General features: G+C 71.7%; 162 protein-coding genes and 3 pseudogenes (1 of these 165 only partly in view). 88 read left to right on the plus strand and 77 right to left on the minus strand.

Translation table 11 applies throughout. The features are described 5' to 3' along the window. Positions 1–202 carry the start of a hypothetical protein gene (locus O0S08_RS31855; protein WP_269033134.1) on the minus strand. The gene continues 320 nt to the left of window position 1, outside the view, so 202 of the gene's 522 nt are visible here — the first part of the coding sequence; the start codon lies at positions 200–202; the stop codon falls past the left edge of the window. Between the two features lie 1,000 nt (positions 203–1,202). Here O0S08_RS31855 and O0S08_RS31860 point away from each other — a divergent pair. The 3 genes from O0S08_RS31860 (at position 1,203) to O0S08_RS31870 (ending at position 2,660) form a co-directional block, all read left to right on the plus strand. Next, complete coding sequence (locus tag O0S08_RS31860) at positions 1,203–1,436, plus strand: hypothetical protein (RefSeq protein ID WP_269033135.1); 234 nt, start codon at positions 1,203–1,205, stop codon at positions 1,434–1,436. After that, positions 1,433–1,810, plus strand: a complete 378-nt coding sequence (locus O0S08_RS31865; protein WP_269033136.1) for a response regulator — start codon at positions 1,433–1,435, stop codon at positions 1,808–1,810. Before O0S08_RS31860 ends, O0S08_RS31865 begins: the two co-directional genes overlap by 4 nt. Positions 1,811–2,060: 250 nt before the next feature. Then, positions 2,061–2,660, plus strand: a complete 600-nt coding sequence (locus O0S08_RS31870) for a hypothetical protein (protein WP_269033137.1) — start codon at positions 2,061–2,063, stop codon at positions 2,658–2,660. 161 nt (positions 2,661–2,821) lie between these two features. On the opposite strand, the gene O0S08_RS31875 is transcribed toward O0S08_RS31870, so the two are convergent. Further along, positions 2,822–3,457, minus strand: a complete 636-nt coding sequence (locus O0S08_RS31875) for a hypothetical protein (protein WP_269033138.1) — start codon at positions 3,455–3,457, stop codon at positions 2,822–2,824. 695 nt (positions 3,458–4,152) lie between these two features. On the opposite strand from O0S08_RS31875, the gene O0S08_RS31880 reads away from it, so the two are divergent. From O0S08_RS31880 to O0S08_RS31905, 6 genes are all read left to right on the plus strand, one after another. After that, positions 4,153–4,716 carry a sugar O-acetyltransferase gene (locus O0S08_RS31880; protein WP_269033139.1) on the plus strand — a complete coding sequence of 188 codons (564 nt, stop codon included), beginning with the start codon at positions 4,153–4,155 and terminating at the stop codon, positions 4,714–4,716. Between the two features lie 198 nt (positions 4,717–4,914). Continuing rightward, positions 4,915–5,442: a LuxR C-terminal-related transcriptional regulator gene (locus O0S08_RS31885; RefSeq protein ID WP_269033140.1), complete on the plus strand. Its 528-nt coding sequence runs from the start codon at positions 4,915–4,917 to the stop codon at positions 5,440–5,442. A gap of 156 nt (positions 5,443–5,598) precedes the next feature. After that, on the plus strand, positions 5,599–6,879 hold the full coding sequence (locus tag O0S08_RS31890; protein ID WP_269033141.1) for a hypothetical protein: 1,281 nt from the start codon (positions 5,599–5,601) through the stop codon (positions 6,877–6,879). 21 nt (positions 6,880–6,900) lie between these two features. Further along, positions 6,901–9,783: a serine/threonine-protein kinase gene (locus tag O0S08_RS31895; RefSeq protein WP_269033142.1), complete on the plus strand. Its 2,883-nt coding sequence runs from the start codon at positions 6,901–6,903 to the stop codon at positions 9,781–9,783. Positions 9,784–10,106: 323 nt separating this feature from the next. Next, a complete protein-coding gene (locus O0S08_RS31900; protein WP_269033143.1) occupies positions 10,107–10,619 on the plus strand; it encodes a hypothetical protein in 513 nt (170 codons plus the stop codon). Positions 10,620–10,712: 93 nt separating this feature from the next. Beyond that, the gene (locus tag O0S08_RS31905) at positions 10,713–11,732 is read left to right on the plus strand and encodes an MBL fold metallo-hydrolase (protein WP_269033144.1); all 1,020 of its coding nucleotides are present in this window, start codon (positions 10,713–10,715) and stop codon (positions 11,730–11,732) included. Here O0S08_RS31905 and O0S08_RS31910 read toward each other — a convergent pair. The 3 genes from O0S08_RS31910 to O0S08_RS31920 all read right to left on the minus strand — a co-directional run bounded on the left by O0S08_RS31910 (position 11,722) and on the right by O0S08_RS31920 (position 15,888). Further along, positions 11,722–12,627, minus strand: coding sequence for a LysR family transcriptional regulator (locus O0S08_RS31910; RefSeq protein ID WP_269033145.1), 906 nt, complete (start codon positions 12,625–12,627; stop codon positions 11,722–11,724). The genes O0S08_RS31905 and O0S08_RS31910 overlap by 11 nt on opposite strands. Positions 12,628–12,749: 122 nt before the next feature. Then, the gene (locus O0S08_RS31915; RefSeq protein WP_269033146.1) at positions 12,750–13,814 is read right to left on the minus strand and encodes a peptidoglycan DD-metalloendopeptidase family protein; all 1,065 of its coding nucleotides are present in this window, start codon (positions 13,812–13,814) and stop codon (positions 12,750–12,752) included. 163 nt (positions 13,815–13,977) lie between these two features. Beyond that, positions 13,978–15,888 carry an IgGFc-binding protein gene (locus tag O0S08_RS31920; RefSeq protein ID WP_269033147.1) on the minus strand — a complete coding sequence of 637 codons (1,911 nt, stop codon included), beginning with the start codon at positions 15,886–15,888 and terminating at the stop codon, positions 13,978–13,980. A gap of 498 nt (positions 15,889–16,386) precedes the next feature. Between O0S08_RS31920 and O0S08_RS31925 the strand changes: the two genes are divergently transcribed. After that, the gene (locus tag O0S08_RS31925; protein WP_269033148.1) at positions 16,387–16,863 is read left to right on the plus strand and encodes a hypothetical protein; all 477 of its coding nucleotides are present in this window, start codon (positions 16,387–16,389) and stop codon (positions 16,861–16,863) included. 269 nt (positions 16,864–17,132) lie between these two features. On the opposite strand, the gene O0S08_RS31930 is transcribed toward O0S08_RS31925, so the two are convergent. Continuing rightward, the gene (locus O0S08_RS31930) at positions 17,133–17,981 is read right to left on the minus strand and encodes an ATP-grasp domain-containing protein (RefSeq protein ID WP_269033149.1); all 849 of its coding nucleotides are present in this window, start codon (positions 17,979–17,981) and stop codon (positions 17,133–17,135) included. A 262-nt stretch (positions 17,982–18,243) separates the two neighbouring features. Here O0S08_RS31930 and O0S08_RS31935 point away from each other — a divergent pair, with 262 nt between their 5' ends. Further along, the gene (locus O0S08_RS31935; RefSeq protein ID WP_269033150.1) at positions 18,244–18,975 is read left to right on the plus strand and encodes a hypothetical protein; all 732 of its coding nucleotides are present in this window, start codon (positions 18,244–18,246) and stop codon (positions 18,973–18,975) included. A gap of 7 nt (positions 18,976–18,982) precedes the next feature. Here O0S08_RS31935 and O0S08_RS31940 read toward each other — a convergent pair whose 3' ends face one another. Both O0S08_RS31940 and O0S08_RS31945 read right to left on the minus strand, forming a co-directional pair. After that, a complete protein-coding gene (locus O0S08_RS31940; protein ID WP_269033151.1) occupies positions 18,983–19,609 on the minus strand; it encodes a hypothetical protein in 627 nt (208 codons plus the stop codon). 41 nt (positions 19,610–19,650) lie between these two features. Beyond that, the gene (locus tag O0S08_RS31945) at positions 19,651–21,759 is read right to left on the minus strand and encodes a prolyl oligopeptidase family serine peptidase (RefSeq protein ID WP_269033152.1); all 2,109 of its coding nucleotides are present in this window, start codon (positions 21,757–21,759) and stop codon (positions 19,651–19,653) included. A gap of 437 nt (positions 21,760–22,196) precedes the next feature. Here O0S08_RS31945 and O0S08_RS31950 point away from each other — a divergent pair, with 437 nt between their 5' ends. After that, positions 22,197–22,880: a hypothetical protein gene (locus tag O0S08_RS31950; protein ID WP_269033153.1), complete on the plus strand. Its 684-nt coding sequence runs from the start codon at positions 22,197–22,199 to the stop codon at positions 22,878–22,880. Positions 22,881–22,963: 83 nt separating this feature from the next. Here the strand turns inward: O0S08_RS31950 and O0S08_RS31955 are convergent, their stop codons facing one another. The 5 genes from O0S08_RS31955 to O0S08_RS31975 all read right to left on the minus strand — a co-directional run bounded on the left by O0S08_RS31955 (position 22,964) and on the right by O0S08_RS31975 (position 28,879). Beyond that, on the minus strand, positions 22,964–24,520 hold the full coding sequence (locus tag O0S08_RS31955; protein WP_269033154.1) for a phenylacetate--CoA ligase family protein: 1,557 nt from the start codon (positions 24,518–24,520) through the stop codon (positions 22,964–22,966). Further along, on the minus strand, positions 24,510–24,686 hold the full coding sequence (locus tag O0S08_RS31960; protein ID WP_269033155.1) for a hypothetical protein: 177 nt from the start codon (positions 24,684–24,686) through the stop codon (positions 24,510–24,512). Before O0S08_RS31960 ends, O0S08_RS31955 begins: the two co-directional genes overlap by 11 nt. 140 nt (positions 24,687–24,826) lie before the next feature. Continuing rightward, a complete protein-coding gene (locus tag O0S08_RS31965) occupies positions 24,827–25,834 on the minus strand; it encodes a methyltransferase (RefSeq protein ID WP_269033156.1) in 1,008 nt (335 codons plus the stop codon). Then, positions 25,831–27,039 (minus strand): aminotransferase class V-fold PLP-dependent enzyme, encoded by a 1,209-nt coding sequence (locus tag O0S08_RS31970; RefSeq protein WP_269033157.1) that lies wholly within the window; start codon positions 27,037–27,039, stop codon positions 25,831–25,833. The genes O0S08_RS31965 and O0S08_RS31970 overlap by 4 nt, the downstream gene beginning before the upstream one ends. Positions 27,040–27,130: 91 nt before the next feature. After that, positions 27,131–28,879 (minus strand): tetratricopeptide repeat protein, encoded by a 1,749-nt coding sequence (locus O0S08_RS31975; RefSeq protein ID WP_269033158.1) that lies wholly within the window; start codon positions 28,877–28,879, stop codon positions 27,131–27,133. A 163-nt stretch (positions 28,880–29,042) separates the two neighbouring features. Here O0S08_RS31975 and O0S08_RS31980 point away from each other — a divergent pair, with 163 nt between their 5' ends. Then, a complete protein-coding gene (locus O0S08_RS31980) occupies positions 29,043–30,080 on the plus strand; it encodes a hypothetical protein (RefSeq protein WP_269033159.1) in 1,038 nt (345 codons plus the stop codon). A gap of 304 nt (positions 30,081–30,384) precedes the next feature. Here O0S08_RS31980 and O0S08_RS31985 read toward each other — a convergent pair whose 3' ends face one another. Further along, on the minus strand, positions 30,385–31,620 hold the full coding sequence (locus O0S08_RS31985; protein ID WP_269033160.1) for a cytochrome P450: 1,236 nt from the start codon (positions 31,618–31,620) through the stop codon (positions 30,385–30,387). Positions 31,621–31,819: 199 nt separating this feature from the next. On the opposite strand from O0S08_RS31985, the gene O0S08_RS31990 reads away from it, so the two are divergent. Then, positions 31,820–31,954 (plus strand): hypothetical protein, encoded by a 135-nt coding sequence (locus O0S08_RS31990; RefSeq protein ID WP_269033161.1) that lies wholly within the window; start codon positions 31,820–31,822, stop codon positions 31,952–31,954. A gap of 17 nt (positions 31,955–31,971) precedes the next feature. On the opposite strand, the gene O0S08_RS31995 is transcribed toward O0S08_RS31990, so the two are convergent. Continuing rightward, positions 31,972–32,463: a hypothetical protein gene (locus O0S08_RS31995; protein WP_269033162.1), complete on the minus strand. Its 492-nt coding sequence runs from the start codon at positions 32,461–32,463 to the stop codon at positions 31,972–31,974. A gap of 937 nt (positions 32,464–33,400) precedes the next feature. Between O0S08_RS31995 and O0S08_RS32000 the strand changes: the two genes are divergently transcribed. After that, entirely contained in the window at positions 33,401–34,390 is a 990-nt protein-coding gene (locus tag O0S08_RS32000) for a hypothetical protein (protein WP_269033163.1), read from the plus strand. Positions 34,391–34,466: 76 nt separating this feature from the next. On the opposite strand, the gene O0S08_RS32005 is transcribed toward O0S08_RS32000, so the two are convergent. Next, positions 34,467–35,231, minus strand: coding sequence for a helix-turn-helix domain-containing protein (locus O0S08_RS32005; protein WP_269033164.1), 765 nt, complete (start codon positions 35,229–35,231; stop codon positions 34,467–34,469). An 84-nt stretch (positions 35,232–35,315) separates the two neighbouring features. Between O0S08_RS32005 and O0S08_RS32010 the strand changes: the two genes are divergently transcribed. Further along, positions 35,316–35,813, plus strand: a complete 498-nt coding sequence (locus O0S08_RS32010) for a PaaI family thioesterase (protein ID WP_269033165.1) — start codon at positions 35,316–35,318, stop codon at positions 35,811–35,813. Between the two features lie 25 nt (positions 35,814–35,838). On the opposite strand, the gene O0S08_RS32015 is transcribed toward O0S08_RS32010, so the two are convergent. The 4 genes from O0S08_RS32015 to O0S08_RS32030 form a co-directional block, all read right to left on the minus strand. Next, a complete protein-coding gene (locus O0S08_RS32015) occupies positions 35,839–36,201 on the minus strand; it encodes an AgmX/PglI C-terminal domain-containing protein (RefSeq protein WP_269033166.1) in 363 nt (120 codons plus the stop codon). A gap of 147 nt (positions 36,202–36,348) precedes the next feature. Then, a complete protein-coding gene (locus O0S08_RS32020) occupies positions 36,349–37,392 on the minus strand; it encodes a D-alanine--D-alanine ligase family protein (RefSeq protein WP_269033167.1) in 1,044 nt (347 codons plus the stop codon). 33 nt (positions 37,393–37,425) lie between these two features. Beyond that, on the minus strand, positions 37,426–38,481 hold the full coding sequence (locus tag O0S08_RS32025; RefSeq protein WP_269033168.1) for a D-alanine--D-alanine ligase family protein: 1,056 nt from the start codon (positions 38,479–38,481) through the stop codon (positions 37,426–37,428). Positions 38,482–38,853: 372 nt separating this feature from the next. Continuing rightward, positions 38,854–39,228 (minus strand): response regulator, encoded by a 375-nt coding sequence (locus tag O0S08_RS32030; RefSeq protein ID WP_269033169.1) that lies wholly within the window; start codon positions 39,226–39,228, stop codon positions 38,854–38,856. Between the two features lie 170 nt (positions 39,229–39,398). On the opposite strand from O0S08_RS32030, the gene O0S08_RS32035 reads away from it, so the two are divergent. Beyond that, positions 39,399–40,553 (plus strand): DNA topoisomerase IB, encoded by a 1,155-nt coding sequence (locus O0S08_RS32035; protein WP_269033170.1) that lies wholly within the window; start codon positions 39,399–39,401, stop codon positions 40,551–40,553. Between the two features lie 82 nt (positions 40,554–40,635). Here the strand turns inward: O0S08_RS32035 and O0S08_RS32040 are convergent, their stop codons facing one another. The 3 genes from O0S08_RS32040 to O0S08_RS32050 all read right to left on the minus strand — a co-directional run bounded on the left by O0S08_RS32040 (position 40,636) and on the right by O0S08_RS32050 (position 47,239). Further along, the gene (locus O0S08_RS32040) at positions 40,636–45,540 is read right to left on the minus strand and encodes an AAA family ATPase (RefSeq protein ID WP_269033171.1); all 4,905 of its coding nucleotides are present in this window, start codon (positions 45,538–45,540) and stop codon (positions 40,636–40,638) included. A 302-nt stretch (positions 45,541–45,842) separates the two neighbouring features. Continuing rightward, positions 45,843–46,346 carry a PaaI family thioesterase gene (locus O0S08_RS32045; protein WP_269033172.1) on the minus strand — a complete coding sequence of 168 codons (504 nt, stop codon included), beginning with the start codon at positions 46,344–46,346 and terminating at the stop codon, positions 45,843–45,845. Between the two features lie 143 nt (positions 46,347–46,489). Then, the gene (locus tag O0S08_RS32050; protein ID WP_269033173.1) at positions 46,490–47,239 is read right to left on the minus strand and encodes a glutathione S-transferase family protein; all 750 of its coding nucleotides are present in this window, start codon (positions 47,237–47,239) and stop codon (positions 46,490–46,492) included. Positions 47,240–47,381: 142 nt separating this feature from the next. On the opposite strand from O0S08_RS32050, the gene O0S08_RS32055 reads away from it, so the two are divergent. Further along, positions 47,382–51,914: a HEAT repeat domain-containing protein gene (locus tag O0S08_RS32055; RefSeq protein ID WP_269033174.1), complete on the plus strand. Its 4,533-nt coding sequence runs from the start codon at positions 47,382–47,384 to the stop codon at positions 51,912–51,914. A 493-nt stretch (positions 51,915–52,407) separates the two neighbouring features. Here O0S08_RS32055 and O0S08_RS32060 read toward each other — a convergent pair whose 3' ends face one another. From O0S08_RS32060 to O0S08_RS32075, 4 genes and pseudogenes are all read right to left on the minus strand, one after another. Beyond that, the gene (locus O0S08_RS32060) at positions 52,408–52,962 is read right to left on the minus strand and encodes an MYXO-CTERM sorting domain-containing protein (RefSeq protein ID WP_269033175.1); all 555 of its coding nucleotides are present in this window, start codon (positions 52,960–52,962) and stop codon (positions 52,408–52,410) included. A gap of 191 nt (positions 52,963–53,153) precedes the next feature. Beyond that, a pseudogene (locus O0S08_RS32065) lies at positions 53,154–53,905 on the minus strand (SDR family NAD(P)-dependent oxidoreductase). A 53-nt stretch (positions 53,906–53,958) separates the two neighbouring features. Further along, positions 53,959–55,590 carry an FAD-binding oxidoreductase gene (locus O0S08_RS32070; protein ID WP_269033176.1) on the minus strand — a complete coding sequence of 544 codons (1,632 nt, stop codon included), beginning with the start codon at positions 55,588–55,590 and terminating at the stop codon, positions 53,959–53,961. A gap of 17 nt (positions 55,591–55,607) precedes the next feature. Next, positions 55,608–56,024, minus strand: coding sequence for a VOC family protein (locus O0S08_RS32075; RefSeq protein ID WP_269033177.1), 417 nt, complete (start codon positions 56,022–56,024; stop codon positions 55,608–55,610). Positions 56,025–56,121: 97 nt separating this feature from the next. Here O0S08_RS32075 and O0S08_RS32080 point away from each other — a divergent pair, with 97 nt between their 5' ends. The 3 genes from O0S08_RS32080 (at position 56,122) to gcvH (ending at position 58,439) form a co-directional block, all read left to right on the plus strand. Further along, positions 56,122–57,051: a LysR family transcriptional regulator gene (locus O0S08_RS32080; protein WP_269033178.1), complete on the plus strand. Its 930-nt coding sequence runs from the start codon at positions 56,122–56,124 to the stop codon at positions 57,049–57,051. Between the two features lie 97 nt (positions 57,052–57,148). Continuing rightward, a complete protein-coding gene (locus O0S08_RS32085; protein ID WP_269033179.1) occupies positions 57,149–57,682 on the plus strand; it encodes a hypothetical protein in 534 nt (177 codons plus the stop codon). A 367-nt stretch (positions 57,683–58,049) separates the two neighbouring features. After that, a complete protein-coding gene (gene gcvH / locus O0S08_RS32090; protein ID WP_269033180.1) occupies positions 58,050–58,439 on the plus strand; it encodes a glycine cleavage system protein GcvH in 390 nt (129 codons plus the stop codon). A gap of 477 nt (positions 58,440–58,916) precedes the next feature. Here the strand turns inward: gcvH and O0S08_RS32095 are convergent, their stop codons facing one another. Beyond that, the gene (locus tag O0S08_RS32095; RefSeq protein WP_269033181.1) at positions 58,917–60,632 is read right to left on the minus strand and encodes an FG-GAP-like repeat-containing protein; all 1,716 of its coding nucleotides are present in this window, start codon (positions 60,630–60,632) and stop codon (positions 58,917–58,919) included. A gap of 126 nt (positions 60,633–60,758) precedes the next feature. On the opposite strand from O0S08_RS32095, the gene O0S08_RS32100 reads away from it, so the two are divergent. The 3 genes from O0S08_RS32100 (at position 60,759) to O0S08_RS32110 (ending at position 63,202) form a co-directional block, all read left to right on the plus strand. Then, positions 60,759–61,451: a Pr6Pr family membrane protein gene (locus tag O0S08_RS32100; protein ID WP_269033182.1), complete on the plus strand. Its 693-nt coding sequence runs from the start codon at positions 60,759–60,761 to the stop codon at positions 61,449–61,451. Positions 61,452–61,489: 38 nt separating this feature from the next. Further along, on the plus strand, positions 61,490–62,395 hold the full coding sequence (locus tag O0S08_RS32105; protein WP_269033183.1) for an ABC transporter substrate-binding protein: 906 nt from the start codon (positions 61,490–61,492) through the stop codon (positions 62,393–62,395). Positions 62,396–62,458: 63 nt separating this feature from the next. Beyond that, positions 62,459–63,202: a hypothetical protein gene (locus tag O0S08_RS32110; RefSeq protein WP_269033184.1), complete on the plus strand. Its 744-nt coding sequence runs from the start codon at positions 62,459–62,461 to the stop codon at positions 63,200–63,202. A gap of 13 nt (positions 63,203–63,215) precedes the next feature. On the opposite strand, the gene O0S08_RS32115 is transcribed toward O0S08_RS32110, so the two are convergent. Continuing rightward, positions 63,216–64,307, minus strand: a complete 1,092-nt coding sequence (locus tag O0S08_RS32115) for a fatty acid desaturase family protein (RefSeq protein ID WP_269033185.1) — start codon at positions 64,305–64,307, stop codon at positions 63,216–63,218. 793 nt (positions 64,308–65,100) lie between these two features. Between O0S08_RS32115 and O0S08_RS32120 the strand changes: the two genes are divergently transcribed. From O0S08_RS32120 to O0S08_RS32165, 10 genes are all read left to right on the plus strand, one after another. Beyond that, on the plus strand, positions 65,101–66,387 hold the full coding sequence (locus O0S08_RS32120) for a hypothetical protein (RefSeq protein WP_269033186.1): 1,287 nt from the start codon (positions 65,101–65,103) through the stop codon (positions 66,385–66,387). 310 nt (positions 66,388–66,697) lie between these two features. Beyond that, on the plus strand, positions 66,698–70,210 hold the full coding sequence (locus tag O0S08_RS32125; RefSeq protein ID WP_269033187.1) for a serine/threonine-protein kinase: 3,513 nt from the start codon (positions 66,698–66,700) through the stop codon (positions 70,208–70,210). 21 nt (positions 70,211–70,231) lie between these two features. Beyond that, the gene (locus O0S08_RS32130; RefSeq protein WP_269033188.1) at positions 70,232–71,149 is read left to right on the plus strand and encodes an FHA domain-containing protein; all 918 of its coding nucleotides are present in this window, start codon (positions 70,232–70,234) and stop codon (positions 71,147–71,149) included. A gap of 47 nt (positions 71,150–71,196) precedes the next feature. Further along, positions 71,197–71,769 (plus strand): lectin MOA-related protein, encoded by a 573-nt coding sequence (locus O0S08_RS32135; RefSeq protein WP_269033189.1) that lies wholly within the window; start codon positions 71,197–71,199, stop codon positions 71,767–71,769. Between the two features lie 107 nt (positions 71,770–71,876). Continuing rightward, complete coding sequence (locus tag O0S08_RS32140; RefSeq protein ID WP_269033190.1) at positions 71,877–72,908, plus strand: trypsin-like serine peptidase; 1,032 nt, start codon at positions 71,877–71,879, stop codon at positions 72,906–72,908. 12 nt (positions 72,909–72,920) lie between these two features. Further along, positions 72,921–73,487: a hypothetical protein gene (locus tag O0S08_RS32145; protein ID WP_269033191.1), complete on the plus strand. Its 567-nt coding sequence runs from the start codon at positions 72,921–72,923 to the stop codon at positions 73,485–73,487. A 1-nt stretch (position 73,488) separates the two neighbouring features. Beyond that, positions 73,489–74,517: a hypothetical protein gene (locus tag O0S08_RS32150; protein ID WP_269033192.1), complete on the plus strand. Its 1,029-nt coding sequence runs from the start codon at positions 73,489–73,491 to the stop codon at positions 74,515–74,517. 216 nt (positions 74,518–74,733) lie between these two features. Then, a complete protein-coding gene (locus tag O0S08_RS32155) occupies positions 74,734–76,158 on the plus strand; it encodes a S41 family peptidase (protein WP_269033193.1) in 1,425 nt (474 codons plus the stop codon). Between the two features lie 58 nt (positions 76,159–76,216). After that, the gene (locus O0S08_RS32160) at positions 76,217–76,681 is read left to right on the plus strand and encodes a GNAT family N-acetyltransferase (RefSeq protein ID WP_269033194.1); all 465 of its coding nucleotides are present in this window, start codon (positions 76,217–76,219) and stop codon (positions 76,679–76,681) included. 311 nt (positions 76,682–76,992) lie between these two features. Further along, the gene (locus O0S08_RS32165) at positions 76,993–77,601 is read left to right on the plus strand and encodes a hypothetical protein (protein ID WP_269033195.1); all 609 of its coding nucleotides are present in this window, start codon (positions 76,993–76,995) and stop codon (positions 77,599–77,601) included. Between the two features lie 77 nt (positions 77,602–77,678). Here O0S08_RS32165 and O0S08_RS32170 read toward each other — a convergent pair whose 3' ends face one another. Further along, positions 77,679–78,728, minus strand: a complete 1,050-nt coding sequence (locus O0S08_RS32170) for a pirin family protein (RefSeq protein WP_269033196.1) — start codon at positions 78,726–78,728, stop codon at positions 77,679–77,681. Positions 78,729–78,931: 203 nt separating this feature from the next. Here O0S08_RS32170 and O0S08_RS32175 point away from each other — a divergent pair, with 203 nt between their 5' ends. From O0S08_RS32175 to O0S08_RS32195, 5 genes are all read left to right on the plus strand, one after another. Beyond that, positions 78,932–79,894 (plus strand): hypothetical protein, encoded by a 963-nt coding sequence (locus tag O0S08_RS32175; protein ID WP_269033197.1) that lies wholly within the window; start codon positions 78,932–78,934, stop codon positions 79,892–79,894. 96 nt (positions 79,895–79,990) lie between these two features. Then, positions 79,991–80,593, plus strand: a complete 603-nt coding sequence (gene folE, locus O0S08_RS32180) for a GTP cyclohydrolase I FolE (protein WP_371879505.1) — start codon at positions 79,991–79,993, stop codon at positions 80,591–80,593. A gap of 35 nt (positions 80,594–80,628) precedes the next feature. Beyond that, positions 80,629–81,012, plus strand: a complete 384-nt coding sequence (gene queD / locus O0S08_RS32185) for a 6-carboxytetrahydropterin synthase QueD (protein WP_269033199.1) — start codon at positions 80,629–80,631, stop codon at positions 81,010–81,012. Between the two features lie 7 nt (positions 81,013–81,019). Beyond that, entirely contained in the window at positions 81,020–81,544 is a 525-nt protein-coding gene (locus tag O0S08_RS32190; RefSeq protein WP_269033200.1) for a 6-pyruvoyl trahydropterin synthase family protein, read from the plus strand. Then, the gene (locus tag O0S08_RS32195; protein WP_269033201.1) at positions 81,541–82,254 is read left to right on the plus strand and encodes an SDR family oxidoreductase; all 714 of its coding nucleotides are present in this window, start codon (positions 81,541–81,543) and stop codon (positions 82,252–82,254) included. Before O0S08_RS32190 ends, O0S08_RS32195 begins: the two co-directional genes overlap by 4 nt. A 3-nt stretch (positions 82,255–82,257) precedes the next feature. Here O0S08_RS32195 and O0S08_RS32200 read toward each other — a convergent pair whose 3' ends face one another. Continuing rightward, complete coding sequence (locus O0S08_RS32200) at positions 82,258–82,620, minus strand: hypothetical protein (RefSeq protein WP_269033202.1); 363 nt, start codon at positions 82,618–82,620, stop codon at positions 82,258–82,260. 572 nt (positions 82,621–83,192) lie between these two features. Between O0S08_RS32200 and O0S08_RS32205 the strand changes: the two genes are divergently transcribed. The 3 genes from O0S08_RS32205 (at position 83,193) to O0S08_RS32215 (ending at position 86,704) form a co-directional block, all read left to right on the plus strand. After that, complete coding sequence (locus O0S08_RS32205) at positions 83,193–84,299, plus strand: sensor histidine kinase (protein WP_269033203.1); 1,107 nt, start codon at positions 83,193–83,195, stop codon at positions 84,297–84,299. After that, positions 84,284–85,018, plus strand: a complete 735-nt coding sequence (locus tag O0S08_RS32210) for a LytR/AlgR family response regulator transcription factor (protein WP_269033204.1) — start codon at positions 84,284–84,286, stop codon at positions 85,016–85,018. The genes O0S08_RS32205 and O0S08_RS32210 overlap by 16 nt, the downstream gene beginning before the upstream one ends. Positions 85,019–85,132: 114 nt before the next feature. Then, on the plus strand, positions 85,133–86,704 hold the full coding sequence (locus O0S08_RS32215; RefSeq protein WP_269033205.1) for a carboxylesterase/lipase family protein: 1,572 nt from the start codon (positions 85,133–85,135) through the stop codon (positions 86,702–86,704). Positions 86,705–86,947: 243 nt separating this feature from the next. Here the strand turns inward: O0S08_RS32215 and O0S08_RS32220 are convergent, their stop codons facing one another. From O0S08_RS32220 to O0S08_RS32235, 4 genes are all read right to left on the minus strand, one after another. Continuing rightward, entirely contained in the window at positions 86,948–87,949 is a 1,002-nt protein-coding gene (locus O0S08_RS32220) for an NADH-quinone oxidoreductase subunit E (RefSeq protein WP_269033206.1), read from the minus strand. A 272-nt stretch (positions 87,950–88,221) separates the two neighbouring features. Next, positions 88,222–90,501, minus strand: a complete 2,280-nt coding sequence (locus O0S08_RS32225) for an esterase-like activity of phytase family protein (protein ID WP_269033207.1) — start codon at positions 90,499–90,501, stop codon at positions 88,222–88,224. 1 nt (position 90,502) lies between these two features. Then, positions 90,503–91,201 (minus strand): SMI1/KNR4 family protein, encoded by a 699-nt coding sequence (locus O0S08_RS32230; RefSeq protein ID WP_269033208.1) that lies wholly within the window; start codon positions 91,199–91,201, stop codon positions 90,503–90,505. A 46-nt stretch (positions 91,202–91,247) separates the two neighbouring features. Continuing rightward, positions 91,248–91,910, minus strand: coding sequence for a Coq4 family protein (locus O0S08_RS32235; protein ID WP_269033209.1), 663 nt, complete (start codon positions 91,908–91,910; stop codon positions 91,248–91,250). A 71-nt stretch (positions 91,911–91,981) separates the two neighbouring features. Here O0S08_RS32235 and O0S08_RS32240 point away from each other — a divergent pair, with 71 nt between their 5' ends. Next, on the plus strand, positions 91,982–92,617 hold the full coding sequence (locus O0S08_RS32240) for a TetR/AcrR family transcriptional regulator (RefSeq protein WP_269033210.1): 636 nt from the start codon (positions 91,982–91,984) through the stop codon (positions 92,615–92,617). Positions 92,618–92,720: 103 nt separating this feature from the next. Here the strand turns inward: O0S08_RS32240 and O0S08_RS32245 are convergent, their stop codons facing one another. Both O0S08_RS32245 and O0S08_RS32250 read right to left on the minus strand, forming a co-directional pair. Then, complete coding sequence (locus O0S08_RS32245; protein ID WP_269033211.1) at positions 92,721–94,217, minus strand: flavoprotein; 1,497 nt, start codon at positions 94,215–94,217, stop codon at positions 92,721–92,723. Positions 94,218–94,266: 49 nt separating this feature from the next. Then, entirely contained in the window at positions 94,267–94,701 is a 435-nt protein-coding gene (locus O0S08_RS32250) for a hypothetical protein (RefSeq protein ID WP_269033212.1), read from the minus strand. Positions 94,702–94,879: 178 nt separating this feature from the next. Here O0S08_RS32250 and O0S08_RS32255 point away from each other — a divergent pair, with 178 nt between their 5' ends. The 6 genes and pseudogenes from O0S08_RS32255 (at position 94,880) to O0S08_RS32280 (ending at position 99,818) form a co-directional block, all read left to right on the plus strand. Continuing rightward, the gene (locus tag O0S08_RS32255) at positions 94,880–95,953 is read left to right on the plus strand and encodes a cupin domain-containing protein (protein ID WP_269033213.1); all 1,074 of its coding nucleotides are present in this window, start codon (positions 94,880–94,882) and stop codon (positions 95,951–95,953) included. A gap of 33 nt (positions 95,954–95,986) precedes the next feature. After that, positions 95,987–96,403 (plus strand): hypothetical protein, encoded by a 417-nt coding sequence (locus O0S08_RS32260; protein WP_269033214.1) that lies wholly within the window; start codon positions 95,987–95,989, stop codon positions 96,401–96,403. Between the two features lie 422 nt (positions 96,404–96,825). Beyond that, positions 96,826–98,040: a cytochrome P450 gene (locus O0S08_RS32265; RefSeq protein ID WP_269033215.1), complete on the plus strand. Its 1,215-nt coding sequence runs from the start codon at positions 96,826–96,828 to the stop codon at positions 98,038–98,040. Positions 98,041–98,264: 224 nt separating this feature from the next. Continuing rightward, positions 98,265–98,492, plus strand: a pseudogene (locus O0S08_RS32270) (DUF3072 domain-containing protein); the annotation flags it as partial. Between the two features lie 155 nt (positions 98,493–98,647). Then, positions 98,648–98,860, plus strand: coding sequence for a DUF3606 domain-containing protein (locus O0S08_RS32275; RefSeq protein ID WP_269033217.1), 213 nt, complete (start codon positions 98,648–98,650; stop codon positions 98,858–98,860). A 631-nt stretch (positions 98,861–99,491) separates the two neighbouring features. Then, a complete protein-coding gene (locus tag O0S08_RS32280) occupies positions 99,492–99,818 on the plus strand; it encodes a ParB N-terminal domain-containing protein (protein WP_269033218.1) in 327 nt (108 codons plus the stop codon). Positions 99,819–99,846: 28 nt separating this feature from the next. On the opposite strand, the gene O0S08_RS32285 is transcribed toward O0S08_RS32280, so the two are convergent. Both O0S08_RS32285 and O0S08_RS32290 read right to left on the minus strand, forming a co-directional pair. Further along, entirely contained in the window at positions 99,847–100,854 is a 1,008-nt protein-coding gene (locus tag O0S08_RS32285) for a hypothetical protein (RefSeq protein WP_269033219.1), read from the minus strand. A gap of 799 nt (positions 100,855–101,653) precedes the next feature. Beyond that, positions 101,654–102,877, minus strand: coding sequence for an adenylate/guanylate cyclase domain-containing protein (locus O0S08_RS32290; RefSeq protein WP_269033220.1), 1,224 nt, complete (start codon positions 102,875–102,877; stop codon positions 101,654–101,656). Between the two features lie 288 nt (positions 102,878–103,165). Here O0S08_RS32290 and O0S08_RS32295 point away from each other — a divergent pair, with 288 nt between their 5' ends. The 3 genes from O0S08_RS32295 (at position 103,166) to O0S08_RS32305 (ending at position 106,825) form a co-directional block, all read left to right on the plus strand. After that, the gene (locus O0S08_RS32295; protein ID WP_269033221.1) at positions 103,166–103,645 is read left to right on the plus strand and encodes a carboxymuconolactone decarboxylase family protein; all 480 of its coding nucleotides are present in this window, start codon (positions 103,166–103,168) and stop codon (positions 103,643–103,645) included. A 385-nt stretch (positions 103,646–104,030) separates the two neighbouring features. After that, a complete protein-coding gene (locus O0S08_RS32300; RefSeq protein WP_269033222.1) occupies positions 104,031–105,305 on the plus strand; it encodes a myxococcus cysteine-rich repeat containing protein in 1,275 nt (424 codons plus the stop codon). Between the two features lie 164 nt (positions 105,306–105,469). Further along, a complete protein-coding gene (locus O0S08_RS32305) occupies positions 105,470–106,825 on the plus strand; it encodes a hypothetical protein (RefSeq protein ID WP_269033223.1) in 1,356 nt (451 codons plus the stop codon). 168 nt (positions 106,826–106,993) lie between these two features. On the opposite strand, the gene O0S08_RS32310 is transcribed toward O0S08_RS32305, so the two are convergent. Next, positions 106,994–107,521, minus strand: coding sequence for a DUF1622 domain-containing protein (locus O0S08_RS32310; protein ID WP_269033224.1), 528 nt, complete (start codon positions 107,519–107,521; stop codon positions 106,994–106,996). A gap of 806 nt (positions 107,522–108,327) precedes the next feature. Here O0S08_RS32310 and O0S08_RS32315 point away from each other — a divergent pair. The 3 genes from O0S08_RS32315 to O0S08_RS32325 are packed head-to-tail and all read left to right on the plus strand — an operon-like array spanning position 108,328 to position 113,397. Then, positions 108,328–110,691 carry a protein kinase domain-containing protein gene (locus O0S08_RS32315; protein ID WP_269033225.1) on the plus strand — a complete coding sequence of 788 codons (2,364 nt, stop codon included), beginning with the start codon at positions 108,328–108,330 and terminating at the stop codon, positions 110,689–110,691. Next, positions 110,688–111,683 carry a hypothetical protein gene (locus tag O0S08_RS32320; protein WP_269033226.1) on the plus strand — a complete coding sequence of 332 codons (996 nt, stop codon included), beginning with the start codon at positions 110,688–110,690 and terminating at the stop codon, positions 111,681–111,683. Before O0S08_RS32315 ends, O0S08_RS32320 begins: the two co-directional genes overlap by 4 nt. A 16-nt stretch (positions 111,684–111,699) precedes the next feature. After that, positions 111,700–113,397 carry a hypothetical protein gene (locus O0S08_RS32325; RefSeq protein WP_269033227.1) on the plus strand — a complete coding sequence of 566 codons (1,698 nt, stop codon included), beginning with the start codon at positions 111,700–111,702 and terminating at the stop codon, positions 113,395–113,397. 3 nt (positions 113,398–113,400) lie between these two features. Here the strand turns inward: O0S08_RS32325 and O0S08_RS32330 are convergent, their stop codons facing one another. Continuing rightward, positions 113,401–114,177, minus strand: a complete 777-nt coding sequence (locus O0S08_RS32330) for a hypothetical protein (protein ID WP_269033228.1) — start codon at positions 114,175–114,177, stop codon at positions 113,401–113,403. A gap of 1 nt (position 114,178) precedes the next feature. Between O0S08_RS32330 and O0S08_RS32335 the strand changes: the two genes are divergently transcribed. Then, positions 114,179–114,340 carry a hypothetical protein gene (locus O0S08_RS32335; RefSeq protein ID WP_269033229.1) on the plus strand — a complete coding sequence of 54 codons (162 nt, stop codon included), beginning with the start codon at positions 114,179–114,181 and terminating at the stop codon, positions 114,338–114,340. Positions 114,341–114,734: 394 nt separating this feature from the next. On the opposite strand, the gene O0S08_RS32340 is transcribed toward O0S08_RS32335, so the two are convergent. The 4 genes from O0S08_RS32340 to O0S08_RS32355 form a co-directional block, all read right to left on the minus strand. After that, the gene (locus tag O0S08_RS32340) at positions 114,735–117,914 is read right to left on the minus strand and encodes a hypothetical protein (RefSeq protein WP_269033230.1); all 3,180 of its coding nucleotides are present in this window, start codon (positions 117,912–117,914) and stop codon (positions 114,735–114,737) included. A gap of 419 nt (positions 117,915–118,333) precedes the next feature. Then, positions 118,334–118,864, minus strand: coding sequence for a hypothetical protein (locus O0S08_RS32345; protein WP_269033231.1), 531 nt, complete (start codon positions 118,862–118,864; stop codon positions 118,334–118,336). A 69-nt stretch (positions 118,865–118,933) separates the two neighbouring features. After that, positions 118,934–122,134 (minus strand): peptidoglycan DD-metalloendopeptidase family protein, encoded by a 3,201-nt coding sequence (locus O0S08_RS32350; protein ID WP_269033232.1) that lies wholly within the window; start codon positions 122,132–122,134, stop codon positions 118,934–118,936. Between the two features lie 25 nt (positions 122,135–122,159). Continuing rightward, entirely contained in the window at positions 122,160–123,509 is a 1,350-nt protein-coding gene (locus O0S08_RS32355) for an SUMF1/EgtB/PvdO family nonheme iron enzyme (RefSeq protein ID WP_269033233.1), read from the minus strand. A gap of 71 nt (positions 123,510–123,580) precedes the next feature. Between O0S08_RS32355 and O0S08_RS32360 the strand changes: the two genes are divergently transcribed. After that, positions 123,581–123,745: a hypothetical protein gene (locus tag O0S08_RS32360; RefSeq protein ID WP_269033234.1), complete on the plus strand. Its 165-nt coding sequence runs from the start codon at positions 123,581–123,583 to the stop codon at positions 123,743–123,745. A gap of 7 nt (positions 123,746–123,752) precedes the next feature. Here the strand turns inward: O0S08_RS32360 and O0S08_RS32365 are convergent, their stop codons facing one another. Continuing rightward, the gene (locus tag O0S08_RS32365) at positions 123,753–123,941 is read right to left on the minus strand and encodes a hypothetical protein (protein WP_269033235.1); all 189 of its coding nucleotides are present in this window, start codon (positions 123,939–123,941) and stop codon (positions 123,753–123,755) included. Between the two features lie 122 nt (positions 123,942–124,063). Here O0S08_RS32365 and O0S08_RS32370 point away from each other — a divergent pair, with 122 nt between their 5' ends. From O0S08_RS32370 to O0S08_RS32380, 3 genes are all read left to right on the plus strand, one after another. Then, positions 124,064–125,368 (plus strand): RCC1 domain-containing protein, encoded by a 1,305-nt coding sequence (locus O0S08_RS32370; protein ID WP_269033236.1) that lies wholly within the window; start codon positions 124,064–124,066, stop codon positions 125,366–125,368. Positions 125,369–125,443: 75 nt separating this feature from the next. Continuing rightward, positions 125,444–126,178, plus strand: a complete 735-nt coding sequence (locus tag O0S08_RS32375) for a Rossmann-fold NAD(P)-binding domain-containing protein (protein WP_269033237.1) — start codon at positions 125,444–125,446, stop codon at positions 126,176–126,178. 188 nt (positions 126,179–126,366) lie between these two features. Continuing rightward, on the plus strand, positions 126,367–127,542 hold the full coding sequence (locus tag O0S08_RS32380) for a hypothetical protein (RefSeq protein ID WP_269033238.1): 1,176 nt from the start codon (positions 126,367–126,369) through the stop codon (positions 127,540–127,542). Positions 127,543–127,716: 174 nt separating this feature from the next. On the opposite strand, the gene O0S08_RS32385 is transcribed toward O0S08_RS32380, so the two are convergent. After that, entirely contained in the window at positions 127,717–129,189 is a 1,473-nt protein-coding gene (locus tag O0S08_RS32385; protein ID WP_269033239.1) for a hypothetical protein, read from the minus strand. Between the two features lie 791 nt (positions 129,190–129,980). Here O0S08_RS32385 and O0S08_RS32390 point away from each other — a divergent pair. Then, positions 129,981–132,389: a carboxypeptidase regulatory-like domain-containing protein gene (locus O0S08_RS32390; RefSeq protein ID WP_269033240.1), complete on the plus strand. Its 2,409-nt coding sequence runs from the start codon at positions 129,981–129,983 to the stop codon at positions 132,387–132,389. A gap of 591 nt (positions 132,390–132,980) precedes the next feature. On the opposite strand, the gene O0S08_RS32395 is transcribed toward O0S08_RS32390, so the two are convergent. The 3 genes and pseudogenes from O0S08_RS32395 to O0S08_RS51355 form a co-directional block, all read right to left on the minus strand. Beyond that, positions 132,981–133,811: an NAD-dependent epimerase/dehydratase family protein gene (locus tag O0S08_RS32395; RefSeq protein ID WP_269033241.1), complete on the minus strand. Its 831-nt coding sequence runs from the start codon at positions 133,809–133,811 to the stop codon at positions 132,981–132,983. Positions 133,812–134,007: 196 nt separating this feature from the next. Continuing rightward, a complete protein-coding gene (locus tag O0S08_RS32400) occupies positions 134,008–136,359 on the minus strand; it encodes a hypothetical protein (RefSeq protein ID WP_269033242.1) in 2,352 nt (783 codons plus the stop codon). A gap of 1,015 nt (positions 136,360–137,374) precedes the next feature. Further along, positions 137,375–138,256 (minus strand): annotated as a pseudogene (locus tag O0S08_RS51355) (serine/threonine-protein kinase); the annotation flags it as partial. Between O0S08_RS51355 and O0S08_RS32410 the strand changes: the two are divergent. Further along, the gene (locus O0S08_RS32410) at positions 138,220–139,143 is read left to right on the plus strand and encodes an FHA domain-containing protein (RefSeq protein WP_269033244.1); all 924 of its coding nucleotides are present in this window, start codon (positions 138,220–138,222) and stop codon (positions 139,141–139,143) included. The pseudogene O0S08_RS51355 and the gene O0S08_RS32410 overlap by 37 nt on opposite strands. A gap of 460 nt (positions 139,144–139,603) precedes the next feature. Here O0S08_RS32410 and O0S08_RS32415 read toward each other — a convergent pair whose 3' ends face one another. Continuing rightward, positions 139,604–141,682: an isopeptide-forming domain-containing fimbrial protein gene (locus tag O0S08_RS32415; RefSeq protein ID WP_269033245.1), complete on the minus strand. Its 2,079-nt coding sequence runs from the start codon at positions 141,680–141,682 to the stop codon at positions 139,604–139,606. A 374-nt stretch (positions 141,683–142,056) separates the two neighbouring features. Between O0S08_RS32415 and O0S08_RS32420 the strand changes: the two genes are divergently transcribed. The 3 genes from O0S08_RS32420 (at position 142,057) to O0S08_RS32430 (ending at position 150,178) form a co-directional block, all read left to right on the plus strand. Further along, positions 142,057–145,395 carry a serine/threonine-protein kinase gene (locus O0S08_RS32420; RefSeq protein ID WP_269033246.1) on the plus strand — a complete coding sequence of 1,113 codons (3,339 nt, stop codon included), beginning with the start codon at positions 142,057–142,059 and terminating at the stop codon, positions 145,393–145,395. A 954-nt stretch (positions 145,396–146,349) separates the two neighbouring features. Beyond that, a complete protein-coding gene (locus O0S08_RS32425; RefSeq protein ID WP_269033247.1) occupies positions 146,350–148,533 on the plus strand; it encodes a hypothetical protein in 2,184 nt (727 codons plus the stop codon). A gap of 328 nt (positions 148,534–148,861) precedes the next feature. Continuing rightward, on the plus strand, positions 148,862–150,178 hold the full coding sequence (locus tag O0S08_RS32430) for a hypothetical protein (protein ID WP_269033248.1): 1,317 nt from the start codon (positions 148,862–148,864) through the stop codon (positions 150,176–150,178). A 78-nt stretch (positions 150,179–150,256) separates the two neighbouring features. On the opposite strand, the gene O0S08_RS32435 is transcribed toward O0S08_RS32430, so the two are convergent. After that, positions 150,257–151,876, minus strand: coding sequence for a hypothetical protein (locus O0S08_RS32435; RefSeq protein WP_269033249.1), 1,620 nt, complete (start codon positions 151,874–151,876; stop codon positions 150,257–150,259). Between the two features lie 467 nt (positions 151,877–152,343). On the opposite strand from O0S08_RS32435, the gene O0S08_RS32440 reads away from it, so the two are divergent. Then, on the plus strand, positions 152,344–153,576 hold the full coding sequence (locus O0S08_RS32440; protein WP_269033250.1) for a hypothetical protein: 1,233 nt from the start codon (positions 152,344–152,346) through the stop codon (positions 153,574–153,576). A 202-nt stretch (positions 153,577–153,778) separates the two neighbouring features. On the opposite strand, the gene O0S08_RS32445 is transcribed toward O0S08_RS32440, so the two are convergent. Further along, positions 153,779–154,510, minus strand: a complete 732-nt coding sequence (locus O0S08_RS32445) for a hypothetical protein (RefSeq protein ID WP_269033251.1) — start codon at positions 154,508–154,510, stop codon at positions 153,779–153,781. Between the two features lie 520 nt (positions 154,511–155,030). Here O0S08_RS32445 and O0S08_RS32450 point away from each other — a divergent pair. After that, on the plus strand, positions 155,031–156,101 hold the full coding sequence (locus O0S08_RS32450; RefSeq protein WP_269033252.1) for a GON domain-containing protein: 1,071 nt from the start codon (positions 155,031–155,033) through the stop codon (positions 156,099–156,101). Positions 156,102–156,120: 19 nt separating this feature from the next. On the opposite strand, the gene O0S08_RS32455 is transcribed toward O0S08_RS32450, so the two are convergent. Further along, positions 156,121–156,723: a hypothetical protein gene (locus O0S08_RS32455; RefSeq protein WP_269033253.1), complete on the minus strand. Its 603-nt coding sequence runs from the start codon at positions 156,721–156,723 to the stop codon at positions 156,121–156,123. Between the two features lie 121 nt (positions 156,724–156,844). Here O0S08_RS32455 and O0S08_RS32460 point away from each other — a divergent pair, with 121 nt between their 5' ends. Beyond that, the gene (locus O0S08_RS32460) at positions 156,845–158,788 is read left to right on the plus strand and encodes a serine hydrolase domain-containing protein (RefSeq protein ID WP_269033254.1); all 1,944 of its coding nucleotides are present in this window, start codon (positions 156,845–156,847) and stop codon (positions 158,786–158,788) included. Positions 158,789–158,819: 31 nt separating this feature from the next. Here the strand turns inward: O0S08_RS32460 and O0S08_RS32465 are convergent, their stop codons facing one another. The 3 genes from O0S08_RS32465 to O0S08_RS32475 all read right to left on the minus strand — a co-directional run bounded on the left by O0S08_RS32465 (position 158,820) and on the right by O0S08_RS32475 (position 162,388). Beyond that, positions 158,820–159,473, minus strand: coding sequence for an HD domain-containing protein (locus tag O0S08_RS32465; protein WP_269033255.1), 654 nt, complete (start codon positions 159,471–159,473; stop codon positions 158,820–158,822). 316 nt (positions 159,474–159,789) lie between these two features. Beyond that, the gene (locus tag O0S08_RS32470; RefSeq protein WP_269033256.1) at positions 159,790–160,725 is read right to left on the minus strand and encodes a DUF808 domain-containing protein; all 936 of its coding nucleotides are present in this window, start codon (positions 160,723–160,725) and stop codon (positions 159,790–159,792) included. Between the two features lie 229 nt (positions 160,726–160,954). Then, positions 160,955–162,388: a c-type cytochrome gene (locus O0S08_RS32475; protein WP_269033257.1), complete on the minus strand. Its 1,434-nt coding sequence runs from the start codon at positions 162,386–162,388 to the stop codon at positions 160,955–160,957. A 192-nt stretch (positions 162,389–162,580) separates the two neighbouring features. Here O0S08_RS32475 and O0S08_RS32480 point away from each other — a divergent pair, with 192 nt between their 5' ends. Continuing rightward, a complete protein-coding gene (locus tag O0S08_RS32480) occupies positions 162,581–164,557 on the plus strand; it encodes a tetratricopeptide repeat protein (protein ID WP_269033258.1) in 1,977 nt (658 codons plus the stop codon). Between the two features lie 57 nt (positions 164,558–164,614). On the opposite strand, the gene O0S08_RS32485 is transcribed toward O0S08_RS32480, so the two are convergent. Then, on the minus strand, positions 164,615–165,274 hold the full coding sequence (locus O0S08_RS32485; protein WP_269033259.1) for a glutathione S-transferase family protein: 660 nt from the start codon (positions 165,272–165,274) through the stop codon (positions 164,615–164,617). Between the two features lie 677 nt (positions 165,275–165,951). On the opposite strand from O0S08_RS32485, the gene O0S08_RS32490 reads away from it, so the two are divergent. Next, positions 165,952–167,769 (plus strand): serine/threonine-protein kinase, encoded by a 1,818-nt coding sequence (locus tag O0S08_RS32490; RefSeq protein WP_269033260.1) that lies wholly within the window; start codon positions 165,952–165,954, stop codon positions 167,767–167,769. A gap of 125 nt (positions 167,770–167,894) precedes the next feature. On the opposite strand, the gene O0S08_RS32495 is transcribed toward O0S08_RS32490, so the two are convergent. The 3 genes from O0S08_RS32495 to O0S08_RS32505 form a co-directional block, all read right to left on the minus strand. Then, positions 167,895–169,145: a cytochrome P450 gene (locus O0S08_RS32495; RefSeq protein ID WP_269033261.1), complete on the minus strand. Its 1,251-nt coding sequence runs from the start codon at positions 169,143–169,145 to the stop codon at positions 167,895–167,897. 144 nt (positions 169,146–169,289) lie between these two features. Continuing rightward, positions 169,290–169,808 (minus strand): DUF3592 domain-containing protein, encoded by a 519-nt coding sequence (locus O0S08_RS32500; RefSeq protein WP_269033262.1) that lies wholly within the window; start codon positions 169,806–169,808, stop codon positions 169,290–169,292. Between the two features lie 206 nt (positions 169,809–170,014). Further along, entirely contained in the window at positions 170,015–171,019 is a 1,005-nt protein-coding gene (locus tag O0S08_RS32505) for a LysR family transcriptional regulator (RefSeq protein ID WP_269033263.1), read from the minus strand. Between the two features lie 25 nt (positions 171,020–171,044). Here O0S08_RS32505 and O0S08_RS32510 point away from each other — a divergent pair, with 25 nt between their 5' ends. Next, positions 171,045–171,815, plus strand: coding sequence for an SDR family NAD(P)-dependent oxidoreductase (locus O0S08_RS32510; protein WP_269033264.1), 771 nt, complete (start codon positions 171,045–171,047; stop codon positions 171,813–171,815). Between the two features lie 161 nt (positions 171,816–171,976). On the opposite strand, the gene O0S08_RS32515 is transcribed toward O0S08_RS32510, so the two are convergent. Beyond that, positions 171,977–173,356, minus strand: a complete 1,380-nt coding sequence (locus O0S08_RS32515) for a right-handed parallel beta-helix repeat-containing protein (protein WP_269033265.1) — start codon at positions 173,354–173,356, stop codon at positions 171,977–171,979. Positions 173,357–174,312: 956 nt separating this feature from the next. On the opposite strand from O0S08_RS32515, the gene O0S08_RS32520 reads away from it, so the two are divergent. Continuing rightward, positions 174,313–175,014, plus strand: coding sequence for an oxygen-binding di-iron domain-containing protein (locus tag O0S08_RS32520; protein ID WP_269033266.1), 702 nt, complete (start codon positions 174,313–174,315; stop codon positions 175,012–175,014). Positions 175,015–175,226: 212 nt separating this feature from the next. Here O0S08_RS32520 and O0S08_RS32525 read toward each other — a convergent pair whose 3' ends face one another. Together O0S08_RS32525 and O0S08_RS32530 are read right to left on the minus strand one after the other, a co-directional pair. Further along, positions 175,227–177,899 carry a YncE family protein gene (locus tag O0S08_RS32525; protein ID WP_269033267.1) on the minus strand — a complete coding sequence of 891 codons (2,673 nt, stop codon included), beginning with the start codon at positions 177,897–177,899 and terminating at the stop codon, positions 175,227–175,229. Between the two features lie 406 nt (positions 177,900–178,305). Next, on the minus strand, positions 178,306–179,976 hold the full coding sequence (locus O0S08_RS32530; protein ID WP_269033268.1) for a cytochrome P450: 1,671 nt from the start codon (positions 179,974–179,976) through the stop codon (positions 178,306–178,308). Between O0S08_RS32530 and O0S08_RS32535 the strand changes: the two genes are divergently transcribed. The 3 genes from O0S08_RS32535 to O0S08_RS32545 all read left to right on the plus strand — a co-directional run bounded on the left by O0S08_RS32535 (position 179,948) and on the right by O0S08_RS32545 (position 186,777). Continuing rightward, positions 179,948–185,206 carry an ATP-binding sensor histidine kinase gene (locus O0S08_RS32535; protein WP_269033269.1) on the plus strand — a complete coding sequence of 1,753 codons (5,259 nt, stop codon included), beginning with the start codon at positions 179,948–179,950 and terminating at the stop codon, positions 185,204–185,206. The two genes, O0S08_RS32530 and O0S08_RS32535, sit on opposite strands and share 29 nt — an antisense overlap. Positions 185,207–185,279: 73 nt before the next feature. Further along, positions 185,280–185,894, plus strand: coding sequence for a GNAT family N-acetyltransferase (locus O0S08_RS32540; RefSeq protein ID WP_269033270.1), 615 nt, complete (start codon positions 185,280–185,282; stop codon positions 185,892–185,894). Between the two features lie 643 nt (positions 185,895–186,537). After that, positions 186,538–186,777 carry a hypothetical protein gene (locus tag O0S08_RS32545; RefSeq protein ID WP_269033271.1) on the plus strand — a complete coding sequence of 80 codons (240 nt, stop codon included), beginning with the start codon at positions 186,538–186,540 and terminating at the stop codon, positions 186,775–186,777. Positions 186,778–186,982: 205 nt separating this feature from the next. Here the strand turns inward: O0S08_RS32545 and O0S08_RS32550 are convergent, their stop codons facing one another. The 4 genes from O0S08_RS32550 to O0S08_RS32565 form a co-directional block, all read right to left on the minus strand. Further along, positions 186,983–187,507 carry a DinB family protein gene (locus O0S08_RS32550; protein ID WP_269033272.1) on the minus strand — a complete coding sequence of 175 codons (525 nt, stop codon included), beginning with the start codon at positions 187,505–187,507 and terminating at the stop codon, positions 186,983–186,985. Between the two features lie 197 nt (positions 187,508–187,704). Next, entirely contained in the window at positions 187,705–188,142 is a 438-nt protein-coding gene (locus tag O0S08_RS32555) for a hypothetical protein (RefSeq protein WP_269033273.1), read from the minus strand. Between the two features lie 359 nt (positions 188,143–188,501). Further along, the gene (locus O0S08_RS32560) at positions 188,502–198,482 is read right to left on the minus strand and encodes a non-ribosomal peptide synthetase/type I polyketide synthase (RefSeq protein WP_269033274.1); all 9,981 of its coding nucleotides are present in this window, start codon (positions 198,480–198,482) and stop codon (positions 188,502–188,504) included. A gap of 2,414 nt (positions 198,483–200,896) precedes the next feature. After that, a complete protein-coding gene (locus O0S08_RS32565; protein WP_269033275.1) occupies positions 200,897–201,616 on the minus strand; it encodes a hypothetical protein in 720 nt (239 codons plus the stop codon). 428 nt (positions 201,617–202,044) lie between these two features. On the opposite strand from O0S08_RS32565, the gene O0S08_RS32570 reads away from it, so the two are divergent. The 6 genes from O0S08_RS32570 to O0S08_RS32595 all read left to right on the plus strand — a co-directional run bounded on the left by O0S08_RS32570 (position 202,045) and on the right by O0S08_RS32595 (position 205,740). Next, positions 202,045–202,806 carry a DUF4388 domain-containing protein gene (locus O0S08_RS32570; protein ID WP_269033276.1) on the plus strand — a complete coding sequence of 254 codons (762 nt, stop codon included), beginning with the start codon at positions 202,045–202,047 and terminating at the stop codon, positions 202,804–202,806. Beyond that, complete coding sequence (locus O0S08_RS32575) at positions 202,803–203,171, plus strand: roadblock/LC7 domain-containing protein (protein WP_096331661.1); 369 nt, start codon at positions 202,803–202,805, stop codon at positions 203,169–203,171. Before O0S08_RS32570 ends, O0S08_RS32575 begins: the two co-directional genes overlap by 4 nt. Before the next feature lie 7 nt (positions 203,172–203,178). Continuing rightward, positions 203,179–203,589: a hypothetical protein gene (locus tag O0S08_RS32580; protein WP_269033278.1), complete on the plus strand. Its 411-nt coding sequence runs from the start codon at positions 203,179–203,181 to the stop codon at positions 203,587–203,589. Further along, entirely contained in the window at positions 203,586–204,125 is a 540-nt protein-coding gene (locus O0S08_RS32585) for a protoglobin domain-containing protein (RefSeq protein ID WP_269033279.1), read from the plus strand. The genes O0S08_RS32580 and O0S08_RS32585 overlap by 4 nt, the downstream gene beginning before the upstream one ends. A gap of 428 nt (positions 204,126–204,553) precedes the next feature. Then, positions 204,554–204,898: an ArsR/SmtB family transcription factor gene (locus O0S08_RS51360; protein ID WP_371879562.1), complete on the plus strand. Its 345-nt coding sequence runs from the start codon at positions 204,554–204,556 to the stop codon at positions 204,896–204,898. Then, on the plus strand, positions 204,895–205,740 hold the full coding sequence (locus O0S08_RS32595; RefSeq protein WP_269033281.1) for an SRPBCC family protein: 846 nt from the start codon (positions 204,895–204,897) through the stop codon (positions 205,738–205,740). The genes O0S08_RS51360 and O0S08_RS32595 overlap by 4 nt, the downstream gene beginning before the upstream one ends. Before the next feature lie 208 nt (positions 205,741–205,948). Here O0S08_RS32595 and O0S08_RS32600 read toward each other — a convergent pair whose 3' ends face one another. From O0S08_RS32600 to O0S08_RS32615, 4 genes are all read right to left on the minus strand, one after another. After that, positions 205,949–206,251 (minus strand): carboxymuconolactone decarboxylase family protein, encoded by a 303-nt coding sequence (locus O0S08_RS32600; RefSeq protein WP_269033283.1) that lies wholly within the window; start codon positions 206,249–206,251, stop codon positions 205,949–205,951. A 33-nt stretch (positions 206,252–206,284) separates the two neighbouring features. Next, positions 206,285–206,530 carry a carboxymuconolactone decarboxylase family protein gene (locus O0S08_RS32605; RefSeq protein WP_269033284.1) on the minus strand — a complete coding sequence of 82 codons (246 nt, stop codon included), beginning with the start codon at positions 206,528–206,530 and terminating at the stop codon, positions 206,285–206,287. A gap of 1 nt (position 206,531) precedes the next feature. Then, complete coding sequence (locus O0S08_RS32610) at positions 206,532–206,855, minus strand: hypothetical protein (protein WP_269033285.1); 324 nt, start codon at positions 206,853–206,855, stop codon at positions 206,532–206,534. A 298-nt stretch (positions 206,856–207,153) separates the two neighbouring features. Beyond that, a complete protein-coding gene (locus O0S08_RS32615) occupies positions 207,154–207,366 on the minus strand; it encodes a helix-turn-helix domain-containing protein (RefSeq protein ID WP_096331653.1) in 213 nt (70 codons plus the stop codon). A gap of 805 nt (positions 207,367–208,171) precedes the next feature. Here O0S08_RS32615 and O0S08_RS32620 point away from each other — a divergent pair. Next, positions 208,172–208,906 (plus strand): succinate dehydrogenase/fumarate reductase transmembrane subunit, encoded by a 735-nt coding sequence (locus O0S08_RS32620; RefSeq protein WP_269033286.1) that lies wholly within the window; start codon positions 208,172–208,174, stop codon positions 208,904–208,906. A gap of 104 nt (positions 208,907–209,010) precedes the next feature. Here O0S08_RS32620 and O0S08_RS32625 read toward each other — a convergent pair whose 3' ends face one another. Further along, positions 209,011–210,384: a hydroxysqualene dehydroxylase gene (locus tag O0S08_RS32625; RefSeq protein ID WP_269033287.1), complete on the minus strand. Its 1,374-nt coding sequence runs from the start codon at positions 210,382–210,384 to the stop codon at positions 209,011–209,013. Between the two features lie 298 nt (positions 210,385–210,682). Here O0S08_RS32625 and O0S08_RS32630 point away from each other — a divergent pair, with 298 nt between their 5' ends. Further along, positions 210,683–211,273: a cysteine hydrolase family protein gene (locus O0S08_RS32630; RefSeq protein WP_269033289.1), complete on the plus strand. Its 591-nt coding sequence runs from the start codon at positions 210,683–210,685 to the stop codon at positions 211,271–211,273. A 36-nt stretch (positions 211,274–211,309) separates the two neighbouring features. Here the strand turns inward: O0S08_RS32630 and O0S08_RS32635 are convergent, their stop codons facing one another. Then, positions 211,310–212,143, minus strand: coding sequence for a hypothetical protein (locus O0S08_RS32635; RefSeq protein WP_269033290.1), 834 nt, complete (start codon positions 212,141–212,143; stop codon positions 211,310–211,312). A gap of 721 nt (positions 212,144–212,864) precedes the next feature. Here O0S08_RS32635 and O0S08_RS32640 point away from each other — a divergent pair. Beyond that, positions 212,865–213,746: a dienelactone hydrolase family protein gene (locus tag O0S08_RS32640; protein ID WP_269033291.1), complete on the plus strand. Its 882-nt coding sequence runs from the start codon at positions 212,865–212,867 to the stop codon at positions 213,744–213,746. Between the two features lie 368 nt (positions 213,747–214,114). On the opposite strand, the gene O0S08_RS32645 is transcribed toward O0S08_RS32640, so the two are convergent. After that, entirely contained in the window at positions 214,115–215,455 is a 1,341-nt protein-coding gene (locus O0S08_RS32645; protein WP_269033293.1) for a YncE family protein, read from the minus strand. A gap of 306 nt (positions 215,456–215,761) precedes the next feature. Here O0S08_RS32645 and O0S08_RS32650 point away from each other — a divergent pair, with 306 nt between their 5' ends. Further along, positions 215,762–218,014 (plus strand): endonuclease/exonuclease/phosphatase family protein, encoded by a 2,253-nt coding sequence (locus O0S08_RS32650; RefSeq protein WP_269033294.1) that lies wholly within the window; start codon positions 215,762–215,764, stop codon positions 218,012–218,014. On the opposite strand, the gene O0S08_RS32655 is transcribed toward O0S08_RS32650, so the two are convergent. Further along, positions 217,907–220,012, minus strand: coding sequence for a serine/threonine-protein kinase (locus O0S08_RS32655; protein ID WP_269033295.1), 2,106 nt, complete (start codon positions 220,010–220,012; stop codon positions 217,907–217,909). The two genes, O0S08_RS32650 and O0S08_RS32655, sit on opposite strands and share 108 nt — an antisense overlap. Positions 220,013–220,446: 434 nt before the next feature. Here O0S08_RS32655 and tnpA point away from each other — a divergent pair, with 434 nt between their 5' ends. From tnpA to tnpC, 3 genes are read left to right on the plus strand one after another with little or no spacing between them, the layout of a single operon-like run. Next, positions 220,447–220,761 (plus strand): IS66 family insertion sequence element accessory protein TnpA, encoded by a 315-nt coding sequence (tnpA, locus tag O0S08_RS32660; RefSeq protein WP_269033297.1) that lies wholly within the window; start codon positions 220,447–220,449, stop codon positions 220,759–220,761. Continuing rightward, positions 220,758–221,102: an IS66 family insertion sequence element accessory protein TnpB gene (gene tnpB / locus O0S08_RS32665; RefSeq protein WP_269033298.1), complete on the plus strand. Its 345-nt coding sequence runs from the start codon at positions 220,758–220,760 to the stop codon at positions 221,100–221,102. The genes tnpA and tnpB overlap by 4 nt, the downstream gene beginning before the upstream one ends. A gap of 33 nt (positions 221,103–221,135) precedes the next feature. Beyond that, positions 221,136–222,788 carry an IS66 family transposase gene (tnpC, locus tag O0S08_RS32670; protein ID WP_269033299.1) on the plus strand — a complete coding sequence of 551 codons (1,653 nt, stop codon included), beginning with the start codon at positions 221,136–221,138 and terminating at the stop codon, positions 222,786–222,788. A 495-nt stretch (positions 222,789–223,283) separates the two neighbouring features. Here tnpC and O0S08_RS32675 read toward each other — a convergent pair whose 3' ends face one another. Further along, on the minus strand, positions 223,284–230,663 hold the full coding sequence (locus O0S08_RS32675) for a SpvB/TcaC N-terminal domain-containing protein (protein WP_269033301.1): 7,380 nt from the start codon (positions 230,661–230,663) through the stop codon (positions 223,284–223,286). Between the last annotated feature and the right edge of the window lie 23 nt (positions 230,664–230,686).

Below are 230,686 nucleotides of genomic sequence, written 5' to 3' on the forward strand. Positions count from 1 at the left end.
TCTGGACGAAGATCTGGGTCTGGACGCAGACCGCGAGCAGCACGTCCTGCTGGTCGAGGCCGCACTCGAACTGGTCACCACCCCAGCACCACTCGGCCGGGTGGGCCGGGATTGCGAGGGGACGGGCCATCGACGGGGCGGCCGCGAGGATCGGCAGGGCGAAGGCCACGGCGGGGCACAACATGAGGATCTTGCGCAACATGGGGAGTTTCCTTTCTTCTCTCTCTTCGAAGCGCCGCCGGCTCTCTCTCCGGCGGCGACAACTCGGAATATTCGCCAGCCCGAAACCAACGCAATCCGGAATTGTGGCGAATCGCATCTCGCCGCCGGCGACGATTCGGCCGATTCGCCCGCAGGAGGCCCTCGGAGCCCGCTACGGGGGAATTTTGCCCGACTGCGGGGGCCTCCGGCGTCGTCGGCGTCGCCCGCCGATCGCCGGCGAACCCGACGAAATCTCGCCGCCGCCCGCCGCGCGCCACATTGTTCATAGCGCGAGGGTTCGCCGCAGCGACGGCGACGCCCCGCCCCCTCGTTCGCAAGCATGTACTATCATTGAGATTGCGTGGCGTCCGCGGCGTCCCGCACGGTGGGCCCCGCGCATTCACGGGCCGACCCTCGCCGAAACCGACGATGGATCGCCGCCGACATGTCCTCATACCCCACATATCACCCCGGCTGCCACATCGATCGAGCAATCTCCCTCCGGCGCCCGCCTCGGCGCGATGGCACGGAGCCCGGCGAATCCCTGCGCCCCCTTCGCCGAGCCCGACGAAGGATCGCATCCCTACGATTGCATCGAGCGCGACGAGAGGCGCATCGACTGCGGCGAATGCGTCACCCCGCGAGTCATCTCGGATGTACCGATTCAGGCCTCGCGACATCGGGGTGCGCCGGTCTCACGCCGCGAGGTCCGCCGTCGTGCTCGGCGGCCGACGCCGGCCGGAGACTCGGCGGCACTCTCCCCGCGCGCCACGCCGGCGTGGCTGCCTGTCCTTTTCGCCATGTCTCGAGGACCATCCCGGAGATCCGGCGGGCTCGGCTCGCTGCAGCTCGAGCCAGCGCCGCGCCCGCGACCTCGCGCTTGATGCGCATTTCGTCGATCGCAGCCGCACCGCGGCGGGGAGACGGCAATCCGGCAGCGGTGTCGGCAGCGCCGAACCTCCGCGGTGGCGCCCCACGGCCCGCGCGGCAGGCTTGGAGCCGTGGAGCGTCCAGTCGGAGCGGTCCTCGACGCCGCGATCCAGACCCTGCTCGCGGACACGCCGATGGTGGTCCTCACCATCGATCCCGCCGGCGCCTTCGCGCTGGTCGAGGGAGCCGGGCTCGCGCCGCTCGAGCTGTCGGCCGCCGACCCCCTGGGGCGCCGAGAGCCCGGGGCCGGCGCTGCGTTCACCGTGCGGCTCCCGCTCGCCGGCCCCGCTCCGGAGGCCGCATGACCGGCGACATCCTCGTCGTCGACGACGACGAATCGATCCGCGAGGTCATGGAGATGATCCTCGCCGACAAGGGCTACCGCGTCCGCGTCGCCGCCGACGGCGCCGAGGCGCTGCAGCAGCTGCGCGACGGCGCCGCGCCGGACGTCATCCTGCTCGACCTCATGATGCCGGGCATGGACGGCTGGACCTTCCACGACGCGCTCATTCACGACCCGACGCTCGCGCGGATCCCCGTGGTGGCGATGTCCGGCGACGGGCGGATCCAGCATAAGGCCGCGAGCATGGGCGTGACCACCCATCTGGCCAAGCCGATCGACCTCGACGACCTGCTCCGCCTGGTCGCGCGATTCACCGAATCGCCCGCCGCCGATTGAGCCGACGTCCCGTCCCCGTCGTCGAGCCGCGCTCCTACGATTGGAGCGGCGCGGCGCCCCGGTCCTGAAGGGCCCTTCATCCTGCCGGGTCGGGCCTGCGAGTGCGAAATTGCCGATCACGCGCTCATGACCGCTGCTGATCCGCGATCGCGGACCTCGCAGCCCTCGGCGCGAGCGGCCACCATCCGGGCCCATGCATTCGCGTCGCTCTCTCGTTTTCGCCCTCGTTCTCGCCGCCTGCGGTGATTCGGTGGGCGATTCCACCGGCAGCACCGGTCCCGCGGCCACCACCGAACACGCCACCGACCACGGCACCACCGACCCCGCCACCACCGAACCCGCCACCACCGGCGCCAGCACCACCGGCGAACCGACGACGGGCCCGACGACGACGACGACCGGCGGCGCCGAGGACCTCGACATGCAGCCCGAGGACTTCACGTGCATCCTCGAGTGGAACAAGGTCCGCAAGTTTCGCATCACCAACCTGCTCGGCCACCTCGACGAGGCCATGGCAGTGGCCGAGAACCCCGAGGGCGGCGTCTATCCCGTCGGCACGGTGATCCAGCTGATCCCCAACGAGGCCATGGTCAAGCGCGCCCCGGGCTTCGCGCCGGACAACTCCGACTGGGAGTTCTTCTCGCTCGAGACCGCGGCGAACGGCACGACGATCATGGCCCGCGGCACGACCGACGTCGTCAACGCCTTCGGCGGCAACTGCTTCGACTGCCACGCCAAGGCCGCCCCGCAGTGGGACCGCCTGTGCGAGGAGGGCCACGGCTGCGATCCGCTGCCGATCACGCCCGAGCAGATCGAGATGGTTCAGCAGGGCGATCCGCGCTGCCCGTGAGCAGCCCTCCTCGTCCCGCCCCCCGCAATACGATGACGGCGACTGCCGTCATTCGTCGAGGTGGATCCCGAGCATCGAGGCGATGATGGCCGTCTGCCCGCGCTAAAGTCCGAGAAACTCTCGCGGGCGGCCAATTCAGCCCAAGGGCGCCGGGTCCGATGTTACGGCGCAATCCGCTCCCATCTGGCGACATCATCATGGGTCTCGACCGGGTATCCATTCACCTCCGCACGATCGAGGCGGCCTCGCGCGAGATCGACCACGACGGTCAGGAGCATCGCTTCGCATTCCGGGACCACGGGCTCGTGGTCGCAGGGGTCGCCCACGACTGCGACGCAGTCGCCGACGGGAGCGCTCGGCCCGCTGCACGCGACCTCGTCGATCTTGACGTCTCGGCGCTCCCCGACGACGGCGGCGACATAGTCGACGATCGAGCCTTTCAGAGGAGTCCGAGCATTTTGCGCTGACTTGTTGCCGAGCAGGGAGCTCGCCGTGATGTTGGCGACTGCTGTCACCTTTTCCTGGCCGGCGGGGCGAGGAGGCGGGGGAAATTTCGGGGGCACCGATGGGCCCAGGCTGGCCCATGCTTGCGGCTCGGTCGCCGTCTGCTCGCCTCGAAGCACGAAACTGTCGTCACAGAATCGTCCATGATCCCAGCGCGCGCCGAAGCCGAAGAGCGTACTCCCGTTGATGTACAGCAACATTTCGCCCCGCGCGGAGCGGCTGCTCGGCCCTCCAGGCAGAAGCAACCGGACCATGCAGACGCCTTGAGGTACCGAGAGCATCGAGACGTGCATGCCCGATAATAGTCTCCCGAGCTCGCCGGCAGGACCAATGGGTGTACCAGCACCCGCGAGGGTCGTACGGGAATCTCTGGAGACGAAGCCGAGCGCGAGGTCGAACGACTCCTCTTGCATCTCCTCGCAGAACAGCCGCGACGGCCTGAGCGCGACCCGCCAGGTACCCGTAGGTGAGCACGTCGAATGCGCGGCGACCGGCTCGCCCGTCGGGCTTGTCTCGGGGAGAGCAGGTGGTCCCGGGGATGGAGGCACCGATCTTGCCGACGTGGGAGGAGGCGACGTCGAAGCGGCCTCTTTGCAAGCGATCATCGAGAACACGAGCAACTGGAGCGCGATATTCCCGAGGAGACGCATGGACACCGCCCGCAGACGGGTACCACACTTTCTCTTGCAGGACGACCGGATGCCGGTCCGGACGCTCCTCCTCGAATCGCCGAGACGCCTGGTAGCGACTCGCGGCCGGGCTCGTCACGACGCGGTAGACCGAACAGCGACGAACACCGCGCAGACGCCATGCGCGCCGCCGAGAAGGGAGCCTCGGCACGCCCGTACGCCGAACGCCACCTCGACGCCAGCGCGCGCGTCCTTCGCCCCTCGCGCGGCCGAGCACGCCACCGCGCGCCGGCCGGGCCCGACGCGGCAGGAACGACCGCCGCGGCCCGCGATCCGCCGCGCGCGCCACATTTTCCCGCATGCCGAGCGAACGCGAGAAGATGCTGGCCGGCGAGCTCTACCTCGCCGCCGATTTGGAGCTCGTGACCCTGCGCCGGACGGCGCGGCGGATGACGCGGCGGTTCAACGCGACCACCGAGGACGAGGCCGACGTGCGCCTCGAGATCTTGCGGACGCTGCTCGGCAGCTGCGGCCCGCGCCTCGAGATCGAGCCGCCGTTCCGCTGCGACTACGGCTTCAACATCAGCGCCGGCGACAATTTCTACATGAACTTCGACGGCGTGATCCTCGACTGCGCGCCGGTCACGATCGGCGAGAACGTGCTGTGCGGCCCCGGCGTGCACATCTACGCCGCCACCCACCCGCTGGGGCCCGAGGCGCGGAGCACCGGCCTCGAGTCGGCGCAACCGGTGACGATCGGCGATCGCGTGTGGCTCGGGGGCCGCGTGATCGTCTGCCCCGGCGTCACGATCGGCGACGACTCCGTCATCGCCGCCGGCAGCGTCGTCACTCGCGACGTACCCGCCGGCGTGCTCGCCGGCGGCAACCCGTGTCGCATCATCCGCCCGCTCACCCCGGGCTGACGCGCAGCGGCGCTCGGGCGAAGCGCTGCTCGGCCGGACGCGCACGGTTCGATTCCGCGCGTCGGCGCGGGCTCCTTGCGACGCGTCGCGGTTGTATGGGAAACCACGGCTCGGCGCGTGCGCGGCGATCCGACAACCCGGCGACCCAATCCTCGCAGTCGGGCGAGCGCGTCGCCGGCGACGCGCTCGGTGCTGGCGGTGTGCCGCGGCAGCCTCACCGGCGCGGTGTTCGAGCTGAGCGCCGCGACGACCCTCATCGGCCGCGGGCCGGGCGTCGATCTCGTCATTCCCGATCGCGGCGTGTCGCGCAAGCACGTCAAGCTGCTGCGGGGCATCGATCACGGCTTCATGGCGGTCGACCTCGGCTCGACCAATGGCACGCAGGTCAACGACCTCCCGGTCGAGCTCGTCACGCTCCGCCACGGCGACCGCATCGGCCTCGGACCCGACGTGGTGCTGTCGTTCGAGGTCGCCGACTCGCCGGAGCTGCAGCGGGTGATGGAGCAGGCCCAGGCGCGTCAGGCCGTCGCGGCGCTCAGCGAGCGCGAGGTCGAGGTCGCCCGGCTGGTCGCCGAGGGTCTGACGAATCAGGTGATCGCGGCGCGGCTCGGGATCCGCCCGCGCACCGTCGCCAGCCACCTCGAGCACGTGTATACGCGCCTCGACATCCACTCGCGCGCCGAACTCGCGCGGCGGATGGCGGAGGCCGGTCTGCTCGATCGGTGAGGCCGCGCCCGCCAGCGCGCGCGCATCGGCAGGATGACCGTCTCGCCGCCCGGGCGAGCGCGCCTCGCCTCGGGCGTTCGATCGATGTCGCGGCCGGCGGTGACGGCTAGGGTCGCGCCGCCGGACGAGGACCACGGGCCCGGCGGGATAGCGTTCATGCACACCTCTCACGTCGACCATTCCACGCGGCCAGCGGCCGCCTCCATCCTCTCCAGCCTGCTGCTCGGCGCGGCGCTGACTGTCCTGGGTTGCGGCGGCGGCGGCAAGTCGGACAAGACCGAACAGTCGCCCGCAGATCAGTTTTGCGGGTCACTGTCCGAGTACGTCCACGCCTGCGCGGCCGCGGCGACGCCGTGCGACGAGGCGATGATCGCGGATTGTGCCAGCGTCGTCGGGCTCGTCAGCGACGGCTTCCTGCGCAGCGCGAGCGACTGCATCCAGGCCGGCGGTTCGCCGTTCTCCTGCCTCGCCGGCGCCATCGGCGGGCTGGCGCCCAGCCCCGCGCACGAGGCGTTCGTGGCCCAGTTCTGCGACGAATGTGCGTTCGGCGTCGGCGGCTGCGAGGACGTGCTGCTCGGCCGCTCCGAGGGGCCGCCCGAGCTCGCGGTCGCCAGCGCGCTGGTCCTCCCGCTCGGCGACTCGCTGGTCGACGCGCTGCGAGCGGAGTGCGCGACCGGCCTCGGCTGCCTCGCCACCTTCCCGAACTGCGCCCAGAAGGTGCTCGCCCAGCAGGTCATCCCCGAACAGACGCTGCAGTGCCTGCTCGACAGCCTCAGCGGCAAGGCGCCGGCCGCACCACCTGTCTCCGAGGACAGCGCGAGCGCGTGCGGCCTGAGCGGCGGCGAGACGATGGGCCTGCCCGGGTGGACCACCGCGGGGACCGCCGGCGCGAGCGCGTCGGAGGCCACGACCACGAATGAGACCGGCGAGACGACCGCGGGCACCAGCAGCACCGGCGGCGACCCGGGGACGACCCAGAGCGAGACCACGGACGTCAGCACGAGCACCACCGATGTGGACGTGTCCACCAGCGGGAGCACGACCACCACCGGCGACAACCCCGACATGGGCGCGACGACCGACGGCTGGGACCAGCTGTGCGCGGGGCCGTTCAGCGAACACACCGAGTGCGACGTCGGCGGCCCGCTGCCCGAGGAGTGCACCTGGTGCACCGATCTGGTCTGCAACTACATCGACGCGTTCTGCTGTGATTCGCAGTGGGACGACATGTGCCAGGCGCACGCGAAGGAGCGCTGCTCGATGTCCTGCTGGGCGGGCATCGGGCTGTGCACGCACAGCCCGTGCGAGGCCGGGGCGGCGCTCACCCGATCGTGCTCGGATTGCGTCCTGGCGGTGTGCCATTCCAAGCCGTCGTGCTGCGACGTCGCGTGGGACGACGAGTGCGCGTCGATGGCCTCGGCTTGTGGGATCTGCTGACGCATGGTAGTCGGCTCACCGATGGCGTCCGACGAACTGCCCGACGACGACGCGACGCCGGTGCTGACGACGCGGGCGCCGCGGGCCAATGCCGCGTTCGCGTCGCTGTCGCGGGGTGACGCCGTCGGGCGCTACGTGATCCTCGACCGCGTCGGCGAGGGCGGCATGGGCGTCGTCCATGCCGCCTACGATCCGGAGCTCGACCGCCGGGTCGCGATCAAGCTCGTCCGCCCGGACCTCCGCGACGCCGACAGCCGCGCGCGACTGCTGCGCGAGGCCAAGGCGATGGCGCGGCTGCGTCACCCCAACGTCATCGCCATCCACGACATCGGCGAGGTCGACGATCAGGTGTTCCTGGCCATGGAGTTCATCGACGGCGTCACGCTGGGCGCGTGGCTCCGCCAGGCTCCGCGGCGCTGGCAGGAGGTCCGCGGCGTGTTCGTGCAGGCCGGCCGCGGGCTGGCGGCGGCGCATCAGGCCGGCGTGCTGCACCGCGACTTCAAGCCCGACAACGTGCTCGTGGCCCGCGACGGGCGCGCGATCGTCACCGACTTCGGGCTCGCGCGACCCACCGCGCCCACGCCCGCCGAGCTCGAGACGCTGCGCAGCACCCCGGACGCCGGGTGGCAGGCCGCGAACGACCTCACCGACGCCCGCCAGCTGCTCGGGACGCCGTCGTACATGGCGCCGGAGCAGCTCGCCGGCGGGCCGGCCGACGAGCGCTCGGAGCAGTTCGCCTTCTGCGTCGCGCTGTTCGAGGGCCTCTACGGGGTGCGGCCGTTCGCCGGCGCCTCCCTCGAGGTCCTCCGCGCCGCGATCGAGGCCGGGCAGCTCGTGCCTCGCCCGCGCGAGCGACCGACCCCCGCGTGGCTGGAGCGCGCGGTGCTCCGCGGGCTGAGCGGCGCGCCGTCGCGGCGGTGGTCGTCGATGCACGCCCTGCTGGCAGTCCTCGAGCGCGGCCCGCCGCATCGTCGCTGGCCGTGGCTGGCCGCGGGCCTGCTCGCCCTCGCCGGCGGCCTCGCGGCCCTGCGCACGCCGGCAGCGGCGGCGGAGCGCTGCTCCGGCAGCGAGCTGCGGGTCGGCCGCGTGTGGGACGACGCTCGCCGCCATTCGCTCCGCCGCGCGCTCCTGGCGACCAGCACCGGCGACCGCTCGGCGACCTCGGCCGCGGTCGAACGCGAGGTCGACCGCTACGCGCGGACCTGGGCCGAAACGCGACGGGATGCGTGTCTGGCGACCCACGCCCGCGGCGAGCAGTCGAGCGCGCAGCTCGAGCGGCGCATGGACTGCTTCGACCGCAGGCTCCGCGAGCTCGACGGCCTGCTGACGATGCTCGGGCAGGCCGAGGGCGACACGCTCGAGCACGCGGCGGGGGCCGTGCGTCGGCTGCCGGCGCCGAGCCGGTGTGCCGTCGGCGACGTCCAGCTCGAGGCGCCCGGCGCGAGCGAGGGCCCGCTGCAGAACCGCCTCGCGGAGCTGCGGACGCTCGCCCTGCTGAAGCGGAGCGCGAGGGTCTTGCCGCTGGCACAGGCGCTCGTCCGCGACGCGGATCTGGTCGCCGACCCTGCCCTCTCGCTCGAGGCGCGCTACCTGCTCGGCGGGGCCCAGCTCGACCTGGGCGACCGAACCGCCGCGGAGCACACCCTCGAGGAGACCTACTGGTCGGCGGTGCGCGCCGGGCTCGACGAGTTGGCGGCGCGAGCGGCCCTCGATCGCACCAGCGCCGCGGCTGCGGGCCCGGCGGTCGAGGCGACCCTGACGTGGGTGCGGCACGCCGAGGCCGTGGTGATGCGGGCCGGCGGCGATCCGCAGCACCTCGGCAAGCTGGCGGGGATCCTCGCGCTGGTCGAGCAGGCGCGCGGCGACTTCAAGGCCGCCCGCGAGCACTACGAGCGGGCCCTCGAGCTGTTCGCCCGCGCCGGGGCGGCGGCCCAGGGCGACGCGGGCAGCGCCCACGCCAACTACGCCGGCGCCCTGCGTCGCGCGGGCGACGAGCGAGCCGCGCGCGAGCACCACGAGCGCGCGCTCGAGCTGTTCGTGGAGCACTGGGGCAGCGACCACCCGAACACCCACAGCGTGCGCCTCAACCTCGCCGCGTTGCTCGCGGCGCACGGCGAGGAGGAGCGCGCCCGGGCGCTGCTGCAAGAGGCCCGCGTCGGCCTCGAGCAGGCGCTCGGCGCCTCGCACCCGTCGCTCGCGGCCGTGTGGGGGACGCTCGGCGGCCTCGAGTATGCCCACGGCCGCCACGGCGCGGCCCGGGCGGCGTTCGCCCGCGCGTACCAGCTCGCCCTGGCGACCTACGGGCCGGCGGACGAGCACACGCTGACCCCCCTCTTCAACCTCGGCAACACCGCCCACGCGCGCGGCGACCTGGCCGAGGCGCGTCACTTCTACGAGCAGGTGCTCGCCGCCAGGATCGCCCTGCGAGGCCCCGACCACCCCGATCTCGTCCGTTGCTGGACCGCCCTGGCGAGCGTGGCCATCGACCAGCGCCGCTTCGACGCGGCCCGCGAGGCCCTGGAGCGCGCGCTCGCGATCCGGGAGGCCGCCCTCGGCCGCCAGCACATCGACGTCGCGTGGATCCGGGTCCGCCAGGCCGAGCTCGCGGAGGCGACGGGCGCGCTCGACCAGGCCCGCGAGCGCTACCGCGAAGCCGCCGCGATCGCCGAGGCCTCGTCGGACGCGGCGCGGCCGGAGACCGGCCTCATCCTCCACGCGCTCGCGCAGCTCGAGCGACGGATGCGGCGCGACGCCGACGCGCGACGCGACGCCGAAGCGGCGCTGGCCGTCCTGTCGCGCTTCCACGACGAACACGAGCCGCGGCTCGCAGAGCTGCGGCGATTGCTCGCCGAGCTCCCGCCGACCACCGCGGCGCTCGGCGAGCATCGACCCACGCCGCCATGACACCCGGCGCCGGGTTCTTTCCTGCGAATCATCACCCTCTCCGCCCTCTCATCATTCGACCTCCCTTCGTCCCGACGCCCCGCGGCCGCGCGGCCCGTAGGGGCTACCGACGATCGGGCGCCCCTCGTGATCACGAGCGCCGCACGCACAAAAAGACATGCTCCAAAACACATGTCCATTCGGACATAGACACCCTCACGGTCGACGACGCTCGCGCCGCGGTCTCTGTTCATGGCTATCGCATCGCTCCGCCCCGCGGTGTTCCTCGTATGTGCACTCCGACGTCCTCGCATTCACCTCGTGAATGGTGTATCGTGTTTCGCGTGACAATCCCTCGCGCCCTGTTCCTCGGACTGCTCGCGGCCGTCGTGATCGTGCTCGTCCTCCTCGCCGCGCACGGCTACCACGACGACCGGCTGAACTGGCTGCTGCTCCTCCCGCTGCTCGCGCTGCACGGCGCGGCCGTATGGACTCCGGGCGACGGCTGGCCGCGCCGGCTGGTCCGCGGCGCGTTCGGGTTCGCGGTCGCCGCTGCCGCCGGGTTCGCCACCTACCTCGGCCTCGACGGGCTCACCGACTGGTTCCGCGGGATGGACGGGGACTGGTTCCTCCTCCTCCTCGTCGTGCTGCACGCCGCGGTCCCCGGCGGCACCGCGGCCGCGGCCGACTCGCCGGCCCGCGGCCTCGCGCTCGCCGGCGGCCTCACCCTCGGCCTGTGCCTCGCCAGCGAGCTCGCCGGCAACTCCCACCCGGGCTACATCATCCTCCTCGCCGTCGGCACCTCCGCCGGCGCGCTCGTCAACGCCCTCGATCTCCGCCGCCCTCGCTCGAGCTGAACCGCGCGCGGCGAGACTGTGGACTCCCCGGAAACAGTGCCTGTCTCCCCGGCCGGCTACCCCCGCGCCGCGACCGGCCCCATCGTCACGGGCATGCAGCGTCGTCTCTCGCCCGTCCTCCTCGCCCTCCTCGTCGCCGGTTGCGGCGGCGCCACCGAGGCGCCCCAGACCTTCCGCGCCTGTGATCAGGCGCCCAGCTTCGTCGAGCCGAACCCCGCCTACGCCTGGACCCCCAACGCGATCCGCCTCGTCTCCGAGGAGCTCGCGCCCGGCGTGTTTGCGATCTACGACCGCGACGCCGCCGAGCACGGCCCCGAGGGCATCCCGCTGGCCACCAGCGGCGGCTTCGTCGTCGGCGACGACGGCGTGCTGATGGTCGAGAGCATGATCAACCGCCAGCTGTTCTGTCAGGCGGTCGCGCTGGTCCAGGCCGAGACCGACAGGCCGATCCGCTACGTCGTCAACACCAGCAGCCACGGCGATCACACCTTCGGCAACGTCTTCCTCCCCGACGACGTCGAGGTCGTCCAACACGAGCAGACCGCCGACTACATCGCCTCGCACTTCGAAGAGGACGTCGCGTTCATGGAGGCCAACTTCGGCGCCGATCAGGGCATCGACGAGATCGAGCCGGTCGCCGCCGACATCCGCGTCGACGACGGCGGCTGGTCCGTCGACCTCGGCGGCGTCACCGTCGAGGCCCGCCACTACGGCTTCGCCCAGACCCCCGGCGACCTGTTCGTCTACGTCCCCGACGCCAAGGTCCTGTGGACCGGCAACGCCTTCGTCACCGAGGAGCCCGGCATCCCGTGGCTGCTCGCGGGCAACGGCGCCGCCGCCGAGGCCACCCTCGCGGCCGTCCAGGACTCGCTGCCGCCCGACGCGATCGTCGTCCCCGGCCACGGCCGTCCGCTCGCGCCCACGGCCATGGACTTCTCGATCGACTACCTCCGCGCCATGCTCGACGGGGTCGAGAGCGCAGTCGCCGACGGCCTCGATCTCGAGGCCACGGTCGCCGCGGTCGAGCTGCCCGACTACCAGGGCTACCGCCTGTGGGACTGGATTCACAAGCAGGTCAACGTCCCCAACACCTACGCCGAGCTCAACCAGTGAGCCCGGCCCACGGCGGCTCGCGCATGCGCTCGACCAGGAAGTCGACCAGCACCCGCGTCTTCGCCGGCACCCGGGGCGTCGGCGGATACACCGCGAACAACCCCAGCGGCCAGTGCCACGCCGGCAACACGCGGCGCAGCCGGCCGCCGCGCAGCTCGGCCGCCGCCAGCAGCACCGGCACGAACACGAGCCCCAGCCCCTGCGCCGCCGCCTCGATCAGCATCGACCCGTGGTTGGCGACCATGTGCCCGGTGACGTCGACCTCGACCTCGCCGCGCGGCCCTTTCACCTTCCACCGCCCCGGCGCCGCGTGGTGGGCGTAACGCAGGCACTCGTGCCCCGCCAGCTCCTCCGGCTCGCGCGGCGTCCCGGCCCGCTCGAAGTAGCGCGGGCTCGCCATCACGATCCGGTCCGTGCTCGCCAGGCGGCGCGCGATCAGCCGCGCGTCGCCGAGCTCGCCGATCCGCAGCGCCACGTCGAAGCCCTCGCCGATCAGATCGACCTGGCGATCGAGGAACACCAGCTCGAGCGTGAGCTCGGGGAAGCGCGCCTTGAACTCGGCCAGCACCCCCATGGCGTACAGCGAGCCGAACGCGTTCGGCACCGTCAGGCGCAGCGTCCCGCGCGGCGCCTGCTGCAGCTCCGCCGCCACCTGCTCGGCCTCCTCGAGGCCGCGGATCGCCTCGGTGCAGCGCTCGTAGTAGGCCCGGCCCGTCTCGGTCAGCGTCAGCTTGCGGGTGGTGCGGATCAGCAGGCGCGCGCCCAGCCGCTCCTCCAGCCGCGTCACCAGCTTGCTCGCGTAGGAGGTCGTCATTTCCAGCCGCCGCGCCGCCGCAGTGAGGCTGCCCTCCTCGACCACCCGCACGAACACCTCGGCCTCGAAGAGGCGATTCATGGGCCCAGGGTATCAGCGCGCCGGCGCTCGCGCGAGCGGCCTCGATCGCCCGCGAGGCTCGCGGCGGCGACGGCCGGATCACGACCTGCGCGTCAGCGAGCCATTGCACGCACCCCTCGCGCTCACTTCCTGGCGCCCGCGACCGGCGCGACCTTGTCGCCCTTCAAGAACGTGTAGTCCGTGCGCGGCGCCGCGGCGCCGTCGCGCGTCACCATCGCCTCGGCGAACACCCCTTCGAGGCCCCAGCTCTTCTCGAACCGGGGGCCGTCTTGCAATTGCACGTGCAGGTGCGGCTCGCTCGAGTTGCCGCTGTTACCGCACGCGCCGAGCACCTGCCCGCGGCGGACCCTGGCCCCCGGCTTGACCTTGATGCTGCCGGGGACGAGGTGCGCATAGACCGAGTAGACCTCGCCCTCGTGGCGGAGCACCACCATGTTGCCGGGCGCCATGTACGGGTTGAGCTCGCCGATCGGGCTGTCCGGCACGCCGTCGACGACGCCGGCCACCACCCCGTCGGCCATCGCCAGGATGTCCTGGCCGTACGCATAATAATCGGAGAGCGCGCGGCCGTCGCCCTTGTGTGACTTGCCGGCCGCGTCGACGATCACCAGGTCGGCGGCGCGGCGCTGCGACGGGTGAGCGACGTGGTGATTGAGCTCCTTGCGATCGCCGCCCCAGAACACCAGCCACTCGCCGCGGAACGGCAGGCCGAGGGGCGCGCTGCGGGCCACCGGCGGCGCCTGGGCCTCGGGCTCGCGGACCAGCAGTCCGGCGATTCGGCCCTGCTCGTCGACGGTCACCTGCAGCGACCACTCGCCGCGCTCGGCCACCAGGCGGAAGCGACCGCTGCGCTCGCTGGCCTCGATCGGCGTGACCTCCGTGAGACGGCCGCGCGCCTCGACCAGCGAGTGGACCAGCGGCTGCAGCTGCGACAGCGGGACCGCCGCCTGCATCTGCGGGGAGAAGCGCGCGAACAGGCCCTCGCCGTCACCGGCGTTGATGTGCTGCAGGACCTCGGCCGCCATCGCCGTCGCGGTCATGGGGCCTGGCGTCGGCTCGGTGGGCGCCGGGCTGGGCGCCGCTGCGGCCGCGGGCGCCGGCTCGGGGCATTGCGTGGTCGACGTCCTGGCGCAGCCGGCCGAGGTCGTGAGGAGCAGCGTGAGGAGCGAGGACGCGAACGCGCGCATGGCCGGCATGAAACACCGCCACGCCCGCGCCGACAAGCCGGTTCGCGGATCGCCGCAGCGAACGGCGCGCGGCGGGACCTCGAACCAGTTCCCGGGCGCGGCTCGAGAGAGCGCGCGCAGCCGAGCCCGACGGACGCGGGCCCCGCCGGCGCGCTGCGGCGAATCAGCCCGGCGGGATCACCAGGTCGGTCAGGGCGATCGCGTTGCCGCCGGCCGGATAGGCGTACGACGAATAGCTGTCGAGGCCCCAGACCACCAGGCCGAACTTGCCCTCGCTCTCGGCGGTGTGCTGGCCGTTGGTGCAGCCATTGACGCCGACGTCGGCGCGGATGAGGTCGACCGTGGTGACCTCGAAGCGAGCGTCGCCGCCGACCGGCTGCCAGCCGCCGATCGTCCCCAGGCAATCGACGGTGACATCTTTGAAGCCGTCGCCGTCGTCGACGCGGGTGACCACCAGGTTGGTGGTGGCGAACGACGGATCGGTGAAGAAGATGTATTCTTGCAGGAACTGCGCCGGCGGCAGCAGGACCACCCATTCCTCGTCGCCGAGCAATTGCATGAACCCCATCGCAGTCGCGCCCGGGCGGGTGCCGCCGGGGATGTTGCAGGTGTCCATGATCTGCGACAGCACGAACGGGTGCTCGGCGTCCTGGCTGCGGATCTGGAACGAGCCGGTGGCCGGGAAGTCGACCACCTGGCCCTGCGCCAGGGTCGCCGGGGCGCCCGGCACCGGCGGGTCGTAGGTCAGCGTCGTGCCGTCGACCGCGCCCACCACCCGGTACTCGATCTCCTCCGGCGCCAGGTCGGCGCGGCGGGTCTCGTACGCGGCGGCCACGTATTCGTAGCCGAGCGCCGTGACCGCGTGGTTCTGCTGGTGCGTCGCCTCGCCGCCGGGGGCCATCATCGGCTGCAGGCGCAGGAAGCGGTTGCCGGTGTGCAGCGCGACCGGCTTGTCGCTGAGGATCAGCGTGCCCGAGGCGTCGCCGGCCCCGGCAGCGACCTCCCATTGCACATACTCGCCGGCGTCGACGGTGAACGTCTTGACCACGTCCTTGGCCGCGCCCTCGACGTCGGGCCCCGGCTCGAGATCGGCGGTCGGACGGATCTCCACGGTCGTGCCGTCCTGGGCCCCGACCACCTGCAGCCACAGCGGCCCGGGCGGCACGAAGGTGCCCGCGGGCGGCATCACTGCCACGTAATTGGTGCCCCACGCGCTGGTCGGGAACAGCAGCTCCGCGCTCGGGATATACGAGAAGGCGCCGCCGAACGGGGCGATGTCGTAGGCGGTCAGCGGGATGTCGGAGGTCACGTGAAAGTTGAGGCCGCGGCCCGTCGCGTCGACCTGGGTGGCCGCGCCCGCTGCGTCGGGCACCGGGCAATTGAGCGATTGCTGGGTCTCGGGGTGGATCGAATTGGGGTGACTCGACAGGAACAGCACCGCGACCTCGCCGGGGGCCAGGCCCGTCGCGGCGACCGGCGACCAGTCCTCGGGCGCCTGCCCCGGCGTGACCACGCGGGCGAAACTGCCGAGGTCGAACGCGGCCCCGTCGCGCGACACCTCGATCTTGGCCGGGTGCCCCCAGCTGTTGGTCACGAACGCGGCGAAGCACGGCGGCGTCGGCAAGAACGGCGACGTCGGCGGCGTGGGGATCTGGAACTCGCAGCCGAAGTTGGCCTTGCTGGCGCCCGCGGCCTCGCAGGCGGGCACGCACTTGGCGTCGGCGCAGCCATGATCGGTCTCGCACTCCTCGACGACCTGCCCGGTGTTGTCGACCACCGCGTGCAGGTCGGGGCTGCACTGCAACATCTTCGGCACGTCGGGCGCGCCGCCGAGGTCGAAGATCGGGCCCGAATCGGTGGTCGAGCCGGTCGTCGTCGGCGCCGAGTCGGTGCCGCTGCTGGTCGGCCCGGTCGTGCTGCCGCCGTCGCTGGCCTCGCTCGTGCCGGTCGGCATGGTCGCGGTCGCGGTCGCGGTCGTGGTCGCGGACGCGGCGTCGCTGTCGGCCGGCCGGCCGTCGTCGCCGCACGCGACGAGCGCAGGCACCATCAAGATTGCAGCGGTCAGGCGATTCATCGGTTGCGAGTACCCTGCGGCCGCCGGCATGGTCAAGGGGCCGGCATCGGCGGGCCGGTGGATGTCGCAATCGCGACGAAGCTGCGCGCGCGACCGTGACAGCGGCGCTCGCTCGCGCGCCCGCGGAATCACCGGTGCGCAGACGGCCGCGCATCACGGGTTCGACGACTCGGGCCTCGCGCGGGCATCGCTCGCGAGTGGGCCCCGACTTGCGCGTGGTCTTCTGCGGCGGACCCGCGAGGACGAGGACGACCGCCAGGGCAACGGCAAGGCCGACGAGCGAGCGAGACACGCACGATATGGCCGGCGCGGACGCCGGCGCGTCGCGCGAGCTCACCAGGGCGGAAGGTCGGCTGTGTCGGGTCGCGACATCCCCGTGCGAGGCTTTGCAATTTCCGACTTGTCTCCGAGAATGCGGGCGTGCGTCAGGGTCCGCCAGCCTGTTTCGGCCCGCCTGCGTTGGCGACCGCGGAGCCGACCCCGGCCGCGGACGCCAGCGTGGGCGCGGAGATCTGGGCCGGCGGCGTTCGCCTGTACATCCATGGATATGCCGAGCGCGACCGGGCCTATGACCACGAGCCCCTGTCCTGCTGGCTGCCGCTGGCGAAGCTGCGCTGCCTGTGCACGACCCTGGCGACGGGACAGGACGCTGTGTTCAGGGAAGCGGCGGGGGAGCACGTATACGGCAGCGTGTTCTCCTTCGACTCCCACACACGCGCCATCGATCCCGATCGAACCGACCTGGAGCTCTGGTTCTACCCCATGAACGAGCGCCGTCTCGTGCTCCGGGTCGCCGCTGGTCCGCTGGTCGTGGCCCTGTCGATGCAGCTGGAATGGTCCCGGAATCAGCTCCCCCAGATCGCCCCCGAAGCAGTCCCATCAAACATGCCGCTCGTCATCGAGTGCCAGACCCTGCTGGACGCCGCGGCCCAGCGTATGCGCGTGGACGACATTGGCCGATCCTCGGGTCAATGACCGAGATCGCGCGCGCCGTCGCCGGGTCCGCGCTACACAAGCCGGGGCTCACGGCGATGCCCGCGGAGCGCGGCCCGGACGAGGGCGTCGTAGCGAGGCAGCGCGACGCGCAGCCAGGAGCGGCCGCCGGCGCGCTCGTCGTGCATCGCGTGGCTCGCGGCGAATGCGGCCTCGTCGGTCCGCCTCGCTGCGAGGTGTGTCCGTGACCCGCCCGTCACTCGTGCGTGCAGTCGACGACTGCCACGACCAGACGTGTCGGGTACTGCCCGTCACTCGCGCGTGCGGGCGACGATCGCCGCGACCAGGCGCGCCAGGGCCGGCGGGTGCTCGGCGAGGTAGAGCGACGGCTCGATCAGCTCCAGCTCCATGATCCGCGGCGCGCCGGCGTCGTCGCGGACCACGTCGACGCGGGCGTACAGCAGGCGAGCGGCGAGCGGCGCCAGGGCGGCCTCGGCGAGCTCGCGCTCGTCGTCGGCGATCGCCAGCGCCTCCGACACGCGCTCGTGCTCGCCGGCGAAGCGGGCGGTCTTGCGGATCGCGTGGGTCAGGGCGCCGTCGATCCAGATCAGCGCGCGCTCCCCGGGCTCCTCGACCCCGCGCAGGTACGGCTGCACCATCGTGTCGCGCAGCGCCACGTCCGCGGTGAAGCGCTGCTGGCTCAGCTCCGCCTCGGCGCGGTCGATCCGCCACGTCCCCAGGGAGGCGGCCGAGACGGCCGGCTTGACGACCGCCCGCGACCACCCGCGCTCGTCCAGCAGGGCCGCGAGCTCGGGCGCGGCCCCGCGGGCGAGGTGCACAGTGTCGACCACGGCGACGCCGCGGGCGGCCAGCCGCGCCAGGTAACTCTTATGATAATTGTCCTCGAGGACAGGCAGCGGATTGAGCATTCGCGTGACCCCGGCGACCCGCCGCGCCCACGCCAGGAAGTCGTCCGGGCGGTGCGGATAATTCCAGGTCGAGCGCAGCACGCACAGGTCGACCTCGTGCCAGGCCGCCTCCGGGTCGTCCCAGGCCAGCACGCGCGGCCCCAGCCCCGCGCGCGCGAGGGCGGCGACGAGCAGCTCCTCGTCGGGGTCGGGCTCGGGCTTGTGGAGGCAGGTGGCGAGGGCGACGCGCATGGCGGGCGGAGGATAGCCGAAATCGCGCCCGGCCGTCGCCCGCGCCCGCGGCTGCGCAGGCCCCTGCGCGCCCAGGCGCGGAGGACGCGGCCGGCCCGAAGACGAACGCCGTCCCCGCCGGATATGCATCGACATGTCCCGAAAGACACTCCATTGAATCACGTCGTTCCCACGGATCGCGCCGCGCGGCCGCGCCCCTGTTCGCCTCGTCTTGCGCCCCGGCGCGGTTCATTGCATCGTCGAAGGGTTTGGAGGTGTTCGGGTGCGACACGAGACGTATCAGAGGATCTTGTGGTGGGTGTGCCTGCTGGTCGCGCCGCTGGTGCTGACGGTCATCGAGCTGTTCCACCCGGCGGGCTTCACCGAGCACCCCGGGATGTACGCGTATCTGTCGCAGCCCGAGGCGCACGACGCCTCGCACAAGGCGCTGGCCTACTTCGGCCCCGACTGGTGGTTCACCCTGCACATGATCCAGACGCCGATGATGGCGCTGGTCGCCGTCGGCGTGTGGCTGCTCGTCAGCGACGTCCGCACCGTCCACGGCCCGCTCGCGGTCGCGTGCGCCTGGCTGTCGCGCCTCGCCTCGTTCGTGTTCCTGATCTACTACACCGCCCTCGACTCGATCGGCGGCATCGGCCTCGGCCGCACGATCGTCCTGACTCAAGAGATGGTGGCGCGCGGCGAGCTCAGCGACCAGGAATTACAAGGAGTCATCGTCGCGCTCGACGCCACGTGGGTCGATCCGTGGGTCGGCGGAGTCGGCTCGTTCATCAGCGAGACGGGCTCATGGGCGGCCTTCGCCATGACCGCCCTGGCCGCAGCCGCCCGCTTCTTCGCCAAGCAGGGCCCGTGGGCGGCCCTGGTGCTGCTCGGCGTGGCCGGGTGGATCCTCCAGCTCAGCCACGCGGCCCTGCACGGGCCGTTCGCGTTCATGCTGCTGGCCGCGGCCGCGATCTGGCTGGCGTGGTGGGAGCGCCAGCAGGCGAAGCCATGACGCCCGCTCAAAAGCTCGTGTTACTGTCGACACCGCACTCGCCCGCGCACAGCTGGCACGCCTCGGGGGACGGCGCGCCGCAGGTGCACTTCTCCCAGCCTGCGGGCGGCGGAGTCGGCGTGTTGGGGAACGCGACCACCCGGCCGGTCTCGACCTCGAAGTAGCCCGACGGCGCGTCGGGGCCGCCGCCTTCCAGGTGATAACAGAAGCCGACCTCGCCCAGCTCGCCGAACACGCACTCGCCGTCGCGCACGGACACCTCGAGGCCGGGGATGAACACGCAATCCACGCCGGCCTTGCACGCGGCCTCGGTGAAGTTGAGGTGACAGGGCGTCGCCGGTGCCCCGGTGGACGAGCCCGTCGTCGATGGGTCCGACGTCGGCGCGTCGGTGGTGCTGGTGGAGGAGCCCGTGGAGGTCACGGGGCCGTCGGTGGTTTCGCTGCCGCTCGCGGTCGCAGTGCCGGCCGAGGTCTCGCTGGCGCTCGCAAGGGATGGATCCGCGGCGGTCTCGCTGGCGCTCGCAGGGACCGGGTCGGTCTCGCTCGTCGCCTCGGTGCCGCCGGGGTTCTTGCTGCAACCGCCGGCGAGGATCACCGCCGGCAATAATGTCCACAACGCTCTTGCCTCGATCATGAAAAGCTCCAGTCCCTAATTAAGGTGCGGCGAATCACGGCTCAGCGGTCGGCGCGGCCGAGCTGGGCCAACAGGAAGGCGGCCTCGAAGGCGCGGCTCTGCAGCCATTCGCGCCGGCTGCTGGGGCCGGCGTGGCCGGCGTGGGCCTCGGTGCGCAAAAGGGTCGGGCCGCCGCCGCTGGCGAGGCGGCGCTGGCGGGCGACGTAGCGGGCCTGCTCGTGGTAGGCGACGCGGGCGTCGGCCAGCGAGGATTCGACCAGCAGGGCCGGATAGGCGCGCGGGCCGAGGTTGGAATAGGGGCACCAGCCGCGGATCACGTCGTAGTCGGCGCGCACTGTCGGGTCGCCCCACTCCTCGTATTCGGTGGTGGTGAGCGGCGCGGTCGGGTCGGCCATGGTGCCGAGGGCGTCGAGGAACGGCACCCGCAGGACCGCGGCGCGGAACAGCTCGGGGCGCTGATTGAGCGCCGAGGCGACGAGCGCCCCGCCGGCGCTGACGCCGGCGACTGCCAGCATCTCCCGGGTGGTGTAGCCGCGATCGATCAGGTGGGCCGCGACTGCCAGCAGGTCGCCGACGGCGTTCGTGCGCCCGCGCCGGCGGCCGGCCTCGTGCCACGGCTCGCCGAGCTCGCCGCCGCCGCGCACCCAGGCGACCACGAAGTCGACGCCGCGGTTCATCAGGGCGCAGCGCGCGGCGTCGAAGTCGGGGTCCGAGGCGAAGCCGTACGAGCCGTAGGCCTCGAGCAGGATCGGCCGCGGGCCGGCGTGCGGGCCGGCGCCGGCGAAGTACATGTAGAGGAGCTCGGTGCCGTCGTCGGCGCGCGTCGAGGCGAACGCGCCGGAGTTGCTGCCGCAGGCGACCGGCGCCGGTCGACTGTGGACCAGGGTCTCGGCCCCGTCGGCGAACGCGAGGTCGACCGTGTCGTCGGGCGCGTGCACTGCGGTGAGGTGGACGCGGTAGCGCGTGGCGGCCGGATCGGGGTTGTCGCCGGGGCTGATGTCGACGATCTCACCTGTCCGCGGGGACAGGCCGCGACGGCGCTCCTCGGCGCCGGCGCGCACGCTCCGGCCGGTCGCCAGGTCGACGAACACCAGCCGCGGAAAGCCGCGCTCGCGCTGCAGGAGGGCCAGGTGGCCGGTGAAGGCGTCGAGGTGGGTGAGGGCGACGCCGGGCCGCTCGCCGACGATCTCGCGCCAGCGCGCGGGGGTCGGGTCGTCCTCGGCGGCCGCGACCACGCGGAAGTGCGGGGCGCCGCGGTTGCTGCGGATATAGAAATCGTCGCCGGCGTGATCGACGTCGTAGAGGTGGCCGGGCTCGCGGGCGGCGATCACCGTCCACTTCCCGGCCGGCGCGTCGGCGCGGGCGACTCGCACCTCGGTGGTGGTGGCCGAGGCGCTGCGCGCGAGCAACCATTCGCCGGAGCGGCTGCGCTCGACGTAGATGTCGAAGCGCGGATCGGCCTCCTCGTAGATCAGGCGATCGTCGCCCCCGAGAGTGCGGCTGCGCAGCGCGTACGAGCGGAAGGCGTCGTCGCGCACGGTGTACACGAGCTCGCGGCCGTCCGTGCTCCACGCCGCCGAGGTGACGCGATCGATCTGCTCCGGCCGCAGCGCCCCGGTCGCGAGCTCCTGGATGTGCAGCGTGTAGTCCTCGCCGCCGACGTCGTCGAGCGAATAGGCGAGCAGGCGATTGTCGGGGCTGAGCTCGAACACGCCGAGGTCGAGGAAATCGCGGCCGCGGGCGAGCCGCTGCAGGTCGAGGACGACCTGCGGGGGCTCGCCCGGGCGCGCGTCGACGCGGCGGCGGAGGTACACCGGGTGCTCGTCGCGGCGGCCCTGGCGGCTCCAGTACAGCCATTCGCCGCGGCGCACCGGGGCGTCCTCGTCGTCGACGTAGGTGATGGCCTCGATCTCGCGCTCGAGCGCGCGCATCAGCTTGCGGTGCGGTCGCAGCCAGGCGTCGGCGTGGCGGTTCTCGGCCGCGAGGTGGGCCCGCACCGCGGCGTCCTCGGGCCCTGCGCGCAGCCAGGCGTACTCGTCGCGCAGGGTCTCGCCGTGCAGCTCGCGGACGACGTGGTCGACCGTGCGAGCGGCCGGCGGGGCCGCGGGCGCGCCGGCGAGGCCGAGGACGAGCGCGACGGCGCGGAGCATGACGAGACGATGCCCGCGGGTCGGGGCCGCTGTCCAGCGGCTTGAGGCGACGGAGGAGGTGCGACCGGGGCGGAGCCCGAGGTCGCGCGGACGGCTCGCTGCACGTCGGGACGCGCCGGGACCGCCAGGCGAGGCGCCGCCCGGATGTGTGCGGCGAGCGGCCGATGCGAGGACTCGAACGGACCTCGCACATCGCAACCGGTCACGCACGTGTCCCTTGGGACATGCGCCAGGCGCAGGCCCTCGACATGTCTCTTGTACCAGCTCCGACGCGACCTCGGTCCGGGGCACTCGCCACGCGCCTGTCCCTTGCGACAGGCTCGTCGTCACCGCCCCGAGCATCGGGTCGGCCCCGGCGGACGTGAGGAAGAGGCCGGTCGGCACTGCGCGGCCGTGCAGGGGGAATGTCGCCCGCGTCGGTATGGTTCGAGGGCTCCGTGCACGCCCTCGCGCTCGCTCCCTTCGTCGTCCTGCTCGCCTGCGCGGTCACCTACCCGGCCGGCTGGCCCGAGGCGGCGAAGCCGTCGCAGGTGGTCACGCCCACGCGAGGCGTCATGTACGGGGCCGCGCCGCTGAGCTGGGACCTGCCCGACGGGACCCACATCCGCGTCGACGTCGAGGCCGCCTCGGTGATCTCGGGGCTCGGCGCCTACGTGGCCGAGTTCCGGTTCGCTGCCGCCTACGTCGACGATCCGGAGCCCGGCATCGCCTGCGCCACCGAGCCCGCGGGGCCGGGCGTGCCGCGGACGCGCTTCGGCTGCTGGTCGCGCGCCGATCCCACCGCGCTCCACCTGTGGCTGGCGCCGGGCGGCGACTGTCCCGCGAGACACGTGGGGGCGGCCCGCACTCTGGTGCGCCCCGAGTGCTGGCAGGGCGAGCTCCTGGCCCACGGCCGGCGCCTGCAGCTGCGCCACGGCTTCCTGCGCTCGACCAAGGCTCCGGTCGGCTACATCACCTGGGTCGACGAGCACGAGCAGGCGCTGCTGGCCGCCGACATCGTCCGCGAGCTGCGGATCGACCTGTTCGACGGGACAGCCGAAGTGACGCCCGAGCTGCGGCGCTCGCTGGTGCTGCTGACGGTCGCCCTCACTTGGTGGGAGCACGCGTCGTCGCCGGATTGAGCCGGCCGCGCGCCCGCCCGGCGGAGGATGTCGTTCAAGACATGTCCTGAGCGACAGTCATGACACATGCCCTTCAGGACATGTCATCGCGACCGCAGGTCGGCGCGGGCCAGGCGGAACTTGCCGGAGCTCGCCGGCAACAATTCCCGGCAGCGCGTCAGCTGCACCCGCGCGCCCGGGCCGAGCGCGGCGCGGAGGGCGGCGGCGACGGCGGGCATCGACGCCTCGACGAAGTCCTCGGCGGGCAGGTACTCCAGGCGGTACAGCGCCTCGGCGCGCTGGACCAGGCAATAGCTGACGAGGCCGCGCGCGGCCGGGGCGACGACGCGGTCGACCGCGGCTGCGGCGAGGCGGCGGCCGTCGGGGGCGCGGACGCTGTCGACGGCGCGGCCCTCGAGGCTGGCGAAGGTGTCGGTCTCGCTCCACGCGCAGGTGCACGGCGCGTCGGCGGGGCGGACCAGGTCGCCGGTGGCGTAGCGCAGGAGCGGCATCAATTGCTTGTCGAGGGTGGTGACGAGCAATTCGCGGGCGTCGTCGCCGGCCTCGTCGTCGCGCAGCTCGGTGACGAACGATTCCGGGTTGACGTGATAGCGGCCGGCTTCGCACTGGACCGCGAGGGCGCCGTACTCGGTCGCGCCGTAGGCGTCGAACACCGGGCACTCGAACACTCGCTCGAGGATCCGCCGGTGCAGCGCGCTGCACAGCTCGTACGCCGTCACCACGAAGCGCAGGCGCGGCAGCGGCAGGCGCCGGCGCAGCGCCTGGTCGGCGAACATCGCCAGGTACGACGGATCGGCGAGGACGTACGCCGGCTCGTGCTCGCGCAGCTCGGCCGCCATCTGCTCGAGGCGGGCCGGCGGCAGCGCGGCGATGTCGAACCCGCCGTCGAGCGACAGGCGCGGCCCGCGGGTCCGCTCGGCCCGGGAGGCGCCGCGCAGATGACATTCGCTGCCGTCGCAGAACGGGGTGGTGAGCCGGCAAAAGCGCTCGCCGCGGGCGGCCTCGATCGTGCGGTTGAGGGCCCAGGTGTACGGCTGCGAGGCGTCCCAGTCGACCATGGAACGCACGACCTGCTGCCGCTCGCCGGTGGTGCCGGAGGTCGAGAGCCAGCGGATCTCGCCTGCAGGCATGGCCTCGGGCAGGAACTCGGCGAAGTGGGCGCGCACCGAGGCCTTGTCGAGCACGGGCAGGCGCGCCAGCCCTGACGACGAGTCGTCGAGCGTGCGCGCGTAGTACGGCAGCTCGCGCAGGCGCGGCAGCAGGGCCCGCAGCTTCTCGGCCCGCAAATCCTCGTAGTGGCGGCGCCGCGCCAGCCGCTGGCGCTCGCTCAATTGCTCGGCGTCCACGCCCGGCTCGGCGAGCAGCCCGAGCGCGGCGACGGCGGCCAGCAGCTCGAGGAGCCATGATTCGTCGATGTCGAGGTCGAGGCGTTCGCCGGCGATCGCCGCGGTGCGGCGAATGTCGCCGTGCTCGGCGAATGTCTGCAGCAGCACCGCCTGCGCCCGCGACAGCGCGAACTCGCGGCCGGTCGACGGATCGACGAGGAGCGCCCCGTCTTCGGAGGGCGCATCGCGCCACCGGAGCTCCGACCGCAGCCGCGGCGGGTCCGGCGGGCGTGGGGCTTCCGGCTCAGACGTCACTGCCGCCGTCGTCGCCGCCCTGGCCGCCGGCACGGATGTGGCTAGCGATCCGGCCGATGTCGCGGCGGAGCGCCCCTTCGGCCTTCTCGCGGGGCTTGCGGTCCTTCTCGCCAGGCTGGGCCTCGGGGCTCTGGGTCTCCTGGGTGCGCTGATTCTTGATCGCCATGCTGGTCTCCTACTCCCGTCAATCGAAGGCGGGCGGCCAGCGTAGCCCCGGCGCGCGCGGGCCGTCAAACGCGTGCCCGCGGGCCGAAGCGCGGGGTCCGCTCATTGTGCACTGCACGCAGCCCGGGATCGCGCGAATCGTTATCGAGCGACCCGCGGCGCGGCCTCGAGGAGCGACACCCACGAGGTCGTCGGCGTGACGCGACGCAGGCGCAGACCCGCCGCGCCGAACAGCTCGGCGTATTCGCGCCGGGTCCGTTCGCGCCCGCCGTACATCACGAGCATGTGCAGATCGGCGAGACGATCCGCGGAGGCTCGCCCGCCGGCCGGCAGCACGCGCTCGACCACGACCACCCGCGGGCCGCGACAGTTGCGCAAGATCCGGGAAGCGTCGACGTCTTCGTGGCAGTGCACCACCTCGGCCAGCAGGTAGACATCGTGCCCGGCCGGCAGCTCCTCGCGCGCGTCGGCGGCGACCACCTCGCAGCGGTCGCCCCAGCCCAGCGCCTGCAGCCGCGCCCGCGTGCGCTCGGCGACGTGCGGGGCCTCGACCAAGACCCCGCAGACGCCTGGTCTTCGGGACAGGATCGCAATCAACAGCTCGCCGCCGCCGCCGCCGACGTCGACGATCGAGCGCGCCTCGCCGAGGTCGAGCGCGTCGACGACGGCCGGGTCGCGCCGCCCGGCTCGCCGGGCCCGCAGCGCCTCGGCGGCAGTCATCGCCGCCTCGTCGCGGGCGAGGTGCTGGTGCAGCGAATGCCCGAACGCGTGATCGAAGGCGGGCTGCCCGGTCGCCACGGTGTGCATCACTGCGCCCCACGCGAGGTGCTGCTCGTGGCCGGCGAACAGGATCGCGGCCCGGCGCGAGCGCGGGTGGTCGCTGAGCAGCGGCTCGGCCGCGCGGGTGAGGCGCCAGCGGCCGTCGCGGGTGCGGGCGAACACGCCGACGCTGGCGAGCGCCTGCAGCACGCGCGCGAGGGTGCCGGCGTGAGAGCCTGTCTTTCTGGACATGTCCTCGAGGCCCTGCGGACCGGCGGCCAGCAGATCGGCGAGGCCCAGGCGCGCGGCGGCGTAGAGCAGCTGCGGCACGACGTAGGCGCCGACGGTGAGGTACAGCTCGTCGTCCGCCGCGGCGCGGCGCCGGGTCATCCGGCTCCCCGGCGCAGCAGGGCCCGCAGGCCGTCGCGCAGGCGCAGGACGTCGTCCTCGGTGTTGTAGAACGCCAGCGAGGCGCGCAGGGTGGCCGGCAGGCCGAGCGCGGCGTGCAGCGGGTGAGCGCAGTGGTGGCCGGCGCGGACCATGACGCCATAGCTGTCGCTGAGCACGCGCGCGACGACCTCGCTGCCGAGCGCGCCGTCCTCGGCGGTGACGGTCAGCATCGGCGCGCGCGCGGGCGACGGCGAGTGATTGCGCAGCCCGGGCAAGCTCGCCACCTCGGCGTCGAGGAGCTCGCGCAGGCCGTCCTCGTGGTGCTCGATGGCGTCGAGGCCGAGGTCCTCGAGGTACTCGACGGCGGCGCCGAGGCCGATCGCCGCGGCGATGTCCGGGGTGCCGGCCTCGAGCCGCCACGGCAGCTCGCGCAGCTCGTAGTCGAGGTCGAGGCCGACGTGCTTGACGCAACCACCGCCGAGCTGGACCGGTTCGAGCCGCTCGAGCGCCGCCTGGGTGCCGTAGAGCACGCCGACGCCGGGCGGCGCGAACAGCTTGTGGCCCGACAGCGCGAGGTAGTCGCACTGCAGGCCCTGCACGTCGATCCCCCGGTGAGCGGCGAGCTGGGCCGCGTCGACCAGCAGCGGCACGCCCTTGCGGTGCGCCAGCTCGGCCCAGGCCCGGACCGAGACGTAGACGCCGGTGACGTTGGAGCAGGCGGTGATGGCGACGAGCCGGGTGCGCGCGTCGATCGCAGCCTCGGCCGCCGCCAGATCGGGCAACCCCGAGGCCGCGAGCGGGACGACCCGCACGCCGCAGCGGGCGCGCCACGGCAGCAGGTTCGAGTGGTGCTCGAGGACGCTGACGACCACGTTGTCGCCGGCCTGCAGGCCGAGGCCGCCGGCGACGAGGCCGATCGCCTCGGTGGTGCCGCGCACGAACACGACCTCGGACGCGCGCGCGCCGAGGAAGCGGGCGACGCTGCGGCGGCTGCCCTCGTAGGCCTCGGTCGCGCGATCGGCCAGCGCGTGCTGACCGCGGTGGACGTTGCCGCTGTAGTCGGCCAGATAGCCGCGCACCGCCTCGATCACCGGCAGCGGCTTGAGCGTGGTGGCGGCGTTGTCGAGGTAGGCGATCGGCGCGCGACCCGGGCCCTGCTGCAGCAGCGGGAAGTCGTCGCGCAGACGGGCCACGTCGAACAGCACGCTCCTGGCACTCTACGAGGCCGGCGCGGGCCGGACAAGCGCGCCGGCCCGCGAGCGCGAGCGACCGGCGCGAAAGTGGCGGCACGCGTCGTCAGGGCTCGGCGAGACGCTTCGCCAGATCCACGCACGCCTTGGACTTCTCCCCCTCGGCGGCGCAGCCCTTCTGGAAGGCCTCCCGGGCCTTCTCGCGGTCCAGGGGCACACCCCACTGTCCGAGGTGCGCTTGCGCCTGCATCACGCACGAGCTCGCGTACTTCAGCTCGCATCCGCGTGAGAACACCGCGAGCGCCTTCGCCACGTCCTTCGGCCCGAGATGCCCCTCGAGCTTCAGCATCCCGAGCTCGGCGCAGCGCTTGCCCTCGCCGGCGTCGCAGGTGCGCGTCAGTATCGCCTCGGCCGCATCCGGTCGCTTCGGCGTGCCCTCGCCCTTGAGGTACTTGGCGACGGCGCTGAAGCAGCCGGGCTTCAGCCCGAGATCGCAGGCGCGCTGGGCATACTTGACGGCGCGCGGATCGTTGCGGTCCTTGCCCTCGTACTTCTGCGTGAGGTGCAGGCAAGACATCGCGTGTCCCTGCATGCACGCCCGCTCGAACTGTTGATCGGCCCGGACGTCGTCCTTCGACTTTCCGAGCACCCCATCCTCGTGATGGCGCCCGACGTAATAGCAGGCGGCCGCCACGTCGCCCTCACAGGCCTTCTCGTAGGCCTTCGCCCCCTCGACGTACTGCGCGTACTTCGGGTCTCCATCCGGCACGACGCCGACGGCCAGGCAGTTGTCCGCCTTCGACTCCTTGCAGAGATCCTTCACCCCCGTGAGGAGGTGCCCGAGGTTGTAGCAACTCCCCGTGCTGCCCTTCGCGCACTGGTCCTCGCAGGTCTGCCGATCGTCTGGCCCGCAGAGGAACACCTGGGCGCTGGCCCTGGGGGCGCATTTGCCCGCGGTGAGCACGAACCCCTCGGGACAGGGATCCGCGAGCGGAGCGAGGCCCGACAGGCTCATCGTCGCCGGCACCGGAGTGGCGTCGACCTCGGGTCCCGTCGCCGCGATCGGCACCAGTTCGAGGCGGATCGCCGAGCGGCACTGAGCGGGCGGCGTGGCGTCGTCCGGCGTCGCCGACCGGCACTCGGCGAGGTCACCGTCGTGGTTCACGCTCTTGCGCCGGCTCGTGCTCGCGGCTCCGGCGTGGGCGCCGAACACATCGGCGACCAGTCGCGCCTCGCCGCGCGTGCCGACGTCCAGCGCGAACGCGCCGACGCTGGCCGAGCGCACGAAGTGGGTCGCGCCGTCGCAGCGGCCCGCGAGCTCGAACCTGCGGACCGCGTCGACCATCGTGCTGTGCTTGCCGATCAACACGAGGGCCAGGTCGAGCGCTGCCCCGCGCTCGAGGCCGCCGGAGATCTTGACGCCGTTGAACGGCAGGTTGGCGGCGATCTCGCCCTGATCCTCGAGCTTGATCACCTCTTCCTTGCGGCTGACACCGGCGAAATCGTAGCTACCGGTGGCCTTGCAGCCGGTCAACAGCCGCATCGTCTTGCAGTCGTAGGCCACGACGGCGACGCCCTCCTTCATGGCGACCTCGAGGTCGACACGCCCCGACGACGGCAGGTCGACGACCAACGGCTGCGCATCCGTCGCCTCCGGCCGGCACTCCACGTCCACGGTGCCGAGCGCCTCGCCCGCGGTGGGCTGGGTCGGCCGCACCACTTTGCCCACCGCACCCGCGCCGCATCCCGTACCCGTGAGGAGCACCATTAGAGCGGCCGCACTTCCGCGCCGGGAAACCCGAGGACGAGGGGATGGACCGAGGGGCTGATTCGAAAGAGTCGTGATGTCTGACAAGCAGAGTGCCTCGCAACCTGGATGCCGACCGCTCGACGCTGTCGCGGCGCGCACCCGGTCCTGGCGGCCACGCAAACTCACACGCCGTAGGCGCGAGCGACCTGTCCCTGGAGACATCCTCTGTTCCCCTATCGTGGCGCGCGGCCGCGTCGTACAGTATGGCATGCTTCGACGTCTCGCGTTCTTCGTCGCGCTCGCGGCCTGCGGCCCCGAGGGTCCGCCCCCCGAGACCACGACGAACCCCGCCACGACCAGCGGCACCACTGAAGAACCGGCGCCCGTCACCACGACCTCGCCGTCGCCGACGACCTCCGGGGACGTCACCGGCGTCCCCGACACCACGCAATCCCAGCCCTCCACCGGCCTGACCGACCCCGTCGACACCACCGCGCCCGACGCGACGAGCACCGGCCCCGGCGAGACGACGACCACGACCGGCGACATCCCGGACACGACCGGCGACACCCCGGACACGACCGGCGAGACGACGAGCACGACGAGCACGACGGATACGACGAGCACGACGGACACGCCCGTCACGACCGCCGACATCCCGGAGACCACCGGCGGAGAGCTGTGCGAGGACGCCGACGACGTCGACGTTACGTGGAGCCTCGAGGTCCCGCCCGCGCTGGCCGGCAAGGACATCTCGGCCAACTGCACGATCGTCGACTCGAACATGATCGGCCTGGACGTCACGGTGAGCCTCAAGTGCCCCGTCCAGGGGCAGCTCGAGGACATCGTGCTGCACTACGCGCTCGACCCCAAACGCGAGCTCGTGTGGAGCCCGGGCGCGGCGCAGCTCACCTACCGCACCGCGGACGCCCCGTGGGGCCGCGAGTGGCTGAGGCTCCATGCCGAGCTCACCGACCTGCGGGCGGTCCGGGCCGACGCCCTCGCCCCACCCGGCGTCGCCGTCGAGGACTTCTACCAGCGCAAGATCACCATCGCCGCCCCGTGCGACCCGCAGCCCGATCCGTGTGGCCAGCGCCAGCTCCTCGAGCTGAGCATCGAGTACCCGCTTCGCGACATGAACACCCAGCTCACGCTCCGCAGCGGGCAGGGGGGCGCTTACGGCTTTCCGCTCCCGACGATCGTCTGGCTCGACCACGCCAGCCGCCTCCTCGATCCGATCACGTGCGACGACACCGCGCCGGCGCAGTTCGTCATGCTCCTCGTCGACGACGCCTCGGTGTTCTGAGCCCCGCTCGATCCGGCGCCGTGTCAGCAAGCAGGTCGAGCTCCTGATCCAGCTCGGCGTCGGCCCGCAGCCGCCGATTTGCTCGCCGAGCGACACCTGCACATCGCGTGCAACATCGACGAGCGCACGCTCGCGCTCGATCGTCCCCTGCTCGCCGGGAGCAACACCGACGGCGCCGAGCAACCGCAGCGCGCCGGGAGCAACGGCGACCGGAGCCTGTCCATGACTTGAGACGCTCCGAGCTCGCCGTGACCGGAGCGCCCCGGCGCCGCGCCTTCGGCTCCGCGATTTCCCGGACAGGCTCCTATTGCGCGACGGCGACGCGCACCGGCAGGTCGAGGATGTCGCGGAAGATCGGGTGGTTGCCGTAGACCGGCTCGCCCGCGAACTCGAGGGTGGGGTAGCGGGCGAGGAACTGCTGCAGCGCGGTCTCGGCCTCGAGCCGCGCGAGCGAGGCGCCGAGGCAGAAGTGCGGGCCGTGGCCGAACCACGGGCTCGAATTGGTGCGCCGGCGGATGTCGTAGACGTCGGGGTCGGGCACGAACTCGGGGTCGCGGAGGGCGCTCGCCATGTTGAGGAACAGGGGCTGGCCGCGGTGGAACTCGACGCCGTTCCAGCTGAACGGCTCGACGACGAAGCGCGCCAGACCGCCGCCGCGGCCGAACGAGTTGTAGCGCAGCGTCTCGTCGAGCGTGAGGCGGGCCAGCGACGGGTCGGCGCGCAGGAGCGCCAGTTGGTCGGGGTGGCGCAGCAGCTCGAGGATCGCGTAGGTGGTGAGGTGCACCGTCGTGTCGGAGCCGCCGATGATGAGGCCGCCGATCAGCGACTCGAGCTCGCCGTCGCTCAGGCGATCGGCGTCGTCGCACGCGCTGATGAGGTGCGTCATCAGGTCGTCGGCCATCGGCCGCTCGCGCCGGTCGGCGATGACGGCGCGCACGATCTCTCGGCCGCGCGAGACCGCCGGCATGTACGAGGCGAACCTCTCCGGCGACAGCCCGGGGAAGATGGTGGCGATCAGCGCGTCGGCGAAGGCGATGAACTCGGCCTCGGCGCCCGGGGGAATGTTGAGCAGCGCCGCGATCACCCGCACCGGATAGGTCTGGGCGAAGTCGCGGAACACGTTGATGACGCCGCGCTCCGGCAGCCGGCCGATCACCTCGGCGATGATCTGCTCCACGCGAGGCCGGTGCGCCTCGAGCTGGCGCGGCCCGAACAGCGGCGTGACGAGCTTGCGCACCCGCGCGTGCGCCTCGGGCCGCATCATGAGCAGGTCGTTCTCCCGCATCTCGACGTAGTCCGGCCAGGCCGCGCGCAGCTCGGGCGAGAAGCCGCCGCCGAGCGTCGGATCGGTGCCGAGCCGCGGGTCGCGGACCAGCGCCATGACGTCGTGATAGCGAAACACGATGTGCCCCTTGACCTGCTCCCACGCGTAGATCGGGGCCTGCTCGCGGAATCGACGGTAGGTCGGATAGGGATCCTCGACGAACGCGGGGTCGAACGGATCGAACTTCAACTCGGACGGAGCGCTCGCTTCCAGCATTGGCCCGACGTAGCACATCCGCGGGAGCGTCGACAGGCTCCGGCGACCGCGCGCGCGGCCGAGACCGCACGGACGCGTCCGCTCCGGGCCGCCGCGGCCGCGCGCAGCAACCGCTGCGCGCGCGCGAGCGACCGCGACGAAATCACCGCGAGCGCCGCTCGGGGGGACACCCCATTGTCGCGGCGGGTAACTGTGTTGATTGGAGCGAGGCGCGCTCCCCGGCGCGGGCGGCCTCGCATGTCTCAAAGGACATGTACCCTCGCTCGCCGCGCTGCGGCCGATCGCCCCCAAGCGCCCGTTCGCCGCCCGCGCGGGGGCGGTGGAGCGCCCGTGAACGCCGGCGGCCGGCGGTCAATCCCACCAGCAGAACACGAGGTCGCCGACGCGCTCCGGCCGCCAGTGACGCGCCTGCTCGAGCTCCTCGCCGGTGAGCCTGGTCTCCCAGTCCTGCGGCGCGAGCCGGGTCTCGAGCTGGGCCGCGGCGGCGAGCTGATGCGGTCCGTAGAATGCGGCGGCCAGCGCGGGGGCGTCGACGAACCGATAATCGAGGCGCTGGCCCCATTCGGCGAATGCGAGCACCGGCTGCATGGCGTTGAGCAGCAGCCACAGGCGCCGGCCCTCGTGATCGACGCGGGCGCGGTAGTACTCGGCGGACGCGTGCGGACCCTCGCACGGGCCGAGCTCGGTCCGGGGCACCGCACGCGCCATCGCGTGGCAGGCGGTGCGGAACGCGGCGAGGTTCCAGCGCGGGTCGAGGCTGCCGCCGAAGCCGGTAAGGCCCGGGCGCACCAGCGCCAGCGCGCCCGCGGCCGCCCTGCCCTCGTCCCCGCCCCGCCTGGCCATCGCGGGCCAGCATAGCCGCGCTCACGCGCCGTCGCACTGCCGTCGTGATCGAGGTCGGCGCCGCCGTCCTGCCGACACTTCAGCCAGTCGAGGTTCATCACCGCCCGCAGCTCGACGACGATCGACGCGGCGCCCAGCGGCTCGACGTGGCCTCGCTCGGGCCCTCTTCGGAGGTCTTCCGGTCTTGGCTCGAGCCGCCGCTGCGCTCGTAGAGGTTGCCGTTCGGAGCCTCGACGGATCGCCGACCCCAGAAGGTCGCGCAGGAAGCTGCGGTCGTACTCGGCTGCGTCGAACAGGACGTGCTCGCGGCCCTCGAACCGGCCCTTCCTGTCACGCGCGTCGAACGAGACCTCGAGCTGCATCCTCTTCTGGTCGGGCCAGTGCGAGGAGTTGCCGCGCAGGCGCGCCGAGGCGTTGCGGATCACGGTGTCGTCGACTCGAACGCGAGCAGCTCCTGCAGGTCGTCGCCATCGGCGATCCGGTCGACGGCCGCGACAGGGTCCGCGTCACGATCGCGGTCGCCAGCCCCCGATCACCGATTGGATCGCTCGCCGCCGGAGGTCGATCGATCGACGAATACGACGAGTGAGAGGACGCCCGGACGCGCGACGCTCAGGGAACGACCGACGGCGAGGCAGGCCCGATCGCGGCATCGGGGTCGCAAGCAGGTCCTTTCACGCGGCTTCGTCGGCGCTTCACCTGGCCCGATTGGCGCGACCTGCCCGTCGGCTCCCATCGCATTCGGCGAGACCGCGCGGATCCGCTCATGCACGATTCTCGAGCCGACCGACGATTCAGGGCAATTGAATCGGAGGCGTCCGGCACTGGTTGTCAGGCGCAGGCAGTGGGCGCGGCGACGAGACCTCGCAGTGAGGCTCTCTGCGCCGTGATTCAGGAGCTGCGACGACTGCGCTGTTTCAACCAGGGAATTGGACCGATGCAACGAACCCTCGCTATTCTCATCACGTTCGCGCTACCTCAGCTCTTCGCGTGCGATCCGGGCGATTCGGACAGTAGCGCCGCGCCCGAGGCGCTCGACGACGCCGACGCGACTGATTTGCCGCTGACCGCCCCGATCGACGTCGAGCCGGCCACGCACGAGGCGGCCGCCGCCTCGCTGAAGCAGATCAACGCGCTGCTGGACAAGGACCCCGCGGACGCGCGGGCGCTCGCGGCCCTCGCCGCGATTCAGCCCAAGCTCGACGAGCTGAACCACCTGGTGGCCCGGGTGAACGTGGCCCCGGGCCACGAGGTCGGCTTCTACGAGTCCGAAACAGGCGTCCTCATCACTTCGGAGAGCCGTCCTCTCGGCGCCCCGCGGGCGCTCGATGTGCGGGCGCTCGCGGCCGGCTCGATGGCCGACGAGTACCGCCGCCTGGCCGGCGCGGACGCGAAGGTGCCGGAGGCCCTGGTCGAGGCCCAGGCGCTCGCGGAGGAGCGTCTCGCGGCGCGCGGCGGCCAGCGCAAGCACGAGCTGCCCGCCCCGTCGCTGGCCGCCGCCGACGCCGGCACGGTGACGCCGCTCACCGCGGCGGACGGCCAGTGGTTCACGGACAATGTGTGCTACGGCTCCGAGGCGGACTTCAAGACGTGCCTGCCGAATTGGGGCGGCGGCGCCTACGCCTACACGGACGCCAAGACCTCGTCGGCGACGCTCGCTCCGTACATCGGCAACGTGGTCCTCCGCGCCCAGTACGACGGCAGCACGACCTTCACCCAGAACGTGCTGCAGAACGCCATGCGCGAGGCGTGGTTGAACAGTCCGTGGGACTGGGATTGCGGGATCTTCGCCTGCTCGGACTGGGACTACGACGAGGAGCTGCACCGCTGGGACGCCAACGACGCGAGCGGCGACCACTTCCACTTTGCCGCGGGGTTCAACTCGAGCTGCTACGGCTCCGATCTGGACTGCCCCTGGATGCTCTGACATCGAGCCCACCCGGCCGCCGACATTGATCGCACACCAAGGACCCGCGGCGCGCGCTGCGGGTCCCTCGAGGCATTTACGTCGCCGCCCTCGCCCCGACCACGACGTTGCGCAACGAGAAGTCCGCGGGCCCGAACGCCACCACTGCGCCGATCGTCCGCGAGTCGGAGCGCATCGCGTCGATGTCGACCGATTGCTGGAAGATCTGCTCGGCGACCTCGCGCAGGCGGGCGCGGAACGCCGCGATCGACTCCGGGGTCAGCTTGGCGACGACGAACCGGAAATACTCGTCCTCGCGGCGAAAGCGTCGCTGCATGAACACGGGCAGCGAGCGGGCGACGATCAGCCGCTCGATCGGCCCATCCTCGTTCCAGACGACGTTGCTCGGGACCTTGAGGGTGAAACGATCGCCGGGCCTGAGCTCGATGATCTCCATGCGATCGAGCTCGCCCAGCCACTGTCGCGCGCGCTCGAGCGGCACGCGGTAGCGCCGGCAGATCGACGCGAGGCCGTGGCGGTGGACGATCATCCAGAAGAAGTAGAAGAGCCCCACGTCCGCGACCAGGCGGCGCTCCTGGGCGATGGTCAGGCGGTAAGGCTCGGCCTCGGCCTGCGCGCGGGCCCGGCGCCCGAGATCGAACAGCGAGACGCCGACCGCGTCGCAGGCCCGCTGCAGGCGCTCGAGGGAGATCCGCCGGCCGGAGAACATCCGCTTGACGGTGACCTCGGAGAGGTGAAGTCGACGTGCGAGCTCGGCGTAGGTCAACCCCTGCTCGCGGAGGATCTGGCGGAGGGCGGCGAGGATGCGGTCGGCGTCGGTCATCGGTTCGATGCGTATCATGCTCCGATACCATCGGTATCGACTTTGGATACGAACCGAGGCGCCCGTGGACGGCCCACGTGCCCCGATCCATGCTCCTCGCCGATGGAACCCGCCCGTACCCGCACGATCACCTGGGACGACCCGCTCGCCGTTGCCCGCGCCGGTGCCGAGCGCTCGGGTCTCGCCTACCTCCAGGCGATCGCCTCCGGCGAGCTGCCTCAGTTCCCGATCGGCGCCGCCCTCGACATGCGGATCCACGAGGCCGCGCCCGGCCGCGTCGTCGTGGTCTGCACCCCGTCGGAGTTCCACTACAACATCATCGGCACCGTCCACGGAGGCCTCGCGGCCTCGCTCGTCGACAGCGCCTCGGGCTGCGCGGTCCTGTCGACCCTCGAGATCGGGGACAGCTGGACGACCATCAACCTGTCCGTGGATTACCTGCGGCCGATCACCCGCGAGAGCGGCCTCCTGGTCTGCGAGGGTCGAGTGGTCCGCAGCGGCCGGCGCGTCGGCCTCGCCGACGCCGAGCTCCGCGACGGCGCCGGCCGGGTGCTCGCCCGCGGTTCGTCGACGTGCTTGCTGACGCGCGCCGGCGAGTGAGTTGGCGCCGACCGCCCGGCACACCTCATTCCGGCTTGAACGCGAACGGATAGCTGACCTTGACCGTGCCCTCGTCCGGGCGGACGAACAGCCAGCCCCGCACCGTCGCCGCGACGCAGGCCTCGACCTTCGCGTCGGCCAGGGTCGAGTCCTTGACCTCGCTGCGGACGACGTGGCCGTCGGTCCCGATCTCGAAGTCCACCGTCAGGCTGCCGGCGAGCTCCGGCTTGCGGGTCAGGCCCTCGTCGTAACAGGCGCGGACCTCCGGCATGTGGGCGCGCACGATCCGCCGGATCAGGCTCTGGTAGAGCGTCTCGTCATCCGCGCGCGCCGGGGCGGCCGCGGTCACGATCGTGGTGAGCATCAACAGCGAGAACATCTTGCGCATGGGGTCGCGTCTCCTTCGTTCGCCCCGTCTCACGGACGCCCGAGCGCGAGGTTCCCGACGGCCGCGATCTTTCTCGCGATTTTTTCAAAAGGGGCCCGCGCGGCGTTGCCAGGGCGTTGCCGGGCCCGCAGCGAGCTCGGGGGGGCTTCAGGCCGCGGGCGCGAGCGACACTGCGGGGACGCGCGCGGCGATCAGCTCGCCGAGGAAATCGGCGAACGAGACGCCGGCGGCGGCGAGGGCCATGCGGAAGCCGGAGCCCGGGCCGAGGTCGGGATTGGCGTTGACGTCGATGATCTGGATCGCGCCATTGGCGAGGCGGAGGTCGAAGCGGCAATAGCCGGTCATGCCGAGCAACGTGGCCGCGCGCGTGCACACCGCCACGATCTCGGCGTGGACGGCGGGGTCGAGGTCGTCGGCGATCCGGCTCTCGGTCGCCTGCGCCTCCGGCGAGGAGCTCTCCCACTTGGCGGTCCAGCCGACCACGCGGCGCCCGCCGGCGAGGGTCGGCCCGAACACGATCTGTCCCGGCGGCAAGGCGACGAGGCCGCGCGGGCCGGCGTGGTAGAGCGCGAGGTTGTACTCGGGGCCGTCGACGAAGGCCTCGATCAGCGCCGGCTGATGGTGGCGGGCCCACACCTGACGCGCGCGGGCCAGCGCCGCCTCGGCGTCGACGCACACGCTGCCGCCGTCGATGCCGACGCCCCCGCCCTCGCGCGCCGGCTTGACGATGACCCGGCCCGAGGCCGCGCGGGCGAGCAATTCGCGGATGTCCCCGAGGACATGTTCTTCGGAGCATCCCGGCGCGACGGCGAAGCCGGCCGGGGTCGGCACGCCGGTCTGGCGCAGGAACTGCTTGACGAACGGCTTGTCCTGGCAGAGCGCGAGGGTCACCGGGTCGCAGCCGCAGCAGGGGATCCCGAACATGTCGAGGCCGAGCGCCAGGTGGGCCTCGAATTGAGTGCGGCCGACGGCGCCCTCGCAGAGGTTGAACACGATGTCGGGCGCGGCAGCGCGGACGGCCGCCAGCGCGGCGGGGATCGAGTCGCCGACCGGCACCAGAGTGCAGGCGTGCAGCGGCGCGAGCGCGGCGTGGACGTCGCGCGCGGCGGCCGACAGCTCGGGCTCGCCGAGGAGCGCGGCCGCGGGCGGATCGGTGGAGGAAGCGACGTGATACGTGATGGCGATCCGCATGGGGGCTCCGGCGAGTCGAGGTCGAGAGTGAAGCTAATGTTCGGGGGCAGCGGGGGAAGGAAGCTGGCGCTCGGGGCTCGCCCAGCGCTGGGTGGCCGCGGCGAGGATGCGGCCGATCAATTGCTCGTAGCTCCAGCCGTGGCCGCGAGCGATGATGACGAGGTCGCTGCTGACCGGGTGGAGGCCCGGCAGCGGATTCACCTCGATGAAGTTGGGGTCGCCGCGGCGGTCGCAGCGGATGTCGATGCGCGACAGGTCGCGGCAGCCGAACACGCGGTGGACGTCGAGCGCGAGGGCGCGGATGGCGTCGAGTCGGGCGGCGTCGACCCGCCCCGACTGCACGAGCTCGTCGGTCATGACATAGCGGACCTGGTTGAGGTAGTCGCGCTTGACCTCGAGCGAGTAGACGAACGCCTCTTCGGGCTCCCGCGGGGTCACCTGCATCACGCCGACGACCTCGGCGGCGGCGCCGTTGCCGACCACGCCGACCGTGAACTCGTCGCCCGACAGGAACTCCTCGACGAGGACGGCCTGGCGGTAGTCGCGTTGCAGCTGGGCGACGCGCTCGCGCAGGGCGGCCTCGTCGCGGCACACCGAGTTCTTGCGGATGCCCATCGACGAGCCCTCGGCGACCGGCTTGACGAACAGCGGATAGGCGAGCCGGGTCGCGCCGAGCGGCTCGTCGGCGCCGACGATCTGGAACGGCGCCGTGCGGATCCCGTGGGCGGCGGCGAAGATCTTGGCCACGCCCTTGTCGAGCGCCAGCGCCAGCGCGAACGGGCCCGAGCCGGTGTTGGGGATCCCCAGCACCTCGAGCACCGCGGGGATCTGCGACTCGCGGCCGCGCCCGCCGACGCCCTCGGCGAAGTTGAACACCCCCTCGATGCGCCGCTCCGGCGGACGCTCCGCCAGCGCCGCCAGCAGCGGCTCGCCCCACCCCAGCCGCTCGACCTCGTGGCCCATGCCGCGCAAGGCCCGGTCGATGGCGTCGACGGTCTCGACCGAGTCGAACTCCTCGAAGCGATCGATCGGCTCGCCGGGAGATGGACCGAGCTCGGGCTTGAGGTTGTACGTCAAGCCGAGGCGCATGCGACCTCCCCTACCGAGCGCATCCACCGAGAGAAAGGAGCCGACCGACGAATGGCCGCTACGCGAACGCGGCGGCCGGCGGCAGGGGGAGGTTTCGCGGATGCACCCGGAGGTTCCAATGTGGCGTCTCGGCTCGCAACCATAGCCACTTCGTCGCCGGGGGAAAGAAAAAACTTCGCCAGGACCGTCGGACGGCCCGCGAGCGCGAGACGCCGGCCGGTGCGGTGCCGAGTCCCCGGGCCGAGTCCGGCGGGGGACCCCCCGGTGCGGCATCGCGCCTGTCACCCCATTGTCGGCAGCGCCGGGCGGTGCACGCGCTGCTGCCATTGCAACCAGCGTCCGCGTCGATCGACACGCCGTTCCGCGGGCGAATCATCGCGAATCGTCGGGCGGGCAGCCGCAGTATCGCTGCACCAGCCCGAGCAGCAGGTCGAGGTCGATCGGCTTGCGCACGACCGCGGCCACGCCCGACGGCGCGGCCTCCGGGGCCGACGCCGACATCACCACCACCGGCAAGGCGAGCAGGCGGTCCTGCGCCCGCAGGCGGCTCAGGACCTGCCAGCCGTCGACCAGCGGCATCATCAGGTCGAGCAAGATGAGGCACGGGTCGCGGCCCTCCCCGTGCAGATAGGCCAGCGCCTGCTTGCCGTCGGCGACCTCGTGGACGACGTAGCCCTCGTCGCGCAGCAGCTCGGCCACGACATCGCGGATGTCGTCGTCGTCCTCGATGAGCAAGACGGGCAGCATCGATCCAACGATGTTCGCAGTGGTTCGCGGCGACAAGCGCGGCCGAGGTCGCTGCGCACATTGCGGCCCGTCCAGGCCCAGCGGCGCCGCGCGGCCGCCCGCGAGACGTTCGCCGGGCCGCGCCGCCCCGACCGGCGCGAGCACGAAGGTGGCGACACGCTCGAGGCACGATGCTCCCCGCCCCCGATGCCGTCACTTGCGCCGACGACGCCGGACTCGTCTACGTGACCGATGCGAACCCGGGGATCCGCCGCCGCCGCGCCGGCAACGGGTTCGCCTACCGCGACGCGAAAGGCCGCCCGGTCCGCGACGCGGAGCTATTGGCGCGCATCCGCCGGCTGGCGATCCCACCGGCCTGGACGGAGGTGTGGATCTGCCCCGATCCACGCGGCCACATCCAGGCGGTCGGCCGCGACGCCCGCGGACGCAAGCAATACCGCTACCACCCGCGCTGGCGAGAGGTCCGCGACAGCACCAAGTACGAGCGCATGCTGGCGTTCGCGGCGGCGCTGCCGGCGATCCGCGCCCGCGTCGACCGCGACCTCCGCCGCCCCCGGCTCGACCGCGACAAGGTGCTCGCCACTGTGGTGCGACTGCTCGACGCCACGCACATCCGCATCGGCAACCCCGAATACGCGCACTCCAACGATTCGTACGGCCTGACGACGATGCACGACCGCCACGTGCAGATCCACGGCAAGCACATCGAGTTCCGCTTCCGCGGCAAGGCCGGCAAGCTGCACCGCGTCGCCCTCGACGACGCCCGCCTGGCGAAGATCGTCCGCAGCTGCCGCGACGTGCCGGGCCAGGACCTGTTCCAATTCTACGACCACGCCGGCACCCACCACGCGATCGGCTCGGCCGACGTCAACGCCTACCTGCGCGCCTGCTCGGGCAGCGAGTTCAGCGCCAAGGACTTCCGCACGTTCGCCGGCACGGTGCTGGCGGCGGAGGAGCTGTGGCGCGACCCCAGGCCGGAGCAGAAGTACCGCCGCAAGCAGGCGGTCACGCGGGCGATCGAGCGGGTCGCCGGCTGCCTCGGCAACACCGCGACGGTGTGCCGCAAGTGCTACGTGCACCCCTCGGTGCTCGAGGCCTACGAGGACGGGGCGCCGCTGCCGGCCGCGCCCCGCGGGCCCCGGGCCTATCAGGCGCTGCGCCCCGAGGAGCGCCGCGCGGTCGCCCTCCTGCTCGAGCAGCAGCGGACCGCCGGCCAGCGCACCCTGTCGGCCCGCCTGGCCGCGTCGCTGAAGGACCGCCGCGCGGCCCGCCACGCCGCGCCGCGCCGCGCCGCGCGTCACGTCGAGGAGCGCCGGGCCGCCTGAGCGGCTGCGCCGGAGGACATGTCTCCATGGGCATGCCCCGGGGGACATGCTCCTCGGGACATTTCCTGAAGGACAGCCGGCGTCAGCGCTTCTTGCGGCGCAGCCCGTCCTGCATGCAGACCAGCAGCGCCTCGCGCAGGGTCGAGAGGGTGGCGATCCGGTTGAGCTCGATGCCGAGGGAGATGATCGACGAGGCGACGTCGGGGCGGACGCCGACGACGATCCCGCGGGCGCCGAGCAGCTGGACGGCGCGGATCAGGGCGATGATGTGCTGGGCGGTGCCGGTGTCGACGACCTCGACGCCGGTGAGGTCGATGATGGCGAAGCGCGCGCGCAGGCGGCCGATCGCGTCGAGCAGCAGCTCCTGCATGCGCATGGCCTGGCCGGGATCGATGGTGCCGAACAGCGGCATCAGCACCACGCCCTCCCACACCTCGATGATCGGCGTCGACAGCTGGCGGATCGCCTCCTGCTGGGCGGCGATGATCTCGAGCTTGTCGCGCAGGCTGGCCTCGGTGCGCTTGCGGGCGGTCGCGTCGAAGAAGAAGCCGCGCCGCAGCGGGCCGTCGCCGCGGGCCTTCTGGCCCCCGCGGATGCTGTGCAGCCACAGCTCCTCGCCGTCCTCGGCGCGCACGCGGAACTCGAGCTCGCGGGCCTCGCCGCCGATGGCCGACAGGTGCAGCGCCAGCGCCTCGCGGTCGTCCGGGTGGGTGATGCCGGGCAAGAACCCGAATTCGGCGGTGAAGCGGGCGCTGCCGTGGCCGAGCAGCGCGGCCACCTGCGGGCCGATGTAGGTGAGCCGGCCGGCGACGACGTCGGCCTCCCACGGGATCGCGCCGGCGCTCTCGACCAGCTGGCGCATCCGGTCCTCGCTCTCGCGCAGGCCCTGCTCGACCTGCTTGCGCTCGCGGTTCTCGCGGGCGAGGTCGCCGTACAGCGACGAGACGGCCAGGGAGATCGCGGCCTGCGTCAGCAGCAGCTCCAGCACCGCCGTGCGCTGCGGGGTGAAGGCGCCGCTCATCCAGTTGTTCTCGAGGTAGAGCACGCCGACCAGGCCGCCCGAGCGGACGATCGGCACGCACAGCACGCTGCGCACCTGGCCGGCGGCGAGGTGCGGGTCGGCGGCGAACAGCGGGCTGCTGCGGGCGTCGGTCAGCAGCACCTGCTCGCGGGTGCGGCGGACGTACTGCACGATCGACAGCGCCAGCTCGTCGCCGGCCGCGAGCGGGCGGGTCGCCGGCAGGGTGACCTCGACGCCCTGGTCGCCGGTCCGCGCGCCGGCTGCGACCACCAGCCGCTCGCGCTCCAGCAGCAGCAGGTGGCCGTTCTGCGCCCCGGCGTGCTCGAGCACGATGTGCATCAGGCTGCTGAGCAGCTTGTCCTGCATCAGCTCGCCCGACAGCGCCTGCGTTGCCTTGACGACCGCGAGCGCGTCGACCGACAGCCACTGCGAGCCGGGCGGGGTCATCGGCCCGAGCTCGGGCACCCGCGAGGCCAGCTGCGCCAGCTTGGCGGACGCGCCCCAGCGGGCGTAGAGGCTGCGCGCGCGCTCGAAGTAGGCGACCGCGGCGATGCCGAGGCCGAGCGCGCGCGCCAGCTCGCCGGCCCGCTCGCAGGCGATCGCCTCGACGGCCAGGAACGACTCCTGTGCGGCCGACCGCGCCGCCGCCTCGAGCCGCGGCAAGGCCTCGGCCGAGCGCCCCTCGAGGCGCAGCAGCTCGGCGCCGAGGAGCTCGGCGCGGGCGCGGAAGTTGGCCGGGCAGCCGGTCGCCAGCCGCTCGGTCAGGGCCGCCTGGACGCGCACGCGCTCGAGCATCTCGGCCCGCCGCACCGGCTCGCGGTCGGCCACCGCGGCGGCCACGAGGGCGCAGTAGAAGTCGCCGTCGGCGCCGAGGAAGGTGCCGAGCAGGCCGTTGCCCTTGGTCGCGGCGAAGCGGTCGGCGGCCTGCAGGGCGCCGCCGAGGTCGCCGAGCAGGTAGAGCCGCTGCATGCGCAAGAAGTGGTGGGTGCCGAGCGCCGAGCCGGCCGTCTTCGTCACCGGCTCGACGGCGTCGTCGGCGTCGACCCGGGCGCCGCGCAGGCGCGGCAGCTGGGCCAGCACCACGTCGACGGTCATGACCGCGATCTCGTGCTGCATCTGCACGTAGCTGCTGCGATGGCGGGCCCACTGCTCCTCGACCTGGGCCAGGGCGTCGCCGCGGCACAGGAGCAGGGTGTCCTGGCCGAGCAAGGCGAACGCGCCGTAGGCCGAGAGGTCGCCGGCCTCGATGCCGGCCTGCTGACCCGCGCGCAGGTGGGCCAGGATCTGCGGCAGCGGCTCGTGCCACGGGCCGCTGAACCAGCCGTAGATCGTGCGCACCTTGGCGTGCACGCCGGCGTCGGCGATGGCGTCGAGCCGGCGCAGGGTCATGCGCGCGATCCGGCCCGACATGTCGTGCTCGCCGAGCACGGTCACCAGCAGCAGGGCGAACGAGGCGTAGCCGACCACCGAGTCGCGCGTCTCGCCGTGGACCAGCGACAGCTCGACGAGGCGCAGGATGATGATCGAGAACAGGACGATGTCGAGGTAGAAGCTCGACGGCAGCAGGCTGACCAGCACCTGCGCCGCGACCCGCCGCGCCGGGTCGGCGACCGAGGTCGCGTGCTCCATCGCCTCGATGTCGAGCGCCGAGAAGCGGGCCACCGCCAGCTCGATCATCGGCCCGAACGCGGCCAGGCGCGCCTCCGGGGTCGCCGGGATGTCGATGCCGAGCTCGCGCAGCGCCTTCTGGCCGACGTCGAGGCTCTCCTGCATTCGCCCGACCGAGTAGTAGAGGCTGATCTGCAGCGTGAAGATCTCGGCCCGCTCGAGCGGCCCGCGGGCGTGCGACAGCGCGGCCTCGAACAGCTGCTCCGCCGCTTCGTTGTCGTTGCACAGATATGCGCATTCGGACAGGTCGCGGTGGAGGTCGAAGGTCAGCTGGAAGTGCGCGTCCCAGGCGTCGGCCGGCAGGAGGGCGAGCGCGACCCGCAGGTAGATGAGCGCCGAGGCGTAGGCGTTGGCCTGCTTGGCGCGCCGGCCGGCCTGCACGTCGAGGCGGGCGAGGTCGAAGCGGGCCCGCGGATCGTCGAGCAGCGCGGCGGCGGCGTTGAGGTGGTTGACGACCGCGAACAGGCGCTCGGGCGCGACCTCGGAGCCGATCGGGCCGCGCAGCTCGCGACCGATCCGCAGGTGCACGCCGGCCCGCTCGGCCTCGGGCGTGAGGCTGTAGGCGGCCTGCTGCACGCGGTCGTGGGTGAACTTGAGCTGCCCGGCGCGCGCGACCACCAGCGAGTCGGTCAGCGCCGGCGCGAGGTCGGCCATCACCGCCGCCTCGTCGCGGCCGAGCAGCACGGCCAGGGTCGCCGGCGCGATCTCGGCGCCGGCGCAGGCGAGCAGGCTGAGCGCCCGCTGGGCCGGGCCCGACAGGCCGCGCAGGCGCTCGAGCATCAGCGCGACGATGTTGTCGGTGTAGCCCTTGGCCTCGATCGCGCCCAGGTCCCAGCGCCACGCGCCGACCTCGGGGTCGAGGTAGAGCAGCCCCTCGGCGGCCAGCATCGTCAAGAACTGGCCGACGAAGAAGGGGTTGCCCGCGGTCTTGGCGTGCAGCAGCCCGGACAGCTGGGCCGCGGCCTCGGGGCTGCAGCGCAGGGTGTCGAGCAGCAGCGCGGCGACGTGCTGCGGCGGCAGCGGGGCGACGAGGAGGTCCGACACGCGCACGTCGGCGCTCTGGATCTCGAGCAGCGCGCCCGTCCACGGGTGCGACGGGCCGATCTCGCCGTCGCGGTAGGCGCACACGACGAGCACGTGCTGCACGTCGGGGTGCGTGAGGATGTGCTGCAGCAGGCGGATGCTGGCGGTGTCGGCCCACTGCAGGTCGTCGAGGAACAGGATCAGCGGCTGGTCGGGCTGGGCGAACACGCCGATGAACTGGCGCAGCACCCGGTTGAAGCGGTTCTGCGCCTCGAGCAGCGGCTGCGGCGGGACCGGCGGCTGCGGCCCGATCACCAGCTCCATCTGCGGGATGATGTCGATGATCAGCTGGCCGAGGTTGCCGAGCTCGGCCTGCAGGCGCTGGCGCCAGGCCGCGAGGTGCTCCTCGCTGGCGGCGAGCAGCTGGCGGGCGAGCTCGCCGAACGCCCTGACCAGGGTGGCGTACGGGATGTCGCGGTCGTACTGGTCGAACTTGCCGGCGACGAAGACGCCGGGCTGGCCGGTGTGACGGCGCTCGAGGCCGTGCACCAGCGCCGACTTGCCGATGCCCGAGGGCCCGCGCACCAGCGCCAGCTCCGGCGCGCCGCGCTGGGCGACCCGCTCGCGCGCCGCCTCGAGCGCCTGCAGCTCGGCGTCGCGGCCGTAGAGGCGCTGGGAGATCCGCAGCTGCTCGGGCACGTCGCGCAGGCCGAGGACGAAGCGCGTCTCGCCGTCGCCGCGGCCGGCCGCGGCGAGCCAGCGGTCGAGGTCGGCGATCAGGCCCGACGCGCTCTGGTAGCGCTCGTCGGCGGCCTTCGCCAGCAGCTTGAGCACGATCTCCGCCAGCGGCACCGGGACCTCGCCGCGCAGCTCGGTCGGCGGACGCGGGGCCTGGGCCACGTGGGCGTGCGTCCACCCGAGCAGGTCGACCGCGGTGAACGGCGGCGCGCCGGTCAAGAGCTCGTGGAACAACGCGCCCAGCGAATAGAGGTCGGCGCGGTGGTCGGGGGCGTGCAGCGTCGGCTGCAACAATTCGGGGGCCGCGTAGGCGAGCTCGTCGGGCCGATGCGCGGCCAGCCAGTCGGCGCCCTCGTCCGCGCCGTCGAGCTCGGCCACGTCGTCGCCCTCGAGGCGGACCAGGCGCGGCGCGAGGTGGCGATGGGTGTGGCCCTGGCGGTGCATCGTGTGCACCGCGGCGGCGACGCTGCGGAGCAGGACGGCGGAGCGCTCCGGGGCGAGCGGGCGAGAAGCGAGCTCCAGCAGGGTCGTGGACAAGGACGATCCTTTCGCGTCGGCGAACGCGGGCGCGATCATCGAACAATTGCGGCGAGTCCGACAAGGGTCGAGCGAGCGCAAGAGCGCTCCCTCGCCGACAAATCGAACGTGACGCGCCGCGAATGCGGCGAGCGCCGCACCCATCGTGCGAGGATGTGCGCGTAGAGCGGCAAGCGCGGCGGACGTGCTCGGCAGGCGCGAAGCGAGGGACGTGAATGCGCGCGCACAGGGGAGCGGCCGATGCAGCGGCGCCCCGATTCCAGCGGGCGCCGGCGTCGATTACGTGCGCGATGGCCGACGGCTCACTCGCCGCCCTGGCGCAGCGCCAGCGACTCGCCCGCGATCGCGGCCCCGCCTTCGAGGCACAGCATCCGCACGTGTCCGCTGCTGACGACGCGCCCGCCGTCGTCGCGGATCTCCACGCTCCACACTTGCGTGCGACGCCCGCGGTGCAGCGGCGTCGCGCGGGCGCGCAGCGTGCCGCCTCGCGTGCCCTGCAGGAACGAGGTCGTGTTCTCGAGGCCGACCGTCGACTGCCCGCGCGTCATCGCCGACAGCGCGGCCCCCGTGCTCGCCAGCGTCTCGACGATCGTCGCGTACACGCCGCCGTGGACCAGCCCGTACGGCTGCAGCAGCTGCGGACCCACCGGCACCTCGGCCTCGATCAGGTCGGCGCTCACGTGCGTGAACACCAGGCCGATCACCCGGTCGATCGCGCTGCGGTGGTCGTTGAAGATCGCCGCGGTCGCGGCCGGATCGCTGCCGGCCCCGACCAGCGCCGCCAGAGCCTGGCCCGCGTCGGTCATCGGCCCCACCGTACTCGCCGCGCCCGGCCGCTTCAAGCCGCGCCGCCGCCGCCCGGACCGACGTGTCGACCGTCCACCGACACTGTCGCATTCGCCATGTCCGATAAGACATGCCCCATCGGGCATGCCCCAGGAGACAGGCTCTACCCGCGGGCGAAGCCGGCCCGCGGCGTGTCGGTGCCGAGCGTCTCGGCGCTGATCGGCGCGCCGATGGCGGCCAGCGCCTGGCGGTGCTCGGCCGGCGGGACCTTGAGCAGGGCGCGCTCGAACTCCTTGAGGCGGACGAAGCTCGGCAGGGCCAGGGTCCGCTCGACCAGGCCGGCGAGGCGAGGCCAGCGCTCGGGGTCGGGCTTCACCTTCGCCAGGGCGGCGTTGCGCAGGAAGCTGGCGACGGCGATGTCGGCGATCGACAGCTCGCCGCAGAAGAACCCGTCGGCCGGCGCCTGCCCCTCGAGGTAGTCGAACACCTGCGGCACCTCGTCGCGCATGGTCCGCTCGATCAGCGCGGTGTCCGGCGCCTGGCCGAAGACCGCCGGCCGCACCACCAGCTGGGCGAAGATCCGCCACAGGAACACCTCGGCCATGCGCGTGTCGGCGAACTCCTCGAGCCAGCGCGCCCGGGCCCGCAGCGCCGGCGCGCGCGGCAGCAGCGGCGGCGTCGGGTGGACCTCGTCGAGGTACTCGCAGATCACCGTCGAGTCGGTCAGGGTCAGGTCGCCGTCGACGAGCACGGGGATCCGCCGCAGCGGGCTGAGGGCGCTGAAGCCGTCGCCGCCGAGGAACGGGATGATCGGGTCGATCGTGTAGGCCACGCCCTTGAGGTCGAGCGCGACGAGCACCTTGCGGACGTAGGGCGAGACGTAATTGCCGACGATGTGGACGGGGGGCTTCACGCGCCGATCCGAGCACCGCGGCGCGGCGCTGTCAACCTGCGCGCGAGCGAACCTGTCCTCCGGGACATGTCGACTCTGCGCCGTGGGCCGCCTCACGCGAGGGCCGCGCCCGTCACGGGGTCCGCATCGGTGACGATGGGTCGTGACCGCGAGCGACCCCCACCCCCTCGCCCCGGCGCAGCTCCGCGCCGCGCTCGCCAGCCCGCAGGCGGCCGTGCGCCACGCCGGCCTGCTGCAGCTGCAGGATCGCCTGGCCCGCGCGGCGGACCCCGAGGCGCTGGCGGAGCTGGCCGCGCTGCTGCCGACGTCGCCGGCCGGCCTGCCGCCGCCGCTGCAGCTGCGGCTGGCGGCGATGTACCGGTCCGTATGGACATGGCGAAAAGAACATGTCCTTCCGGACTGGCGCTCCGTCGACCTCGAGCCGGCGGTCGCCCAGGCGTGGCTGCGGCTCGATCTGTCGGTCGCGCCGGCGACCCTGGCCCGGCGCGAGGTCGACGCGTTCGTGGTCGCCGCCCTGCGCAGCCTGTCCGCAGGCGACCTGCTCGAGCCGGCGGACCTGGTCGCGCTCGCCTGCGCTCACGCGCGGGTCGACGTGCAAGAGGAGGGCGCGCGGCTGCTGGACGAGTGCCTGCGCGCCGGCCTGCTCGCGCCGGCGCAGGCGATCGAGTCGCTGCGGACGCTGCTCGCCAGCGCCAGCCCGCCGCGGCGTCGCGACGCCTTGCTCGAGCTGGCGGCGCCGTGGGCCCGCGCGTGGCCGTGCCCGCGCGCGACCCTGCTGCCGCGGCTGGCGGACGACGACGTCGAGGTCGCGTGCGCCGCGGTGTACCTCGCCGCGCTGCACGATCTCCATACCGACCTGCGCGCGCTGGTCGAGGACGACAGCGCCGACCCGCGTGTGCGCGCCGAGGCGTTCGGCGCGGCGATGGCCCGCTGCGAGCGCGACGCCCTGCCCGCCTGGCTCGCCCTCGCTCTCGGCGATCCGGTCCTGTTCGGGCCGACCTGCCTGCGGGCTCTGCGAGCGCTGCACCGCCGGGCGATCTTCGTCGGCGACGCCGAGCTGCCCGCAGTGCTCGCGCTGGCCACCGGCGATCACAGCCTCGACCTCGACGAGCTGGCCGCGCTGACTTTCACCGCCCGCAAGCCGCTGCTGCGCCGCCTCGCCGACCTGCCCGCCGGCGACCCGCGGTGGCCGCGGCTGATGCCGCTGCTGGCCGCGATCGACAGCGACGAGGTGCCCGCGGTCCTGCACGCGCTGCTGGCCGGCACCCGCGACCGCGACCTGCGGCGGCAGATCCTCCGTCAGCTCGGCCCGCTCCGCGACGCGTCCAGCGAGGCCGTCGTGCTCGCGCACCTCGAGCAGGAGCCGGCCGCCTGCCTGGGCGCGCTGCGCTGGCTCGGCGCCGCCGCCACCGTGACCGCCTTGAGCGAGGGCCTCGGATTGCACGACCAGGCCGGGGTGCGCCCGCACCTGTGCGACCTCGCGGCCGACGCGGCCGCGCTGCTGTGGCACCTCATCGACCTCGACTCGCCGGTGCGCGCGCGCTTGCAATCCCGCCTGCGCTTCGACGCGTTGCCGCTGGCGATCCACCGCGACCTCCAGCGGCCGCCGGCGCGCTTCAACCCCGCGCTGACGCTCGCGTGCGCGGTCGAGCCGGTCAGCGTGCGCGCGCTCGAGCTGCTCGGTCGCTTCGGCGGGGCGGACGACCTCGAGCTCGCGCGCGACCTGCTGCGCCGGGTCGTCTCCGAGATCGTCGCCGGGGTGCTCGTCGAACGCGACCGCGCGCCGCTGCGGATCGATCCCAGCCCGGTGCGCGCCAGCGAGGCGGAGCGGCAGATCCCCGAGGTCGCCCTGCAGGCGGTGCGCGAGCTCGGCCGACGGCTGTACGAGCGCGACGCGGTCCGGCCGGCGTGCCTGCTCGCCGCCCTCGGCGCCGCCGACGCCGGAGACCGCGTCCTCGCCGAGCTGCTGCTCGACCTCGACGACGAGCCGCTCGCGCCCGAGGCGCGCGCGATCGTGCTGCGCGCGCTGGTCTCGCAGCGGAGCCGCCGGACCCGGCGCGTGCGCCGGCACCTCCACCGCCACCTGCGTCACGCCGATCCGCAGGTCCGCGCCGCCGCAGTCACATGTCTCGCGAGACATGTCCCCGACGACCTGTGCGCGAGCCTGGTCAAGCTCGCCGAGGGCGACGACCTGCCGACCGCACGCCAGGCCCTGCTCGCGCTCGCCGAGGCGCGGGCCACCGCCGCCGCGCCGGCGATCGCCGCCTGGCTCGAGCACCCCAACATGAACCTCAAGAAGACCGCCGCCGAGGCGCTGCAGCGCGCCGGCTCGGCCGAGGTCGTGCCCGCGCTGGTGCGCTGGCTGGGCGCGCACGACAACCCGGGCCTGCGCGCCGCGCTGTCGGCCACGCTGGCCGCGCTGCTCGGCGACAGCGTCACGCCGACGCTGCTCGCCGCGCTCGACAGCCAGCCGCCCGCCGACCCGCACGCCGCCGCGCGCTGGCGCCTGTGGTCGCTCGCGCTCGACGGCCGGCTCGAACCAGCCGCCGTCTTGCACGCGGCCCGTCGCGGGGCGCCGTGGCTCCCGGTCTTCTTGCGCCTGTTGATCGATGGCAGCGTGCGCCTGCGCGGCGAGACGGGCTCGCTCGTGGCCCTGCTGCACCACCACGGTCTGCACCTCCGCGACCTCCCGCTCCTCGCCCCCGCGCCGCTGCGTCCGGCCGTGCGAGCGCTGCGCGACCACGGTCTGACGAGTCACCCGGCCGATCCCCGAAAGACCCGCGACCCCGAACCGACGAATCACCCCGCCGGCGGCCTGCCGGGTCACGCCGCCGACGTCCTCGCCGAGCCCGAGGCGCTCACGCCCGAGGAGCTCGCGGTCGTACGTCCCTACTTGCGCGAGTGGTTGCTCGCGCTGCGCGGCCCCGCGGGGGCAGGGGCGCTGGCCGTCGTGCTGCAGTTGTTCACAGCCGGGCTCGAGCCCGCCGCGCTGCGCCAGTGCGCCGGGTTCGTCGACGACCTGGCCGCGCGGCTCGACGACACGCCGCGCGAGCGACTGCTCGCGTTGCTCGACGCCCTCGTGCCCGAGCTCGACGTCGCCGCCGGCCTCGAGCTGGCCGAGCGGCTGCGCCGCAGCGAGCCGCGTCCCAACCTGTCCCTTGGGTCATGGCTCGGCCGCCTGCGCCGCTGCGGCGCCGTGCTCGTGCGCGCCGACCTCGAGCGCGCCCTGCAGGACTGCGCCGGCACCTCCGACCCGGTCGCGCACGCCCGCGCCGCCCTGCACGACGCGTTCCCGGGCCTGCCCGCGCTCGACGACGAGGCCCGACGCCTGCGCCCTCGCCTCGGCGAGTCGCTGCGCGCCGGCGACGAGGCAGTCTTGTACGACCCGCGCGTCAGCCTCGAAATGCTCGTCGACCTCCACCCCGACGTCCCCGCCGACCTGCACGCCGCCTGGCTCGATCGCTTGCTGCAGGTCCAGCCGCTCGGCGTCGTCGGCCTGCAGCCGCGCCCGCCCGAGGCCCCGCGCCACCTGCCGCCGCCGCGCTCGGCCAAAGTCCTCGCCGCCCTGCTCGCCCGCCTGGCCCGCTCCGGGCTGCCCGAGCGCGAACGCGCCGCCGACCTCCTGCTCGCCTGGCCCGAGCCGGCGGCGCAGGCGGCCTTGCTCACCGCCTGCCTCGAAGGACATGTCCCGATCACCATCCAGCGCGCCCGCGCGGTCGCCGGTCGGTTCGCCGCCGAGGCCTCGACGTGGATCGCCGCCGCCGAGCACGACCGCGAGCTGCGGGCCCGCGTCATCGCGCTGTTCGCCGGCCTCCGCCCGGAGGTCCTCCTCGATCTCGCGCCGACCCTGATCGCGTGGTGGATCGCCGGCCAGCCGCGCGAGCGCGACCTCCTCGCCGCCGGACTGCGGCGGCTCCCCGCCGGCCGCCTGCTGCAACTCCTCGCGCCGCGCCTGCGCGCCGGCGAGTGGGGCTGCCTCGACCTGCTGGGCGCGCCGTCGACCTTGACCCCGGAATGGCACGACTTGCTCGCCCGCGCCCCCGGCGACGGCGACCGCCTGCGCCAGCAGGCCCTGCGCAGCTCGATCGACGCGCGCGACCGTCCGCCGCCGCTCGACCTCGCCGCCCTGCGCACGCCCCTGCCCGCGCCCGCGCCCGCGCCTCCGGCTCGCACGGTCGCCGAGCTGCGGGCGGAGTTCGCCGGCGCCGGCCCCGAGCAGGTCCGGCAGGCGCTCAAGGACATGTCCGATCGCACAGGCGACGAATGGTTCGACCTGCTCGTCGAGCTGGTCGGCCACGCCAGCCCGCGCGTGCGCCTGCAGGCCCACCGCCTGCTGCGCACCGGCGACCGCGAACGCTACCTCCGCAGCGCCCTCGGCCTGCTCGACGACCCCGACCCGAACATCCAGCGCAGCGCGATCCGGGCCGTCTCGCACGCCGGCCACGCGCCCGCCGTCGCCGCTCTGATCGCCCGCCTGGCCCACGAGCGCGACCCGCTGCACCGCGAGGTGATCGCGGCCCTGCGCCGCCTCGGCCCGCTCGCCGAGGACGCGCTGGTCCGCGCCGCCCGCGAGGCCCGCCCCGACCGGCGCCGCCGCTACGAAGAGGTTTTAAATGCGATCGCCGCCGACGTCGCGGCCGGCGAGCCGCCCGAGGACCCGCTCGAGGACGATTGAGCCCGGACCTGGCCGCGCCGACCACGAGCCTCGAGCGACATGACTTTTAGGCCATTGTCTCGAGGGCATGTCCCATTCGCCATGTCCGCGCTCCACCGAGCGAGCATGTCGCGCCGACCGAACAGCGACGGCCCGCCCTCGCGCCCGTACGCCCGCGACCACCCGACTGCGACCCTGTCGAGCAGGAGCCTGTCGTCGACGCGGTACTCGCAGATCCACCCGTCCCAGCAATGCGTGCCGACGAAGCGGAGCGGGAGGCCGTGCGCCTTCGGATCGAACCTCTGCCAGTCGCCCGTCAGCCTCCGCGAATTCGAACACCTCGCCCCCGACCCGCAGGATCGTCGCCAGCTGCTCGGTCATCCCCACCTCCCGGGCTCACGCCCGCGCGCCGGTTGGTCGAGCACCGCGAACGCCGGCTTGCACCGCCGGTGCAGCCCGTCGATCAGCACCGACCTCTCGGCGAATATCAGCAGCACGCCGGTTCGGGTCCCCGTCAGCGCCGCCGCCGGCGCAGCAGCGCGAGCCCCAGCACCAGCCATCCGGCCCCGCCGCCCGCGTCGCCCACCGCGCACGAGCTCGTGGCCGGCTTCGCGGGCTCGCTCGCGGCGTTCGCGGGCGCAGGCGCAGGCGCCGGCGCAGACACAGGCGCCGGCGCGGGCGCAGGCGCGGGCGCAGGCGCCGGCGCGGGCTCAGACGCCGGCGCAGGTGCAGGCGCAGGCGGCGTCTTCCCGCCCGGCGACCAGCTGCCGGTCGCGCCCGGCGGGCAGAACAGCTCGCGCCCGCTGTAGTTGCCGCCGTTGCTGCAGCGCCGCTGCAGCCCCTTCGCCTTCACGGCCACGCGGCAGTCCTCGCCGACGAGCTTCCACTCCGCCTCCGGCTGCCCCGGCTCGAACGCGTAATCGCAGAACTCCCCCGTGGGGCACTGCTCGGCCTGCGAACAGTGAGCATTCGGCGAGTCCGGATCGGGCGGAATGTCGGCCAGCGCGACGGCCGGCATGCATGCGATCGCCATCGCGGCGAGGACGACCTTGAAGGCGCGGGTGCTCATCTCCGGCATGATAACGAATCCGCGGCGCCCGAACACCCGCGCGGTTCTGCCCCGCCGGCGCCCCAGGACCGCGCCGCCGTCCTGTCGACCCCTCCCGACGCGGGCGGGACCGGCGAATCACTGCCATCATTCGCGCTCTTCGCCTGGCGATCGCGTCATTCGGCGGAGAATCGACACACCGCGGATACGCCTCACTGCGCGGTGTAGCCGCCGTCCACCGGATAGAAGCCGCCGGTGACGAACGAGGCGCGGTCGGACAGCAGGAAGGCCACCAGCTCGGCGACCTCCCCGCGCTCGGCCATGCGGCCCATCGGGTGGACCGCTGCGAATTGGGCGCGGACCTCCTCCGGCATCTCCGCGATCCGCGGAGTGTTGACATAGCCCGGGCCGACCGCGTTCACCCGCACGCCCTTCGTCGCGTACTCGAGCGCCGCGCTGCGCGTGAGGCCGAGGACCCCGTGCTTGGCCGCCGTGTACGCCCCAGGCCCGCCAGCCCGACCACCCCGTTCGCGGACGACAGGTTGACGATCGCCCCGCCGCCGCTCTGCACGATCGTCGGCAGCTGGTACTTCATCCCGAAGAAGGTACCGCCGAGGTCGGTGTCGATCACCTCGCGCCAGTCCTCGAGCGTCGAGTCCGCGATCGTCACCCCGGCGGGGCCGGTGATGCCCGCATTGTTGACCGCGAGGTGCAGCCCGCCGAATCGCTCCACCGCGGCCTGCACCGCCGCGCGCACCGCCTCCGGGTCGCGCACGTCGACCTCCACGGCGGCCGCGCGCCGCCCCGAGGGATCGAGGCGCGAGGCGAGCTTCAGCACCCCCTCCATTCGCCGCCCCGCGGCCACCACCGCGGCCCCGAGCGCGTAGAGCTTCTCGGCGATGGCCTCTCCCAGACCGGTGGCGGCGCCGGTGACGATTGCGACCTTACCCGTGAATTCCGGCATGGCACCGCGAGCGTACGGCACCTTCGATCGAACGCAACTCGCGGTCCCCATGCTCAGGGTTCGGCCGACGAGGTCATCGTCTCGTGGTGGATCTGCTCGGCCGGCACACCCAGCCGCTCGAGGTCCTCCTGCACCGCCGCCATGAAGGCGAGCGGACCGCACAGATACACGTCGACGTCGCGGCCCGGGAGCAGCGCCGCGAGCCTGGCGGCGTCGAGCCGGCCGGGCGCGTCGAAGTCGACGCCGGGCCGATCTTCGGGGCGCGGGCGGCTGTACTGCACGTGCAGCGCGACGCGCGGGCTTCGTCGCGCCCACTCGCGGATCTCGTCGGCGAACGGGTGATGCCGGCCGTCGCGCGCCGCGTGGACGAACAGCACCCGGCGCGGATCGTCGCCGCCAACCAGCGCCGCGAGCATCGACAGCAGCGGCGTGACCCCGATGCCGGCGCCGATCAGGACGATCGGCCGCGCTCCGGGTGCGACCGTGAATTCCCCCGCGGGGGCGCGCACCACCAGGCCGTGACCGACCTCGACAGTGTCGTGCAGGAACCGCGAGGCCAAACCGCGCTCGTGACGCTTGATCGAGAGGCGATAAGCGGCCTCGTCCGGACCGCTGGACAGCGAATAGGTGCGCTGCACCGGATCGCGCGAGCCCGGGATCGCCAGCGCGATCGGCAGGTGTTGCCCGGCGCGAAACTGCGGCAGCGGTGCGCCGTCCGGCGAGCCCAGCAGGAACGAGACGACATCGTCGCTCTCGCGCCGCTTCGCCAGCACGCGCAGAGTCCGGCTCGCCTCGCCGTCCGCGCTCCAGCGCAGCGGGAGCGCCGTCGGGCGCAGGACGGCCTCGTCGAGCTCGAACACCAGCAGGCGCTGGGCGCCCGGGTGGCGGGCCACGTCCGGCGAGTCCCAATCGATCGTCACGCGGCCGGTCAATTGCAGCACCCCGCCGCGCGCGAAGTCGACGAACAGCAGGCCGGCGCGGCCGTCGAGCAGGAGATTGCCGACGGTATTGAAGTGATTGTTGCCGGCGTAGTCGGGGAACCGCAGGCGCCGGTCGTCGCAGACCTCGACGAAGCCGCGCGGGCCGCCGCGGTGCGAGGCGTCCATGCCGAACGACGCGGCCTCGCCGGCGCCGCGGTGGCCGCTGGCGAGGAAGAGGGTGTCGGCCGCGGCGATCTGCTCGCGCATCGCCGGCGTGAACGACCGCGACCGCACCGCAGGCGCTGCGATCGAATCCACCCAGCGCCAGCGCCGCTCGTGGATGTGCTGCGGACAATTGCCGAACGTCTGCTCGACGCGCAGCTCGATCCGATTCGCGGCAGTCGACGCGATCCTGCCGTTGACGCGGTTGCGTCGCCGGGTCGCCGGCTCGATGCCCAGCAGGCCGAGGTCGGCGCCGGGCACGAGGCGGCCCGCGAGCGGGTCGTCCGGCCCAGGCTCCGCCGCGAGCACGAGCCGCCGCGGATCGGGCGACGAGGCGAAGCCCGGCGGACCGACCAGCAAGGTCGCCCACGGTCGGGCCTGCCCGTCGCGCGCCGCCGCCACGAGGAACGGGAGCGTCGCGTAGAACTCGCGGTGCTGCTCGGGTAGGAAGGGCCGCACCACCTTCGCGGCCCACGGCGCGAGCTCCTCGCGCACGCCCATCCGCTCCTGGACCGCCAGCTCGCCGGCGTGAAACGTGCTCATGACGATCGTCCTCCGCTTCAGCCCTGCGCCGGGGCGATGAACTCGACGCGGATGCCGCCGGCGATCCGCGTCATCATGTGCCGCGTCGGCCCGCCTCGGAGCGGCTCGGGGGCGAACTCGATCTCGACGTCGCCCCGCGCCCGCAGCCGCTCGTGCAGCGCGTCCAGAGCGCCCTCGCGGACCCGCAGCGCGAGGTGGTGCAGGCCCAGGTTGCGGCGGCGGTCGAACGGCCGCGCGCTCGCGGGGTCCTCGGCCTGCCACAGAGTGATCATGCCGGCGCCGTCGCTGACGAACGCCGCCGGGTACTCCGGCACCGCGCCGACCTGAGAATAACCCAGGCCCTCGACGAAGAAGCGCAGGGCGGCCTGCAGGTCGGGTACGGTGAGGCCCACGTGGTGCGGGCCGGCGGTCCATCGTTCGTGCGTGGTGTCCATCGAGACCTCCTCCGCCACGAAGATGAGAGCTCGCGCCCGGCGGAACAATGGCGCCCGCCGGACAAGATTTGTCCGAATTTCGGATAGACTGCCGGCCATGGACAAGCTCGCCGCCATGCGCGCCTTCGTGGCCATCGTCGACGAGGGGAGCCTGACCGCGGCCGCGGCGGCGCTGGGCAAGGCGCCGCCGAGCATGGTCCGGATCCTCGCCACTCTGGAGGCGCACCTCGGCGTCCCGCTGCTGCATCGCACCACGCGGCGCATGTCGCTGACCGAGGAGGGCCGCGTCTACCTCGATCGCTGCCGCCGGATCCTCGCCGACGTCGACGAGGCCGAGCAGGCAGTCGCCGCCGACGGCGCCGAGCCGCGCGGCGAGATCCGGGCGACCGCGCCGATCCTGTTCGGCCGGGGCCACGTGGCCCCGGCGGTGGCCGAGTTCGTGCGCCGTCACCCGGGCGTGCGCGTCGAGCTGCTGCTGCTCGACCGCGTCGTCGACCTCGTCGAGGAGGGGATCGATGTCGGGGTGCGGATCGGTCGCCTGCCCGACTCGTCGCTGATCGCGGTGCCCGTCGGCCAGGTGCGGCGGGTCGTCGTCGCCAGCCCGGCCCTGCTCCGCCGCGGCGCGCCCAGGCACCCGTCCGAGCTGGCGGCCCTGCCCTGCGTCGAACACCTGAACTCGGGCACCGCGGGCCGCTGGAGCTTCCGCGACGCCGACCGCGAGCGCGACCTGACAGTGCGGGTGCGCAGCGCCTTCGCCTGCAACCAGGCCGCCGCGATCGTGCAAGCCTGCGTCGAGGGCCTCGGCGTCGGCCGGTTCCTGTCCTATCAAGTCGAGCCCGAGGTCCGCGCCGGCAGCCTGCGCGTGCTCCTCGAGGCGTTCGAGCCGGAGCCGGTCCCCGTGCAGCTCGTCTACCCCGGCGCCCGCTGGATGTCCGCCCGCCTGCGAGCGTTCGTCGACGAGCTCGGCGCGAAGCTGCAAGCGCGCCCGGAGATCCGCAAGGCGAGCCCGCGGCGCGCGAGCCGATGAGGGATGGTGTGCCGGGCGTGGCCGGATTGCCGACCCCCTATCACGGGCATCCGGGATGCCTGGCTCCGCCAGAACTCCCGTGTAAGCTGAAGCCGCCGTGAAATTGACTGCCCTCGTCACCCCGTCGCCCGAGACCCTGGGACCCACCGAGTCCACCTTTCGGGTCTTCCATCACGTCGACGATTTCTGCGCGGCCCTGAGCGCGGCCGGAGTCCCCGTCACGATCGTCGAGGGCACCCTCGCCGACGTCCCGGACGACGGATTTCTCCTCGTCTACCGATGGGTCGACCTGGAGCGCCATCTCACGCCGGAGCTCGCCCCGCGCCTCGTCGTAGTCGCCCCGCCCGGCCCCCTCTGGCGATTGCTGTGGACGAGCACAATCGCCGCGGGGATAAACGAACGGTGGTACTCCGATTGGTACTACGGCCACGACGACGAGAACGGCTACGGCCTGCTCGCGCGCAAGGACATGGGCGATCGCTGGGGAGCTACCAAGATCGAGCCCGGCTACTCGACCGAACGCTACGCCGAGTACGCCCACCCCGGCTGCCGCCACATCCCGGAGCTCCTCGCCACCTATCTCGCAGCGCTCGCGCCGCTCCTGGCCCAGGAGCGCTCCGAACAGTCGTGATTCGGGGTCGGCGGCGTGCGAGCCGGTGAGGGACGATGCGGCGAATCGACGCTGTCCGGGCACCCGAACCGGACCCGTGATTTCGCGGATCCGATCGCTGCATCATCTCTCGCCGCTGCGAATGGCGCCGCCCCCGAAGTCGGGGCCGACGACTCGGCGGCCGCAGGGCGGGCGAAAATGATCGCCATGTCGCCCTCGAACGTCGAGCAAGCCCTCGAGCTCGCGCCGGTGCGCGGCGCTCACCGACCAACTTCGTCAGGCTCGCGCCGATCTGCATCGCGCAAGGCCGCCCCGCGCGAGGTCGTCCGCGCAGCGGGACCCCACGCCGCGGCGTCTTGTCATGTTATTGTCCGCCCCGGGATACTCCATGTCCGACTACCCGACCGACCTCCACTACACCAAAGATCACCTCTGGGTTCGCGTCACCGGCGCTCGCTGGCGCATCGGCCTCACGAGCTTCTTCGCCAGGCAGCTCGGCGACCTCGTGTTCGTCGAGTTCCCGGTGATGGGAAAGTCGCCTGCGACCGGCGACGCGTTCGGCATGGTCGAGAGCGTGAAGTCCGCCCAGGACCTCTTCATGCCGGCCGGTGGCACGATCGTGGCGATCAACGACGATGTGGTCGACGATCCGGAGCTCATCAACAACGATCCGTACGGCGACGGCTGGTGCGTCGAGATCACGCCGAAGGACGCGTCCGAGCTCAATTCGATGATGGACGCCAGGGCGTATGAGAATTACGTCAACAGCGACGGGTGATGGCGCGCCGTCGGTTCCTCCGCGTCAGCCGATACGCACCGCGGCGCTTCACCTCCGGCGGTCCCGGGCACACGGCGCCCACATCGCTCACGACGCGGGCTTCCATGCGGCGCCTCGTGCTCGCCGCCATCCTCGCTCCCGGGTGTGGGGACACCAGCTCGCCTGGGTCTTCCACGGGGCCGGGCGTCACTTCGGCCAGGGTCCAGGGTCCAAAGCAAGACGGTAAGGGCAACGACGACTCGAGCCCTTCCGTGGGTTCTTCTTGTACACCCATGGAGTACGCTTGCGCTCCTGGCGACACAGGATGGCTGGTTTGCGACGCACAGGGTGTCTGGGTGTATGGCGGGGATTGTCCTCCAAACACCAGCTGCGTCGTCTACGCGCCGTCAAAGACGCCGTATTGCTCGTTCCCCGACTTCGGGGGCGGCGCCATTCGCAGCGGCGATCGATGATGCATACTCATGCGCTCGCCCAGAGTCACTCGCAGCTCGTCGGCAGCTCGACCGGCTGCGCTGCCAGCTTGATCGCCGCGATCGCCTTCTCGCGCTCGACCGCCGCGGCGGCCAGCGAGTTGCACTTCGACGCTGCGTCGAGCAGGCGCGCGTTGTCGGGGGCCGGCGCGCGCGTGGCGGCCTCGACCAGGTCCTGGCAGCAGCGCAGATAATCGATGCGGATGCCGCGGCCGCCGGCGGGCTTGGCTGCCGCGCCCGCCTGTCCCGAACGCCAGCCGAGCGCGACCTTGCCGAGGTCGCCGCGGTTGTGCGGCGAGGCCCCGCGGAAGCGTGGGATCGGCGGCGCGGTCTTCGAGCCGGTGGCCAGGCACGTCAGCGTCCCGTCGCGCGTTGCCACCAGCAGCTCGTGGGCCCCGTCGCCGTCGACGTCGGCCACCAGCGCCGGCGCCTCGATCGCCCCGCCGAGGCGCGCCAGCTCGCGCCGGCCGCCGTCGGCGGTGAATGCCAGGAGCAGGCCCTTCTCCGTGCCGACGATCGCCTCGAGGCGGCCGTCGTCCTCGAGGTCCATCACCACCGCGCTGGCGGACACCCGGCCCTCGAACGCGCGGTGGGCCCGGCTCTCGGCCCCGACGAGCACCACCCCGTCCTCGTTGTCGCCCCACCACGACGTCCCGGCCACGATCACCCCCGGCTTGCCCGCCAGCGGCACCGGCGTGCCGAACAGGCCCTCGATGCCCGCTTCGTCCATCTGCACCACGGTGGCCCAGCGCGGCTCGCCGGTCGCGCCGTCGTGGACGCTGAGATCGCCGTACGCCCACGCGGCCAGCACCTCCGGCTTTCCGTCGAGGTCGAAGTCCGCGATCGTCGGCGACGCGTGGATCCCCGAGTCGCGCGATTGTTGCCACAACACCTCGCCCGTCTTGCCGCGATACGCCGCGAGGATCGCGTCGCGGGCCCCGGCGACCACGTCGTCGTGGCCGTCGCCGTCGAGGTCGGCGATCGCCGCCGCCGCGACGTAGCCGCGCGCCCCGAATTCATTGGTGCCGCTCTTCTTCTCCCACAGCGGCGCGCCGGTCTTGCCGTTCAGCGCGCGCAGCGTCCCCGACTCGTCGCCGACCACCACGTCGACCGCCCCGTCGCCGTCGAGGTCGGCGAGCGCCGGGGCCGGCCGCACCTTGCCGCTCGCCTTCGCCGTCCACAGCAGCTTGCCCGCCAGCGTCGCCGCGACGATCTGCGCGTTGTCGGTGGTGAAGTAGATCGTGTCGCCGTCGATCGCCACCCCGCCGACGTCGCGGTCGCCGTTGCCGGGCGTGGCGATCAGCCGGGTCTGCTTGCCGGTCTTCGCCTCGAGCACGTACACGCCGTCGGTCTTGTCGTTCTTGCCGTCGAGAGATCCGCCGTGGGTGCCGATCACGATCTGGCCGTCGACCAGCGCCATCGTCGTGCGGAAGGTGGTCTGGCCGACCTCGGATTGCCACAGCTTGCGCAGCGCCTCGCCCTCGAGCTTGCGCACCGGCGGCGTGTGGGCCTGCGGAGGCGGGAGCGCCGGCGACACCACGAACTCGCCCTCCGGCTCGCTCGGCGGCGGCTCGGGCGCCGGCGCGGGCGGCTCGACCTTCTCGACCACCGGGGGCGCTGCCGGCTGCTCCGCCGGCGGCTTCTCCTTCACCGGCTCGGTCGGGGTGCAGCCCGCGATTGCGACGAGGAGGCCGAGGGGGACGATCGAGCCGGCGCGGGTCATGGTGGTGCCACGATACAACGCCGCCCTGTCCGGCGGAACGCGAGCACGACATTTGCGAGGGCGCGGCGCTCGGCCGATTTCGCCCGCCCGAGTGCGCCGGGCCCCGCTCCGGATCATGCTGCCGAGGTGGCCCCCGACGACCCCGATCTGCGCCCGGGAGGCCGGCGCTTCGCGGCGCTGGTGGCGGGCGTCGCCGCGGCCGCGCTGGTCCTGCAATACGGCCTGCTGCTCCTCGGCACCCGCGACACCCTCGGGCCGGCGCGGGCCACCGCGCGCTACTTCAGCGACTTCACCGTGCTCAGCAACGGCCTCGTCGCCCTGACCGCGGGTCTGGCGGCCGCGGCCTCGCAGCGCCCGCTGGCCCGCCTGCTCGCCCGCCCGGCCGCGCGCGCCGGCGTGGGCCTCTACATCGTCGTCACCTGCGGGGTGTACTTCCTGGTCCTGCGTCATTGGTGGCGCCCGCGCGGCCTGCAATGGTGGGCCGACGCCGGCCTGTACTACGCCGTGCCGCTCCTCTACCTGGTCTGGTGGACATGCTCGATCGGCCATGGTCGGCTCGTCCGCCGCGACCTGCTGCTGTGGCTGCTGTTCCCGCTGGGATATCTGGTGTGGACAATCGCCCGCGGCGCCTGGGCCGGCGAATACCCATACCCGTTCATCGACGTCGGCGCGCTCGGCGTCGCCGCGGTCGCCGGCAACGCCCTCCTCGTGCTCGGGGTGTTCGGGGCGGCCGGCCTCGCGGTGCTGCGGATCGACCGCGCCTTCGGCCGCCGCGAGGGCCCCGGGGTCCCGCCCCCACCGGCAGCGAGCGAGCTCTGACCGGCGGACGCGCGCTCGCGCTCCGCTATCCTCCGCGCATGCGCCCGCCCCGGATCGCGTGCCTCGTCCCCGCCGCCACCGACCTGGCCGCCTGTCTGGGCCTCGAGGTGGTCGGCGTCTCGCACGAATGCGACCACCCGATCGCGCGCGGCCTGCCGGTGCTCACGCGCAGCCGGATCGCCGCCATCCACCCGCAAGGGCCCGGGCCCGCGGAGATCGATCTGCAGGTCAGCGCCGCGGTGGCCGCGGGCGAGCCCCTGTACACGGTCGACCGCGCGGCGCTGGCTCGACTGTCGCCCGACATCGTGCTGTCGCAGGCGATCTGCGACGTCTGTGCCGCGCGGGCCGGGGCCTGCGATCTGCCCGCGGGGGCCCGCCTGGTCGAGCTCGCTGCCACCAGCCTCACCGGCCTCGCCGACGACGTCCGCGCGGTGGCCGAGGCCGCCGGCCTGCCCGAGCGCGGCGAGGCCTGCCTCGCCGACATCGCGGCCCACCACGCAGCGCTGGTCCGTCCGCTCGACCGCCCGCGCACCCTCGCCCTCGAATGGGGCTTCCCGCCGTTCCTGGGCGGCCACTGGGTGCCCGAGCTGGTCGCTCTCGGCGGCGGCGAGCACCTGCTCTCCGGGACAGGTCAGCCCTCGCGTCGCGCCAGCTGGGACGAGATCGCCGCGGCCGATCCCGACCTCGTCGTGTTCATGCCGTGCGGCTACACGCTGGCGGCCGCCGCCGCCGAGGCCGCGGAGCTGTGCCGTCGATCGCCGCTCGGCGAGCTCCGCTGCGTCCGCGACGGCCAATTGTGGGCGGTCGACGCTGTCAATCTGTTCAGCCGCTGTACGCCGCAGAGCGTCATTCACGGGGCCGCGGTGCTCGCGGCCCTGCTGCGGGGTGACGAGCCCCCGATCGCGTGGGCCTGTCGCGTCGAATCGACGCTCGCGCTCTCGTGAATCACGACACCCGCCATTTTCGACGATGTTCATCGCGATCGCCGACGCGGTAGCGTGCCGGCGATGCGCACAGCAGCCATTCTCGTCAGCATCTCTCTCGCCCTCGCCTGCGGCGCGGACGCCGGCAAGGCCGCTCCCGGCGGCGAAAAGAAGGCCGAGGCGGCCAAGGCGCCCGAGGCCAAGGCGCCCGAGGCCAGGATCGCCGACAAGCCTGCGCCGCTGCACCTCGACATCGGCCACGACAAGTCGGGCGTGCTGGCGCGCGCGGCCTCGACGCTCGAGACCTCCGAGGCCGTCACCAGCCCGGCGCTCAAGGAGCACCTGGCCGAGCTGTCGCACCACGCCGAGAAGGGGCCGACCAATGAGGCCCTGTGCGCGCACATGGCCAAGCTGCTGGCCGACAAGGCGCCGCCGCCGGTCGACTGCGTCCACGCGCTCGAGCACCAGCGCGTCCACGTCGGCCCCGAGATCTTCGGCGAGGTCGCCCAGTGCGTCGTCGAGGCGCAGACCCTCGACGCCCTGCTGCGCTGCGAGGACGCCGAGAAGGAGGCCGAGCGCGAGCTCCACGTCAAGAAGCGCGGCAGCGGGATCGAGGCCGAGACCTGCACCAAGCTGTTCACCCACTTCGAGAAGCTGGCGATGGCCGACGCCGGCGACCAGGCCAAGGCGGTCGAGGAGATCCTCGAGGAGGTGCGGGGCGACATCCTCGAGGCGTGCGCCGAGCAGGGCACGCGGGCCGAGGTCGAGTGCGCCCTCAATGCCAGGGACATGACGGCGCTCGGCGCCTGTCAGTCCTCGATCCTCTGATTCGTCGCACCGCCTACGCGGCCGACTCTTCGGCCGCGGCGGGCGAGCGGCCCTGCAGCTCGTCGTGCAGGGTCTCGAGGTCGGGCGCGACCGGCTTCGGGCGGGCGAAGATGGCGAAGATCTTCACCAGCGCCTCGCCCCAGCCCATCGTCCGGTACGGGTAGCCCATGCGCTCGCAGAAGGCGCGCACGTGCGGGCTCATCCGCTTGTAATACACGTGCGAATAATTGGGGAACAGGTGGTGCTCGATCTGGTACTGCAGCCCCGAGCACACGAACCCGCCCAGGAGCCCGGTGCGGAAGTTGATCGTGGTGCACGTCTGCAGCGCCAGGAAGTCCTTCGGCCACTCCCCGCGGCGCACGCACCCGGCCTCGTGCGGGTAGTGGGCCGGGGCCAGCACCGCGAACAGCGGGTAGCCGAGGAACGCGATCCGGACCATCGACGCCAGCAGCGCGTCGGAGAACGGGACGAACAGGCTCGGCACGCCGATCCACGCCACCCAGTACAGCGTCATCGACAGCAGGTCGAGCCAGTGGGCCCGCCGCCGCCGCGTCGGATCGAGCAGGCACTTCGTCAGGTAGACCCAGCTCGACTTCTGGCGCAGGAAGACGTGGACCCAGAGGATGATCGGGAAGAAGTACTTCTGGAGGTGGCGGTAATAGAAGCGCGCGAGGCCCCGCGACTTCCGCATCTCCGCCTCGGTGGTCACGAACCACGGCATGAAGTCGTGGTCGTCGTCGATCCCCATCACGTTCGGCGCCGCGTGGTGAATGGTGATATGCGCGTTACGCCAGTACGTGAGCGACAGGTTGGCGAACAGCGGATAACCGAGGTACGACAGCAGCTCGTTGACCCACTTCTTGTCGCTGGTGCCGTTGTGCGTCGACGTGTGGGTGTTGGTGACGACCCCCAGCATGCCGTAGGTCGAGAGCGCCATGCCCAGCCACGCCAGCACCTGCGATTCGCAGGCCAGGAACATCACGTAGCCGACGATGCAGAGCGTAAAGCTGAACAGGAGCTCGGCGACGACCGCGCCGGTGGCCTTGCGGTGCCACCCGCGAACAGCGAACTCAGCCCGGAGCGCCGCGAATTCTTCGAGATCCATGTGATGCCACACGTACCTCGCCCGGGCCGGCAACGGAAGCGAAGAAGCGTGAGCTTGCAAGCGCGCACCGCTTTGCCCACGCACGCTCCCGCGAGCACGAAACGGTCCAGATCGATCCGCGGCGACCGATCGCGACGCTGGCGTCCGCGGCCGCTGTAGCACCGGCGCGCGCGCCAGCGCGCGAGAGCGAGCAATGACCGTTTTATGACAGATCTCTCCCCGCAGGCGCACGCGCCGCTCAGGGCCCTCCTGTCCGCAAGGGCCCCTGCCGCGACGTCGGCCTGCGACGGACGACCGCGTTCGCGGGCCCGCCCGGTATGGAGATTCGATCGCGGTCGATACAATGCCGTGTGCCGGACTGCACGCGCATGAATGTGGGCATGATTCGCCGGGTGAGCAGAGAGGCCTCGGGTACGCCCGCGACCCGGGGGCCGCCCTCCGGCGATTTCTCGCGGCGGCCTGCCGCTCGACGATCGCGTCTCCGGACCCGCGCTCTCCGGTGAAGCCGTCGCGCGGAACAACCGACGGACTCTCTGCAGTCCGCGGGCCCGCACGGACGCGCCATGCTAGGCTCCTGCGTATGTGCGAGCGCGGGCGCCTGCGGTGGATCGCTGCGACACTCTTTCTCGGCTGTACTGCGGCCCCCCGACGGCCGACTCCGGTCGAGCACGAACCGACGACGCCGTCGACGACGCCTGGCCCTGCAACGCCAGCGGAACCCACGATCACCGCGGCTCCGCGCTGCGCCGGTCCCGGGGCGAACGACGAGGAAGCGCGGGCCCTCTCGACCTGGATGTCGCGCAACGCCATCCCGACCGGCTTCGCCTGTCCTGCGGCTCTCCGGGTGGTCCAGCGCGAGCCATGGTACGTGGCGACGAGCGAGCTCGTGAATGGCGAGCCCGACCAGCTGGCGGGACCGACGCGGCGGGTGAAGCTCGGCGAGCGCGTGACCTACTGGGGGCTCGATGCCGCCTCGGGAGACTCGCTGACGGTCTCGCTGGGTCGCCTCGATCCGTCGGAGTTCGCGGCGGCGGCCGAGGCGGCCAGGGCGGAGGAGCCCGACGCGGAGCTCGATCCGCGGTTCGAGTCCGACATCCATCGCCTCGACGGCTCCTGGCGCGGGCTCGGCTTCAAGGCACGCGCCGGCGCGGCGGCGCGAGCCTGGCGCGATTGGCTGGCGACGCAGCCGGAGGGACGGCAGGTCGAGAGCTTCGTGGTCGGCTGGCAGGCACCCGACGTCGGCGAGCTCGCCAAACAGCCCCGGCTGCTCCACTGGACCGAGGCGGAGCGCCTGACGCTGTGCATCCTCGGCGCGGATGTCGACGGCTGTTGGTCGACGAGGCCGGCACAGATCGAGTACGCGGCGCTGGACCGAGACGAAGGCGACGAGGGGCTGCTCGAGGTCCGGGTCACGGACGGAGGCAAGGCGGGCTGGTGGAGGTACGACCTCGCCACGCAGCAATGGTCGGTTCGAAGCGTCAAGGGGGCCGAGCAGGCCGGAGGCGCGCGCCAGTTCAGCCCTTCGACCGAGCGAGCTTCGTTCCCGCCGGCGCTCGCGGGCGAGTGGGTGCGGTCGCTCGGCGACGGCTGGGCGGTCGCCGGCGACTACGATTACGATTCGCAGGGGCTGGTGCCGGCTGCGCGGTGGCTCGCGCGCCGGCATGACTCGACGTGGCGCCTCGGCGGCCTCGGCGGCGACGAGCTGGTGGAGCTCGGCGAATGGCGAGACCCCGAGACGTTCGCCCTGGTGGTCGGCCACGAGGACCTCTCGAGCGGGGACGGACTCGGCTACGGCGGCCGCCGACTGTCGCTATTCCGCACCGATGGCGAGTGGCTCGCGCCCGCCGGCTGGTTGCCGCTGCCGCTGCACGGCATGGCGATGATGCGACGCGAGGGCGGCTGGGAGTACGAGCATTCGCTGACGCTCGCCAAACCAGGTTGCCTCGCGGTCGCGCTCCGGCGCAGCGTCCACTGGCGCCTGAAGAACGGCGCCCGCCGCGAATCGAAGCTGCCCCTGCCGATGCCGAGCCTCGAGGGCGCATGGACGGCGGGCCCCGAGGGGCTCGTGCGCGGTTGTTGAGCGCCGGCGATCGCCTGCTGTGATTCCCGCGGGGCCGGCACCGGTCGGGGCGTCGCTCGCGTCGACCTCGGGCCGAGCGCTGTGCGCGTGGCCCCGCGAAGTTCGTCACGAGTTCGGATGTCTCGCGTCCGGCGCCGGCGAGCTCGCGGGTCTCCCGCGCGAGCCCCGGGGGCATCGCGCACCTCTGAACATCTGCGACAGGTGCTGCGTGACCCACATCAGCCCCTGAACTTCGTTTCGCCTGGCGCTCCGCGATCGTGGAGCGGCGCTCGCATCAATGACGCGAATTCGGTAAAACCACCGTCTGCTCATGGACCTGACGTCCGATTCGTCGGAGACGACCGAGACGACCGCGGACGGCTCTTTCGACGGACCCGAGAGCCCGCCGCCGAGCCCTGGCGAGCGGATCGGTCCGTACCGGCTGGTCCGCTACCTCGGGGCCGGCGGCATGGGCCTCGTCTACGAGGCGATCGACGACGAGCTCGGCGATCGGGTGGCGATCAAGACCCTCAGCCGGCTCGACCCGTGGCGGCTGTTCCGCCTCAAGCAGGAGTTCCGCACGCTCGCGGGCATCCGCCACGACAACCTGGTCCGCCACGAGGCGCTGGTGGTGGCCGACGGCACGTGGTTCCTGGCGATGGAGCACGTCGCCGGCGTCCGCCTGACCGAGGCCGTGAAGGCCGAGCCGGCGCGCCTGCGCCCGGTCATGGCCCAGCTCGCCAGCGGGGTGCGGGCGCTGCACGCCGCGGGCGTGGTGCACCGCGACCTCAAGCCGGCCAACGTCCTCGTCGAGCCCGGCGGGCGCGTCGTCATCCTCGACTTCGGCCTGGCCCAGAGCGCCGCCGCGAGCGCGACCCCGACCCGCCGCGGCCCCGCCGGCACCCCCGGCTACATCGCCCCGGAGCTGGCCCGCGGGGCCGCGCCCTCGCCCGCCAGCGACTGGTTCGCGGTCGGCGTGATCCTGTTCCAGCTGCTCACCGGCGAGCTCCCGGAGGCCCGTCGCCGGCCCTCGGAGTGCGCCGCAGACGTCCCGCCCGACCTCGACGGCCTGTGCGCGGCGCTGATCGAACATGACCCTAAGGACAGGCCAGACGGGGCCGCGATCGTCGCCCGCCTCGGGGCCGCGGCCGGGCCCGTCGACGCGCTCGCCCCGGTCCCGCTGGTCGGCCGCGACGACGAGCACGCGGCCTTGACGGCCGCGATCGCGGCGACCGGCGCCGGCGCGCCCGGCTTCGTCCGCGTGACCGGCGCCTCGGGGGTCGGCAAGACCCGCCTGGTGCGCGAGGTCCTCGAATCGCTCGAGCGCGCCGGCGCGGCGCTGGTGCTCCGCGGCCGCTGCTACGAATGCGAATCGGTGCCCTACGGCGGCTTTGACGCGGCGATCGACGCGCTGATGCGCCGCCTCAAGGCCTCCGGGCGCGGGCGCGAGGCCGACGTCGCCGCCGCCTCGACCGTGTTCCCGGTGCTCTCGGCGCTGCTGCGCGGCCCGCAGCCGCTCGAGGACGGCGACGACCGCAGCGCGGCGTTCGCCGCAGTGCGGGCCCTGATCGCCGCGGCCGCCGACGACCTGCCGGTCGTGCTGTTCGTCGACGACCTGCACCACGCCGGCGCCGACACTGCCGGCCTGATGCTCGACCTGCTGCTGCCGCGCGACGACGGCCTCGCGCTGACCATCGTCGCCACCTGCCGCAGCGACCGCGAGGCCGACAGCGCGTGCCTGCGCGAGCTCCACGCCCGCGCCGGCGCCCGCGGCCAGGCGATCGCCGAGCGCCCCGTCGCCGTCGCCGCGCTCGCCCCCGCCGCCTGCGAGGCGCTGCTGCGCCACCACCTCGGCGGGCGGGCCGACGCGCGGATCGACGACCTGGCCCGAGAGTCAGGCGGCAACCCGTTCTTGATCGAGGCGCTGGCCCGCGACGGCGCGACCGGTCCGGCCCCGGCGATCGCCGAATGGGTCCGCCGGCGCACCCAGAGCCTGCCCGAGGAGGCCGCGCGGCTTTTGGCCGCGGTGGCGCTGTCCGGCCAGCCGCTGCCGCAGGGCGTGCTGCTGCAGGCCGCGCGGGTGAAAAGCCCGGGGGCCGCGCTGGGGGCCCTGCGGGCGCTGTCGCTGGTCCGCATGCAGGGCTCGCGGCGGTGGGACATCGTCGAGCCGACGCACGACCGGATCGGCGAGGGCGTGGTCGGCGGGCTGTCGCCGTCGCTGCGGATCGAGCTGCACGGGGCGATCGCCGACGCGCTCGAGCGCGAGCGCTGCGGCACCCCCGAGCTGCGGGCCCGCCACTGGTACGGCGCCGGCGAGCTCGGCCTGGCCTGCGGCGCCGCCGAGGAGGCCGCCGCCGAGGCCGAGCAGGCGCTGGCGTTCGAGCGCGCGGCGGCGCTGCTGGCCGACGCCGCGGCCTGGATCGAAGGGCGCGACCTGCCGCGGGCCGCCGACCTGCGCCGCCGGCAGGGCCACGTCCTGGTCCGCGCCGGCCGCTGCGCCGCCGGGGCCGAGGCGTTCCTGGCCAGCGCCGAACATGTCCCCGAGGACAGCCGCGCCGAGGTCCTGCGCCAGGCCGCCGACGCGTGGATGGCCGCCGGCTACATCGACCGCGGCCTCGACCTGCTGCGGCCGATGCTGCGCGCCGAGGGCCTGTGGTGGCCGCGCTCGCCGCTCCTGGCCGTGCTCGCGCTGCTGTGGGCGTACGTGCGGCTGCGCCTGCGCGGCATCGAGGTGCGCGGCGGCGCGGCGCCGACCGAGGCCCAGCTGCGCCGCGTCGACCTGTGCTGGTCGGTCGGCATGGGCCTCACCAACACCATGCCGGCCGACGGCATGTTGTTCGCGGTGCGGGCCCTGCTGGCCGCGCTGCAGGCCGGCGAGCCGCGCCGGGTCGGCCGCGGGCTCGCGGTGCTCGGCGCGTTTCACCGCCTGATCGGCCGCGCCGAGGTCGGCGCGCGCTTCGTCCAGCGGGCCCGCGAGATCGCCGAGGCCCGCGACGACCCGCAGCTGCTCGGCCTCACCTACGTGTGCTCGGCCGCCGACGCGATGATCACCGGCGACTGGCACGAGTGCGTCGACCGCACCGCCAAGGGCCTCGACGCCCTGTCGGCCCCGCGCGCCGGCATGAGCTGGGAGCGCGTGCTCGGGGCCTGCTTCGAGCTCACCGCCCTCGATCAGCTCGGTCGCTTCGTCGACGTCGAGCGCCGCGCCGGCGAGCACCTGCGCGACGCCGAGGCCCGCGGCGACCTCTACGGCCTGGTCGTCTTCAGCCAGTTCTTCGCCCAGGCCCGCGTCGCCGCCGGCGACCTCGCGGCGGCCCGACATTACGCGCGCGACAGCGTGCGCCGCTGGACCCGCCGCAACTACACCCTGCAGCACTTCTACGCCCTGCGCGTCGAGGTCTGCTGCGACCTCTACGACGGCGAGGCCCACCGCGCCGACTCGCGGCTGCGCGAGTGCTGGGGCAGCATCGTCGCCGCGGGCCTGTTGCGCAACCCGATCTCGCGGATCGACGCGCTGCTGCTGCGGGCCCGCTGCGCGCTCGCGCGGGGCGATCGCCGCGGCGCCGCCTCGGTGGCGCGCCGGCTCGGCTGCGAGTCGCGCCCCGACGCTGCCCTGCACGCGCGGTGGATCCGGGCCCGCGCCGCGCCGTCGCGCGCCCGCGCCGACGCCGAGCTCGCCGCTGCGGCGCGGGGCTTTCGGGCCGCGGGCATGAGCATGGCGGCGTGGTCGATCGAACACAGGCGGGCCGGCGCGGACCACGAGCGGCGCGCAGCGGCCGAGCGGGCCCTCCGTGAGCTAGGTGTTTCCGACCCCGAGCGGTGGCAACGGGTCTTCCTGCCGTGATTGCGATAGCATCGTCGACCCGTGGGCGCGCTCTTGGGGCTCGATACGGGGCGGGAAGAGCTCCTCCCCGCCCGCTGCCTGATCGGCCGCTCGCGCGCGTGCGACCTGATCCTCGCGGCCCGCGACGTCTCGAGCCAGCACGCCGTCGTGCAATGGACCGGCGCGGTGTGGGAGCTGCAGGACCTGGGCAGCCGCAACGGCACCACCGTCGGCGAGCACCGCCTGGCGTTCGGCGAGCGCGTGCCGCTGCGGCGCGGCCACCAGATCCGCTTCGGCCGCCAGGCGGGCGCATTCGAGTTCGTCGACGACGCCGCGCCGCGGCCGATGGCGATCCACCTCGACAGCGGACGGATCCGCATCGACGAGGCCGGGCTGCTCGCGCTCCCCGACGACGACCCGCCGGAGCTGCTGCTGTACGCCGACGGGCCCGAGCGGTGGATCGGCGAGCGCCACGGCGAGATCTCGGAGGTCGGCGACCGGGCCGTCGTCCTGGTCCGCGGCGAGATGTGGCGCGTGCACCTCCCGACCGGGGGCTCGGGCACCTGGGAGGAGCATCAATCGGCGGTCACCGTCGCCGACCTGCACCTCCGCTTCTCGCACAGCTCGAACGAGGAGTACGTCGAGCTGGTGGCGTTCGTCGCCGACCGGCGCATCGACCTCCAGGCGCGCGCGCATCATTACCCGCTGCTGCTCCTCGCGCGCGCGCGGCTGGCCGACCAGCAGCGCGGTGTCGCCGAGCCGGAGCAGGGCTGGGTGCATCAGGACCGGCTGCTGGCGATGCTGAAGATCGAGCCTGGGCACCTCAACATCAGCATTCACCGCAGCCGCTCGCAGCTGGGCCAGGCGGGGGTGGTGGACGCGGCGAAGCTGGTCGAGCGGCGCAAGGGCACGCGGCAGCTGCGGCTCGGCACCGAGCGGGTCGAGATCGTCCGGGTCTGACGCGCGGCCCGCCGTAACGCCCTGGTAATGTACAGCTCGCTGGAGCCGTGAGAGGTTTGCTCCGCGAATCGGGGCGGTCGATGAGCTCTCCCTATATATCCGCGCGCGGTCGACTGTCGGGGACCCGGATCGCGGCGAGAACGGCGATATCCGTAGACGAAGCCGCTCTCGCCGCAGCTCCGGGCTCCCCGGGTCGCATAGCCACCACGCAGTGGCTCGACCGTCTGATTCGCGCCACCCTGGCCGGCCGCCTGACCGAGGCCGCGCTGCTGCGCTTCGGCGACAACTGCTATTATTTACCGTCGCGCCGCGAATTGGCGCTCATCCTGCGCGAGAGCCAGGCCGACCGCAAGGCGCACATGCTCGAGCGCTACGACTGTGACGACTTCGCCTACGCGATCAAGGGCGAGATGACCGCACACGCCTACGACACCGGCGAGCTGCGCTACGGCCTGTGCGTCGGCCTGGCGTGGGGCCGGTTCGACTGGATGACGACCGAGGCGCACGCGGTCAACTGGGCCATCACCAGCGACGAGTCGGTGTGGTTCATCGAGCCGCAGACCGACGACATCTACCCGTTCGAGCGCTGCCTCGGCGGCATCCGCCTGCTCCTCGTGTGAGGGCCGGAGCGGGCCGCAAGCGGGGACCGGGGCGCTGTGGACATTCGCTGTAATCGCGCGGTAACTGCCGCGCCGGCGCCAGCGCGTAGGATCGCCCGCGGAGAGCCATGCCGCCCACCGACCTCCGCGACGTCGACCTCGGATCCTTGCTGCGCGAGCTGGATCGGCGCTTCACGGCCGCCGCCGCGCCGGTCGACCTCAGCGGCGTGTCCTCGCGGGCGCTGACGGCCGCGCTGCTGCGGCGGATGGTCTCGGTCCACGGCTCGAACGACCTCGTCAACCTGCCCGCGTGCGGCGGCGAGCTGCCGCCGCGGCTGGGCGCGCAGTTCGGCGACCTCGACCTCGACGCGGGCCGGGCCGCCGACGTCCTGCGCGAGCTGCGGGCCGACGAGGAGGGCGTGGCGATCCTGTTCGACCGCGCCGAGCTCGGCGAGGTCGTCGACGGCCACTATGTGCTGCGCACGAGGCCGCTGCGCGAGCACTTCGACCTGTGCGACGACCGCTTCGCCCGCGAGCCGTGCCTGCCGAGCGCGCGCGGCTCCGGCTTCCTGGTCGCGCGCTACCCCCAGCGCCGGCGCAGCCGCTGGCTGGTGACCGCCTCGCACTGCATCGCCCCCGAGCAGCTCGCCAGCACCGTCGTCACCTTCGCCTTCGACCTCGAATCGGTGCAGGACGGCGCGGTCCGGATCGCCGTCGACGAGGTCTACGAGCTGCGCGCCGAGCTGTCGCGCTGCGCCGACGACGACCCCGCCGACTGGGTGATCTTCGAGCTCGACCGCGAGGTCGAGGGCCGCACGATCCGCCCGCTGGCGACCGAGCCGATCGCCGCCCTGCGCCCGGTCCACATCGCCGGCCACCCGCTGGGCCTGCCGCGCAAACTGGCCGGCAACGCGGTCGTGCGCGACAGCTCGGCCGCCGATCACTTCAAGGCCAACCTCGACGCCTACGGCGGCAACTCCGGCTCGCCGATCTTCGACTCCGAGACGCACGCGATCGTCGGCCTGCTGGTGTCCGGCCAGGAGGACCTGATGCCCTCGTTCGGCTGCAAGCTCGATCAATGCATGCTCGATCAGTGCCCCGGCGAGACTTGCACGCGCGTGGCCCTGTTCGCCGACTTCGTCCCCTATCCCGAATCGTAAAAGGAGGTATTCGTGCTGCTGTATCTGCTCACCGACTTCGCCCGCGACGTCGCCGGCGTCCGCGACCGCTTCGCCAACGACCCGGCCGCCGTGCTCGACGACTACAACGTCAAGCCCGCCGATTACAAGGCGCTGCTCGAGCTGCCCGACGGGATCGTCGCGCTGCTGCCCGTCGGGGTCGTCGACGCCATCCGCGCGATCAAGGACGTCCCGCCGCCGAGCCTGATGTGGCCGGGGCCGACCCTGTCGATCCGCAGCGTCAAGCCCGACATCGTCGCCACCGGCGCGCCCGTCACTCTCGCGCTCACGATCGAGATCGACCCGCCCGACGAGTTCTCCGGCGGCCCCGGCTTCGCGGTCGAGGTCTATTTCCGCAAGGAGCACACAGTGGTCCGCGGCGCCCCGGTGCTGCCGATCCCGGTGCCCAAGCCGCCGGTCGACGTCGTCACCTTCGAATGCCTCGCCAGCTTCGAGGAGCCCGGCGAGTACCAGGTCGACGTCGCGGTCACCCGCCTGAAGCCGCGGCCGTTCCGCAAGGTCGCCCGCTATTACGGCACCCTCAAGGTGCGCAAGGGCTGACGTGCCGCCCGTCCCGCACGAGGTCCTCGCCGCCGTCGCTCCGCACGTCCCCGCCGCGCTGGTCGCCCCGGCGCAGCTGCAGGCGCTCGCCGAGTGGTCGCGGCGGCTGCCGTCGGCGTTCAACTGGCTCGGCTTCGAGTGCCGCCTGGCGGAGGGCGACCCGCGCGTCGACTTCGCCGGCTGCTGCGAGGCGTGGGACGGCGGCCGCGACCACCTGGTCGCCGGCCTCGCCCGCGACCCCGAGCTGTGCGGCCCCGGCCCTTCGGCGCTGGTGCGCGCGTGGCCGAACGATCCGGCCCTGAAGGACAGCCCGTCCGTCTGGCTCGAGTTCGACTTCGTCGGCGCCGGGCCCCCGGCCGCGTTCGCCTTCCTCTGCCTCGACCCGGCCTGCGCCAACACCTTCCGCGCCCACCGCGGCGCCGAGCGGCCGCCGATGGTCGCGCTGATGGCGGCCGCCGAGCGCGGCGCGACCTTGCTCTTGGGGCATGCCCCATCGGCCATGTGCATCGATTCGCTGCGCCGCGCCGCCGAGGCCCTGCCGGCCTCCGGTCGGGCGCTGCACGTCGCCGCCACCCCGCACCGCGGCGGCGACGACCTGCGGATCCACTACGCCCTGCTGGCCGGCGACGTCGCGGGTTGGCTGCGGCGGATCGGCTGGCCCGGCGACCTGGCGACCGTCGAGCGGGCCCTCGCGGCCATCGGCGACGAGTTTCGCCAGGTCGGGGTCCAGCTCGCCGCCGGTGACTCGCTACGCCCGGCGCTCGGCCTCGAGGCCTACGTGTCGCGCGGCCCCGCCGACTTCCCGGCCTGGCAGCAGACCTTCGCCGCCCTGGCCGCCGAGGGCGCCTGCAGCCCCGCCAAGGCCCGCGCCCTGCTGGACGACTGGTGGGGTCACGGCACCGTGTCCCTGCCCGGCGCGCCGTGGCGCGTCGCCATCCACCGCCAGTTCTACGTCAAGACGGTCGTCGACGGCGACCGCCTGCAGGCCAAGGCGTACCTGGCGATCTTCCCGCGCTACACGCTGCTGTGATCGTGATGCGCGAGCCGGCGGCGCATTCGTCGGACAGACGAGCAGCGCGGCTCGTGGACCGCATGTCCAAACCCGAGCCGGCCGTGGGGGACAACCCTCGGGAACCCGACGACCACGAGTTCGAGGCATCCACGGTCTGCGGAGCGAACCAGCAGACTCAGCCGAGTGACGCGAGTACCGGGCTCCGGTGTTACCTGCCGCGCCGAGCCCACGCCCATGTTCACCTCCACGCTGAAGTACGCGCTCCTGATCCTCACCTGTTCGCTGGCTGCCTGCGGCGACGAATCCCGCGAGACGCCCTGTACCGCCGCGAGCTGCTGTGAGGATGACCCGACGGCTTGTGCAGCGCCGACCCTGAGCGAAGCGCAGGCGCTGGCCGCGATCGACTTCGTCGAACAGCAGTTGCTCACGGATCACCCGCGGACCCTCGACGGCCTCCCCGCGGCGACGGCGGACGCGTTCGACGGGGCGCGCGCCGCAGTGAGCGGACCGGTCACGGCCCACGACCTGGCAGGAGTCCTGTCCGCGACCCTGGCGACCTTCGCGGACGGTCACACCCGGATCGAGCTGCCCGCGGAGACGCGCTGGCTGAACCTGCCGCTCGTCTTCACCACGGAAGGACCCGTCGTCGCTGCGGACGCCGGCGAGCTCCGGCGCGGAGACCTGCTCGTCGAGCTCGAAGGGCGAGCAGACGCCGCGCTCCTCACCGCTCTCGCGCAGTACGTGCCGCACGAGAACCAGCATCGCGTCCGGGCGGTCGCGCCCACGATGCTCGTACGCGAGGACGTCCTGGCCTGGCTGGGCGTGAGCGGCGAGCAGGTGCGCGTGGTGATCGAACGCGACGGCGAGCTCCTGGAGCGCTCGCTCGCCTTCGAGGACGAGCCACCCGCCGCGCCCGAGCCGCAGCCGGCGCGCTACGAGATCGACGAGGCGCGGGGTGTCGCGGTGCTCCGTCTCGATCGATGCGTCTACGACGCGGCCTTTCAGGCGACGCTCGACGCGCTGCTCCGCGAAGCGCGGCAGCGCGAGGTTCACGACCTCGTGATCGATCTGCGGCACAACGAGGGCGGTGACGTGACCGTCGCCGTCGCCCTGTTCGTCCGGCTCGGCCGCCCCTGGAGCGCCTTCGCCGTCGAACAGCGCGCCTCCGAGGGGTTCTTCGCGGCGTTCCCGGTGTTCGCCTCGCCCGACGTGCACGCGGCGCTCGCGGCCTTCGGCGTCGACCTCTCGGCGCCGCTGTGGAAGATCCCGGCAGACGCGATCGCGGCGCTGGTCGGGGGTCAGCTCGCGCCGCCGACCGACGAACCGTTCACCGGCTCGGTGCACGCGCTCATCGGCCCGCGCACCTTCAGCAGCGCCAGCCTGTTCGCCATGATGATCCGCGACAACGCGCTCGGGTCGCTGTTCGGAGAGCCGAGCGGGAACGCGGCCAGCTTCTGGGGGCAGAACTATGCGCTCGAGATCCTCGAGACGGGGCTGACGATGCAGATCGCCACGGCGCGGAACGTACGCCTCGCCGCGGAGGGCCGGGACGCGCCGACGCTGACGCCCGACGTGTCGCTCGAGCTCCGGCGCGAGGACGTCGCAGCGGGCGAGGATCGCGTGCTGGCGGAGGTCTACGCGCGACTCGGGGATGATTGAGCGCGCGACGCCGCCGCGCTCCGGACGGGCGCCGAATCGTGCTAAGGACGAAAAGGCCATGATCGAGGTCGTGCACGTCACCAGCGCCGCGCAGGTCGAGCAGGCCCGCGCGCTGTTCCTCGAGTACCAGGCCTCGCTCGACGTCGACCTGTGCTTCCAGGGCTTCGCCGACGAGCTGGCGCGCCTGCCCGGCTCCTACGCCCCGCCGTCGGGCCGGCTTCTGCTCTGCACGGTCCACGCGGTCCCTCAGGGCTGCGTCGCCCTGCAGGCCCTCCCGCCCGCGGACTGCGAGATGAAGCGGCTGTACGTCCGCTCGCGGCAGCGCGGCCTCGGCCTCGGCCAGCGGCTCGTCGCCCGCGTGCTCGCCGAGGCGCGCGGGCTCGGCTACCGGCGCATGTTCCTCGACACCTTGCCGTCGATGGCCCGGGCGATCGCCATGTACGAGGCGCTCGGCTTCAAGGACGTCCCTCCCTATCGCCACAACCCGGTCCCCGGCGCCCGCTACCTCGCCCTCGACCTGTGACGCGCCGGACCGGGTCCATCGCCGCGACTGTCGACATTCGCGTCGGTGGAGAGATTCGTCGATCCTGCTCCATTGGGGCTGCCGGTCGCTCGAGCCCGAACCTCCTCATGCGACCCCGCGTTCGGGTTCGCCGGCAGCGCCGGTGAGCCGAGCCGCCGACGTTTCGCCCGCTCGCGCTGAGCCCGCCGCACCACGCTGGATTGTAGTCACGGCGTCGGCGCCGCCGCCTGCTCGACGTTGCCGCGTCTCCACCCTCCACCACGCTCTTCCTCGTGCCCCTCGCCTCGCTCCGCAGCTCCGGTTCCCCCGTCTTGCGTCTCGCGTTCGCAGCGTCCTGTCTGCTCGTCCTCGCGCCCCGGGACGTCACGGCCGCCGCCCCCCTGACCAACGCGATCCAGACCGGCTTCTGCGACGAGGTGCTCCCGCGCCTCGTCGACGTCGGCGAAGCTCTCGGCTACGCCATCGACCACGGCGAGTCCGGCTTCTCGGGGGCCAGCGGCGCGAGCGAGCTCCGCTGCATCTGTTCCGAAGGACAGGTTGCGATCGAGGTCGCCGACCGCGACGCCAGCGTCAGCGTCAACTTCGCGCGCGGACGTTCGGTGTTCGGCCTGGAGCTCGCGGGTCAGTTCCACGACTTCGGCAGCATTCAGCACACCTCGATCCTCGACGGGACCGCCGATCGTCTGGGCGGCTCGCTCATCTTCGCCGCCGACACCGCCGACGCCGCCGCGTTCGTCGAGTTCGACCTCGCGGGCCAGGTCGTGGCGGCCGACGGCGACGGCGGCCTCGTCAACGAGCGCTTCGCGCCGGTCCTGGCCGCCTCGACGGCCTGGAGGGACGCGCACGCGCTGATGCTCGCGCTGGCGGGCGTCCGGGACGCGGACAGGCCGTTGTCCGTAGCGATCCCGGACCCGCGCTGAGGTGCGTCGACGAGGCGAGCATTCAGCCTCGCGCTGCCGCCGGCGTCGCCCCGCGTCGGCCGGCGTGCTGCCATCATTCACGCCGGTCGCTCCTTGCGCCCGTCGGCGTGAATCGCAAACCGCCCCTCCTCGCGCGCGTGCACCGGCCCTGCGCTGCTCCACGGCCAGCCGCCGAAGCGGGTCCGCTGATAGTCGCCGTAGGCCTTTTGGATCTCCGCCTGCGAGTTCATCACGAACGGCCCGTACGCGGCCACCGGCTCGGCGATCGGTCGGCCCTGCAGCAGCAGCAATTCGCTCGCGGCCTCGCCACCCACCAGCTCGACCGCGACCTCGGGTCGCAGCTGAATGCAATGACCCACCGGCACGACCCGCCCGCCTGCCGTCAGCTCGCGCCCGCGGAAGAAGTACAGCGCGCGGTTCGTCCCCGGCGACGCCGCGGGCAGCGTCCAGCGGGCTCCGGGCGCCAGCTCGATCGACGCGATCGCCACGTCGCTGTCGGGCCGCGCCGCCCACGAGTTCGGCGGCGGCGCCGGCGGCTTCGCCTCGGCGAATTGCCCGGCGATCACCGTCACCTCGGCGCGCCGGCCCTCCGCGTCGACCGCCACGTGCGTCGGGATCGTCTCGCGCCACAGCATCGAGAAGTGCGGCGGCGCCAGCTTGCTCGCGCGCGGCAGGTTGAGCCAGATCTGGAACAGCTCGGCCGGGTTTTTGCCCTCGCGGTCGAGCAGCGGGAACATCTCCGAATGCACGATGCCGGCCCCGGCGGTCAGCCATTGCACGTCCCCGCCGCCGAACCGGGCCGCCGCGCCGAGCGAATCGCTGTGGTCGATGAGGCCGCGGCGCACGATCGTCACGGTCTCGAATCCGCGGTGCGGGTGGGCCGGGAATCCGGGCACCACGTCGCCGTGGTACATGCGCCAGCCGTCGATGCCCGCGAAGTCGTGGCCGATGTTGCGACCGGCCAGCGACGCCGCCGGCCCGAGCGCCTCGTTGCCCGCCGGGTACGCGTCGTCGTGGTGGACGCAGAAGAGGAACGGGTCGAGCGTCGGCCACGGCGGCTCGCCGAGCGGGATCACGCCCAGCACTGCGTCGACGGTCGAGGTGGAGGAGTCGTCTTGCTCGCGCATCACTCGCCGAGTATGCAGCCCGGGCGCGCCGGCGTAAGCCCGGACAGAGGAAAGCACTGTTGCCGTTTCGGCAACATCGCCCCGCAGGGCCCGTACAGCCGTCCGCAGGCGCTTTCGAGCTGCGCGAGAGGCCCGCACCGGCAGGGCCCGCGGCGCCCGCGCCACGCTTGTGACGGCCCCGGGCGGCGCGTACTGTGCCCCGCATGCACTCACTTACCACACGCGGCGCCCGGCTCTGCCGCCTCGCCGCGGCCGCGCTGGGGCTGCTGGCGGCCTGCGGCGACGACGGCGGCGACACCGGCCCTCTCACCGCCACCGCCGGCATCACCACCGCGCCGCCGCCGACCACCGCGCCGGGCACGACCACCGGCGACGTGTCCACGAGCACCACGGACGACGGCACCGGCACCACGACGAGCGCGGCGGTCACGACCGGGCCGACCACCACCACCGACGCCGCGAGCACGACCACCGGCCCGCTGACGACCAGCGGCGCGGCCAAGTTCGACCTCGGGGCGATGCCGGACGTCGGCATGACCGAGTGCGTCGATTGTGCCTTGACCATCGATTCACAGCAGTCGGGCACCCTGGCGATCCTCGGCCAGGACATCTTCGCCACCGCCGAGCTCCAGGGCGAGATCGTCTACGCGCTCGGCAACGCCGGCCCCGGCCGCTTCATCGCCACCGCCGACAGCAGCCTCCCGTTCAACGAGCAGTCCGACTGCCCGATCCGCGAATGGCTGGCGGGCAGCCCCGATCCGAACCCCAAGCTGTTCTGGTGGGGCTGGGGGCCGTCGGACGGCCCCGCCAATTGGAACTACCCCGGCGATTCGTCGGGCATCCACCTGCCGCCGCAGTACGTCGGCAATCCGGCCCAGCTCGCGGCCGACTACGACATCGTCATGTATCTCGAGGGCTCGGGCCAATACGACGGCGGCGATCAGCCGACCGACGCGGAGATGCAGACGTTGCTCGAGTTCGTCACGGTCCACGGCGGCGGCGCCTACATCAGCTCGGAGTTCGCCGGGTATCTGAAGCCCGCCGACTACGCGAGCATCAATCGCGTGCTGATGCCGCTCGGCGTCGAGGCGCTCGAGGTGAACCTCAACTGGGGCGACGTCAACGGCCAGATCGAGTTCACCTGCTTCCCCGCGCCGGTCGGCTGAGACCGCTTACGGCGTGAACCTCACCACGGCGAGCGCGGCGCGTCGGCCTGGAGCCGGCCGCGCCGCGGTGCTATCATCCGCGGCACCGAGGCCTCGGTGACCGATCCCCACGCACGTCCTCCCATCGACGCGGTCCTGCCCTCAATGATGGACGCAGTCGCCACGCTGGTGCGCGGCGTCGGCGAGGACCCCGCCCGCGACGGCCTCGAGCGCACCCCCGAGCGCGTCGCGCGGGCGCTGCGGTTCCTCACCAGCGGCTACGACCAGTCGCTCGAGGCGCTGCTCAACGGCGCGATCTTCGACGTCGGCCACGACGAGATGGTGCTCGTCCGCGACATCGACCTGTTCAGCCTGTGCGAGCACCACATGCTGCCGTTCATCGGCCGCGCGCACATCGGCTACATCCCCGACCGCAAGGTCGTCGGCCTGTCGAAGCTCGCCCGCGTGGTCGAGATGTTCGCCCGCCGCCTGCAGGTCCAGGAGCGGCTCACCCGCCAGATCGCCGAGGCCATCCAGGACGTGCTGCAGCCGGCCGGCGTCGGCGTCGTCATCGAGGCCAGCCACATGTGCATGATCATGCGCGGGGTGCAGAAGCCCAGCTCGTGGACGGTGACCTCGTCGATGGTCGGCGTGTTCCAGGACAACCTCAACACGCGCCAGGAGTTCCTCAGCCTCATCCGCCACAAGGTGGTGTTCTAGCGCGGGCCGGGAGCGCCGCGCACTCGAGTTCTTCGATGGAGATCTTCCGCGTCTACCGCTTCGAGGCCGCGCACCGCCTGCCCGCCGTGCCGCCTGGCCACAAGTGCAGCCGACTGCACGGCCACTCGTACGCGATCGACGTCCGCGTGCGCGGCCCGATCCGCGCCGACACCGGCTGGATCCTGGACCTCGGCGACCTCGACCTCGCCTGGGAGCCGCTGCAACGCGTCCTCGATCATCACTACCTCAACGAGGTCGAGGGCCTCGAGAACCCGACCAGCGAGATCCTGGCGCGGTGGATCTGGCGCCGCCTCAAGCCGTCGCTGCCGCTCCTGTGCGAGGTCGGCGTGCGCGAGACCTGCACGTGCGGCTGCATCTACCGCGGCGAGGACGAAGACGACCGCCGGCCGGCGACCTGAGGCCCCGATGACCGCCAGCACCGCCGCCGAACTCACCACGGTCGAGCTCACCACGGTCGAGCTTTTTAAAGATGCGATGAAGTTCTCGGCCGGGCACTTCACGATCTTCTCGGAGGACCGGCGCGAGCGGATGCACGGCCACAACTTCGCGGTCCAGATCAGCATCACCGGCGAGCCCGACGACAACGGGATGATGGGCGACTACGGCCAGTTCAAGCGCATCGCCATCGCCCTGTGCGACAGCCTCGACGAGTGGTTCCTCCTGCCCGGCCGCTCGCCGCACCTGACGCTGCGCGAGGACGGCGAATACGTGGTCGCCGAGTTCGCCGGGCGGGCGATCCCGTTCCTGCGCAGCGACGTGCAGGTGCTGCCGGTCCGCAACATCACGGTCGAGGAGCTGGCGCGCTACCTGTGCGACCGCCTGATCGACGAGGGCAAGGTCCTCGCGGTCGCGCCGATCCACCGGCTCACGGTCAAGGTCTCCTCCGGCCCGGGTCAGCAGGCCGTCGCCGGCTGGCGGAGGCCCGTATGAGCGCGGCCGCCGACACCGTGGTCCTCACCGGCGGCAGCGCCGGCATCGGCCTGGCGATCGCCGCCCGCGCGCGCGCCGACGGCCGGCGCGTCATCAACCTGTCCCGCAGGCCATGTCCCGTCGACGGCGCGGAGAACCTCGCGGTCGACCTCGGCGACGCCGCCGCGGTCGCCGACGCGGTGCTCCGCGTGCGCGACCGGATCGGCGCGCGCGGCCGGGTGCACCTGGTCCACAACGCCGCGTTCCCGATCGCCGACGCGGCCACCAACTTCGACGCCCGCGCCTGCGAGCAGGCCCTGCGGATCAACGTCGTCACCCCGGCCGAGCTGACCGCCGGCCTGCTGCCGACCATGGCGCCCGGCTCGTCGGTGACCTTCATCGGCTCGACGCTGTCGGAGAAGGGCGTGCCCGGCCGCCTGACCTACTGCGCCAGCAAGCACGCGCTGGTCGGCCTGCTGCGGGCCACGGTGCAGGACCTGTTCGGCACCGGCATCCACGCGGTGTGCGTCTGCCCCGGCTTCGTCGACACCCCGCTGCTCGACCCGCTGCGCGCGCGCGGCCCCGAGGTGATGCAGCAGGTGCTCGGCATGGTCTCGTACGGCCGCCTGCTCACCCCCGAGGAGGTCGCCGACATCGTCGCGTTCTGCCTCGAGCGGCCGTCGCTCAACGGCGCGATCATCCACGCCAACCTCGGCCAGCGCGAGAGCTGACGCTCAGGCGCCGAACACCGGGCGGAAGATCATCGCCGCGAGGATCCCGACGATCAGCGCCGCGAACGCGACCACGTGCGCGCGCCCGGCCCCGCGCTCGGCCGCGCTGACGACCACCACGTGGGCCGTGAGCGACAGCCCGAGCCCGAGCACGATCCACAATTCGGTCAGCGGGATCGCCGACAGCGACGCCAGCGCGAACCCGCCGCACCAGGCGATGAACAGCCCCGTCGAGGCGATCTGGTGCGTCGCCCGGCGCCGCTCCTCGCGGGTCTTCGCCAGCAGCGACGCGCCCGAACCGGCGATGAACAGCATCACTCCGGCGAACTTCGCCAGCAACACGAGATGAACGGCAGGCGTCTCCACCCAGCGAGGATAACCCGTCGACCCCCGGCGGCGCGCCCGCGACGACGCGTCGCAGCACTATGTCAAATCGGCGCCGCGCCCGCCCCGCCGCGCGAATGACGAGAGTTGCGAGCGTGCCGCGGCGATTCGTCGCAGGAGCGGGCTTCGGTCGCGGCGAATGTGACAGCATGGTCGGCGCGCGACCCGGGCGCGCGAAGCTCGGGGCAACGGCCACGGAGCGGGCTGCACGACGGCGGGCTCGTTGGGCTCCGGCATGTGCTCGAACACGAGCCGGCGGATTCGCCAGACCGCACCCGCGAGCACGACGGCGTGAGTGTCGACCATGCCTCCGCCGAAGTGCAGCGGTCTTTTCACCACGCGCCTTCGATCGTCTCGGAGCCGGTGATGAACCCGTCGCAGGTGAGGAAGGGAAACACGAGCGACAGGATCGCTGCGCCTCGACGCGTCACCCGGCCAAGGTTCGAGGATGCCCACGCGACGAGGACGCGGCCGGAGCACGAGGCGGTTCAGCCCGGTGCTCCGCCCGGTCGCCCCCGAGCGCTCGCGCGGTCGCCATGGGTTACACTGCGGTCGTGCGCGCCAGCGCAAGCTCTCTCGCGCCGGTCCCCTCGGTCTATCGCCAGACCACCCGGGGTCAATGGCTCGTGTTCGTCGGCATCGTCCTGGCGATGGTCTACGGCCCGACCAACGCGACAGTCCAGGAGCTCCAGGCCCAGGGCCTCGCGGTCGAGCGCTGGCAGCTGTTCGCCGTCGGTCTGGCGGGGGCCGCGGTGTACGTCGCGTCCGCCTGGCCGCTGTGGCGCGTCCTCGACGCCCTGCCGCTCACGCCCGGACGACGCGCGCGGAGCGGCCTGCTCCGCGCCCTGCTGTGCCTCGGCTACGTCGCCGTCGATGCCGTCGTGACCCTGGTGTTCCTCGAGCTGGCGGTCGCGCTGCTCGGCGCCGACCCAGGGGTTGTCGCCGCGCAGATGCGACCGGGCGAGGTCGTCGTGCGCGGGGCGGCCGGCTTCGCGGTCCTGATGCTCGCCCACGCGGTGCTGCAGCGGGCCCACGAGCGGGTCGAACGCGAGGTGCTCGCGCGCTCGCTGGCGCAGGCCAACCTGCGCGCGCTGTCGCTCGAGCTGCGCCCGCACTTCCTGTTCAACGCCCTCAACGGGATCGCCGCGCTGGTCCGCGACGACCCGCGACGCGCCGAGCGGATGCTGGTCGGCCTCGGCGACCTCCTGCGGCTGACGCAGCAGGCCGGCGCGGAGGGCCAGGTGCCGCTGCGCCGCGAGCTCGAGCAGGTCGACCTCTACCTCGAGCTGCAGGCGATGCGCTTCGGCCCGCGGCTGACCGTCGTCCGCGACGTCGATCCCGCGGTCCTCGGCGCGCGCGTGCCGGGCATGCTCCTGCAGCCGCTCGTCGAGAACGCGCTCGCCCACGGCATCGGCCCGCGACCCGGGCCGGGGCGGCTCTGCCTCGGCGCGCGCCGCGAGGGCGAGACTCTGGTGCTGCGCGTCGACGACGACGGCGTCGGCCTCGCGCCCGGCCGGCGCGAGCGGACCGGCGTGGGCACGACGCGGGCGCGCCTGACCGCGATGTTCGGCGAGGCGGCCCGCTTCACGCTCTCGCCCGGAGACGGCGGCGGCACTGCGGCCGAGCTGAGGATCCCCTTTCAACCGTGGCAGGCAGCATGACTGCGCTGCGGGTGGTCATCGCCGACGACGAGCCGCTGGCGCGCAGCCGCCTGCGGGCGCTGCTCGGCGATCATGCCGACGTCGTGATCGCCGCCGAGGCCGAGGACGCCGACTCCGCGCTCCAGGCGATCCGCAGCGAGCGACCCGACCTCGTCCTGCTCGACGTCGAGATGCCGGGCGAGGGCGGCGTGGCGCTGGCGCGGCGGCTCCACCTGACGCCGGCGCCGCTGATCGTGTTCGTCACCGCGTACGCCGACCACGCCGTCGACGCCTTCGAGACCGGCGCCGTCGACTACCTGCTCAAACCGTTCGACGAGGCCCGCCTGGCGACCGCGCTCGCCCGCGTCCGCGCGGCGCTGGCGGCCCGTCGCGCGCTCGCGGGCGGCGCCCCGTCGGCGTACCTCGAGCGCGTCGCGGTCACTCTCGGCAAGCGGACCCTCTTCGTCGCCACGGCCAGCGTCGACTGGTTCGCGGCGAGCGCCAACTACGTCGAGCTGCACGTCGGGTCGGAGGTTCATCTGCTGCGCACCACCCTGAGCGCCCTCGAGGCCCAGCTCGACCCACGCGTGTTCGTGCGGATCCACCGCTCGTACGCGGTCCGGCTCGACGCGGTGAAGGAGCTGCGCAGCCTCGGCGCCGGCGAGTACCGGGCGATCCTCGCCGACGGCGTCGAGCTGCCGGTCAGCCAGCGCTACCGCGACCGCCTGCCGCGACCGTGAGCGACGCCCGTCCCGCGAGCGGCCGCGTTCGTCCCCGCGACGCCGGCGTTCGTCCCACCAGCACCGGCCCGCCGCCGCCTGCCCCCGTACCCTCGCCGCACACGAGGTCACGCGATGTCGCAGAGAGCAGCCGGGCGATGGTCGAAGATGGGGGCAGCGCTGGCGCTGCTGGGGTGTACCACGATGGACGAGTCGATCGTCGAGACCGACGCCGGTCGCGTGCGCGGCACGCTGACCGACGAGGTCCGCCTGTTCCAGGGCATTCCGTACGGCGAGCCGCCGGTCGGCGAGCTGCGCTGGCAGGCGCCGCGTCCGGCGAGCGCGTGGACGGGGATCCACGACGCCACGCGTCCGGGCAACCGCTGTCCGCAGGTCGGCACCGCGTACGTCGACATCCAGAGCGACACCGAGGATTGTCTGTACCTCAATGTCACGACCCCGCGCGGGACGGGCTCGTCGCGTCCGGTGATGGTGTGGATCCACGGCGACGGCGCGATCGGCTCCGGCGACCTGTTCGACGCCCGCCGGCTCGCCAGCGAGGGCGACGTCGTCGTCGTCACGATCAACTTCCGGCTCGGCGTGTTCGGCGGCTTCGCCTATCCCGGCCTCGAAGGCTCCGGCACCTTCGGCCTGCAGGATCAGCAGCTCGCCCTGCGGTGGATCCAGCGCAACGCCGCGGCCTTCGGCGGCGACCCCGACAACGTCACGCTGTTCGGCGTGTCGTACGGCGCCTCGGCCACGACCGCCCACCTGACGTCGCCGACCGCCGCCGGGCTGTTCCACCGCGCGATCCTCCACAGCGGCGAGGCGATGATGGACATCGTCCCCGGCAGCATGGGCCCGGACGTGCCGGCCGACCCGTGGATCCTGTGGGCCACGCGGGACGAGCAGGAGCAGCTCGGCACCCACGTCGCAGCGCAGCTGGGCTGCACCGATCCGGCAGCGGCGCTCGCGTGCCTGCGCGGCCTGCCGGTCGCGCAGATCCTCGCGCTCCCCGCCGTCATGCACATGTTCCAGCCGTACGTGCCCGGCGAGGAGGTCCTCCCGGACAACCCGGGCGAGGCCCTGCGGGCGGGTCGGTTCAGCCCGATGCCGGTGCTCGCCGGTCACACGCGCGACGAGCATCACATGTTCGTCGGCCTGTTTTACGATCTCGTCGGCGCGCCCGTCACCGCCGCGCAATACCCCGAGTTGCTCGCCGCGGCCTTCGCCGAGCGAGCCGAGGCGGTCGCGGCCGAGTACCCGCTCGCCGACCACGCCTCGCCCGGCGCGGCCTGGGCGAAATTGCTGACCGATCGCCTGTGGGCGCGGAGCACCGCCGAACAGAACGCGTCGCTCGCCGAGCGCGGCCCGGTGTACTTCTACGAGTTCGCCGAGGCGAGCGCCCACGACCTCCCGTTCGCGCCCGAGCTGCGCACCGGCGCTTTTCACAACGACGACGTGCAGTACCTGCTGAGCGACGGCTCGCAATTGACTCCGGCGCAGCTGGGATTGTCGCAGCAGATGATCCGCTACTGGTCGAACTTCGCCCACACCGGCGATCCGAACGGCGACGGCCTGCCGACCTGGGACCGCTTCACGGCGGCGACACCGAACGTGCTGGCGCTGGCGGCCGGCGAGGGCGGGATCCGGCCGATCGATCACCGCGCCGAGCACAAGCTCGAGTTCTGGGCGACGCAGCCGTGACCGACTCCACGCATTCGCGGCTCGTCGCGCTCCACCCGATGAGCGCGGTCGTCCTTCCAGCCCGGGCGCCTCGACGAGTTCCGGGCATTCGCGGCTCCGCGAGCGCGCCCCAACGATGGCAGTCATCGTCGCAGGCGCCGAGCGCCTCGCCGAGCTCCGCGCACTCGTGACTCGTCGAGCACTTTTCAAAATGCTAGCAGTCGCGGGCGGCTGCTCGCCCGCGACCGCCGCGGATCACGCCGCTCAGAACTTCAGCGTCGCCACCGCCCCGATCTGCGCCTTGCTCACCTTCTTGAAGCTCGCGCGCATCAGCTCGCCGGCCGCGCAATTGGCCAGGGCCGGGTTGCCCGCGTCCTCCTGCGGCGCGGACGACAGCACCTTCCCGTCCGGGCCGGCGATCGACAGCTTGATCGTCACCTTCTCGCCGCCGCGCGCGTGGACGCGGCAGCGCTCCAGCGCCGCGGCCTTGGCGGCGCGGGTGCCGTCGGCGATGTCGGCCGGCTCGAGCTTCTCGGGCAAGCTGTCCGTCGAGACAGACGGCGCCGGCTCGACCTTGGCCGGCGCCGCGGGCTTGGCCTTGCACTTGTCCGGCGAGAGCAGGCACTCGACGCTGTCGTTCGCCGGCCCGGACGGGGCCGCGGGCGTCACCACTTTCACGGGCGGGGGCTTGTCGGCGCTCGGCGTCGCCGGCTTGACCACCGGCTTGCGCGGGCGCTTGCTCGGCGCGGCCTCGGGCGTCTCGGCGGGGATCTCCGCCGCGACCGCGACCGCCTCCGGCTCCGCTTCGGGCTCCGGCTCCTCCTCGGGCTCCGCCGCCGACGCCACCACCATCGGCGCCTGCGAGATGTGGCGCTCGATGATCACCGGCGCCGGCATCGGCCCTTGCGTCGCCAGGAAGCCCGCGAGTCCCATCATTCCCAGCGCCACCACCCCGAGCAGCAAGTACAGCGGCATCGGCGGCGGCGCCGCGGTGGCCCGACCCCGCACCGGCGTCGGCGGGATCACCGGCGGCGGCGCGGTCAGCTCGCTGAAGCGAGGCGCGCGCGCTTGCGGCCGCTCGGCCTGAATCACCGCACCCATCGCCCGCACGTCGATGAGCCCCGAGCCGTCGGTCGGCTCCGGCTGGCTCACCGGGCGCTTCGCCACTGCCACCGGCGCGGGCGACTCGGCGACTCGGGCGACGTCCAGCGAGCCCAGGCTCGCGAGCGAGAACAACACCGAATCTTCGTTGCGGGCGCCCTTCATGCGGCCCGCGCCTCGAACTTCCCGGCCGGCGATCGACTCGCCGCACCGGCTGCACCGCGGGGTCGAGGACGCGCCCGCGGCGGACAAGATCAGGGCACCATGGTGATCGCATACGAGGGTCATGACGGCGTACCTTCCATTCGCCGCAACTCGCCGCGACGGACAGGATCGTGGGACCGCCGTCGCTGGAGCTGCGCCGAGGAAATGAGGCTGCTGTCCCCAACGACCCCGCGGCGCGATCGATCTACGCCGCGAGGTCGACCGCCCCCGCGTCACCGCGGCGGGATCTGGAGCACCACGAATTCTTCGTCGTCCGGCCGCCCGTCGCCGCGATGGCGGCCGACGCTGAACGGGAAGTTGTTGTCGTTGGCGACCAGCACCTGCTCCCGCGGCAGGAGCACCAGGCTCTCGATGGTGACGAACGGCATGGCAAAACGACCCTCGCCCACACCCACATCCCCTGGGACCGCCGGCGCGAGGCCGTGCGGGTCGGCGATCGCCAGCAGATCGATCCTTGTCACCGCTCCGGTCGTCGCGCCCGGCGCGCCGAGGCTGAGCTCGCGGATCGCCTTGAAACCGCCGAGCTCGCCCTCGCTGTCGTCGCGCTCGATCACGAACCCGCGCCCCTCGCCGTCGAGCTGGAAGTCGGCCGCCGCGACCGCGCGCGGCTCCAGGCGATGGACCCAGCGCCTGTCCGTATATGTCCTTTGCGACAGGTCGTACTCGTGGATCCACACCTCGCCCGCGGGCGCCCCCGCGACCGGCTTCTCCAGCATCGGCAGCAGCGCCGGCGGCGAGCTGCGCAGCGCCATGCCCTCGAACCCGCCGCTCGTCGCCACCCGCAGCGGCTGCGTCCGCGCGGTCACCCCGTGCGGCCACCCGAGCCCCGCCAGCCACGGACTCGGCCCAGCGGACCCGACCGGGAGGTTGACCCCGTCGGCCAGCAAGAACACGGCCCCGATCGCCGGCGCCCGCTCCTGCACCTGCAACAGGGTGCGCACGTCGAAGCTCTGCACCCACGCCCGCTCGGCCACCCCGGCGGCGACGATCGCCTCGACCACCCGCTCGGCGAACAGCGCCGCGAAGTCGTCCTCCGGCGTCAACTTGGTCTCGACGCTGAATCGCACCCGCCGCGCGTTGGCGGCCCGCCGCGCCGCCTCGGGGTGGCTCGCCCCGGGCCCCGCGGAATAGTAGTCGGCGTACGCCGCGACGAACCGCAGCCACTGGGCCAGAGTCGGCGGCGTGTACGGATCGGCCAGACCCTCGGCGCCGGCGAACGCGACAGTCACCGGCGACAGCGCGCGATCGTTCTTCTGTTCGGGGCCGCGCACCAGGCCGTCGCACACGAACCGCCGCTGCAGCTCCGCGGCCGTCGACGCTCGCACCTCCCGCGACCCCTCACCGAGTAAGTCCCGGCACTTGCGAGGATCGAGCTGCGGGTCGTGCCCGAGCACCGGCACTCCGTCCGCAGTCAAGGCGACATCGGTCTCGAGCGTCGTCACCAGGTGATCGAGCGCCGCCTCCATCGCCGGCAAGGTGTTCTCCGGCCGCAGGTCGCGCGCGCCGCGGTGACCTTGCAGGTCGATCTTCTCGCGCCGAATCAACCCCTCCGCGTCGACCAGCTCGGGCACCCCGTCGCCGTCGCCGTCGAAGCTGCGCGCCGCCTGGACCAGCAGATCGGGCCGGTCGGAGATGATGCCGTCGACCCCGATTCGCATCAGCGCGTGCATCCGCGCGACCTCGTTGACAGTCCACACCACCACCGGGAAGCCGGCCGCCTTCAGCGACTTCACGTCGAACAGCTCGCGCCCGAGCTCGCCCGGCGCGTCGTCGATCACCATCGCGTGATGCGGCGACAGCACCGGCGGCCGCGTCGCTCCGCGCTGCGCGGCGCGCCAGCCCACCGCGTTCATCAGCCGCAGCGCCGCGCCCTCCTCGTTGTACGGGTTCTGCGGCGCCCGCAGCTCGAGCCCGGGGTTCTCCAGATCCGGCAAGCCGATCGGCGGCTCCAGCACCACGCCGTCGGCCGACGTGTGCAAGAGGAACGGCCCGAATTCGTCGCCGAACCACAGCGTCCCGTCGGGCGCGCGCTGCATCGATTCGGGATCGAAGTCGGCGCCCGTCAGCACCCGCCCCTCGCTGAATTGCTGGACGAGGGGGAACGCGATCTTTGCCGCCGGATCGCGGAGCTCGAAGTGCCCGACGACCTCGACCGCGCCGCTGCCCCCGTCGGCGGTGCGCGGGTCGAGCCGCAATGTATAGACCCGCAGGTGGAAGGCGGCCGAGTTCTCGATCTTCCCGTAACCGTTGTCGGCGAGCGCGAGGTACGTCCCGTCCGCGTTCGCCAGCAACGCCGAGAACCCCTGCACCGGCTGCGACACGAACGGCGCCTGTTGCCCGTGGATCGCCTGCGGACCGAGCCGTGCGCCCGAGGGCGGCCCGGGCGCGAACGTGGCCGCCGGCAGCACCGCCCGCCCCACCAGAGTCGCCGGCGGCGCCGCGGCCTGCCCCCCGCACGCGCACACCCACGCCAGCACCAGCGCGCCCCGCACCTCAACCTCCTCCGGTGTTTTCGGCCATCCAGGCCACGGTCCGGTCGAGATCCGGCGGCGACGTCCAGGCCGGCATGAACTGCGGCGCCCGCGTCCAGCCGTTCCCGAGCCCGCAGTAGTAGCGGTCGGCGCCGAAGATCGCCAGAGTCATGTCGAGGTACGTCGAAAACGTGACGCAGTCCGACGAACCCATGTCCGCGCCGTAATCGTCGGACACCATCATCACCGGCTCGGGCCCGAAGATCAGGTCGCCGTGCTTGCAGCGCGAGTAGTGGTCGACGCACACCACGCGGACCGGGGGCTCCGGCTCGAGCATCGCCCCGAACATCGCCGCGAGATCCTGCGGCTGGATGGGGCCGACGTGCCTGTCAGCTCGCCATGATGTAGACATGGCCTTTCGGACAGGCAGTAGATTGATGCACCCCGGCGGCTGACGCTCGTCGGGCCAGCCGAACGGCACCGTACGCGAGGCGTACTCGCGGCCGCGCAGGCCCCACTCGAGGAACACGCCGTCGTGCGCGCCGTAGAACTCGCGCAGCGCCGGCGGCAGCGGCGAGCCCACCGCCTCCTCGGCCTCGCGCAGGTCGACCTCGGACGCCGGCGGGCCGATCACGACCTCGTAGACCTCGACCTGGGGGTGCGCGCGCAGGCAGGCGACCATCGCCTCGAAGCGCGCGCGGAACGTCGGCGTGGCGCCCATGACCACGCGCGATCTGGCCCGCGCGCGCCCGCCCTGTCAAGCCCGCTCAGGCCGCCATCGCCGCCGTGCGCACGTTCTCCGGCGAGATCCCGAAGTGCGAGCGCACCTGCTCGATCGGCCAGGTCAACATCGCCGCCCAGTCGGCCCCGAACAGCGGCCGCGTCGACTTGCCGAGGCGCCAGCCGCGGGTGATCGCCTCGAGGCGGCGGTCGCCGTCCTCGTGGTCGAACAGCATCCCGTTGAGCAGCCCCGCCGACAGCAGCAGGTGACCGAGCGGCGACTGCAGCTGGGCGATGTAGAACGCCTGCAGCCCGAGCTCGCCGGCCACGTCGGTGTCGAAGCCGAGCACCGTGTGCCACAGGTCGTGGCTGCGCTCGAGGTGCCGCTTCATCTGCATCGCGTCGCCGGGGGTGTCGAGCGCGCTGTGATAGACCCCGGCCGGGTCGAGCTCGCGCTGGTCGAGGAACCTGGCGAATTCGCGCCCCAGGCTGCCCTCCGGCAGCGCGCGCAGATCCTCGAGCTTGAGCTGCAGCGGCGGCAGCGGGCGGGCCAGGTACGCCTTCACCTCGGGCCTGGCGAGCATGCGCTGCAGAGCGGGCGACTCGTCGACCGAATCGGCGAGGGCGAACACCAGGTCGAGGCGGTTGGTGTCGCGGACGAGGCGGACATACGTGCTGGCGAAGCGGATCAGGCCGACGATCTTGCGCATGAGATTCACTCCTTGCGGGCTTGCGGAGAAGATGAGCCTTTGCTCAGATCCTCGCTACTCGCTTTTGTCCCGTGGCCACCTCCGCCCGCAAGAAGCCCGTCAAACGCCGCCGCAACCCGATTCAGAGCCGGGGTCAGGCCACCGTCGACGCCATCGTCGAGGCTGCCGCTCAGATCTTGGCGCGCAAGGGGCCGACCGCCGCCACCACCAACGCGGTGGCGGCCCGCGCCGGCGTCAGCATCGGCACGCTCTACCAGTACTTCGCCGACCGCGACGCGCTGCTGCAGGAGATCGGTCGCCGCCACGTCGCCGAGATGCAGGCAGTGCTCGCCGGCGCCCTCGGCGGCATCGACGGCCTGCCGCTGCCCGAGGCGGTCGAGCGCCTGGTCGCCGCGATCGTCGCCAGCCACCGCGTCGCCCCGCGGCTGCACCAGGCGCTGCACCAGTCGCTCGCGCGCGACCACCTCGACACCATCGACGCCTTCGAGGTCGCGGTCGAGGCCATGGTCTCGCGCGCCCTCGCCGGCCGCGACGAGCTCGACCTGCCGGCGCCCGAACTCACCGCCACAGTGCTGGTCCGCGGCCTCGGCGGCCTGATCCGCACCACCCTCCGCCGCGAGCCCGAGCGCCTCGACGACCCCGCCCTCGCCCGCGCCATGCGAGCGATGATCCTGGGCACGCTCGGCGAGAGCCGCCGCGATGCGTGAGCGCATGGCCGCCCCGCGCGACGAGCTCTCTGACCATCACGTGTCCCGTACGACATGCCCTCGAGGACATGCCCTGTTCAACATGGTCTTTTAGCCATGCCCTTCAGGACACAGCCGGATCACGCGCCCCTGCCCGCCGCAGCACGAACAACCTCGCCGCCGGCGCCGCGGCCGGACCGGGCAGCGTGCTCGCGGCCTCGTGCTCGAGCGCGAACCCTGGGGCGAACAGCGCCGCGATCGTCGCGCTCGAGTACTGCGTCACGCCCGCGGCCGGCTCGGCCAGCGTCTTCACGATCAGCACCCCGCCGGCCCCGATCAGCCGGGTCATCGCCGCCGCGTGGCGTTCCGCCTCCGCGCGGCCGAGCAGGTGCAGGCACGCGCGGTCGAGGACGACGTCGAAGCGCCCGCGCAGCCGCGTCTCGGTGATGTCGTCGCACAGCCAGATCGCCCGGCTCGCGGGCGCGCGGGCGCGGGCCTGCTCGAGCGCTGCCGCAGAGATGTCGGTCGCGACCACGGTGTGCCCGCGCCCCGCAATCGCCGTCGCCAGCGCGCCGAGGCCCGTCCCGACCTCGAGCACCGACAGGCCCGACGCGCCCTCGCGCTCCAGCGCCGCCAGCAGGTCGGGATCGGCCGCGTCGCGCTGCCACGGCAGCTCCTCGGCCGCGTGCGTGCGGTACAGCCGGTCCCAGCCCGCGGCCCCGCGCGGGACCTGGGTGAGCACCGCGCTCGCGCGCTCGCGGACGATCGCCTCGAGCAGCTGCACCACCACCTCCGGCGGCGGCGCCCCGCCGAGCATCGGCGTGCGCGTCGCGGGCGCGTCGGCGACCTCGAGCGCGCGGGCCGGATGCGCCACGTGCAGCCCGTCCTCGACCAGCCGGGCCAGGTTGCGCTGCACGGCCGCCTCCGCGTACATCGCAGGGTTCATCGACGGCACCACCAGCACCGGCGCGCGCGTGGCCAGGGCGATCGCCGCCACCACCGACGCGTGGTCGCCCGCGGCGAGCCGGCCGATCGTCGTCGCCGAGGCCGGGCAGATCAGCACCGCGTCGGCCCACTCCGCCAGCTCGATGTGCGGCACGCGATGCGCCTGACCTTCGGGCCAGATCGCGCTCACCACCGGCGCGTGCGTCAGCGCCTCGAGCGCCTCGGCGCGGACGAACCGCAGCGCGCTCTCGGTCGCCGCCGCGCGCACCTCGAAGCCGCGCGCCTGCAGCCGTTGAATCAACGCGGGTGCGTGCATCGTCGCCGCCGCCCCGGTGAGCCCCAGCACCAGCCGCGGCCCGGCCGCGCGCGCCGGCTTCGGCGCCGCGGGCGTCTCGAGCGCGCGCCCCCGTAGCAGCAGGCCGAGCAGCTCCCCGATCACCTCGGGCCGCTCGATCGGCGCCCCGGCCAGCGCCTCGACGTGCGCCAGCACCTCCGCGCCCGTGTGCGGCGCCTCGAGGAACGACAGCACCGCGGCGGCGAGCGCCGCCGAGTCGCCGGCGAGCGCGTGGCCCTCGCCCTCGGGGGAGAGCACGACCATGCGGTCGCCGCATTCGTAGATCCGGACCACCGACGCGCGGCGGAGGTTCCATTCGGTCCAGCGCTCGGGGTCCTTCATTCGTCGTCCTGGTTCTGCTCGCAGCCCGACCGGGCCGCCCGGGATGCTATCATATGATCAGCATCTGGCACTGACCGTCGATCCACGCGCACAGCTGCTGCACCCCGCAGACCGCCTCGTCGGTGATCTTGGCGCAGTCGACGGTGCACTGCTGGATCTCCGGCGGCCACGCGCACAGCGGCGTCGCCACGCAGGTCGGCTGGTCCTCGATCTCCTCGCAGTCCGGCACCCCGTCGGTGTCGGCCTCCGTGGTCGTGGTCGTCGCCGTCGCCGCCGTCGCGTCCGTGGTCGTGCCGGTGGGCTCGGGGCCCATCGTCGTCGTGTCCGTCGTCGTCGTCGTGCTCGTCGTCGGGCCCTCGGTCGAGGGCCCGGTGGTCTCGGTCATCGTCGTCTTGTCGGTATTGCTGCAGGCCGGCGTCGCGGTCACCGAGGACACCGCGAGGATCGCCGGCACGCACAGTCTTCGTCCGATGTCGGGTCTCACGGCCCCAGCCTACCACGCCGCCCGCCCGCGCGGATCGCGGGCTCTGCGGCCCCTGCCCCCCAGGTCTGCGCGCACGCTCGAGCTAAAGTGACGGTGCCCCGCCGATCGTCCGGCAGACCCCCGCAGGTCGAAACGGACATGTTTTAATAGACATGTCCTAAAGCCCAGGTAAGTTACGATGTCCACCAGCCCCCACATCCGCGCCGCCGAGGTCGTCCTGCCCTGCGCCGAGCTCGACCCGGCGATCGCCTTCTTCGTCGACGTCCTCGGCTTTCGCCTCGACGCCATCGCCCCGGCCGACGCCCCGCGGTCGGCCCTGCTGAGCGGCCACGGCCTGCGCCTGCGGCTGCAGCGGGGCGCGGCGGGCCCGGCGGGGCTCCTGCGGCTGGCCTGCGACGATCCGGCGCGAGTGGCAGGCGGGGCCACGGAGCTGGTCGCGCCGAACGGCACCCGGATCGAGCTGGTCGCCGCCGACCCTCCACTCGAGCTGCCGCCGCTCGTACCCGCGCTGGTGCTCACGCGCGCCGGCGACGAGGCCCACCGCGGCGTCGGCCGGGCCGGCATGCGCTACCGCGACCTCATCCCCGGGCGCCTGGGCGGCCGCTTCATCGGCTCGCAGATCGGCATCGTCGCCGGCGGCCCGGTGCCCGACTACGTCCATTACCACATCGTCCGCTTTCAGCTGATCTACTGCCTGCGCGGGCACGTCCGCGTCGTCTACGAAGATCAGGGCCCGCCGTTCGAGCTGCACGCCGGCGACTGCGTGCTGCAGCCGCCGCACATCCGCCACCGCGTGCTCGAGAGCTCCCCCGGCCTCGAGGTGCTCGAGGTCAGCTGCCCGGCCGAGCACGACACCTTCGTCGACCACGCGCTCGCGCTGCCGACCGGCGAGCTGCGGCCCGGGCGCGACTTCGGCGGCCAGCGATTCGTGCGTCACCAGGCCGCCGGGGCCCGCTGGGGCGCGTGGCGCTTCCCCGGCTTCGCCGCGCGCGACACCGGCATCGCCGCCGCGACCGCGGGCCTCGCCGACGTCAAGGTGGTCCGGCTGCACGGCGGCGACGCCACGCCCGTCACCCGGCACGACGGCGAGCTGCTGCTGTGGTTCGTGCTCGCGGGCGCGGTCACGTGGCTGGGCCCCACCGCCGAGGCGCTGGCCGCCGGCGATTGCGTGGTCGTCCCGCCCGGGATGCCGCACGCGCTCACCGCCTGCTCGCCCGATTTCGAGCTGCTCGAGGTGCGCCTCCCCGCGTGACGCCGGCCCTCGCGTGATAGTCTGACGATTCGCATGCCCGCCCCCGCCCGGTCGCTACGCGCAGCCTTGCTCGTCGCCCTGCTCGCGCCGACCTGCACCGGCCGGCGCACCGAGGTGCTGGCGAGCGCCGGCGAGGGCGCCGAGCAGGTCCGCCTCGTGCTGCAGCGACAGACCAACCGCTCGGGCAGCTCGCACGCCGCCTTCGCCCCGAGCTGCGACACGTACACCGTCGACGAGGTGTTCCTCGAGGTCCCGGGCGCCTCGCGCAAGGTCTGGTGGGATCACGATCCCGGCCTCGAGTACGAGATTGCGATCGAGGCCCCCGGTCGGTTCGCAGTGCGTCGCGGCCGCGGCCCGTGGGCCACGTACACGAGCGCCGGCGAGCGCCTCGAGCCGGTCGCCGGGCGTGATGACCGCGAATCACCCTCTCCGCGGCAAGCCCGAGAATGAATCACCGACAAGCGGCAGGCCCGCCGACGAATCATCGTTCCGCGGCAGGCCATCGGTGATCGTCGGTCCGCGGCAGGCCCGCCAATGAATCGCCATTCCGCGCAGCCCGCGGCGAATCACCGTTCCGTGGCGAGCCCGCCGATGAACCATCGCTCTTCGGCGGGCCCGCCGTGAATCCGCGCTCCGCGGCCCGCCGACGAATCATCGTTCCCTCGGCAAGCAGGCGCGCCGGAGCTCCTCGGTCTGCGGCAGACCCGCCGGGGAACCACCGTTACGCAGTCTACGGTGACTCCCCGTTCAGCGGCAGGCCCACCGCTGAATCCCCGCTCCGCGCCAGCCCGACCGCGAATCATCGTTCCACGCCCGCCCGGCGGCGAATCATCGCAGTCTGGCGGCGCCGCGATCGCGGCTATGCTGGCGCGATGGCGTCGCCCGAATACCCGCTCCTGTCGAAAAACTTCTTCGCCGACCCTTACCCGCTGCTGCGACGGCTGCGCGACGAGTGCCCGGTCTATTACCACGCCCCGCTCGGCGCGTGGTTCCTCGCCCGTCACGACCACTGCACCGCCGCGGTGCGCGATCGACGTCTGGTCAATGCCCGGGCGCGCCAGCTGCTGTCGACGCTGATGCCCGCGCTGCACGGCACCGACGAGCTCGCGGCGATGATCGGCCAGTGGTCGCGCCTGCTGTGGTTCCTCGACCCGCCGCGGCACACCAGGAGCCGCGGCCTGGTGATGCGGGGCTTCAGCGCCGCGGCGATCGAGCGCGTGCGCGACGAGGTGCGCGCCAGCGTCGAGGACGCGCTGGCGAGCGTGCCCGGCGGAGGCGGCGAGCTCGACGTGGTGTGGCAATTCGCCGACCCGATCGCCCTCGAAGTCCTGTGTGCGATCTTCGGCCTCCCCGGCGAGCTGCGGGCCGACTTCCGCCGCTGGACCACCGACATCATGCAGGTCGCGGGCGCCGGCGCCACCGACGAGGACCCCGCCCTGCGGGCCACGGATTCGTCCGTCAAACTGTTCGGGCTGCTCGCGGCGCTCGTCGAGGAGCGGCGCGCGCGGCCGGGAGACGACATGATCAGCCGCTTCCTCGGCGACGACCGCGACGACCCGGCAGTGCTCGAGGAGGTCACGATCCAGTGCTTCCAGATGGTCGGCGCCGGCTACGTCACCTCGCGCAATCAGATCGCCTGCGCCGTGCTCGCCCTGCTCGAGCACCCGGACGAGCTCGCCCGCCTGCGCGCGACCCCGGGCCTGCTCGGGCCGGCGATCGAGGAGCTGCTGCGCTTCGCGCCGTCGGTGCTGACCACCAATCGCCTGGCCGCGGAGGACCTCGAGATCGGCGGCCAGCAGATCCGCCAGGGCGAGCTGGTGTTCCCGATCCTCGCCTCCGCCAACCGCGACCCCGCCGCCTACCCCGATCCCGACCGCCTCGACCTCGCGCGCGGCGGCCGACCCATGACCTTCAGCATCGGCCCCCACTACTGCCCGGGCGGCCCCCTGGCCCGGCTCGAGCTCGAGGAGGCGCTGCAGGGGCTGCTGCGATTCCCATCGTGGCAGCTCGTCGGCGGATTCGACTACCGCGGCGCCAGCTTGCAAGACCGCGGCCCGTCGCAGCTGCGCGTGCGCCTCGGCGTTTGATGCCACCGGGCATTCGTCCCCGTATTCCCATGTTCCCTCGGCCTCGCCAGCCTGGCGAATCGCGCCTCTTCAAAATTTACAAAACCCCGATCGCGGCGCCAGCGGCCGCGACCATGGCGTGACGCGGCCCGCGCGGCGTCCGGCCGGGGCCGCCGCGGGCGCCGCCGTCCGCGAGCCATGCGCCTGCGAGTGGGCGATTCGCTCGACCTCCGTACACTGAATGCATGCGCAAGGACAACCCGAAGCTCGGACCGCGCGAACACGACGCCCCCTCCAACCTCGAGAAGGACCCGGACGATTGGGTCACCGGCGACGAGCGGATGACCGACGCCCAGGCGTCGTACCTGAAGACGCTGTGCGAGGAGGCCCACGAGGAGTTCGACGCGACGCTGACGAAGGCCGAGGCGTCGAAGCGGATCGACGCGCTGCAGCACGTCACCGGCCGCGGCCGCCACGACGACGACTCGCACGAACCGACGAGGCCGCCCTCGCGCGGCCGACCCGAGGAGGACTACAGCCCCGACGACCTCGACGAGTGAGCGCCGGCCCCGGCGCCGTCACCTGAGCCCGCATGCGCCGTCGATCGCCCGCCCTCACAATCGCTGGCATGAGTTACGCGAAGAAGATCCACGGCCCGCACGACCCGAAGAAGATCGACCTCGACCACGACTGGGAGCTCGACTACTGGACGCGCGAGCTCGGCGTCACCGAGGTCGAGCTGCGCGAGGCGATCCGCTCGGTCGGCAGCAACGACACCGAACGCGTCCGCAAGCACCTCATGGGCGCCCGGCCCGAACAAATCATCGATCGCAGCGCCTGACCGGCGTCGCTCGCGTCGACGCCCGAGCGCGAGCTCGAGTCGACACGGCGCTCGCTCCTGCCGAGCGAGCTCGGCTCCTGCCCGCAACGCCGCGGCTGCGTGGCCACCCCGGGTCGGCTTCGGGTCGCAGCATCACGGGCGCAATGGCCGGAGAGCCGCTCTCCAACCCCTCGCACTCTCCTGCCCGCATGTGCCCGCATGTCTCGTACGTCGCCGCCCGAGCACCTCGGCGAATCCTGCCCGCAGCGCGGCGGCGTGCGTGCCCAGATCGGACGGGACGCTCAATGTCACCCTCAACGTGGACCGACAACGCGGCCCTCGTCACGCAGCCCTTCGCGTCGCCGCTATTGTTTCGAGCAGCAGGACCCGGGTTTCGCCAACCGCCTGAACGCGCTCGCCTTTCGCCCCAAGTCCGCATCCTGGCACAGAAATTCTGCGGACACTTGAGAGCCCGCGAGTCCCCAGGACTCGCGGGCTTCGACCTGCGTCTTGGAGTACTGGTAAAGACGCTCCAGGCCTGCGCGGCAGCGACCCGGTGGCGAGGGTCTGGAATGAGCACGCAGACGACCTCCCGGGCCGGCTGAATTCGCCCGTATTGCGCCGGGCAGCCGCTGCGGGGACAATCCCCGCCATGGACATCCCACCTACGGATCACCGGCTCCGGCGGCTGCATCGCATCGACGCTGCGGTGCTCGAAGAGAAGAAGCAACTGCTCGCGCAGGGCAAGGGCGTCGACCCGGTCTCGATCGTGCGGTTCAAGCGGCCCAACGGGTTCGAGGTCTACATCGTGGCCGACGGCACGCATCGGGTGCAGGCGGCGCTGGAGATGGGGCTCGAGACGATCGAGTTCGAGTGGGGAGACCTCAAGAGCGTCGAGCGCGAGGCGAGACGGCGCGGGCGCAACTTCGACGACCTGGCTCATCGCGCGCGCAAGTTCGCCGGCGACGATCACGAGTGAGGACCAGCATGTGCTTGCGCGCGCCCTGCTAGCGCTTGTACGCCAGGGACTCGAACACCTGCCGGCAAGCCTTGACTTGCGCCTCGAACGGGACCTTCGGCTGGCCCATGTCGCCCAGATAGTCGCAAGTCACCTGCAGCGTCTCGCCCTCGCCCGCCTCGGCGAAGATCCGCTCCTGCTGCATGTCGTGGGAACCTGCGCGGATGAGGCAGGCCGACTGACCGGCCACCGACGCGCTCTCGCAATCTTTCGCGTCGATCTTCTCGGCCGCGAGCGCCTCGCTTCGCTTCACGGGGCGCACGGCGACGGTGATCACGAGCGGCTGCGGAGTGTCCTCGCGCTCGCCCGAGCGGTCCTCGATCTTGCCCAGGATCTCGCTCTTCAGCACGGCGCCGTCGGGTCGCTGCGAGACCTCGAGGAGCCGGGCGTCGTACGAGAAGCTCAGCGGCAACTGCGGATGGGTCCACTTGCCCTCGCCGGCGCTCGCCAGCTTGGCCGCCTGCGCCGGCGCATGGACCGCGAGAGTGACGATCCCCGGCGGGCCGGAGGCCAGGAGCTGCGTCTTGCCGCCATCGCAGAGGATCTCGTCGCCGCCGACGTTCGAGCTCGGCGGTCCGCAGTCGGGCAGCTTCTCGGCGATGTCCTTGATGGTCGTACCGCCGCCCGCCGTGAACACCGCCCCACCCACGCGCGCCCCTGCCGGGAGGTCCGCGAGCCTGACTCGCACGGAGGTGACGCGATCGCCCTCGAGCGTCGCCCTGTAGGGGCCGGCGAGGAGCGCGTCGGCCGTCTCGCCGGGCTTGATCGCCAGGCCGACGGCGTCGAGCTCGGCGCGGGTCATGCCGACCCGGACGAGGCCGATGCCGACGCCCGAGACCAGCTCGGCGACATCCGAGGGGTCGGCTGCGGGCGTCTTGCTGGTGACGGGGGTCGCCTCCGGGCGCGCGGCCGGAGCAGCCTTGGGTTTCTCGGCGCTGCTGCTGCATCCGAGGGCGAGCACGACGAGGACGGCACACGAAGTCGAGAGGCGATGCATTGTGATGAGCTTCTTTTGGGGATTTGAGGATGGGGGTTCATCGAGCGCGGCTCGAGATCCGCGCCGGTGATCTCGGCGAGGCACCGCGCGACGGGGACATGCATACGCCGTCCGTGAACCCCATGGATCGGGGATATATATTGCAACGCGCCAGCGAGGTCCATCGTTCCCAGCTGCGGTACGCGTGGCGTGAGTTTGCGTCGCAAAGCAGGACCCCGCCCGGGCTGCGACACCGTCGAACGGCCGGCATCTAACGGGCGGAGCTCTGTCCACCGGACGACGTCACGACTCCTTTTGCGATGAGGACGAGGAGGCCACGTCGATCGAGATCGAGCCCCCTGATTACCGGACAATGTCGGTGGTACTTCGACGACGGTGCGGTGGCTGAATCCGGCGACGGCGCGGTTTGAGCGGCATGGCAATCGATCGAGCGCGGCCTCGCCACCGGACCCCACAGCTACCCAGCCCCGCGCCTCCTGTCGCTTCGACCAGCGAACCCACCCGACCTCCGCGCCTCCTGTTCGAGGTGGTCCACCACACGGACGTCAGGACAGCGCGGCACTCGAGTCGACGTCCGTGGTCGTCGGCTCGGTCCCCTCAGTCGTCGTCGCCGAGCTCGCGCTGTCCGTGGTGGCCCCGACCTGCGGAGAACGGCAGTCCCGCTGTGCTGCGACGGCGAGCTCGATCCTGTCGGCGTCGAGCTGATGGAGGACCTGCGTCTGTTCTCGTGGTGCTACTTCCGGCTGCGTCCCGGTCCTGAGTGCGCCTCGTAGACGCGAAGAGCTGGCCGCGCGGACGGTCAGGCGGGGACGACTGCGTAGAGGGCCTGGGCCTGGGCCACGCCGCGCAGGCGGTGGCTACCGAGCGCGACCAGGCGCGTGCGGGCCACGGACAGGGCGTCCGCGAACGCCTGCGAGACCAGGACGTCCTGCGCAAGCGGGCGGCACATCGCCGAGATCCGCGCGGCCTCGTTGACGGCCGGGCCGATGACGGTGAAGTCGAGACGGGCGGCGCCGCCGATGTTGCCGTAGAACACGTCGCCGAGGTGCAGCGCGAGGTAGGCGCCGGTCGCGGGCAGGCCGACGGCGACCCGGCGAGCGCTGACCTCCGCGAGTGCGGTGAGCGCCGCGTCGGCTGCCGCGAGCGCGCGCCTGGCGGCCTCGGCGGTGCTGTCGCCGACGGGGAACATGCCGAGCAGGCCGTCGCCGATGAACTTCAGGACGGTGCCACCGTGGGCGTGGATCGCCTCCACCTGCGGGTCGGCGTAGTCGTTGAGCAACGGGAGGACGAGTTCGGGGTCCGTCGAGTCGACCATGCTCGTGAAGCCCTTGAGGTCGCTGAACCACACGACTGCGCGGATGCGTTCCGCGACGCCGCGAGCGATCGCCCCGCGCAGGACGCGTCCGCCGGCGTCGCCGCCGAGGTAGGTCTCGACCACGGTTCGGGTGATCTGGCGGACCGTGCATGACAGCATCGCCGCGGCGAGGAACGGGCCGAGCGCGGCGACGAGGCCGACGTCGGCCTCGGCGAAACCGGCGGGCGCGTCGCTGCCCCACGACGAGTACACGCAGTCGAACTCGCCCATCTTCACGGCGTCGCCGAGCCGGTGGACGCACGCGATGTAGTCCGTGATCCCGGTCGCCGCGAGCTCCGCGAGCACCGGGAACGGGTAGCGGCCGTCCGCCGGCGGGCACCGGAAGCGATACAGCGACTCGCCCTCGGCGAGCAGGTGGTGGAACGGGCTCGCCACCCACATCGGCGCGGTCGGCAACGACGCCTCGCGGGTGATCTCGTCGCACTCGATACCCACGTCGCGCCGCCAGGTGTACAGCCGGCCGCCGACGAGCGGGTGCAGCGTGTCGACGCCGACGATCATTCGCGACAGCGGCACCCCGCCGGCGACCAGCCGGTCGCACACGCCTTGCACGACCGCGAGCTCGGGCACGCCGGCGAGAGTGTCCTCGGTGATACTGCGCGACAGCTCGATCAGAAGGCTCTCGCGCGCGTGTGAGCTGGCGGTCATCGGCTCCGGCGAGCCATCTTGGCAGCACCGGGCGTTCGGGGACAAGCGAGGGCAGGCCCGCGCGTCGGCGACTCGCCGCGGTCGCCGCGGGGCTGCCGGTGCGCTCGTCGCGGCCCGCCTGTCCAGGCGGCTCGCAAACATGTTTGAGGGGACCCAGCGGCGGCCTGAGCCGCTTACGGGCCAGCCTCACGATTTTTTCGCGGGCCATGTCACAACCGCGGGGGGCTGAATCGTCAGGTCGATGAACGAGCCGCGGCGAGGCGCTGCGGCCGCGAAGGAGACCGTGTCATGCAAGCTCGAATGAAGAATCCCGTGTTCCTGATGCCCGAGGCGCTGCAGGCGCTGCACGCCCTCGGCAAGGCGATTGGCAAGGGGCTGCCGGCGTCGACGATCCAGCTCGTGCACCTGCGCGCCAGTCAGATCAACGGCTGCGGCGTGTGCGTCGACATGCACGCGCGCGAGCTCAAGCAGCACGGCGAGAGCGACGTGCGCCTGTTCGGCGTGGCGGCGTGGCGCGACACTCCCTTCTTCAGCGAGGCCGAGCGGGCCGCGCTCGCGCTCACCGAGGCGCTCACGCGGATCGACGATCGTCCGGACGCAGTGACCGACGAGATCTGGGCCGAGGCGGCGAAGCACTACGACGAGCAGCAGCTGGCCGTCCTGGTCCTGAACATCGCGCAGATCAACCTGTGGAACCGCTTGAACGTGGCGGTGAAGCAGGTCGCGCTCGGCCGTGCCTGGACCGCGGACGACATGAAGGCGGGCTGAGGCGGCGAGCGGCCTGGGCGCGAACGAAGCGGCTTCGCGCGCCGCTGCCTGCGAAGTCGCTACACGCTCGAGCAGCGACGCATTCGCTACGGTTTCGGGAACGCCCCCGACAACGACGACTGGATCGTCGACTGTCATGCGCAGGCCGACGTGCAGGCGCTGCTCGACCTGCTGGCGGCGAACCTGGCCCAGCTCCCCTGAATGTCCGCCGACGTCTCGATCGTGTGGTGAGAAGTCCTGGCATCGAGACAGGACCGCGCGATTCGCCGCGCGTCCTGCCGTCGGCGCCGGCGCTCGCGTTCGCTGGGTACAACGGGCAATTGCGCACTCGAGCCGTCATTGACGCGGCTTGACCGCTGTATCGCCTGCGGGGATCCTCCCCGGGATGCGAATGATTCGAGGGTGTGTATGGGGGATGCCGGCGCTGGTCGCTGGTTGTTTGAACAACAATGTCACGGTCACGACGACGGTGACAGATTCGGTCGGGGACACGTCGACGACGGATAGCTCCGGCGACGCGTCGAGCAGCGAGTCCGGGACCGAGGGGTCGACGACCGAGGAGTCGACGACCGAGGGTTCGACGACCGCGGGTTCGACGACCGCGGGGTCGACGACCGACGCGGAGAGCACGGGAGACACGACCGACAGCGCCGGCGACACATCGGACGGGACGAGCACGACCGGGGACACGAGCACGACCGGGGACACGAGCACGACCGGAGACGCGAGCACGACCGACTCGACCGGCGAGGAGCCACCGGTGTGCGGCGACGGGGTGGTCGCCGGCGCCGAGGAGTGTGACGACGGCAACGTCTTTGACGGCGACGGCTGCTCGGCGCTATGCGTGGCCGAGCCGATCAAGTACGCGGTGATCAGCAGCCACCCCGGCGGCAGCGTCGCCTTCTCGGTGTTCAACCTGCTCGCCAATTGGCTCGAGACCAAGGTGACGCGGCCGTCGCTCGGCGTCAGCAAGCTGTATCCGGCGGTGTCCGACCACCACGTCTACGTGCTGGCCGACGTCGGCAACGAGATCCACCGATACGATATGTACAGCGGCGAGTGGCAGGCCTGGGCGCTGGCGCCGGCCGTGACCGAGAACGCCGCCGGGTACCTGCAATGGGTCGGCGACGGCCTGTGTATGGGCTACTGGACCGTCGACTTCGTGCACTGCCACGACGGCGAGTCGTGGCGCACGATCGACCTCACGATCAACCCCGGGCTCGTGTCCGCCTGGGATCCGGTGGAGAATCAGCTGTACGTCAAGACGTACAAGCAGTTCGGGTTCCAGGTCGTCGACCTCGACACCGACGAGATCGTGCGCACGATCCTCGACGCCTCGGTGACCACCGAGCTGAGCTTCGGCGCCTACGCGCAAGGCGTGTTCTACACCGCCGACGGGACGGGGATCTACCGCTTCCACCACGAGAACGGGGCCAAGCTCAACACGATGATTCCGGTCGTGGGCACCAAGCACACCGGCGACTTCCACCCGACGAACGGCAAGCTCTACGTGGTCACCGACAACGGCGGCAACGTGCAGTCGCTCATCGAGTACGACCCGCTCACCGGGGCGCCGACGACGCTGCCGAAGACCTTCACGTTCAGCAGCACCAGCGCGTCGTTGAACCTGCGGTTCCAGCGATCGGCGAAGAAGAAGTAGAGGCGAGGTCGCTCGTCCATTACGGGTGAGCTGCCACACGGGTCCGGCGCGCGCGGCGCGGCGGGACTCGGCGGGAATGCCATGTCCAATCATAGGAGTCGACGATCATGAGAGCGCGAATGAATCCACTTGACCGGGGCCCTTCTGCGGCCGACTGTGGTCGCATGCGGAACTCGTCCTGGTGCGCGTGGGGCCTGCCGATGGCCCTCGTGGGCTGTCTGAACAACAACGTGACCGTGACGGGGACCATCTCGGGGTCGGCGGGGGAGATGACTGCGACCGAGGGGGCGGAGACCGACAGCGAGTCAGGCACCGAGAGCTCGAGCACGACCGAATCGACAGATACGAGCACCTCGGACACGAGCACCTCGGACACGAGCACTTCGGACACGAGCACGTCGGATACGAGCACCTCGGACACGAGCACCTCGGACACGAGCACCTCGGACACGAGCACCTCGGACACGAGCACCTCGGACACGAGCACCTCGGACACGAGCACCTCGGGCACGAGCACCTCGGACACCAGCACATCGGGCACGAGCACGACGACCGAGGGCACCACGACGGACGATACCGGCGAGACCTCGATGGGCGAGACCACCGAGGGCGAGATGGCCTGCGGCGACGGCGACCTGGACGCGGGCGAGGGCTGCGACGACGGCAACCTCGATGCGGGCGACGGCTGCGACGCTTCGTGCGCCGTCGAGGCGCCGAAGTACGCCGTGCTGGCCCAGCGCCCGCCGTTCTCGACCCGGTTCTACCTCTACAACGTCCAGGCGGGGTGGACCGAGCAGTGGGTGACGCTGCCGGCGAACCTCGGCACCATCCTGCTCACCCCGGCCGTGTCCGCCGATCACGTGTACATCCTCGCCGAGGATACCAACATGATCTGGAAGTACAGCCTCGACGCGGGCACGTGGAGCATGCACGGCCCCGGGCCGGCGGCGCTGCCGAACACCGCCGGGTTCATGGAATGGGTCGGCGACGGGCTGTGTCTGGCCTACTGGACCGTCAAGGAGCTTCATTGTCACGACGGCGTCGCGTGGCGCAAGATCCCGCTCACGATCAGCCCCGGGCTCGGCGCGTCGTGGGATCCAGCGACCAATGAGCTCTACGTCAAGGCGTACACACAATTGGGGTTCCAGGTCGTCGACCTCGACTCCGACACGCTCGTGCGCACGGTCGCCGACACCTTCCTCGCCACGGAGGTGTCGTTCGCGGCCCACGGGGCCGGTAAATTCTACCAGGCCGACGCGACCAAGATCTACGCGGTCCCGGAGCACGGCGGGGCCTTCATCGACACCGGTTACTTGACCCCGGGGAACGACATCGCCGGCGACTTTCACCCGACCGACGGCAAGCTGTACATGATCGGCGACGTCTGGAACACCACCAAGCACGCGCTGCTGCGTTACGACCCGATGACCGGCGTGACCACGGACATCTCGGTGCCGACGTGGTCCGTCTTCGGGAGCATGCAGCCGACGCTGCGGTTCCAGCGGCCGAAGTACGAGTAGCGGCGCCGGGGCGGGCGGCGCCGCGGCGAGGCAGGATCCCCGCGAGGGGCGCGCGGGGATCCTGATGCTCCGCTCATTCGCGCGAATCTCCACATGCCCGCGTGCTGGGTCGCGGCACCCACGGCGACCTCGGCTACGGCAATGATCAGAGCATCGGCGAAGAGCCCGTCACACCGGCCCCAGGCGCGCGGGCTCGGCCGTCTCGCGCCCCGCCCCGCGGCTCTCCGCCAGCCGGAGCTCGCGCTCGAGGAAGTAGTTCAGCAGCGTCCGCAGGACCACGATCGCCGCCAGCTGACCGATCACCGCCAGCGTCGGCGCGACCGCGGTCTTGAGGATGTCGGCCGCCAGCTCGAACTCCAGCGCCAGCGCCAGCGACTTGCCGAGCTGCAGCCGGATCTCGTCCTGATACGTGTCGCGCGGCGAGGCGCGGTGGGGCAGGTGCGGCACGAAGCGGGCCAACGCCCGCAGCACCGCGGCGGCGATCACCAGGGCCCCGCACAGCTCGGCGAAGAACGTCATGTACTGGACGACGGACGCCAGCACCATCTCGGTGGCGCAAGCGCCGGGGATGGCGTTCTCGCAGGTCTCGCGGGCGGGCTCGACCGCGGCCGGTTCGGCTGCCGCGCCGTGCTCGATGCGCACGGTGAGGGGACAGGCGCACAGCAGCAGCGGAGCGAGGCGGGAGAGACGCACCACGCTGCGATCATGGTCGACGCCGCCCCGGCCAGACGCGGCCGCGGCATCGTCTCGCCCGCAGCGCCCGGCTCCGTCGCGGCGAATCGCCCCGGCGAGCTCGCCGGCGCAACATGCGGGCCGCCCACGGGCCAGCGTGCTCGGCCGTAGCGAACAATGGCGCCGCGGCTCGCATCGATCGGGGCGCGCTGCGCGAGATGGGTTCGAGCCTCGCATCGTCTGCCGAGGGTGGCTGCATTCGTCGCCGTGCTTGTACGACGACCTCGCGTTCTCGACGTAGTGTTCGCATCGCTGGCATCGGGCGCGAGTCGCAAGCCGACGAATCAAGAGAAGAAGGTAAGACCGCGAAGCGGTAAAGGACCCCGACGAACAACAGGCGAAAGTACCGGGGCGTGGTTCGGGAGCCCACGCTGCCCGGCAGCCCGGAGCCTTTCGAGCGCGAGATACCGTCGATGCTCCGCATGGCAGTTCGGTCGGAGCTGGCGCCACCCGCGCCGCAAGAATGGTCGGACGACGCCGTCCACCTCCTGGACGAGAGCTTCTGCGAGGGTCCGTTCAATCGCTACATCTTCGCCGAGCCGCTCGCCGAACGGACACGCACCAACCTCGTAGGTCGGTGGAAGCCGGCCACTCCTGCGGCGGGCCGCGCAGCTCGACGCGTTGAGCCGGTCGGTCCTCGGGCGCCCCTTCAGGAGTGGGAAGCGTGCAGGTACACGGTGTTGGGTCCCTCGAGTTTGCCCACACACCCGCACCCCAGGCAGAGCGCTTCGCTGTAGCAAGGGATCGCGGCTCCATGGCATCCTCGCGCCGTGGACAGCGGCCAACACTCACCCTTCGAGAATTTGGAGGAGACGATGGCCGTGGCGGATCCCAGGCCGAACGACGAGCGCACCACGGGTCGGCCCGCGCCGGCGGGGCCCGTCGAACCTGTCGGCCACGACAAGGAGCGCAGCGGCATGGTGGTCCACGGCCGCTTCAGGCTCAAGCGGAGGCTCGGCGGCGGCACGTTCGGCGAAGTGTGGCTCGCGCGTGACATGGTCACCCCGAGCGAGGCCGCCCTCAAGATTCTGCGGACCCGACATCCAGACCCGGGCGTGCTGCGCCGTTTCGAGGCGGAGTGCGAGGTGCTGGCGAACATTCAGCACTGCAACCTCGTGACGGTCCGAGACTTCGGCGTCACGCCCGACGGCCACCCGTTCATGGCTCTCGAGCACGTGCCGGGGCAGAGCCTCGGCGATCGCCTCGAACGTGGCGGTCCGCTCCCGTGGCGCGAGGTGGTCGACATCGGCATTTCGCTCGCCGGGGCCCTGCAGGCGCTCCATGACGGCGGCGTGATCCACCGCGACGTCAAGCCGGACAACGTCGTCGTCGGCCCTCGCGGGGTCAAGCTGATCGACCTCGGCCACGCCAAGGTCCTGGCGGAGTTCGACCGACTGCGCCCGCACTCGACCCCGATCCCCCCGCGCCAGCCGACCCGCGAAGGCTGGGCGATCGGCACCCTGGGCTTCATGCCGCTCGAAGCCGGCCACGTCGAGCCCAACCCGCGCTTCGACGTCTACGCCCTGGGTGCGACGCTGTTCTGCCTGTTGACGCGCAGGGTCCCCGAGTGCGGCGAGGCGCCGCCGGCGGTGCGAGAGCTGGCCCCCGGCGCCGAAGTCCCGCCCGACCTGGAACGGGTCCTCGCGGCCGCCCTCTCCTTCGAGCCAGACGACCGGATCGCCAGCGCGGCCGAGCTCGGCAGGAGGCTCGAGGCGGTCCGCGACGCCCATCCGGAGCACAGGCCGCTCCCTCTGTTCGACGGCCGCTACGAGCGCATCGAGCTCCTCGGGAGCACGCTCAAGACCGACGTGTTCCGCGCCTATCACCGGGGGAGCGGGATCTACGTCGCTCTCAAGATCTTGACGGACGCCGGGCGCAAGGACCCGGACCAATGTCGCCGACTCGAATTGGAGTCGCGGATCCTGGCCGCGCTCGAGCACCCGACCCTACCCCGCTACTACGATTATTCCCCGGAGCTGGGATACCTCGCAATGGCCCTCGCGCCGGGCACCGTGGCAGCGGCCTACTGCTCGCCCGCGACGCGCCTTCGTCCGTTCGAAGTGGCGAGCGTGGGTCTGCAAACCGCTCGAGGTCTGGCCGCCCTTCACGCGATCGGCGTGCTTCACCGCGACGTGCACGCGCGCAACGTGATGATCGACCTGCGCCGCGATCCCCTCGTCACCCTGCTCGACATGGACTGCGTGCAGCTCAGCGATCGCTTCTACGCCAGGGTGCCGCTGCGAAACCCGACGCTGCCGGAGGATCGCGTCCCTCCGCTGCCCCGGCACGAGGGCGCGGAGTGGTCGGCGCCCGAGACCCGGCAGGGCAAGCCGTGGACGGAGCGCAGCGACGTGTACTCGCTCGGGCTCCTGCTCTACCGGCTCCTGACGGGCAAGGTCGCGACTCGTCGCGGCGAGCCGATCGATCCGCCCCAGCGCCACGCGCCGAACTGCAGCGAGGACCTGGCCGACGCGATCATGCTCGCCCTCGAGGCGGATCCCGACGACCGCGTGGACATCGCCGGCCTGATCGACCACCTCGAGCTCGCGCTCGCGGTGGAGCTGGGCGAGCACGAGGACAAGGACGCAGCGCGCGTACCGGCCACCTCCGTCGCCGCGACCACGTCCACGATGAACTCGACCACCGCCAGCACGACGACGGCGCCGGCGTTCCCCATGACGACGCCGGGCGCCCCGCGATGGGTCCGGGGTGCGTCTCTGGCCACCGTCCTGGCGGTCGCCGGCATCGGCGTGTGGTCCACCTGGCCGAAAGGACAGGTTGAGCAAGGTTCCGCACCGCAGGCGACAGCGACGCCCACCAGCGTCACGCCTGACGCAACGGCTGTAAGGCCCAGCCCCGAGACGCCCGCGCGTCGTACCGCTCGGCTGCCCGAGGCGCGCGAAGCCCTTTCTGACGCCGTCCACGCCGCCGCACTGCGCCACTGCGCCGAGCTCGCGGGGGGCTTGCTCATCGTCGAGTTCACGACGGCCCCAGGACGGGACACCTTCGCGAAAGTCGCCCCGGTCGGCGAGGACGCGCCGGAGCTCGCTCGCTGTGTTCTCGACGCCGCAGCCGCCATCCGCTTCGAGCCCGCACGTGACGCGGTCACGTTCACCGAGGAGTACACCCCATGAGCGCCGCCACCAGCGCCCTCTCGCTCCTGCTCGCGCTGCAACAGGCCGCGCCGGCGACCTGTCCGACCGGAGACAACCGCTGCAAGGCCGAGCTCTTCGTCCGGCGCGCGAAGGACGAGGCCACGCCGCCAGAGCACCGCGCGAAGTATCTCCTCGCGGCACACCGGTTGTATCTCGGCCTGTACGATAAGACAGGTGATGACCGAGATCTGTGCGCGGCACGACGGTCTTTTGAGCAACTCCGCAAGGCGCACGCCGACGCGCAGCCGGCCAGCCTCGCCGAGGCTCTGACCGAACTCAGGACGCGCGAACAGCTCCGCAAGCCGCGTTGCTCGGCCGAGCGAGAGACCCGTCCGACAACCTCCAAACCCCGGGTCGCGCGGGTGAGCCCGCCGCCGAGGAGCGAGCCGACTCGCGCGACGCCAGTCGAACCGCCGGCACTGCAGGCGAGCGCCGCGGGCGTCCGTGGAGAGGATGATCTTCTGCCGCCGCTGGACGCCAACACGCGACGGCGACCCGAACCGCCCTTTGCGGAACCAGTCCGGCCGCCGCCCGACGCCGCTCCTCGACCGGGGCGTGAGGCGCCGGTCCTGGCGCTCGTCCCGACCGTGCCAGGGCAAGACGCAGCACAGGTCGTCCCGGGCCGCCGGCTGGCGATCGCTGGCGGTCTGACGCTCGGCGCCGGGCTGGTGCTCGGAGGCGTGGCTGCCTACGCGGCGGCGAAGATGGTCGACGCGCGAAACGATGGCTTCACCTTCCAGGACACACCCGTCGACGCGGACGACGCCGCCGCCTTCGACCGCGACACCGAGCTGCGGGCCGATTACCAGAGCAAGGCCAACATGACTCTCGGGACAGCACTCGCCGGCGGCGCCGCGCTCGTCGTCGCCGCCGTGCTTCTCGGCGTCGGCGCCCGCCGGCTGGCGCGCAAATCTTCGCAGGCCGCCCTCCTCCCCGTCCCCGGCGGCCTCGTGCTGCGGGCACGTTTCTGACGATCCGGAGCCATCGATGTCCCGCCCCCTCTGCCTGCTCTCCCTGCTCGCGCTGGCCTCCGCCTGCGTCGCACCGTGGCCGCCGCTCGAGCTCTGCCCCGAATCGGGCTGTAGCTCCGGCGAGCCGGGAACGTCCTCCTCCGGGAGCTCGGACTCCCCGGTGCCCACCGGCGACGTGCAAACGGTGACCGGCGCCAGCGCGACGACGGATGACGACCCCGGTCCCACGCCCACCACCCTGACCACGGGCGAGCCGGACGACGCACCGCCGGTGATCGAGCTGTTCGAGTTCGAACCCTCGATGCTGAGCGAAGCCGGGCCCTCGATCGCCACGCTGAAGGTCCGCGGCAACGTCACGAACGTCCAGATCTCGCGGGAGGGGCAGATCGTCGCCAGCGGCCCGCCCGACAGCCTCGAGTACACGTTCGAGGTCACGTCGGCGAAGTTCAACAAGGAGCCGCACACGTTCACCGCGCGCGCCTTCGACGGCAAGGGTGGGGTCGCCGAGGCCACCGCCGAGGTCGAGGTCAAGCTGCCGGCGTCCGGGGCCGTGCGCTGCACGTTCCAGGACACGCTGGTCGCCACTCAGAGCGGCATCAACAACCTGGTGTTCGACGACGGGGACGTCGTGGCGATCGGCTTCCGCGACAGTGGCGGCGGCCCGCGGACGACGCTCTGGCGCTTCGACCCGAAGTCGTGTGCCCCGCGTCCCGGATGGCCGCGCACCGTCCAGGAGTGGTCGGCATCGCAGGTGGTCAAGAACGCCGCGTCGGCCGGCGTGGCGGTGGCGCTCGACGAAAACGGCTATCTAGCCATCGCCGGCAACCTGATCGAGGGGGGCAAGACACGGCCCTACGTGGCGCTCCTGACTCCGGAGGGGTCGCTCATCTGGGAGACCACCGGAGAGCTCGGCGACCAGGCCGCGGGCGTGGCCAAGGTGCGGTGGCCCCACGAGCGAATCGTGATGGTCGGCTCACGGCTCACGAACGCGAACCCGCCCAGGTACGACGGGCTGGTGATCGGGTTCCACGAGCAGACGAGCCCATGGGTCGACGTACTCAAGGCGCCTTTCACGGCGAACGAAGCACACAAGGACATACCGAACGACCGGAGCGAGAAGGTGCTCGCCGTGCTGGCCGATCCGGACACCGCCGAGGTCTTCGTCGTCGGCGAGCGCGAGTTCCGGCCAGCGGAAAACGCTCCGGACACCTTTCAACGGACCTTCGTCATCCGCTTGTACCCCGATGGCGGCCGCATCAGCACGTGGACCTCGAGCGGTGATTTCCTCCCGCACGACTCGGCGCGCTCACTCAAGCGCTGTGGCTCAGCCCTCCTCGCTGGCGGCTGGACGCGAGACAAGCCCGTGGGCTCCAAGCCGCAGCCCCTCGTGCGGTGGATCGACGCCGCGGGCACCTCGGCGGGCCGCCGCAGCGAACCGCTCGCCGACACGCAGACGTTCGGGATCGATTGCGACCGCGAGGGCAAGGTCGTCAGCGCCGGTGCTCGCACGCTCGGCAACCAGACCGATGTGGCACTCTACGCCTTCCTCGACCTGGACGAGCCGCTGGTCTGGCAGGCCCAGCATGACGGCCTCGACATGGCGGACGACGGGGCCGCGGGCCTGGCGTGCGACAGATGGGGATTCTGCGCCTGGGGCGGCTTCGAGACCGTGAACGGCACGGTCCGCGCCATCCTTCGGGTCCATGCTCCTTGATCGCTATTGAGGAATCAAGGCGTCGCAGAGCGGCCGGACCTTCGACACCACGTCGGTGAAGAAGGGGCCGTAGCTCGGCGCGCAGATCGACCCGATATAACCGTGCTCGACCATGTCGGCGAAGATGCGGAGACGACCGGTTGGGTCTGGTGGCTCGCCCGGAAAGCAGAGGCTCGGCCAGATGTCGGAGTCGCTCGTAATGACGAGGACGAGCACGGCGTCCTTGTCACCGCCCTTGGCCGCATAGAGCGCCTCGACCCAGTCTTCCGGCTCCCCCTGCGAGTCCCCGTCGCCGTTGTCCTTGATGAGGGTGACGACGAGGAGCGCGTCGTCGCGGAGGAACCCGTCGTTGCACCGCTTGTAGCCGTTGAGATCGTCGGTGAGCGCTGCGACCATGGCCTCAGCGGCGCGCCCACCATCGCCACCGATGCCCACAGTGGCGATGCACTCGAACGCGGCGAGCGGGTCCGGCTCGCCCTCGATGAGGTAGCGACGTCCGCCGAACAGGTCGCACCGGCGGTTGGTGGCCTTCTCACCGATCGGGAAGACGATGCCCGCACCGACCTTCTTGTCGCAGGCCTGGAGCGGGATGCCGCACGCCTTCTCCATACTGCCTGGGTCGCAGTCCTCGGGGTCCGCACACAGCGAACAGTCCCCCATCTGATACACGGCGTCGCCGTCGGTGACGAGGATGTGCCGGTCGAAGTCGGCAAACTCCGCCTCGATCGCCCCGATGAACTCGGGATAAGCCGCGAGCAGCCGCTGCTGGGCGTTCGCCATCGTGCCGCTGCTGCTGATGACGAACAGAAAGTCGATCTTCCCCTGGCAGCCGAGCGGGGCGGGCATGCCGCCGTCCGGAACAGGCATGTCGAGCTTCGTCTCGCCGCTGCTGCCCGCGTCCGCCGAAGTCGAGGTCGAGGAGGACGTGGAGGTCGAGTCCTGACCCTCCCACCTGGTCGAAGAGCTGCCGCCTGACCCGCTCGTACTTGGCGGCACGGTCGTAACGCCCGGTCCCGAGCTGGAGAACCCGCTCGTACCACCGTCGTTGCCGCAGGCCAGAAGCGAAGCAAGCACGAGAGCTGAGCGCCTCATCCAAGGCAGGGTAGCAAAACGCGCGCACCCGAGCAGCTGGACCGGAGACCTGTTGGCGGCAGCAGCGGCGCGATCTCCGCGACCGACAAGCGTCATCGGGGGGCCAGACTCCGCGCGGAGCTCACTTCACCTGGCCAGCGCCCTTCCGAGGGAGAGCATGAGCAAGGCGATCGGGCGGGCGACCCACGCACCCGTCAGCGACCGAGAGCCACCCTCGGCGCCGGCGCATCACGCCTCAACGGCCGCTAGAACCAGGGGATCGGCCACGACGGCTGCGGAATGCTCGTCCCACCGATCAAATCACCGAACTTGTCGAAGATCGACTTCGTATGGTGACCGAGCTCGTTCCAGAGATCGACGATGAGCTCACCGTTCGCCGCTTTCGTGATCCGCTCGCGCAGCATGTCGGCGGTAGCGCTGCCATCGGGTCCCGTATTGACCCAGCGCCAGTATTTCTGCATCTCACCTCCGCTGAACAGCCACTTCTCGAGCTTTCCGGACGCGTCACGCCGTCGCCGCTCGACCATGTCCACGGCCTCGGCCGTGCCACTGATCGTCGATTTCGACCAACGGCTGTAACTCTCGAACGCACCCTGGGCCGTGTATGTCCACTTCTGCAGGACTCCGGCCGCGTCTCGCACCACCGACTCGGCGAGGTCGGCGCCGACGGCCGACCCGTCCACGGCCGAGCGCCACCACTTCGTGTGGCGCTGGAGCACCTTTCCGGGGCTCCAGATCCAGCGGTCGAGGACGCCCGACACGTCGCGGACGGTCTTCTCGATCAGGTCCCCCGCCTGCGCAGCACCGTCGCTCGCCGAACGCCACCACTTCGTGGTGGTCTCGAAGACGTGGCCCGCAGCGCTCCACGTCCACCGCGTCAGGGCCCCGCTCGCCTCGCGGACCGTCATCTCCACGAGATCTTGCGCCTCCGCCGCCCCGTTGACCGTCGAGCGCCACCAGCGACGGCTCGTCTCGAACACGCCCGACGTTGACCAGGTGACGGCGGTCAACAGGCCCGACAGATCACGGATCTGCCTTTCGACGTTGTCAATCGCCGCGACCGTCCCGTCGACCGCCGAGCGCCACCACCGGTGGTAGCTCTCGAACACGTGCTCCGCCCGGTACGTCCACCTCTCCAACACGCCCTGGGCGCTGCGAATGATGCGCTCCACGATCTCCGAGTCGGATAAGCTTCCGTCCGGCAGCAGGTTCTCCCAGCGGATGAAGTGCTCTAGCACCCCCTCGGCGGTGTAGAGCCAGCGCCTCACCTCGCCGCCTAGCTCGCTGATCAATCGGTCGACCACCTGGCCGCCGGCCTTGACGATCTCGCGGGTGTAGCGGCCGTTCGCCTCCCAGATCTCGCGTAGACGCTCGCCACTCGCATGGATGATCTCGCGGACGTAGGACCCGGCCGCCTCGAACTTCTCCTTGATCGCCTTGATCAGCGCATCGACGGCCTTGTTCGCCTCGCCGGCGAACGTGGACCACCAATCGACTGCGGTCTCCACCAAGCTCTTCGGCAGGCCCTTCTCCACCAGGCCTGCGATCACGAGGTAATCGATGCGCGGCGAGGCCCGCTCGCCCTCGTTGGGCGAGACCATCCACTCATCGAACTTCGTCGAGCCGTAGGCGAAGTTGTCCCATCTGGCCGGGTCGTTCGCCTCGAACAGCGCGATCTGCTCATCGACCCGCGCCATGTCGCGGGCCAACCACGCCCACAGACCATTCGGATTCCCGTGCGTCCGGATTCCCCCCCAGAACTCCTGTACGAATGGAGTCAACAGGGCGGTCATCTCCCGCGAATTCTCCATTTCTGCCACGAAGGACCAGGCGGTGTAGCTGGTCACGTCGGCCTTGTTGAATTTCTTCAGGAGCTGCAGACTGAGAACGAAGGTGAAGACCTCGATGATGCCATCGGCGTCGAGCCAGCGGTCCAGCGCCTCCATGGCCCGCATCAGGACCGACCGCCAGCTGTCCTTCCCGAGGGTGTCGGGCATCTGGTCGAGGATCGCGTTGACGGCAATCCCCGCGAGTTCGGCCTCCTGGAACTCGCCCAGGAAGTAGAGACGAAAGACCTCACGAATCGCGTCGGCGAGGACGTTGCGGAACTGCTCGACCACCTTGTCCTGCACTTCCGCGGGCAGCGGATCGATGACGAGAGCGTCATTGAGCGCCCACACCGGCTCGGTCCCGAAGTCGATCGAATAAGGGATCTCGATCTTCAGCGAAGACAAGACGCCCCCGAGGTAATGCGCCGCCAGATTGGCGAGGTACGGCGCGACCATGTCGACGACCGTCTGCCCGAGCCCGACCGGCAGATCGACCTCCCACGGCCGAATCTGTGCCGTGCTGAGCCCGAGCGCGGCGCCCACCGTCTTCAGGGCATAGACCTCGTGCGGGAACAAGAGGAACGCCTCAGGCCCCTTGTGCGCCTTCGGCTCCTGATTCGGACCGCTGAACAGGTTCGCGTATTGATCGTCCTTCTCCTCCCACTCGCCCTCGAGGTAGCTCGGGTGCGTGCTCGAGTGGAGCCGCCACTGATGGATGACCAGGTAGTCCATCCATTTCTGCACCAGATCCTTGGCCTTGGCACGCACCGCAGGCGATGAATTGGGGCAATGATAGGCGTAGTTGCACGCCGCCATGATGGCCCCGAAGCTGTCCTTGGTCATCGGGCTGTTGCGCAGCCGCTTCCCGTTCTTGTCCCAGTCGTAGTCGTCCGGGTGACGGATCGGGTGTTTCCGCCCGAACCCGTCTTGGTTGCCCCAGCTGTGCGTGGCGAGCGTATCGAGGAACTTCTCGACGGCCGGGTTGACCGACTGCGCCTCCCAGGCGTCCGGCTCGTAGTTGCCCGTGACGAGCGCAATGATAGCGATCGCGGTATGCAACCCTCCTTCGCCGATGGTCATCGGCGTGCCCTCGGGGATCTTGCGGTCGACGACGTACCCGTAGTCATCGACGAAGCCGTACTGACCCTGCCACGGCGACAGCAGCTGCTTCCTCACCGTGTCGAGGTACGCATTGGCTCGCGGCCGCACGATCGCAACCTCGCTCACCACCGCGGCGAGCCTGGCCTGCGGGTACGCGGCGCCGGAGCGCAACCTCGCCGCGCGAACCGGAAGGTTCGGCTGGACCGGGATCCCGCTTTCCAGGAAAGGCGGGGGCGCCGGCGGCAGGAGCGTGTGCGCCGGCGAGAATCCGCCGAGCACATGAGTCGCAGCGCCCGCGAGCCACAACTCCGAATCCGCCTTGCATTCGGTGAGCTCCGCGAGCGGTTGAATGATGTGAACAGTGAAAGGCTTCGCCGGCCCGGTCCGGCCGGCCGGCGAGCCCGGCATCGGGATCATGTATTCGCTCGGCGACGAGGCCGCTGCTGCCGATTCGCCGCGACGGCCGTCCGCTCCCGGTAGATTCGACATCCCCATGGTCATTTCCTTTCTGATGAGACTCGCACGCGCTCCTGCATCGATGCGACGAGAGCTGCTTGCGACCCCACCAACTATGAGGCGACGCCCAGCGGCGCAAGACAACCGGCCGGCCGGTCTTGTTCGGGCACGGCCGGGAAGCTTCTTCGAACACGATCAATCCCCCTGCTCGCCTCGACTCGACATCCGCGCGAACTGGCGCGAGTGCTCCGACGCAATCTCGACTCCCCAGGAATCCCCCGCAATTGCTCGTTGCGCAGGCACCGCGGCGCGGGCCTGCAATTGCGGCCGAAGCGAAAAGCCGCATCGCTCGACGCCGTGAATCGCGCGCAAGTGTCGGCGTGCCGCTAGCGCTCACAGCCCGAGTCCGAGCCGCACCGGCATCGCCAGAAAGCCCGGCGACTTGCGCTCGAGCTCGATCATCCGATCGTGTTCGCCAGCGTGCGCACCACGTACAGCTTCGGCTGCGCCGCATCGACCACCAACTGGGTAGGTCCGCCGTCGGAGCAACCGCAAAGGCGAGCGCGGCGCGAAGATCTGCGCGGGTCGCCAGGAAGTCGGCAAGCGAGACGTCGGCCTCCCTCGTGAACACGTCGCGCAGCTGCTTGACGAGTCGCGCCGCATCGGCCTTCGCCAGCGCTCGCTCGGTCGCCTCCTCGCGCGCCCGGGTTTGGCGCCATGCTCGGCGCGATGCCGCTGTACGACCTCACCGCCCGCGCGAGTCCGCCGGGGTACGCCGCGCTGGTGTTCGCTCGGTACTCGCGGTCGGCAACGCGGCGCTCGCGGCCTCCGACGTCCTCGGCGCTCTCCTCGGCTTCGACCTCGCGGACGATCTTGCCCTTGCGGCCCTCGGGCTGTGGGTCGCCGAAGTCCGGGATGTCGACGGGGCCTGTGTCGCTCTCATCGGCGCCGCCCATGCGCCAGCCGATGCATTCCGTCGATCGCGTCACACAGGTTAAGCGGGCGCCCTCGGCAAACGGGCGCTCGATCCCTATTCTTGACGTAGGTCCTATCGGCCGTCAGATCGTCACGTCCGTCGTCGGGAGCCGAATGTCGAGCGTCTTCTTGCGCCCTCCCAGCTCGATCTTGTACTTCCCGAGCCGGACCCTGAACGCCGCCTGCCCGGAGCCGCCGGTGGTCAGCGTCTGCACCACCTTGCCGTGCTCGTCGAACACGGTCCCAGCGACCGGCGCGCCGCCGTCGTCATGATAAACCACGACGTCGCTCCACCCGCGCGGGACCTTGATCCGCACCTTCTTCTTCGTGCCCTCGACGTTCACCGTCTCGTCCGCCTCGACGCGCTCGTTCGGGTGAGTCGGGTTCTCGGGGTAGACCACGTGCAGGCGATACTCGCCGCTCCGCAAATCTTCGAACACCACCAGCGACTTCTTGCCCACCACCAGCGTGCCGAACTCCCGGTCCAGCTTCTCGCCGCTGATGGTGACCTGCGCGCCCACGGCTGCGCCGCCGGTCGCCTTGCGCACCCAGACCGTGAGGTCGCCCCGCTGCTCCGGCTTGCCCTCCAGCGAGGTCTCGAGCGTGACCTCGGTCGTCATGTAGCCCTGGACCTCGGCGGATTGCGTGACCCCGTCGACGCCCTCGATCGAGACGTCGTACGTCCCCAGCGCCAGCCCCTCGAACTTGGCGATGCCGGCCTTGTCGGTCTCCGCGCCCGCGTACGAGGCCATGTCGGCCGACAGGACGACCGTGACGGTCTGTTTCGGCGGCGCCCCGTTCGCGCCGAGGACGCGAACGATCAGCTCGCCGTGCGTCTCCGGGTCTCGCGGCGTGGGCGGCGGAGCCGGCTTCATCCCAACCAGACTCTCCTGGTAGACGTGGAAGAACTCGATCGGGTTGTAGTGCCAGACGTGCGTCACGTTCGCCGGCAGCACGTCGCGGGCCTTGTCCCACCATTGATAGGGTTCCAGCGCCTCCCACAGACCCATCGTGCTGAATTGTAATTCGTCGAGCCGGCCGATCATCCGGTCGAGGTCCAGGTTCCACTCGCTGCGAAAGCGACACGCCGTGCGCCGCAAATCGTGGCAGGCGTCGCTTTGATAGAACATGAAGATCTCGGACTCCGTGACGATCTTGTCGGGCACGAGGTCGACCCGCTCCAGGATCGTCGCCGGGAGGTCGGCGTGGAGGTCGTCGTCCTTGTCGTCGATCACGTCCCAGCTCGGGAGCAAGAGCTCCTCGGAGAAGACCTCCCAGTGGAGCTCCTGCCGGAGCTCCTGCCCGCCGGCCTCGTTGAAGCTCGCGGCCCGGCCGGACTTCCAGAGCGGCTTGCCTCCCGAGATCGGGACATCGAGGCCCGACACCACCTCGGCGAGCCCGTACTTGTCCAGCTTCGCCACCGCCGCCGCGAACGCCGGGTCGATCGGCTGGTGCTTGCCGCCGCCGGCCGGCGCGTCTTGCTCCTTCTCGGCCAGCTCGAACGCGGTCTTCCGCAGGAACTTGTCGGTCTTCCCGCCCTTCTCGACGACCCCGTCCCAGTTCGCGCTCTTGTCCGGCCACGGGTGCTCGGCCTGAAACGCCTTGATCGCGGCGTCGAGGTCGTCATCTGCGACGCCCGTGGGCTCGGTCCGCGTCTTCAGGAAGCCCAGCGTGATCAGCCGGCGCTCGACCCATTCGATGTCCGCGGTATTGGTCGAGCCGAACGCCACGTCGGCCTTGATCCGGTGCGCGTCGGCTTCCTCGCGGTCGCGGAGGTCCTCTGTCGGGGTCTCCTCCTGCTCGGCAGCCGCGTCGGTTCCGGCCGACAGCCTGGCGCGCTCGATCCACTCGATGTCGGCCGCGCGCGCCTCTTTCAGCGTGAGCGGCTGGAGGTTCATGAGGAGGCAATAGAAGGTACGATTGGAGTCGGAGGCGGACTTCTCCGCAGCAGGCTCGTCGCTCGCGTCTTCCGCCGGGAAGAGGTGGTTCCACGTGTGGCCCGAGACCTCGACGACCCCGTCCGGCCACTGCTCCGGATGCTTTTTATAGGGGTTGTCGATCGTGCACTGAAACGCCTCGATCGCCTCGCCGAGCTCGGCCTCCACGTTGCCATCATTCAGCCGGGCGGGATCGGCGGGGACGTAGTACCCCAATTCCTGCAGCCTCGCCTTGACCTTGTGGACCGCCGCGGGATCGGTGACCTTGTACCCGACGCCGATCTTCCCGCTCTTGAGTCCCGCGGGCTCCGGCTCCGACTGCGGCGCGTCGGGCCCCTTCTGCATGCGCTCGAGGACCGCCTGCGGGACCTCGTGGCGGATCAGGATGAAGCTCGTGTGCCCGAACGTCCAGCTCCCGGACGCCTCGCTGGGCGCGAGCCGGGCCGCGACGATCGTGCCGTCGCACGGCGCGTGGATCAGGCTGCCCGCCTTCGTCGGGAGATGCACCCCGCCGTGCCAGAAGTTGTTGGCGCCCAGGGGGAAGTAGCCGCCGTAGGACTGGACCTCGACCCGAAGGTGAAGCCGCTCTGCGAGCTCCGCATCGAATGCTATCCCCAACGGGTCGAAGACCTGCCGGGGTCCCCAGGGACCGAGCTCCTCGAGCACGGCCAGGGGATCGAGCCTCGGGCTGTTTTTCTTGTCTCCGAGCTCTCGTTCCCAGGACTCTCCGCCCTTGATCCGCGTGAACTCGGGCCTGTCGGCCTTGAACGGCGACGCGATGACCTCGAAGTGGAGGTGCGGCGCGCCTGCCTTGCCGGTGTTCCCGACCTTGGCGATGGTCTGCCCCGCGGCGACCTTCTCGCCCACCAAGACCTGAATGGAGCCCGCCTGGCAATGTGCGTACCAGAACAGGCGCTCGCTCTCTCGCTGGTAGATCCCCACGCACGTCCCGTACCCGCTGGAGGCGCCGTCCCACTCCTGCGTGTGCACGACGAGCCCGTCGGTGACGGACAGGATCGGCATACCCTCCGCGCCGCTGCCGAATCTGAGCTCCTTGACCCCGGGCGCGAGCTGCCCGAGATCGATGCCCTGATGGAAATGAAAGTAGTTGGCCGTGAGCTTGCGCGGATAGAGGAACGCTCCCGCCTCGCAGCCGTTGCTCCCGCCCTTGTTGGGGCACGTGAATTTGACCCCCTTCGTCTGCAGGGCGCGGTACTTTTCCCGGCACGCGCTCCCGAGCAGTCGATCCGGATTCAACGTCGCCTGATCGAGGTCGAGACACGGCAAGGGCCGCTTCATGACGGTCCCCGGGACGGGGTTGCGATAGATGACTCTCTCGGGCGGCATGGGTGCGCTCCTGTCGCTCGTCACGTCAGCGCTGCGACGGCGCGGCGCTCACGTCGCGCGCGCAGCGGAAGCCGCTGTACACCGATTGATGCATGTCGAGGCATTGCTCGCCGCCCTCGAAGGGCGCCGAGCTGCCGCCCCACGCCGGCCCGCGGCCCGTCGTGTTGAAGTCACAGTCGCTCAGAGCGGCACGCCCGGGTACGGCCGCGCGCGTCACCAGCTCCGAGACGCCGCCGATCATGTCGCACAGCCCCTGCTCCGTGTTGTCCTTCGGGAAGCTGCAGCTCTCCCGCGTCCCCTGCTCGATCGTGAAGCCGGAGCGGTCGCACTTCACCTTGGGAGAGTACCCGCCCCCCCAGGAGCAGGCGTACTCCGAGTTCCGGCTGCGCGCTGCGAACTCCCACTCGACATCGAGTGGGAGCCGCTTGCCCACCCATTCACAGTATTTCTTCGCCTCCCAGCCGGCGACACAATTCGCCGGATGCTTCTCGCGCCCTGCCTTCGGCGCTTTCTTCTCCTGAAACACCTCGATGCTGCACGCCTGGCGATCGTCCGTGATCCGGGTGCCGCCCGCGAGCACCGGGTCGTCGACGCAGAACCCGGCCTCGTAGCACGCGTGGAACTGCTCCGCCGTGACCTCGGTGCGGTCGAGGTCGAAGGTCGGGACATCGACCTCGTAGGTCTTGATGTGCGGCCAGCCCTCGAAGTCCTCGTAGGCCTCGTGGATGTCGAACTTCGGATCGTAGTGAGGCGGCCCCGGCGGCCCCATGCGGAAGTGACCGCCGGCGATCCGGATCATGTCGGACCCGGGCGCCAGGACCACCTCGCGCACGTATGATTTGCCGGCCTCGAACTCGATGTCCTCCATGAAGCCGCCGAGGCCGTCCGCGGTGAGCCGGAGGCGCAGCTTGCACGCCGGGATCGCGGTCGGCTGGCCAGCGGCGCCCGGGACTGCCCAGTCCCCGAGGAACACCGCGGGGTTCACCGGCTTCTGCGCCGACGTCCTCGCAACGACGCTCAGCTGCGCGACCTTCAACCCCGCGAACTCCTGCGCGCTCACTGTCGTCAGCGCACCGGCCGCCACCTCCACCGAGGCGCTGGCCTTCCCGCAGGGGCCGTCGACCTCGACCGCGTGCTTGCCGGGCGCGACGACGAGCGGCTCCAGCGGCGCGTTCCCCCTGGGCTGGCCGTCCACGGTGACGGCCAGCCCGGGCGGGACGTCGAGCGCCAGTCGAGCCTCGGCGGGACCGGGCTGCGCGGCGGCACCAGACTTCGCATCGCCGGACGACCCCGGGTCCGGCCGTTGCCCGCACCCTCCCAGGGTCAAGAGAGCGAGGAAAAGGGATGTTCCGGGGCGACGCTTGAAATCAAGCATGCGTGTGCTCCTGAAGGTTGCGGAAGTTTCGCCGCTTGCGTCGATCGTGAAAACCGGAAACATTGGCGGCGATGCGTCCGCCGGAGCCGCAAGACCCGGAGCCGAGGGAGGACTCGACCCCTCCCGAGCCCGCGGAGCCCAGGCTCGTCGGGACCTTCGCCGCGGCTCGCTCGGCCAGCGAGCGCGACACGTTCAACACGCTCGAGGTCGGCCCGCGCTGGTCGTTCTCTTCGTGACCTCGCCTCAGCCCCCGTGAGCCTCCTGCAGCGGCGATCGCCGACCGTCCAAGCGCACCGTCGCCTCGCGGCGGTAGAGCGCCTGGAAGTGACGCAGGGCCCGCTCGCGGCCCCCGTCCGGCGTCGAGGGCTCGCCGTGGTAGAGGCCGAGGCTTCGCAGATGCTGCGCGGCGCCTCGCCAGTGGTTCGCGGGCATGAACTCGTACTCTCGCCGCGAACGGGGAGCCCGTCGCGGGTGAGCTCGACACCTACCTCGCCAGCGCCGGGCCTCGGCCGGTTGAGCCGCTGAGTTGCGCTTGCTATCGTCGGCGGCGCGGCATGAAGGCGGCGGTGTTGTTGGCGACGTGCGTGCTCGCGTCGTGCGGGTACGGCTCGTATGTCCACATGCCGTCGAGCGCGTGCCGGGCCGACTTCTGCCGGCGGGCGGGAGGCTGCTGCCCGACGCTCGCGGAGCTCGACGGGACGGTGAAGCCGCGCCAATTCTCGGACGGGTGCGTGCTGCTCGAGAACGGCCGGGTGCTGTGCTCCGATCGCAACCGCGACGGCGCGGCCGGCATCGGGCGCGTCGCCGTCGGCAAGGACATGCCGTGGCTCGCCGTCCGCGACATCGACGACGGGATCGAGCTCGCCACCGACGCCGGGTCCTCGCGCTGCGTCGTGCGCACCGGCGGCGCGGTCGACTGCTGGGGAAACAACACGCACGGACAGATCGGCGGGGCGCCGGGCGTCCATCGTGCGCGGCCAGGGCGGGTCCTCGCGGTCGGCTCCGCGTCGGCGGTCGAGTTCACCGAGGGGGCCGCCTGCGCGCTCCGGGAGTCCGGCGAGGTCGTGTGCTGGGGCCTCGGGGTCCGTATTCTGCGCGGGTTCATCGACGCGGAGGAGTGCCCGCGCGATCGCAGGGGGCGATACGCGTGCTGGGGACCGCGCGGGAAGCGAGTGATGATCGCGGACGCGATCGACCTCGCCGGCAGCCTCGACGGCTTCTGCGCCGCCTTGTCGAATGGACAGGTCCATTGCTGGGCCCGCGATCGCAAGATGTACGCCGATCACCAGCCTCATCTGCCATGGGTCTACCCGCCCGCCGCGCTGGCCGGAGCGCGCGACGTCGTCGCGCTCGACGGTAACGTCGGCCGGATCTGGGCGCTCGACACGGGCGGCCACATGTCGTTTTGGGGGCGCTTTTCTGCGGGCGCGAGCGCGTCGTCGAACGCGTGCGAGGTGATCCCGTCGGTCCCTGTGCACAAGCCGTGGCGAATCGACGACTTCGGTGACATCACGGCGATCGCCAACGAGTGCGGGCTGCGCTCCGACGGCCGCGTCGTGTGCTGGACCTCCCGCTCCGGGGCCGAGCTCGTCGACGACCTCGGCGGTGTCACATCGTTGATTCCGGGCCTCGGTCCGCGCGGCGAGCGTTGCGCCCGCGACGCGCAGGGCGAGGTGTGGTGTTGGCGCGACGGAGCCCCGCCCGTGCGCTGGAGCGGGCTGCCCGACCCGTTTGCGTCGAAGTATCGCGACGGTAGCGAGTGCTCGATGCAATGCCCGGCGTTCGCCCAGATGGGCTGGTCCTGGGCCACCGAGCCGGCGCAGCACGCCACGGTCGCTCCGCCGCCCCCGCGGGGATGAACTCGTGGGCGCCGCTACCAGGTTCTGGCGCGCGGCCGTCAGAGCGCAGCGACTCGCGCGTATCATGGCGCCGCCATGACCCGCAAACGCACAGCGATCGTCCTCGGAGGCTCCGGCTCGGTCGGAACCGCACTGCTCCGCGAGTTGTTCCGCGACGATGGCTTCGACGCCGTCATCACCCTGTCGCGCCGCTCGCTGCCCGAGGCCGTCGCGCTCGCTCGCACCGCCGGCCGCAGACTGGTGGAGAAGCTCGTTCCCGACATGCAGCCCGCGCCCCTCGCCGCGGCGACGCTCGATGCGGCGAGAGACCTCGACGGCGAGCTGGAAGGATTCAGCGTGCTCGGCATCGGCGCCGGCACGGCGAAGCTCACGCTCGAGGAACATCGCGCGGTCGACGTCGCGCTGAACGAAGCGTTCGCGCGGGCGCTGCGAGACTCGGGCAAGGTCCGGCATCTCGCGTTCATGAGCGCCGCGGGTGCGGACCCGACCGCGAAGGCCAGCGGCAGCGGTGCCGCAGGCATGTCGCGGTACAACCGCGTGAAGGGCGAGTCCGAAGAAGCCGTGCGCGCGAGCGGGCCGGCGATCGTGAGCGTGTTCCGTCCCGCGATGATCATCGGTTCCCAGCACACACCGTGGCTCCTCGAGAAGACGCTGCCGCTTTTCTCGTTCGTCACGCCGGCGAAGTACAGATCGATCCGCGTGGAACAGATCGCGAAGGCGATGATCGCCACGGCGAAGCACCACCCCGCGACGAGCGCGACGTATCACTACCCGGAGATGATGGCGCTGATCGCGAGCGGACAGCGTTAGTCCTCGACGTGCCGGATCCGCCGAACCGAATTCTGGACGCCGAAATCTGCAGAGATTGGTGTCGAGACAAGCAAGCTCGGAACGGCGGTGCCTTCCCATGGTGTCTCTCGGTGCCCCCGCGGTGTGCGCCGATCGGCGCACACCATGACGCGGGCAAAGTTCCGCGGATCGTGCCAAGGTTCGGCCGCGTGACGGACGAGGTACGGATTCACAACGGCGGCGGGACCGAGGACACGGCGGCGGAGGAGCTCGCGCGCCTGTTCGCCGACCCGGCGGAGAGCTGGGACAACCTCGAGATCGCGGTCGAGTTCCCGCGGGGCTACGCGTCGGTGCACTGGTCGGGGTTCAACGACGACCAGGATGCGGTCGGCGCGGGGTTCCTGGTGCGCCTCCGCGGCGAGAGCCCGCTCGGCGATCAGGACAGCCCGGAGATCCTCCAGCTGCTCGACGGCGGGAGCGAGCCGTTCGCGGCGACCGCACGCCACCTGCTGCGCGCCGAGGACGCGCGCTGGCTGGCCGCGCAGCTCGGCCGGGGCCTGCGACCGACGAGCTGGCCCGACGGTCGCCCGCTCGTGTGGAGCGAGGCGATGGTCGACGAGGCGCCGTGGCGGGCCCTGGGGCGGCTGGAGGAGCCGTACGAGGAGGGCTCGGTGGCGCTGTCGTGCGACTCGGTGACTCTGGCGTCCGTCGACGAGCCGGCGTGGATCGGTCAGCGGCAGCTGCTGCTGGCGAAGCGGGCGCTGACCGACCGCGAGGCGGAGACGCTGCCACGGACGGCGCTGTGGCAGGTGCTGCGCGGCCTCCACGACGTCGCGGACGCGCGCTGGCTGGCGCTGCTGGCCCGGTACCCGATGCCGTGGCTGCGCTCGCTGGTCGTCACGCTCGACTCGCTGGACGGGCTCACGGAGGCGGTGGAGCGGCAGCCGCGACTGACCGAGCTGCTGGTGTACGCGCGGGCCGCGACGCTGCCGGCGATCGCGTCGGAGAGCCTCGCGGCGCTGCTGCTCGAGGGCATGGACGGGGACGTGATCGCGGCGTTCCTGCGCGGCTCGCGGCTGCCCGCGCTGCAGCTGCTGGCGGTCTTCGCCGACGCGCTCGCGGTCCCGCTCGAGGTCTCGCGGCTGGGCGCGGACGTGGTCGTGCACGTCGAGTTCACGGAGTTCGACGACCTCGAGTGCCTCCGCCACACGACGAGCGTGCGCACGCTGGCGCTGGCGCTCCGACCCGAGCACTCGGTCGAGGACCTGCTCCGCGGGCTCGCGGCGCGCGTGGAGCTCACGACGTGGGTGTCGACGCTGTGGGAACACGCCGACGAGGCCGTCGCGCTGGCCCGCGCGCGGGGGATCCAGCTGGAGGCCCGCTGAGATCCGGCGATGAGGCGTCCTGACTCGCGGGCGGCCGCGCCCGAGTCGGCGCTCGCCTGCCTGAACGCCGCGAGCTGCAACGACCTCTCGTCCTTCTTCGAGGCTCCGGCGCCGCCGGGATGCGCTCGTCGAGGCGTTCGGGCCCCCGGTGTCGCGTGGCTCCACCCGCCCGCGTCACGGGTCGCGATCGAGCCGCAGCGCGCGCCCCGGCGGACAGATCAGCGCCCACGTCCCTGCGATGTCCGACTCGCCGCCGCCGGGCGCGACCAGGGCGCAGCCGTTCTCCGCGACCGCCTTCGGCCGCGACGCGAGCGGCAACATCCGCGCGCCCTCGAGGTCGAGCGCGAAGACCCGATTGTCGATCTCGATCATCCCCGCCTGCCGCGTCTTTTCGTGCGCCGGCATCCGCCGCGACCGCCCCGTCGTCACCTGATACGCGCGGCCGCCACCGACCAGCCACCCGCGACGATCCTGCGCCACGCGGTACTCGTCGCGCGGGAGCTCGACCTCGCCGCGGCCGAGCTCGAGCGAGCCGCCGGCGAGGTCGATCCGCCCGAGTTGCTCCCGACCGTCGACCTTCACCCACGCGGCGCTCCACAGCGCTCCGTCGCGGCCGAGCGCCGGCCGCATGAACAACCTTTGCAACCCCGCGATCGTCTGCACCCCGCCGCTCACGGACCGCAGCTCTCGCATTCCCTCGGGACAGACCAGCGCCGCCGCCACCGCTTCGAATTGCTGCGACCAATCGCACTCCGCGGGCGTCCCGACGCTCGTCCCGTCGGCGCGCACCACCTCATTGGTCACCCCGAACAACCCGTACATGTCCGCTCCGAACGGCACCCACGGCTCCCCCGACTCCTGTTTCATCGGCTGCGGCACCGCCCCGTAACCCGAGTGGACCCGCGCCCCGTCCGCGTCCGCGAGCACCACCGCGGCCAGGTCGCCCATGCGCGTCGGCTGCGTCATGAACACGTCGTCCCAGTCTCTCCAGTCGATCCACGGTTCGCACGTGTGATCGCGCCACGGGAACGTCAGCGCCCCGTCGCCGTCGGTGTCGCGTGGCACCACCAAGAACCGCACCCACCCCGGCGCCCCGGTCGGCTCGGCGCGCCACAGCTTGTAGGGCGGCGCCGCGACCTCGCGCTCCTGTCCGTCGCGCAGGCGGCGGATCACCGCGCGATCCGGATCTGTCCGCAAGTACAGCAGCTCGGAACCCCACGGGTCGAAGATCGCCTGCCGCCCCTGCCCCCAGCAGCGCTGGCGGTCACCGGTCAGGTCGGCACCGCGGGCCGCGAGGTCGTCACGCGCCCCCGTCTCACCGTCGAGCAGCCACAGGTGCTTGCCCGCGAGGGCCACCGCCCAGCGCCCGCGCGGGTCGGTGGCGACGATCTCCTCGATCATTCGCCGCGTCCCCTCGACCGTGTCGTAGAGCATCAACAGCGGCGGCACGTCCATGCCGTGCCTCTGCCGGCTCTCCTCGTCGGCGTACACGTACAGCGCCACGAGCCGCGCATTCGCGCTCATCCACTTGAGTTCGCCCGGCCGCCGCTCGCCGAGCTCGATCACCTCCGGCTCGCCGGCGACCTCACGCACCATGGGGGCGGGCTTCGCCGTGCACGCCACGAGCGACAGGGCCGCGATCGTCATGCGTCGCATCCGCCGTGCAACGCCCGTCGCCCGGCGAAGTTTCCCGCCCGCCCAGGTCCTCCAGGGCAGGCGCCGTCGCGCCTGTCCTCCGGGCCAACGAGCTCGACCGATCGCCCGCCGCGGCGCCTCGCTGTCCGGGTATGAACTGCGGTGATCGGTGATGACGAGGGGGGCACCGGATGGGAGCACCTCGATCCGGAACTCGGGACGCTCGTGGAGTGGCTCCGCGATCGCCAGCGCGATCTCCGGAGCAGCCCTCGCCGCATGCGCCACGCCGATCTGCCGCAGGATCTCCATGCGTTCATGAGGGCGCTCGAACTCCTCGACGAGGATACGGGCACAGGCGAAGGGCGTGTCGCAGGACGCCGCGGCAACTGGCGTGGACGCGGCCTCCTGGATCGCGCGCGGGGGCCTGGGAGAGGTTGCCCGGCGGGCTCACCGGCTTCTCACCGCAGCCGAGCGCGAAGAGACCCACCATTCGGCCGGGGATGCCATGGACCGCGCATTCGTGTGAACGCGACGATCCATGCCATCACCGCCAGATCCTGGCGCGGTGCGGCTCGCGTCGCCGTGGCAGGAGAGGACGGGACCGCAGGAGCAGGCCCACGAGACCGGCTCGCCGGGGTCGAGCGCGACGCTGTTCACGGCGGCGTGAAGCAAGATTGCTCATCGGACATGTTTGGTCGGGCATGAGCGGACGAATCGGGTGAGCGGCGTGGCGAGCGCGATGATGCGCGCGATTGCTCGCGCCGGCGCTGGCGGAGCGACCGCGCGGCTGGCAATGTCGGGTCATGCCGGCTCCGCTGCGAAAGGGCGTGCTCCTGTGGATCTGGGTGCTCGCGTGCAGTACGTCGCCCCCGGGCCTTCCGGCGGCTGCACCGGCGCCGCTCAACGACGAGGCGCCGGCTCCGGTCGTCAGCGAGGCGCCCGTCGCGGCGAAGGTGGCGCCGCGGAAGGCGAAGCCGAAGGCCGAGCCGGTCGAGGTCGTCGTCCGCGACATCGCCGGTGGCGTCGTCGCCGGCGCGAAGGTGATCGACGGCAACGAGGGGACGATCGAGCAGCGCACGCACGTCACCGACGCGCGCGGCGTCGCGGTGGTCCCCGGCGGGATGACGGTCGCGGTCGAGGCGGCGGGCTTCGTCCCCCTGACGAGCGAGAAGTTGCCGCAGCGCGGTCGCGCCGAGCTGTACCTGATGCCCGGGTCGACGATCGTCGGTCGGGTCGTCGACACGCACGGCCGGCCGGTCGGCGGCGCCGACGTGAAGTTGGGACGGGGCTTCGGGCGAGAGGCCGAGGCGAAGACCGACGCGGACGGCCGCTTTCGCTTCGCGGAGCTCGAGCCCGGCCGTCGCCTGCTGATGGTTCGCGGCGGAGTGATCGGCGATCGCATGATCATGGTCGGCCTCGCCGAGACGGCGACGGTCGAGGTGAAGGTCGAGCGCGCGGCGACGATCACGGGCCGCGTCGTGCTCGCGGAGACCGGCGCGCCGTGCCCCGGCGGGTGGGTCACGTTTTTTGTCGGCCTCGAGGGAGCCGCGAGCGGGTGCCCGATCTGCGGCGGCAAGGATCCGACCGTCGAGGCGCCGATCGCCGATGACGGGACGGTGCGGCTCGAGGTCGCGCACGGGCTGGTGCACGGGGTCGAAGTCGCGTGCCGCGGGGCGATGAAGGCGGAGCAAGATCCGGTGATCGTCGCCGACGCCGACGTGTCCGGGCTGCGCTGGCAGGCGCGGCGCGGGCTGCAGATCCGCGGGGTGGTCGTCGACGACAAGAGGCGACCGCTGCCCGGGATGGAGGTCCGCATGCGCACGACCGACGGCGACCCGCTGCCGGACGCGAACGGGGACGAGACCGCGTGGACCGACGAGGAGGGCCGCTTCAGCCTGGAGGGCCTGGTCGATGGGACATACGAGCTCGAGACGTACATCTACACGCCGATCGACGTCTATTACGAGGGCGCGGCGGAGGTGACGCTCGCGGACGTCGACCTCGACGACGTCGTGATCACGGCGTCCGGCAAGCCGTGGCACGAGGACGACGACGACGACGGGCCCGACGAGGAGGAGGTCGATGCGCCCGCGCCCGCGCGCGTTCGCGGGGTCGTGCTCGATATGCGCGGCGAGCCGGTCGCCGGCGCGGTCGTCATGATCGACGACGACCCGGCGCCCGACGACGTGATGCAGCCGCTCCGGCGCGGATGGGACGGACAGGCGCCGACGTTGAGCGGCGCCGACGGGAGCTTCGAGGCGCCCGCTCCGCCGGCTCCGAAGCGCAGCGGCGAGGACGACGACGACGATGTCGACGCCACGAAGCAGGTGGCAGTCGCGTTCGCGCCGGGCGGCGCTGTCGGGCTCGCCTGGATCGGGAAGAAGCCGGTCGAGGTGCGCGTGGGACCGCCGGCGGCGATCACGGTCAAGGTCCGCGATCGTCGCGGCCGCCCGTTCACCCATTACGGCGTCGATCTCTCGCGCGAGCGGCCGGACCCGGAGTATGTCCACGCACCCGGCGGCATGTTCACGATCCCGGGCTTCTTGCCGGGCTCGCAGCCGCTCCGGATCCACACGCCCGAGGGCGACCTCAGCAAGACGATCGAAGTCCCTGCGAAGGGCTCGCCCGCGGTCGTGACCTACGAGCCGCGCGGGGAGATCGAGACGCTGATGATCGCCGTCGACGACGTGGTCAGCCGAGACGACGTCGCCGGCTGCAAGGTCGCGGTCGGTCCGGTCGGCGGGCCGCGCAAGGCCCCGGTCGTCAGCGACGCGGACGGGATAGCCGAGTTCCACGATGTCCCCGCCGGTCCGGCGCAGATCGACGTGCTCGCGTGTAAGGTCGGCGACAAGCGCTACCCGGCGCAGAGCGTGCGCGTCCACCTGCGGCCTGACTGGATGGCCATGCGGTTCGTGGCGATCGCCGGTCACGACGCGGCGCTGAGTCGCGCGGGACGACTCGGGTACACGCTCGGGGTGCGGCACGCGAGCGTCGATCCGCTGCTCCAGCCGCTGCGCGTCGAGTCCGTGGTCCGCGGCGGCCCGGCGGCGCGGGCGGGGCTCGCGGTCGGCGACGTGATCGTGAAGGTCGACGGTATCGCCGTCGCGGGGCGCAGCGCGCATCGATACGAGGCGCTGACGCGCGTGGCCGCCGGCGACAGGGTCATGCTCAGGCTGGCCGACGACCGCGCGGTCGAGCTGAAGGCGGAGTGAAGATACCTGTCCTTGGGGACATGACCCGAAGGGCTCACGTCCGCGCGACTTACAGCGGGTGGACCGGGCCGGGGTTGCGGAACAGAGCGACGGACGCCCGCTCGACGGTTCAGGTCTCGGCCAGATCCCGTGAGCCCCACCGGATCGTGCGTGATAGGGTCGAGCGCCGCATGCCGACGTTTCGCCGACTCGCCGCGCTGCTCGCAGTCCTCGCGTGCGAGCTGGCGCCACCGAGAGACGTCGCGCGAGCGTCCACGCCCGCGCAGGCACCCGCGCCGCCGGTTCTGCTGGATCGGAGGATCTACGCGGCGCTCCGCGCATCAACGGCCGAGTGCGTCGCGCTCGACGGCGGCGAGGAAGCGCAGCGCCTTCGCCCAGGCGCGCTTCATGGAAGTCACATCGGAATAACGATGGCTACCCGATGGGCCGCACAGTAGCGTCGTCGAGGCGCCCCTGCGGGGCACGACGAGCACGGCGCGACGGGGCGAGATCTGCGGTGGAACATGCGGCAGCTGCTCGCTGCGAGCATCACCCGCCCGTCGGGTAGCGCCGTCGGCAGCGAATGCTGCACCGAGGATTCGCCCCCTCGCGTCACGCGGTGCCGGCGGCGATGGCGTCCTGAAGGCGCGGGTACTCCGGGCGGAAGCCGAGGTCCTCGCGGATCCGGCGGACGTCGAGCACGATGTCGAACGCGCGCGCAGTCTCGGCGGCGGAGCCGTCGGGCGGCGGCGCCCCGACCGAGGCAAAGAGCGTCGCCAGGTCGGGCGCCTCGTCATCGGCGACGTTGTAGATCCGGTGCGACGGCGACGCCGTGTCGAGCACGCGCGCGACCGCCTGCGCGACGTCGGCGTGGTGAGCGATCGACATGCGCTGCGCCGGCGGGAAGCCGCGCATCATCGGGACCGCTTCCTCGACATGCGGATCGCCGTCGCCGTAGACGAACGGAAGGCGGAGCACGCGGACGTCGAGGCCGTCGAGCGCGAAGAGAGCGCGCTCGGCGGCGAGCTTGCTCGCCGGATATGCCGCTGCCGGCGTGCATGGATCGTCCTCGCGTGCGAGGCGCCCGCCGGTCGCGCCGTACACCAACCCGGTGCTCGTGAACACGAAGCGCTTCACCGACGCGGCGCGTGCCGCGGAGGCGAGGTTCTGCGTGCCGAGGTCGTTGACGGCGTGCGCCTGCTCCGGCGTCGCCCCGCGGAAGAACGCGGCGCAGTGGACGACCGCGTCGACGCCGCGCACCGCGGCCTCGAGCGACGCGACGTCGAGCAGGTCGCCCCGCACGAGCTCCACGTCGCGCCCGCGCAGCGCCTCGGCGCGGCCCGGATCGCGCACGAGGGCGCGCACGTGACGACCGCGGTCGGCGAGGCGACGAGCGAGACGGCTTCCGACCTTTCCGGTCGCTCCTGTGACGAGAATCTTCATGGGGCGGACCGTAGCGAGCGACGCGACGGGTGGATTGGAAAAACCGGACAACGTCGCGGCCCCGGTCGTGCGGGCGAGCCATGCGCTCGCGCGCCGCCCATCGCCGGTCTTGCGGCCCGAGCGGCGTCGCGGGCGGACCACCGTCGCCTGCGTCGTGTCGCCGGGATGATGAGGTCCGGCCCTGCCCTGGCGAACCTCACGGGCCCACGTCGGCGAGCAAGCCGGCGAGCGCCGGCTCCGCGAGCATGCGCTCGCGGGTCCGCTCCGGCGTGACGCTGCGGCGAACCGCCGCCTGCGCGTGCATCCGGGCCTGCGCCGGCGACTCCGGGGCCAACAGGCGCGCGAGCGCGGCGTGGACCTCGGAGAGCTCCTCGTCCTCGTCGGCGTCCGGGTCCGCGAGCTCGAGCGCCGCCTCGAGGTCGCGGATCGCCGGGGCGGTCCGGCCCTCGGACGCCGCCAGCTGCCCGCGCAGCGCCAGCAACCGGGCGAGCGCCGCGTGCTCTTCGGGGCTCGTCGGGGTCGCCGCGGCGAGCGCGTGCAGCCCGGCGAGCGCGGCCCGGCGGACCTCGCCGTCGCCGAGGTGGGCGCGCAGCCCGGACCACACGTCGACCATCGCCGGCAGCAGCGCCGCGCCGACGCCGACCAGCGCGGCCGCGACGAGCGGGCGCGTGCGGACGAGGAGGGCGAGGTCGGCCCGCGCCGCCGGGTCGAGCAGGACAGGGGCGGCGGGCACGATGTCTCGCTCGAGCGCCGCGAGGTCGCCGAGGCGGGCGTGCGTGACCAGCCGGATCGCGTGCTCGCGCGCCGTGGTCGCCGGCATGTCCGAAAGGACAGCCCCTGCCGCCGCCGGGTCGTCGTCGACGAGGTGCCGGGCCGCGACGTCCCATGGGGTCTCGGCGGTCGGCGTGGCGAGACGGGCGCCGTGGACCCGGATCTCCCGCAACGCGCCCATGGCCAGCGCGGGCCGCTGGTTGGTGGACCGGGCCGAGACGACGAACCGCAGCGCGGCGCCGGCCGGGGGCCCCCCGATGCCGGTCCAGCGGCCCGTCCCGCCGTCGGCCGAACACTCGGCGGTGCCGTCGGCGAACCACGCGACGCGCACGACGACTCGCCCCGGGGCCGCGGCCGAGGCGATGTCCTGCTGGCCGAGGAGCGCGCCCCCGAGGTCGCCGCGGCGGCACGAGATGCCGCGATGGAGCGACCGCTCGTCGGCGGTGCCGCACACGGCGGCGGCCAGCCACTCCGCGCCGTGCTCGTCGTCGATGCCGATCGTCAGGCAGGCACCGCTCTCGAGCCACGACGTCTCGACCTCGGCCTCGAAGGCCAGCGCCGACCCGTCCCACGCCAGCGGGACCTCGGCGAGCGGGGCTGGACCGGCGGCGGCGACGACCTCGAGGCGCTCGCCGACCGGGTCGCGCCGCAGCCCCGCGGGGCGGACGAATCGCCACGCCTCGAGGTCGGGGTCGAGCCCGACGCCGACCCGCACGAGCGGGTCCAGACGCAGGGCGAGCCGGCGCGCCTCGGCGACGGCGGCGGCGTCGGCCTGCGGATCGCCGGCGAGCGCGGTCGCGGCGGCGTGCGCCTCGGACCAGCGGCCGAGGCGGCTCAGGGCCGCGGCGCGGCGGGCCAGCGGGCGCGGACCGGTGAGGCTGCGGTCGATCGCCTCGGCCCGCGCATCGTCGCCGACGGCGGTCCAAAGCGCCGCGGCCCGGTCCAGCAGGTGGTGGCGAAGCTGCGGCTCGCCGGCCATCGCCGCGAGGTCGACGAACGCCGTCGCCGCGTCGGCGGACCGGCCCATGGCCGCCAACGCCTCGGTTCGGGCGACGCGATCGGCCAGCCACGCGTCGGCGATGTCCGGCGGAGCGACGGCCTCCGCGGCGGTCCGCAGGTCGGGCGGCGCCTCGTCGCCGGCGCCGAGGACCCACGCCTCGTAGCCTGGCAACATCCGCACGACCACCTCGTCGGCCGCATCGGCGTCGACCTGGACCGCGGCCCACGGGTCGATGCCACCGATCGTCCGCCACGACGCCTGCCCGCCCGCGTCGCGCACGACCCGCATCCCGTGCTGCCGCCCGAACTTCCCGGCATGCAGTAGCTCGTCGGTTCCGTCCGCGTCCAGGTCGGCGGCGAACAGACGCTCGCCGGTCCTCGACAGCGAGGCCTCGAGGTCGGGCATCGCCGTGGTGCCGATTTCCACGAGCGCCGCGCCGGTCCACACCAACACCGTGTAGGCCGCGTCCTGGGCGACGACCAGCGCGCGCGACGAACCGCGGCGGATCCCCACCACCGCGCGCGCACCGGGCAGCGTCCGCCGGTGCACCAGCTCGAGCTCGCCGCGCGCGTCGGCCTGGAACACCCGGACGTCGTCGGCAGGCGAGTCGAAGGCCGCGACCAGCTCGTCGCGGCCGTCGCCGTCGAGGTCGCCGCTCCACCCGTCGACCAGCGCCGCGCCGGTGCGGTGGGTCCCCGCGTGCGCCGGCCGGGCGCCGAGCGACGGCGGGTCCTCGAGCCGCCAGAACCCCTGGTACGGCCAGACGTGCGAGTACACGGACGCCACCCGCCCGTCGGCCAGCCGCAGCCCCCGCGTTGGCGACGAACACGTGCTCGATCCGCCACAGTTCGAGCGCCGGCGCGGCGAGATCGACGACCTGCCAGCCGTCGCGCACCGCCAGGGTCGTGCCCGGGAACACGGGGAGGCTGCCGGCGGCCCGGCCGATCGTCGCCAGCGAGCGGTCCAGCAGCCTCGTGTCCTCGTACCCGCTCTCCGCCGCGAACGCTGCCGCGCCGCCGGGGCCGAGCGCGTCGAACCGGTACATCAGCCACCCGAGCGGCCGCCCGCGGGCCAACGCCGCCAGCGACGCGCGCCACGGGTCGTCCGGCGCGAGCGACTCGACCGCGCCGGCGCCGTCGCGCAGGCCGAACGCGGCGATCGCCGCGTGCTCGTCGACCGTGGCGTCGCCGAGCCCGCGCGCCCGCTGCTCCGCGACCACGCGGGCCAGCTCCGGCGCGTCGCCCCTCGCGGCGAACACCGCGGCCAGCGCCCGCATCGCCGCCGCGACGTCGTCCGGGTCCGTCGCCTCGACGTACGTGCGCGCGTAGGCGGCGAGCGCCTCCTCGACGCGCCTGTCGGCCAGCGCCCGGTCCCCGCGCAGCAGCCACGCCCGCCCGAGCGCCCGCGTGCGGCGGTGGTCCGGCTCGGCGATGAACCCCGAGAGCGCCGGCTCCGGCGCGTCCGCGGCGGCGATCGCCGCGAGCCGGTCCGCGGCCCTGGCCTCGGTCTCGGCCCGGTCCCACCACCCGTGCAGCGCCACCCCGCCGAGCGCCAGGACGCCGGCGATCAGGGCCACCCCCGCGGTCCGGCCGGCGATCCGACGCTGCCGTCGCCGCGTCATCGCCGCCTCGATCGCGCCGAGCAGCGCGTGCATCGTCTGCCAGCGCGCCTCGGGCCGCGGGTCCAGCCCCCGTTCCGCGAGCGGTGCGAGCCACCCCGGCACCGTCCCGGACACCGCCCCGTGCCGCAGCGCCTCGCGTACCGTGTCGGCGTCGGCGTCGGGCGGCGGGCTCTTGCCGGTGAACAGCTCGCAGACCACGACGCAGTACCCGTAGATGTCGCTCACGACCCCGGCGGGCCGGCCCTCGCGCTGCTCCGGCGCCATGTATCCCGGGGTCCCGAGCACCGCGCCGACGACCGTGGCGTGCAGGGCCGGAGCGCCGGCCTCCCCCGCGAGCTCGCCCGCGTCCAGGCGGGCGAGGCCGAAGTCCATGACGCGCACGCGGCCGTCTTCGCCGACCATCACGTTGTCGGGTTTGAAGTCGCGATGGACGAGCCCGCGGTCGTGCGCCGCCGCCAGCCCGCGACCGGCCTGCAGCGCGACCTCGAGGCGCACGTCGACGGCCGGTCGATGCGCGCGCAGCCAGTCGCGCAGCGTGTCGCCGACGACCAGCTCCATCGCCAGGTAGACGCGGCCCTCGTGCTCGCCGGCCTCGTGGATCGTCACGACGTTCGGGTGGGACAGGCGGGCCAGCGCCTGCGCCTCGCGCAGCAGGCGGGCCTGTGTCGTGGGGCGGGCGTCGGGCGTGCCGAGCAGCTTGAGCGCGACGCGGCGCCCGAGCAGCTCGTCGCGCGCCAGGTGGACCTCGCCCATGCCGCCGCGTCCGAGCATGCCGAGCAGCGTGTAGCGGCCGATCCGCGCGGGCGCCGGGAGGCCCTGCGCCCGCGGTCCCGTCCCCGCGCTCACCGTCGCGGCCGTCGTTCGCTCGTTCTCGTCGCGGAGCATCACGGGATCGCGCGAATTCGTCGCGGACGACGAGCACCGGCAGCCTAGCACGCAGCGCCAGCCCCAGGCCGCGGTGGCGATCGCGCGTCCTGGACGGCCTCCGGGCCGCCCGTCATGATTCGTGGCCATCCGTGGGGCGTCTGACGACCAGCAGCGGCGACACCGCATGGCAGCTGCGGGAGCGCAACATCCTCGGCCGCTCGCGCAAGTGCACGATCCAGCTGCTCGCGCCCTCCGTGTCCGGCGAGCACGCCCTCCTGCGCTGGGCCGGCGGTCACTGGCATCTTCAGGACCTCCACAGCCGCAACGGCGTGTACGTCGCCGGCCGGCGCCTGGCCCCCGACGAGCGGCTCGCTCTCGGCCCTGGCGCCGAGATCGGCCTCGGGGACCCGGGCGGCCTCGTGCTCGTCGACGCCGGCCCGCCCGACGCGTTCGCCGTCCCCGAGGGCGGCGGCGCGGTGCTCGTCGCGGAGGCCGGCCTCTTGACCCTGCCCGATCCGTCCGACCCCGCGACGATCTACCGCGGACCGCACGGGTGGTACCTCGAGCACGCCGGCAACGTCCGCGAGGTCCACGATGAAGAAGTCGTCCGCATCGGCGACATCGCCTGGCACCTCGCCCTCCCCGAGTCGCTGCCGCCCACCGCCGAGGCCGCCGAGGCGCCGGCGCGGATCGCCGACCTGCGCCTGCACTTCGCCGTCCGGCCCGACACGGAGTACGTCGAGCTCGTCGCCTTCCACGGCGCGTCCGCGCTCGACTTCAAGGCCCGGACCTGCCACTACCCGCTGCTGCTGCTCGCGCGCGAGCGCCTGCGTCACAGCCGTCTGGCGCCCGCGCAGCAGGGCTGGGTCCTCCAGGAGGAGCTGCTCATGGCCCTGCAGGTCGACCGCAACCAGCTCTATGTCGACATCCACCGCCTGCGCCAGCAATTCGCCCAGGCCGGCGTCCTGGACGCGGCCCGGATCGTCGAACGCCGGCCGGGAACGCGGCAGCTACGGATCGGCACGGCGCACCTCGAGATCGCGCAACTCGACCGCCCGCTCGTCTCCGGATGAGAGCAGCGAGCGATCGGCTGCGCGGCGCAGTGGGCTCATGTCGGCGCGTCCCCGGCCCGCCCCGCGCATCAACCTGTCTCTTGCGACAGCCGATATTGCGGGGTCCGACCCGCTCATAAACCTGTCTCTTGCGACAGCCGACACTGCGGGACCCGACCCGCTCATCCACCTGTCTCTTGCGACAGCCGACACCGCGGGCCCGGCCCGGCCATCAACCTGTCTCTTGCGAATTCGACACCGCGGGGCTCGACCAGGCCATCAACCTGTCTCTTGCGACAGCCGATATCGCGGGCCCGACCCGCTCATCAACCTGTCTCTTGCGACAGCCGACCCCGCCGGGCCCGACCCGCTCATCAACCTGTCTCTTGCGACAGCCGACACCGCGGGACCCGCCGGCTCCGCATCGACGTGAGGGACCGCGAGATCGGCGAACGCCGCCTGGAGGCCGCCGACGCGAGCGTCACGTCGAGGCCCGGCGACGGCGCCTGACCGCGATGGCGCCGACGAGCAGCAGCAGCCCGCCCGCGTCGGGATTGCGCGCGTCGCAGCCGCAGCCGGCGTCGCCCGCGCCGGCCGGGCCCGTGTCGGTCTCGTCGGTGCCGCCGGAGGCGGTGCTCGAGCCGCCGTCGTCGGGCCCGCCCGTCGGGCCGGCACCGCCGGTCGACGAGTCGCCGCCCGACATCGATTCGCCGCCCGACATCGAGTCGCCGCCCGACATCGAGTCGCCGTCGGAGGCCGAGCTGGTCGGGATCTCGCCGGTCGTCGACGGCTCGCCGGTCGTCGTGTCGGGGTCGCAGCCCTCGTCGATCTCGGCGTCGCAGTCGTTGTCGAGGCCGTCGTCGCACAGCTCGGCGTCGGCGGGCGTGCAGGTGCAGGCGTGGGCCACGGGGTCGCAGATCCACCCGGCCGTGCAGTGGCCGTCGTCGAGGCAGCCGACGCACGCCTTGGGCTCGCTCGCGGCGTCGCAGTGGGGCAGGTCCGGGTCGGTGCATTGCGCGTCGGTCTCGCACTGCTCGACGACCACCGAGGTCGGCGCGCCCGGGAAGTTGCCGTCGCCGGTCGGCGTCTCGGCCGGCTCGGCGCCGAGCTGGCCGGCCGCGCCGATGAGGGCCTGATTGTCGATCTGCCCCGAGCTGTCGGCGTCGATGGTCACGCGGAACTTCACCGTGGCGGACGCATCGATCGCCAGCGTCCCGCCGGCGGCCTCGTTGGCGTCCGCACCCAGGCGGACCACCAGCGAGTTCGTGTTCGCGTCGTACTCGCCCTGGTCGTCGCCCGCGGCGTCGGTCTTGGCGCCGGCGTTGTCACCCGCGGCGATCTCGAGCGAGCCCGGCACGTAGGTCACGCCGGTCGGCAGCGGGTCGGTGAGGGCGACCTCGATCGCGACGTCGCTGCCGGTGTTGGTCACCTCGATCGTGTACTCGAGCTCGTCGCCGGCCACGAGCGCGCCGCCGTTCACGTCGACGGCCGTCTTGGTCGACGTCGTGAAGTCGGGCCGGAGGTCGGAGATCGAGGTGATGAAGCCGGACAGGAAGTACTGGTCGCCGGCGGTGCTCGCCGTCAGCGTCGCCTGGGTCTGCCCCGCCGTGAGCTTGGCGGTGACGTCGACGGTGTCGAGGTCGAGGCCCGACATTGAGTGCGGCGCGCCCGTGAGCTGGGGGAGGTCGCCGGGGACCGACAGCGGCGCGCCGAACTGCGAGCGCGTGCTGTTGAAGAAGTTGTTGGCCGGGTTTGCGCCGTTGCCGAGGGCCGGGCCGCCCCCGAAGAAGAACTGGTCCCCCGAGAGGCCGACGTCGCCCTCGAACGCGACCAGGCCCAGCTTGCCCTCGATACCGCCGTCGGGGACCAGGAACCCCTCGAGCAGGATGTCGAGGGACGCCTCGCTGGCCACCAGGTCGAACCCGTCGAACACCGCGAGGTTGCGCGTCGGCTCGCCCGGGTCCTGGTAGAGGACGACCATCCACCAGCCGGCGAAGGTCCCCTCGCTGTTGACGTTCGGCAGCACGGAGGTGTCGACCCCGCCGACCCTGTAGGACCCGGAGCCGTGCTGCTGGACCAGGTCGGTGACGTCGGCGCTGCACTGGTAGGCGTTGAACGGGGTGGTCACGCAGTGCATCGAGCCGTCGATGTCGGCCGAGAACACGCCCGGGCGGTCGAGCGTGACGATGCCGTCGGACCCGGGGGCGTCGACGGAGGCGGCCCAGTAGAGGAACGCGTGCGAGGCGGCGGCGTCCGGCGGGAGCTCGAGGACCGCCGAGCTGCGAGCAGCGGTGGCCGCGACCGTCACGTTGGCCTCGGCCTCGCCAGGGGCCGGCGAGTCGGCGCTCCAGTACACGTCGATCGCGCCGTCGGCCGTGTTCGTGCCGCACATCCCGACGGCGCCGACGACCGGCATCGGCACGTTCGCGGCGCAGTTATGCCCGAGCGTGTTGCCGATGAGCGCGAAGTCGCCGCGCTGGGTGACCTGCACCCGCAGCGCCGGCGCGGCCTCGGCATCGGCCACGAACCACAACCAACCCGCGATCGCGGGCAGACCCACTCCAAGACCAAGCTTTCGCATTTCGATGACTCCGAAAGGTGCCATCGACCCTACCGTCGGCGCGGGGCGAGGAACTTACAGGCAAATTACAGCCGCGGCACGCGCCCCGGGCCGTCGTCGCTCACCGCCGGCACGACAAGTCCTCGTCGTCACCGGCGCGCTCGACTCGCTCGGTCGGTGGATTGTCGAGATTGACGATCTCGATCCCGCCGCGCCCGCGTCGAGGCGAGCGCCAGGATCACGCAGCAGCGCGTCCTGGAGGTCGAGTCATTCCTGAGCGCGATCCGGCGCGGCCTCTGGAAGATGGCCGAGCGCCGAGAGCCCATGCGGGGAAGTTGTTCGATCGGCGCGGGCGCTCGCCGGTCGAGGGGCGCATGCCCGCGCTGTCCCTCGAGGCGCCGCGTCGAAGCGGCCCCGGGGCATGGACACTTCCGGGCCGAGTCGCGTGCTCGGCACGGGTCGCGAGCGGCGCTCGGACGACACGTGTATGCTCAATACAGACGGGCCAATTGAATCCCGACACGCGATCACGACCCGGTGAGCAAGGCGCCGACGCGTCCGACAAGGACACCGTGGGCGACGCCGGAACCCCTCGTTCCGAGCGCGCCGGGCCGTCGGGGTCGACGCCGGTCGCCAAGGGGGACGACGACGGGGACGGCGACGCGACGCCGCCGCCGCCCGCCCCTCTTCGGCCCGAGCTCGGCGAGCCGCTCGGCAAGCAGCTGCTGAAGCGGGCGCTGTTCCCCAACAGGTCGCAGCCCGTCCAGCTCGGGCGGTACACGGTGCTCCATGTGATAGGTCAGGGCGGGATGGGCGTCGTGTACGCTTGCTACGACGACCAGCTCGATCGCAAGGTCGCCGTCAAGGTCCTGCAGAGAGGTCGCGTCCGGGAGCAAGAGAACGCCCATGGACGGCTCCTGCGCGAGGCCCAGGCGATGGCCCGGCTGTCGCACCCCAATATCGTCACCGTCCACGAGGTCGGGCAGGCCGACGGCATGGTCTACGTGGCGATGGAATTCGTCCGCGGCAGCAGCCTGGAGGCGTGGGTCAAGGAGTCGCGCTCGTGGCAGGAGATCCTGGCCACGTTCCTGCAGGCGGGTCGCGGCCTCGCGGCGGCGCACAAGGCCGGACTCGTCCACCGCGATTTCAAGCCGCAGAACGTGATGCTCGGCGACGACGGGCAGGTCAAGGTCCTCGACTTCGGCCTCGCGCGCCTGAACGCCGGCGATCTGCGCGAGGAGGGACCGGACGCGGCGCCCACGGGCCCGGAGAGCGAGGCCTCCCTGCTGCTGCGCCCGCTGACCCGGACGGGCGTGATCGTCGGCACCCCGGCCTACATGTCCCCGGAGCAGCACCTCGGCGAGCGCGCGACCGCCGAGAGCGACCAGTACAGCTTCTGCGTGTCGCTATACCAGAGCCTGTACGGCCGCTGGCCGTTCTCCACCGAGTCGTTCGAGGCGCTGCGCGACGACGTCGTGCACGGGCGCGTCGCGCCGGCGCCGTCGGGCAGTCCGGTGCCGACGCGGGTGTTCAAGGCGCTCCGCCGCGGCATGATGGCCGAGCCTGGCGCTCGCTTCGCGGCGATGACCGACCTGCTGGCGGCGCTCGAGCGCGATCCGGGCGTGAGGTACCAGCGCGCCACCGTGTTGGCCGTGACCGCCGTGCTCGCCGGCGCGGCCGGCATGCTCGCCACCGCCGGAGCCGGGAGCGTGCGGCGGTGGGACGACGCCCGGCGCGTCGCCGCTTGCGAGGCGAAGGGCGCCGAGATCGAATCGGCGTGGAATGAACAGGCCGCCCGACGGCTGCGCGAGGCCTTCGTGGCGACGGGCGTCAGCTACGCGGAGACCACGGCCGAGAAGGTGATCCCGTGGCTGGACGAGCAAGCGGCGCGCTGGCGCCAGGCGCGAGCGACGGCGTGCATCCACGCCGAAGTCCGCGGCGAGTGGGACGCAGAGATCCTCGACCGCGCCGAGTGGTGCCTCGAGGATCGGCGGCTGGCGCTCGCGTCGCTCGTGACCGAGTTCGAGCGGGCCGATGCGGTGGTCATGCCGAAGGCGGTGGCGGCCGCCGCGGGCCTGCGAGCGGCCGAGGATTGCCTCGACGAGGACGCGCTCCGACGAGTGCCGGCACCGCCGGCCGACGAACGCGAGGCGGTCCACGAGCTGCGTGTCGCGCTCTCGCAGGCGGACGCACGCTCGCGCACGGGCAAGTACAAGGAGGCCCTGGCGATCGCCACTGCAGCCCGCACCCGGGCCGAACAGCAGCTCGAGTGGTTGCCCTTGATCGCCTCCGCGCGCGCGTTGGAGGGCGCCTTGCTCGCCAACACGGGCGCGTACGAGGCGGCCGAGACCGCGAGCACGGACGCCTACTTCGAGGCGGCCCGCGCCGAGGCCGTGGACGTGGCCGCGACCACGGCGATCTACCTGGTCTCGCTCATGGGCAAGCAGCGAGGCCGGCCCGCCGACGGACGGCTGTGGGCGCGGCTCGCCGAGGTGGCCATCGCGCAGGCGGGCGACCAGTCGGGTCTGCGGGAGGCGGCGCGTCTGATCAACCTGGCCAACACCTACCTGCCCACCGGCGCGCACGCGGAGGCGCGCGCCCTGTTGGAGCGCGCCCTGGTGCTCCAGGAACAGGCCCTCGGCCCGGAACACGTCGGCCTCACGGCCGCCCTCAACAACCTCGCCACCATCCACGCCGAGGCGGGCGCCTACGCCGAGGCGCGCGCGCTGTTCGAACGAGCCGTGACCATCCAGGAGAAGGCCCTCGGCCCCGAACACCCCGAGATCGCCAACGCCCTCGGGAATCTCGCCAACACTCACATCTCCACCGGGGAATACGCAGAGGCGCGAGCGCTGCACGAGCGGGCCCTGGCGATCAAGGAGAGGACGCTCGGCCCGGAGCACGCCGAGGTCGCCATCAGCCTGAACAACCTGGCGATCCTCCACGAGGCTACCGGCGCGCACGCAGAGACGCGGAGGTTGCACGAGCGGGCCCTGGCGATCCGGGAGAAGGTGTTCGGCCCGGAACACCCCGAAGTCGCCGGCAGCCTGGTCGGCCTCGCCGCCGCCCACGGCAACACCGGCGCGTACGCCGAGGCGCGTGGGCTGCTGGGGCGCGCTCTGGCCATCCAGGAGAAGGCGCTCGGCCCGGACCACCCCGGCGTCGGCTTCACCCTGTACAACCTCGCCGCCGCGCACGAGGCGACCGGAGCCTACGCCGAGGCCCGCGCGCTGTACGAGCGCGCCCTGGCCGTCCAGGAGAAGGCGCTCGGCCCCCGACATCCCCACGTCGCCCACACCATGAGCGGCCTCGCAGTCGTGCACGAGATGACCGGAGCGTACGCCGAGGCCCGCGCGCTGTACGAGCGCGCCCTGGCCGTCCGTGAAGCGGCGCTCGGCTCGGGACACCCCGCGGTCGCCGCGGACCTGACGGGCCTCGCCTCCGTGTATCTGACCGAGCGCAGGCCCCAGGAGGCCCTTCCGCTGCTCGAGCGCGCGCTCACCATCATCGACGCGTACGACGGCATCCAGCCCCGCGAGCCCGAGGCGCGCTTCGCCCTCGCCAGGGCGCTCGTCGCCACCCACGGCGACCGCGCCCGTGCCCTCGCCGAGGCCCGCAAGGCCCGCGAGGGCCTCCGCGAAGCCGGCGCAAACGCGACCGAGCAGACCGCCGAGATCGAGCGATGGCTCGCCGAGCACGCGCGGGACGAGTGAATGCCGCCGTCCGGCGAGCTGCGTCGTGATGACCGCGGCGCGGTCGTGCTGCACCCCGAGCCGCCGGCGCGAGGGCCGTCGCTCGCGCTCGACTCTCGCCCGAGCGACGTTCCATCGCGGCTCGCCGGCGCCGCTCGAGCCCAGCGCGCCGTGATGCGATCGCATGGTCGAATAGGCCGCCCCCGACGCGAGCCGAAGACCACGGCGCCGAAGCCGAAGGTGAACAATCACGAGGTTGGCCTATCCATAGGATCGAGGAACGCGTGGAGTGCTCCGCCCGGGGTCCGGCGCTCCGGGTGAAGACATTCCGGTATCTGCTGATTGTGAGCAACGACCTCGGTGCATATCCGAGGACCATCGCGCGCTCGCCGGCGCCGGCGGGCGCGCAATGCCATCTTGCCAATGCAATGTGCCAGTGGCTTCGAAATCGCGGCCACCCAGCGCGAAATGCGCACAATTCGCGCCGAACCATGTCCCCGTCGGGGGCGGAGGGCTCCAAGCGAGAAGCCACTTCCGCGCATGGTTCGGGCCGCGGCAAGCGCGGGCTCCAGACCCCAGAGGGCGCCGATCTGCGCCGAATTTGCGCCCGAGCTGCGCGATGGCGCGCGGCTGAGACGCGATGATTGAAAACGCCCCCGAATTTGCCAGGAGGAGATCTCCCGCGAGAATCCCGCAGGTCCGATCCGCGTCCGAATTGGCGAAACCGCGAGCGGCCCGCGGTTGCGACTTGGACTCTGTTCTAGTTGTGAGCTGGGTAAAACGCGGCTTTGGCGCATCTCGATCGGCCCATATCCGCGCGGGCGATGCCGCGCACCTGCGGGATGCGGTCGCGGATTCACGGTGCATTCCCCGGCTTCCATCGCCAGCCTTTCTCGTGAAGATATCGCTGTCGTTCAACAAACCCAGGAGATAGCGATGACTCGGAATCGAGTGCAATTTGTATCGTTGGCTGCGATGATGATTGGTGCGATCGGTACATTCGGATTGGTCGGGTGTACGGATACTGACGTCGACGAATCGGATCTCGACGGCGTCGAATTCAAGAAGGACGACGATCCGAAGTTTCCCATCCCGGGCGAGAGCTTTTCGGCGGAGAAGCTGCCGTTCGTCGAGCCGATCGAGGCGGCCGAGGTGTTCGTCCAGAAGCTGCCCAAGGCGACCGAGGCCGGTGAGAACGTCGCGGTGCACATCAAGCTGCCGACGCCGCAGAACAAGGAGCTCAGCGAGAGCCTGGTCCGCGTCGTCGGCGACCCGAAGAACCCGATGATGCTGGTGCGCAGCGACGCGCTGGTCGATCTCGGCGTGCTCAAGGAGAGCCCCGGCAAGGAGTTCTTCGCCGCCTTCGCCACGCTCAGCGAGGAGGAGCTCGCGGTGCGTGCCAAGGCCGAGGCGAAATTCGAGAAGTTCGGCGAGACCACCAAGGATCGGATCGTCTTCGAGGGTCGCAACCCGATCGCCGTCACGACGGGCATCAAGTTCGACATCAGCGTGTTCGACACCGGCGTCCCGGTCGCGCTCGGGTCCTGTCCCCTCATGCCGCTCTCGACGCCGGCGCGCTGGGAGGAGGCGCTCATCGTCACCGACCTCTCGGTGGTCCGCGACAAGAACCGCACCAACGACGTGTGTGACCCCGGCGCCGACAACCCCAACGGCGTGTGGACCTTCAAGCACCTGATGGAGGAGATGGCGATCGGCTCGGGCCTGAGCACCAACGATTTCGTGGTCCAGTGGCTGTCGACCTGGCTGACCAACCAGGTCGTCAACAGCGACACGATCCCCGCGCGCACGCAGATGTTCCAGCAGGTGATCCGGCCGTGGGCCAACGCCAGCGGCATCACCTCCTCGCTGGTGGGCGGCAACCTGGTCCTCGGCGGCCCGCTCAACCTCGACAAGGCGCCGTTCCGCCTGTCCGCGATCGTCAACCGCATCGACCTCGGCAAGACCAGCAGCGGCGGCGGTTACTTCGGCGGCGGCATGCCGCTCAGCGCGGGCGAGATGCGCTTCGTGTTCGGCGTGCAGAACCTGAACAGCTGCACCCAGCTGCCCTTCTCGGTGATCTTCGAGTACGGCGTACCGCGGGAGGACTGCGCGGCGATCAAGGACTGGGCGAACCAGTGGATCCGCCTCAGCGACCCCTTGCTGCCGCGGTTCTCGTCCTCGTGGCGCGCCCACCTCGAGAGCATCACCGAGAACGTCGTGCTCAACGGCGCCGCGCCGGCCAAGGGCAACCAGAACGCGATCAACCAGATCCGGACCAACGAGAACGCGCTCAACTTCCAGTGGGAGCTCCGCGAGTTCACGCTCTCCACCGAGGACGTGTTCACCGACATCGACACGCCGGCCAACGGCCCGCTGCGCCCGCACACCGTCGCGCTGACCCCCAACGACAGCATCTACAACCCGTTCGCCGACATCGACATCGACGACTGGACCCTGTTCACGCCGATGCCGCCGGCGGGCGCGCCCGGTGCGGTCCTGTCCGAGGTCTCGCCGTTCGCGTTCTTCACCTCCGGCGCGAGCGGCAACACGGTCGTCGGTGACTGCAGCCCGAGCTTCGAGATGCCGCACCTGGCCAGCGGCATGCCGCTGCGCGGCGGCAACGCGTTCACGGCGCCCGTGACCCACTGGCAGATCGACGCCGCCACCCCGGGCGATCCGCGGGAGGTCTGCGCGCGCCAGCAGTTCTCGGTCAACACCTGCAACGGCTGTCACTTCGCGGACACGAGCACGCCGTTCTTCCACGTCAACCCGCAGGTCGCGCCCGCGGCCCTCTCCAACTTCATGACCGGCACCGGCGCCGGCAACGTGTGGGCGGTGCCCGACCAGCAGTGGGGCGGCGGCGTGGCGTGGATGGAGTTCGCCGACCTCGATCGCCGGCACAACCGGCTCTACGAGATCGCGTGCAACAGCTGCGGCCGCAGGGTCGTGTTCCCGCACATCATCGACGTCATCACGGAGTTCAACGGCCTGGTCCCCGTGGACGTCGTCTCCGAAGATTCGCCGATCAAGGTCGGTCCGGTGAAAGATCTCGGCGTGGTCAAGCAGCTGATCGCTGCCACCGCGAAGCTCGAGAAGGCCGTCGTCCAGGACGTCGAGCTGAGCAACTTCACCGGCACGAGCCAGATGTTCGTGCACTGAGTCGCACCGAGCGGCGCTCGCGGCCGACGACGCCGCGAGCGCCGGCGGCCGCCTCGACCTGCGCGCAGGCGAGGCGCTCCGCGAGACCTCGAGGGACTCGCACGTCATGCTGACCGGGAATCGTCGGCTCGCGGAGCGAGAGCGACCGAGCGATCGGGGATCGCCGTCGCGACTCGACGTGCTCGCCGATGGCGACGTCGGTGAGTTCGTGGATCGCTCGCAGTAGCTCCAACGAATCGCTGGGGATGCGCCCGATGAGTTGGTCGGCGCATTCGCGGTCACCCCGTGGAGGGTTCTCAGGCGGCGTTCCCGCTGATACGCTCCCGCCATGAAGTTCGGACTCGGCGGCCTCACGCTCGTGACGCTCGCAATCGCCGCCTGCGGTGACGACGGGCGAGCAGAGGCCACGAATGCTTCCGCCAGCGCCGGCTCGACCACGGGGATGAGCACGGACGTGGCCTCGTCGAGCACGACGGAGGGCCCGACGACGACCGGCGCCGGCGCCACGGCGTCGACCGGCGAGAGCGCGACCGCCTCGAGTACTGGCGCTTCGACGAGCGCGACCACGGCGCTGGAGACCTCGACGACCACCACGGATGCGTCGACGACCGCGGAGAGCGGGGCGACCGAGGCGAGCGGGACGACGGCGGCCGCGTGCGAGAATCAGCCGGAGCTCTGCGACGCGCTCGACAACAACTGCAACGATTTGTTCGACGAGGGCTGCGACTGTACCCCGCCCGACCTGGAGCTGGAGGCGATCGATGGTTACACCGCGCGGGTGATCTTCGACGTCCCGAAGCAGCTCGGGAGCTACGGGTATCTCGGCGACGTCGAGCGCGCGCTCGGCGAGTACTGGAGCGACCCGGGAGAGGGCGTGCTGTTCACCGTCAACAACGCGGAGAACACGGCCAGCGGGATCGGCCTGCTCGACCAGGACGGCGAGTTCAAGGGCTGGCTGATCGATCCGGCCGACGCCGCCCTGCCGATCAACCCCTACCTCGAGTACGCCTACGGCGGCGTGCTTTACACCTGCCACACCGTCAACGTGAACGAGTGGATCTACAAGATCTACCCCGACGGGACGACCGAGCAGGTGGTGCAGCACGGCAATTGCGAGGGGCTGATCTACGGCGACCGCGGCGACGGGACGGACTCACTCTATGCGAGCAACTACAGCGCGGACGCGATCTACAGGATCGACGAGGACGGCACGCGCACGACGCTGGCGCAGGGCATGGGGCTGGACGTCGTGGTCGACCTGGCGATCCCGCCGGCGACCTCGATGTTCAAGCCCGGGCTGTATGCGCTCAATCAGACCCAGCTCGGGGTGCATCGCCTCGACGCCGCCGACATGCTCACGCTCGAGTACCCCTACAACCTCGGCTTCGGCGTCGGCGAGGAGCTGAGCTTCGCCTTGCCCAAGTCGGCGTTCCGCGACCACTTCTATCACCTCTCGTCGACGCTGCAGGCGGTCGTACGGGTCGCGCCCGACGGCAGCTGGGAGACGGTGCTCACCGGCCCGAAGCTCAATTACGGCCTCTATTCGACCGGCGGGGTGTTCTCCACCAACGGGGCGTTCTACTTCTTCACCAACGAAGATGCGCTGATCATGCGGCTGCAGGCCTGCAACATCGCGGGGCAGTGACGGACGTGGCGACCGCCGACGTCGACCGCGACAACCGTCGCGGCCACGCCGTCGCGGTCACGCTCTTGCAGCGTCCGCTCAGTAATTCCACGCGGTGCAGTCGGTCGTCGTGCGCACGACGAACTCGGCCAGGGTGCGCATGTTCTTGACGAACGTCCCGGTGTCGAGATAGTCGCCGGGGGTGGCGCCGCTTCGCGGGCCGCCCGGGCTGTACGTCGTGATCCACCGCTCGTTGTTCACCGTCGTGTCGACGGCCTGCGCCGTGTCGGCGCGGAGCTGCTGGCAGGAGCGCTTCATCACGCTCGTGTCGCTCGCCAGTCGATCGTACTCGGCGTGAATCGCGGCCAGCTGAGACGGGACCTCCCACCCGTAGTTCTGGTAGGTCGGCGGCGCGGGAGAGAAGCGGACCGGATAACCGCCGGGGTTGACGGTGTAGAAGCCGATGTTCGCCGGCGAGGTGTCGTCGAGCTCGATGTAGCGGTTGATCAGCGTGTCGTTCGCATAGTCGACGGTCTCGAGGTACGCGAGCGCCGTCCCGACCGCGGCGCGGTTGGCCGGCACGCTCGGGTCGAGCTGGTAGAGGCGAAGGAGCGCCCACATGGCGTCCTGGCTCTCCTGGCCCGCGATGGCCGGAGTCTCCCAGCTACGCGCCCACCGCGGCTGCATCTGGATGTCGTATTGCTGCGCCCAGGCGGGCTGCGGCTGAGGCATCTGCGCGCGGCGAAGGAAGTCCCCGTAGGCGGTGAGCATGGCCTGGTAGGTCGCGGCCTGCGCGGGATAGACCTCCTTCGCCCAGTACAGCATCTCCACGAAGGCCGACGCGAGGTTGTCGTTCAGGGTCGGGTCGTCCCAGTACTCGTTGGTGTAGGAATTGGCATAACAATTGGCGAGGCCGCACGAGGTCCCGATCGAGGGCGGATAGCTGGCCTGAAGCGCCGGCCGGGCGGCGACGGGACCGGCGAACCCTTGCGGAAAGCCGCCGTTCGTCGGGAATTGCGAGGTCTCCACCCGTGCGCGCGCGTAGGAGGAGGAGCCGGAGATCGCCGCGTCTGCGAAGCCGAACAGCTGGTCGGTGCGCATCATCGCAATGAGCGCGAGCTGGGTGACCTGGTCGTCGTAGACCGTGAACTTGCAGCCGCCGCAGCTACAGTTCGAAGTGGTGTTGAGGTAGCACGCCTTCAGCGTCGGCGTCGGCTTGAAGTCCGCGTAGAGGCGCCAGCCTCCCGACTTGACCTGCCCCTGACGCAACGCCATGGCCGCGTCCTTCGCGTAGGTCTTGAGCGCCGGCGTCGCCGGGTCGGCGAGGGCCGCCTCCACGAACGCGATCGTCACGTCCGCCGTGCCGGGTGACTGGATCATGATCTGATCCTCGTCGAGCTGGATATCGCCCCAGCGCTCGCTCAGGTCGGTGGCGTTGTGGTGCCACGCATACCCGCCGTGGCGGGCGACATTGTCGTGGAAGAACTTCGCCGCGTTCCGCATGCGTCCGAGAGCCTTCGCGCGGAGCGGAGTCGCGGCGGCCGGCTCCGCCTCGCCGATCGCCAGGGTCGGTGGTGAGCCGCCGCGCTCCAGCTCGGGGTCTGTCGAGTCGCGCTCCAGCTCGGTGTCCGTCGAGTCGCTCTCCACCTCGGCGCCTGCCGGGTCGCAGGCGAACATCGAGACGACAGGGAAGAGTGCGAGCGTGAGAAGTCTTGTCATGAATGAGATTCCCCTATTCTTCAGCGGTCTTGACCGATTGGCTGTGCACGCGTGCGGCCTCGGCTCGGAGTTTTGCCGATACGCGCCAGAGCGAGCGCAGCCAGCCGTACGACCGCGAACAGCGGGTCGTCGACCGACCGCGGCTCGGCCGGCGCCTCGGAATGCGCAGTCGCGCGCAGCAGTCGGAGCGGAGAACCCACGCAGGGGCACAGTGCCCGGTCGACTGGCAAAGTTACAGGCGGACGTATCGACCTCACGAGCCCGTCCCGCCGGGAGCACGAGCGAGCTCGAGTCCACTCGCACGTGGGAGCGAAGCCGAGTGCCGTTGCCGAGTGCGGCGAGCGTTCGCGGCGCGTCCGGAGCGATGGCCGCTCGACCCCTCGCCAACCTCGGGGCACGCGACGGAGGGCACGCGATCGCCCGCGCGCCGTTGCCCCGCCGACTCGAGTGCGGCATCGTGAGCCGCGATGTCGCGCCTCGTGCTCGCAGCGCTCGCGCTCGTCACCTGCGGCCCGCGCCCGCCCGTCGAGCAGGACGAGCCCATGAGCACCACCACCGGCGCGACCGGCTCGTCCTCCGCCGAGCCGGAGCCGACCACCTCGCCCGCCCCGCTCGACTGCGACTCGGTGTGCGACGTCCCGTGGACCCACGACGGCGACCTCGAGATCACCCCCGCCACCGATCCCGCCGCCCTGCGCTGCCTGCGACGGGTCACCGGCGACCTCACGATCCGCGACTTCAGCGGACCGCTCCCCGCCGAGCTGCTCGCGCTGCGCGACGTCGACGGCCTGTTCGCCCTGCAACACAACGACGGCCTCGTCGACCTCGCCGGCCTCGAGTGTCTACGCCGCGTCGACGGCCTGATCTTCGAGGGCAACGACGCGCTGATCGACCTCGCCGCGCTGACCGACCTCGAGTCGAGCCGGATGTTGTTCGCGCAGACCAACGGTGCGCTCGCCGACCTCTCCCCGCTGTCCGGCCTCGCCGGCCTCGAGCTCCTCGACCTCAACGTCAACCCCGCGCTGCAGCGGCTCCCGACGCTCCCGCACGGCACCCGCCTCGACAGCCTCGTCCTCTGGGGCAGCCCGCTGCTGACCGACCTCGACCCGCTCGCCGGCCTCGAGGGCACGCCCGGGCAGATCCTTCTCGAGGACCTCCCCGCCCTGACCAGCCTCGCCGGCCTGTCCGGCATGTTCGCCGCCGACGACCCGCCCGGCGAGCTCGTCCTCGGCCGTCTCCCCGCGCTCGCCTCGCTGTCCGGCCTCGAATCGCTACAGGAGGCCAGCGCCCTCGACCTCCACGAATTGCCGCAGATCACCTCGCTCGCGCCGCTCGCCGGCCTGCGCCGCGTCGAGCGCTTCGACATCGGCACCCTCCCCGCGCTCGCCTCGCTCGTCGGCCTCGACGGCCTCGAGTTCGTCGATTCACTCGGCATCGGCGGCTGCAGCGGCGCCAGCGGCTCGCCCCTCCTGCTCGACCTCACCGGCCTCGGCTCGCTCGGCGAGCTTCACCACCTCGCCCTGCGCGCCAACGTCGGCCTCCAGTCGCTCGCCGGCCTGACCGCGCTCGCCGTCGGCCCCGACACTCTCGTCGTCACCGGCAGCCCGAACTTGCCCGCCGAGCAGTTCGACGCGTTCGTCGCCGCCCACGGCGTCCCCGACGTCTGCCAGGACCCGCAGGACGCCTGCGCCTGTCCGTAGCGCCGGGCAGCGGGCCGCGGCGCAGCAGCGAGCATCGCAGCTCCCGGCGTAGACGACCTCTTCGCGGAGCAGATACGACCTGATGGCGCTGCTGGTGTTTAGGACATGTCTTAAAGTACATGTCCATTTGCGCATGTCCTGATGTCGCCAGGGATGCGTCGCCGGCCTTCGCGTGTGCGAGCTCGCCAGGCTGCACCTTGGGTCATGTCATGGCGTCGCGCTTGCGGGCGATCCGCTCGCGGTGGCTGCTGCCGAAGTCGGGGTGGCCGAGGCGCTCGGCGGCGCGGTCGTACTGCTCGCGCGCCGCGGAGGCGTCGCCGGCCGCCGCGAGGGCGTCGCCGGCGAGCTCGTGGCAGCGGGACTGCTCGAACCGCGCCCCGAGCAGCGGGACGCCCTCGAGGCGACGCAGGGCGTGCTCGAGGTGCGTGAGGCAGCGGACGACCTCGCCAGCGGCCAGCTCGGCGCCGGCGAGCGCGCGCAGCTGCGTGGCGCCGAGCCACTGCGCGCCGCCGGCCTCGGCGGCGCCGAGGGCGATCGCGCGGTAGCGGCGGACCGCGGCGAGCTCGCCGGCGTGCTCCTGCGCGAGCACGCTGGCGGCGTCGAGGGCCTCCTGCCAGCGGGCGCCGGCGAGTAGATCGTCGAGGGCGCCGGCGAGGGCAAGGACGTCTCTCGGTTCGTCCCTCAGCGCGCGCGCCTGCTGGCGGAGCAGGACCGCGACCGCGCGCCGCGGACCGTCGAGCAGCGGCTCGAGCTCGGCGAGCACACGCGAAGCGCCGGAGGTGTCCGCGGTGTCGAGCAGCACGGCGACGATGGCGAGGCCGGTCTCGAGGTCGCTGTCGTCTCGCGCCTCGGCCCACAGTGCCAGCGGATCCCTGCCCTCCGCGATCGCCCGGCGCGCTCGCTCGTGGATGCCCCATTCGACGGGTCGGCGCATGAGCGAAGGAGACGCGACCGGGGGGCGGCGCGCAAGGGCCTGCGACCGTGGAGCGTGGGTGCGCTCCGGTCTTCCGCATCGGGGGGACAGCCGTTCGATCTGGCAGGCGAGCGCGAGGCTCTGCGACGGCAGCGCGCGGCCGGCCTTCTCACGGAAGCGGGTGGTGCGACCAGGCGGTCCGCGAGCTCGTCGGCGCGGGGGCAGAAATTTCGCGCGGGGTCGCGGGCATTGGGTCGTCGGTGCTCGACGTCGCGGCCGCTGCTGCCCGGATTCGCAGCGCTGCTCGTCGCCCGCGGACGACACCGCGCATTCGGACGCCCCGGAGAACGCCCCATGGCGCATGACCGCCCGCGTCGCAGGCCGGCGTGAAATTTCCGTGTAATTCGTGGACCTCGAGGAACACGTAGAATGGCTCGACCTGGACGCCGAATCCAGCGTCGCGCTGCCGGGCCCTCGGACGATGTCGGTCCGGCGATTCAAGCAATGGAGCCATCACGTCATGAATGCCATGTTTCGCACAATGTTGATTGTCACCCCCTGGATCGTTCTTGCATGCGACGTCGCGGAGGAGCCCGCGACGCCGGCGGCCGCGGCTGTCGACGAGGAGGACGTGGACGAGGGAGACGCGGACGCGGAGGCCCTGGAACCGGGCGACCCGGACTGGCTGGAGAACACGGCCGCCGATCCCGAAGCGGGGCTGCTGTGTATCCTCTGCATCCTCGGGGGCGCTGAGCCGGCCTGCGGCGCGGACGGCCACAGCTACGCGAACGCCTGCTTCGCCGCGTGCGAGGGCGGCGGGGCGGTCCCCGCGGTCACCTACTGGCCCGACGAGGACGGCGACGGGTTCGGCGACGCGAGCGCGACCCCGGCGAGCGCGTGCACCATCCCCGACGGGGCGAGCGACAACAGCGACGACTGCGACGACGACGACGACGCAGTGTCCCCGGGCAGCCCAGAGGCGTGCGACGGCGTCGACAATGATTGCGACGCGGCGAGCCGCTGCGACGCCCAGAGCTGCGCCGACATCGCGCTCGACGATCCGTCGGCGATCGACGGGGATTACACGCTGTACGTCGACCTCGACCCGGACCGGCCGTGGACCGCGTACTGCCACGATATGGCCGGCGAGCCGCGGACCTACCTGTCGCTGGTGGCCGTCGGGGAAGGGCGTAACTTCTCGCAGTACACCGCCCCCTCCTCGGTGCGGACCGCCTTCACGCGGGTGCGCATCGAGCCGACCACGCTGGCCGTCGACATCGACGATCTCACCTTCTCGAGCTCGAGCGGTGAGCTCTACCACGGCGAAACCCTCGTGACGGCGATGCCGTACGGGGTCGCGGAGAGCTGCGGGTGGGAGCAGGGCGTCGCCAACATCGACCTGACGGGCACGCCGTTCAAGATCGCCTCACCGTTCTGCACTTCGGGGTTCGAAGCATCCGGCGGCGTGACGTTCAGTGAGGACGACCAGGTCGCGGACGTCCTGGGCGCCGGAAATTGCGGCTGGACCTCGCCGACTTGCTCCTACGGCCCGCACGACCTCATGAACACCGTGAACGGGTGGATCCTTCAGCTCGCGTACGTCGAGCCGTGACGCCGCGACCGCGACGCTCTCAGGGATTCGGGGCCTCCCACCATAGTGAGAACGCGGTGGAGCAGGCGGCCTCGAAGGCCGACAGGGCCTGCGCGTACTCGCCGGCGAGCCGCGCCTCGCAGCGGATGTACCCGGGCTGCGGTGGGTGCCAGCGCAGCATGAGCAGTCGCAGCGCGTCGTCTTCGCGGGTGACGAGGACGTGGGAGCGGTCGCTCGCCTCGTCGCGCTCCACCGGAGCGTGACGGCGCGGGGCGAGCCAGGTCTCGTCGATGAAGGCGGGCCACGCGTCGGCGGCGAACGTTCCCGGCAACCACTCGATCGTGAACGTGCTGCGTCCGGCGTCGCTCGACAGGGTCCGCCCGGGCGGCGCGCGGTCCGGGGGCACGTCGGCGGGGGTCTCCTGCCATCCCGCGGGCATGAGCGCCGCGAGCCAGCACGGCTGCGGGCCCCCGTGCGGGTCGATCGGCGCGAACCCGAACTGCACCGGCTCGAAGCTCAGCCCGGGCGCGGCGGCCAGGTGCGGTCGAAGCCGGGGGAGCGCGTCGCTCCGCAAGGTGGCAACGAATTCTTCACAGCGCTGCTGCGTGCGCCGGATCCGGGCCGAGGCGCACGCGGCGACCACGACCGACAGGACGATCCACTTCGCGGCGAGTCCAGCGGCTCCTCGGGGGGAGCGGCGTCTCGACTCCTGGCGCGGTGGTGGACGCCTCGCCAGGCTGCGCTGCGTGTGGCACTCTCGGTCCATGCGCAATACATTACTCCTATGTGTCGCGGGTGGGCTCGTCTTCGCTGCTTGCGATCCGAAGCCGCCGGCGCGCCCGCCCACGCCGGTCGCTCGCACGGAGGCACCGCCGGTCGAGAGCAGACCCGCGCGGGAGCAGCGGCGCACGCAGCCGACCGACCCACCGCCGCAGTTCCGCGACCCCGAGCGGCGGAAGAAGATCGAGTCGGCGTTCCCGGCGGTCGAGGCCTACCTCGAGTCGACCGTGAAGCGCGACGACCTCGTCGGGCTCGCGGCCGGGATCGTGATCGACGACGAATTGGTGTGGTTTCGCGGCTGGGGCCACCGCGACCCCGCGCGCAAGCTGCCGGTCGAGCGCGACACCGTGTTCGGCGTCGGCTCGATCAGCAAGACCTTCACCGCGCTCGCGGTCCTCAAGTTGCGAGACGAGGGCCGCCTCGACCTCGACCGCCCCGCGTCCGCGTACCTGCCGGAGCTCGACGCGATCGCCTACCCCACGCGTGACAGCCCGCGCATCACGATCCGCCACCTCTTGACCCACACGTCCGGGCTGCCGCGCATGGGCAACTTCCCCGAGTACCCGGCGACGCCGCCGAGCCGCGCAGACTTCCTGGCGACGCTCGACGGCCTCGGCCTCGACCGCGCGCCGGGCGAGCGCCGCGTCTACTCGAACCTCGGCTTCCAGGTGTTGGGGCCGCTCGTGGAGGCGGTCGGCGGCGTCGATCATCACACGTACGTGCGCGAGCAGATCCTCGCGCCGCTCGGCATGAACCACAGCGCGTGGGTGCCCGAAGATGTCCCCGGGGACAGGCTGGCCGTGGGCCACGGGCGGCTGCCGGGACAGGAGCCGCGGCCGCGCCCGCACTGGCGGCCGGGGGCGACCGACGCGGCCGGCGGGATGTATTCGAGCGTCGAGGACCTCGCCCGCTACGCCGCGTGGCTGCTCGCCTCGTGGCCGCCGCGCGACGACCCGGACCCCGGACCGCTGTCGCGCGCGACGCTGCGCGAGGCGCAGACGATGGCGGCGGTGAATCGGTTCTTCGCCGAGTCGGTGCGCGATGGACCGGCGCACGGGAGCCTGCACGGCGACGGGCTCGGCTTCGGCGTGAGCGCGAGCTGTCAGTTCGACCACGTCGTCGCTCATAACGGCAAGACGATGAACTACCGCGCGATGCTGCAGATGCTGCCGACGCGCGGCGTGGCGGTGATTCTGATGACCAATCTGTCGTCGATCTCGAGCACGGTGCTGCCGGGAGACGCCGGCCGCGTCCTCGACATCCTCGCGGCCACCGGCGCTCTGCAGCCGCGGCAGCACTCGGCCTCGCCGGCGCTGGTCGCCGCGGCGGGCGAGCTCGCGGGGTTGATGGGGCGCTGGGACGAGGCCCGCTACGCGACGCTGATGTCGCCCGACTACCGCGACGCCTACCCGATCGAGACGGTGATCCAGCAGCTCGACGAGTGGCGCGCTCTGGTCGGGGCATGTCGAGATCCGCGGACCGTGAAGGTCGAAGATCCACGAGCCGGGCTCTTCGAGCTCTCGTGCGAGCGCGGCACCCTCGAGCTCGAGCTGCGCGTCACCCCGTGGAGCCCGGCGCAGATCTCCAGCTTCACGATCCACGCGGCCACGGGGCTCGAGGTGAAGCCCGAGGTGAAGCGGGCCGCGGAGGCGATGGTCGCATTGGTGGCGCGCTGGGACGAGCGCAAGTTCAAGGCCGCGTTCACGCCGAACTTCACCCCGACGGCGTTGCGCAAGAGCTTCGCGGACGCCGCCTCGCTGTGGGGCAAGTGTCGCGTCGGCGCGGGGCGGGTGACCGGGCCGCGCGGGGCGGTGTTTACCCTCGCGTGTGAGCGCGCCGCGCCCGAGCTGCGGATCAGGCTCGCCGCCGACAGCCCCGCGATCGCCGACTGGAACCTGCGCGTGCCCGGCGATGGGCCGTGTCGGTGAGGGCCCGTTCGCCGCTCAAGAGGCCGGCCGCTCAGCCGTGTGCGTCGCCATCCGGGAAGGGTGAGCCAGCGACCAGGTCGACGGCGTTGGGGCTCTTGAAACCGGGGATGAAACGTTCACAGACCGCGGCGTTGACGGTGCCGTACGTCGTCGCGGGCTTGTGGGCAAAGCCGGCGAAGTACTCCTTGATGAAGTCTTCCTTGAACCGCTTGCGCGGGTACCTGGCGACGATCTCTTCGCGCAGCGCCGCAGGAAACTCGTCGAACCCCATCCCCACCACGTCGAGGAGGACACCCGAATTGAGGAGGGCTATTTCGGGACGCAGATAGCGCGGGATGCCGGGGGTGGTGTGCAGCGCGATGGCTTCCCAGACGGTCTGTACCTGCTCTTCGGGGATGTCGTGGGCGCTGAGGAATTGCCGGGCAGCGTTCGCGCCGTCGACCTCGAAACGCTCGTCCGGGCTCGAGTACTTGCGGAGGAGGCCGAAATCGTGAAAGGCGGCGGCGACGTAGAGGAGTTCGGGGTCGAACCGCAGCTTTCGCTGCCGTCCATGCTCGGTCGCGAACAGGTAGACCCGGATCGAGTGATTGAAGAGCAGCTCGCTGGCGTGCTCACGCAGGAGCTCGGTGGCCTCTTTCGCGAGCCGGGAATCAGGGATGGCGAGGCCGGAGGGGAGAGTCGACATTTGTCTCGTCCTTGGAAGCTTTGCGCGGCACCCCGGCGTCGAGGCGTCGCGCCGAACCGCTCCAAACGATACGAGACCCGGCGCCGGCCGCAACCGAAGCGGCGGACAGCGGCGACTTCAAACGCCAGCGCCCACTGAACAGGCGCGCATGGCGAGCCTGCTCATCGGACAAAGTATGGTGCTGTGCGCCCCTCCTGCTGCCGTGGCGATGGCGCCGGCACGACGAGCTGACTCGACAGGCCGCGGAGGATTGCCGGGCCGCGCACCATGTGTCCTGGAGGACAGGTCTTCGATCGGGCCCGGCGGATCCCGCGATTCACGCGGGCGGCGATCCGCCGGTGGCCTCGGGCGAGCCACGGACGAGCCGCTGGACGCCGGTGACGACGGCGAGCAGGAGCGCGCCGGCGAGCAGGCCGATGAGGCCGCTCCACAGGCTGGGAATGACGAGCCTCGCGCCCGGAACGGCGACGGCGGCGAGCCGCTCGCCGAGCGCCTCGGCGCCGGGAATCCCGTGCACGAGGATGCCGCCGCCGACCAGGAACATGGCCACGGTGCCGGCGATCGACAGGCCCTTCATCAGGTAGGGCGCGCCGCGCAGGAGCAGCTCGCCGAAGCGGCGCGCCAGACCGGTCCGCTTGCTGAGATGCAGGCCGGCGTCGTCCAGCTTGACGATGCCCGCGACCAGGCCGTAGACGCCGATGGTCATGAGCAGGGCGACCGCCACGAGCGTCAGCACGCGGGTGGCGAACGGCGCCGAGGCGACCGCGCCGAGCGAGATCACGATGACCTCGGCCGACAGGATGAAGTCGGTGCGCACGGCCCCGCGGATCTTGTCCCGCTCGAACGCGACCATGTCGACGGCCGGGTCGGCGATCGCCCGCACCAGCGCTGCCTCGCGGCGCGTGTCCTCGGCCGGCGCGAGGTAGCGGTGGGCGAGCTTCTCGCAGCCCTCGTAGCACAGGAAGGCGCCGCCCAGCATCAGCAGCGGCGTGATCGCCCAGCTCGCCACGGCGCTGATCAGCAGGGCGAGCGGTACGAGGATCACCTTGTTGACGAGGGAACCCTTGGCCACCGCCCACACGACCGGCAGCTCCCGTTCGGGGATGACGCCGGCCACCTGCTCGGCGTTGAGGGCCAGGTCGTCGCCGAGCACCCCGGCGGTCTTCTTGGTCGCCACCTTCGTCAGTACTGCGACGTCGTCGAGCAGCGCGGCCAGGTCGTCGAGGAGGGTGAAGAGCGTGGTGCCTGCCATGCGTGTCGACTCGCGCGAGCCGGAGCACTGTACGATGCGCGCCGTGCCCTGTCGTGGGCGCAGGTTTTTGCGTGTCGCCAATCGTGAATCTTGGAGCACGCACTGAAGCGCGTACATCACACTCGCCGGCGGAAACGCGCGCGCGGTGCCGGCGTCATGGCCTCCCCCTTCCCCGCTGCGGGTCGGTGGCTCTTTCTATAGAACGGCGATCGGTTTGTGCGATGCCCAATCAGAGGCGCCTCAAGAATGCGACCAGGTCGCTCTTCTGTTCTCTGGTCAAAGCCTCGGGAGGGCCGATGTCACCGTCAGGGTCCGGCTCCTTCTCGCCAGGCAGGGTGAGGGATGGGAATTTGGCGAGCAGGTGGTCACTGTAGAGCGAGACCACGTCCTCCAGGGTCTCCGAGATGTTGTTGTGCCAGTAGGGAGCAGTCCTCCCGATTCCACGCAACGTCGGGATGTCGAACGCCTCGAAGTCGTGGGGACTCCCTGTAATCACGGCGCGCCCCGGATCGGTGGTAAAGAACTGGGGGAAGAAGTTCGGCCCCGTGATGGGGTTGCCATCGGGGTCGACCGCGTCCGAGAATGGATCACCGGGCGGGAGAGCCGGAGGCAGATCCGCGAGGACTTCCGCGCGAGATGCGTCCTTGTAGAAGCGAAACCGGTAAGCCGGGAAGCTCACGTCCTTGGTGAAGCTCTCGTGCTCGGTGGCGCCCAGCTGAACCAGGAAGTTTTCCATCGCCGATCCGATGTTGATGAATTCATTCCCGGGCTGCGCCGCGAGCACCGGGATCGGGGGATTCGCGGCCGGGACTTCAAACAGCACGGTTCCGTCGGGTTTGAGCGCCGGAAAGGCCAAATCGTGCACAGCGCGGTCGACGATCGTCGCCTTGTTGGCGCCCCCGTGACAGGACGCGCAGACCTTCTCGTATACCTCCCTGCCCCGCTCCTCCGCAGGAGACAGCTCCATCGCAGCCTCGACGTCGCTCACTTCGCCGAATTCGACCCCGCTCGCGAGCTCGTCGGCGACCTCGCGGGCGCGATCCGACGAGAAGACGCTGCGCTCGAACTCCGCGATGCGCTCGAGCTCGGCCTTGCTCGCCTGGCCTCCTCCGCTATGCCCCGTGAGGGCGCCTTGCGCTTGCTCCTCGAGCGTCTCCTCGCGTCCGTCCAATTGATAGGGTGCCGTCAACGCCGCGTCGGCGATCGAGGGCACTCCACGCCACACGAAGATCTTGCGATCGGGCGGCGTGGTCACGTTCCCCGCGTCGTCGATCACGTCCATGTTGGCAGGCAACGGCAGCCACACGCGCACGAGCCCCTTCTTGAGGTGCTCGAAGGTCAACGTCTCGGCGCCGGGGTCGTCGGCATCGATCGCGGCGAACAGCGGATCCTTCGGATTCGTCGCGAGCAATCGCGCGACGTGGTCGGGCGTCAGCGTGAAGTTGTCCTCCGGCACATGGCAGGTGGCGCAGGAGCGGCCGTTGGTGCCCTGGAAGGCGTCCTTGAAGAGCGGCTCCACGGGGACGGCCGGCTCGGTCGGTTCCGCCTTGGTGCCACAAGCGCTCGTCGCGAGCAGCGCGATGGCGCCCATCGCCGCCAGGGAGGAGTGATTGCGTGCGCCTGCGGCCGGCTGGAGGTCTCCGGGGAGGGGAGGTTGGATCATTCTGGGCTCCGTTCGAGGGTCAGAGGTTCATTCGACTCTCCCAGCGGGCGCTGTGCCCGGCCATTCTCTCCCGACGAGCCGTCGCGCGCTTGCGACGAGCCGTTCCGCGGTGTGCACGAGCGGTCGTGTATCCTCGCCCCGTGCAGCTCCTGCTCCTCGCCGTGATGCCGACCTTCGCCCCCGGGACCCACCATGGCTGACGTGCTCGCCATCGTCAGCGCCGCGCTGTTCGACAAGGCCCGCGACGCCCGCGGCAGGCCGCTGCGCAAGGGCTCCATCTGGGCCACCGACGCCTACGCGTCGACCAACAAGGCGATCGCCGGCAAGCTCTCGGGCGACCTGTGGCTGGTGACGGTCCGCGACGAGGCGCTGTGGCTGGTCGCGGTGCTCGAGCGGCCGCGGCACGACGGGCGCGCGTGGCAGGCCGCGGCCAACGTCGTGCCGGTCGTCGACATCACCGAGCTGGCGTCCGAGCTCGAGTTCGACACCGGCTCGGGCGTCCACTGCGAGCGCATGGCGATGTCGCTGCAGACGCCGCGCGGGCTGACCGCAGGCGACGTAGCTCGGCTCAAGACCGCCGCGGCCGGCGCCGCCAGCTCCGAGATCGCCGGCGCCGAGCTCGACGCCGCGATCGTGAAGATCACCGCGGCCGTGCTGGGCCGCACCGAGGCCGAGGTGCGCGCCGATGGCGAGCGCTACGCGACGTTCCAGATCGACGACGGCTTCGCCGAGCAGTACCTCGAGCGCATCGACTGGGCGAAGCTGTCGCTCGCGGTCGACGAGCCGTCCGAGTGGTTGTACGGCCGCCACGACTTCGACCTGCGCGGCTCGCTGTTCGAGTCGGAGGCGTTCGAGCCCGAGGCCACCACGGACCGCGCGCTCAAGGCCCTGTTCGCGCGCCAGCGCGGCTGGCTGTACGGCGAGCAGCTGGCCGCGCTGGTCGCCCAGAAGCGACTGCCCCGCGAGGTGCTCGCCGAGCTGAGCGTGATCGGCCGCCTGCGCGGCGGCACCTCGCTGATCGAGGCGATGCGTTCGCTGCTGATGCTGATCGACTTCCCCGGGCACCAGCTCGAGCCGTGCGAGTACGCCGAGACGGACGAGGATTGGGTCGACCTGCTGGCGACGATCGAGCCGCCGGCCCTGCGCGAGCACCTCGCGCTGTACTTCCAGGAATCGCAGGCGGCGCGCTGCTGCGGCGCGTACTTCGAGGGCCCCCGTGCCCCCCGCGATGATGATGATGACCATGATGACCACGATGACGTCGATGACACCGACGCCGACGAGGTCGACGGCTGCATGATGTTCGCCGGCGACGAACCGCGCCGCTACGAGCCGCTGGCGCAGTGGATGATCGGCGAGGGCCAGGGCACGTTCTGCCTGGTGCGGATCGTCGACGACACGATCGCCGCAGTGCCGGAGTTCGCCGGCCAGGCCCTGCTGCGCAAGCAGGCCAGACTGGCCCCGGGCGCGACCCCGCCGGCGAGCGGGCGCAGCGACGAGATCGTCGCGGAACCCCTGCGCGACCACCTCGTGCAGCTCGACGAGGACGATCCGCTGCGTGACCTGCTCGGCGACGGCGATCCGCACGCGAAGCTGGCCGCGCTCGCGGCCAACGTGCGCGGCATGGGTCAGTTGCTCGACACCGTCGACGGGTACATCGACGACGACGAGTACCGGACCGCGCTGATCGTGCTCGCGGCGTGCGGCCCGGCCGTGAAGCCGAAGCACCGCCCGCGGTTCGAGCACCTCCGCAGCGTCGCCCTCACGCGGCTGCGCTGCTTCCCGGAGGCGCTGGCCAGCGCCCAGCAGTGCCTCAAGGCGCTGCGCGGGGCCAAGACTTCCGACGTCCCCGCGGCCGAGGTCCACCAATTGCTCGCGCGCAGCGCCTATCACGTGGGTGAGCTCGCGCTCGCGCTCGATCACGCCGATCGGGCGCTCGCGCTCGAGCCCGTCTTCATGGCCGCGCACGCGACCCGCGGCTGCGTCCTGTTCGCCCAGGGCGACGCCAAGGCCGCGTTCAAGGCGCTGGAGAAGGCGATGAAGGCCGGCTCCGACCCCGATCCGCGATCCGAGCTGGCCGCCGATCCGAAGTACCGCAGCCTCGCGCTGCAGTACCGGATCCCCGTCGAGCTCAGCGACGTCGAGGCCGCCGCGCTCGGCGTCGAGTGACGCCGCGGCTCGCCACGATCACGTCGTGGGTGGCGCCTCTGGCATGCTCGCCGGGCGTCAGCGGATGTCGTCGACGCTCACGCCGACTCGCTCGGCGTAGAGGCCGAGGGTGCGTTGCCAGGCCGGGCGGGCGAAGGACCGCTCGTAGTAGGCCTTGATCCGCGGATACGGCTCCATCAGGTCGGTCTTGCGGATGCCGCGCAGGACGCAGGCCATCAGGATGTCGGCGACGGTGAAATCGGCGCAGGCGATCCACTCGCGGCCTTCGAGGCGGCGCTCGAGGTCACCGAGCCAGCGGCCGGCGATCTTGCGCGCCCCTTCCTTGACCTGGTGAGCGACCTTGTCGCGGTCGAAGATCTCGATGAAATCGAGGCACACCAGGGTCGGCTCGACGGTGCTGACCGCGGCGAAGCACCACTGGACGACGCGAGTGCGGCCCTGGACGTCGCCCGGGATCAGCTTGCCGGCCTTCTCGGCCAGGTAGAGCACCACCGCCGCCGACTCGGCCACGATGAAGCCGTCATCGTCGATCACCGGCGCCTGGTGGAAGGGGCTGATCCGGCTGAAGGCCTCGCCGTCGAGCTCGCCGCCGGTGTGGTCGAGCGCGTGGACTCGATACGGCAGCCCGGTCTCCTCGAGCGCCCACTGCGCTCGTAGGTCCTTCGTCTCGCCGCGCCCCTCGGGAAAAATGCGTCCGAAGCCATAGAGCGTGATCATCTCGTCCTCCGATCGGCGGCCGGATCCACCGGCCCACGCCGAAGAGTGCCACACCCCGGGCGGCCTCGCCCGCGTCGGAGCACGCCGACGACCAGGATCCGCACGTCACGTGAGGATCGCACGCAGGGCGCTCCAAACATCGTTCCAAGGTCGAGTTCGGTCCGGTGCTCGGTGGCATCCTGTGCACGCGACGCGAGCCCCCTGCGGGCCCATGTGGGCCAGGCAATCGCGAGAACAGCGAGAATCTCGACATATCGGCACGAATTTTCGAGTCGTCCGGGAGATCGTCGATCGGATCCTCGTGATGGACCGCGTCGTCGACCGGCACCCTATTTCCCATTCATGATGCAGCCTCCTCGATCGACGCCGCGACCCGCCACGAGAAGCGCGGGCGCCGTGGCGGATGCGGATCGAGGACACGCATGCGATCGCCACATTTGCGGGAGACGGCGCCGTCGACTGGCGGCACGAGGGCACGAAGCCGGACCATGGACTCGTCGGTAGTCATGTCGGCACGGGCTCCGCCGCCACGCCGCCCCCCAACGCGCTGAGCTTCATCGGCCGCGCGATCGTCGACCACTGCGGCCACCTGCGGAAGATCCGCGCGGGCGCTTGCTCGACCTCCTGCGCCTACCGCGAGCACGAGCCGGCGCGCCGGTCTGATAGCATCCGGGGCGATGAGCATCGCCACCGCCCCGACCCAGCCCGGCGCGCGCTTCGACGGCGCGGAGCTCGCCGAGATCGCCACGGCACTCGGGCGTGAGTACACGATCGAGCGCGAGCTCGGGCGCGGCGGCATGGGCGTCGTGCTGCTCGCGCGCGACCTCCGGCTCGAGCGTCTGGTCGCGATCAAGGTGCTGCCGCGCGAGCGGGCCGCCGACGCTGCGCACCGCCAGCGGTTCCTCCGCGAGGCGAGGACGGCGGCGAAGCTGTCGCACCCGAACATCGTGCCGACCCTCCACGCCGACGAGGCCGGCGCGTTCGCGTACTTCACGATGCCGTACGTCGACGGCGAGACGCTCGCCGAGCGCGTGCAGAGCCGCGGCCAGCTGGCGGCGCGCGAGGTCGTGCGGCTGCTCCGCGAGGTCGCGTGGGCGCTGGCCTACGCGCACGCGCATGGAGTCGTGCACCGCGACATCAAGCCGGAGAACATCCTCGTCGAGCGCGCGACCGGCCGCGTGCTCGTCAACGACTTCGGGATCGCGTTCGAGGCCCAGGCGTCGCGGCTGACCGGCGACGACCACATGGTCGGGACCGCGGCGTTCATGAGCCCCGAGCAGATCCTCGGGCGCGAGCTCGACGGCCGCAGCGACCTCTACTCGCTCGGCGTGGTCGGTTTCTGGCTGCTCGCCGGCCAGCACCCGTTCGAGGGCGCCGCGACGCCGACGGTGCTCGTCAAGCACGCGACCGAGCCGGCCCCGCCGCTGCGAACGCTCGTCCCCGAGGTCCCCGCGGGCCTCGCCGCGGCGATCGACCGCTGCCTCGCCAAGGAGCCCGACGCGCGCTGGCCGTCGGGCGAAGCACTCGCCGAGGCGCTCGCCGCCGTCGAGGACGACCTCGCCGGCGTGCCCGCGCGCACCGGCGGCGACCGCCTGCTCGACGAGCGCGAGGTCTCGGTCGTGCTGCAGCGCGCCGCCCAGTTGCAGGCCGACGCCGCCCGCCGCGTCGAGGAGCGCTCACGAGCCACGACCTCGCCTGGGCCGACGACTGCCAGCGCGCTGCGGGTGTCGGAGGTCCAGGCCGCCGCGGCCGAGGCGGGCATCGCCGCGGAGTTCGTGGCGATCGCCGCCGCCGAGCTGCCCGCTGGCGGCGCGCTCGCGGTCCCGGCGGTCCCGGCGGCCGCGGAGGGCCGCTGGGCCGTGCGCCTGTTCGGCAAGGACGTGCGCCAGATCGTCGCCTCGCGGGTGTTCCGCGCGCCGGCGAAGGCCGTGCTCGACGCGCTCGCGCACGTGTGGCAGGCGAGCCCGTACAACCTGCGTCTGCTCGACGCCGTCGGCCCGCACCCGCTCGACGGCGGCACGGTGACGTTCCGCGTGCCGAAGTTCACCTTCAACTCCGACGGCTCCGCCAACGGCGGCTTCTCTTATTACATGTACGTGCTGGGGATCCGCCAGGTCCGCCTGACGATGCAGCGCCGCGGCCGCGACGCGATCGAGTGCACGGTGACCGCCGATCTGCACGAGACGATCGCGTCCGGTCGCAGGCTATTCTATCCAATGATGGGCATCACGACGGCGGTCGCCGGCGGCGTTGTCGGCACGGCGATGTTCATGATGCTGATCCCGCTCCTCGCCGCACTCGCCACCCTCGGCGTCGTCGCCACGACGTACGGCGGCCTCTACAAGCTCACCCACATCGGCTACGCCTACTATTTTCGCAACGCGCAGGAGTGCCTCGAGACGCTGCTCGCCGACGTCGACGCCAACCTGCGCACGCAGGCGGTGTTCGGCAACATGCCCGCCCCGCGGCCGGCGCTGTCGCGCGGAGAAGACTGATCGGGCATGTTCTACACGCCATGTCCTGATCTGGTTCTACGTGCGCCGACAGGACGGCATGTTCGGGCGCTACCGACAATCGCCGCGGGCGGCCTGATATGATTCGCCGCCGGCGGGCCGCGCGTTCATGCGTTCGTCCCGCGGGGCGCAGCGTCCCACGCGAGCGGCAGGCGCTCGTATCCCCGCAGGAGGATGAACGCGCGGCGCTCCGCCGGCCGGGTCGGGTGGAGGCGGACGCCGGGGAGGCGCGCGAGCAGGCGTTCGAACGCGATGCGGCCCTCGAGGCGCGCGAGCGCGTTGCCGACGCAGTAATGAATGCCCTTCGAGAACGCGAGGTGCGGGGTCGCGGGGCGGCGGCGGATGTCGAACACGTCGGGGTCGACGTACGCCTGCTCGTCGCGGTTCGCCGAGCCGTACAGCAGGAACAGCCGCGCGCCGGCCGGCAGCGCGACGCCTGCGAGCGTGGTGTCGACGGTCACGCGGCGAAACATCCCCCGGACGGGCGCCTCCATGCGCAAGATCTCGTCGACCGCGTCGGGGACGAGCGACGGGTCGGCGCGGAGGGCCGCGAGCTGCTCGGGGTGGGCCATGAGCAACGCCATGCCGTGGCCGATCATGTCGGTGGTCGTCTCGTGGCCCGCGGCGAGCAGGTCGATCGCGTTGGAGACCGCCTCCTGCATCGTCAGCGGCGCGGTGCCGCCGATGTCGACCGGCGCGAGCAGGGTCAGCAGATCGCCGCGCGGCTCGTGGACCCGGGCCTCGATGTGCGCGCCGAAGTAGCGCTGCAGGTCCACGAACTCGCGGGCGCATTCGGCCAGCAGCGCCGGCGGGGCGACGCCCGCGAGCAGGATCTGCTTCGCGTTCGATCCGCGCTTGAGCCGCGGCAGATCGGACCGCGGGACCCCGAGCAGCTCGCCGATCACCGTGCCGGGCAGCGGGAACGCGAAGCGCTCGATCAGCTCGACCTCGCCGTCGTGCATGAACCCGTCGATCAGCTCGTCGGCGATCGCGCGGACCTTCGGCTCGAGCGCCGCGACCCGCTGCGGCGACAGGGCTTTATTGAAGACGTTGCGCACGCGCGTGTGGTCAGGCGGGTCGCTCTGGACCAGCGACTGGAATTCCAGATAGCCGCTCCGCAGGATGTCCGTCACCTCGTCCGGGAACACCGCCGAGGACTCGAGCGCGGCGGCCGAGGAGAACCGCTCGGTGTCGCGGACGACCGCGGCGATGTCGGCGTAGCGGGTCACCACCCACGCGCCCAGGCTCTCGGCGAAGAACACGGGCCGCTCGCGGCGCGCCCGCGCGTACAGGGGATACGGATCGTCGATCTGATCCGGCGCCATAGGATTGAAGGCTGTGCTGAGATCCGTGGCCATGAGCGCAGACTACCCTCCGGCGATGCATCGAGGGAACGCGCGGACCTGCGCGGTCGGTCGGCGATGCGGCGCTTGCGGGCGGCCCGGCCCGGCCGCGCGCGGGCGCGGACGGACGGGCTCCTGGCTGCGTCGAGGTCGACGTCGTCACTCCCGGGTCGCGTGCGGCTCTGGCGGGCGGCGGCGGAGGACCCGGACGAGCAAGAGCAGGCAGGGCACCAAGATCAGCAGGCCGAGGACGAGCCCGGCGATCGGGTCGCCGAGCGGCGCGGCGCCGGCGTTCACCGGGCGGCTCACCCACGGGTCTTCTGGCAGGTAGCGCACCGCGACCTTCCTCGCCGCGCGGGCTGCGTTCCAGTCGTCCTCGGGCAGCGCCGTCCACAGGCCCTCGCGGCCGGTCCCGTCGCTGAGCGTGTACGTCTCCGCCCCGCCCGGGAGCGTGAACGCGTACTGGACCTCATACGAGGCCCCGATCTTGCGCGACGTCATCACCCGCGTGTCGAGCACGTCGGCCTCGACGATGTCGCCGCCGCTGCGCAGGCGCAGCTCCGCGGCGGTGTCGACGACGCCGAGGTAGGTGATCGTCCCGCCGATCAGCGCTCCGACGCAGAGCCCGAGGATCACGCCGAGCAAGGATGTGCGGGTGCCTGCATGCGGGTCGGTCATGGCCGCATTCTCGCAGATCGCCGGCTCGCCGGTCCGCGGCCGGTGCGTGCGCGACCTCCAGCGCGCGGGCGCCGGAGACGTATGTCACCAGGCCCGGGTGCGCATGCCGATGATACCGCTCAGGAGCAGCCACAGCGTCATGCCGAAGCACGCGACGGCGGCCGTGCTCGCCAGCTCGAGGCGGCCCGAAGCTCCGACGCAAGCCTCTACGACCGCCGCACGCCTTCGCGCCGCTTCGCCGGGCCGACGCGCTTCGAGGTCGCGCTCATCAGCTCGGCCATGAAGGCGAGGAAGACGCGCACCTTCGGGAGCTGCGCCTTCTCCTTCGCATAGAGGGCGGCGACCGGCACCTCTTGCTGGTGCTCGGCTCGCAGGACCGCTTCGAACGTGCCGCGAGCGAGGTCGTCGCGCACGACGTGCTCGAAGACTTGAACGATGCCCTGGCTCGCGCGTGCCGCCTCGAGGATGGCTCCGATGCCGTTCGAGTAGAACCGCCCCGTCGGCGCGAGCGCGAGATCGCCGTCATCGTGCCGGAGCTTCCACGGAAGGGGCATCGAGCCGACGAGAAAGCCGAGAGTGTCATGCCGGCGGAGGTCTTCGACGGAGGTCGGCCGACCGCGGCGCGCGAAGTAAGCCGGTGTGCCGACGATCACCAGCGACATCGTGCCCAGGTGTTTGTGCATGAGCTCGCTCTCGCGCAGCTTCGCCATTCTCAAGACGACGTCGATCCCTTCGGCGATGGGGTCGACGATATGATCGCGGAGGCTTAGATCGACGGAGAGCTCGGGATATGCCGCGAGGAAGCGCCCGATCGCCGGGCCGAGCACGTAGCTCCCGAACATGGAGGGGGCATCGACGCGGAGCCTCCCGCGGGGTGCGCTTCGCGTGCTGGCGACGGCCCTGTCGGCGTCCTCGAGTTCACGGAGGATACGGGTGCAGCGCTCGTAGTAGACGGCCCCGTCGGCGGTGAGCCCGACGCTGCGGGTGGTCCGCTCCAACAGTCGAACGCCGAGGCGCCCCTCGAGCCGCGCGATCGCACGGCTGACGCCGGACGCGGTGAGGCCCATCGCTCGGGCGGCGAGCGTGAAACTCCGCTTCTCGACCACGCGGACGAACACGCCGATCTCGCTGAACGGATCCATCGAGCGAGTCTCCCTCAATTGTTGACCGGCAAGCAACAGAGTCGTGCGCCGATCGGCCTTGGTCGTCACGTCGCAGCGTCCTAGAACTCCACGCATGAACGACAAGGTCCCTGGAAGCGACAGCACCCCTCCGGCTCGAGTGACGACGCGCGTCGCGCTCGTCACCGGCGCGAACAAGGGCATCGGGCTCGAGATCGCCCGACAGCTCGCGCGAGCCGGCGTCTTCGTCATCATCGGTGCTCGCGATCCCGGACGGGCGAGCGCGGCGGTCGACGGTCTGGCGCAGCAGGGACTGGCAGCACAAGCGGTCCGGATCGACCTCGAGGACGAGGCGAGCATCGCGGCCGCCGCCGAATCGATCGCCGCCGAGCACGGTCGGCTCGACATTCTCGTCAATAACGCCGGTATCATCGACTCCGAGGACGGTCCGCCCAGCGCCGCGTCGCTCGCGGCCGTTCGCAAGATCATGAATACGAACTTCGTCGGCACCCTGGCGGTGACGCAGGCGATGCTTCCGCTGCTGCGCCAGTCGCCGGCCGCACGGATCGTCAATTTGTCCAGCTCCCTCGGTTCGCTCACGCTGAACGGCGATCGGACGTCGCCCTATTATTCAGCGCGACTGATCGGCTACAACGCTTCCAAGGCGGCCCTCAACATGCTCACCGTCCAGCTGGGCGAAGAGCTGCGCGATACGCCAATCGTCGTGACCTCGGTGAGTCCGGGATACGTGAAGACGGAATTGACCGGGCACAAGGGTTTCCTGACCGCCGAGGAGGGCGCGAGACTGCCGGTCGAGCATGCGCTGCTCGGCCCCGATGCCGTCTCCGGCCGGTTCGTGGAAGCGAGCGGTGAGACTCCCTGGTGAGCGCCGACTCCCAGCCGCGAGTCTGCGTCTAGCTCGACTTGCGCCGCTTCGGCGCCCAGGGCGGGCTCCAAGAGAATGGTCGAAGCGCGCGAGCGTTCGCGCCTGACGATCGGCTCGGTGCTTCGCGTCGTCGAGGCGCGGCTTCTCCCCCGCGACCGCGATCAGGGCATATCGCAGCTGCCGTTGGAGCAGATGAACGAGATGTTATTGTAGTACCAGCCGTAGCGGTTCCACGGGGCGGAGTCGTCGTTGATCAGCACGTCCTCCGGCAGGTCCTGGTAGTTGGTGTTCTCCTCGGACGCGCCGAAGCCGAGGTCGGAGTCGGTGACGGTCAGGCCGCCGAGGCAGTTGAGGCCGCAGTCGTCGATGAAGATCCCGCCGCCCCCTTCGTACTGGCCGGAGCCCGTGGCGTGGTTCTTCTTGATCACCGTGTTCGCGATGTCGCAGACGTCCGGGCCGGTGCACCCATAGGAGAGCGCGAGCGCCCCGCCGGTCGGGGCCGTGTTCTCGACGAAGGTCGAATCGGTGATGTGAACGCGCCCGTAGCTGGCGATCGCCCCGCCCTCGCCGGTCGCGGTGTTGTTCTCGAAGACGGAGCTCTCGACGTAGATGTCCGGGTTCTTGCCGCCGTTGTTCGACCCCGACACGTGGATCGCGGCGCCGTACGCGGCGCTGTTCTCGAAGAAGCGGCAGTCGCGGACGGTCAGGCTCTCCTGCACGCCGTAGGTGTCGTTCATGCTGATCGCGCCGCTGGTGGGGATGTTCCAGCCGTTCGGGACCTTGGCGTTGCAGTTGGTGAAGCCGAAGCCCTCGACCACCGCATCGCCGGCGCCGAGGTTGAAGTGGAACCCGCCGCCGTCGATGATCGTCTTGTCCGCGCCGGCGCCGCGGAGGGTGATGTCGACGGTCACCTCGATCTTGTCGCTGTAGGTGCCGGGGCAGACCTCGATCACCGAGCCGTCGCTGGCGGCGGCGAGGCCCGAGGTGATGGTCGGGAAGCGCGCGGAGACGTTGGGCGTGACCGTCACGATCACCGGGTTGGCCGGGTCATCGTCGCACTCGGCGACGAAGTCGGGGACGTCGCCGGTGTCGTCGCCGGTCGTCGTGCCGTCGGTCGTGCCCTCGGTCGTGTCGCCACCGGTCGTGGTCCCGCTCGTGGTTTCCTCGGTCGTGGTCCCCTCGCTGTCGCTGACGGCGGAGGTGGTGCTCTCGTCGGAGGTGGTGCTCTCGCCGGTGCTCGTCGTCCCGTCGGTGGTCTCGCCGGTGCTCGTGGTGTCGCCGGGATCGGTGGTGCCCTCGGTGGTCGTCGCGTCGGTCGTCGTCGTGTCCGGGGTCGTCGTCGCGTCGGTCGTCGTCGGCTCGGTGGCCGTCGTCGGCTGCGTGGCCGTCTCACCGCCGGTCGTCGGCTGCTGATCGGTCGTCGACTCGGTCGTGGTCGGATCGGCGGAGTCGGTCACCGTGGTGCCGCCCTCGCCGCCGCAGGCGACGAGCGGCAGGGCGACGACGAGGCCGAGGACTGCGGTGTGAATGGAGTGCGTCATGAAGTACATGTCCTATCGTTCATGTTGACGCGCCGGCCAGGGCCCGGCGGGCGTGCTTTGTAGCACGTGCCTGCGGCGAAACACAGCGGTTACACGCGCTTTACACGCCGAAGACGCTCGCGGCTCGCCGGCCTCCGGGGCGCAACCCCGCTCATGGCCAGCACCGCCCGGACCACGTGCTGTACCGCCGCAGCTCCTCGCGCTCGCCGAGAACTCGTACCGTTCGCGCCACGTCCCCGGCCGACGGACGCACGTGCTCGACGTCTCGAGCGCCGAGTTCGAGCCGCTGCAAAGGGCGCCGGAGCTCGCGGAGGGGTCGAATCGCATGAGCCTCGCGGATTCGTCTCTCGGGCAAGAATCCGCCCCTTGGCGGGCGCGGCATTGCATGCGAGGTGATCGAAGGGATGCGTGAGTCGGGAGTTTGATATGAGAAGACCCGATACCATCTTTCAACGGCCTGATGAATATGGGACCGACGGCGCGGGCCCGCCCCCGCCGCGCGCCTCCGGCCCGGGCGTCGCCGGAAGCGAGCCCGACCGGAGCACGCCGCGCGAGCCGAGCCGACTTCACGCCGTCGATGCCCACGCATGCGGCGTGAATCGAGCGAGACGCCGACTCTTGCAATCGATGCGCCTCTCGTCGCCAGGAGCTCGCCCCTGATCTCGAGCGCGCCGGCCTGGTTGGCGCGCCCCTCACATCCTCCGCGAGACGAGTGACGCCCGGAGCGCCGATCGCGACGGAGACGCGGCGTCGTCCTCACCTCCGGCACAACGATCGTCTTCACGATCTCTCCGGCGCGTTGTTCGCGCTGGAGGTGGTCCCGAGCCGGTCGACATCTCCTCGCAGGATCGCGAGCTCCTCGCGGCGCCGACGACCAGGGACGGCGGCGACGCCACCGCCGCATCATCCACGACGCGCCGTCGTGATGCCTGCTAGACTGCCGCCGGAGGTACGCGATGGAGACGCGAGTCGACGAGGTGGCCGATGGGATCTACCGGCTGAACACGAAGGTGCCCGGGTTCAACTTCAATCAGTACTTGATCGTCGACGACGAGCCGCTGCTGTTTCACACCGGGCCGCGCGGGCTGTTCGAGAGCGTGCGCGCGGCGATCGGGCGGGTGATCGCGCTCGACCGGCTGCGCTGGATCGGCTTCTCGCACGTCGAGGCCGACGAGTGCGGGGCGCTCAACCATCTCCTGTCCGTGGCGCCGCAGGCCTCGCCGCTGTGCAGCAAGGTCGCGGCGCTCGTCTCGATGGAAGACCTGGCCGATCGCCGCCCGCGCGGGTTGGCCGACGGCGAGACGGTGACCCTCGGCCGGCGCAGCGTGACCTGGCTGGACGCACCCCACGTGCCGCACGGTTGGGAGTGCGGCTACCTGTTCGAGCGCGAGACCCGGACCTTGCTGTGCGGCGACCTGTTCACGCAGGGCGGCGGCAGCGACGTCCCCGTCACCGAGGCCGACATCCTCGGGCCGAGCGAGGCCTTTCGCGCGCAGATGGACTATTTTTCGCACACCCGCCGGCAGGCCGCGATCCTCGAGCGGCTGGCGGGCACACAGCCGACGACGCTCGCCTGCATGCACGGCAGCGCGTGGCGCGGCGACGGCGGCGCGCTCATCCGAGCGCTCGCTACCACGCTCGAGAGCGACGTGCATTGAGCCGGGGGTCCGCGCGTCCGACCGCGATTACGGCGGCCCTCGCGGACTCCGCTGAACCTCGGCCGCAGCCGTCCGGACCACCGCCGCGATTCGTCGGCCGCTGGGCCGCGCCCCGGCGGGGAGCAGCTCGGTCCACGGCTGCCGCGGCCGCGCCCCGACTGTGATGATTGCCGGCGCGGCCGGTTACCGGCGCCTCACACCGCGCACTGGCGTCAGCCGCACCCGCCGAACTCGTCACCGTTGAGCGTGCCGTCGAGGTCGCGGTCGATGCCGACACGGCGGCCCGAGCCGGGCGGTACGCACGTGTACGTGAGCTCCTGCAGGAGGAGGGTCGCGCGGGCGCGCAGCTGGGCGTCGGTGAGCGTCGGCTTGCCGTGCTCGTCCTGCAGGAACGCAGTGCCGTTCCACAGGTAGCCGCGCATCTCGCCCAAATAATTGCCGTGGGCCACGAGGTCGCATTCGCCCGCGCTCGCGCGGGTCTTCAGGAGCGTGATGCGGGGGCCGACGGCCGTGGCGTTGGTGGCGGTGAGGGTGACCTGCTGACCGACGATGGGGGCCATGTTGGAGTCGAAGGCGAGCACGAAGGCCTCGACCTGGCGGCGCTCGGTCGGGGTGTCGGACTCGAGCCCGCCGGGGTTGAAGACCGGATCCTCGACGAAGCCGATCTGGCTGAGGAAGCCGAACACCGAGTCCATCGAGCCCTCGTGCGTGTAGCCGAAGCCGCGGATCTGGTCGCCGAGGAACGAGTCGTCCTCCTGCGGGTTGATCGACGGGTCGCGCGGCAGGCCGAACTTGCCGATCTTCGTATAGGCGCTGCGCAGGTGCGGGACCTTCATGGTCTGCACGAATTCGGTGCCGACGTACGAGCCGTCGGAGCCGAAGAAGCCCGGGCGCTCAACGCCGTACTGGGCGTTGCCGGCCGGGTCGAGGACGTGACAGAAGTTGCACGTCATGCCGAGCGTCGCCGGCTTGTTCATGTAGAGCTCGCGGCCGGCCGCCTGGAAGGCGGTGAGCGAATTGTCGAGGTTGCGGACCGGGTTCGGCGGGTAGGTCAGCTGCAGCGCGAAGTCGGTGAACTTCTGCATGTCGGCCGCCGGGATCTCCTGCGTCCGGCCCATCACCTCGACGAAGGTCTTGTTGAACTGCTTGAACCCCATCACCTCGTCGAACGAACCCTGGTTCGGCTGCGCGTTCGGCGGGAAGTTCGGGCTGGTCTTGTCGCCGCGCCAGTGCATCGCGCCGTGGTTGGCCATGCCGCGCAGGCTTTGGGTCGTCATCGGCCCCTTCATCGGGTGGAAGTCGATCGGGAAGTCGGGCAGGAAGATCGTCTTGAACGGCCCGGGCGCGATCGTCACGTCGCCGTCGGGGTTGCCGAGGTCCCACGCCAGGTGGTCCACGTCGCCGTACACGTGACAGGTCGCGCAGGCCGAGTCGCCGCGGCCCGAGGTGTAGGTCGCGTCATAAAGGAAGCGGCGCCCCTCGGTCACGCTCGCCGGCTCGGGGTTGTGCATCGGCAGGTGCTGGACCTCGTCGCCGTCGCTCGTGCTGATGATCGAGACCGCGTTGTCGAAGCGGGTCATCACATACAGACGGTCGCGCGACTCGTCGAGCAGCACCGCCGTCGGTCCGCCGCCGCCGACCTGCAGCTGTTCGCTGGGGTCGGGCCAGAAGGCGTCGTCCTCGAGCGCCTGAGTGTCGTACACGCCGATCTTGTCGGAGCCGAGCGCGGCGACGTAGAGGGTGTTGCCGTCGGCCGAGATCGCCATGCCCTGCGGGAGCGCGAGGCTGAGCTCCGCGTCCTCGTTCGGCAGCGGCTGGAACGGCGCGTCGTAGTCGAGGTGCGGGTTCAGGTGGTGGGTGGTGACCGTCTGGCTCTGCGGATGGAGGATGCTGATGTTGTTCTCGGCGAAGTGGCCGTTGACGTTGGACTCGGTGAAGACGCCCGGCCCCGAGAAGCGGACCTCGTTGCGCGCCGAGGTGTTGGCGACGTAGACCTTCCCGTTCACCGGGTTGACGATCATGTTGTAGAGGATCGCGCCGACGACGGTGTAGAAGCCCGCGGAGCCGCTGATCTGGGCCGGCGTGGCGGCGTTGGCGTCGATGACGAACACGTCCTTGTCCGGCAGGCTGAACTTGACGTCGTCGTCCCACTGGTCGCCGCGCTCGTCGACCCAGTGCTGGCCGTCGTACTTGACGATCAGCGGGTTGTTCGGCGCCGGGACGCCCGCGTAGTTCTCCTTCGGCTCCGGCGTGTCGCCGGCGACCAGCACCGAGTCGATGGTGGTCGTGCGATTGCCGGAGAAGTGCGCGGCCGCGTACACCTTCGAGCCGTCGGCCGACGTCGCCAGCGCCCGCGGGGTGTCGGCGAACAGGGTGATCACGGTCTTCGGCGTGCCGCCCATCGCCGCGCCGAGGTTGTTGGCGTCGAACACCCAGACGTCGGCCCGCCCGACGCTCGGCGTCGTCAGCTGCGGGTCGAAGCCGATGTTCTGTCCGCGGTGCGCAGTCGTGATGAAGGCCCGGCTCTTCGACGGACCGGCGAAGACGATGTCACGCGGCTCGTCGCCGACCAGGAGGGTCCGGGTCACGCGATTGGGCGCCGCGGTGCCGACATAGACGACACTGACACTGTCCGACACGTGATTGACGACCCACACCTCGGTGTTGCTGCGGGCCGCCACCGCGACCGGCTCGACGCCGACCGGGATCGACGTCCGGTGGGACAGGCCCCACCAGGTCACGTCGTAGACCTCGAGCTGGCCGTCCGGCGTGTTGACGGCGAATAACGTCTTCTTGTCGGGCGAGAGGGCGAGCGGACGGACCTGCCCGCTCTCGAACAGGGTGTACGAAGGCGGGGCCGCCCCCGCCTCCCCCACCGTGCCCATCGCCACTCCGAGACCCACCGACCACAAAAATGCGCGCGCGCCTATCGAGAGCATCCCCCACCTCCAACTGCGCAGAGCAGAATTGTCAACGATCGCCCCCCCCGGGTCGACCCCCATTGACGCCTGTCCCGAGGCCCGCGCTCGAGCTCGGCGCCGTCGTATGAGTGTATGTCAACAGGTCAAAGGATCCTAGAGCTACGATTAATTAATTCGTCGCCGCCTCGCCGCCTCGCCGCGTCTCCGAGTATCCCACCGCACCCGACCCGCGGCGCGGGGTCCGAAGACCGCGCGCGAAGTCTGTATGTACAATCGCCACACCGAGGATCGCGCGTCCTTACAATTGCGAACCCCGCCGAGCGAGGCTGCGGCGGGGCGTCGCGGGCGGGGCGCTCGCAGCGAGCGGGTGTCAGGCGGGCGTCATCGTGATCGGCAGCGACTTGAAGCCGCGGACCATCATGCTCGACACCCACTCGAGCGGCGCGTCGGACTCGAGGCGCAGGTCCGAGAACGTCTGGAGCAGCGCTTGAATCGCCAGACGTCCCTCGAGTCGCGACAGCGCGGCGCCCGGGCAGACGTGGATACCGGAACTGAAGGACAGATGACGCGTGTCTTGACGCTCGATGTCGAACCGGTCGGGATCGGGGAATCGATGACCGTCGCGGTTCGCGGAGCAGATGATGCTCAGTACATAGTCGCCCGCGCCGATCTTGCCGTCGGGGAGGTCGGTGATGTCCACCTTCGCCCGGCGGAAGGTGCCGAACGTCGGGCCGTCGTAGCGCATCGTCTCCTCGAGCGCGGCGTCGACGAGGCGCGGGTCCTCGCGCAGTCGCTGCGCCTGCTCGGGGTGGCGCACGAGGGTGTTCACCGCGTTGGCTACCATATATAGTGTGGTCTCCTGGCTGGCCAGGAACAGGGTCACGCACATCGCCACGAGCTCGGTGTCGGTCATGCCGACCCCGTCGACGCGCGCCTCGACCAACTTGCTCAGCAGGTCCTCGGTCGAGCGGCTGCGCCGCGCGGCGATGTGCGCGTTGAAGTATTCGTAGTAGCTCATGACACCGCGGTACGCCGACTCGACGCCCTCGGCGGTGGCGATGCCGGCGCCGAACAGCGACATGACGACCAGCGCGTCCTCCCGCAGCCGCTCGCTGTCCTCGCGCGGGATGCCCATCAACTCGCTGAACACGGTCATCGGCAGCTGCGCCGCGAAGTCGGCGACCACGTCCATGTGCCCCCGCTCGCGCGCGGCCGCCAGCAAATCGTCGATCGCCTGCTGGATCCGCGGCCGCAGCCGCTCGACCGCCTGCACCGTGAACGCGCGGGCGATCAGCGCCCGCAGCCGCGTGTGGTCCGGCGGGTCCATGAACGCGACCCAGCTCGAGACGAAGGTGTTGAACACCTCGAATTTTGCACGCACGCTCTCGGGCGCGCCGAGGCCGTACTGCGCCACCTTCGAGTTCGAGAACTCCGACTTTCTGTCGCGAAGGACCCGCTGGATGTCGGCGTAGCGGGTCAGCACCCAGCTCTTGAGCAAGGGGTGCCAGAACACCGGGTCTTCCTCGCGCATGCGCCGGAGCGTCGGATAAGGGTCGGCGAAGAAAGCTGGGCTGAGGATGTCGTACTTGACAGCGGGCGCGGTCGGTTCTTGAGACATCGGCGGGAGCTCCGAGATCGTCGCTGCGGCGGGCGGCCCGGCCTGCTGCCGACGGTCAAGATGCTTGAGCATACATCGCCGCGCGACGGCCGAGAACGGAAACCAAAGGCCCTCCTGCGAACGCCGTGTGGTGCGCGTGCGACTGGTGCATCGATCGCTGGTGCAGAGTCTGCGGATGGAGCAAGGCGCGGTTTCGTGCCGCGGGCGCGCCAGGGCCCGCGGACGGGTGTTCGCGCGTTCCGGCGACGCGTCATCGCCGCCCGCGCGCGTAAGGGCCAGTCCCGCCTGCGAGCGTGGCCCTGCGCACCGCGCGAATGCAGGGGGGAGCGACGCGAGACGCCCGCCGGGGCCGCCAGACAGTATGATACGCCTGATCGGCTCAGCGACGCTCGACATGGAAGCCTCTCCACGTTTCTCGCTCAAGCAACGGCTCCACGAGGGGCAGAACTCGATCATCTTCCGCGGCGTCCGCGAAGACGAGCAGACCCCGATCGTGATCAAGGTGCTGAAGGGCGAGTTCCCGAGCCCACGCGCATTGAGACAGCTGCGCCGCGAATTCGTCACCCTGCGCGAGCTCGACGTGCCCGGGGTCGTGCGCGTCTACTCGCTGGAGAACTACGGCAACGGCCTCGCGCTGGTGATGGAGGACGACGGCGGCGTCCCGCTGAGCGACGTCATCCACGGCGAGGCGCTGCAGCTGCGGCGGGCGCTCGAGCTGGGCGTCGCGCTGGCCGACATCCTGGCTCGCCTGCACGAGCGGGCCATCATCCACAAGGACATCAAGCCGCACAACATCCTCGTCAATTCGTCGACCGGCAGCGTCAAGCTGATCGACTTCGGCATCGCCACCAACCTGGCCCACGAGACAGCTCAGGTCTCGAGCCCCGAGGCGCTCGAGGGCACCCTGATGTACATGTCGCCCGAGCAGAGCGGGCGCGTGAACCGGGTCGTCGACCAGCGCACCGACCTCTACTCGCTCGGCGTCACGCTCTACGAGATGCTGACGGGCTCGGTCCCGTTCAACGCCAACGACGCGATGGAGCTGGTCCACAGCCACATCGCCCGCACGCCGGCGCCGCCGTGGGTGCGCACGCCGACGCTCCCGCGGGTGGTCTCCGACGTCGTCATGAAGCTCCTCGCCAAGGGGCCGGAGGACCGCTACCAGCACGCCCTCGGCCTGGCGGCCGACCTCGCCCGCTGCCTCGCAGCGCTCGACGAGACCGGCGAGATCGAGGCGTTCGAGCTCGGCCAGCGCGACCGCGCCGACGTGCTGCGCATCCCGCAGAAGCTCTACGGCCGCGAGGCCGACGTCCGCGCGCTGGCCGAGGCGTTCGTCCGCGTGCAGGACGGCCGCCCCGAGCTGCTGCTGGTCGCCGGCGGCCCGGGCGTCGGCAAGTCCGTGCTGGCCCACGAGGTCCACCGCGTGATCGCCCGCAGCGGCGGCCGCTTCGTCACCGGCAAGTTCGACCTGGTCCAGCGCAACGTCCCGTTCAGCGCGCTCGCCTCGGCGCTGTCCGATCTGGCCCGCCAGCTGCTGACCGAGTCGTCGCGCACGCTGGCAGAGTGGCGCGCGCGCATCCAGCAGGCCGTCGGCACCAGCGGTCAGCTGGTCGTCGACCTCGTGCCCGAGCTCGAGCGGATCCTCGGCAAGCAGCCGCCGCTGCCGCCGCTGCGCCCGACCGAGTCGCAGAACCGCTTCGGCCTGATCATGCAGAACTTCGTGCGCGCCCTGTGCCCGCGCACCTCGCCGCTGGTGGTCTTCCTCGACGACCTGCAGTGGGCCGACGCCGGCACGCTGTCGCTGCTGCGCCTGATCCTCACCGACCCCGACGGCGGCCACCTGCTGCTCGTGGGCGCCTACCGCGACGGCGAGGTCGACCTCGGCCACCCGCTGCGCGCCGCGGTCACCCAGCTACGCAAAGAGGGCGTACCGCTCACCGAGCTGACGCTCGGCCCGCTCGACCGCACGAGCGTGCGCGCGCTGCTGGCCGACACCCTGCTCCGCGAGCGCCCCGGCGTGCCGCCGCCGCGCGCGGAGGTCGAGCGGCTCGAGAGCCTCGCCTCGCTGGTGTTCGACAAGACCCACGGCAACCCGTTCTTCCTGACGCAGTTCCTGACGATGCTGCACCGGAACGGGCTGATCCGCTTCGACGCCGCCACCGGCGGGTGGGCCTGGGACACCGCCGCCGTGGCCGCCGCGCCGATCACCGAGAACGTGGCCGAGCTGATGTCGGAGCGGCTGCGCGAGTTCCCGGCCGACACCCAGCGCCTGCTCGCCGTCGCCGCCTGCGTCGGCCACGAGTTCGACGTCGTCACCCTGGCGCGGATCGCCGAGCGCAGCCCGGGCCGCGTCGCCGAGGAGCTGTGGCCCGCGCTGCACGCCGGCCTGGTCGTGCCGCTCGACTCCAACTACCGCCTGCTCGCCGACGACGACGACGGCGCGCCCGCGGCCCACGAGACCGCCGAGCTGGTGGTCGCCTGCCGGTTCCTCCACGACCGCGTGCAGCAGGCCGCGCTGTCGCTCAGCACGCCCGAGGCGCTGCACGACGTCCACCTGCGGATCGGTCGCAGCCTGCAGGCCGCGCACGCCGGCGAGCTGCGCGGCGACGCGCTGTTCGACGTGGTCCGCCACCTCAACGCCGGCGCGCCGCGCCTGACCGACCCCGCCGAGCGCCTGCAGCTGGCCCGCGCCAACCTCGAGGCCGCGCGGGCGGCCAAGCGCGCCACCGCCTACGCCGCCGGCGCCGCGTTCGCGGCCGCCGGCGTCGCGGTGCTGCCCGAGGACGCCTGGGAGTCCCAGTTCGCGCTGACCCTCGCGCTCCACCGCGAGCAGGCCGAGTGCGACTACATGGTCGGCCGCGTCGACCGGGCCGACGCCAAGCTCGAGGAGCTGATCCGCCGCGCCCGCTCGCCGATCGAGCAGGCCGACCTGTTCGCGCTGCGCGTGATGCTGCTGTCGTCGCAGGGCCGCTTCGCCGAGGGCCTGGTCGCCAGCCGCGCCGGCCTCGAGCAATTCGGCGAGCGCCTGCCGGAGACGCCGGAGCAGACGATGGCGACCTTCGGCGAGGTCTACGGCGCGATCGAGGCCAGCCTCGCCGGCCGCACCGTCGAGTCGCTCGCCGACGCCCCGGCGATGCGCGACCCGACCCACAGCGCGGTGCTCCGCCTGCTCAACGAGGCGTTCGGCGCCGGCTTCGTGGTCGACGCCCGCCTCGGCTCGGTCGTCATCCTCAAGCACGTCCTGCTGTCGCTCACCCACGGCCCGGGCGAGCTGTCGGCCTTCGGCTACGCGACCTACGGCTACCTGCTGGCCGGCCCGCTCGGCCGCCCCGCCGACGCCCTGCGCTACGGCCGGCTCGCGCTGCAGCTGCTCGAGCGCTTCACCTCGACCGAGGTCGCCAGCCGCGTGCACTTCATGGTCGGCTTCTACACCGGCCACACCCGCCCGCTGCGCGACAGCCTGCACCACCTGAACCAGGCCCGCGTGCTCGGCCTCGAGACCGGCGACTTCATGTACGCCTCGCAGGGCGCCGTGTTCCACGTGCTGGCCAACCTGCGCCGCGGCGAGGACCTGACGGCGGTCCGCGAGGAGATCGATCAAGGCCAGGCGCTGATGGTGCGCACGCGCGACGCGATGTCGACGGCGCAATTGGTGCTGCTCGGCAACGTCGTCGACGCGCTGCAGCACGAGCGCTGGTACGGCGGCCCGCTGTTCGGCGCCAACGAGGCCGAGGCCGAGTGGCTGCGGACCGTCGACGCCACCGGCCTGGTGATCGTGCGCTTCCTGCACCACGTCACCAAGCTGATGGTGGCGACGCTGTTCGAGGCGTACCCCGAGGCGCTGGCGCTCGGCGCCGCCGCCCAGCCGCACATGGTCGTCGCCGTCGGCGGCCCGTACACCGCCGACCTGCCGTTTTACAGCGCGCTGGCGCTGGCGGCCAGCCACGCCGCCGCCGCCGACGAGGCCGAGCGCGCCGCGCTGATGGCCCAGCTGCTCGAGCACCGCGCCAGCACGGCCCAGTGGGCCCAGCTGTGCCCGGAGAACGAGCAGCACCGCCTGCACATCATCGACGCCGAGATCGCGCGGCTCCGCGGCCAGGACCTGGTCGCGCTCGACGAGTACGACCGCGCGATCGAGTGGGCCCGCCGCGGCCAGTTCATCCACCACGAGGCGATCGCCAACGAGCTGTGCGGCCGCTTCCACCAGGCCCGCGGCCGCAGCCAGATCGCCCGCGTCTACCTCGGCCAGGCCCGCTACGGCTACGAGCGCTGGGGCGCGCTGGCCAAGGTGCGCGCGCTCGACGTCAAGTACCCGCACCTGGCCGCCCGCGCCGAGAGCGTCGGCGCGACGATCACCGCCACCAGCAACCGCGCGCTCATCACCAGCTCGCTGTCCACCACCGGCAACCAGGGCCTCGACCTCACCAGCGTCATCAAGGCCGCGCAGGCGCTGACCGCCGAGATCGCGGTCGAGCCGCTGCTCGAGAAGATCATCCAGATCATGATCGAGAACGCCGGCGCCCGCCGCGGCGTGCTCCTGCTCGAGCAGGACGGCCAGCTGTGCGTGGTCGCCGAGTCGTCGGTCGACACCGGCTCGTACACCCTGAAGCAGCCGCTGCCGCTGTCCGAGGCCGCGTCGGTGCCGGTGTCGATCGTCAACTACGTGGTCCACACCACCGACAGCGTGGTCCTCGAGGACGCCGCCCGCGCCGGCCCGTTCACCACCGACACGTACGTGGCCCGCAGCGGGATGCGCTCGGTCCTGTGCACGCCGCTGGTCCACCAGACCAAGCTGACCGGCGTCCTCTACCTCGAGAACGAGCTGATCCCGTCGGTGTTCCCCGAGGCCCGCCTGCATACGCTCAAGCTCATCGCCTCGCAGGCGGCGATCTCGATCGAGAACGCCAACCTGTACGCCAACATGGAGCGGCTGGTGCAGAAGCGCACCGACGAGCTGCACCGCGTCAATCAATCGCTGACCGCCAGCAACGCCGAGCTCGACGCGTTCGCCCGCACGGTCGCCCACGACCTCAAGAACCCGCTCGGGGCGATGGTCGGCTACTCCGAGTACCTGCTGGAGAACATCGCCGAGGTCGAGCTCGACGAGGTCGAGCGCGTGGTCGAGAACATCCGCCGCGCCTCGCACACCGCGACCAACATCATCGACGAGCTGCTGCTGCTGGCCGGCGTGCGCAAGCAGCAGGTCCAGACGTCCCGCCTCGACATGGCGGCGATCATGCGCCAGGTCGATCAGCGCATGGCCTACATGCTGCGCGAGTACGCCGGCGAGCTGGCGACGCCGCCGTCGTGGCCGCCGGCGCTCGGCTACGCGCCGTGGATCGAGGAGGCGTGGACGAACTACATCAGCAACGGCCTCAAGTACGGCGGCTCGCCCCCGCGGCTGCAGCTCGGCGCCGACGTGCAGGACGGCAAGGTCCGCTTCTGGGTCCGCGACAACGGCCCGGGCATCGACCAGGAGGCGCAAGAGAAGCTGTTCGCCGAGTTCTCGCGGCTCGACACGGTCCGCGCCGAAGGCCACGGCCTCGGCCTGTCGATCGTGCGCCGGATCATCGAGCGCCTCGGCGGCAGCGTCGGCGTCGAGAGCGAGCTCGGCACCGGCAGCCTGTTCTACTTCACCCTGCCGGCGGCGTGACGCCGGCCGTGACCCGAGCGGCGCGCTGGTTTATGCTGGAGCGCAGGATCGAGGGACGGGGGAGAGCATCGCCATGACCCACGAGAACCCAGGCAGCGAGGTCGCGGCGCTGCAAGCACGCCTGGCCCGCCAGCTCGAGCAGGACGACCTCCGGCTGGTGAGCGCGGCCGGCGAGGTCGAGCTGGTGCGGATGCAGGAGGCGGACGCAGAGGCGCAATTCCGGGTGGTCGAGGCCAACCGCGCGCACCTCCGCGAGTGGCTCGGCTGGCTCGATGTCACGATCCAGGTCGAGAACATGCGCGAGTTCATCGCCGACGCGCGCAGCCGGACGCGCGACGAGGGCTCGATCGTGTGGGCGATCCGCCACGGCGGCGAGAACGTGGGGGTGATCAGCTTCCACGCGATCGAGTGGGCCGAGTCGCTGGCGTCGATCGGCTACTGGCTGGCCAGGTCGGCGACGGGCCGCGGGCTGGCGACGGCGGCGCTGCGCACGGTCGTCGAGTTCGCGTTCGGCGCGCTCGGGCTCAAGACCCTGCGCGCCCGGGTCGCGCCGGGAAACACGCGCAGCGCGGCGCTGGTGCGCCGGCTCGGGTTCCGCGTGGTCGGCGTCATCGACCCGGGCGAGGAGCTCTACGGGCGACCCGTCGCCCACGAGGTCTTCGAGCTCGAGAATCCTGCGGCGGGCTGACTGTTTTTAAAACGTGTCCTTCGGGGCATGTCGATGGATCGTTGATTCATGTCCTTCTGGACATGTTGATTCACGGCCCGGCGCGTGTCACGTCCGCGCGGTTCTTCTGCCCGGCGGTCCGGGTGTGGCGCTTCGCGAATTGCCGACTGCGCCGTGAGAGGCCGACCCGCCGTCGCAGGCTCCGATGAGAGATGTCCCCGGGAGCAGATTGGGAGGCGCCTGTTCGACGGCCAGGGCTGGCCGCCGAACAGACGCCTTTTCGCGTCTTTAGCGGCGTGTCATTCCGGGGCGACGAATCCGTGTCTCGCGGTCACGGTAGCTCGGCAGGCGCGGCCACGCGGGGCACGGCTGCGGCCATGAGAAGCCGCCCGCGGTCGAGGACTCCGAGGATGCAGATTGGCGCCTATTCTAAGGACTGGCCGAAGAACTTTTCGCGCCATCACCGACGTGTCATTTCGAGGGTGACGAGTCCGCGTCTCGCGGTCTTGGTTGCTCGGCAGGCGCGGTCGCAAGAGCGCGCCACACGAGTCCAAGTCTCACCGGTCGTGAAGGCGAGCCGCGACAGCAGGGCCGGCCCGGTCGCGCTGCGCGGTTGTGAGCCCGACGTCGTGCAGCCACGGCGGACCGCGGTGTAACTTCTGGCATGGACAACGAATCCCAGACCCTCGCAGCCGCGATTGCGCAACAGAACAATCTCCTGCTCCAGATCGCGGCCGATCTCTCCGCCATCAGGAAGATCATCGAGCGCTCCACGGCCCCGGCCGTCGAGCAACAGCAAGAAGGGTTGACCATCCCCGGCGCAGAGGAAACGGCTCAGCCTCCCGAGCAGGAGCTTCGTGCTGGTGGCCACAAGGTCGGAGTTGCCCTCGAACTCGAGCAATAGTCTGCTCACCGACCCCAGGCGTCGTCCGGGAAGCGCCGCCCTTCCGGACCCGGGGGTACGGCTACAGCCGTGAGAGGCCGACCCGCCGTCGGGGCTCCGAGGGTGCAGATTGGCGCCTGCTCACCAGCTGCCCGCAGAACTTTTCGCGTCATCATCGGCGTGTCATTCCCAGTCCGCGTCTCACGTGACAACTCGGCAGCCCGGGTCAGCGGGGCCGCACGGCGTAGAGGAAGCGCGCGTAGCCGATCTCGGCCGCGTTCTTCATCAGCTCGACGTTGGCCCACGCGATCACCTCGGCGAACGGGCGGTCCTGAAACGGCCAGCGGGTCCGCTGCGTCGCGCGCAGCTCGCCGTCGTCGAGGGCGACGACGGCCGCGCGCCAGCTGGATTGCAAGCGTCCGAGCCACTCGCGCACGCCCTCCGCGTCCCCGGGCCACGCCACGTCCTCGCGCGCCAGGGTGCCCGCGCCGAACGAGTGGTCGAGCGCCATCGACCACCAGAACCCGATGTGCCACGTCACCCAGCCGATGCTCGGCGGGCCGATGTCGTAGCCCTCGTGCTCCGGCCAGTCGGCCCCCCAGCGGCCGTCGGCCGCCCGATGCACGTGCAACCCCACGTGCGCCGGGCGCCACAAACACTCCTCGGTCGTGAGTCCGTCGAGGTGGTACTGCGCCAGCATCCACGCCGTATCGAGCTGCCGCAGCAGATAATCGCGCGCCTCGGTCGTCATCGCCGGATCTTCGAGAAGAGCGCCGCGAATTTCAAGCGACCGGCGCCTCCGCCGCGCACGACGAGAGGTGTCCGAAGAGACAGGTACATACTCGCCCCCTACGGCTGCCTCGCAGAGCGCCGACCCTCGATCACCTGCGACTCGTCAGGACCCACGCCCGAGCGCGCGAGCTGCAGCGGGCCGGGAAGGACGCCGAGTCAGCGGATCCGCACGCTCTCGCAGCGGCCGGCGACGCAACGCGGCGCCTCGATGTTGAAGCTCGGCCGGCAGTCGTAGTTGCACACAACCCCGTGATACCCGGCGCAGTCGAGCTTGCCGCCGTACCGCGCGGCGCGGTCGACCCGCACGCCCGTGCACGCGCCCTCGCACATGCTGCACTGGGTCAGGATCGCCGTGCAGTCGCCGTCGCTCGCGCAGGTGCGATCGTCGGCGTCGACGACCAGCGCGGGCTCGTTCGTCGCGGGTGCGGACTCCGTCGCCGGCGGCGTCGCGGTCGCCGGCGGCGTCGCGGTCGCAGGTGGTGTCGCGGCAGCGACCGGCGTGGCGACGCTCGCGGGCGCCGGCGCGGGCTGGGCGACGCGCGCCTCGCCGCACGCGATGGCGAGCAGAGCGAGCGCGACGACCCTCCTCGGCATGGGACGAGTCTCTCACCTCGCCTGGCCCAACACCACCCCCGACGGGTTCGGCGTCATGGCCCTGGCGAAGGCGATGCGGGGGCCGGGCCGCATCCACGCTGCGTTCGGCCCCGGCGGGCGTGCTCACCCCACCCGCTCACGCTCGACAGCTGCAACCTCGCGGCCGTCGGCTTCGATCGTCCACGCCAAGCTCGACAAGTTCGTCCGCGCTTTCTCCGGCGAGCTCAAGGAGAGCTCCAGGCTGTGCACGGACGCGCGGCGCTCCGCGCTTGACGAACAGGCCGACGGCTCGTCACGACGAGGACGCAGCGCAGCGGACCCGCCCTCTCTCGACGAGTCCGCGCCTCCGAGCGCCGCGATCACGCCCGCCGCCCGAGGTGGCGATCGATGAGCCGCGCCAGCGTCTCGACCCATGGCTCGTCCATCATCGTGAAGTGGTCGCCGGGCGTGCGGTACAGCGAGAACTCGCCCTCGACCAGGTCGAGCCAGTACATCCCCGCGTGCGTGTCGCGGGCGTCGCGTTGTTCGCTGGCCGCGAAGTACACCACCTCCGCCGCGATCGGCCCCGGCCGGTAGCGCTGCTCGGCCAGGCACGTCGCCAGCACGATCTGCCGCAGCGCCGCGTCCGTCTCGAGCGCCGCCACGAAGCTCTGGTACGACGGCGACTCGCTCGACGCGAACACCTCGTGGCTGCGGAGGAAGTCGTCGATCGTCTCGATCACGTCCTCGTAGACCGCCGGCATCGACGGCGCATCGAGGATCAGCAGCCGGACCGCGTGGCCGCGGGCCTCGAGCTGGCGGGCCACCTCGTACGCAGTGATCCCGCCGGCCGAGTGCCCGCCGACCGTGTACGGCCCCTCGGGCTGCACGCGCAGGATGTCGGCCACGTAGCGCTCCGCCATCGCCGGCACCGAGTCGAGCACCGGCTCGCCGGGGTCCGTGCCCGACGCGCGCACGCCGTAGATCGCCGCCCCGCCGGCGTCGAGGTGGCGCGCCAGCGGCAGGTACGTGTAGACCGTCCCGCCGATCGGCTGGACCAGGAACAGCGGCCGCGTCCCCGGGCGACCCGGCCGCAGCTGGACCAGCAGCGAGCCGCCGGCCTCGGCCTGGCCGCCGAGCAGGCCGCGCAGCGCCGCCACGAAGCCGGCGAAGTTCGGGTGCTCGAGCAGCGCGTGGACCGGCGTCGTCACCCCGAAGCGCTCGCGCACGCGGGCGCGGATCTTCACCGCCGTCAGCGACGTCCCGCCGAGGTCGAAGAAGTTGTCCCCGTCGTGCACCCGCGCCACGCCCAGCGCCTCGCCCCAGATCTCCGCCACGATCGCCGTCAACCCGTCGCGCGGCGCCTCGCGCACCACCTCCCTCGCGCGGGTCGTCGCCTCCTTCTCCGCCGGCGGCGCCAGCACCAGCGTCGGCGCGGCCGGGCGCAGCTCGAGCGTGTGGCGGGTGCGGGCGAACGGGTACGTCGGCAGCGGCAGCTTGCGGCGGCGCTCCTCGCCGGTGAACGCCGACCAGTCGATCGTCGCCCCCGCGCACCACAGCTGCGCCAGCGCCAGGAGCAGCGCCTCGAGCTCGCTGCGACCGGCGCGCGGGTGGGCCATCGACGCCACCACCAGGCGGTCCGGGCCGGCGTCGGGGTGGTTGCGGATGAAGCTCGCCAAGTGACCGCCGGGGCCGACCTCGAGGAACGCGAAGTCGGGGTCGGCGTGCAGCGTCGCCACTCCGTCGGCGAAGCGGACCGTCTCGCGCAGGTGGCGGCCCCAGTAGCTCGGGTCGCCGACCTCCGCCTGGCCCCACGTGCCCGTCACGCCCGAGATCACCGCGATCTGCGGCGCCGCGAACTCGACCTCGCGCGCCCGCTCCACGAGCCGCGCCACCAGCGGCTGCATCAGCACCGAGTGCGACGCGGTCGCGATCGGCAGCCGGCGCGCGTCGATCCCCTCCGCCTGCAGCGCCGCCACGAACGGCGCCATCGCCTCCACCGCGCCCGCCACCACGCAGGCCTCGGGCCCGTTGATCGCCGCCAGCGACAGCCCGGGCAGCAGCCGCGCCGCCGCGGCCTCGGCCGACAGCGGCACCGCCACCATCGCCGCCGCCGGGGCCGCGTCGCACAGCGCCCCGCGGGTAGCCACCAGCGCGACCGCGTCGGCCAGCGAGAACACCCCGGCGATCGTCGCCGCCACGTACTCCCCGAGGGAGTGGCCGAACATCGCCGCCGGGCGCAGGCCCCAGGCGAGCAGCACCTGCGCCAGCGCGTACTCGACCGCGAAGATCGACGCCATGTTGCGCGACGGCGCCAGCAGCCGCTGCTTCGCCGCCTCGAACTCGCCGGGCGGCGGGAACATCGACGCCCGGATGTCTTCGCCCAGCTCGGCCACGAACAGCTCGGCGCAGGCGTCGAGGGCCGCGCGGAACGCCGGGATGGCGGCGTACAGCTCGCGGCCCATGTCGACGTGCTGGCTGCCGCCGCCGGGGAACACGAACACCACCTGCGGCGCGCGGGCGCGCACCTGCCCGCGGACCACCTGCCCCGGGCTGCGGCCGCACAGGGCCGCCTGCGCGCCCTCCCCGTCGCGGCAGACCGCCACGCAGCGCGCCGGCGACAGCGCGACCCGCTGCTGCAGCGTGTACGCGACGTCGGCCAGCGGCAGCGTCGGCCGCTCGCGCAGGTGCGAAGCCAGCAGCTCCGCGCGCGACGCCAGGGCGTCGCTCGTACGCGCCGACAGGGGCAACAGCTGCCACGGTCGGCCCGGGCTGGTCGGCGCCGGCTCGGGCGCCGCTTCGAGCACCACGTGCGCGTTCGTCCCGCCGACCCCGAACGCGCTCACGCCCGCGCGCCGCGGCCCCGCCCCGGCCGGCCAGTCGACCGCCGCCGCGGGGACGAAGAACGGGCTGTCCGCCAGCCGCAGCGCCGGGTTGGGCGCCTTGAAGTGCAGCGTCCCCGGGATCCGTCCGCGCTCCAGCGCCAGAGTCGCCTTGATCAGCCCCGTCACCCCGGCGGCCGCGCTGAGGTGCCCGAGGTTGCTCTTGATCGACCCCAGCGCGCAGCCGCCGGTGCCCGCCTCGGCGGCGCGGAACACCTGCGTCAACGCGGCCACCTCGATCGGGTCGCCGAGCCGCGTCGCCGTCCCGTGGGCCTCGATCAGCGCCACGCTCGCCGGCGACACGTCGGCCGCCGCGTAGGCCCGGCGCAGCACGTCGACCTGGCCCTGCAGCCCCGGCGCCGTGTAGCCGACCTTCTCGGCCCCGTCGTTGCCGATCGCCGAGCCGCGGATCACCGCCCGGATCGCGTCGCCGTCGCGCACCGCGTCGGCCAGGCGCTTCAGCACCACCACCCCGACCCCGCTGGCCGCCACGGTCCCCCCCGCCTCGGCGTCGAAGGGCCGGCAGTGGCCGTCGGGCGAGAGGATCGACCCGTCCTCGTGGACGTGGCCGAGCACCGCCTCCGGGGCCACCGCGGCGCCGCCGGCCAGGGCCACGTCGCACTCGCCGGCCCGCAGGCTCTGGCAGGCCAGGTGGACCGCCACCAGCGACGTCGAGCACGCCGACAGCACCGTCACCGCCGGCCCGCGCAGCCCCAGCTTGTAGGCCACGCGCGACGTCAGGTTGTCGGGGATGTTGGCCACCCCGCGCTGGAATTCGTCGATCCCGCCCGTCGCCCCGCCGAGCGCCAGCCAGTGGCGCGGCGCGTCGCAGCCGCCGAACACCCCCACGCGCGGCGTCCCGCGGCCCGGGTCGCAGGCCGCGTCCTCGAGCGCCGCGAACGCGGTCTCGAGGAACACCCGCTGCTGCGGGTCCATCAGCCGCGCCTCCTGCGGGCTGTAGCCGAAGAACGCCGCGTCGAAGCAGAACGCGTCCTGCAGCGCCCCGAACGCCGGCACGAAGCCCGGCCCAGGCTCGATCCCGGCGGCCGCCAGCGCCTCCGCGTCGGCGAAGCGGATCCCTTCGACCCCCGCGAGCAGGTTCTGCCACAGCGCCTCGACGCTGTCCGCCCCGGGGAAGCGCCCCGCCAGGCCGACGATCGCGATCGCCTCGCTCGCGACCTCCGCCCGCGTCGCCGTCGTCGCAGCAGCGACCTCCGGCGCCGCCCCGGCCAGCCGCGCCGCCAGGCTGCGGATCGTCGGGTGCTGGAACAGCTCCACCATCTCGACGCGCCGCCCGAACCGCGCCTCGATCGCCGTGCGCACCCGCGCCAGCAGCAGCGAGTGGCCGCCGAGCTCGAAGAACGGCTCGTCCACCCCGACCTGCTCGAGCCCCAACGCCTCGCGCCAGATCTGCGCCAGCGCCTGCTCCACCTGCGAGCGCGGCAGCTCGATCGCCCGACCTTCCGCCCGCGGGCGCCGCTCGGCCAGCGCGCGCACGTCGACCTTGCCGTTCGGCAGCGTCGGGAACGCCTCGACCGGCACCACCGCCGCCGGCACCATGTGGCCCGGCAGGCGCCCCTGCGCGAACTCCCGCACCGCCGCCGCGACCCCCTCAGAAGCCGTCCGCGGCACCACGTACGCCACCAGCTCCTCGCGCGTCACGATCACCGCCGCGTCCTGCACTGCAGGGTGGGCGCGGACCGCCGCCTCGACCTCGCCGAGCTCGATGCGGAAGCCGCGGAGCTTGACCTGGCGATCGAGCCGACCGGCGAACTCGAGCTGGCCGTCGGCCCGCCAGCGCACGCGGTCGCCGGTGCGGTACAGCCGGGCCCCTGGCGCCCCGGAGAACGGGTCGGGCACGAACCGCTCGGCGGTCAGACCGGGCCGCCCCAGGTACCCGCGCGCCACCCCGGCGCCGCCCACGACCAGCTCGCCGAACACCCCGAAAGGCGCCGGGTTGCCGGCCGGGTCGAGCACGTACACCTGCACCTCGGCCAGCGGCCGGCCGATCGGCGGCGGGCCCTCGCCGGGCTCGCACGCGTACGCGGTCGCGCACACGGTCGTCTCGGTCGGCCCGTAGGCGTTGACGAACCGCCGCCCGCGGCCCCACCGGGCCACCAGCTCGGCGCTGCAGGCCTCGCCGGCGGCCACCACGTGCACGAGGTCGGGCAGCGGCGCGTCGGCCATCGCCGCCAGCACCGACGGCGGCAGCACGCACATCGACACCCGCCGGCTGCGCAACACCTCCTCGAACTCGGGCCCCGGCACCGGCAGCCCCGGCGGCAGCAGGCACAGCGTCGCGCCCGCGCCCCACGCCAGCAGCAGCTCGAACACGAACGCGTCGAAGCTCAGCGCCGAGAATTGCAGCACCACGCTGTCGTCCGTCAGGCCGAACAGCACCCGCTGCGCCCGCGCCAGGTTGACCGCGCTGCGGTGCTCGACCACCACCCCTTTCGGGCGGCCCGTCGAGCCCGACGTGTAGATCACGTAGGCCGCGCGCGACGGATCGTCGGCCGCGGTCACCGCCCGTGCATCGGCAACGATCGCGTGCTGGTCCACGTCGAGCCGGATCACCTCGCGCCCGGCGAACCGCTCCGCCAGCCGCGCCTGCGTCAGCACCACCCGCGCCCCGCTGTCGGCCAGCATGAACGCCAAGCGCTCGGCCGGGTACGCCGGGTCGAGCGGCAGGAACGCCGCCCCGGCCTTGAGCACCGCCACCACCGCGATCACCAGCTCGAGCGACCGCTCCACGCTCACCGCCACCAGCGACTCCGGGCCCACGCCCCGCGCCGCCAGGTGACGCGCCAGCAGCTCCGCGCGCCGCTCGAGCGCCGCGTAGGTCAGCTGCGCATCACCCAGAGTCACCGCCACTCGCTCCGGCGCCGCCCTGGCCACCAGCGAATGCATCATCTCCGGCCGGCCCGGCACCGCCGGCGTCGCGTTCCAGCCCGACACCACCGCCGCGCGCTCCTCCGGCCCGAGCAGCGGCACCTGCGACACCCGCCCGTGCGGCCGCTCGATCACCCCGCGCAGCAGCGCCACGAGGTGCTCGCCCATGCGCTCGATCGTCGCCCGCTCGAACAGGTCCGCGCTGTACTCGAGCAGCGCCGACAGCTCGTCGTCCTCGTCGCGGACGTACAGCGTCAGGTCGAAGATCGCCCGCGGCACCTCGGGCTCGACGCTCTCGACCTGCAGCCCGGCCAGCCGCAGCTCGCGGGCCCCGGGCGGCTGCGGCGCGAAGCCGACCTGCACGACCGGGTTGTGGCTCAGCGTGCGCTCGGGCCGGAGCTCCTGGACGATGCGGTCGAACGGCACCGCGTCGTGGTCGTAGGCCGCCAGGGTCGCGCGGCGGACCTGCGCCAGCAGCTCGGCGAAGCTCGGGTCGCCGGCCAGGTCGACGCGGATCGGCAGGGTGTTGACGAAGAAGCCGACCAGCCCCTCGAGCTCCACGCGATCGCGGGCCGCCGTCGGCATGCCGAGCACGATCACCGACTCGCCGCTGTAGCGGTGCAGCAGCGCCGCGAAGCCGGCCAGCAGCACCAGCGTCGGCGACAGCCCGGCCGGCGCGCCCAGGCGCCGCAGCGCCGCGCTCACCTCGGGCCCCGGGCGCAGCGCCACCGCCCCGCCGCGGAAGCTCTGCGTGTTCGGCCGCGGCCGGTCGGTCGGCAGCGAGAGCAGCCGCGGCGCGTCGGCCAGAGTCTCGCGCCACCACGCGATCGACCGCAAAAGCCCGTGCTGCACGCGCCCGCGCTCCCACGCCGCGTAGTCGGCGAACTGCAGCGCCAGCGGCGGCAGCGAGGCGGTCTCCCCGCGACGGCCCGCCTCGTACAGCGCCGCCAGCTCGTCGAGCAACAGCCGCATCGACCAGCCGTCGGTCACGATGTGGTGCAGGTCGAGCAGCAGGAAGTGCTCCTCGTCGGCCAGCTGCAGCAGGCACCCGCGCACCAGCGGCCCGCGCTCGAGGTCGAACGGCCGCCGCAGCTCGTTCGCCAGCCGGCGCCCCAGCTCGAGCGGGCGCAGCTCCTCCGGCAGGCTGCGCAGGTCGAAGCGGCGCAGCGGCACCGCCCCGCGGCCCGCGATCACCTGCCGCCCCTGCCCCCGGACCTCGACGAACGTGGTGCGCAGCGCCTCGTGGCGCTCCACCAGCGCATCGAGCCCGCGCTGCAGCGCCGCCGCGTCGAGCGGCCCGCGCAGGCGGAACCCGTGCGGGCAGTTGTACGCAGTGCTGTCCGGCGCCAGGCGGTGGAGGAAGAACAGCCGCTCCTGCGCCAGCGACAGCGGCAGCGGCCCCTCGCGCCGCGCCGGCTCGATCGCGGTCGCCTCGACCGCCGGCGCCCTGCGGGCCCGCACCGCGCCTGCCAGCGCCGCCACCGTCGGCCCCGCGTACAGCTGCGCCAGCGCCAGCTCGACCCCGAACGTCCGCCGCACCCGCGCCAGCACCTGCGTCGCCAGCAGCGAGTGGCCGCCGAGCGCGAAGAAGTCGTCGTGCGCCCCGACCCGATCGATCTTCAGCACGTCCTGCCAGATCGCCGCCAGCGACGCCTCGAGCTCCGAGCGCGGCGGCACCGACGTCGAGGCCGTCGCCTCGTCCTCCGGCCGCGGCAGCGCCCGCTTGTCGATCTTCCCGTTCGGCGTCAGCGGCATCGCCGGCAGGGCCATGAACGCCGTCGGGATCATCGCCTCCGTCAGCGAGCGGCGGAGGAACGCGCGCAGCTCGGCCGCCACCTCGCCGGCGACCTCGCCCTGCGCCGCCACGAAGTAGGCCACCAGCCGGCGCTCGCCGGGCGTGTCCTCGCGGGCGATCACCGCCGCCTCCTGCACGCGCGGGTGGCGGGAGATCGCCGACAGCACCTCGCCGAGCTCGACCCGGACCCCGCGGATCTTCACCTGATCGTCGCGCCGGCCGAGGTAATCGACGGTGCCGTCGGGCCGCAGGCGCGTGATGTCGCCGGTGCGATACAGCCGCGCGCCTGGCTCGTCGGCGAACGGATCGGGCACGAACCGCTCCGCGGTCAGATCGGGCCGGTTCCAGTAGCCGCGGGCCAGGCCCTCGCCGCCGATGTACAGCTCGCCGGGCACGCCGACCGGGCACAGGTTCATGTGCGGGTCGAGCACCAGCACGCGGGTGTTGGCGATCGGCCGGCCGATCGGCGGGTGCGGCACCCACTGCGAGCGCGCCGCGGGCAGCGGGTACGCGGTGACCACGTGGCTCTCCGCCGGCCCGTAGTGATTGTGCAGGGCGCACTGCGGCAGGCGCTCGAACAGCCCGATCACCGGCGCGGTCAGGTGCATCTGCTCGCCCGTCGTCGTCACCTCCTTCAGGCTGCGCAGCACCTCGGGGCGGTCGGCGAACTCCTCCGCCAGCTGCTGCAGCACCACCACCGGCAGGATGACCTTCTCGATCGCCTCGGCCTCGATCGTCGCGCCGAGGCGGGCCACGTCGTGGCGGACCGCCTCGTCGATCATGTGGACCGAGCCGCCGGTGCGCCAGGCCGTGAACATCTCGTAGAAGCACACATCGAAGCCGAGCGCCGCGAACTGCAGGGTGCGCGCCCCGCCGAGCAGCTCCGCCGCGTGCCACTCGATCAGGTTGACGAGCGCCGCGTGCGGCATCCCGATCCCCTTCGGTCGGCCCGTCGAGCCCGACGTGTAGATCACGTACGCCAGGTCGCCCGGGTCCGTGCGCGGCAGCGGCGTCACGCTCGCCTCGAGATCCGCGTCGACCAGCACCGTCCGGGCCTGGCTCGGCGGCAGCGCGGCCGCCAGCCGCGAGCTCGTCACCATCGCCACCGCGCCGCTGTCGGCCACGATCCAGGACAGGCGCTCCGCCGGGTACGCCGGATCGAGCGGCACATAGGTCCCGCCGGCCATCAAGATCGCCAGCACCCCGACGGCCAGCTCGAGCGAGCGGTCGAGGAACAGACCGACCGGCACGTCGGCGCCGACCCCGAGCTCGCGCAGGCGCCAGGCCAGCCGGGTCGCGCGGGCGTGCAGCTCGCGGTACGTCAGGCTGCGGCCGGCATCCACGACCGCCGGCGCCTCGGGCGTGCGCGCGACCTGGGCGGCGAACAGCCCGTGCAGGCAGTCGGGCCCGACGTACGCCGCGTCGGTGGCGTTCCACTGGTGCACGATCGTCTGCAGCTCGGCCGGCACCAGCAGCGCCAGCTCGGCGATCGGCCGCCCCGGCTCGGCCAGCGCCGCCACCAGCACCATCTCCCAGTGGCCCAACAGGCGCCGCACGGTGTCGGCCTCGAACAGGTCGCGGTCGTAGGCGGCGAGCAGCAGCCCGGCGCGCAGGTCGAGCGAGAGCTCGAGCTCATGAGCGACGACCCCGAGGTCGAGGGTGACCGCCGAGGGCTCCTCGCACGCGCCGTGGAAGTACACCTGGCAGCCGGGCGCGCGGGTCGTCATCGCCGCGACCAGCGAGGCCAGGGCGCCGTGCTCCTGCGCCGTCGCCACCGCCGCCTGCGTGCGCTCCAGCAGCGCCGCGAAGCCTCGCTCCGGGGCCACCGCGACGCGCAGCATCCAGCGGTCGGCCACCGGCCCCAGGCGCCGCTTGGCCGCCGGCCGGGCCGCGCGGGCCTCGACCACCAGCTCCGACTGACCGGTGTAGCGATGCAGCACCGCGAGCAGGCCGGCCAGGGCGACCGTCTGGACGTCGACGCCGGCGCGGGTGGCCGCGGCCACCAGCGCCGGCGGCAGGTCGTCCCCCACGCGGCGCGACACCCTGCCGCCGGCGCGGGCGGGCACCGGCGAGCGCGGGCGATCCACCGGCAGCTCGAGCAGCGCCGGCGCGCCCGCGTGCTGGGCTTGCCACCATGCGATCGCCCCGCGGGTCTGGGGCGACTCCAGCGACTCGGCCTGCGCCCGCAGGTGTTGCGTATAGAGGCCGGTCACCTGTCCGGTCATTCGACCGCCCCCCTCGACCAGCATTCGCCATTCCTTAATAAGAGACTCGGCGTCGCTGTCGGCATCGGCGAGCAGCGCGTGCACGACCAATACTGCCAGGTGCCTGCCGGCGCGCTGGCGGATCAGGTAGACCCGCCAGGGTGGCTCCTGGCGTGGGTCGAGGCTGCTGCGGGCCGCATCGCCGGCGCGGCGCAGCACCTCCTCCTCGCTCCAGTCGGCGCCCTCGATGCGGACCAGCCGCGGCGAGGCGGCCCCCGCGATCACCTGGTAGAGCCGCGGTTCGCCGTTCTCCTGCGTCTGTTCGCAGAAGGTCGTCCGCAGCAGATCGTGGCGCTCCCCGAGACGCGCCGTCGCCTGCTCGACTCGCCCCGCGTCGAGCTCCCCGTCGATCCAGACGGCGGCGCAGCGGTGGTTGACCGGCGACGGCCCGAACAGCCCCAGGCGCAGCCATACGAGCGCCTGCTCGCACGAAGCAGCGATTGTGTAGCTCGCCGGCGGGCTCTCCCGGTGCGGTGGGCCGCGGTCGATGCAGTCGAATTCCGTGTATACATCCGAGCGACGAAGGTGCACATTTCCCCCTTTATGCGCGAACGACACGCGCTGGAGCGATTCGCTCCCGCTGCGGCAACTTCGTCTCGGGGCGCGGATATGATTCGCCGAGATGAAATGCCCGTAGTCGTGGAGCCAAGAAACGACTATGTCCCGTGTAGCGGGTATGAATAGATATACAACTCGGCGCCGCGCCGCGTAATAGGAATTCTACCGACCGGACAGCTGTCCGCAAGCCGCCTCGCAAATGTCATTTGCCGAACCTTGGTTTTGAAGGTGTCCCCGCGCAGAGCAACGAACTTTCGCGCCGACGAGGCCGCGCCGCGCGGTACAGGGAGATCTCCCCGGCGAAGGACACTGTGAAGCATTCACGGCTCCTGCAGCGAACGGCTGTCCGCGCGATATGCACACCCCGGCGTGTCTCTCGAGCTCTGGGGACACACTACAGGAAAGGCCGGCATCGCGCATCCTTGTCTGTGCATCGGTCTGTCTCCACATTCTACGAACCGCTCGCGGACGCGGACGCTCTTCAGCCGGCGGGTCGGCGACTGCTGCTTGCACTCGACCCCGATGAGCCCGCCCGGCGCGGCCCGACGGGCAGCGAGGGTCGCTCGACGAATCATGGCACACCGGTCGGTCGTGCTGACAATCGCCCCGGCTCGCGCCTCGACCGGACTGTCCACAGCCACCGCCCGCGCGTGCCGGCGAACCGACGCTTCCCCGGGTTTCCCGCGGCGATCGTCTGCGGACGCGCCGCGAAATCTCGCCCGCTCGCCTCGCCTCGCGCCCCGGGACCGTCGGCGCACGGAGACACGCGCGCGACGAGCTCGCCCTCGAACAAACCCTTGCTCGCCGCGCTCATCCCCGGGCAGCGCTCGAGCACCCCGCGGGCAGCCCGCCCGCGGAAGAACGGCCGCGATCGTTCTCCCCTGCCCGCACCGGCTCGCAGCGCGAATCACCGGACTGCTCGTCGACTCACGACAATCGACACCGACCCCTCGCGGCGCAGTTTCTCGGCGGTTCTGCCTCACCCCGGCATCCGCGGTCGTCCGTCGCGCACGCCTCGCTCCGCCACGAGTCGAGCGCGTCGCCTCGATCGCCGCACGCCCCACCCGCACCGCTGCCCTCGACCGCAGCCCGCCGATTCTCCGCCTCGCACGGATCGCTGCGCTCGACGTCCGCACCGCTGCCCTCGGCTGTAGCCCGCCGATTCTCCTCGCCGCACGGGTCGCCGCACGCTCCGCCCGCAGCGCCGCCCTCGACCGCAGCCCGCCGATTCTCCGCCTCGCACGGATCGCTGCACTCGACGTCCGCACCGCTGCCCTCGGCTGTAGCCCGCCGATTCTCCTCGCCGCACGGGTCGCCACAAGCTCCGTCCGCAGCGCCGCCCTCGACCGCAGCCCGCCGATTCTCCGCCTCGCACGGATCGCTGCGCTCGACGTCCGCACCGCTGCCCTCGGCTGTAGCCCGCCGATTCTCCTCGCCGCGCGGGTCGCCGCGCTCGACGGCCGCTCCGCTGCTCTCGGCTGCAGCCCGCCGATTCTCCTCGCCGCGCGGGTCGCCGCGATCGACCGCAGCGCGGCGATTCCCGTCGCGACACGGCTCACTTCCCTCGCCGCTCGCTCTGTCGGCCCCGCTCCGGTCGAACGCGCAGCCCTGATTCCCCTCGCCGGGACAGCGCTCTCCGCCGCCGCTCGACCCGTCGGCGCCTGCGCGCTGGCCGATGGCCGCGCCCGCATCATTAAAAAATGCCGCACCTTCCGACGGTAACCGGCGCACGAGCCAGCCGCAACCGGTTCGCCCTGCCATCAATCTGCAGCGAAGCCCGAGGTTGCGGCCTGCAGGCAGCACCTGCGAATCAACGGTGCCGGCCGCGAGCCGTGCTCGTGTGCGCCGGCCCGCGGCCGATTGACCACATGTCCCAAAGGACACTTTTCTTCTTTAAAAAAAAGAAGAATGTGGAGGCGCATCGTCGCGCCGCGACCGATCGTCGCAATCGTCCCGCGAGCGCCGCGCACGCCGTGACTCCGGCCACCGCCTCGTCACCGCCTGCCGCGGGCCTCCCTTTCGATCGCGCAAGACTCGCTGAATTCGCCGGCGAACGCTGGCGGGCCGGCTCGATTCGCCGAGCGGCCGTCCTTCGCCCCGCCCGCCCCGGAGCGCCCGCTCGCCGGCACCTCACGGCCTGCGCCAGCGCTCCGCGCCGTCTCCGTCCAGCCCGCCTCGCTGCGCTCGCTCCCCGGCTCACGGCCTGCCCCGCGGGCTCGGGTCCGCCGCTCGATGCAGGCCAGGCTCCGGAGGACTCGCCTCACCGCGAGGTCGCAATCAGCGGTGCACGCGGACCCCAGCGCGCGCGGTCCTCACATTCCTCTGTCGCTCGCACCCACCGTCCAGAATCACGAGCGCCGCGGCGGTGCCGTCGATCTGGCGCGCGCTCACGCGCCGCGCTCGGCGATGTGAATCGCGCTGGCGACGCTCTTCGCCACTGTCTCTTGCAGGAGCGACGAGAACAGCGTGTACGCCGCCTTGTGGCCGTAGTACAGCCCGACCGCGCGGCGCTCGTCGATGCGGAAGCCGTGGCGCCAGGCGATCGCGCCGGTGTCGGCGCGGCGGATCTCCACGTCGAACTCCCCGTCGAAGGAGAGGAAGGTGAACGGCGCCCCGATCAGCGCCAGCACCCCCAGCGGCACCGCGTTGCTGTGGATCCGCATGTCGGTGCGACGGATGGCGCCGTCGATCACGTACCGCGCATCGCCGCCCTTGCGACATCGTTCGGGCGAGGCAGTCACCTCGATCGGCCAGTCGGGCCGCGCCTCCCGGATCGTCGCCGCCAGCAGGTCCGGCAGCGCCGTCCCGAGGTCGCCCGAGCGGACCTGCGGCCGCCCGTGCTTGCTGCCGGCGAAGCCGCCGCGGTCGACGTAGTGGATCGTGTTCCCCATATAGAGGAGATTGGGCCCGGGGATCAGGCCGACCGGCGAGGTGGTCATCAGCCGATCGCCGCGGAGGTCGTCGAATCGACACACGAGCAGCGGCACAGGCGGACCTGCGGCCTCGGGCAGTGCCGGCAGCTGGATGGGCGTGTCGTGCAACGGGGCCAGGTGGGTGCTGCAGCCCGCCGCGACGAGCGACGCGACCGCGATTGCGCGTGAGAGCATGCGCCCTTGAACCCGAAAACCGGCCGGCTATTCCCGCCCCGCGCCGATCTTCCGCCGGCGCGATCGAGCGCGCGACCCGGCCCCCCGACCCGCCGCCCTCGGGGTCGCGTCCCGGTCGACCGCATCCTGATCGATCATTGCGGCGCTGGCACGGTCCGATCATTGCGCATTGTCGACAGTCGATCCGCGAAACAGGAGGATCGACGATCGCGCACCTCCCCGCGCCGCGACCGGACGTCGCAGGCCCGACGTCGACGGCGCGCCCCGATGACGCCGCGGCAGGTCGACGCCGCGCCCACATTCGCCGCGCGGCCTCGCGGTCCAGCTCACGAGCCCCGCAAGTCTTGCCGGCACCGGCACCTGGTCTCGAGAATCGCCGGTGATACAGTGCAGTCCATCGATTGGCTGTTTTCGACCGGAGAACTACGGTGATTGAGCCCATACGCGCCCTGCGTCCCCGATCCACCGAGCTGCTGCGCGGCGACCTGCGCGACGTGAGCCTCGTGTCGCTGCTGCAGCTGGCGCAGGTCGAGGCCGTGAGCGGCTGGCTGCGCGTCGACGGCCGCGGCGAGATCAGCCTGCTCAAGGGCCACGTCGGCAGCGTCGTCTGCGGCCGGCTGAGCGGCGTCGAGGCCCTGCGCGAGCTCGCCTTCCACGACCGCGGCCGCTTCGTCCTCGCCCGCGGCGAGCCTGCCGGCGACCGCTGCGGCGACAACGTCACCTTCGCGCTGATGGACGCCTACCGCCTGCGCGACGAGTGGAAGCGGCTCGCCGAGGCAGTCCTGCGGCGCGTCGACGAGAAGCCGTGGAAGCCCACCGGCGGCCCGTTCGACCCGATCGTGCTCGAGCTCGACGGCCAGCGCCCCCTCGCCGAGCTCGTCGCTCCGCACCTCGGGATCGTCACCCTCGTGATCGACGCCGCCCTCGACGCCCTGCGCCTCGGCCTCGTCGAGCGCGTCCTCGACGCCCAGCGGCGCCCGCCCGCGCTCGCGGTGGTCGACGGCGAGGACTACGACGATTTGCTCGACCGCGGCCGCGAGCTCGCCCGCCGCGGCGACTACGACGCCGCCGAATCCCTGCTCCGCCGCGCCCTCGCCCGCCGCCCGGACGATCGCGTGGTCCAACAGAACTTGCGGGCCCTCGCCCGGCGCCGCGCCGCGGCCGGGCCCGACACAGAGGAAGTCCGATGACCCGCTCCGAACAGATAAGCAAGCTGCTGCGCAACCTCTCCACCACCACCCCCGACATCGAGGCCGCCGCCGTGGTCGACAACGACGGCCTCCTCATCGCCTCGGCCCTGCCCGCCGACGTCGAGGACGACCGGGTCGCGGCCATGAGCGCCGCGCTCCTCGGCATGAGCGAGCGGATCGTCCGCGAGCTCGCGCGCGGCGAGTTCTCGCTGGTCATGGTCCGCGGCTCACAGGGCTTTGCGATCCTCGCGCGCACCGGCGCCGACGCGGTGCTCACCGTGCTCGCCACCGAGGCCGCCAAGCTCGGCCTTGTGTTCCTCGACATCTCGCGCGCGGCGAAGGAGATCGGCCGCCTGCTCGGATGAACCGCCGATGCACGGCGTCGAGGCCCAGCTCACCGCCCTCCTGGGCGGCATGAACCGCGGCGGCGGTTATCCGTTGTCGCTCGTGTGCACCGACCAGGGCCTGCTCGTCGCCGCCGCCGGCGAGCACGCTCGCAGCGACGTCGCCGCCGGGCTCACCAGCCTGTTCGACGACATCGTCAACCGCGCCGTCCGCGACCTCGGCCTCGCGGACGTCGACGAGCTCACCCTCGCGGCGCCCGACGCCGGCCGTGTCGTCATTCGCCCGCTCGCGCGCGACTGCGTGCCGCGGCTGTTCCTCGTCGTATTCGTCCCCGGCGGCCGCACCTGGCGGCGCCACACCAATCACATCACCCGCAAGCTGCTGGCGCTGCTCGGCCCCTGGCTCACGCGCGCCGCAGCCCCGCAAGAGGCCTCATGACCGACTCGTCCGCCGTATACGCCGCGATCCGCCAATTCATCGCCTTCGACGACGACGACGCCGCGCGCCTGCGCGGCCTGGCCCCGCTGTTCGCCGTCCACGGCCCCGCCCTCACCGATCGCTTCTACACCAAGCTCGCCGCCGAGCCCGAACAGGCCGCCCTCATCGCCGGCCGCGTCGAAGCGCTCAAGCAGACCCACCTGCGCTGGCTGGCCGAGCTGTTCGCCGGCGACTACGGCGAGCGCTACTTCGCCGAGCGCTGGCGGATCGGCCTGGCGCACGTGCGCGTCGGCGTGCGGCCGTGGTGGGTCGAGGCCGTGACCAGCTTCCTCCGCAGCGAGGGCCTGGCGCTGCTCGAGGCCCACATCGACGACCCTGCCGCCCGCGTCGCCGCGGCCCGCAGCCTGCTGAAGATCCTCGACCTCGATCTGATGATCATCAACCTCGCCTACGCCGACGACCGCGTCGATCGCCTGTGCCGCTTCACCGGCATGAGCCGCAAGCTGATCGAGCGCTGCATCGCCCAGGGCGGCTAGCCTTCGCATCACGCCCGGAGATCGCGCGAGCACGGCATCCACCGCGTCGATCATTCGAGCACTTCACGAGCATGCCCCGTCGCTGAATCGATCGGCATCGTCGAGCACCGCCGAACGCTGCAGCCAGGATCACCTCGCGCCCATGAGCCGCGCGAAGGCCCACGGATGCGCGAGTATCTTGCCGCGTCGATCTTCATGCCCCGCCGATGAATCGATCGGCATCGCCGAGCACCGCCGAACGCTGCAGCCAGGATCGCCTCGCGTCCTTGAGCCGCGCGAAGACCCACGGACGCGCGAGCATCGAGACGCATCGCCGGGGCGCGCGACAGCAGCTCACTCCTCCCTCGCGGCTGCTGGCCCGTCGACTCCACGCGCGTCATTCGCGCAAATATATTCTCTTGCAAGCATATAGTCATCCATGCCATGGTATGCGCGTGTCCGAGGCGTTCCAGGTCCTGGCCGAGCCGGCGCGGCGACAGATCCTCGACCTCCTGCGCGAGCGTCCGCGCCTCGTCGGGGAGTTGACGGAGCAGCTCGGCTTGCCGCAGCCGAGCACCTCGAAGCACCTCAAGGCGCTGCGCGAAGCGGGCCTCGTGCGGGTCGGCCGCGACGGCACGCGGCGCTGGTATCGGCTGTGTCCGGAGCCTCTGCTGGCGATCGATCAATGGCTCGCGCCCTATCGCCGCATGTGGGAGAGCAGCTTCGCCGCGCTCGAGCGCCACCTCGATTCCATGCCCGACGACGACGACCCCCCCGCGAAGGAGCGCACATGAACGACACCTTGCACACGATCGACGGCCGCCACGTCCTCCGCATCGAGCACCCGCTGAAGCACCCGCCCGCCAAGGTCTGGCGCGCGCTCACCGAGGCGCCGCACTTGCTCGCGTGGTTCCCGGCGGCGATGGACATCGACCTCCGGGTCGGCGGCGAGATCCGCTTCACCATGGGCGACGACGTCACCAGGGGCGTGGTGACCGACCTCGAGCCGCAGCGCGTGTTCGCGTACACGTGGGACGGCGATCACCTGCGCTGGGAGCTCCACGCCGACCCCGGCGGCAGCCTGCTCGTCCTGCTCCACACCTTCGACGACCGCGCGGGCGCGGCCAGCTTCGCCAGCGGCTGGCACGTCTGCCTCGACGCCCTCGAGGCCGCGCTGGCCGAGCGCCCGTTCGTCGAGCCCGACGACACCTGGGCCGCGCACGAGGCCTTCGTCGCCGCCTTCGGCCTCGCCGAGGGTCGCGTCGAGGCCACGCCCGACGGCTGGGTGGTCCGCTTCGAGCGCCAGTTTCGCCGGCCGATCGACCGCGTCTGGCCCGCCCTCCTCGCCGGCGCCGACGCGTCGCTCGCTGTCGGCGACCCACCGCCGCCCGCCGCGACCGCCACCGTCGCCCCCGCGGGCGAGCTCACCGAGCTCGCGCCCTCGTCTGTCCTCGAGTACAGGTGGCACCACGACGGCCGCCCCGCCGGCCGCGTCCGCTGGGAGCTCTCCCCCGGGCCCGGCGGCGCACGCCTGATCCTCACGCACACGGGCCCGCACGCGCTCGCCGACCTCCGTCCGGCCGCTCTGGCCGCCTGGCGCGCGCAGATCGAGCACCTGGCCCTCGCCACCCGCTGAGCCTGTCCTACGAGACAGGTCCTTCTGCGCTCGGCCGGCGCCTGCCGACCCGACCTCTGAAAAAAACATGTCTCCGAGGACATGTGCTCGCCACGCCCTCGCCTGTGCCTGCCGACGCCGGCAGGCACGAGCTCCGGAGTCGCATGTCCCCGCGGCATGTTATCGCCAGGCGCTCACCACTGCGAGCCGCCCGCAGGCGCCTCGCGGCTCACTTGTAGCCGCGCGTCAGCAGCCTCTGCGCCGAGGCGTCGAACGAGGCCTGCGACGGCACCTCGAACTCGAACGCGTCGGCGAGGCGGGTGATCACGTTGAACGCGAACGCCACCATGAGCGCGTCGATCACCCCCTGGCGCGACACCCCGGCCGCCAGCACCGGCGCGACGTCGGCGGCCGTCAGCGACTCGCGGGCGCGCGTCACCTTCGTCAGCAGCCGGAGCGTCGCCTTGACCTTCTCGGGCAGCGCCGCGGCGTCGGGGTCGGCCAGCGCCGCCGCGATCGTCTCCTCGCCCATCACCTTCGACGCGACCGCGCCGTGGGCCCGCGTTCAGAACTCGCACTCGTTCTTCTTCGACACCCACGCGGCGAACAGCTCGCGCTCGCCGATCGACCACTCGGACGGCCCGCGCAGCACCTCCTGGAACAGCGCCCCCATCGGCTTGCCGAACATCTCCGGCCGGTAGCGCAGGGTCCGGACCACGTCGGGCGCCCGGTGACCGCTGAGCACGCGAATCACCGCGAACATCAGCCGCTCTCGCACGCTCCGCGGCGCTTCGATCGAGGGGATCCGCATCTCAGCGCGCCCCCTCTGCCAGCGCCGCCGCCAGCGCCGCCATCGCCGCGTCGAACTGGCGCATCGCCTCGCCGACCGCGGTCGCCACGGTCAGCTCGAAGATCGCGTCGTCGCCGAGGCCCGCCTGCCGCACCGCCGCGACCATGTCGTCGTCGACGCGGTACGCGTTGCGCCGCACCGTCGCCACGTACTCGGCGATCGCCCCCGGCGTGCCCTCGCCGTCGTACGCGCGACGCCGGGTCTCTCGCTCGGTGGCGCCGTCGCGGTCGAGGATCGCCTGCTGGACCGCGGCCCGCAGCGCGCTGAAACGATCGGCCTCGTGCATGCGGCGAGGATGCCACAGCCCGCCCGGGCCGGGAGCCCGTACGCGAGCAGGTCGGCGCGAGCCGCTCCGCCGCTCCGAACATCCTCGGAGCTGCGGAGCGCGCTCGCGCGCACGGCGACCAGCTGAACTTCAAGCCATGTACTTCGGAGCAGAACTCTGGGTCGACACCGGAGCCGCTCGAGGGGCGAGGGTCGGCGCAGCAGGCGAGGCCTGGTGCCGCCGTCATGCGGCGCCCGTCGAGGAGCGCCGCGGGGCCGGTCCGCGCTGCCAGGGCGCTGACCCTGGACGCGGCGGTGGCTCAGCTGGTGTGCGCCGACGCCGACGCCGACACCGCGGCGGACTGCCCGCCACGACGCGGCCACTCGAGGCCGAGCTTGATGATCCGCCGCTTGAGCGCGTGCCGGGTGATGCCGAGGAGGGACGCCGCGCCGACGATGTTGCCGGCGGTGGTGAGCGCCTCGTTGCAGAGGCGGCGTTCGGCGTTCTCGAGGTTGAAGTCTTCCAAAATCATCTGTGGCAAGGTCCGTACTCCGTGTGACGATGTGTATATCGCAACGGAGTGTTCTCGCGCGGATCAAGCGGAGCCGCGGCGGCAACTCACGACCCCTCCGGCGCCGCTTCCACGGCCAGTTGAGCGGGCGTCGCGGCCGCGAGGTCGACGCCACGAGCGGCCGTCAGCGGCGTCTCCGCGGCCGCAAGAGCCACTTTCGCGAAGATTCATCGCCGTGCGCGGCGGTCCGATCGCGGTCGCCTGTCGCCCGCGAGATCGGTCGAGTCCTGCAAACACGAACTATGGCGACACGCGCGATTCTGCGCGACGCCAATCCGCGGTGACGCCCGCTCGCTACGCCCCGATCCGCGACCTCTTCGGCGCGGCGACCACGTCGCGCCCGCGCGGTCGAGCGGCCCACAGCCGCCGCGTGTCGCCGCCGGTACGCCCGGCTTCGACGCAGCAGGCAGCCGGGCCTCCGCTGTGCAGCGGGCACCCACGCCGCGCCGGGCGAGCAGCCGGAGCGCCGCATTGCGACGCGAGCAACGAAGGTCGCACGACCCTCTGCCGTACGCGTGACGAGTCCCGCGAGTCTTCGCAGCGCGCACGACGAGCCACGTGGCTCCTCGCTGCCCCGCGAGCGGCAATCCACGCGACCCGCCGGCACCCGTGGACTTGCGACGCGCCCTTCGCAGCAAGAGCTGCAGGCGCCTCCCCGAGCCGCGGACGACGGCCCCGACATGCGGCGGGCTGCCCCCTCGCCCGACCCCAGTCCACGCGCGAATTTTCCACGTCACGCGGCCGGGGCCTGCCTCGTCTGGCCTGCATGAGTCCCGCGACCGATCCATCCCGCGACGCCGCGCGCGAGCGCGCGCTCATCCGCATTCAGGCCGCCAGCGGCGCCCTGTTCGCCGTCTTCCTCGTGGCGCACCTCGTCAACCAGATGTTCGCCGCGGCCGGCCCGCTCGTGTACGACGAGCTCCAGGGCCAGCTGCGCGCCGTCTACCAGGCCCCCGTGGTCGAGCTCGCCTGCGTCCTCGCCCCACTCGTCGTGCACGTCGTCGTCAGCGTGTGGCGCATGGTCCGACGGCGTCGACGCGGCGGCGCGACCTCGACCGCGCCGCGCATGAAGTGGCAGCGGCGCTCCGCGATCGTCCTGCTGATCTTCACCCTCGGCCACGTCGTCGCCACCCGCGGCCCCTCCCTGGTCTACGGCGTCTTCCCCGGCTTCGACGGAGTCGCCTATACTATGGTGTGGTTCTTCGCCTGGTTCTTCCCCTATTATTTATTGTTCTCGATCGCCGGGCTCTACCACGCATTGAACGGCCTCTCCCTCGCCCTGCCGCGAATCGGCCTGGCCGGTCCGCCCGCCCTGCGCTCGGGTCGGGCCGTCGGCGCCGCGTGGCTGGCCGGCGCGATCGCCCTGACGCTCGGCCTGGCCGGCCTGGCCGGCGCCTGGCACGACGTCCGCGAGCGCGCCGTCGCCAGCCCCTATGCGCGACTGCTGGTCGACCTCGGCGTGTCGAGCGGGCCGGCCAAACCGACGAGACCCGCGCAGTGACCTGGGCCCGTCACGCAGTCTCACGAATCATCATACTCGACGATCCGGGCGCGGCTCCCGGAGCCGCCACCGATCATTCTCCATTCGCACCCGGCGACGGCGCGCTATGTCCATACCCCGCGGTTCACCGCCTCGATGATCGCCCGCGCGCAGGCGTTCCCGCCGCGGACGGCGCCTTCTTGCGAGCCGAAGAAGTCCTGCTGCGTCCAGTCGCCGGCGAGGAACAGGTTCTCGACCGGCGTGGCCTGTTTGGGCCGTCGCGTCATCGCCCCGGGCAGCGGGCGGATCAGGTGGTGTTCGTGCTTGAGCACCACGCGCTTCACCACCTTCGCGCCGGCGATCTGCGGGTGCGCCGCGCCGAGGTCGGCGAGCACGTGCTCGACGATGGCCGCCTCGTCCCACGCCATCAGCGCGTCCGCCGGGCTGACGATCACCGACAGCCGGCTGCCCATCGCGAACGGGTACGTGCGCCGCGAGTGGTCCTGGTACACCGGGCAATTGCTGCCGGCCACCATCGTGAAGCCGTCGCGTCGGGTCACCACGCGATCGAACCACAGCTGCACCGAGATCGCCGGCGCCGTCGGCAGGTCGAGGATGTCGGCGAAGAACGGCCGGCCGCGCAGCGGCTGCGGGATCTTCGGCGCGAACACCCACGCCGGCAGGGCCACCACGTAGACGTCGGCCTCCAGCAATTCACCGCCGGCGAGCTTGAAGCCGGCGATCTTGCCGGTCTTCTCGTCGTACACGATCTCGTCGAGCGCCACCTTGGTGCGGATCTCGACGCCTCGCTGCTGCAAGTAGGTCGCGAGCGGGGCGAAGATCGTCTCGTCGCGCGCGCCGCGGTAGCCGCCGAGGCGCGCGCGCAGCGGGCGGATCAGCGTCTGATGCGCCCACCCGAGCAGGTTGTAGGCCGAGAACTGCTCCGCATCGGTGAACTGGATCGCGCGGCAGAACGGCCGCAGGACCCGCTCCAGCGCCTGCCGCGAGCGGCTCGTACGGCGCCACCAGTCGACCACGGTCAGGCGGTCGAATCGCCGGAGCAGCGCCTCCGGCAGGGCGGCCGGGGCCAGCAGCGGGAGCAGCGACAGCTTGGCCAGCGGCCCGAGGTAATCGTTGTTGCCCAGCGCGCCGAGCAGCGTGCGCAGCGGCGCGTACACCGGGTTGATCCCGAACGTCGCCGACGGGCCGGACTTCGCCTCGAACCGCAGGTCGTCGGTCCAGAACAGGACCTCGCGCGGCGGGCGGCCGATGTCGCGGAGCAGCGCCCGGAATTGTGCATAGGCCCCGGCGAACAGGTGGAGGCCCTGCTCGACCCACTCGCCGTCCTGGTCGAGGAAGGTCCCCGCGCGCCCGCCGAGGTTCGCCTGGCTCTCGAGCACCGTGACCGGCAGGCCGGCGTCGGCGAGCAGCTTGGCGCAGGCGAGACCGGCGAGGCCGCCGCCGGCGATGACGACGCGAGGGTTGGAGCGTGGGAGCATGAACCTTGGGTGTGCGCGAGGATGGGAGCGTGACAACCCGATTCACCGCAGTCGGCGAGGACGCGGCGCGCTCGTCACAATACGCGCGCGGAACTGCCGCGACGGTGCGAAGCGAGGCCGGACTCGTCCGAGCGCGAGCGGGCTCGCTTTCGCGCAATCGCCGCGACGGCGCTCGCAACGGCCTGCGGCGGGCTGCGGCGGGCGCGGCGCGGCCTCGTTGCCGGGCCTGCCGGGGACCTGGCCGCCGCCCGGCGGCGCCGCGTTGCCCGCCCGACGAGATGCGCCAATTACAGCGGCGATGGCCGACGCGCCCAACTTGTCCGACGACGACGAGCAGGGATGTCATTTCGCCCTGCTGATCATCGACATGATCAACGGCTTCGACTTCCCCGAGGGCGAACGGCTGCGCCGGCAGGCCGAGGCGGCGGCGGAGCGGATCGCCGCCCTGGCCGCTCGCGCGCGGGCGGCCGGCGTGCCGGTGATCTACGTCAACGACAACTTCGGCCGCTGGCGCTCCGACTTCCGCCGCGTCCTCGAGCACGTCCGCACCCACACCGCGGGGGCCGCGATCGCCGAGCGGCTGGCGCCGGCCGAGCGCGACTACTTCGTCTTGAAGCCGCGCCACTCCGGCTTCCTCGGCACCTCGCTCGAGGTGCTGCTGCACCACTTGCAGGCGCGTTGCCTGATCCTCACCGGGATCGCCGGCGACCTCTGCGTCCTGTTCACCGCGATGGACGCCTACATGCGAGGGTACGAATTGCGGGCACCCGCCGATTGCATCGCCTCGGCCGACCAGGCCGACAATCGCCGCGCCCTCGAGCTGCTGCGCGAGTCGATGCGGGTCGACACCGCGCCGGCGGAGTCGATCGACCTCCGGCGCGAATCATGACTCGCGCCGGCGGTCGCCTCGATCTGCGGCCTGGGCTCACGGGTCGATCGGGTCGCCCCAGAAGGCGACGCCGCCGAAGCCGGCGAGGCCATCCTCCTCCTCGCCGACCAGGACCTCGTTGAGCAGCTCGCCGCCGAAGCCGACGCCCTCGAGGCGCGCGCCGACCTCGATGCCGGTCACGGTCCACTTCGGCTCCTCGTCCTTGTACAGCGTCGCCGGGTCGAACGAGCCGTTCAGGCCGGGCGGCAGCAGTTTGACGCGCAGCTGGGCCGAATCGGCGTCGAACAGCTGCAGCACGGCGTCGCGGTGCTCGTCGAACTCGAGGCCGTCGGTGACGAAGTCGAAGCCGACGTCGATCTCGAGGCGGTCGACACATTCGCCGCCGAAGCCGTCGCTCTCGTGGTCGGGGTTGAACTCCGAGTCGATCCAGCGCACCTCGCCGCCCTCGTAGCGCAGCTCGACGGTGAGCGGCAGCGTGACCCCGCGCCACATATCGGACAGCGACAGCGGCTCCTCGCTGAAGGTCAGGAGGGTCTCGCGCGGGCCCAGCTTGTCCGCCAGGAACGCCTCGGCCGTGATCCCCAGGGGCGTCTCGGCGTCGACCGCGAGCACCGACGGAGTGTCGATGCACGCCGGGCCGTCCTCGCCGACCGGGCCGGTGGTGTCGCCCTCGGTCGTCGTGTCGCCCTCGGTCGTCGTGTCGCCCTCGGTCGTCGTGGCCGTCGGGTCGGGGACATTCTCGGTCGGATCGCCGGGCGGATCGGTCGCCGTCGAGTCGGTGTCGGTCTCGGTGTCGGGCGCGTCGGTCGTGCTGTCGATCGGGGCCTTGTCGGGGTTGCAGGCGAACAGCACCGCCAACGACAGCGCCATGGGGGAAAGGATGTGCTTGGTCATGATGTAGGCTCAGGTTAGTGGTTAAGCAGCGAGCGGAAGCAAAATGACGATAGCATCTGGCCACCGGGGGGTGCAAACATCCATCGACGTGATCGATGCCTCAGCAGGGCCCTGTCAGCCCCTGCATTTGCGCGGAGGTGCGCGCCGACGATCGCACCCGGAGCTCGTGCCCACCGCGACGTTTCGGCCATACCGCGGCACAAATGTCGCAGCGGCCACGGCCGCCGCCTCGTCCACCAGCGGCGCCGTCTACCACCATTCTCGGTCGAGCTCGCCGCGTCGGGTCCGTTCATCATGACGCGTCCCTCGGTGTCGAAGCTATGTACATTGTCGTCGACCCGGCCGGATCACTCACAAGGGTCTCGGCATTGACCCGAAGCTCCGGATCGTCAGTGCCGCGAATCACCCGGCTCGTCTCCGCACCCGCGCGGGCGCGCGAGCGGACGCAGGACTTCTGGTCGTTCGATCGGTCGTCGCGCGTGGTCGACCCCCTTCCACCGCGGCCGCCGCACGCGCGCGCGAGCCAGCCGGCGAGCTCGCTACGCGACGACCGGCCAGGGAGCGAACCGCGAAGATCGTCTCCGAGGCCCCCTGGAGCGTCCAGGACCGCCGCCGGCATCGGCGCCGAGCGGGGATGAGTCCGAGCATTTTCGCGCACGGCGCGCTCGAGCCGAGCGTGGTGCTACCTCTGAATTGCATGCTCCGACGAATCGCAGGACTCGCGCTCCGCCGCTCGCTCCGGGTCGCGGTCGGTCTGGCGATCGGGTCGGCGTATTGGGCGCCGGCGATCGCGACGGCCGAACAGCCGGAGGTCGTCGAGTTTCCCTCGGCCGATCGGCAGCGCACCCCGCTCGCGGGGTATCTCTACAAGCCCGCCGGTCGCGGGCCGTTCCCCGCCGTCATCGCCCTGCACGGCTGCGGCGGGCTGTTCGCTCCCCGCGCGCCCGGGCACCTGTCGTCGCGCCACGATGACTGGGCCGACCGGCTCGTCCGCCAGGGCTATGTCGTGTTCTTCCCCGACAGCTTCGGTCCGCGCGGCGTCGAGAGCGTGTGCAAGATCCGCCCGCGCCCGGTGACGCTCGACCACCGCGTCCGCGACATCCAGGGCGCGATCGCCTGGCTCTCGCGCCGCTCGTTCGTCGACCCCGAGCGCATGGCGCTGCTCGGCTGGTCGCACGGTGCCACCACTGTCATGACCTTCGCCGGCAGGCGGCGCTCACGGGACGCCGACGTCCGGCTCGCGGTCGCGTTCTACCCCGGGTGTCGGCGCTTCCTCGACGATCCGAGCTGGCGGCCGAGGATCCCGCTGACCATCCTGATCGGTTCCGCCGACGACTGGACTCCGGCCGAGCCGTGCCGCCGGCTGGCGCAGCGTTTCCCCAAGCGGATCGAGCTGGTCGAGTATGCGAACGCGGTGCACGGCTTCGACGCGCCCGCCCAGCAAGTCCATCTGCTCAGGGGCCTGGCGTTCACCCCCTCGGGCAGCGGCGAGGCGCACGCGGGCACCGAGCCGGAGGCGCGTCGCCAGGCGATCCGCGACGTCAAGATGCAGCTCGACGAGGCCTTCGAGCGCGACTGATTCGGCTCACCGATCGGACGAGTCGTCGCGGGATCGACGATCTCGGCCATGGTAGGAACGCTCGTGCTCGGGCCACCACGGCGATTCGTTTCCTCGGTGCGGTTCACGGGTACCGAGTCGTTCTGGCGCTCGCTCGCGCCGGGGTCCTAGCGATCTCGTTCACGAATCATGTGACCACGTCCCGGCCATGCCGGCGACGACGCGCCGTCGCCGGCTCACCCGCCGTGGCAAAGAACGCTCGCGCTCGAGCCGCCTCGGCGATTCGTCGTCCTGACGGCGCTACCGCCCTCAGGGCTCGCACGCGACCGGCTGCGGCTTGACTGCGATCACGTTGGTGTTGGCGCTGATCCCGAAGTCGATGAGCCCCGTCAGCGTCCGGGTGGCGAGGTCGATCTCGTAGACCCGTCGTTGCCCGGGATGTCGCCGGTCGGCACGTAGGCGCGCGCGTCGTCGAGGCTGATGTCGACGTCGCGCGGGTCGGCGCCGGCCGGCAGCGCCAGGCTGGTGGTGGTCAGCGAGCCGGTGTCGATGAAGTGCACCGTCGAGTCGTCCTCGCAGGCGACCACCACCAGCGCGCCGTCCGACGTGATCTCGATGCCCCATGGGTCGTTGCCGACCGACACGCTGGCCTGCACCTCGAGGGTCGCAGCGTCGAGCACGTGGACGACGTCGAGCCCGCGGTCCGTCACGTACAGGGTCGAGCCGGAGGGATCGACCCGCAGGTCCCACAGCGAATCGCCGAGCGGCTTGCTGGTCATCGCCTCGGTGACCGGATCGAAGCGGATCAGGTTGCTCTCGTACCAGTCGACCAGGTGCACGATCCCGGTGCACGGGTCGAGCGCTGTCTTGCCGCCCTCCATCCCGGGCGGCACCGCGATCGCCTCGATCACCGAGTAGCTCGCGGTGTCGATCAGCACCAGCGCTGCGCTGTCGCGCGCGCTGACGTAGGCGCGCGAGCCGTCGGCGTTGAACAGCACGTCGACCGCGTACTCGCCCACGCCGGCCAGACCGATCTCCTGCGCCAGCTGACCGCTCGCGGCGTCGATCACCTTGACGCCGTCGCCGACCGCACCGACGACCCACACCTCCGCGCCGTCGGGCTTGATCGTCGCGTCGTACGGGTAACTGGCGTGCGGCAGCAGGTCGACCGGCGCGCCGACGACCTGCTGCGTCTGCGGATCGAAGATCACCAGCGAGTTGTTGCCCGACATCCCTGCGTAGCCGAAGCCCTCCTCGACTGGTTCCCCCGTGTCGTCGCCGGTCGACGAGCTCTCGCCCGTGTCGGTGCCCGTCGTGGTCGTCGTCGTCGTGGTCGTCGTCTCGCCCGTCGTGGTCGTCGTGTCGCCAGTCGTGCTGGTCGTGGTCGTCGTCTCGCCCGTCGTGCCCGTCGTCTCGCTCGTCGTCGTGCCCGTCGTGCTCGTCGTGCTCGTCGTCGACTCGCCCGTGGTCTCGGTCGCCGACACCTCTCCTGTCGTCGGGTCGGTGGTCCCCGTCGTGGTGGTCCCGGTCGTCGTGGTGCCGGTGGCGGTCATCCCGGTCGTCGTGGTGCCGGGCTCGGTCGGCGTGACGTCGCCGGTCGTGGTGGCGTCCACACCGGTCGTCGAGCCGGTCGAGGTGGACTGGCCGTCGCTGTCGGTGGCGACGACCGTATCGTCGCCGCAGGCCGCCGCGAGGGCGACGGAGAGGATGAGAGATCGATGAACGCGCATGGCCTACCTCTGGGGCGCCAAGCATAGGGCGCCGGCGCCGGCGATGGGGAGGCGCGAGGCATCGATCGATCGCGCGGCGCGCGAGACGTCGGAACCACGCGTCTCGGGGATCCGTCCACGCGAACCGCGAGTCGCGCGGGACACGTGCGACTTGCAGTTCGGGCTCGCGCTGCTGCGAAGCACGCATGGGGCCGAGAGGACCCGCGCGGCCGCTCGAGTCGTCGTCTGCGGGCCTCTCCTTCGTGAGCGATTCCTTCCGCCGGCTCCTCGGCCTAAGGTCCGGAGATGCCGAGAACTCGACGTTCCGTGAGCCCCTGCCTCGCCCTGCTCCTCGCGGGCGCGCCGTCGACGGCGTCGGCCGGCGAGCCGCTGCACGAGCCGTTTCGGGTGATGACGTACAACGTCCGGCAGGTCAACCCCGCCGACACCGGCGCGTACACCTGGGAGAACCGCAGCCCCGGCGTGATCGAGGTGATCGCGGACAACGACCCCGACATCTTCGGCGTGCAGGAGTCGAGCAGCGAGGTCATCCAGAACGACCTCGTCGCCGCCTTTGACGCCACTTACGATCGGTTCCAGCCGACCAATGGCAGCCCGAAGACGATCTTCTTCCGCCGCGCTCGCTTCGAGCGCCTGGTAAGCCCGCCCGAGGACGGCCAGGGCAACATCGGCATCCCCAACCCTTACCCCGAGGATCACGCCTGCTTCCCCAACGCCAGCGGTCGGACCGCGGCGTGGGTCAAGCTGCGCGACCTCGTGTCCGGGCGCGGCTATCTGATCGTCAACGCTCACGTCGCGCACGGCAGCGCCTGCCACGAGGCCCGCAACCTCGCCGCGGACGCCCTGCACGCGCTGATCGCCGCGCAGTCGGAGGGGCTCGGCGTGGTCCTGATCGGCGACCTCAACTCCGATCCGCAAGCGGACGGCGCCTCGAGCCAGGACGACATCGTCGAGCTGCTCGAGGCCCCGCAGCCCGGTTATCGACTGGCCCGCTCGGCCCGCCACACCGGCAACACCTCCGCCGACACCGCCACCTTCAACAGCGCGTGGAAGGGCCCGAGCGACAACGACTCGCGCCTCGACTACATCTTCACCCGGATCGACGACGCCACCACCTATCATCAGAGCATCGACCGGCGCGAGGTCGACGGCATCACTCCCTCGGATCACTTCGCGGTGCTGGCGACGATCCGGACCGCGCCGTTCAGCCCCGACCCGCTGATCGACGATCGCGGCGACGCACCCGGGGCCTCGCTCGCGTTCGCCGACGTCACCGGCGACGGCGCGGCCGACAAGCTGGTCTGGGACCCCGACGGCGACGCCCTCCTGCGCGTCTATGCCAGCGACGGAGCCGGCCAGTTCGGCGAGCCCGTCGTCGGCGACGTCGTCGACGGCGGCCTGTGGTTCGCCGACGTCGACGGTGACGGCTGCGCCGATCGCATCGGCCGCGGCCCGGACTTCGCCCTCCGGATCGGTCACGCCCTGTGCGACGGCAGCTTCGGCGCCTCCGAGGCCAGCGGCGACGTCGTCGACGGCGCCGGCGCGCGCCTGTACTTCGCGCGCCTCGACGCCGACGCCTGCGCCGACCGCATGGCCTGGGACCCGGCCGCATCCGGCGGGCGGACGCGCGTCGCGCTGTCGCGTTGCGACGGCGGCTTCCACCCGGAGCAGGTCAACGACGACGACGGCGCCAGCACCAACGACGACGCGCGGATGGACCTCGCGGACGTGAACGGCGACGGCCTCGCCGACAAGATCGTCTGGGACCCCGAGGCGCTCGAGGGACGCACGCGGGTCCACGCCGGCGTCGGCGACGGCAGCTTCACCTTCCTCGTCGAGCACACCGGCGGGACCAGCGGCGTCGCCAGCTCGCGCTTCTTCCACGCCGACGTCGACGCCGACGGCCACGCCGACAAGCTGTTCTGGCGCCACAGCTTCCGCCAGGGCCACCCGCAGCTGTACCTCGGCGGACCCGACGGCTTCGACGCGAACCCGATGATGGTCAACGCCGGTCCGAGCGAGTCCGCGGACAACCGCTACTTCCTCGCCGACATCGACGCCAGCGGCTCGCACGACCTCATCGCCTGGGACGCCGGCAACGGCGGCGCGACCCGGGCCTACCTCGCCCTCGTGCACGCGCCCGCGCCCCCGGACCCGCCCCCCGACGACACCACGGGCGGCGAACCGGCGACGACCGGCGACGCACCGACGACCGGCGACGCGCCGACGACCGGCGCAAGTTCGGCGAGCACCGACGGCGAGCCACCGACGACCGACGCAACCCCGCCCGCGACCACCGACGCCGCGAGCACGAGCGGCGCCAGCGACGGCGGCTCGGCCGACAGCAGCGAGACCGGCTGCGCCTGCACGCAGGGCGGGCGTCACGGACCCGCCGACGCCGCGCTGCTGCTGCTGCTCGCGCTCGGAGCACCCCGCCGGCGAGCAGGCCACTCACGGCGCCGCCGCGAGCGCCTCGAGGCGGGCCTGCGTCTGCGCCGTGTCCGGGTGCGATGCTCCGAGGGTGCGCCGGCGGATCTCGAGCGCGCGAGCCAGCAATGAGCGCGCCGCGTCCAGTTCCCCCGCTTCCGCGCGCAGCGCTGCCAGGTGTCCGACGACCGTCGCCACACCGAGGTGATCCGGGCCGAGCGTCGACTCGGCGAGCGCCAGGGCTCGCTCGAGCTCGGTCACGGCCGCCTGTCGATCCCCGCGGCGCGCCTGCACCAGCCCCAGCGCCGTGCGCAGTCGAACCTCGATCGGATCGCCGCTGCTCGGGCCGAGCGCGTTGAGGGCCAGCGCGCCCCAGCGGAGCGCCTCCTCGGTGCGGCCCTGGCCGTAGCCGATCGCCACGATTAACTCCGTCCGCGCGCGCACCAGCGCGGAGGGGTTGTTGCCGCGCTCGGCCGCCAGCGCCGCCGCGAACAGCGTCGCCTCCGCGGCCGCGTAGTCGCCGGCGTGCGACTGCAGCGAGCCGAGCAGCACCAGCGCCTCGGCCGTGGTGAAGTCGTGGCCGAGCAGCTCCGCCTGGGTCGCGGCCTCGCGGGCGCGGGGCAGCGCGCGCTGGACCTCGCCGGCCTTGAGCAGCGCCGCGATCTCGTCGAGGCGGCCGCCGAGCGCCTGCACCTGCACCGCGACGGCCGGGTCGCTCGGGGCCACCTGCAGCGCCAGCTCCGGGCGCTCGGAGCAGGCCGACAGCGGGCGCAGCTTGACGGCCGCCTTGACCGCGTTGCCGAGCACCCCCTCCGCGTCCTCGGTGAACGCGACCACCAGCGCCCGCAGCTCGCCGAGGCTGCGGTCGAGGCAGGCCAGCTCGAGGTGCGCCTGTTCTTTGGGACCTGTCCTTTCGGCGTCGTTGGCCGCCCGGCAGGCCGCCTCGCGCGCCTCCACCCACTCGCCGGCGTAGGCGTCGAGGCGGGCCGCCACCTGCGACCAGGCCTCGACCGCCTCGGGCCGGCCCGTGGCCAGGAACGCCTGCCGCACCCCCGACCGCCGGGCCTCGCCCCACACCGCCTCGACCTCCGAGCCTGCGCTTTTGCACAGGTCCTCCTGGACATGTTCCGTGCGCCAGGGTCCGATCAGCGCGACCAGCAGCGCCGCCCCGCCGGCCCACAGCGCCGCCCGTCCCCGGCGCCGCCCGGCCCGCTCGAGCGCGGCCAGCAGCGCCGCCATGTCGGGCCAGCGGCGGGCCGGGTCGACCTGCAGCCCGCGCAGGAGGATCCGCCGCAGCGGCGCCGGCATCCGCGCCCCCTCCGGCGGCGGCGTGATCGCCCCGGCCAGGGTGCGGCTGCACAGCTCCTCCGCGGTCGCGCCGACGAACGGCCGCTGGCCGTGCAGCGCCTCCCACAGCGCCACGCAGAAGCTGAACTGGTCGCTGCGGGCGTCCACCGCGGCCCCGCGGTGCTGCTCGGGCGACATGTAGGGCAGCGAGCCGACCAACGCCCCGGTCGCGGTCGAGCTGCCTCCGAGGACATGTCCTGGCAGCAATGTCCCGCGGGCCATCGAGGACGCCACCGCCTCGGCGGCCGCGTGGGCCAGGCCGAAGTCGGCCACGCGGGCCCGGCCGTCCTCGCCGACGAGCACGTTGTCGGGCTTGAAGTCGCGGTGGATGAGCCCGGCCTGGTGGGCGGCCCTGAGCCCGCGGCCGGCCTGGATGAACACTTCGATCACCTCGCGCCAGCGGCGGGGCCCCTCGCCGAGCCATTGCGTCAGCGTGGTCCCGGCCACGAGCTCCATGACAATGAACACCTGCTCGCCGTAGGTTCCTGCCTCATAGACCGTGACCGCGTGCGGGCTGGAGATCTGCGCCATCGCCTGCGCCTCGCGCAGTAGGCGCTCGCGGCCTGCGCTGCCGACCCCAACGCGGTCGGGCCGGACCAACTTGATTGCCACCTTGCGCCCGAGCTCCGGGTCGAGGCCGGCGTAGACCACGCCCATCCCGCCGGCTCCGATCCGCTCGCCCACGAGGTAGCGGCCGAGTCGCAGCGTTGGTGCCGGCTCGCCGAGGAGCCGCCCGCGGACCTCAGCGAACAGGCGCTGGAACTCGAGCGGTCGTTCGCCCACGCGCGCATCAACGCGGTAATGGTTCGGCCGGGTCTCGACACCCAACGCGAGGAGCGGCTGCGCGCCGCCGAGGTCGAGGGCGCATGCGCGCGGCTCACTGGCCGGGCCCGATCGGAGACTATTGATACGTGGTCTCTGCCGTTATGCGGAATCGCCGCCGTCTTTCCTGACCCAGGACAGGGGGCGGCGTTTCCGCTGTGTTTCCACCGACACCCGTTTCCAGCCCGGGTGTCGGCTTGCGGCGGCTCATGGCGGCAAAGCGAAACCCTCGCAGACGACCGTTCCGAGCCAGAAAACGCGGGAACCGGGGTTGGGGGGTCGTCTGCGAGGGTCGCGCAGAACTCGGTGACGGAGTCCGGCGATACCGTACGGCTCGACTTCAGGCCGAGGACGATCCGCGAGCGGGTGGAGCTCTGGCGAAGGAAGTGGGGCCTATGACGACGCAGGAGCGCTGGCGGGCCCACGTGGCCGCGTGGAAGTCGAGCGGCCTGTCGTGCAGGGCCTACGCGGCGAAGGCCGGCATCAACCAGCGGACGCTGACGTGGTGGAAGTCGAAGCTGGCGAGCGCTGGCGCGATGGGGCCAGCGCCGGCGAGCTTCGTCGAGGTGACGGAGCAGCTGACAGCGCCGGCTGCAGCCGACGTCGGCGTGATCGAGCTCGACATCGGCAGCGCGCGGATCCGGGTGCGCGGCCGGGTGGAGACCGAGGCGCTTGCGCGCGTGCTCGACGTGCTGGAGGCGCGACGATGATCCCGACGTCGGTGCGGATCTTCGTCTGCACGCAGCCGCTCGACATGCGGCGCAGCTTCGATGGACTCGCCGCGGCGGCGAAGCAGGTGATCGGCGAGGACCCGCGGAGCGGCGCGCTGTTCGTGTTCACGAACCGGCGCTCGAACCGCCTCAAGGTGCTGTGGTGGGACAAGAACGGCTACTGCCTGCTGTGCAAGCGGCTGCATCAGGCGCTGTTCCGGTTGCCATCAGCGAATGACTCTTCGGACAGGTCGGTGGTCGTCGACGGGCGCGGCCTCCACGAGCTACTGCGCGGCGTCGCCTCGGCACCACGACCGCGGCAGGCGCGAGATCGCTCTTGACTCCTGTGCTGCGGGGAGTATCAGAGAAAGGCCATGAACGAGGCCGCCTACCGCCAGCTCGAAGCGCGAGCGAGCAAGCTCGAGGCGGTGGTCGACAGCCTCAGCGCGGAGCGCGAGCAGTTGGCGGCGGAGCGCGAGCGGCTCGCCGCAGAGCGTGAGCAGTACCGCAAGCTCTACCTGCAGACGCTCGAGCGGTGTGCGACGCTCGAGCGGGGGATCGTCGCCAGCAGGCAAACCGAGCGGCACGCCGCGGACGACTCACAACTCGCACTGCAGGTCTTGGGCATGCTGCTCAGCCCCGACGAGCAGGCGCCCACGCCCGACCTGTCCGAAGAGACCGATCCCGACGTGCCCGAGCGGGAGGGTACGCCGCGGCGGCCCTCGGGTCGGCGGAAGCTGCCAGAGCACCTGCCGCGGGTCGACATCGAGGTGCTGCCGCCTGAAGTGCAGCAGGAGGGCCTCGCTGCGTTCAAGCGGATCGGCGAGGAGGTCAGCGAGGTCATCGAGCGCCGGCCGGAGTCGCTGGTCGTGGTCCGGCTCGTGCGGCCGAAATTCGTGCGCATCGCCGAAGACCTCGCCGATCCGTCGCCGGTGAAGATCGCCGAGTCGCCGGAGCGGCCGATCGAACGCGGGCTCGCCGGGCCCGGGATGCTCGCCGACACGATCGTCCGCAGATGGCAGGACCACACGCCGCTGAACCGCCAGCAGAGCATCTACGCCCGCGACGGCCTCGAGCTGTCGCGCTCGACGATCTGCGGCTGGCACGAGCAACTCGCCGACCTCGTCGAGCCGGTCGTGGAGGCGATGCTGCGCGATGCTCTCGAGGCGCCGTACCTGTGCACCGACGCGACCGGCGTCCTCGTGCGCGCGGAGGAGCAGTGCCAGCGCGCCCACTTCTGGGTCCTCGTCGCGCCCGAGCGCCACGTCCTCTACCGATTCTCGCACAAGCACGACAGCGCCGCGGTCGACCGCTTCCTCGCCGGCTACAAGGGCTACCTCGTCGCCGATGCTCACTCCGTCTACGATCATTTGTACAGCACAGGCGACGTCGTTGAAGTCGCGTGCTGGGCCCATGCGCGGAGGTACTTCTTCAAGGCGCTGAGCTCGGACCCCGAGCGGGCCGACCGCGGCCTGGCGCTGATCAAGGGGCTTTTCCGCGTCGAGCGTTCCATCAAGACCGCGCCGCGGAAGAAGCGCGAACTGGCCCGCCGCGAGAAGTCGCGGCCGATCGTCGATGCCTTCTTCGCGTGGTGCGACGAGCAGGTGGCCGAAGTCCTCGACGAGACGCCGATCGCTAGGGCGATCCGCTACGCGCAGAACCAGCGCGCCGCGCTCACGCGCTTCCTCGACGACGGTCGCCTGCCGCTCGACAACAACGTGAGCGAGCGGAACCTCCGCCGCGAGGTCCTCGGCAGGAGGAACTGGCTGTTCCTCGGCAGCGACGAGGGCGCCCGCACCAACACGCTCTTCGTGTCCCTCCTGGCCAGCTGCCAGCTCCACGGCATCGAGCCCTGGGCCTACCTGCGCGACCTCCTCTGCGTCCTGCCGTCCTGGCCCAAGACCCGCGTCCTCGAGCTCGCTCCCGCCTTCTGGAAGCAGGCCCGCCAGCAGGAGGACGCTCAGCAGCGTCTCGCCGCCAACGTCTTCCGCGCCGTCACGCTCGCCGACCATGCCCCGCCGGTATAGTCCGGACGCGCCCGCGCCGTCATGACGCGGTTCATCGTACAGTTACGTGCATGCTGCGATCCCGCGCTCGGTTCGCCGGCAGCCGAGCTGAACGCTATCCCCGGCGAAACCATTCCAGAAGCCCGAAAGTAATTGCCTGGACTTGAGACTCAGGACACTAGGAGCTCGAACCGCAGACAGGTCCCCAAATGCGTGCACGTCATGACCCAGGGCTGTCAGGCTCATCCGCCGAAACAAGCACATCTCCGACATTCAGCGTATGGGTTCCACTCATACGCTGAATGTTCATGAGCCGCGCGAGCGGCTCGACATGTGCCTTCCATCCCGCTCCTCGCACGCCGCCATATATCCTCCAGCGTCCCCCAGATGGATCGACAAGTTGAAGGCCTTGGGTGAGCTCGATCTCTGGCGCTCTTAGGACGACGGTCCAGATATCCTGTTGAAGAAACCAGCCCACAGGCGGATGGGTTCGCAACACTACAATCTGCACTTTTCTCATTGGGACGTCTGATTCCCGTATGCTCGCAAATGCTTCGCCTCTCGCTTCCACGTCTGCAGATTATACTGCAGCAGCAGAATCTCATACTGCGTCCAGTTCAGACGAGGCGCGAGAACCTTGATCAATTTTTTGTGAGCTTCAATTTCGTCATTAACCTCCTCGAGCCGCGAAATCTCTCTCCAGCCACGCTTCCTTGCCTGCCCCAAGTGCAGAAGTTCCTCTACGATGGTCGGCGCAGTTGCATTGTCGGGCAAAACAAGGATCCCAGGCACTCCGCCCGGGCGATCGAGATACATACCGTGGGCATCCTTGTCCGCCAGAAATTCATCTGCTTCCCTGCCTCGAAGGACTAGAACACCTTCCCTCTCTAGGTTTCTCACAATTTTGTCGAGCTTGGCTTTGGGAAACTGAGTTTCAGGCTCCAAGCCTTGAGCGTTCAGGACGTCATGCTTGCTGATCTTTGCCGTGCGACCAGTCTTTACGCCTCCCCCTCCGCCACGCGGGCGTGACATCTTCATTGACCCGAACCCAAGCACACCACCAAACGTATCATTCGCCGCGCTGACGCCCGCATCCATTGCATTCAGCGAGTCATACGGAAGGGGAGTCGAGACCTCTCCGCCGAGGCCTTCGGGAGTCTTGATCGGGTGAGGCCGACCAAACAGAGCTCGATAAGCTCTCTCTGCGTACGGAGTCGCATGCGCCTCTTCTTCTTGGGCCGCAATCTCATCTTTCTTAACTTGCCAAGCCGCGGCCACGATTGCTTCCGCGGCCTCGGCGTTGCGCTGATCCTGTGCATCTTGGTAGGCCGCGCGAAAATCTGGCCGATGATTGCGCAAAGAGGCTACACCCAGGCGATTGCCCGTTTGAATATGTGCATGCACAGGCTCCATTCCCGTCTGATGGAGCTCTACCGCAGGGTTCTCACCATTCTTGGGGATGAAAACCTCGGGTTCCTCAGACGCCACCCCGCGAGTGCCGCTTGGATCTCGCAACCGCACGGGATTACAGGTCGTGTAGGCATATCTGTTAATGCCGTCGCCCAACCCGAGCGGATCCGCCGCAGTCCATCTCCCCAGCCAAGACGCGTAGTACCGAGCGCCGTGATAAGCTAGGCCGGTCTCTTCGTCGCGCTCCTTCCCAGTGTACCTGTACCGCTTCGGCGACACGTCGACGCTCGAGTCGGCCGCGGTGTAGCTGATCGTTCCGTAGGGATGGTACTCCTCATACGAGATGACCTCGCCCGCCTCGGTGAGCTCGAGCGCCGCCGAGCCTTGGTGGTTGCTGTACTGGTAGCGCGGCCGACTCACGGGGCTGCCGATGGGCGTCGCGCTGGCGACGAGCTTCGTCTCGACGAGGCAGATCCGCCCGGTGTCATCCTGGACGTGCAGCGTCTCGCGCTCAAGGTCGAGGACCGGCGTGGTGTTGATGCTCGTGTGCTCGCGGTAGTTCTCCCAGGCGCCGAAGTAGAGGCGCTGCTTGCTGGTGGTGCCCGCCTGGTTGACGTGTACCTTGCGGACGCGCTGGCCAGCGCTGTCGTAGACGTAGTAGGTAACGCCGCCGCCGCCCTCGTCGGTCTTCTGCAGGCGATCTGCGTGATCCCAGGTGAGGCCATCAGGTAGGTGTGGCATCACCGTCATGTTACCGTGAGCGTCGTGGGTGTACGAGCCCGTGTAGGGGCCGTTCACTGGGTCGCCAGGCATGCTCGTGGCGGCGAGGCGGTTGGTATCGGTGGCGTATTGGTAGCGGCGCGTCCAGTTGTTGCCGGTCGCGGTGTGCTTCATCTCAACGATGTTGCCGACTTCATCGTAGGTGTACTCCTCGGTGTAGGCCACGACCGCGCTCGGGTCGTTCGGCGGTGGGCTCGCGCTCGGGACCAGCGAAGCGTGGTTCAGCTGCCCGTTGGGCGTCTCGCGGCCCTCGGCCTTCGTCAGCCGATAGACCGCGTCGTATTCGTAGCGCTGTCGGGGGCTGATGACCGCATTGTTGAAATACACCGTCTGCTGGGCGTGGTCGCGGATCTCGACGATGTTGCCGACCAGGTCGTAGGTGTACTTGAGGTCCTGCATCGTCGCGGCGTTGACGCCGCCGCGATCGGTCCTGATGCGTGCGACCCGGAAGGTCTCGCGGTCGTAGGTATATTCGGTCGTCGTGTCGTTGGCGTACACGACACGGAGACGCTGGCCCTTCGCGTCGTACTCGATCGCGTCGACGAAGTCCGTCGCGGTCCCCGCCCCGCGGAGCTTGCTGCGCACCGCCAGGAGCCGCCCGCCCTCGTCGTATAGGTTCTCGGTCTCGCTGCCGTCGGGCGTGGTCTGCGTGGTGACACGGCTCAGCGCGTCGTAGGTCGTCCCGGTGGTGAACGTCTCGCTCTCGAGCAATGCAGCGGCGGCAGTCTCGATGGCGGCGAGGGTCGCCTCGTCGGCGAGGTCGGCCCAGTCGGGCGTCGTCGTGTAGTCCTCGGCGACCTTGCGGCTCTGGCAGAGGAGGTTGCCCTTGAAGTCGAATTCCTCCGCCGTCAGCGCGCCGGCGCCGTCGTAGCTGCGGTAGAGCTGGCCGCGCAGGTTGTAGTCCTCGGCGTTGGCCACCTGCTCGCCGTAGATGTTGAACGTGACGAGCTCCTCGGCGCCGGCGCCCGGCTTCACCCACTGCTCGGTCGGCCGCCGCGCCGCGTCGTACACGACCCGGGTGATGAACCCCCGGTCGCCCCAGGCGCGGATCGGCTCCCCGAGCACGGAGGCGAGCATGACGCGATTGCCGGCGTCTGTCGAGAGGGTCTTCAGGGCCTGCCCCAGCATGCCATAGACGGTCTCCTGGGCGGTGCGCTCCACGAGATTGTCCTGGAGGTAGTAGAGCACCTCGAGGACGTTGCCCTGGACGTCGAGGACCGACTCGGTGACGTGGAGCACCGGGTCGCCGCCGTCGAAGCCATTGTGCTGCTCGACGCGGAACGGCCGCCCCTGCGGGTCGAGGTGCGTCGTCGTCGGCGTGTCGCGGTGCGCGTACGCCAGCTCGGCCGCCCGCTTCTCGGCGAGCAGGCCCTCGTCGGCCCCGTTGTAGCTGATGCGGCTCGTATACCAGTCTGACCCTTCGACCAGGTCGTTCGGGTCATGGCTGACCTGCGTCCATCCGTCGAACTCGACCCGGGATTCGGTGCCGTTCGGCAGCTCGGTGCGGACGAGGCGGTCGAGCGGGTCGTAATGGAGCACGGGCGTCACGCCCTGCTCCACGAGCTCGGCCTCGTCCTCGGAGCCCGGGATGCTCGAGAAGTAGGGCTCGTACTGCCTGACCGGGTTGCCCTTGTTGTCGAACACGGTGCGACCGGTGCCGATCCATCGAACGGCCGGCGACGTGTCCACGAGGACAGGCTGCCCCCCGTCGAGCACGAGCTCGCCGTTCACGTCGCGCTGGGGCGCGAGGCCCGGTGCGGCCTGCATCTTGGTCATGCGCGTGCGGCCGGCGCCGTCGAAGTAGGCGTAGCTCTCGAGCCAGCGCGTGTTCACGTCGGCGTGCGTCTCGCGCGCCCGGGTCTTGACCCACGGCGGCTTCTGCTCGTTCTTCCACGCGAACAGATCGTACTCGAACGTGCTGGTCGGCGCCGTGAGCGTGTCGCCTTCGTTCGCCCCGTCCTTGCCCATGATCGCGGATTTGACGACGACGCCGCGGGTGTCGAACCCCACGGCGACCCGGTTGCCGTTCGCGTCGGTCAGCTTCCACGGCGCGAGCACGCGGAGGTCGACCTCCGCCGTCACCGTGTTGCCGACAGGGTCCTCGACCTCGAGGATTAACAGTGAGTCGGCGTCGTACTCGACCGTGGTCGAGTTGCCGAAGGGATCGAGGAATTCGACCGGTTGATAGAACTTGCTCGCCGACGGCACCTGGCGGCCCGAGCGCATCCAGTACGCGCCACCGGCCAGCACGTAGCCGCCCTCGTCCGCCATCACGGTCGAGTCGGGCGCCTCGGCTTGAATTCCGAACAGCTCATCGAACTGGTCCTCGGTCATCGCCTTGGTGTCGGTGTCGTACACGAGCGCGCGTTTGCCGGGGGAGCCGTACGCGAGCGGACCGCTGAGGTCGTCGGCCCAGTAACGCATGCGCGCGTCGGACAGCAGACGCTTCTCGAGCGCCCCGGTCGGCGACGCCTCGAACGCGATCTCCGTCGCGCTATCGGCGGCGCTCGCCAGTGCCACGAACGTGAACGGCCGATTGTTCAGCGGTGCCGAGAGACCGCAGAGCTCGAAGCCCCGGGCCGTCAGCGGGACGCCGACGCGGTAGTCGTCGGCCTCGCCGGTCGTATGCGCGAACATCGCATCATTGAAAAGCACAGCGAGCGCGCCCTGCTCCGGATGAGCCGGCGTACGGCGCGGATAGACGACGCTGGCCGTGCGCGTCGCCATGCCGAAAGCGTCGACCGCGAGTACGAGGCTGTGGGCGACCCGCGGATCGTCGGGGCGTCGCTCGTAGTGGTGCACGATCGACTCGCGCTCGTGCACGTACAGAACCGCGTGAGGCAGCCTCGCCCGCGGCTGCAGGAGCAGGAGCTGGAAGTTCGCGTCCGTGACAGTGTACGGGTGGACGGCTGCCTCGGTACCGTCGAGCGCGTACACCTCGACGTGAAGCGCACGACCCGCGAGCGCCCGGGTCGCCTCCCGCGCCTCCTCGGGCGTGAGGCCGGCAGGCCAGCGCGTGTCCGGCAACTGCATCACGTCCGCGTCGCCCGGATAGTACTCTTGCTTGAAGATCTGGCTGACGCGCTCCCATCCGAGGAACGCTCCCGGGTGGAACCACGTCTTGGTGTGCACCGGCGGCTGGTGCAGGTTCTCCTCGACCGTCTCGTGCTCGAAGGTGAAGAGCCCGGCCCCCTCGAAGTCCTCGTAGGACTCCGTGTCCCACTGCTCGACCATGCCGAACCCGCGGAACTCCCGCTCGTGCCCGTCGAAGTAGCCGTGGTGATGCGCAAACGTCTGAACGAATTTCTGTCGCGCGATCGCATCATGACCCTCGACCCGCTCGACCACGTGGACCGGAAACGGCAGCCGCGTGGCCCAGGGCCGCCCGGCCAGGCGATCGCGCAGATACGACTTCGTGGATGCCGCATAGCGCGCCCGGGTGATCATCCCGCGATTGTTGTCGACCTCGACCAGCAGGTGCGGCTTCTGGTCTTTCATTAAATCGATGAAGTGAAGCCGCTGCAGCGCAGTCCCCCGCCCCGCCGACCACACCAGGCACGCGGTCCCATTCCCGCGCAGATCGACAACATCGACGCTCGCCGCATCGTCGAGCAGCGGAAACCCGGGCACCGTCACCGGCGCGGACAATTTATTGCCCGCTTGATTTAACCAAATCTTGGTGCCCTCGGTCCCGAGATAGATCAGATCGGTCGGCCCGGTCCCCGCGACGTCCGCGAGCCGCAGGCGCGCCGGCTGGAATTGATCGGGCTTGTCGAACACGGGACTCGCATCGAGCGTGATCCTGCGCCCAAATTTCCCGTGCCCATGGTTGGGCCAATAGGCGACCTCCCCGTTGCGCACCCGCACGATGTCGGCGAGCCCGTCCCCCGTCATGTCGGCGAGGAACACCGACCCCGTGTTGTCGGCGAACACCAGCGCCGGCCCCATGCGCTCGTCATGCGGCTTGCGCACCAGATAAGGCCCATCGAACCCGTCCTTGCCGCACGACCTGTACCAGATGAAGTGGTCATCGCGCGCCAGCAACACGTCCGGCAGCCCGTCGCCGCTGAGATCGATAAATTGCAAATTCGGGTCCTGCCAGTCGATCTCCGGCACCTGCTTAAAATTGCGGAACTCCCCAAACCCCGCCGCCGTCGTGCGCTCATAGAATCCCGGCGTCGGCGGCCCGTAGCTGACGAGGTGCTTTTCCCCGGCCCCATCGAGGTCGGTGAGCTGCTGCACCCGGCCCGCGAGGTTGGCCGTCGACGGTAGCTCCTTCAGCGCCTCGAGCGGCCCGAAGCGCCCGTCGCCGAGGTTGCGCTTGAAATACCAGTGCCCGGCCTGCTCGCTGAGGATCCCGGGGATCCCCTCACCGTGCAGATCGATGAAGCGATACTGCCCGCCGTCGATCGCGCTCATGACATCGGCAAGCGACTCCGCGTCGAGCGCGCGGATCTGCAGGTCAACCACCGCCGGGCTGTAGCCGAACCGCACCGGCGGAAAAGCGGCCGGAACGAACCGACCCGTGATCGCGCTCTTCTCGTACGCTACCTGCTCTGCCTGGGTGACGAAACTGGCTGCCGGCGTCTCGTCGTGGGTGAGCACCGTGGCCGCGACCAGATATGGATCTTCATCGAGCGCTGCGAAGTGATGGAACATCAATACCCGGCGGCACAGACGATACGTGCGCAGATCGAACCCGGCCCGGAAGCTGGAGAACGGGTCGCTGCGAACCGCCCACGCTCGATCCTCATTGGGCGAGACCTCGATCTCACCCTCGACCACCGTGCCGTGCTCGCCGTAATCGAACACCACCTCGAAGCGAAAGTTGCTCGCGACCCCGGGACTCGCGTTGCCGTAGCGGATCCTCTTTAAGTAGCGCTGCGCCTGCGCCATCACCCCGGGCGCGCGCCGGTCGTGCTCCTGCGGCGTCCACGTCGCCACGCCCGCGAGATCCTCGGCCTTGTGCCCGTAGAGGCAAATATTTCCGCGGTCGTCCCGCACTTCGTCGAGCAACCACTGAAACACGTGGCTGCCATTCGCGGGGTCGGTGACGCGAGAATCGGCCGAGCGGCCGAAATAAGAGGTCACGTTGTCACGAGTAATAGTGCGCCAGTGCGACTCGCCCGTAACATCGTCGACCCACCGTTCAATTCGCGCGAACAGCCCCTCGACCCGCGGCTTGTAAGGATAGACGCGATAGCCGTCGCGCACGACAATCAGGCGATCCCGGACGCTTCCTCTGTCGGTCCACGATTCGACCGGTTTCAGAACGGGCACCAGATCCTCTGCGCCCGAGAGGATGAACGTGTCCGATTCGAGGCTATCGATGTAGCGCGGAAGCCCACGATCGGTCTTGCGACTGATCGTCGGGAGATCGAGTGCCCACCCGAACCCGTACGCCGAATTGCCGCCGCCCGAGCTGTACTGCAGGGCCAGCGCCGGCCCGAACCCCGCGCGCCCCGGCGAGGCCGCAATCGGCACCGCGAACGAGCCGGCGCCTGTGAACGGGCTCGGCGTGAACTTCTCGCCCATGCCGCGGATCGAGCCGCCGCCCTTCGGCAGATCGATCGCCGGCATCATCTTGCTGCGGTCGAGAAATGGCTGCTTCTTCTCGCCCATTCCCTCGCCAGCCGCAGCGGTCTGACGCGCCGGCTCACGCGTCTGGCCGCGCTCACCCTCGCCGCCGCTACGCTCGCTCTCCACGCTCCGAGGGTTCCTGATGTCAC

This window comes from Nannocystis punicea, assembly GCF_026965555.1.
Lineage (GTDB): Bacteria > Myxococcota_A > Polyangia > Nannocystales > Nannocystaceae > Nannocystis > Nannocystis punicea.

Coding starts and splice junctions, on each gene's coding strand:
- O0S08_RS31865 (WP_269033136.1), top strand. CDS start 1,433: ATGACCGGCGACATCCTCGTCGTCGACGACGACGAATCGATCCGCGAG.
- O0S08_RS31875 (WP_269033138.1), bottom strand. CDS start 3,457: ATGCACGTCTCGATGCTCTCGGTACCTCAAGGCGTCTGCATGGTCCGG.
- O0S08_RS31880 (WP_269033139.1), top strand. CDS start 4,153: ATGCCGAGCGAACGCGAGAAGATGCTGGCCGGCGAGCTCTACCTCGCC.
- O0S08_RS31890 (WP_269033141.1), top strand. CDS start 5,599: ATGCACACCTCTCACGTCGACCATTCCACGCGGCCAGCGGCCGCCTCC.
- O0S08_RS31895 (WP_269033142.1), top strand. CDS start 6,901: ATGGCGTCCGACGAACTGCCCGACGACGACGCGACGCCGGTGCTGACG.
- O0S08_RS31905 (WP_269033144.1), top strand. CDS start 10,713: ATGCAGCGTCGTCTCTCGCCCGTCCTCCTCGCCCTCCTCGTCGCCGGT.
- O0S08_RS31910 (WP_269033145.1), bottom strand. CDS start 12,627: ATGAATCGCCTCTTCGAGGCCGAGGTGTTCGTGCGGGTGGTCGAGGAG.
- O0S08_RS31915 (WP_269033146.1), bottom strand. CDS start 13,814: ATGCGCGCGTTCGCGTCCTCGCTCCTCACGCTGCTCCTCACGACCTCG.
- O0S08_RS31920 (WP_269033147.1), bottom strand. CDS start 15,888: ATGAATCGCCTGACCGCTGCAATCTTGATGGTGCCTGCGCTCGTCGCG.
- O0S08_RS31930 (WP_269033149.1), bottom strand. CDS start 17,981: ATGCGCGTCGCCCTCGCCACCTGCCTCCACAAGCCCGAGCCCGACCCC.
- O0S08_RS31940 (WP_269033151.1), bottom strand. CDS start 19,609: ATGATCGAGGCAAGAGCGTTGTGGACATTATTGCCGGCGGTGATCCTC.
- O0S08_RS31945 (WP_269033152.1), bottom strand. CDS start 21,759: ATGCTCCGCGCCGTCGCGCTCGTCCTCGGCCTCGCCGGCGCGCCCGCG.
- O0S08_RS31960 (WP_269033155.1), bottom strand. CDS start 24,686: ATGGCGATCAAGAATCAGCGCACCCAGGAGACCCAGAGCCCCGAGGCC.
- O0S08_RS31965 (WP_269033156.1), bottom strand. CDS start 25,834: ATGACCCGGCGCCGCGCCGCGGCGGACGACGAGCTGTACCTCACCGTC.
- O0S08_RS31980 (WP_269033159.1), top strand. CDS start 29,043: ATGCTTCGACGTCTCGCGTTCTTCGTCGCGCTCGCGGCCTGCGGCCCC.
- O0S08_RS31985 (WP_269033160.1), bottom strand. CDS start 31,620: ATGCTGGAAGCGAGCGCTCCGTCCGAGTTGAAGTTCGATCCGTTCGAC.
- O0S08_RS31995 (WP_269033162.1), bottom strand. CDS start 32,463: ATGGCCAGGCGGGGCGGGGACGAGGGCAGGGCGGCCGCGGGCGCGCTG.
- O0S08_RS32000 (WP_269033163.1), top strand. CDS start 33,401: ATGCAACGAACCCTCGCTATTCTCATCACGTTCGCGCTACCTCAGCTC.
- O0S08_RS32005 (WP_269033164.1), bottom strand. CDS start 35,231: ATGATACGCATCGAACCGATGACCGACGCCGACCGCATCCTCGCCGCC.
- O0S08_RS32010 (WP_269033165.1), top strand. CDS start 35,316: ATGGAACCCGCCCGTACCCGCACGATCACCTGGGACGACCCGCTCGCC.
- O0S08_RS32015 (WP_269033166.1), bottom strand. CDS start 36,201: ATGCGCAAGATGTTCTCGCTGTTGATGCTCACCACGATCGTGACCGCG.
- O0S08_RS32020 (WP_269033167.1), bottom strand. CDS start 37,392: ATGCGGATCGCCATCACGTATCACGTCGCTTCCTCCACCGATCCGCCC.
- O0S08_RS32025 (WP_269033168.1), bottom strand. CDS start 38,481: ATGCGCCTCGGCTTGACGTACAACCTCAAGCCCGAGCTCGGTCCATCT.
- O0S08_RS32030 (WP_269033169.1), bottom strand. CDS start 39,228: ATGCTGCCCGTCTTGCTCATCGAGGACGACGACGACATCCGCGATGTC.
- O0S08_RS32035 (WP_269033170.1), top strand. CDS start 39,399: ATGCTCCCCGCCCCCGATGCCGTCACTTGCGCCGACGACGCCGGACTC.
- O0S08_RS32045 (WP_269033172.1), bottom strand. CDS start 46,346: ATGACCGACGCGGGCCAGGCTCTGGCGGCGCTGGTCGGGGCCGGCAGC.
- O0S08_RS32060 (WP_269033175.1), bottom strand. CDS start 52,962: ATGAGCACCCGCGCCTTCAAGGTCGTCCTCGCCGCGATGGCGATCGCA.
- O0S08_RS32070 (WP_269033176.1), bottom strand. CDS start 55,590: ATGAGCACGTTTCACGCCGGCGAGCTGGCGGTCCAGGAGCGGATGGGC.
- O0S08_RS32075 (WP_269033177.1), bottom strand. CDS start 56,024: ATGGACACCACGCACGAACGATGGACCGCCGGCCCGCACCACGTGGGC.
- O0S08_RS32080 (WP_269033178.1), top strand. CDS start 56,122: ATGGACAAGCTCGCCGCCATGCGCGCCTTCGTGGCCATCGTCGACGAG.
- gcvH (WP_269033180.1), top strand. CDS start 58,050: ATGTCCGACTACCCGACCGACCTCCACTACACCAAAGATCACCTCTGG.
- O0S08_RS32095 (WP_269033181.1), bottom strand. CDS start 60,632: ATGACCCGCGCCGGCTCGATCGTCCCCCTCGGCCTCCTCGTCGCAATC.
- O0S08_RS32105 (WP_269033183.1), top strand. CDS start 61,490: ATGCGCCCGCCCCGGATCGCGTGCCTCGTCCCCGCCGCCACCGACCTG.
- O0S08_RS32110 (WP_269033184.1), top strand. CDS start 62,459: ATGCGCACAGCAGCCATTCTCGTCAGCATCTCTCTCGCCCTCGCCTGC.
- O0S08_RS32115 (WP_269033185.1), bottom strand. CDS start 64,307: ATGGATCTCGAAGAATTCGCGGCGCTCCGGGCTGAGTTCGCTGTTCGC.
- O0S08_RS32120 (WP_269033186.1), top strand. CDS start 65,101: ATGTCGCGCAACGCCATCCCGACCGGCTTCGCCTGTCCTGCGGCTCTC.
- O0S08_RS32125 (WP_269033187.1), top strand. CDS start 66,698: ATGGACCTGACGTCCGATTCGTCGGAGACGACCGAGACGACCGCGGAC.
- O0S08_RS32140 (WP_269033190.1), top strand. CDS start 71,877: ATGCCGCCCACCGACCTCCGCGACGTCGACCTCGGATCCTTGCTGCGC.
- O0S08_RS32155 (WP_269033193.1), top strand. CDS start 74,734: ATGTTCACCTCCACGCTGAAGTACGCGCTCCTGATCCTCACCTGTTCG.
- O0S08_RS32160 (WP_269033194.1), top strand. CDS start 76,217: ATGATCGAGGTCGTGCACGTCACCAGCGCCGCGCAGGTCGAGCAGGCC.
- O0S08_RS32170 (WP_269033196.1), bottom strand. CDS start 78,728: ATGCGCGAGCAAGACGACTCCTCCACCTCGACCGTCGACGCAGTGCTG.
- O0S08_RS32175 (WP_269033197.1), top strand. CDS start 78,932: ATGCACTCACTTACCACACGCGGCGCCCGGCTCTGCCGCCTCGCCGCG.
- queD (WP_269033199.1), top strand. CDS start 80,629: ATGGAGATCTTCCGCGTCTACCGCTTCGAGGCCGCGCACCGCCTGCCC.
- O0S08_RS32190 (WP_269033200.1), top strand. CDS start 81,020: ATGACCGCCAGCACCGCCGCCGAACTCACCACGGTCGAGCTCACCACG.
- O0S08_RS32195 (WP_269033201.1), top strand. CDS start 81,541: ATGAGCGCGGCCGCCGACACCGTGGTCCTCACCGGCGGCAGCGCCGGC.
- O0S08_RS32215 (WP_269033205.1), top strand. CDS start 85,133: ATGTCGCAGAGAGCAGCCGGGCGATGGTCGAAGATGGGGGCAGCGCTG.
- O0S08_RS32220 (WP_269033206.1), bottom strand. CDS start 87,949: ATGAAGGGCGCCCGCAACGAAGATTCGGTGTTGTTCTCGCTCGCGAGC.
- O0S08_RS32230 (WP_269033208.1), bottom strand. CDS start 91,201: ATGGGCGCCACGCCGACGTTCCGCGCGCGCTTCGAGGCGATGGTCGCC.
- O0S08_RS32235 (WP_269033209.1), bottom strand. CDS start 91,910: ATGCGCAAGATCGTCGGCCTGATCCGCTTCGCCAGCACGTATGTCCGC.
- O0S08_RS32245 (WP_269033211.1), bottom strand. CDS start 94,217: ATGAAGGACCCCGAGCGCTGGACCGAATGGAACCTCCGCCGCGCGTCG.
- O0S08_RS32255 (WP_269033213.1), top strand. CDS start 94,880: ATGTCCACCAGCCCCCACATCCGCGCCGCCGAGGTCGTCCTGCCCTGC.
- O0S08_RS32260 (WP_269033214.1), top strand. CDS start 95,987: ATGCCCGCCCCCGCCCGGTCGCTACGCGCAGCCTTGCTCGTCGCCCTG.
- O0S08_RS32265 (WP_269033215.1), top strand. CDS start 96,826: ATGGCGTCGCCCGAATACCCGCTCCTGTCGAAAAACTTCTTCGCCGAC.
- O0S08_RS32275 (WP_269033217.1), top strand. CDS start 98,648: ATGAGTTACGCGAAGAAGATCCACGGCCCGCACGACCCGAAGAAGATC.
- O0S08_RS32280 (WP_269033218.1), top strand. CDS start 99,492: ATGGACATCCCACCTACGGATCACCGGCTCCGGCGGCTGCATCGCATC.
- O0S08_RS32285 (WP_269033219.1), bottom strand. CDS start 100,854: ATGCATCGCCTCTCGACTTCGTGTGCCGTCCTCGTCGTGCTCGCCCTC.
- O0S08_RS32290 (WP_269033220.1), bottom strand. CDS start 102,877: ATGACCGCCAGCTCACACGCGCGCGAGAGCCTTCTGATCGAGCTGTCG.
- O0S08_RS32295 (WP_269033221.1), top strand. CDS start 103,166: ATGCAAGCTCGAATGAAGAATCCCGTGTTCCTGATGCCCGAGGCGCTG.
- O0S08_RS32300 (WP_269033222.1), top strand. CDS start 104,031: ATGCGAATGATTCGAGGGTGTGTATGGGGGATGCCGGCGCTGGTCGCT.
- O0S08_RS32305 (WP_269033223.1), top strand. CDS start 105,470: ATGCGGAACTCGTCCTGGTGCGCGTGGGGCCTGCCGATGGCCCTCGTG.
- O0S08_RS32320 (WP_269033226.1), top strand. CDS start 110,688: ATGAGCGCCGCCACCAGCGCCCTCTCGCTCCTGCTCGCGCTGCAACAG.
- O0S08_RS32325 (WP_269033227.1), top strand. CDS start 111,700: ATGTCCCGCCCCCTCTGCCTGCTCTCCCTGCTCGCGCTGGCCTCCGCC.
- O0S08_RS32330 (WP_269033228.1), bottom strand. CDS start 114,177: ATGGCGAACGCCCAGCAGCGGCTGCTCGCGGCTTATCCCGAGTTCATC.
- O0S08_RS32340 (WP_269033230.1), bottom strand. CDS start 117,914: ATGGGGATGTCGAATCTACCGGGAGCGGACGGCCGTCGCGGCGAATCG.
- O0S08_RS32350 (WP_269033232.1), bottom strand. CDS start 122,134: ATGCCGCCCGAGAGAGTCATCTATCGCAACCCCGTCCCGGGGACCGTC.
- O0S08_RS32355 (WP_269033233.1), bottom strand. CDS start 123,509: ATGCTTGATTTCAAGCGTCGCCCCGGAACATCCCTTTTCCTCGCTCTC.
- O0S08_RS32360 (WP_269033234.1), top strand. CDS start 123,581: ATGCGTCCGCCGGAGCCGCAAGACCCGGAGCCGAGGGAGGACTCGACC.
- O0S08_RS32365 (WP_269033235.1), bottom strand. CDS start 123,941: ATGCCCGCGAACCACTGGCGAGGCGCCGCGCAGCATCTGCGAAGCCTC.
- O0S08_RS32370 (WP_269033236.1), top strand. CDS start 124,064: ATGAAGGCGGCGGTGTTGTTGGCGACGTGCGTGCTCGCGTCGTGCGGG.
- O0S08_RS32375 (WP_269033237.1), top strand. CDS start 125,444: ATGACCCGCAAACGCACAGCGATCGTCCTCGGAGGCTCCGGCTCGGTC.
- O0S08_RS32385 (WP_269033239.1), bottom strand. CDS start 129,189: ATGACGATCGCGGCCCTGTCGCTCGTGGCGTGCACGGCGAAGCCCGCC.
- O0S08_RS32390 (WP_269033240.1), top strand. CDS start 129,981: ATGCCGGCTCCGCTGCGAAAGGGCGTGCTCCTGTGGATCTGGGTGCTC.
- O0S08_RS32395 (WP_269033241.1), bottom strand. CDS start 133,811: ATGAAGATTCTCGTCACAGGAGCGACCGGAAAGGTCGGAAGCCGTCTC.
- O0S08_RS32420 (WP_269033246.1), top strand. CDS start 142,057: ATGCCCGCGCTGTCCCTCGAGGCGCCGCGTCGAAGCGGCCCCGGGGCA.
- O0S08_RS32425 (WP_269033247.1), top strand. CDS start 146,350: ATGATGATTGGTGCGATCGGTACATTCGGATTGGTCGGGTGTACGGAT.
- O0S08_RS32430 (WP_269033248.1), top strand. CDS start 148,862: ATGAAGTTCGGACTCGGCGGCCTCACGCTCGTGACGCTCGCAATCGCC.
- O0S08_RS32435 (WP_269033249.1), bottom strand. CDS start 151,876: ATGACAAGACTTCTCACGCTCGCACTCTTCCCTGTCGTCTCGATGTTC.
- O0S08_RS32440 (WP_269033250.1), top strand. CDS start 152,344: ATGTCGCGCCTCGTGCTCGCAGCGCTCGCGCTCGTCACCTGCGGCCCG.
- O0S08_RS32445 (WP_269033251.1), bottom strand. CDS start 154,510: ATGCGCCGACCCGTCGAATGGGGCATCCACGAGCGAGCGCGCCGGGCG.
- O0S08_RS32450 (WP_269033252.1), top strand. CDS start 155,031: ATGTTGATTGTCACCCCCTGGATCGTTCTTGCATGCGACGTCGCGGAG.
- O0S08_RS32460 (WP_269033254.1), top strand. CDS start 156,845: ATGCGCAATACATTACTCCTATGTGTCGCGGGTGGGCTCGTCTTCGCT.
- O0S08_RS32465 (WP_269033255.1), bottom strand. CDS start 159,473: ATGTCGACTCTCCCCTCCGGCCTCGCCATCCCTGATTCCCGGCTCGCG.
- O0S08_RS32470 (WP_269033256.1), bottom strand. CDS start 160,725: ATGGCAGGCACCACGCTCTTCACCCTCCTCGACGACCTGGCCGCGCTG.
- O0S08_RS32475 (WP_269033257.1), bottom strand. CDS start 162,388: ATGATCCAACCTCCCCTCCCCGGAGACCTCCAGCCGGCCGCAGGCGCA.
- O0S08_RS32480 (WP_269033258.1), top strand. CDS start 162,581: ATGGCTGACGTGCTCGCCATCGTCAGCGCCGCGCTGTTCGACAAGGCC.
- O0S08_RS32485 (WP_269033259.1), bottom strand. CDS start 165,274: ATGATCACGCTCTATGGCTTCGGACGCATTTTTCCCGAGGGGCGCGGC.
- O0S08_RS32490 (WP_269033260.1), top strand. CDS start 165,952: ATGAGCATCGCCACCGCCCCGACCCAGCCCGGCGCGCGCTTCGACGGC.
- O0S08_RS32495 (WP_269033261.1), bottom strand. CDS start 169,145: ATGGCCACGGATCTCAGCACAGCCTTCAATCCTATGGCGCCGGATCAG.
- O0S08_RS32500 (WP_269033262.1), bottom strand. CDS start 169,808: ATGACCGACCCGCATGCAGGCACCCGCACATCCTTGCTCGGCGTGATC.
- O0S08_RS32510 (WP_269033264.1), top strand. CDS start 171,045: ATGAACGACAAGGTCCCTGGAAGCGACAGCACCCCTCCGGCTCGAGTG.
- O0S08_RS32515 (WP_269033265.1), bottom strand. CDS start 173,356: ATGACGCACTCCATTCACACCGCAGTCCTCGGCCTCGTCGTCGCCCTG.
- O0S08_RS32520 (WP_269033266.1), top strand. CDS start 174,313: ATGGAGACGCGAGTCGACGAGGTGGCCGATGGGATCTACCGGCTGAAC.
- O0S08_RS32525 (WP_269033267.1), bottom strand. CDS start 177,899: ATGGGCACGGTGGGGGAGGCGGGGGCGGCCCCGCCTTCGTACACCCTG.
- O0S08_RS32535 (WP_269033269.1), top strand. CDS start 179,948: ATGGAAGCCTCTCCACGTTTCTCGCTCAAGCAACGGCTCCACGAGGGG.
- O0S08_RS32540 (WP_269033270.1), top strand. CDS start 185,280: ATGACCCACGAGAACCCAGGCAGCGAGGTCGCGGCGCTGCAAGCACGC.
- O0S08_RS32545 (WP_269033271.1), top strand. CDS start 186,538: ATGGACAACGAATCCCAGACCCTCGCAGCCGCGATTGCGCAACAGAAC.
- O0S08_RS32550 (WP_269033272.1), bottom strand. CDS start 187,507: ATGACGACCGAGGCGCGCGATTATCTGCTGCGGCAGCTCGATACGGCG.
- O0S08_RS32555 (WP_269033273.1), bottom strand. CDS start 188,142: ATGCCGAGGAGGGTCGTCGCGCTCGCTCTGCTCGCCATCGCGTGCGGC.
- O0S08_RS32565 (WP_269033275.1), bottom strand. CDS start 201,616: ATGCTCTCACGCGCAATCGCGGTCGCGTCGCTCGTCGCGGCGGGCTGC.
- O0S08_RS32575 (WP_096331661.1), top strand. CDS start 202,803: ATGACCCGCTCCGAACAGATAAGCAAGCTGCTGCGCAACCTCTCCACC.
- O0S08_RS32580 (WP_269033278.1), top strand. CDS start 203,179: ATGCACGGCGTCGAGGCCCAGCTCACCGCCCTCCTGGGCGGCATGAAC.
- O0S08_RS32585 (WP_269033279.1), top strand. CDS start 203,586: ATGACCGACTCGTCCGCCGTATACGCCGCGATCCGCCAATTCATCGCC.
- O0S08_RS51360 (WP_371879562.1), top strand. CDS start 204,554: ATGCGCGTGTCCGAGGCGTTCCAGGTCCTGGCCGAGCCGGCGCGGCGA.
- O0S08_RS32595 (WP_269033281.1), top strand. CDS start 204,895: ATGAACGACACCTTGCACACGATCGACGGCCGCCACGTCCTCCGCATC.
- O0S08_RS32600 (WP_269033283.1), bottom strand. CDS start 206,251: ATGGGCGAGGAGACGATCGCGGCGGCGCTGGCCGACCCCGACGCCGCG.
- O0S08_RS32605 (WP_269033284.1), bottom strand. CDS start 206,530: ATGCGGATCCCCTCGATCGAAGCGCCGCGGAGCGTGCGAGAGCGGCTG.
- O0S08_RS32610 (WP_269033285.1), bottom strand. CDS start 206,855: ATGCACGAGGCCGATCGTTTCAGCGCGCTGCGGGCCGCGGTCCAGCAG.
- O0S08_RS32615 (WP_096331653.1), bottom strand. CDS start 207,366: ATGATTTTGGAAGACTTCAACCTCGAGAACGCCGAACGCCGCCTCTGC.
- O0S08_RS32620 (WP_269033286.1), top strand. CDS start 208,172: ATGAGTCCCGCGACCGATCCATCCCGCGACGCCGCGCGCGAGCGCGCG.
- O0S08_RS32625 (WP_269033287.1), bottom strand. CDS start 210,384: ATGCTCCCACGCTCCAACCCTCGCGTCGTCATCGCCGGCGGCGGCCTC.
- O0S08_RS32630 (WP_269033289.1), top strand. CDS start 210,683: ATGGCCGACGCGCCCAACTTGTCCGACGACGACGAGCAGGGATGTCAT.
- O0S08_RS32635 (WP_269033290.1), bottom strand. CDS start 212,143: ATGGCGCTGTCGTTGGCGGTGCTGTTCGCCTGCAACCCCGACAAGGCC.
- O0S08_RS32640 (WP_269033291.1), top strand. CDS start 212,865: ATGCTCCGACGAATCGCAGGACTCGCGCTCCGCCGCTCGCTCCGGGTC.
- O0S08_RS32645 (WP_269033293.1), bottom strand. CDS start 215,455: ATGCGCGTTCATCGATCTCTCATCCTCTCCGTCGCCCTCGCGGCGGCC.
- tnpA (WP_269033297.1), top strand. CDS start 220,447: ATGACGACGCAGGAGCGCTGGCGGGCCCACGTGGCCGCGTGGAAGTCG.
- tnpB (WP_269033298.1), top strand. CDS start 220,758: ATGATCCCGACGTCGGTGCGGATCTTCGTCTGCACGCAGCCGCTCGAC.
- tnpC (WP_269033299.1), top strand. CDS start 221,136: ATGAACGAGGCCGCCTACCGCCAGCTCGAAGCGCGAGCGAGCAAGCTC.